214 protein-coding genes, 5 tRNA genes, 5 pseudogenes and 2 riboswitches (1 of these 226 only partly in view) are annotated in these 229,188 nt (G+C 68.8%); of the genes and pseudogenes, 104 read left to right on the plus strand and 120 right to left on the minus strand.

Translation table 11 applies throughout. The annotated features are described in order from the left end of the window. Positions 1-359 precede the first annotated feature (359 nt). Together ABD810_RS00005 and mgrA are read left to right on the plus strand one after the other, a co-directional pair. Entirely contained in the window at positions 360-2,444 is a 2,085-nt protein-coding gene (locus ABD810_RS00005) for a S9 family peptidase (protein WP_344932572.1), read from the plus strand. Beyond that, positions 2,441-3,448 carry an L-glyceraldehyde 3-phosphate reductase gene (mgrA, locus tag ABD810_RS00010; RefSeq protein WP_344932574.1) on the plus strand — a complete coding sequence of 336 codons (1,008 nt, stop codon included), beginning with the start codon at positions 2,441-2,443 and terminating at the stop codon, positions 3,446-3,448. The genes ABD810_RS00005 and mgrA overlap by 4 nt, the downstream gene beginning before the upstream one ends. 57 nt (positions 3,449-3,505) lie before the next feature. On the opposite strand, the gene ABD810_RS00015 is transcribed toward mgrA, so the two are convergent. After that, positions 3,506-6,046: a lysylphosphatidylglycerol synthase transmembrane domain-containing protein gene (locus tag ABD810_RS00015; RefSeq protein WP_344932576.1), complete on the minus strand. Its 2,541-nt coding sequence runs from the start codon at positions 6,044-6,046 to the stop codon at positions 3,506-3,508. A gap of 368 nt (positions 6,047-6,414) precedes the next feature. Here ABD810_RS00015 and ABD810_RS00020 point away from each other — a divergent pair, with 368 nt between their 5' ends. Then, positions 6,415-8,430, plus strand: a complete 2,016-nt coding sequence (locus ABD810_RS00020; protein WP_344932578.1) for a molybdopterin-containing oxidoreductase family protein — start codon at positions 6,415-6,417, stop codon at positions 8,428-8,430. A gap of 14 nt (positions 8,431-8,444) precedes the next feature. On the opposite strand, the gene ABD810_RS00025 is transcribed toward ABD810_RS00020, so the two are convergent. From ABD810_RS00025 to ABD810_RS00035, 3 genes are all read right to left on the minus strand, one after another. Next, entirely contained in the window at positions 8,445-8,894 is a 450-nt protein-coding gene (locus ABD810_RS00025; RefSeq protein WP_344932580.1) for a GNAT family N-acetyltransferase, read from the minus strand. A gap of 29 nt (positions 8,895-8,923) precedes the next feature. Beyond that, entirely contained in the window at positions 8,924-10,429 is a 1,506-nt protein-coding gene (locus ABD810_RS00030; protein ID WP_344932582.1) for a recombinase family protein, read from the minus strand. Positions 10,430-10,503: 74 nt separating this feature from the next. Further along, the gene (locus ABD810_RS00035; protein ID WP_344932585.1) at positions 10,504-10,674 is read right to left on the minus strand and encodes a hypothetical protein; all 171 of its coding nucleotides are present in this window, start codon (positions 10,672-10,674) and stop codon (positions 10,504-10,506) included. A gap of 823 nt (positions 10,675-11,497) precedes the next feature. Between ABD810_RS00035 and ABD810_RS00040 the strand changes: the two genes are divergently transcribed. The 7 genes from ABD810_RS00040 (at position 11,498) to ABD810_RS00070 (ending at position 18,164) form a co-directional block, all read left to right on the plus strand. Beyond that, positions 11,498-11,698 carry a hypothetical protein gene (locus ABD810_RS00040; protein ID WP_344932588.1) on the plus strand — a complete coding sequence of 67 codons (201 nt, stop codon included), beginning with the start codon at positions 11,498-11,500 and terminating at the stop codon, positions 11,696-11,698. A gap of 207 nt (positions 11,699-11,905) precedes the next feature. Beyond that, positions 11,906-12,358, plus strand: coding sequence for a hypothetical protein (locus ABD810_RS00045; RefSeq protein WP_344932590.1), 453 nt, complete (start codon positions 11,906-11,908; stop codon positions 12,356-12,358). A gap of 230 nt (positions 12,359-12,588) precedes the next feature. Further along, positions 12,589-13,140, plus strand: a complete 552-nt coding sequence (locus ABD810_RS00050) for an RNA polymerase sigma factor (RefSeq protein WP_344932591.1) — start codon at positions 12,589-12,591, stop codon at positions 13,138-13,140. Beyond that, positions 13,137-14,042 carry a hypothetical protein gene (locus ABD810_RS00055; protein WP_344932592.1) on the plus strand — a complete coding sequence of 302 codons (906 nt, stop codon included), beginning with the start codon at positions 13,137-13,139 and terminating at the stop codon, positions 14,040-14,042. The genes ABD810_RS00050 and ABD810_RS00055 overlap by 4 nt, the downstream gene beginning before the upstream one ends. A 235-nt stretch (positions 14,043-14,277) precedes the next feature. Further along, the gene (locus ABD810_RS00060; protein WP_344932594.1) at positions 14,278-15,714 is read left to right on the plus strand and encodes a hypothetical protein; all 1,437 of its coding nucleotides are present in this window, start codon (positions 14,278-14,280) and stop codon (positions 15,712-15,714) included. Between the two features lie 117 nt (positions 15,715-15,831). After that, entirely contained in the window at positions 15,832-17,655 is a 1,824-nt protein-coding gene (locus ABD810_RS00065) for an acyl-CoA dehydrogenase (protein WP_344932596.1), read from the plus strand. Between the two features lie 287 nt (positions 17,656-17,942). Next, entirely contained in the window at positions 17,943-18,164 is a 222-nt protein-coding gene (locus ABD810_RS00070) for a DUF6458 family protein (RefSeq protein WP_344932598.1), read from the plus strand. Positions 18,165-18,195: 31 nt separating this feature from the next. On the opposite strand, the gene ABD810_RS00075 is transcribed toward ABD810_RS00070, so the two are convergent. The 4 genes from ABD810_RS00075 to pdhA all read right to left on the minus strand — a co-directional run bounded on the left by ABD810_RS00075 (position 18,196) and on the right by pdhA (position 22,143). After that, positions 18,196-18,492: a Dabb family protein gene (locus ABD810_RS00075; protein WP_425566823.1), complete on the minus strand. Its 297-nt coding sequence runs from the start codon at positions 18,490-18,492 to the stop codon at positions 18,196-18,198. Positions 18,493-18,647: 155 nt separating this feature from the next. Then, positions 18,648-20,063, minus strand: a complete 1,416-nt coding sequence (locus ABD810_RS00080) for a dihydrolipoamide acetyltransferase family protein (protein ID WP_344932601.1) — start codon at positions 20,061-20,063, stop codon at positions 18,648-18,650. Between the two features lie 8 nt (positions 20,064-20,071). After that, complete coding sequence (locus ABD810_RS00085) at positions 20,072-21,046, minus strand: alpha-ketoacid dehydrogenase subunit beta (protein ID WP_344932604.1); 975 nt, start codon at positions 21,044-21,046, stop codon at positions 20,072-20,074. Further along, positions 21,043-22,143: a pyruvate dehydrogenase (acetyl-transferring) E1 component subunit alpha gene (gene pdhA / locus ABD810_RS00090; RefSeq protein WP_344932607.1), complete on the minus strand. Its 1,101-nt coding sequence runs from the start codon at positions 22,141-22,143 to the stop codon at positions 21,043-21,045. Before pdhA ends, ABD810_RS00085 begins: the two co-directional genes overlap by 4 nt. A 343-nt stretch (positions 22,144-22,486) precedes the next feature. On the opposite strand from pdhA, the gene purS reads away from it, so the two are divergent. From purS to ABD810_RS00130, 8 genes are all read left to right on the plus strand, one after another. Beyond that, complete coding sequence (gene purS / locus ABD810_RS00095) at positions 22,487-22,732, plus strand: phosphoribosylformylglycinamidine synthase subunit PurS (protein ID WP_344932609.1); 246 nt, start codon at positions 22,487-22,489, stop codon at positions 22,730-22,732. Between the two features lie 225 nt (positions 22,733-22,957). Beyond that, a complete protein-coding gene (locus tag ABD810_RS00100) occupies positions 22,958-23,347 on the plus strand; it encodes an ATP-binding protein (RefSeq protein WP_344932612.1) in 390 nt (129 codons plus the stop codon). Positions 23,348-23,485: 138 nt separating this feature from the next. Continuing rightward, the gene (gene purQ / locus ABD810_RS00105; RefSeq protein ID WP_344932615.1) at positions 23,486-24,169 is read left to right on the plus strand and encodes a phosphoribosylformylglycinamidine synthase subunit PurQ; all 684 of its coding nucleotides are present in this window, start codon (positions 23,486-23,488) and stop codon (positions 24,167-24,169) included. Positions 24,170-24,201: 32 nt separating this feature from the next. After that, entirely contained in the window at positions 24,202-26,457 is a 2,256-nt protein-coding gene (purL, locus tag ABD810_RS00110) for a phosphoribosylformylglycinamidine synthase subunit PurL (RefSeq protein WP_344932617.1), read from the plus strand. Positions 26,458-26,894: 437 nt separating this feature from the next. Next, entirely contained in the window at positions 26,895-28,868 is a 1,974-nt protein-coding gene (locus ABD810_RS00115; protein WP_344932621.1) for an adenylate/guanylate cyclase domain-containing protein, read from the plus strand. A 143-nt stretch (positions 28,869-29,011) separates the two neighbouring features. Next, positions 29,012-29,686, plus strand: coding sequence for a Crp/Fnr family transcriptional regulator (locus tag ABD810_RS00120; protein WP_344932624.1), 675 nt, complete (start codon positions 29,012-29,014; stop codon positions 29,684-29,686). Positions 29,687-29,823: 137 nt separating this feature from the next. Beyond that, positions 29,824-31,293 carry an MFS transporter gene (locus ABD810_RS00125; RefSeq protein WP_344932626.1) on the plus strand — a complete coding sequence of 490 codons (1,470 nt, stop codon included), beginning with the start codon at positions 29,824-29,826 and terminating at the stop codon, positions 31,291-31,293. Between the two features lie 145 nt (positions 31,294-31,438). Then, positions 31,439-32,488 (plus strand): L,D-transpeptidase, encoded by a 1,050-nt coding sequence (locus ABD810_RS00130; RefSeq protein ID WP_344932628.1) that lies wholly within the window; start codon positions 31,439-31,441, stop codon positions 32,486-32,488. Between the two features lie 28 nt (positions 32,489-32,516). Here the strand turns inward: ABD810_RS00130 and ABD810_RS00135 are convergent, their stop codons facing one another. Next, entirely contained in the window at positions 32,517-34,580 is a 2,064-nt protein-coding gene (locus ABD810_RS00135; protein ID WP_425566824.1) for a PhoX family protein, read from the minus strand. A gap of 173 nt (positions 34,581-34,753) precedes the next feature. Between ABD810_RS00135 and ABD810_RS00140 the strand changes: the two genes are divergently transcribed. Continuing rightward, entirely contained in the window at positions 34,754-35,194 is a 441-nt protein-coding gene (locus ABD810_RS00140) for a sterol carrier family protein (protein ID WP_344932631.1), read from the plus strand. Positions 35,195-35,209: 15 nt separating this feature from the next. Here ABD810_RS00140 and ABD810_RS00145 read toward each other — a convergent pair whose 3' ends face one another. Beyond that, on the minus strand, positions 35,210-35,446 hold the full coding sequence (locus ABD810_RS00145) for a hypothetical protein (protein ID WP_344932634.1): 237 nt from the start codon (positions 35,444-35,446) through the stop codon (positions 35,210-35,212). A gap of 570 nt (positions 35,447-36,016) precedes the next feature. On the opposite strand from ABD810_RS00145, the gene purF reads away from it, so the two are divergent. Both purF and purM read left to right on the plus strand, forming a co-directional pair. Continuing rightward, the gene (gene purF / locus ABD810_RS00150) at positions 36,017-37,462 is read left to right on the plus strand and encodes an amidophosphoribosyltransferase (RefSeq protein WP_344932637.1); all 1,446 of its coding nucleotides are present in this window, start codon (positions 36,017-36,019) and stop codon (positions 37,460-37,462) included. Between the two features lie 52 nt (positions 37,463-37,514). Further along, on the plus strand, positions 37,515-38,543 hold the full coding sequence (purM, locus tag ABD810_RS00155; protein WP_344932640.1) for a phosphoribosylformylglycinamidine cyclo-ligase: 1,029 nt from the start codon (positions 37,515-37,517) through the stop codon (positions 38,541-38,543). 251 nt (positions 38,544-38,794) lie between these two features. Here the strand turns inward: purM and ABD810_RS00160 are convergent, their stop codons facing one another. Both ABD810_RS00160 and ABD810_RS00165 read right to left on the minus strand, forming a co-directional pair. Beyond that, positions 38,795-39,019, minus strand: a complete 225-nt coding sequence (locus ABD810_RS00160) for a DUF3073 domain-containing protein (protein WP_344932642.1) — start codon at positions 39,017-39,019, stop codon at positions 38,795-38,797. Positions 39,020-39,169: 150 nt separating this feature from the next. After that, complete coding sequence (locus tag ABD810_RS00165; protein WP_344932646.1) at positions 39,170-40,273, minus strand: Leu/Phe/Val dehydrogenase; 1,104 nt, start codon at positions 40,271-40,273, stop codon at positions 39,170-39,172. Between the two features lie 194 nt (positions 40,274-40,467). On the opposite strand from ABD810_RS00165, the gene ABD810_RS00170 reads away from it, so the two are divergent. Continuing rightward, on the plus strand, positions 40,468-41,346 hold the full coding sequence (locus tag ABD810_RS00170; protein ID WP_344932648.1) for a DUF8083 family protein: 879 nt from the start codon (positions 40,468-40,470) through the stop codon (positions 41,344-41,346). A gap of 321 nt (positions 41,347-41,667) precedes the next feature. Next, complete coding sequence (bldC, locus tag ABD810_RS00175) at positions 41,668-41,871, plus strand: developmental transcriptional regulator BldC (RefSeq protein ID WP_013133571.1); 204 nt, start codon at positions 41,668-41,670, stop codon at positions 41,869-41,871. Positions 41,872-42,181: 310 nt separating this feature from the next. Here the strand turns inward: bldC and ABD810_RS00180 are convergent, their stop codons facing one another. Further along, positions 42,182-42,808 carry a TetR/AcrR family transcriptional regulator gene (locus ABD810_RS00180; RefSeq protein ID WP_344932651.1) on the minus strand — a complete coding sequence of 209 codons (627 nt, stop codon included), beginning with the start codon at positions 42,806-42,808 and terminating at the stop codon, positions 42,182-42,184. Between the two features lie 236 nt (positions 42,809-43,044). On the opposite strand from ABD810_RS00180, the gene ABD810_RS00185 reads away from it, so the two are divergent. From ABD810_RS00185 to ABD810_RS00200, 4 genes are all read left to right on the plus strand, one after another. Next, positions 43,045-44,130 carry a LacI family DNA-binding transcriptional regulator gene (locus tag ABD810_RS00185; protein ID WP_425566825.1) on the plus strand — a complete coding sequence of 362 codons (1,086 nt, stop codon included), beginning with the start codon at positions 43,045-43,047 and terminating at the stop codon, positions 44,128-44,130. Positions 44,131-44,301: 171 nt separating this feature from the next. Next, positions 44,302-44,550 carry a hypothetical protein gene (locus ABD810_RS00190; protein ID WP_344932655.1) on the plus strand — a complete coding sequence of 83 codons (249 nt, stop codon included), beginning with the start codon at positions 44,302-44,304 and terminating at the stop codon, positions 44,548-44,550. A gap of 210 nt (positions 44,551-44,760) precedes the next feature. Continuing rightward, positions 44,761-45,492, plus strand: a complete 732-nt coding sequence (locus ABD810_RS00195; protein WP_344932657.1) for an N-acetylmuramoyl-L-alanine amidase — start codon at positions 44,761-44,763, stop codon at positions 45,490-45,492. Positions 45,493-45,505: 13 nt separating this feature from the next. Then, the gene (locus ABD810_RS00200) at positions 45,506-47,164 is read left to right on the plus strand and encodes a beta-N-acetylhexosaminidase (RefSeq protein ID WP_344932659.1); all 1,659 of its coding nucleotides are present in this window, start codon (positions 45,506-45,508) and stop codon (positions 47,162-47,164) included. A 130-nt stretch (positions 47,165-47,294) separates the two neighbouring features. Here the strand turns inward: ABD810_RS00200 and ABD810_RS00205 are convergent, their stop codons facing one another. Genes ABD810_RS00205 through ABD810_RS00220 form a run of 4 tightly spaced genes read right to left on the minus strand, consistent with a single transcriptional unit; the run spans position 47,295 to position 49,768 of the window. Beyond that, positions 47,295-47,498: a heavy-metal-associated domain-containing protein gene (locus ABD810_RS00205; RefSeq protein WP_344932662.1), complete on the minus strand. Its 204-nt coding sequence runs from the start codon at positions 47,496-47,498 to the stop codon at positions 47,295-47,297. Between the two features lie 51 nt (positions 47,499-47,549). Continuing rightward, entirely contained in the window at positions 47,550-48,623 is a 1,074-nt protein-coding gene (locus ABD810_RS00210) for a quinone-dependent dihydroorotate dehydrogenase (protein ID WP_344932664.1), read from the minus strand. Positions 48,624-48,644: 21 nt separating this feature from the next. Next, the gene (locus ABD810_RS00215; protein ID WP_344932666.1) at positions 48,645-49,007 is read right to left on the minus strand and encodes an STAS domain-containing protein; all 363 of its coding nucleotides are present in this window, start codon (positions 49,005-49,007) and stop codon (positions 48,645-48,647) included. Positions 49,008-49,063: 56 nt separating this feature from the next. Next, a complete protein-coding gene (locus tag ABD810_RS00220; RefSeq protein WP_344932668.1) occupies positions 49,064-49,768 on the minus strand; it encodes an ANTAR domain-containing protein in 705 nt (234 codons plus the stop codon). A gap of 42 nt (positions 49,769-49,810) precedes the next feature. Between ABD810_RS00220 and ABD810_RS00225 the strand changes: the two genes are divergently transcribed. Next, complete coding sequence (locus tag ABD810_RS00225; protein ID WP_344932670.1) at positions 49,811-50,056, plus strand: hypothetical protein; 246 nt, start codon at positions 49,811-49,813, stop codon at positions 50,054-50,056. A 493-nt stretch (positions 50,057-50,549) separates the two neighbouring features. Here ABD810_RS00225 and ABD810_RS00230 read toward each other — a convergent pair whose 3' ends face one another. Next, positions 50,550-50,954, minus strand: a complete 405-nt coding sequence (locus ABD810_RS00230; RefSeq protein WP_344932672.1) for a nuclear transport factor 2 family protein — start codon at positions 50,952-50,954, stop codon at positions 50,550-50,552. Positions 50,955-51,131: 177 nt separating this feature from the next. Here ABD810_RS00230 and ABD810_RS00235 point away from each other — a divergent pair, with 177 nt between their 5' ends. Next, entirely contained in the window at positions 51,132-52,121 is a 990-nt protein-coding gene (locus ABD810_RS00235; protein ID WP_344932674.1) for a glutathione S-transferase family protein, read from the plus strand. A gap of 92 nt (positions 52,122-52,213) precedes the next feature. On the opposite strand, the gene ABD810_RS00240 is transcribed toward ABD810_RS00235, so the two are convergent. Further along, positions 52,214-54,328, minus strand: a complete 2,115-nt coding sequence (locus ABD810_RS00240) for an MMPL family transporter (RefSeq protein ID WP_344932676.1) — start codon at positions 54,326-54,328, stop codon at positions 52,214-52,216. An 86-nt stretch (positions 54,329-54,414) separates the two neighbouring features. Here ABD810_RS00240 and ABD810_RS00245 point away from each other — a divergent pair, with 86 nt between their 5' ends. The 3 genes from ABD810_RS00245 (at position 54,415) to ABD810_RS00255 (ending at position 56,610) form a co-directional block, all read left to right on the plus strand. After that, on the plus strand, positions 54,415-54,891 hold the full coding sequence (locus tag ABD810_RS00245) for a MarR family winged helix-turn-helix transcriptional regulator (RefSeq protein WP_344932679.1): 477 nt from the start codon (positions 54,415-54,417) through the stop codon (positions 54,889-54,891). Between the two features lie 82 nt (positions 54,892-54,973). Beyond that, entirely contained in the window at positions 54,974-55,471 is a 498-nt protein-coding gene (locus ABD810_RS00250; protein WP_344932681.1) for a hypothetical protein, read from the plus strand. A 191-nt stretch (positions 55,472-55,662) separates the two neighbouring features. Then, positions 55,663-56,610 carry a glycerophosphodiester phosphodiesterase family protein gene (locus ABD810_RS00255; protein WP_344932684.1) on the plus strand — a complete coding sequence of 316 codons (948 nt, stop codon included), beginning with the start codon at positions 55,663-55,665 and terminating at the stop codon, positions 56,608-56,610. A 146-nt stretch (positions 56,611-56,756) separates the two neighbouring features. On the opposite strand, the gene ABD810_RS00260 is transcribed toward ABD810_RS00255, so the two are convergent. Further along, the gene (locus ABD810_RS00260; protein ID WP_344932686.1) at positions 56,757-57,578 is read right to left on the minus strand and encodes an NmrA family NAD(P)-binding protein; all 822 of its coding nucleotides are present in this window, start codon (positions 57,576-57,578) and stop codon (positions 56,757-56,759) included. Positions 57,579-57,990: 412 nt separating this feature from the next. On the opposite strand from ABD810_RS00260, the gene ABD810_RS00265 reads away from it, so the two are divergent. Next, positions 57,991-59,292, plus strand: coding sequence for an endonuclease Q family protein (locus tag ABD810_RS00265; protein WP_344932688.1), 1,302 nt, complete (start codon positions 57,991-57,993; stop codon positions 59,290-59,292). Between the two features lie 56 nt (positions 59,293-59,348). Here the strand turns inward: ABD810_RS00265 and ABD810_RS00270 are convergent, their stop codons facing one another. Further along, positions 59,349-60,356: a zinc-binding alcohol dehydrogenase family protein gene (locus ABD810_RS00270; RefSeq protein WP_344932690.1), complete on the minus strand. Its 1,008-nt coding sequence runs from the start codon at positions 60,354-60,356 to the stop codon at positions 59,349-59,351. 330 nt (positions 60,357-60,686) lie between these two features. Here ABD810_RS00270 and ABD810_RS00275 point away from each other — a divergent pair, with 330 nt between their 5' ends. Together ABD810_RS00275 and ABD810_RS00280 are read left to right on the plus strand one after the other, a co-directional pair. Beyond that, complete coding sequence (locus ABD810_RS00275) at positions 60,687-61,163, plus strand: hypothetical protein (RefSeq protein ID WP_344932692.1); 477 nt, start codon at positions 60,687-60,689, stop codon at positions 61,161-61,163. Between the two features lie 282 nt (positions 61,164-61,445). After that, the gene (locus ABD810_RS00280) at positions 61,446-61,979 is read left to right on the plus strand and encodes a hypothetical protein (RefSeq protein WP_344932695.1); all 534 of its coding nucleotides are present in this window, start codon (positions 61,446-61,448) and stop codon (positions 61,977-61,979) included. A 46-nt stretch (positions 61,980-62,025) separates the two neighbouring features. Here the strand turns inward: ABD810_RS00280 and ABD810_RS00285 are convergent, their stop codons facing one another. The 3 genes from ABD810_RS00285 to ABD810_RS00295 all read right to left on the minus strand — a co-directional run bounded on the left by ABD810_RS00285 (position 62,026) and on the right by ABD810_RS00295 (position 66,294). After that, the gene (locus tag ABD810_RS00285) at positions 62,026-63,366 is read right to left on the minus strand and encodes an acyltransferase family protein (protein ID WP_344932697.1); all 1,341 of its coding nucleotides are present in this window, start codon (positions 63,364-63,366) and stop codon (positions 62,026-62,028) included. A 103-nt stretch (positions 63,367-63,469) separates the two neighbouring features. After that, entirely contained in the window at positions 63,470-63,658 is a 189-nt protein-coding gene (locus ABD810_RS00290) for a hypothetical protein (RefSeq protein WP_344932700.1), read from the minus strand. Between the two features lie 161 nt (positions 63,659-63,819). Then, the gene (locus ABD810_RS00295) at positions 63,820-66,294 is read right to left on the minus strand and encodes a helix-turn-helix transcriptional regulator (RefSeq protein WP_344932703.1); all 2,475 of its coding nucleotides are present in this window, start codon (positions 66,292-66,294) and stop codon (positions 63,820-63,822) included. A gap of 144 nt (positions 66,295-66,438) precedes the next feature. Between ABD810_RS00295 and ABD810_RS00300 the strand changes: the two genes are divergently transcribed. Continuing rightward, positions 66,439-67,641, plus strand: coding sequence for an NAD(P)/FAD-dependent oxidoreductase (locus ABD810_RS00300; protein ID WP_344932706.1), 1,203 nt, complete (start codon positions 66,439-66,441; stop codon positions 67,639-67,641). A 2-nt stretch (positions 67,642-67,643) separates the two neighbouring features. Here the strand turns inward: ABD810_RS00300 and ABD810_RS00305 are convergent, their stop codons facing one another. The 6 genes from ABD810_RS00305 to lgt form a co-directional block, all read right to left on the minus strand. Beyond that, positions 67,644-69,827 carry a prolyl oligopeptidase family serine peptidase gene (locus tag ABD810_RS00305; protein ID WP_344932709.1) on the minus strand — a complete coding sequence of 728 codons (2,184 nt, stop codon included), beginning with the start codon at positions 69,825-69,827 and terminating at the stop codon, positions 67,644-67,646. Positions 69,828-70,393: 566 nt separating this feature from the next. Further along, complete coding sequence (locus ABD810_RS00310) at positions 70,394-71,851, minus strand: MDR family MFS transporter (protein ID WP_344932712.1); 1,458 nt, start codon at positions 71,849-71,851, stop codon at positions 70,394-70,396. A gap of 370 nt (positions 71,852-72,221) precedes the next feature. Then, positions 72,222-72,827 carry a cadmium resistance transporter gene (locus ABD810_RS00315; RefSeq protein WP_344932715.1) on the minus strand — a complete coding sequence of 202 codons (606 nt, stop codon included), beginning with the start codon at positions 72,825-72,827 and terminating at the stop codon, positions 72,222-72,224. Positions 72,828-72,957: 130 nt separating this feature from the next. Further along, positions 72,958-74,169 carry a cellulose binding domain-containing protein gene (locus ABD810_RS00320; protein WP_344932717.1) on the minus strand — a complete coding sequence of 404 codons (1,212 nt, stop codon included), beginning with the start codon at positions 74,167-74,169 and terminating at the stop codon, positions 72,958-72,960. A 516-nt stretch (positions 74,170-74,685) separates the two neighbouring features. Continuing rightward, positions 74,686-75,633 carry a PaaX family transcriptional regulator gene (locus tag ABD810_RS00325; RefSeq protein WP_344932719.1) on the minus strand — a complete coding sequence of 316 codons (948 nt, stop codon included), beginning with the start codon at positions 75,631-75,633 and terminating at the stop codon, positions 74,686-74,688. Positions 75,634-75,888: 255 nt separating this feature from the next. Then, complete coding sequence (gene lgt / locus ABD810_RS00330) at positions 75,889-76,785, minus strand: prolipoprotein diacylglyceryl transferase (protein ID WP_344932722.1); 897 nt, start codon at positions 76,783-76,785, stop codon at positions 75,889-75,891. 349 nt (positions 76,786-77,134) lie between these two features. Here lgt and ABD810_RS00335 point away from each other — a divergent pair, with 349 nt between their 5' ends. The 3 genes from ABD810_RS00335 (at position 77,135) to ABD810_RS00345 (ending at position 80,391) form a co-directional block, all read left to right on the plus strand. After that, positions 77,135-78,118: a BtrH N-terminal domain-containing protein gene (locus ABD810_RS00335; RefSeq protein WP_344932725.1), complete on the plus strand. Its 984-nt coding sequence runs from the start codon at positions 77,135-77,137 to the stop codon at positions 78,116-78,118. A gap of 738 nt (positions 78,119-78,856) precedes the next feature. After that, on the plus strand, positions 78,857-79,174 hold the full coding sequence (locus tag ABD810_RS00340; protein WP_344932728.1) for a hypothetical protein: 318 nt from the start codon (positions 78,857-78,859) through the stop codon (positions 79,172-79,174). A 134-nt stretch (positions 79,175-79,308) separates the two neighbouring features. Continuing rightward, a complete protein-coding gene (locus ABD810_RS00345; RefSeq protein ID WP_344932730.1) occupies positions 79,309-80,391 on the plus strand; it encodes a protein kinase family protein in 1,083 nt (360 codons plus the stop codon). A 253-nt stretch (positions 80,392-80,644) separates the two neighbouring features. Here ABD810_RS00345 and ABD810_RS40890 read toward each other — a convergent pair. Further along, a pseudogene (locus tag ABD810_RS40890) lies at positions 80,645-80,782 on the minus strand (amino acid synthesis family protein); the annotation flags it as partial. A 211-nt stretch (positions 80,783-80,993) separates the two neighbouring features. Between ABD810_RS40890 and ABD810_RS00350 the strand changes: the two are divergent. Beyond that, positions 80,994-82,079 (plus strand): helix-turn-helix domain-containing protein, encoded by a 1,086-nt coding sequence (locus ABD810_RS00350; protein WP_344932733.1) that lies wholly within the window; start codon positions 80,994-80,996, stop codon positions 82,077-82,079. Here the strand turns inward: ABD810_RS00350 and ABD810_RS00355 are convergent. Further along, entirely contained in the window at positions 81,980-82,528 is a 549-nt protein-coding gene (locus ABD810_RS00355; RefSeq protein WP_344932736.1) for a fascin domain-containing protein, read from the minus strand. The two genes, ABD810_RS00350 and ABD810_RS00355, sit on opposite strands and share 100 nt — an antisense overlap. A 134-nt stretch (positions 82,529-82,662) precedes the next feature. Next, entirely contained in the window at positions 82,663-83,412 is a 750-nt protein-coding gene (locus ABD810_RS00360; protein WP_344932738.1) for a helix-turn-helix domain-containing protein, read from the minus strand. 166 nt (positions 83,413-83,578) lie between these two features. On the opposite strand from ABD810_RS00360, the gene ABD810_RS00365 reads away from it, so the two are divergent. The 3 genes from ABD810_RS00365 to ABD810_RS00375 all read left to right on the plus strand — a co-directional run bounded on the left by ABD810_RS00365 (position 83,579) and on the right by ABD810_RS00375 (position 84,678). Beyond that, positions 83,579-83,845: a transposase gene (locus ABD810_RS00365; RefSeq protein ID WP_344932741.1), complete on the plus strand. Its 267-nt coding sequence runs from the start codon at positions 83,579-83,581 to the stop codon at positions 83,843-83,845. 96 nt (positions 83,846-83,941) lie between these two features. Beyond that, positions 83,942-84,367, plus strand: a complete 426-nt coding sequence (locus ABD810_RS00370; protein ID WP_344932743.1) for an IS3 family transposase — start codon at positions 83,942-83,944, stop codon at positions 84,365-84,367. Then, positions 84,364-84,678 (plus strand): DDE-type integrase/transposase/recombinase, encoded by a 315-nt coding sequence (locus ABD810_RS00375; RefSeq protein ID WP_344932745.1) that lies wholly within the window; start codon positions 84,364-84,366, stop codon positions 84,676-84,678. The genes ABD810_RS00370 and ABD810_RS00375 overlap by 4 nt, the downstream gene beginning before the upstream one ends. Before the next feature lie 16 nt (positions 84,679-84,694). Here ABD810_RS00375 and ABD810_RS00380 read toward each other — a convergent pair whose 3' ends face one another. From ABD810_RS00380 to ABD810_RS00400, 5 genes are all read right to left on the minus strand, one after another. Then, positions 84,695-85,015, minus strand: coding sequence for a hypothetical protein (locus ABD810_RS00380; RefSeq protein ID WP_344932747.1), 321 nt, complete (start codon positions 85,013-85,015; stop codon positions 84,695-84,697). Between the two features lie 558 nt (positions 85,016-85,573). Then, positions 85,574-85,647, minus strand: a tRNA-Phe gene (locus ABD810_RS00385). A gap of 27 nt (positions 85,648-85,674) precedes the next feature. Next, a tRNA-Asp gene (locus tag ABD810_RS00390) sits at positions 85,675-85,749 on the minus strand. Positions 85,750-85,855: 106 nt separating this feature from the next. Further along, positions 85,856-85,928 (minus strand) — tRNA-Glu (locus ABD810_RS00395). 86 nt (positions 85,929-86,014) lie between these two features. Continuing rightward, positions 86,015-87,676 (minus strand): metallophosphoesterase family protein, encoded by a 1,662-nt coding sequence (locus ABD810_RS00400; protein ID WP_344932750.1) that lies wholly within the window; start codon positions 87,674-87,676, stop codon positions 86,015-86,017. Between the two features lie 163 nt (positions 87,677-87,839). On the opposite strand from ABD810_RS00400, the gene ABD810_RS00405 reads away from it, so the two are divergent. Beyond that, positions 87,840-88,181 (plus strand): metallopeptidase family protein, encoded by a 342-nt coding sequence (locus tag ABD810_RS00405; RefSeq protein WP_344932753.1) that lies wholly within the window; start codon positions 87,840-87,842, stop codon positions 88,179-88,181. Positions 88,182-88,362: 181 nt separating this feature from the next. Further along, on the plus strand, positions 88,363-89,655 hold the full coding sequence (locus ABD810_RS00410) for an MFS transporter (RefSeq protein ID WP_344932756.1): 1,293 nt from the start codon (positions 88,363-88,365) through the stop codon (positions 89,653-89,655). On the opposite strand, the gene ABD810_RS00415 is transcribed toward ABD810_RS00410, so the two are convergent. Then, positions 89,652-90,260, minus strand: coding sequence for a PspC domain-containing protein (locus tag ABD810_RS00415; RefSeq protein WP_344932758.1), 609 nt, complete (start codon positions 90,258-90,260; stop codon positions 89,652-89,654). The genes ABD810_RS00410 and ABD810_RS00415 overlap by 4 nt on opposite strands. A 229-nt stretch (positions 90,261-90,489) precedes the next feature. On the opposite strand from ABD810_RS00415, the gene ABD810_RS00420 reads away from it, so the two are divergent. Then, positions 90,490-90,564, plus strand: a tRNA-Lys gene (locus tag ABD810_RS00420). 52 nt (positions 90,565-90,616) lie between these two features. Here ABD810_RS00420 and ABD810_RS00425 read toward each other — a convergent pair. From ABD810_RS00425 to ABD810_RS00440, 4 genes and pseudogenes are all read right to left on the minus strand, one after another. Further along, positions 90,617-91,576 carry a tyrosine-type recombinase/integrase gene (locus ABD810_RS00425; protein ID WP_344935327.1) on the minus strand — a complete coding sequence of 320 codons (960 nt, stop codon included), beginning with the start codon at positions 91,574-91,576 and terminating at the stop codon, positions 90,617-90,619. Positions 91,577-91,714: 138 nt separating this feature from the next. After that, positions 91,715-91,891: pseudogene (locus ABD810_RS00430) on the minus strand (hypothetical protein); the annotation flags it as partial. Next, complete coding sequence (locus ABD810_RS00435; RefSeq protein WP_344932761.1) at positions 91,888-92,073, minus strand: helix-turn-helix domain-containing protein; 186 nt, start codon at positions 92,071-92,073, stop codon at positions 91,888-91,890. The gene ABD810_RS00435 and the pseudogene ABD810_RS00430, both read right to left, overlap by 4 nt. Beyond that, complete coding sequence (locus ABD810_RS00440; RefSeq protein ID WP_344932764.1) at positions 92,055-92,903, minus strand: replication initiator; 849 nt, start codon at positions 92,901-92,903, stop codon at positions 92,055-92,057. The genes ABD810_RS00435 and ABD810_RS00440 overlap by 19 nt, the downstream gene beginning before the upstream one ends. A 362-nt stretch (positions 92,904-93,265) precedes the next feature. Here ABD810_RS00440 and ABD810_RS00445 point away from each other — a divergent pair, with 362 nt between their 5' ends. Together ABD810_RS00445 and ABD810_RS00450 are read left to right on the plus strand one after the other, a co-directional pair. Further along, positions 93,266-93,976 carry a DinB family protein gene (locus ABD810_RS00445; RefSeq protein WP_344932768.1) on the plus strand — a complete coding sequence of 237 codons (711 nt, stop codon included), beginning with the start codon at positions 93,266-93,268 and terminating at the stop codon, positions 93,974-93,976. A 220-nt stretch (positions 93,977-94,196) separates the two neighbouring features. Continuing rightward, positions 94,197-94,556: a hypothetical protein gene (locus tag ABD810_RS00450; RefSeq protein WP_344932771.1), complete on the plus strand. Its 360-nt coding sequence runs from the start codon at positions 94,197-94,199 to the stop codon at positions 94,554-94,556. A 440-nt stretch (positions 94,557-94,996) separates the two neighbouring features. Here the strand turns inward: ABD810_RS00450 and ABD810_RS00455 are convergent, their stop codons facing one another. After that, positions 94,997-95,896 carry an alpha/beta hydrolase family protein gene (locus ABD810_RS00455; protein WP_344932773.1) on the minus strand — a complete coding sequence of 300 codons (900 nt, stop codon included), beginning with the start codon at positions 95,894-95,896 and terminating at the stop codon, positions 94,997-94,999. 106 nt (positions 95,897-96,002) lie between these two features. Here ABD810_RS00455 and ABD810_RS00460 point away from each other — a divergent pair, with 106 nt between their 5' ends. From ABD810_RS00460 to ABD810_RS00490, 7 genes and pseudogenes are all read left to right on the plus strand, one after another. Continuing rightward, entirely contained in the window at positions 96,003-96,599 is a 597-nt protein-coding gene (locus ABD810_RS00460; RefSeq protein WP_344932775.1) for a TetR/AcrR family transcriptional regulator, read from the plus strand. A 190-nt stretch (positions 96,600-96,789) separates the two neighbouring features. Then, positions 96,790-97,902 (plus strand): DNRLRE domain-containing protein, encoded by a 1,113-nt coding sequence (locus tag ABD810_RS00465; protein ID WP_344932777.1) that lies wholly within the window; start codon positions 96,790-96,792, stop codon positions 97,900-97,902. Beyond that, positions 97,800-99,560 carry an RHS repeat domain-containing protein gene (locus ABD810_RS00470; protein ID WP_344932779.1) on the plus strand — a complete coding sequence of 587 codons (1,761 nt, stop codon included), beginning with the start codon at positions 97,800-97,802 and terminating at the stop codon, positions 99,558-99,560. Before ABD810_RS00465 ends, ABD810_RS00470 begins: the two co-directional genes overlap by 103 nt. A 9-nt stretch (positions 99,561-99,569) precedes the next feature. After that, entirely contained in the window at positions 99,570-99,968 is a 399-nt protein-coding gene (locus tag ABD810_RS00475) for an RHS repeat domain-containing protein (protein ID WP_344932781.1), read from the plus strand. Continuing rightward, complete coding sequence (locus tag ABD810_RS00480; protein ID WP_344932783.1) at positions 99,965-100,822, plus strand: RHS repeat-associated core domain-containing protein; 858 nt, start codon at positions 99,965-99,967, stop codon at positions 100,820-100,822. The genes ABD810_RS00475 and ABD810_RS00480 overlap by 4 nt, the downstream gene beginning before the upstream one ends. A 237-nt stretch (positions 100,823-101,059) precedes the next feature. After that, positions 101,060-101,251 (plus strand): hypothetical protein, encoded by a 192-nt coding sequence (locus ABD810_RS00485; RefSeq protein ID WP_344932785.1) that lies wholly within the window; start codon positions 101,060-101,062, stop codon positions 101,249-101,251. A gap of 137 nt (positions 101,252-101,388) precedes the next feature. Further along, a pseudogene (locus ABD810_RS00490) lies at positions 101,389-102,414 on the plus strand (IS256 family transposase); the annotation flags it as partial. Between the two features lie 39 nt (positions 102,415-102,453). Here the strand turns inward: ABD810_RS00490 and ABD810_RS00495 are convergent. After that, positions 102,454-103,407, minus strand: coding sequence for a MerR family transcriptional regulator (locus ABD810_RS00495; protein WP_344932788.1), 954 nt, complete (start codon positions 103,405-103,407; stop codon positions 102,454-102,456). A gap of 523 nt (positions 103,408-103,930) precedes the next feature. On the opposite strand from ABD810_RS00495, the gene ABD810_RS00500 reads away from it, so the two are divergent. Together ABD810_RS00500 and ABD810_RS00505 are read left to right on the plus strand one after the other, a co-directional pair. Continuing rightward, positions 103,931-104,119 (plus strand): hypothetical protein, encoded by a 189-nt coding sequence (locus ABD810_RS00500; protein ID WP_344932790.1) that lies wholly within the window; start codon positions 103,931-103,933, stop codon positions 104,117-104,119. Positions 104,120-104,161: 42 nt separating this feature from the next. After that, entirely contained in the window at positions 104,162-104,890 is a 729-nt protein-coding gene (locus ABD810_RS00505; RefSeq protein WP_344932793.1) for a hypothetical protein, read from the plus strand. An 881-nt stretch (positions 104,891-105,771) separates the two neighbouring features. Here ABD810_RS00505 and ABD810_RS00510 read toward each other — a convergent pair. Then, positions 105,772-106,131 (minus strand): hypothetical protein, encoded by a 360-nt coding sequence (locus ABD810_RS00510; RefSeq protein ID WP_344932795.1) that lies wholly within the window; start codon positions 106,129-106,131, stop codon positions 105,772-105,774. 14 nt (positions 106,132-106,145) lie between these two features. On the opposite strand from ABD810_RS00510, the gene ABD810_RS00515 reads away from it, so the two are divergent. Together ABD810_RS00515 and ABD810_RS00520 are read left to right on the plus strand one after the other, a co-directional pair. After that, entirely contained in the window at positions 106,146-106,403 is a 258-nt protein-coding gene (locus ABD810_RS00515; RefSeq protein WP_344932797.1) for a hypothetical protein, read from the plus strand. 46 nt (positions 106,404-106,449) lie between these two features. Then, complete coding sequence (locus ABD810_RS00520; protein ID WP_344932799.1) at positions 106,450-106,791, plus strand: hypothetical protein; 342 nt, start codon at positions 106,450-106,452, stop codon at positions 106,789-106,791. Here ABD810_RS00520 and ABD810_RS00525 read toward each other — a convergent pair. Then, positions 106,724-107,854 carry an aminotransferase class V-fold PLP-dependent enzyme gene (locus tag ABD810_RS00525; protein WP_344932801.1) on the minus strand — a complete coding sequence of 377 codons (1,131 nt, stop codon included), beginning with the start codon at positions 107,852-107,854 and terminating at the stop codon, positions 106,724-106,726. The genes ABD810_RS00520 and ABD810_RS00525 overlap by 68 nt on opposite strands. 968 nt (positions 107,855-108,822) lie before the next feature. Here ABD810_RS00525 and ABD810_RS00530 point away from each other — a divergent pair. Next, positions 108,823-109,908: a PLP-dependent cysteine synthase family protein gene (locus ABD810_RS00530; RefSeq protein WP_344932803.1), complete on the plus strand. Its 1,086-nt coding sequence runs from the start codon at positions 108,823-108,825 to the stop codon at positions 109,906-109,908. Further along, positions 109,905-111,173, plus strand: a complete 1,269-nt coding sequence (locus ABD810_RS00535; protein ID WP_344932805.1) for an MFS transporter — start codon at positions 109,905-109,907, stop codon at positions 111,171-111,173. The genes ABD810_RS00530 and ABD810_RS00535 overlap by 4 nt, the downstream gene beginning before the upstream one ends. A gap of 182 nt (positions 111,174-111,355) precedes the next feature. Here the strand turns inward: ABD810_RS00535 and ABD810_RS00540 are convergent, their stop codons facing one another. Then, the gene (locus ABD810_RS00540) at positions 111,356-112,735 is read right to left on the minus strand and encodes an FAD-dependent oxidoreductase (protein ID WP_344932807.1); all 1,380 of its coding nucleotides are present in this window, start codon (positions 112,733-112,735) and stop codon (positions 111,356-111,358) included. A 487-nt stretch (positions 112,736-113,222) separates the two neighbouring features. On the opposite strand from ABD810_RS00540, the gene ABD810_RS00545 reads away from it, so the two are divergent. The 4 genes from ABD810_RS00545 to ABD810_RS00560 all read left to right on the plus strand — a co-directional run bounded on the left by ABD810_RS00545 (position 113,223) and on the right by ABD810_RS00560 (position 117,959). Next, complete coding sequence (locus tag ABD810_RS00545; protein WP_344932809.1) at positions 113,223-113,531, plus strand: MiAMP1 family antimicrobial peptide; 309 nt, start codon at positions 113,223-113,225, stop codon at positions 113,529-113,531. A 648-nt stretch (positions 113,532-114,179) separates the two neighbouring features. Continuing rightward, positions 114,180-115,706: a beta propeller lectin gene (locus tag ABD810_RS00550; RefSeq protein WP_344932811.1), complete on the plus strand. Its 1,527-nt coding sequence runs from the start codon at positions 114,180-114,182 to the stop codon at positions 115,704-115,706. A gap of 193 nt (positions 115,707-115,899) precedes the next feature. After that, the gene (locus ABD810_RS00555) at positions 115,900-117,057 is read left to right on the plus strand and encodes an alkaline phosphatase PhoX (protein ID WP_344932813.1); all 1,158 of its coding nucleotides are present in this window, start codon (positions 115,900-115,902) and stop codon (positions 117,055-117,057) included. A 47-nt stretch (positions 117,058-117,104) separates the two neighbouring features. After that, positions 117,105-117,959, plus strand: coding sequence for an SGNH/GDSL hydrolase family protein (locus tag ABD810_RS00560; protein WP_344932815.1), 855 nt, complete (start codon positions 117,105-117,107; stop codon positions 117,957-117,959). A 29-nt stretch (positions 117,960-117,988) separates the two neighbouring features. Here the strand turns inward: ABD810_RS00560 and ABD810_RS00565 are convergent, their stop codons facing one another. The 3 genes from ABD810_RS00565 to ABD810_RS00575 all read right to left on the minus strand — a co-directional run bounded on the left by ABD810_RS00565 (position 117,989) and on the right by ABD810_RS00575 (position 120,837). Continuing rightward, a complete protein-coding gene (locus ABD810_RS00565) occupies positions 117,989-119,203 on the minus strand; it encodes a PucR family transcriptional regulator (protein WP_344932818.1) in 1,215 nt (404 codons plus the stop codon). 129 nt (positions 119,204-119,332) lie between these two features. Next, positions 119,333-120,376 (minus strand): endo-1,4-beta-xylanase, encoded by a 1,044-nt coding sequence (locus ABD810_RS00570; RefSeq protein ID WP_344932820.1) that lies wholly within the window; start codon positions 120,374-120,376, stop codon positions 119,333-119,335. Positions 120,377-120,585: 209 nt separating this feature from the next. Beyond that, positions 120,586-120,837 carry a hypothetical protein gene (locus tag ABD810_RS00575; protein ID WP_344932824.1) on the minus strand — a complete coding sequence of 84 codons (252 nt, stop codon included), beginning with the start codon at positions 120,835-120,837 and terminating at the stop codon, positions 120,586-120,588. Between the two features lie 277 nt (positions 120,838-121,114). Here ABD810_RS00575 and ABD810_RS00580 point away from each other — a divergent pair, with 277 nt between their 5' ends. After that, positions 121,115-121,489, plus strand: coding sequence for an MmcQ/YjbR family DNA-binding protein (locus ABD810_RS00580; RefSeq protein WP_344932826.1), 375 nt, complete (start codon positions 121,115-121,117; stop codon positions 121,487-121,489). On the opposite strand, the gene ABD810_RS00585 is transcribed toward ABD810_RS00580, so the two are convergent. The 10 genes from ABD810_RS00585 to betA form a co-directional block, all read right to left on the minus strand. Next, positions 121,486-121,968, minus strand: coding sequence for a sarcosine oxidase subunit gamma (locus tag ABD810_RS00585; protein ID WP_344932828.1), 483 nt, complete (start codon positions 121,966-121,968; stop codon positions 121,486-121,488). The two genes, ABD810_RS00580 and ABD810_RS00585, sit on opposite strands and share 4 nt — an antisense overlap. Positions 121,969-122,052: 84 nt before the next feature. Beyond that, positions 122,053-124,743 (minus strand): 2Fe-2S iron-sulfur cluster-binding protein, encoded by a 2,691-nt coding sequence (locus ABD810_RS00590; RefSeq protein ID WP_344932830.1) that lies wholly within the window; start codon positions 124,741-124,743, stop codon positions 122,053-122,055. Next, the gene (locus ABD810_RS00595; RefSeq protein ID WP_344932832.1) at positions 124,740-125,012 is read right to left on the minus strand and encodes a sarcosine oxidase subunit delta; all 273 of its coding nucleotides are present in this window, start codon (positions 125,010-125,012) and stop codon (positions 124,740-124,742) included. Before ABD810_RS00595 ends, ABD810_RS00590 begins: the two co-directional genes overlap by 4 nt. A 13-nt stretch (positions 125,013-125,025) precedes the next feature. Beyond that, complete coding sequence (locus tag ABD810_RS00600) at positions 125,026-126,228, minus strand: sarcosine oxidase subunit beta family protein (protein WP_344932834.1); 1,203 nt, start codon at positions 126,226-126,228, stop codon at positions 125,026-125,028. 41 nt (positions 126,229-126,269) lie between these two features. After that, positions 126,270-128,693: a GcvT family protein gene (locus tag ABD810_RS00605; RefSeq protein WP_344932836.1), complete on the minus strand. Its 2,424-nt coding sequence runs from the start codon at positions 128,691-128,693 to the stop codon at positions 126,270-126,272. 185 nt (positions 128,694-128,878) lie between these two features. Next, positions 128,879-129,865, minus strand: a complete 987-nt coding sequence (locus ABD810_RS00610) for an ABC transporter substrate-binding protein (protein ID WP_344932838.1) — start codon at positions 129,863-129,865, stop codon at positions 128,879-128,881. A gap of 100 nt (positions 129,866-129,965) precedes the next feature. Continuing rightward, positions 129,966-131,945 carry an ABC transporter permease subunit gene (locus tag ABD810_RS00615; protein WP_344932841.1) on the minus strand — a complete coding sequence of 660 codons (1,980 nt, stop codon included), beginning with the start codon at positions 131,943-131,945 and terminating at the stop codon, positions 129,966-129,968. A gap of 52 nt (positions 131,946-131,997) precedes the next feature. Then, complete coding sequence (locus ABD810_RS00620; protein ID WP_344932844.1) at positions 131,998-133,059, minus strand: quaternary amine ABC transporter ATP-binding protein; 1,062 nt, start codon at positions 133,057-133,059, stop codon at positions 131,998-132,000. A gap of 174 nt (positions 133,060-133,233) precedes the next feature. Continuing rightward, positions 133,234-134,028, minus strand: coding sequence for an IclR family transcriptional regulator (locus ABD810_RS00625; RefSeq protein ID WP_344932847.1), 795 nt, complete (start codon positions 134,026-134,028; stop codon positions 133,234-133,236). Positions 134,029-134,065: 37 nt separating this feature from the next. Continuing rightward, complete coding sequence (gene betA, locus ABD810_RS00630; RefSeq protein ID WP_344932849.1) at positions 134,066-135,742, minus strand: choline dehydrogenase; 1,677 nt, start codon at positions 135,740-135,742, stop codon at positions 134,066-134,068. 110 nt (positions 135,743-135,852) lie between these two features. Between betA and ABD810_RS00635 the strand changes: the two genes are divergently transcribed. Next, on the plus strand, positions 135,853-136,623 hold the full coding sequence (locus ABD810_RS00635; RefSeq protein WP_344932851.1) for an IclR family transcriptional regulator: 771 nt from the start codon (positions 135,853-135,855) through the stop codon (positions 136,621-136,623). Between the two features lie 58 nt (positions 136,624-136,681). Here ABD810_RS00635 and ABD810_RS00640 read toward each other — a convergent pair whose 3' ends face one another. Both ABD810_RS00640 and ABD810_RS00645 read right to left on the minus strand, forming a co-directional pair. Beyond that, positions 136,682-137,797, minus strand: coding sequence for an aromatic ring-hydroxylating oxygenase subunit alpha (locus ABD810_RS00640; RefSeq protein WP_344932854.1), 1,116 nt, complete (start codon positions 137,795-137,797; stop codon positions 136,682-136,684). Then, the gene (locus ABD810_RS00645) at positions 137,794-138,153 is read right to left on the minus strand and encodes a bifunctional 3-phenylpropionate/cinnamic acid dioxygenase ferredoxin subunit (RefSeq protein ID WP_344932856.1); all 360 of its coding nucleotides are present in this window, start codon (positions 138,151-138,153) and stop codon (positions 137,794-137,796) included. Before ABD810_RS00645 ends, ABD810_RS00640 begins: the two co-directional genes overlap by 4 nt. A gap of 398 nt (positions 138,154-138,551) precedes the next feature. On the opposite strand from ABD810_RS00645, the gene ABD810_RS00650 reads away from it, so the two are divergent. The 3 genes from ABD810_RS00650 (at position 138,552) to ABD810_RS00660 (ending at position 140,162) form a co-directional block, all read left to right on the plus strand. Beyond that, positions 138,552-138,911 carry a VanZ family protein gene (locus ABD810_RS00650; RefSeq protein WP_344932859.1) on the plus strand — a complete coding sequence of 120 codons (360 nt, stop codon included), beginning with the start codon at positions 138,552-138,554 and terminating at the stop codon, positions 138,909-138,911. Positions 138,912-139,063: 152 nt separating this feature from the next. Continuing rightward, a complete protein-coding gene (locus tag ABD810_RS00655) occupies positions 139,064-139,813 on the plus strand; it encodes a GntR family transcriptional regulator (protein ID WP_344935330.1) in 750 nt (249 codons plus the stop codon). Positions 139,814-139,937: 124 nt separating this feature from the next. Next, positions 139,938-140,162, plus strand: a complete 225-nt coding sequence (locus ABD810_RS00660) for a hypothetical protein (RefSeq protein WP_344932861.1) — start codon at positions 139,938-139,940, stop codon at positions 140,160-140,162. Between the two features lie 114 nt (positions 140,163-140,276). Here ABD810_RS00660 and ABD810_RS00665 read toward each other — a convergent pair whose 3' ends face one another. After that, on the minus strand, positions 140,277-141,806 hold the full coding sequence (locus ABD810_RS00665) for a flotillin family protein (RefSeq protein WP_344932864.1): 1,530 nt from the start codon (positions 141,804-141,806) through the stop codon (positions 140,277-140,279). Between the two features lie 185 nt (positions 141,807-141,991). Here ABD810_RS00665 and ABD810_RS00670 point away from each other — a divergent pair, with 185 nt between their 5' ends. The 3 genes from ABD810_RS00670 to ABD810_RS00680 all read left to right on the plus strand — a co-directional run bounded on the left by ABD810_RS00670 (position 141,992) and on the right by ABD810_RS00680 (position 144,375). Continuing rightward, positions 141,992-142,573: a gamma carbonic anhydrase family protein gene (locus ABD810_RS00670; protein ID WP_344932866.1), complete on the plus strand. Its 582-nt coding sequence runs from the start codon at positions 141,992-141,994 to the stop codon at positions 142,571-142,573. Positions 142,574-142,630: 57 nt separating this feature from the next. Next, positions 142,631-143,983 carry a hypothetical protein gene (locus ABD810_RS00675; protein ID WP_344932868.1) on the plus strand — a complete coding sequence of 451 codons (1,353 nt, stop codon included), beginning with the start codon at positions 142,631-142,633 and terminating at the stop codon, positions 143,981-143,983. A 230-nt stretch (positions 143,984-144,213) separates the two neighbouring features. Then, the gene (locus ABD810_RS00680) at positions 144,214-144,375 is read left to right on the plus strand and encodes a hypothetical protein (RefSeq protein ID WP_344932871.1); all 162 of its coding nucleotides are present in this window, start codon (positions 144,214-144,216) and stop codon (positions 144,373-144,375) included. A gap of 107 nt (positions 144,376-144,482) precedes the next feature. Here the strand turns inward: ABD810_RS00680 and ABD810_RS00685 are convergent, their stop codons facing one another. The 7 genes from ABD810_RS00685 to ABD810_RS00715 all read right to left on the minus strand — a co-directional run bounded on the left by ABD810_RS00685 (position 144,483) and on the right by ABD810_RS00715 (position 151,435). After that, positions 144,483-144,764: a metal-sensitive transcriptional regulator gene (locus tag ABD810_RS00685; protein WP_344932874.1), complete on the minus strand. Its 282-nt coding sequence runs from the start codon at positions 144,762-144,764 to the stop codon at positions 144,483-144,485. Between the two features lie 47 nt (positions 144,765-144,811). Next, positions 144,812-145,888 (minus strand): glycosyltransferase, encoded by a 1,077-nt coding sequence (locus ABD810_RS00690; RefSeq protein ID WP_344932877.1) that lies wholly within the window; start codon positions 145,886-145,888, stop codon positions 144,812-144,814. Beyond that, positions 145,885-146,694, minus strand: coding sequence for a hypothetical protein (locus ABD810_RS00695; RefSeq protein WP_344932878.1), 810 nt, complete (start codon positions 146,692-146,694; stop codon positions 145,885-145,887). Before ABD810_RS00695 ends, ABD810_RS00690 begins: the two co-directional genes overlap by 4 nt. Before the next feature lie 191 nt (positions 146,695-146,885). Next, positions 146,886-149,033 carry a (Fe-S)-binding protein gene (locus tag ABD810_RS00700; protein WP_344932880.1) on the minus strand — a complete coding sequence of 716 codons (2,148 nt, stop codon included), beginning with the start codon at positions 149,031-149,033 and terminating at the stop codon, positions 146,886-146,888. Positions 149,034-149,209: 176 nt separating this feature from the next. After that, positions 149,210-149,836, minus strand: coding sequence for a TetR/AcrR family transcriptional regulator (locus ABD810_RS00705; RefSeq protein WP_344932882.1), 627 nt, complete (start codon positions 149,834-149,836; stop codon positions 149,210-149,212). Continuing rightward, positions 149,833-150,606: a class I SAM-dependent methyltransferase gene (locus ABD810_RS00710; protein ID WP_344932884.1), complete on the minus strand. Its 774-nt coding sequence runs from the start codon at positions 150,604-150,606 to the stop codon at positions 149,833-149,835. Before ABD810_RS00710 ends, ABD810_RS00705 begins: the two co-directional genes overlap by 4 nt. A 13-nt stretch (positions 150,607-150,619) precedes the next feature. After that, a complete protein-coding gene (locus ABD810_RS00715) occupies positions 150,620-151,435 on the minus strand; it encodes a sugar phosphate isomerase/epimerase family protein (RefSeq protein ID WP_344932887.1) in 816 nt (271 codons plus the stop codon). 107 nt (positions 151,436-151,542) lie between these two features. Between ABD810_RS00715 and ABD810_RS00720 the strand changes: the two genes are divergently transcribed. The 5 genes from ABD810_RS00720 (at position 151,543) to disA (ending at position 155,696) form a co-directional block, all read left to right on the plus strand. Beyond that, complete coding sequence (locus ABD810_RS00720; RefSeq protein WP_344932890.1) at positions 151,543-152,241, plus strand: class I SAM-dependent methyltransferase; 699 nt, start codon at positions 151,543-151,545, stop codon at positions 152,239-152,241. Between the two features lie 58 nt (positions 152,242-152,299). Further along, positions 152,300-152,704: a MerR family transcriptional regulator gene (locus ABD810_RS00725; protein ID WP_425566826.1), complete on the plus strand. Its 405-nt coding sequence runs from the start codon at positions 152,300-152,302 to the stop codon at positions 152,702-152,704. Continuing rightward, positions 152,701-153,015: a thioredoxin gene (gene trxA, locus ABD810_RS00730; protein ID WP_344932893.1), complete on the plus strand. Its 315-nt coding sequence runs from the start codon at positions 152,701-152,703 to the stop codon at positions 153,013-153,015. Before ABD810_RS00725 ends, trxA begins: the two co-directional genes overlap by 4 nt. A gap of 91 nt (positions 153,016-153,106) precedes the next feature. Next, positions 153,107-154,540 carry a DNA repair protein RadA gene (radA, locus tag ABD810_RS00735; RefSeq protein ID WP_344932896.1) on the plus strand — a complete coding sequence of 478 codons (1,434 nt, stop codon included), beginning with the start codon at positions 153,107-153,109 and terminating at the stop codon, positions 154,538-154,540. Positions 154,541-154,607: 67 nt separating this feature from the next. Continuing rightward, positions 154,608-155,696 (plus strand): DNA integrity scanning diadenylate cyclase DisA, encoded by a 1,089-nt coding sequence (gene disA, locus ABD810_RS00740; RefSeq protein ID WP_344932900.1) that lies wholly within the window; start codon positions 154,608-154,610, stop codon positions 155,694-155,696. Positions 155,697-155,820: 124 nt separating this feature from the next. Here the strand turns inward: disA and ABD810_RS00745 are convergent, their stop codons facing one another. Then, the gene (locus tag ABD810_RS00745) at positions 155,821-156,534 is read right to left on the minus strand and encodes a hypothetical protein (protein WP_344932903.1); all 714 of its coding nucleotides are present in this window, start codon (positions 156,532-156,534) and stop codon (positions 155,821-155,823) included. Between the two features lie 514 nt (positions 156,535-157,048). Between ABD810_RS00745 and ABD810_RS00750 the strand changes: the two genes are divergently transcribed. Then, positions 157,049-157,915: an HhH-GPD family protein gene (locus ABD810_RS00750; protein WP_344932905.1), complete on the plus strand. Its 867-nt coding sequence runs from the start codon at positions 157,049-157,051 to the stop codon at positions 157,913-157,915. Between the two features lie 164 nt (positions 157,916-158,079). Here the strand turns inward: ABD810_RS00750 and ABD810_RS00755 are convergent, their stop codons facing one another. From ABD810_RS00755 to ABD810_RS00785, 7 genes are all read right to left on the minus strand, one after another. Further along, the gene (locus ABD810_RS00755; RefSeq protein ID WP_344932909.1) at positions 158,080-159,027 is read right to left on the minus strand and encodes a sugar phosphate isomerase/epimerase family protein; all 948 of its coding nucleotides are present in this window, start codon (positions 159,025-159,027) and stop codon (positions 158,080-158,082) included. Positions 159,028-159,494: 467 nt separating this feature from the next. Beyond that, complete coding sequence (locus ABD810_RS00760) at positions 159,495-162,047, minus strand: ATP-dependent Clp protease ATP-binding subunit (protein WP_344932912.1); 2,553 nt, start codon at positions 162,045-162,047, stop codon at positions 159,495-159,497. Between the two features lie 312 nt (positions 162,048-162,359). After that, the gene (locus tag ABD810_RS00765) at positions 162,360-162,692 is read right to left on the minus strand and encodes a histone-like nucleoid-structuring protein Lsr2 (protein WP_344932914.1); all 333 of its coding nucleotides are present in this window, start codon (positions 162,690-162,692) and stop codon (positions 162,360-162,362) included. A gap of 120 nt (positions 162,693-162,812) precedes the next feature. Next, positions 162,813-162,962, minus strand: coding sequence for a hypothetical protein (locus ABD810_RS00770; RefSeq protein WP_344932916.1), 150 nt, complete (start codon positions 162,960-162,962; stop codon positions 162,813-162,815). Positions 162,963-163,252: 290 nt separating this feature from the next. Beyond that, positions 163,253-163,900 carry an RDD family protein gene (locus ABD810_RS00775; RefSeq protein WP_344935335.1) on the minus strand — a complete coding sequence of 216 codons (648 nt, stop codon included), beginning with the start codon at positions 163,898-163,900 and terminating at the stop codon, positions 163,253-163,255. A 306-nt stretch (positions 163,901-164,206) separates the two neighbouring features. Continuing rightward, on the minus strand, positions 164,207-165,427 hold the full coding sequence (locus ABD810_RS00780; RefSeq protein WP_344932918.1) for an RDD family protein: 1,221 nt from the start codon (positions 165,425-165,427) through the stop codon (positions 164,207-164,209). Positions 165,428-165,657: 230 nt separating this feature from the next. After that, positions 165,658-166,203 carry an amino-acid N-acetyltransferase gene (locus tag ABD810_RS00785; protein WP_425566827.1) on the minus strand — a complete coding sequence of 182 codons (546 nt, stop codon included), beginning with the start codon at positions 166,201-166,203 and terminating at the stop codon, positions 165,658-165,660. A gap of 367 nt (positions 166,204-166,570) precedes the next feature. After that, positions 166,571-166,769: riboswitch (cyclic di-AMP (ydaO/yuaA leader) on the plus strand. Positions 166,770-166,774: 5 nt separating this feature from the next. Between ABD810_RS00785 and ABD810_RS00790 the strand changes: the two genes are divergently transcribed. Further along, positions 166,775-167,854 carry a C40 family peptidase gene (locus tag ABD810_RS00790; protein WP_344932923.1) on the plus strand — a complete coding sequence of 360 codons (1,080 nt, stop codon included), beginning with the start codon at positions 166,775-166,777 and terminating at the stop codon, positions 167,852-167,854. Positions 167,855-167,956: 102 nt separating this feature from the next. Here ABD810_RS00790 and ABD810_RS00795 read toward each other — a convergent pair whose 3' ends face one another. From ABD810_RS00795 to ABD810_RS00815, 5 genes are all read right to left on the minus strand, one after another. Then, complete coding sequence (locus ABD810_RS00795) at positions 167,957-168,205, minus strand: helix-turn-helix domain-containing protein (protein ID WP_181871322.1); 249 nt, start codon at positions 168,203-168,205, stop codon at positions 167,957-167,959. A gap of 542 nt (positions 168,206-168,747) precedes the next feature. After that, positions 168,748-169,530: a type III pantothenate kinase gene (locus ABD810_RS00800; protein ID WP_344932927.1), complete on the minus strand. Its 783-nt coding sequence runs from the start codon at positions 169,528-169,530 to the stop codon at positions 168,748-168,750. Next, positions 169,530-172,079 (minus strand): L-aspartate oxidase, encoded by a 2,550-nt coding sequence (locus ABD810_RS00805; RefSeq protein WP_344932929.1) that lies wholly within the window; start codon positions 172,077-172,079, stop codon positions 169,530-169,532. The genes ABD810_RS00800 and ABD810_RS00805 overlap by 1 nt, the downstream gene beginning before the upstream one ends. 98 nt (positions 172,080-172,177) lie before the next feature. Next, positions 172,178-172,996, minus strand: coding sequence for a pantoate--beta-alanine ligase (gene panC, locus ABD810_RS00810; protein ID WP_344935337.1), 819 nt, complete (start codon positions 172,994-172,996; stop codon positions 172,178-172,180). 50 nt (positions 172,997-173,046) lie between these two features. After that, a complete protein-coding gene (locus ABD810_RS00815) occupies positions 173,047-173,937 on the minus strand; it encodes a Rossmann-like and DUF2520 domain-containing protein (protein ID WP_344932931.1) in 891 nt (296 codons plus the stop codon). 274 nt (positions 173,938-174,211) lie between these two features. Here ABD810_RS00815 and ABD810_RS00820 point away from each other — a divergent pair, with 274 nt between their 5' ends. Next, positions 174,212-175,153, plus strand: coding sequence for an SAM-dependent methyltransferase (locus ABD810_RS00820; RefSeq protein ID WP_344932933.1), 942 nt, complete (start codon positions 174,212-174,214; stop codon positions 175,151-175,153). Between the two features lie 133 nt (positions 175,154-175,286). Here the strand turns inward: ABD810_RS00820 and ABD810_RS00825 are convergent, their stop codons facing one another. Further along, entirely contained in the window at positions 175,287-176,489 is a 1,203-nt protein-coding gene (locus ABD810_RS00825) for a cytochrome P450 (protein WP_344932936.1), read from the minus strand. Positions 176,490-176,522: 33 nt separating this feature from the next. After that, complete coding sequence (locus ABD810_RS00830) at positions 176,523-177,299, minus strand: TerC family protein (protein ID WP_344932938.1); 777 nt, start codon at positions 177,297-177,299, stop codon at positions 176,523-176,525. A 165-nt stretch (positions 177,300-177,464) separates the two neighbouring features. Beyond that, a riboswitch (SAM riboswitch) is annotated at positions 177,465-177,580 on the plus strand. A gap of 50 nt (positions 177,581-177,630) precedes the next feature. Here ABD810_RS00830 and ABD810_RS00835 point away from each other — a divergent pair. Together ABD810_RS00835 and ABD810_RS00840 are read left to right on the plus strand one after the other, a co-directional pair. Beyond that, entirely contained in the window at positions 177,631-178,995 is a 1,365-nt protein-coding gene (locus tag ABD810_RS00835; RefSeq protein ID WP_425566828.1) for an aminotransferase class V-fold PLP-dependent enzyme, read from the plus strand. 18 nt (positions 178,996-179,013) lie between these two features. Beyond that, a complete protein-coding gene (locus ABD810_RS00840; protein ID WP_344932945.1) occupies positions 179,014-180,186 on the plus strand; it encodes an NADH-quinone oxidoreductase subunit D in 1,173 nt (390 codons plus the stop codon). Positions 180,187-180,367: 181 nt separating this feature from the next. On the opposite strand, the gene ABD810_RS00845 is transcribed toward ABD810_RS00840, so the two are convergent. From ABD810_RS00845 to dacB, 11 genes are all read right to left on the minus strand, one after another. Further along, positions 180,368-180,823, minus strand: a complete 456-nt coding sequence (locus ABD810_RS00845; RefSeq protein ID WP_344932948.1) for a DUF3180 domain-containing protein — start codon at positions 180,821-180,823, stop codon at positions 180,368-180,370. Between the two features lie 200 nt (positions 180,824-181,023). Continuing rightward, positions 181,024-181,530, minus strand: a complete 507-nt coding sequence (gene folK / locus ABD810_RS00850; RefSeq protein WP_344932950.1) for a 2-amino-4-hydroxy-6-hydroxymethyldihydropteridine diphosphokinase — start codon at positions 181,528-181,530, stop codon at positions 181,024-181,026. Beyond that, positions 181,527-181,910, minus strand: coding sequence for a dihydroneopterin aldolase (gene folB, locus ABD810_RS00855; RefSeq protein WP_344932952.1), 384 nt, complete (start codon positions 181,908-181,910; stop codon positions 181,527-181,529). The genes folK and folB overlap by 4 nt, the downstream gene beginning before the upstream one ends. A gap of 240 nt (positions 181,911-182,150) precedes the next feature. Next, positions 182,151-182,588, minus strand: coding sequence for a nuclear transport factor 2 family protein (locus ABD810_RS00860; RefSeq protein WP_344932954.1), 438 nt, complete (start codon positions 182,586-182,588; stop codon positions 182,151-182,153). Continuing rightward, the gene (gene folP, locus ABD810_RS00865) at positions 182,588-183,442 is read right to left on the minus strand and encodes a dihydropteroate synthase (protein WP_344932957.1); all 855 of its coding nucleotides are present in this window, start codon (positions 183,440-183,442) and stop codon (positions 182,588-182,590) included. The genes ABD810_RS00860 and folP overlap by 1 nt, the downstream gene beginning before the upstream one ends. Positions 183,443-183,651: 209 nt before the next feature. Next, on the minus strand, positions 183,652-184,239 hold the full coding sequence (folE, locus tag ABD810_RS00870) for a GTP cyclohydrolase I FolE (RefSeq protein ID WP_344932959.1): 588 nt from the start codon (positions 184,237-184,239) through the stop codon (positions 183,652-183,654). A gap of 3 nt (positions 184,240-184,242) precedes the next feature. Next, positions 184,243-186,255: an ATP-dependent zinc metalloprotease FtsH gene (ftsH, locus tag ABD810_RS00875; RefSeq protein WP_344932963.1), complete on the minus strand. Its 2,013-nt coding sequence runs from the start codon at positions 186,253-186,255 to the stop codon at positions 184,243-184,245. 278 nt (positions 186,256-186,533) lie between these two features. After that, positions 186,534-187,091, minus strand: coding sequence for a hypoxanthine phosphoribosyltransferase (gene hpt / locus ABD810_RS00880; RefSeq protein ID WP_344932966.1), 558 nt, complete (start codon positions 187,089-187,091; stop codon positions 186,534-186,536). A gap of 13 nt (positions 187,092-187,104) precedes the next feature. Next, positions 187,105-188,082, minus strand: coding sequence for a tRNA lysidine(34) synthetase TilS (gene tilS, locus ABD810_RS00885; RefSeq protein ID WP_344932969.1), 978 nt, complete (start codon positions 188,080-188,082; stop codon positions 187,105-187,107). Positions 188,083-188,148: 66 nt separating this feature from the next. After that, positions 188,149-189,240, minus strand: coding sequence for a zinc-dependent metalloprotease (locus tag ABD810_RS00890; RefSeq protein WP_344932972.1), 1,092 nt, complete (start codon positions 189,238-189,240; stop codon positions 188,149-188,151). A 28-nt stretch (positions 189,241-189,268) separates the two neighbouring features. Continuing rightward, positions 189,269-190,672, minus strand: a complete 1,404-nt coding sequence (gene dacB, locus ABD810_RS00895) for a D-alanyl-D-alanine carboxypeptidase/D-alanyl-D-alanine endopeptidase (protein WP_344932975.1) — start codon at positions 190,670-190,672, stop codon at positions 189,269-189,271. Between the two features lie 101 nt (positions 190,673-190,773). Here dacB and ABD810_RS00900 point away from each other — a divergent pair, with 101 nt between their 5' ends. Further along, positions 190,774-191,304, plus strand: coding sequence for an inorganic diphosphatase (locus ABD810_RS00900; protein ID WP_344932978.1), 531 nt, complete (start codon positions 190,774-190,776; stop codon positions 191,302-191,304). Here ABD810_RS00900 and ABD810_RS00905 read toward each other — a convergent pair. The 6 genes from ABD810_RS00905 to ABD810_RS00930 form a co-directional block, all read right to left on the minus strand. Then, positions 191,234-191,854, minus strand: coding sequence for a C40 family peptidase (locus ABD810_RS00905; protein WP_344932981.1), 621 nt, complete (start codon positions 191,852-191,854; stop codon positions 191,234-191,236). The genes ABD810_RS00900 and ABD810_RS00905 overlap by 71 nt on opposite strands. Positions 191,855-191,987: 133 nt before the next feature. Beyond that, positions 191,988-192,599 carry a hypothetical protein gene (locus ABD810_RS00910; RefSeq protein WP_344932984.1) on the minus strand — a complete coding sequence of 204 codons (612 nt, stop codon included), beginning with the start codon at positions 192,597-192,599 and terminating at the stop codon, positions 191,988-191,990. Between the two features lie 22 nt (positions 192,600-192,621). Next, positions 192,622-194,313 carry an RNA polymerase sigma factor gene (locus ABD810_RS00915; protein ID WP_344932988.1) on the minus strand — a complete coding sequence of 564 codons (1,692 nt, stop codon included), beginning with the start codon at positions 194,311-194,313 and terminating at the stop codon, positions 192,622-192,624. A 298-nt stretch (positions 194,314-194,611) separates the two neighbouring features. Continuing rightward, complete coding sequence (locus ABD810_RS00920) at positions 194,612-195,718, minus strand: saccharopine dehydrogenase family protein (RefSeq protein ID WP_344932991.1); 1,107 nt, start codon at positions 195,716-195,718, stop codon at positions 194,612-194,614. Positions 195,719-195,804: 86 nt separating this feature from the next. Further along, the gene (locus tag ABD810_RS00925; RefSeq protein ID WP_344932994.1) at positions 195,805-196,629 is read right to left on the minus strand and encodes an FxLYD domain-containing protein; all 825 of its coding nucleotides are present in this window, start codon (positions 196,627-196,629) and stop codon (positions 195,805-195,807) included. Positions 196,630-196,790: 161 nt separating this feature from the next. Continuing rightward, positions 196,791-198,401, minus strand: coding sequence for an ABC-F family ATP-binding cassette domain-containing protein (locus tag ABD810_RS00930; RefSeq protein WP_344932997.1), 1,611 nt, complete (start codon positions 198,399-198,401; stop codon positions 196,791-196,793). 243 nt (positions 198,402-198,644) lie between these two features. Here ABD810_RS00930 and ABD810_RS00935 point away from each other — a divergent pair, with 243 nt between their 5' ends. From ABD810_RS00935 to secY, 5 genes and pseudogenes are all read left to right on the plus strand, one after another. Further along, positions 198,645-198,896 carry a hypothetical protein gene (locus ABD810_RS00935; protein WP_344933000.1) on the plus strand — a complete coding sequence of 84 codons (252 nt, stop codon included), beginning with the start codon at positions 198,645-198,647 and terminating at the stop codon, positions 198,894-198,896. A gap of 276 nt (positions 198,897-199,172) precedes the next feature. After that, positions 199,173-199,703 (plus strand): SRPBCC family protein, encoded by a 531-nt coding sequence (locus tag ABD810_RS00940; RefSeq protein WP_344933003.1) that lies wholly within the window; start codon positions 199,173-199,175, stop codon positions 199,701-199,703. A gap of 90 nt (positions 199,704-199,793) precedes the next feature. Next, a pseudogene (locus ABD810_RS00945) lies at positions 199,794-199,892 on the plus strand (mycothiol transferase); the annotation flags it as partial. 6 nt (positions 199,893-199,898) lie between these two features. Continuing rightward, positions 199,899-200,849 (plus strand): GNAT family N-acetyltransferase, encoded by a 951-nt coding sequence (locus tag ABD810_RS00950; protein WP_344933006.1) that lies wholly within the window; start codon positions 199,899-199,901, stop codon positions 200,847-200,849. A 39-nt stretch (positions 200,850-200,888) separates the two neighbouring features. Beyond that, positions 200,889-202,190 (plus strand): preprotein translocase subunit SecY, encoded by a 1,302-nt coding sequence (gene secY / locus ABD810_RS00955; protein ID WP_344933009.1) that lies wholly within the window; start codon positions 200,889-200,891, stop codon positions 202,188-202,190. A 64-nt stretch (positions 202,191-202,254) separates the two neighbouring features. Here the strand turns inward: secY and ABD810_RS00960 are convergent, their stop codons facing one another. From ABD810_RS00960 to ABD810_RS00970, 3 genes are all read right to left on the minus strand, one after another. Next, on the minus strand, positions 202,255-202,920 hold the full coding sequence (locus tag ABD810_RS00960) for a response regulator (RefSeq protein ID WP_344933011.1): 666 nt from the start codon (positions 202,918-202,920) through the stop codon (positions 202,255-202,257). A gap of 8 nt (positions 202,921-202,928) precedes the next feature. Next, positions 202,929-203,894 (minus strand): sensor histidine kinase, encoded by a 966-nt coding sequence (locus ABD810_RS00965; protein ID WP_344933013.1) that lies wholly within the window; start codon positions 203,892-203,894, stop codon positions 202,929-202,931. A gap of 86 nt (positions 203,895-203,980) precedes the next feature. After that, entirely contained in the window at positions 203,981-204,184 is a 204-nt protein-coding gene (locus tag ABD810_RS00970; RefSeq protein ID WP_344933015.1) for a DsbA family protein, read from the minus strand. A gap of 202 nt (positions 204,185-204,386) precedes the next feature. Between ABD810_RS00970 and ABD810_RS00975 the strand changes: the two genes are divergently transcribed. Beyond that, positions 204,387-205,745 (plus strand): glycoside hydrolase family 6 protein, encoded by a 1,359-nt coding sequence (locus tag ABD810_RS00975; RefSeq protein ID WP_344933017.1) that lies wholly within the window; start codon positions 204,387-204,389, stop codon positions 205,743-205,745. An 84-nt stretch (positions 205,746-205,829) separates the two neighbouring features. Here the strand turns inward: ABD810_RS00975 and ABD810_RS00980 are convergent, their stop codons facing one another. Together ABD810_RS00980 and ABD810_RS00985 are read right to left on the minus strand one after the other, a co-directional pair. Further along, positions 205,830-206,498 (minus strand): DsbA family oxidoreductase, encoded by a 669-nt coding sequence (locus ABD810_RS00980; protein WP_344933019.1) that lies wholly within the window; start codon positions 206,496-206,498, stop codon positions 205,830-205,832. 5 nt (positions 206,499-206,503) lie between these two features. Continuing rightward, entirely contained in the window at positions 206,504-206,632 is a 129-nt protein-coding gene (locus tag ABD810_RS00985) for a hypothetical protein (protein ID WP_344933022.1), read from the minus strand. A 75-nt stretch (positions 206,633-206,707) separates the two neighbouring features. On the opposite strand from ABD810_RS00985, the gene ABD810_RS00990 reads away from it, so the two are divergent. Beyond that, a complete protein-coding gene (locus tag ABD810_RS00990; protein ID WP_344933024.1) occupies positions 206,708-207,088 on the plus strand; it encodes a winged helix-turn-helix transcriptional regulator in 381 nt (126 codons plus the stop codon). A 363-nt stretch (positions 207,089-207,451) separates the two neighbouring features. Here ABD810_RS00990 and ABD810_RS00995 read toward each other — a convergent pair whose 3' ends face one another. Continuing rightward, the gene (locus tag ABD810_RS00995) at positions 207,452-208,246 is read right to left on the minus strand and encodes a hypothetical protein (protein ID WP_344933027.1); all 795 of its coding nucleotides are present in this window, start codon (positions 208,244-208,246) and stop codon (positions 207,452-207,454) included. A gap of 252 nt (positions 208,247-208,498) precedes the next feature. Between ABD810_RS00995 and ABD810_RS01000 the strand changes: the two genes are divergently transcribed. Next, positions 208,499-209,260 carry a hypothetical protein gene (locus ABD810_RS01000; RefSeq protein WP_344933029.1) on the plus strand — a complete coding sequence of 254 codons (762 nt, stop codon included), beginning with the start codon at positions 208,499-208,501 and terminating at the stop codon, positions 209,258-209,260. A 10-nt stretch (positions 209,261-209,270) separates the two neighbouring features. On the opposite strand, the gene ABD810_RS01005 is transcribed toward ABD810_RS01000, so the two are convergent. Then, a complete protein-coding gene (locus ABD810_RS01005; RefSeq protein ID WP_344933031.1) occupies positions 209,271-209,546 on the minus strand; it encodes a hypothetical protein in 276 nt (91 codons plus the stop codon). 151 nt (positions 209,547-209,697) lie between these two features. Here ABD810_RS01005 and ABD810_RS01010 point away from each other — a divergent pair, with 151 nt between their 5' ends. Both ABD810_RS01010 and ABD810_RS01015 read left to right on the plus strand, forming a co-directional pair. Then, entirely contained in the window at positions 209,698-210,030 is a 333-nt protein-coding gene (locus ABD810_RS01010) for a YnfA family protein (RefSeq protein ID WP_344933033.1), read from the plus strand. A 429-nt stretch (positions 210,031-210,459) separates the two neighbouring features. Continuing rightward, positions 210,460-211,128 carry a DNA alkylation repair protein gene (locus tag ABD810_RS01015; RefSeq protein WP_344935343.1) on the plus strand — a complete coding sequence of 223 codons (669 nt, stop codon included), beginning with the start codon at positions 210,460-210,462 and terminating at the stop codon, positions 211,126-211,128. 118 nt (positions 211,129-211,246) lie between these two features. Here the strand turns inward: ABD810_RS01015 and ABD810_RS01020 are convergent, their stop codons facing one another. Then, positions 211,247-211,747 carry a hypothetical protein gene (locus ABD810_RS01020; RefSeq protein WP_344933035.1) on the minus strand — a complete coding sequence of 167 codons (501 nt, stop codon included), beginning with the start codon at positions 211,745-211,747 and terminating at the stop codon, positions 211,247-211,249. Positions 211,748-212,031: 284 nt separating this feature from the next. On the opposite strand from ABD810_RS01020, the gene ABD810_RS01025 reads away from it, so the two are divergent. Both ABD810_RS01025 and ABD810_RS40895 read left to right on the plus strand, forming a co-directional pair. Beyond that, on the plus strand, positions 212,032-212,568 hold the full coding sequence (locus ABD810_RS01025; protein WP_344933037.1) for a histidine phosphatase family protein: 537 nt from the start codon (positions 212,032-212,034) through the stop codon (positions 212,566-212,568). A gap of 84 nt (positions 212,569-212,652) precedes the next feature. Continuing rightward, positions 212,653-213,114 carry a transposase gene (locus ABD810_RS40895; RefSeq protein WP_425566829.1) on the plus strand — a complete coding sequence of 154 codons (462 nt, stop codon included), beginning with the start codon at positions 212,653-212,655 and terminating at the stop codon, positions 213,112-213,114. On the opposite strand, the gene ABD810_RS01030 is transcribed toward ABD810_RS40895, so the two are convergent. Then, positions 212,999-213,307: a DUF7677 family protein gene (locus tag ABD810_RS01030; protein ID WP_344933039.1), complete on the minus strand. Its 309-nt coding sequence runs from the start codon at positions 213,305-213,307 to the stop codon at positions 212,999-213,001. The two genes, ABD810_RS40895 and ABD810_RS01030, sit on opposite strands and share 116 nt — an antisense overlap. Before the next feature lie 91 nt (positions 213,308-213,398). Beyond that, positions 213,399-213,596 (minus strand): annotated as a pseudogene (locus tag ABD810_RS01035) (transposase); the annotation flags it as partial. A gap of 102 nt (positions 213,597-213,698) precedes the next feature. Between ABD810_RS01035 and ABD810_RS01040 the strand changes: the two are divergent. From ABD810_RS01040 to ABD810_RS01050, 3 genes are all read left to right on the plus strand, one after another. Next, positions 213,699-214,007 (plus strand): tyrosine-type recombinase/integrase, encoded by a 309-nt coding sequence (locus ABD810_RS01040; protein ID WP_344933041.1) that lies wholly within the window; start codon positions 213,699-213,701, stop codon positions 214,005-214,007. A gap of 499 nt (positions 214,008-214,506) precedes the next feature. After that, positions 214,507-216,096, plus strand: a complete 1,590-nt coding sequence (locus ABD810_RS01045; RefSeq protein ID WP_344933043.1) for a hypothetical protein — start codon at positions 214,507-214,509, stop codon at positions 216,094-216,096. Positions 216,097-216,204: 108 nt separating this feature from the next. After that, a complete protein-coding gene (locus tag ABD810_RS01050) occupies positions 216,205-216,522 on the plus strand; it encodes a hypothetical protein (RefSeq protein ID WP_344933045.1) in 318 nt (105 codons plus the stop codon). Here ABD810_RS01050 and ABD810_RS01055 read toward each other — a convergent pair. The 4 genes from ABD810_RS01055 to ltrA form a co-directional block, all read right to left on the minus strand. Then, positions 216,510-217,823: an ISAs1 family transposase gene (locus tag ABD810_RS01055; RefSeq protein WP_344933047.1), complete on the minus strand. Its 1,314-nt coding sequence runs from the start codon at positions 217,821-217,823 to the stop codon at positions 216,510-216,512. The genes ABD810_RS01050 and ABD810_RS01055 overlap by 13 nt on opposite strands. A gap of 509 nt (positions 217,824-218,332) precedes the next feature. Beyond that, positions 218,333-218,869 carry a hypothetical protein gene (locus ABD810_RS01060; RefSeq protein WP_344933049.1) on the minus strand — a complete coding sequence of 179 codons (537 nt, stop codon included), beginning with the start codon at positions 218,867-218,869 and terminating at the stop codon, positions 218,333-218,335. A gap of 239 nt (positions 218,870-219,108) precedes the next feature. After that, the gene (locus ABD810_RS01065; protein WP_344933051.1) at positions 219,109-220,827 is read right to left on the minus strand and encodes a LamG-like jellyroll fold domain-containing protein; all 1,719 of its coding nucleotides are present in this window, start codon (positions 220,825-220,827) and stop codon (positions 219,109-219,111) included. Between the two features lie 160 nt (positions 220,828-220,987). Beyond that, entirely contained in the window at positions 220,988-222,256 is a 1,269-nt protein-coding gene (gene ltrA / locus ABD810_RS01070) for a group II intron reverse transcriptase/maturase (protein WP_344933053.1), read from the minus strand. A gap of 561 nt (positions 222,257-222,817) precedes the next feature. Between ltrA and ABD810_RS01075 the strand changes: the two genes are divergently transcribed. Further along, complete coding sequence (locus ABD810_RS01075) at positions 222,818-224,110, plus strand: DUF3631 domain-containing protein (protein WP_344933056.1); 1,293 nt, start codon at positions 222,818-222,820, stop codon at positions 224,108-224,110. Positions 224,111-224,352: 242 nt separating this feature from the next. Beyond that, positions 224,353-224,865, plus strand: a complete 513-nt coding sequence (locus tag ABD810_RS01080; protein WP_344933058.1) for an SRPBCC family protein — start codon at positions 224,353-224,355, stop codon at positions 224,863-224,865. 306 nt (positions 224,866-225,171) lie between these two features. Here the strand turns inward: ABD810_RS01080 and ABD810_RS01085 are convergent. Beyond that, a tRNA-Arg gene (locus tag ABD810_RS01085) sits at positions 225,172-225,247 on the minus strand. 150 nt (positions 225,248-225,397) lie between these two features. Further along, a complete protein-coding gene (locus ABD810_RS01090) occupies positions 225,398-225,631 on the minus strand; it encodes an RNA-binding S4 domain-containing protein (protein ID WP_344933061.1) in 234 nt (77 codons plus the stop codon). A 389-nt stretch (positions 225,632-226,020) separates the two neighbouring features. On the opposite strand from ABD810_RS01090, the gene ABD810_RS01095 reads away from it, so the two are divergent. Beyond that, the gene (locus tag ABD810_RS01095; RefSeq protein ID WP_344933064.1) at positions 226,021-226,593 is read left to right on the plus strand and encodes a sensor histidine kinase; all 573 of its coding nucleotides are present in this window, start codon (positions 226,021-226,023) and stop codon (positions 226,591-226,593) included. A gap of 174 nt (positions 226,594-226,767) precedes the next feature. On the opposite strand, the gene ABD810_RS01100 is transcribed toward ABD810_RS01095, so the two are convergent. Further along, a complete protein-coding gene (locus ABD810_RS01100; protein ID WP_344933066.1) occupies positions 226,768-227,307 on the minus strand; it encodes a hypothetical protein in 540 nt (179 codons plus the stop codon). Positions 227,308-227,466: 159 nt separating this feature from the next. Between ABD810_RS01100 and ABD810_RS01105 the strand changes: the two genes are divergently transcribed. Together ABD810_RS01105 and ABD810_RS01110 are read left to right on the plus strand one after the other, a co-directional pair. Continuing rightward, positions 227,467-228,720: a sensor histidine kinase gene (locus ABD810_RS01105; protein WP_344933068.1), complete on the plus strand. Its 1,254-nt coding sequence runs from the start codon at positions 227,467-227,469 to the stop codon at positions 228,718-228,720. Continuing rightward, positions 228,717-229,188, plus strand: partial view of a response regulator gene (locus ABD810_RS01110; protein WP_344933070.1) — the 5' portion only. 146 nt of this gene lie beyond the right edge of the window; the window shows 472 of its 618 coding nt (coding positions 1-472); its start codon is at positions 228,717-228,719; the stop codon falls past the right edge of the window. Before ABD810_RS01105 ends, ABD810_RS01110 begins: the two co-directional genes overlap by 4 nt.

Below are 229,188 nucleotides of genomic sequence, written 5' to 3' on the forward strand. Positions count from 1 at the left end.
GCCCTCAGCCTACCAAGCCCACTTGACCGGAGCAAAACCGCGCCTTTGCAGACACTTGATATCCGACCCGCGAAACCAGCTAGCATTCAGGCCACCCCGTCTCCAGGGCAACCCCTCGAACTTACTCGGTCTACCGCAGCAACGCAAGCGGAGCTAGGTAGATCTTTTAGAGGGAGGGTCGGCGCACTGCCAACAAGCGCCCACGCGTCATCCACCAGAAGTGGATCAGCGGGGATGTTGGCCGAGCGATGCCGACGACAGAAGATTAGCAGGCTTCACGGGCGGCGGCGCACACTCGGAGATCTCGGAGACGCGTCACGCCAGTTGGACGCCCAAGGTCGAGTCATAGACTCGGCCAGGTGAGCAGCGACACGCCTCCCGTGGCGAAGAAGGTCCCGGCCGAACGCACTCATCACGGCGACACCGTGATCGACGACTACGCCTGGCTGGCCGACAAGGAAGACCCGGACACCGTCTCGTATCTGGAAGCGGAGAACGTCTTCACGCAGAAGCAGACCGAGCATCTCCACGAGCTCCGGGAGACGGTCTTCCAGGAGATCAAGGGCCGCACCCTGGAGACCGATCTCTCCGTCCCCACTCGCAAGGGCGGCTGGTGGTACTACTCCCGTACGGAGGAAGGCAAGCAGTACGGCATCCAGTGCCGGCTGCAGTCCATCGGGGACACCCCTCCCGAGCTCAAGCCGGGCGAGCCGCTGGAGGGCGAGCAGATCCTGCTCGACGGGAACGAGCTGGCCGGCGACAGCCCGTTCTTCGCGATCGGCACCTCGGCCGTCAGCCCGGACGGCACCCGCCTGGCCTACTCGACCGACTTCAGCGGCAACGAGCGGTTCACGCTGCGGTTCAAGAACCTCGAGAGCGGCGAGATCCTGAGCGACGAGATCTCGGGCATCTTCTACGGCGGCACCTGGTCGGCCGACGGCTCGGCGTTCTTCTACACGACCATCGACGAGGCGTGGCGCCCGTACCGCGTCTACCGCCACCTCGTCGGGACCGACGCCCAGGACGACGTGCTGGTCTACGAGGAGAGCGACGAGCGTTTCTGGGTGGGCATCGGTCTGACGCGGAGCGAGCGGTACCTCGTCCTGAGCGTGGGCAGCAAGATCACCAGTGAGGTGCGCGTCCTGGACGCCGACTACCCCACCGGGGAGTTCACCGTCGTGCGCCCCCGGCAGACCGGCGTCGAGTACGCCCTCGACCACGCGGGCGACCACTTCCTGGTCCTGCACAACGAGGGCGCGGAGAACTTCGAGATCGCCACAGCGCCCCTCGACGACCCGGGCACCTGGACCCCGCTGATCCCGCATCGCGAGGACACCCGCCTGCTCGACGTGGACGCCTTCTCCGACCACGTGGTGGTGCACTTCCGCCGCGACGGTCTCACCGGCATCCGCGTGCTGCCGTCGGACGACGAGCCGTACGAGATCTCCTTCCCCGAGCCGATCCACACCGCCGAGCCCGCTGGGAACCCGGAATTCCAGTCCCGCAGGCTCCGCCTGGCGTACGCCTCGATGGTCACGCCGCCCTCGGTGTACGACTACGACCTCAGCAAGCACGAGCTGATCCTGCTGAAGCGCCGGCCCGTCCTCGGCGGGTACGAGCCCGGCGACTATGAGCAGTTCCGCGAGTGGGCGGTGGCGGACGACGGCACGAGAGTCCCCATCTCCATCGTCGTGAAGAAGGGCACGGAGCGGCCCGCGCCGACGGTGCTGTACGGCTACGGCAGCTACGAGACGTCCATCGACCCGTCCTTCTCCGTGGCGCGGCTGAGCCTGCTCGACCGCGGCTTCGTCTTCGCGATCGCGCACGTCAGAGGCGGTGGCGAGATGGGCCGCCGGTGGTACGAAGAGGGCAAGCTCACGCGCAAGAAGAACACCTTCAGCGATTTCGTGGCCGCCGCGCGGCACATGAAGGAGTCGGGCTGGTCGAGCGAGATCGTGGCGAGGGGCGGTTCGGCCGGCGGCCTGCTCATGGGCGCGGTGGTCAACCTGGCACCCGAGGCGTTCGCCGGAGTGGTGGCAGAGGTACCGTTCGTCGACCCGCTGAACACGATCCTCGACCCGTCGCTGCCGCTGACCGTCATCGAATGGGATGAGTGGGGCGACCCGCTTCACTACTCCGAAGTCTACGAGTACATGAAGTCGTACGCCCCGTACGAGAACATCGACGACCGGACCTACCCCCCGATCCTTGCGATCACCAGCCTCAACGACACCCGCGTGCTGTACCACGAGCCCGCGAAGTGGATCGCCCGGCTCCGCGCCACCGCGCGCGGCGGCCCCTTCTTGCTGAAGACCGAGATGGGCGCCGGTCACGGGGGAAGGAGCGGCCGGTACGACGCGTGGCGCGAGGAGGCCTTCACCCTCTCGTGGATCGTCGAGCGGGCCGGCGCGAAGAAGACCGAGAGCACAGGAGAGACGCAGTGACGTATCTGGCATCGGACGACCGGTACAAGCGGCAGCCGTACAACCGGTCGGGCAGGAGCGGTCTGAAGCTGCCGGCGGTGTCACTCGGGCTCTGGCACAACTTCGGCGACGACAAGCCGATCGACACCCAGCGGGCCACACTCCGCAGGGCGTTCGACCTGGGCGTGACGCACTTCGACCTCGCCAACAACTACGGCCCGCCGTACGGCTCCGCAGAGAGCAACTTCGGCCAGATCTTCGCCCAGGACTTCCGTCCGTACCGCGACGAGCTGATCATCTCCACCAAGGCCGGGTACGACATGTGGCCCGGCCCGTACGGCGAGTGGGGGTCCCGCAAGTACCTCCTGGCCAGCCTCGACCAGTCGCTCTCCCGCATGGGGCTCGACTACGTCGACATCTTCTACAGCCACCGCCCCGACCCCGAGACCCCGCTCGAGGAGACGATGGGGGCGCTCGACACGGCCGTCCGTTCGGGACGCGCCCTGTATGCGGGCATCTCCAACTACACGCCGGCACAGACGCGGGAGGCAGCGAGGATCCTGCGCGAGATGGGCACGCCGCTGCTCATCCACCAGCCCCGCTACTCGATGTTCGACCGCTGGATCGAGGACGGGCTGCTGGACACCCTGGAGGCCGAGGGCGTCGGCTGCATTCCCTTCTCGCCGCTGGCACAGGGCGTTCTGACCGACAGGTACCTCGGCGGCATCCCGGGCGACTCCCGCGCGGCCCAGGAGAGGTTCCTGCGGGCGAGCCAGCTCACCGACGACGTGCTCCAGCGGGTCCGTGCGCTGAACGACATCGCGCGAAGCCGCGGCCAGTCGCTGGCCCAGATGGCCCTCGCGTGGGCGCTGCGGGACTCGCGGGTCACGTCCGTGCTGATCGGCGCGAGCAGCGTCGAGCAGCTCGAGGACAACGTGGCGGCCGTGGACAACCTGCGGTTCTCGGCGGACGAGCTCGCCGCGATCGAGAAGGAGATCGCGCAGCCGGGGACGCCGATCGTCTAGGCCTGCACGGACGGGAGGCCGGACCGGCCTCCCGCGGGCCTTCGCCTGCCGAAGGGGCTAGAGGGCGTTGTGCCGCTGCAGCCAGGCGAACGACGCCCATCCGGGAAGGACCGGAAGCCAGAAGGTCAGCAGCCGGAAGAGCAGTACCGCCGAGGTGGCGACCGTGCCAGGGAGCCCGGAAAGCGTCAGTCCGAGCGAGAGCGAGGCTTCGACCGCGCCCAGGCCGCCAGGGGTGGGCGCGGCGGAGCCGATGGCGTTACCCGCGAGGAACACCACGGCCACGGCGGTGAAGCTGAGCGAACCGCCGAAGGCGCGCACGCAGGCGTCCAGGCAGACCACGAAGGCGAGCGTCAGCAGCAGCGTGCCGCTGAGACCTTCGAGGATCTTGCGCGGCGACTGGAGCACGTCCAGCAGCCTCGGTATCACTCCGGAGAACAGCGGGCGGAGCCGAGCGGTGACCATTCGCCGGAACTGCGGCACCGCGAGCACGAGCAGGACGAGCACCGCCCCCGAGAGCAGGGCGATGACCAGGCCGCGGGACGGGCTCACCGAGGGCGCGGCCTTGGTGCCGGTGACGTAGCCGAAGAACAGCAGCAGCAGGATGTGGGAGCCGAGCCCGACGAGCTGGGAGGCGCCCACGCTGGCCACGGCGAGCCCGGGCGCGATGCCGCGCTTTTGCAGGTAGCGGGAGTTGATGGCCACGCCGCTGACCGCCGCGGGCGCCACGAGCTTGACGAACGAGCCCGCGAACTGCGCCAGCACCGTACGCCCCAGCGGCAGTTTCTCCGGGACGAATCCCCGGAGCATGACGGCCGCGGCGAGGTAGCTCACGCCGGCGGCGACGAGCGCGATCCCGCCCCAGCCCCACCTGGCCGAGGAGACGACCTCGACCAGGTTGACCCGGCTGAGCTGGGAGAGCAGGAAGTAGGCGGCCAGCGCGCTGGCGATGATCGTCACGAGCGTGCGGGGCTGGAACCGCTCCAGCCGCACCTCCTCGACCTCCACCTGCGGGGTGAGGGAGAGGATCTTCTCGCGGAGCTCCGGAAGCAGTTCCTTGTCCTTGCCGACCTCCGCGCGGGTGCTTCTGGTGAGGGCGATGCGCTGGAGCAGCGGCAGCGCGCCGGCGAGTGCCTGCTTGGGCATCACCCTCGACGCGCACGTGACAGAGCGCTCGGCGCCGACCCGGAGCGCGAGGTAGGTGAGGAGCTGGGCGATGTCCAGGCGCAGGAGCAGGTCGCCTGCCGCGATCTCGCCGCTGCGGGCGTCCATGAGCACGACGTCGCCCTCGCCGTCGACGTGGATGCTGTCGCCGGTGAGGCGGCGGTGGGCGAGGCGCTGTGCCTGGAGCAGCTCCACCTGCTTCCAGATCTTGATGAGCAGCTCGTCGTCCAGTTCCTCGTCGGGGACGTCTTCGAGCGCGCGGGTGTCGAGGTGCTCGTACGCCAGCAGCGCGGCGTCGGTGCCGATCTCGCTGGTGCCGAGCAGGCGGGGGGTGTTCACTCCGGCGGCCTGGGCGGCGTACGCCATCAGGGCCTCGCGCTCCAGCTCCGCGCGGAGCGAGCGGATGGCCCGGCGACGGGTCTCGGAGTTCAGCCGGATCCGGCGCCAGAGCCGGTAGATCACTCCGGAGACCTGGCGGTCCCTGTCGAGCACGGTGACGTCGAGACACCGCCCATCGGACATCGTCACGGCGTAACGGCGGCTGCCCTGGGCGTCGTCGGAAATGCGGCGCGCCCTGGCCGGGAGGAACGCCAGGCGGCGGAGGGCGGCCACGACGGCGCTTCCGGGCGGCCGGGTGTTGGGGCTGCCGACGACGTAGAGGGTGGCGTACCCGACGGCGAGGCCCACGAGATAGGTCACGAACACGCCGAGCGCGGTGGCCTCCGCCCCGGTGAACAGGGCGAACACGTCAAGCGCGATGGCCATCCACATCATGGCCCGCCAGGACGGGCGGCGGGAGATGCGCACGGCGGTGACGTAGGCCACGACCGAGGTGAGCAGGGTGTTGAGCGGCTCGACCTGGCGTCCTCCGGTGAGCAGCAGGCGCAGGTCGCCAGGACCGGCCACGGCCAGCCACTCACCGAGCACGAACGAGACGAGCATGCCGATGATCGCGGCGATGAGGCCTTCCGCGACCCGCAGGCCGTCACGGTGGAAGACCCGCTCGACCGCGAACGCCGCGGGTACGGCGAGCACGGCCGTGCCCGCGAGGAAGCTCGCCACCGCGATCAGCAGGTCGGGGGCTCGGCTCGTGCCGTCGGTGACGTCGGCCTCCAGGCCGTTGAGCGTCTGCTTGGCGACGAGCGCGAGCAGGACGACCGCGGTCAGCGCCAGCAGGGTGGCGAGGAACCGCAGCGCGTCGGAGGGCCGGCGGAGGCGCTGCGGCAGCAGCGGCTCGACGACGAGGACGACCGGATCGCCGGAGGCGGCACGGGAACCGTTCGCCGCGTCGGCACGGGGCCCGGGTCCGGGCTGGGTGGCGGGCTCCATATCCGCACGCGGGTAGCGCAGGACGTCCGCGTCGACGCGAGAGCCGGCCACGGAGACGTCTCCCCCCGCGGCCTCCTCTGCCTCGTCGCGTTCCCTTATGTCGGTCACCGCCGTCGTCTACGCACGTCTCGGGTCATACGATCATCCCTAGCCTCTGTTCATCAGTAATGGCGCGGAGGGAACCGTGCTCGGGCGACATCGCGTCGGCGCTCGCCCGCGTACGGCGCTCGCCTCCGAGGCCACGACGAACCGGTGCACCCCCGGCCATTCGCTGACACTCTACGGCGCGGTCGCCACGAACGGATCAGTCGGATGAGCCCTTATCCATGGTGCCGGTACGGACGGCCGCGGCGCATCGTCCGTAAGTATGGCCTGGTGGAGACCTCAGGTGGAGGGCGCGCGGCGTGGCCGCCTCTGGCGCCACCCCGTCCCGGGGGGCCATGACCGGTCATGAAGCGCCCCGGTAACGTTGGCCCATGACCCGTGAGCTGAACGTCCTCGGCGCATGCCCCCTGGACTGCCCGGACACCTGCTCCTGGGTGGTCACGGTCAAGGACGGCGAGGCCGTGCGCCTGCGCGGCAATCGTGATCATCCCTATACCCGTGGCGCGCTGTGCGTGAAGGTCAACCGGTATCTGGAGCACGCCGCGGCGCCGGACCGCATCCTCCATCCCATGCGCCGGGTCGGGCCGAAGGGATCGGGATCATTCCAGCGCATCACGTGGGACGAGGCGCTCGACGAGATCGCGCGGCGGCTGACCTCGATCGTCGACGAGTTCGGCGGCGAGGCGATCTGGCCGTACCAGGGCACGGGGACGCTCGGCTACATCCAGGGTGAGACGGGACAGGCCGGGCGGCGCTTGTGGAACGCGCTCGGGGCGTCGTACCACGATCTGAACATCTGCTCCCGGGCCGGCAACGACGGGCTGAGGCACACGAACGGCACGCCCGGCGGCATGGACCCGGAGACGTTCGCCCAGTCGAAGCTGATCCTGCTCTGGGGCACCAACACGCTGACCAGCGGTCACCACCTGTGGAAGTTCATCCAGGACGCGCGGGCCGCCGGGGCGCACGTCGTCGCGATCGACCCCATCAGGACCCGTACCGCCGACCAGGCCGACGAGTACCTCGCGATCCGGCCGGGCACCGATGCCGCGCTCGCTCTCGCGCTGATGCACGTGGTGCTGGACGAGGGCGCCGAGGACCGGGACTACCTGGAGAACCACACGACCGGCTGGGAGGACTTCGAACGAGAAATCCGGAAGTATCCCCCGGACGTTGCGGCTGAGATCACCGGGATTCCGGAGAAGGACATCCGCGCGCTCGGCGTACGGCTGGCGCACACCAGGCCCACCGGGATCCGGGCCACGATGGGCATCCAGCGGCACCGGGGCGGCGGCACGGCCATGCGGACGATCGCCTCCATCCCCGGCGTGACGGGCGACTGGCGGCATCCCGGCGGCGGGGTCGCCTACTCCACCAGCGCCCACGTCCCCATCCAGGCGGACACCCGGCCGGACCTGCTGGAGAAGCCCGTCCGTACGCTCACGATGACCCGCCTCGCCGAGGGCCTGGAGGACACCGGCGACCCCGTCAAGTGCCTGTGGGTCTACGCGGCCAACCCGATGGGCAGCACGTCCGACCAGAACCGCATCAGGAAGGGCCTGATGCGGGAAGACCTGTTCACGGTCGTGATGGAGCAGTTCCCCACCGACACCGTCGACTACGCCGACATCGTGCTGCCTGCCACCATGCAGATCGAGCACACCGACCTGCATGCCGGATACGGCCACATGTACCTGATCTGGAACGAGCCGGCGGTCGCTCCGCCCGGCGAGTGCCTGTCGACGACGGAGACGTTCCGCCGGGTTGCCCGCCGGCTGGGCCTGACGGAGCCGTCCCTGTACGACACCGATCTGGAGATCGCCGCGCAACTGGTGTCCGGGGACCATCCGGCGCTGGACGGCATCACGGTCGATCGCCTGCGCGAGGAAGGATGGGTCCGGCTGAACTATCCGGACCCGTTCGTCCCCTTCACCGAAGGATTCCCCACGCCGAGCGGCAAGCTGGAGTTCCCTCCCGAGGGCCGGGGCTACGTCGCGCCCTTCTCGGCGGCCACCGGCGGGCCGTACAGGCTGGCCATGATCACTCCGGCGGCCCACACATTCCTCAACACGGTGTTCGGCAACAATCCCGAGCTGAGGCGCCGCGCGGGAGGGCCGAAGATCCTGGTCAGCGAGAAGGACGCCGCCGACCGGGGGCTGAGCGACGGGCAGCGCGTCCGCGTGTTCAACGACACCGGTGAGATGGCCGCGCACCTGGAGGTCAGCGACCGGGTCGCCGCCGGCGTCGTCGCCACGACCAAGGGCCACTGGCCGAAGCTCAACCCCGACGGCGCCAACGCCAACGTCCTGGTCGGCGAGCACGACGCGGACATGGGCAGGGGCGCCGTCTACCACGACAACCTCGTGGAGATCGCGCCCCTCGCCTGAGCCCGGGTGGGCGATCAGAGGCTGAGCTTGAACCCGACGTGGGAGTCGACGAAGCCCAGGGAGGTGTAGAAGCGGTGGGCGTCGGCGCGGGCCCTGTCGCTGGTGAGCTGCACCATCCGGCAGCCCCGCTCCCTGGCCCTGTCGATGGCCCACCGCATCATCGCCCGGCCAAGGCCCATTCCCCGCGCGGAGGCGGCCACCCGCACGGCCTCGACCAGCGCCCGCTCGCCGCCCCTGCGGGACAGGCCGGGGATGAACGTGAGCTGCATCGTGCCGACGACCTCGCCGTCGACCTCGGCGACGACCAGTTCCTGCCGCGGGTCCGCGTCGATGGCTTGGAAGGCGGTCAGATAGGTCTCGTCCGAGGGGTCTCCCTCGCGTGCCGCGGCGATCGGATCGTCGGCGAGCATGGCCACGATCACGGGCACGTCTTCCCTACAAGCAGGACGAAAGGTCACAGACATGGCCAAAGGCTACTGGGGTCAGGGGAGGATCAGGGCTCCGACCCTGCCTGTTGTATGGGCACGACGCCCGTGATTCGCAGGCTCGGCTCGTGGTCGTTCTCAAGCACCGTGACCCGCACGTCCAGCAGCTTCAAGACCTCTGCCTGCTCGGCCAGACCCATGTTCACCAGCCTGGTGCTGGCTCGCTCCGACAACTCGATCAGGGCACGCATCCGCTCGGACTCCCCGTTGGCGTCCTCCACGCGGGCCGCCAGCTCAGCCCGCCGCCCCCTTAGCTCGGCCATCTCGTCGCGGATGCGATCGGCTGCCGCCTTGACCACATCGGCCGGAACGCCTTGCCTCAGGTACTCGGCGACCTCGTTCGTCAGCGCGTTTTCCAGCTTGGCCAGGTGGGTCGTGATCTGGTCCAGCTCGGACCGTTCGGCCTCAACCTGGTCGGCGCGGTTGGCGTAGTAGTCGCTGGCCAGCCGCAGCAGCCGTTCCGGTCGCCCCAGCAGGTCGCGCACCTCAGCCCACACCCGAGCGTCGATCGTGTCGGCCTTGATGTTGGCGCACGAGCACTTGGGCGCACCGGTCGAGTTCCAGCGTCGCCCCTTGCACCGATAGATCCGTGACCCGTCGGCCTGCCTGGAGACCCCTCCGTAAGACAGCCCGCAGGGGGACACCAGCCGCCCCCCTCCCAGCAGGAACTCGCGCTTCTGGCCAGCCACCCGCGTGTTGCGAGACAGCGCCTCTTGCAGGGCGACCCACCGCTCCTCGGTGATGATCGGCTCAACCTGGATCGTGATGGGGTCGCCGTACTTGCCGCTCGACTTCTTGCCGCCCCAGCTCAGCTCGCCGACCAGACCCCGGTTCTTGCGCAGCACGTCCCGAAGGTTGTCTTGGTGCCAGGGGTTGCGGTTCCGCTGCCGGTAGCCCTCGGCATTGAGTCGCTGGGCGGCCTGCCCCCTGGTCAAGCCCTCATCCACGATCCAGCCGACCACCAGGCGCAGCATGGCGACTTCGTCGGCGTTGTGCACGACCCGGTTGGTTCGTCCCCGGCCTTCGAGCCTGTAACCGTAAGGCAGCGCGCTCGGGCTCGCGGGCCACCTGCCTGCCCTGGCCTTGCCGTGCTGTCCCTCGGCCATTCGCCGCAGCAGCCTCCGACGTTCCCAGGCGGCCACCTGCCCGACGATGCCGTGAATCAGCTCGCCCTCCTCGGTGCGGTGGTCGGCTCCGCCCAGGTCCAGCGCGACGAGTTGAACGTCCAGCTCGGCCAGCTCGCGCATGGTCAAGATGCGTGCGATCTCGTCGCGCGCCAGCCTGTCAAGCTTGGACACCAGCACCGCCCCGACTGCGCCGTTAGCGCACAGCGTCAGGAGTTGGTCAAGCTCGGGTCGGCTGTCCTGTGTCCCGGTGAACCCCTCCCGGTAGACCTGCACGACCTCCCACCCTCGGCGGTCGGCCTCCTGTCGGCATTTGCGTACCTGCTCGTCCAAGCTGCTGCCGTCCACCTGGTGATCGGTCGACACTCGGGCGTAAATCGCTGCGCGCATTAACTGCTCCTGGGGGATAGCACGGCACCCCGGTTGCCGCGTCGGCTCCGGGGGTGCCGTTGTGGGGGTGGGGGTCAGGCACTGACGTTCTCGTCGGCGCGGGGAGCAGCCGCCTTGGCGGCCTCGGCCTGGGCGCGAGCCATCGCCTTGTCGCCCTTCTCCTTGAACCGCTTGGCCTGGTTGTCGAGCATCGTCGCGAGCTTGTTGCGCAGGGCGTCGCTCGCCTTGCCCGCCTCGGCCAGCACCTTGGCTCGGGTCAGCTTGGCCTCGACCTTCTTGGCGAGGTTGGAGCAGTGGCGCGCGTCGTGCCCGGGGCGGAACTTGCCCTTGCCGTTCTCGCCGCAGCCACACAGGCAGGGGTCGGCTCGGCGGCCTTCTTGGCGGGCTTGGCGGGGGCGGCAGTGGCGGGCTCGGCGGTCATTGGGGGCTCCTTCTGAGGGTGTTTCCGGCCTATGTGAAAATCAAATCATTTGCGAATAGTCTCGCATAAGATTTGCTTTAATCACGGCCTTGTTGCGAGGTTGAAGATTCCAGTGTCAACGATCACCCGACCGAATCCGGCATATTCGTTGGGCAGCTCAACGAGCCACTCCCCCGCTCGTCGGTCGCCTCGAATGGGGGGCGGTAGCCGAATAGCTCCTGCAGGGCTTCGCGGACGCCTTCGACGTCGCTTACTGGAATTCGGGTATAGCCCCAAGAGCCCGAACCCGCCTCTTTTCTGTCATATATCCAGCGAAACACTGCGATTTATCCGCCACAATTACTCCCGTAATAGGAGCCTTTTCGCAGAGTGAGCCCGGGGTGAGCCACCCCCTATGCCAGGGGGCTGCCCCCCGCCTGGCGTGTTTCCGGAATGCCTCGGGCTCAGGGGTGGCTCACCCCTGGCTATGGGGGTGGCTATGGCCTCTGACCGGCCAGGGCGTGTTCTCGTGGGCCACCGCGCACCGTGCCCCGTGCGGGGCCTCCGGGGGGCTCTGAAGCCGGTGACCCCCCAGGTCGAGATCGAGATCGAGGGCCAGACCTCACCGTGGTTGAGTTCCTCTGCCCCCGCTCGCCTACCTGGCTCGGGTGTTCAAGGTCGGCTCCAACGACGTCCAGGATGCGTACCTGACGATCGACGTCGACGATGCCTACGACTGGCTCGGCGAGAACATCGGCGAGGGCTTCTACGGCGACATCGCGGTCTATGACATCTCCTACGCGCGGACCCGCCAGCCCTGGCTGGTCAAGACGCTGCCCGGCACCCGCAGGGCCGTGCCGCCCGGATAGGTCTCGGAGGCTCTCGGAACCCCCTCGGACAGCACGAGAGCGCCAGCAGGGCCGTACGTGCCCCCTGGCGCTCTCGTGGTCTCCGAGACGCCCCCGTGCTACGCGGCTAGTGTGAAGGGGAGCCCGACCGCCCCTGACAACAGCCGGGGTAGAAACCAGGGTTCTTCCCCGATGTGCCGACCCCGTCACCCAGGGCAGTCTGTAAGCATGAACGAACTGACTCGGCGCGACGAGATGTCGCTCGCCGGCGCGGCCCTGCGGGGAGCGCCTTGGAAAGCCGCGGCGATCACAGGTGGGGCGACCGCGGCGATCAGCTTTCTCATGGGGATCATCCTCCCTGGTCCTGCCGACCTGACATGGGCGCTGTGCCTGGGCATCAGCGTCTTCAGCCTCGTGGCCTCCGTCGGTGCGGTCAGCAAGCCGAACGTCGGCGACCGCGTGACCCGGCAGGCCCGCCTCTGGTCGCTGCGGCATCCATGGAGGTTCGCCCTCTACCCCGGCATCGCGGCCGCCATCGTGATGTACCCCGTCCAGCTCGTCTTCGACCAGGAAGGCGTGTTCGGCGCCGCCTGGGACGCCCTGTGGGGCGGCGCGCTGGTCTACCTGATGGCCGCCATCGCGGCGGTGTCAATGAAGGGGAGGGCCCAGTCGGCCCGATGACACGGTGAGCGAAGATCGGCCGCATCCTGGGTGTCCCGGGATGCGGCCGATCCTCGTCTCCGGCCTGCCAGGCCGCTGAAGCCGGCCCCGGCGCAGGGCCGGTTTTCTGGTTTCAGATCAGAATTCTCGTACGAACCCTGAAACATCGCGTGATACCCGGACATGTGTGGAGACGAGCGGCTCTCCTGACCAGGCTGAGGGGAGCGGTCCCCCATCGGAAGGAAAGCGGCGTGGGCCCACCCGACCCCAGGCAACGCTTCGAGGAGATCTACGTGGCCCACTACACGGACCTCCTCGAGTACGTCCGGCGGCGCACCCGCTCCGCCGATGACGCGGCCGACGCCATATCCGAGACGTTCACGACGGCGTGGCGGCGCGTGCACGACATCCCCGAGGGCGGGCAGGCCCGGCTGTGGCTGTACGGCGTCGCCCGGCGGGTCCTGGCCAACCAGCGCCGCGGCGAGTCACGGCGCAGCGCGCTGGCCGTACGGCTCCGCGCGGAGCTGGCCGCCTGGGACGAGGACCTGCCCCGCCAGGAGGCCGACGTGATCCGCGAGGCCTTCCAGCGGCTCAGCCCGGACGACAGGGAGCTTCTGTCGCTGGTGAGCTGGGAAGGCCTGGACACCGCGCAGATCGCCACCGTCCTCGGCTGTACCCGGGGAGCGGTGCGCCTGCGCCTGCACCGCGCCCGCAAGCGCCTGGCCAGGGAGCTGGACTCCGCCGACCTCGACCTCGTCCGGTACGGCTCGCGTGCCGCCGCGCTGGTGAAGGGGCAGCCGTGAACACCGACATCGACCGCTTGGTCGCTTCGATCGCTCCCGAGCCCGGCCCGGGAATGACTCCCGGGGCGCGCGAGCTGCTGGACGAGATCACGACGGCCACGGCCGCCGATCCCCGGGGCCTCGCGCCCCTGCGCGCGGCGAAGGCGTGGCACCGGGGGCTTCTGGGCGCCGGGCCGCGTTCGCGCTGGCGCGTGGTCGTGCCGCTGGCCGCCGTCGCCATCCTCCTGAGCTGGGTGGTACCGGATGGGCTCGGCATCGGGGCACGACCGGCCTCGGCCACGCTCGACATCAGAGAGAAGGGTGATTTCTACGTCATCACCGTCAAGAACCTGTATGCCGATCCGGAGCGTTACCGGCGAGAGCTCGCATCGCGCGGCCTGAAGATCGCCATCCGGCTGGTGCCGACCGACCCGAGGAGGGAGGGCATGCTGTTCTTCGTCGTCGCCGAGGACCCCGCCACGAGCTGGAACAAGGGGACGCACGTCATACCCGATAGCGACGACGTCTTCGCCCTTGCCGGGAAGGAACCCTGTGACGGCGCGCCCAGGTGTCAGGTCGGAGTGAAGATCCGGATCGGCTACAAGGGTCCCGGCGAGATCGTGCTCGGGCGCAGGGCCCGCCCCGGCGAGGATTACCAGGCCCCGCCATCGCTGATGTCACCCGGCCAGCCGCTGCACTGCGTCGACTTCGTCAACGACAGGGTGCCGCACGTCCTCCGGCTGCTGTCGAAGCGCGGTGTTCACAAGGTGAGGTTCTCCACCTATAGCGGCCTACGACAATCGGTGCCCGATTCGTGGTACGTCCACGACGGCGTGATGAGCTCGGCCGATCGTGCCCTGATCCTGGTCGATCCCACGCCGCGTCCCCACCCCGTCAACGTCGCCGAAGTCTGCCGCTGGTAGATCCGCGGGCCGCCGGCCGCGGTTCGCCGACGGCGGCCCCCGGAGGGCGTACCTGGTCCGGCCGGGCACTGACGGGCCCTTCGCCGTCCCCCACCCCGCTCTGACCGCTCCCTGCCCAGAGCCGTCCTACGGCCGGGCGTGAGATCCCCCTGCTCGATGGGCGACCCCGCGCGCCCATCATCGCTCACCCTTCGCGTACGAGTCATGACATATCGTCATATCCTGAGGAACCGCCGTGCTGATCGAAGCCCTCCGCTCGCCCGCTCTCCGGCCCCACCCCATCGGGTCCGCCCTCCGTGCTCACCGGCTCTTCGTCGTGGTCCTCTGCCTCGCGGCGGCGCTCCGGGTGGTCACGATGCTGGGCTACCGGCCGGCGCAGCTCTACTGGCCGGCGCAGCTCTACTGGTACGACTCCTTCACCTATCTGGACGTGGCCTCGCACCTGCGGCCGTCCCTGGGGTTCCACCCAAGCGGGTACCCCTTGCTGCTGTGGGCGCTGCGGCCCTTCCACAGTGTCGCCGTGGTCGTGGGAGTGCAGCACGTCATGGGGCTCGCCACGGGCTTGATGATCTACGCGGTGCTGAGGCGCCGGTCCCTGCCCGCGTGGGGAGCGTCGCTCGCGGCGGTGCCCGTCCTGTTCGACGCGTCGTTCCTGCGGCTGGAGACCGGTGTCCTGTCCGACACGATGTTCATCTTCCTCGTGGTCGCCGCACTCACGGCCCTGCTCTGGTCGCCCCGGCCGTCGCTCACGGCATGCGCCGGCGCCGGGACGCTGCTCGCGCTGGCCACGCTGACCCGTACGATCGCGCTTCCCCTTCTCGTGCTCGTGCTGCTCTGTCTGGCCGTACAGCGCGTGGGCCCGCGCCGGTTGGTGGCCCTCTCCGTCGCGGGAGCGCTGCCGCTTGTCGCGTACGCCGGCTGGAACGCCCAGGTCAACGGGAAGTTCACGCTGACCGGCGGGGAGGGCGTCGTGCTGTGGGCGCGCACGATGACGTTCGCCGACTGCGCCGTGATCAGGCCGCCGCGCGCCGAGGCGGGGCTGTGCCCGAACGGGGCGCGCCAGGACGCGGCCTCGGAGTACGTGTGGGATCCCGACGCCTCCCTCAACCGACTGCCCGGCGGCCGCGACGGGAACAACGACCTGGCCCGGTCCTTCGCCCTGCGCGCCATCCTCGCCCAGCCACTGGACTATCTCGCCGACGTGGCCCGCGACACCGCGCTGACCTTCGCCTGGACGCCTGTGCCGCACCCCCGGCGGACGACGCCCGCCTTCGGCTTCGCACGGGGGCAGTGGGGGCTGCCGGACCATCCGCTCGTCCAGAAGGTGCGCGAGGAGTACGACCCCGGCGTGCGAGGCCTGCGGTCGGTCGACCCGTACGCGGGATTCCTGATCGCCTACCAGTACCCGGCGTACCTGCGGGGCCCGGTGATCGCGGCCATCCTCCTGCTCGGCGGGCTCGGCGCGGTGGCCGGGCGGCGCTCGGCGGCGCTGCCCTGGGGGGTGGCGATGTTCCTGTTGGTGGGCCCGGTGGCCGTGCTCGACTTCGACCATCGCTACGTGCTTCCGGTGATCCCGGTGGCCTGCCTGGCCGCCGCGCTGGGAGCGGCCGAGTTGGCGCCGGTCCTGCGCCGGCTCCGGAACCGGACCGTGGCGCAGCCCTCAGGTAATTAGTGGTGAATGCCACCTTCACCCCGTTTTCTAGGGGTTACTCACGGGTAGCATTGGAGGTAAGGTTACTGACGAGTACGTTCTAAAAGCCGCGTGCCTGGTTCGAGGAGACGCACAGCCATGGGCCACTACAAGAGCAACGTCCGCGACCTGGAGTTCAACCTCTTCGAGGTGTTCGGTCGCCGCGAGATCCTCGGGACCGGGCGGTTCGCCGAGGTGGACGAGGACACCGTGCGAAGCGTCATCGACGAGGTCAACCGCCTCGCCACCGGTGTGCTCGCCGACTCCTTCGAGGAGGGTGACCGGACCCCGCCGGTCTTCGACCCCGCCACCTCCTCGGTCACGATCCCCCCGAGGTTCAAGAAGTCCTTCGAGACCTTCCGGGACGCGGGATGGACCAATTTGGACCTGCCGGAGGAGCTCGGGGGCCCCGGGCTGCCGCGTAGCGTGACCTGGGCGCTGGCCGAGATGATCCTCGGCTCCAACCCCGCCGTCTGGATGTACGCGAGCGGTCCCGCCTTCTCCCACGTGCTCCACGTGATCGGCACGGAGGAGCAGAAGCGGTTCGCCACGCATGCCATCGAGCGGCAGTGGGGCGCGACGATGGTGCTGACCGAGCCGGACGCCGGCTCGGACGTGGGCGCCGGCCGCACCAGGGCCATCGAGCAGCCGGACGGCACCTGGCACATCGAAGGCGTCAAGCGCTTCATCACCAGCGCCGAGCACGACCTGGCCGAGAACATCTTCCACCTGGTGCTCGCCCGCCGCGAAGGCGCCGGCCCCGGCACCAAGGGGCTGTCGATGTTCCTGGTGCCGAAGTACCACGTCGACATCGAGACCGGCGAACTCGGCGAGCGCAACGGCGTCTACGTGACCAACGTCGAGCACAAGATGGGCCTCAAGGCCTCCACGACCTGCGAGCTCACCTTCGGCGACAAGCACCCGGCGATCGGCACGCTGATCGGCGGCGTGCACGAGGGCATCAAGCAGATGTTCATGATCATCGAGCACGCTCGCATGATGGTCGGCACCAAGGCGATCGCCACCCTGTCCACCGGCTACCTCAACGCGCTCGCGTACGCCAAGGAGCGCAAGCAGGGCGCCGACCTGACCCAGATGACCGACAAGACCGCTCCGCGCGTGACCATCACCCACCACCCGGACGTGCGCCGCGAGCTCATGCTCCAGAAGGCGTACGCCGAGGGCATGCGGGCGCTGGTCCTGTACACCGCCACCTTCCAGGACGCGGTGCAGCTCGCCGAGTTCGAGGGCGTCAGGGACCCCGCCGCCGAGGCGATGAACGACCTGCTGCTCCCGCTGGTCAAGGGCGTCGGGTCCGAGCGGTCGTACGAGATGCTCTCCCGGTCGCTGCAGACCCTGGGCGGCTCGGGCTACCTCCAGGACTACCCGATCGAGCAGTACATCCGGGACGCCAAGATCGACTCGCTCTACGAGGGCACCACCGCGATCCAGGGCCAGGACCTGTTCTTCCGCAAGGTCCTGCGCAACCAGGGCGCCGCGCTCGGCACGCTGCTCGGCGAGATCAAGGACTTCGCCGCCTCCGACGCCGGCAACGGCAGGCTCAAGGAGGAGCGCAAGCTGCTCGACGAGGCCGCGGACGAGATCAAGGCGATGGCCGACACCATGGCCGGCTGGGCGATCGGGTCGATGGAGAACCCCAAGGACGTCTACAAGGTGGGTCTCAACACCACGCGCTTCCTGATCGGCCTCGGCGACCTCGTGATCGGCTGGCTGCTGATGCGCCAGGCCGAGGTGGCGCTGAAGTCTCTGGGCGAGTCGGAGCGCGACAAGGCGTTCTACACCGGCAAGGTGGCCGCGGCCTCCTTCTTCACGCACACCGTCCTGCCCCGCCTGTCCGCCGAGCGCCGCACGCTGGCCGCCACCGACCAGAGCTTGATGGACCTTCCCGAAGAGGCCTTCTGACGCCTGTGCCCGCGCGGGTCCTGCAAGGGGAGTGAAGCCGGAACCGGCTTCGCTCCCCTTCTTCGCGTCCGTGTCGGGCCCCGTCGTGCCGCGGCGTTCGGCGCCGTCGCGACCATTCCATCGTGGTCGCGCTGGGGTGGTCGATCGTGCTCATCGCCGTTTTCTTCCTCTGGCGGTACGGCGTTACCGCGCGCTTGCGGGCTGAATCGGTAGTGTGAGCGCTCGCGGCTGGGTATTACCCTGCCGCGAGCCGCTCTTTACCTGAACATCGAGTCCCGGAGGTCTCCATGGGCATCGGGGTCAGCATCTTCTTCCTGACCATCGGGGCGATTCTCAGGTTCGCCATAGACTCCGACGTACTCGGTGACAGCGTGCACATCCATGTCATCGGCGTCATCTTCATGATCGTCGGTGTTGTGGGGCTGGTCCTGAGCTTCCTCCTCATGTCCCGCCGCGGCCAGACCTCCGACAACGAGCTTCAGCACCGCGAGAACCCGCCCCCGGTCTGACCTCCTACGTTCCCGGCCAGGGCCGCGGCGGCTAGAAGGCGTACTGCACCGCGGCCCGTTCGGCGAGGATCGGCTTGATGGCGTCGGCGATCACGGCACGGTGCACCGGGTGGTCGCGATAGACGAGGTAGTCCTCCACCGAGTCGAAGTCGGCCACGACCGCGAACTCGTGGTTGCCGGGGTTCACGCCCGCGTCGGAGCCGATCTCGTAACGACGGATCTCCGGGATCGCTCCCGGCAACTCCTTCAGGGCGGCCTCCACGGTGGCCTTCTGCTCATCGGTGGTTCCCGCGACCCAGGTGAACAGCACGACGTGCCGGAACATCATCTCTCCTTCGCTTGCCAGAGCCGCCAGCGTACGGCCCGTCGCCGGCACCCGTGGCAGGTGGCCCGCGACTCCACCGTGGAGCGTCCTTCACGTACGGAGGGCCGGGGAGGAAACCCTCCCCGGCCCGGCCGTCGGCGAAGCCCGCCCCGGCGGAGCTAGCTCCAGGCGAGCATGCGCAGCGGGTCCTGGAGCATCGCGCCCACGTCACGCAGCACGTACGAGCCGATCTCGCCGTCCACGATCCTGTGGTCGAACGACAGCGCCAGCGTCGTCACCTTGCGCGGCACGATCTGCCCGTCCACGACCCACGGAAGGTCGCGGATCTGGCCGAACGCCAGGATCGCCGCCTCCCCCGGGTTCAGGATCGGGGTGCCGGCGTCCACGCCGAAGACGCCCACGTTGGTGATCGTGATCGTGCCACCGGTCAGGTCGGCGGGCTGGGACCGTCCCGACCGCGCCTTCTCGGTGAGCTCGGCCAGCGCCTTGGCGAGATCGGGCAGCGACAGCGCGTGCGCTTCCTTGACGTTCGGCACGATGAGCCCGCGCTGCGTGGCCGCGGCGATGCCGAGGTTCACGTAACGCTTGACCACGATCTCGTCGCCGGTCCACGTGGAGTTGATCACCGGGTACCGCCTGACGGCGGTGATCAGCGCCTTGGCGACCAGCAGGAGCGGCGACACCTTCACCTCGGCGAAGTCCGGCAGCTCGCGCAGCCGCCGTACGGCGTCCATCGTCGCGGTCACGTCCACCTGCAGGAATTCGGTCACGTGCGGCGCGGTGAAGGCGGAGGCCACCATGGCCGCCGCCGTCGCCTTGCGGACCCCCTTGACCGGGATGCGCTCTTCCCTCTCCACCAAGGCGAGCCCCGCGTACCCGGGCGCCGCGGAGACCGCGCCCGTGGCCGGCTCCGTGGCGGCGTGCACGTCGTCGCGCGTGATCGAGCCGTTCGGCCCGGTCCCGGTGATGGAGGCGAGGTCCACACCGAGGTCCTTCGCCAGCTTGCGCACCGGCGGCTTGGCCAGCACCTGCGACCGCCCGCCCTGGGCGGGAACGGCGCCGGCCGCGGGCGGAGCGACGGCGGCCCGCCCGGCCGGCGCGGCGGCGGGGGCCGTGCCCGACGCCGAAGGCGGGACGGTGGGGGTCTTGCGGACACGGCGGGTCGTGGCGCCCAGCTTGACGCCGTACCCCACGAGAACCGGCTGGCGCTCCGGCTTCTTGGTCCCGGCGCCCTCGGCGGGCAGGGACGGGACCATGTCGTCGGCCAGCGCCGTCGCCCTGGTCGTCGCGGTGGCCCCGCCCGTGGCGCCCTCACCCGTGGCGGCGGGGGCGTCCTCTCCGGTGTCCACGGCGATGATCGGCTTGCCGACGTCAACCGTCTCGCCCTCGGCCGCCATCAGCGAGCTCACCACGCCCTCGAAAGGACAGGGCAGCTCGACGACGGCCTTGGCGGTCTCGATCTCCACGATCGTCTGGTTGATCTCCACCCGGTCCCCGGCCGCGACGTGCCACTTGACGATCTCGGCCTCGGTCAGCCCTTCACCGACATCGGGGAGCTTGAACTCTCGAAGCACAGCTCCTCCTAGAAGGCGAACGTACGGTCGACGGCGTCGAGCACGCGGTCAAGGTCGGGCAGGTAGTGGTCCTCCAGCCGGGACGGCGGGTAGGGCGTGGAGAAGCCCCCGGCCCGCAGCACCGGCGCCTCGAGGTTGTAGAAGCACGCCTCGGTGATCCTGGCGGCGATCTCCGCGCCCAGCCCGGAGTAGACGGGCGCCTCGTGGGCGATCACGCACCGGCCGGTCTTCCTGACCGATTCGAAGATCAGCTCGGTGTCGAGAGGGCTGAGCGACCGCAGGTCGATGACCTCCAGCGAGCGGCCCTCGTCCGCCGCCGCCGTCGCGGCCTCCAGACAGGTCTTCACCATCGGGCCGTACGCGAGCACGGTCACGTCGGTGCCCGGCCGCACGATCTGGCCGCGGTCGAACGGCAGCGGATCGGCGTCCTTCTCGACCTCGGCCTTCTCCCAGTAGCGGCGCTTGGGCTCGAAGAAGATCACCGGGTCGTCGCAGCGGATCGCCTGCTGGATCATGTGGTACCCGTCCACCGGGTTGGAGCAGGCCACGACCCGCAGCCCTGCGGTGTGCGTGAAGTACGCCTCGGGCGACTCGCTGTGGTGCTCGACCGCTCCGATGCCGCCGCCACACGGGATGCGCACCACCACGGGAAGCCGGAGCTTGCCGAGCGAGCGCAGCGGCATCTTGGCGAGCTGGGTGATGATCTGGTCGGCGGCCGGGAAGACGAACCCGTCGAACTGGATCTCGCACACCGGGCGGTAGCCGCGCAGCGCGAGCCCGATGGCGGTGCCGATGATGCCCGACTCCGCGAGCGGGGTGTCGATGACGCGGTTCTCGCCGAAGTCCTTCTGGAGCCCGTCGGTGACGCGGAAGACCCCGCCGAGCTTGCCGACGTCCTCGCCCATGACGAGGACCTTGGAGTCGTCCTCCATGGCGGTGCGCAGGCCCTCGTTGATGGACTTCGCCAGCGTGAGCGTGGTCATCGGTCGCCCCCCTCGAAGGTCGCGAGGTAGGCGGCGTACTGCTCCCGCTCCTCGGCGAGAAGCGCGTGGGGCTCGGTGTACACGTTGTCGAAGATGTCCAGAGGGTGGGGATCGGGCATTTCCAGGCACCGTTTGCGCACGTCACGGCCGAGGTCGGCGGCCTCCGCGTCGATCGAGTCGAAGAACTCCTGATCGGCGAGCTGGTTCTTGAACATGTAGGCCTTGACCCGCTCGATGGGGTCCTTGAGCTTCCAGGCCTCCAGCTCGCCGGCCACCCGGTAGCGGGTCGGGTCGTCGGAGGTGGTGTGGGCGCCCATGCGGTAGGTGAACGCCTCGATCAGCGTCGGGCCCTGTCCCTCACGGGCGTTCTTCAGCGCTTGGCGGGTCACGGCCAGGCAGGCGAACACGTCGTTGCCGTCCACGCGGATGCCGGGGAAGCCGAAGCCGCTGGCCCGCCGGTAGAGGGGGATCCTGGACTGCTTCTCCAGCGGCTCGGAGATGGCCCACTGGTTGTTCTGGCAGAAGAAGACCACGGGCGCGTTGAAGACGGAGGCCCAGATGAACGCCTCGTTGACGTCGCCCTGGGAGGTGGCTCCGTCGCCGAAGTAGACGATCGTCGCGGCGTCGGCCCCGTCGCGCTGGATGCCCATCGCGTACCCCACGGCGTGCAGGGTCTGGCTGCCGATGACGATCGTGTAGAGGTGGAAGTTGTGCTCCGCCGGGTCCCAGCCACCATGGTTGACGCCACGGAAGAGACCCAGCAGGTTCACCGGGTCGACGTCGCGGCACCAGGCCACGCCGTGCTCACGATAGGTGGGGAAGGCCATGTCCGCGTCGGTCAGGGCGCGCCCCGACCCGATCTGCGCGGCCTCCTGGCCGAGAAGGGATGCCCAGATCCCGAGTTCCCCCTGACGCTGGAGGGCTACGGCCTCCATGTCGACGCGCCGCACCAGTACCAGGTCGCGGTAGAGCCCGCGCACCTCTTCCGGTGTCAGGTCGATGTCGTAGCCGGGGTGCTCGACGCGCTCGCCCTCGGGGGTGAGCAGCTGTACGAGCTCGGGGGATGCCTCGGAACCACGAGAGGCGTCGAATGTCACGTGCCACTCCTGTGCGTTTGGGGCCGTGCTGATGGGATCGCCATCCACGGTCGGCCGGTTAACCCGCATTCGCACCTTCTTGTGGCGGTACGCCTGCGTTTGGGGACATCGTGGCAGATGTCACAGGCCACTGCGCAAGGCCGAACACCGTCTTGTCCACACTTCTCCCGTTCCCGATGCGCCCTGGTGCACACCCGTCCGGAACCCCAGGTCCGCGGAGCGGGCCGAGGACGCCCTGACCTGCCGCCACCGTTAGGCTGGTCCCGCCGGACCAGGTCCCGCCGTGCGCGACCGGCGGCCCGGCCCGGTCCGCCGGATCTGTGGCACGAACAGGGAGGAACACGTGGCACGCGTCATCGTCGACGTCATGCTCAAGCCGGAGATTCTCGATCCGCAGGGGCAGGCGATCGCCCGGGCGCTCCCCCGGCTCGGCTTCTCCGGCGTCAGCGAGGTACGGCAGGGCAAGAGGTTCGAGGTGGAGATCGACGGTCCCGCCGACGAGGCCGCACTTTCGGATGTCCGGAAGATGGCCGAAACCCTGCTGGCCAACACCGTGATCGAGGATTACTCTGTCCGCGTGGAAGGCTGAGGGCACGGGTTTCCACCTCCCCAAAGCTTCGCAAATCACCGCAAAGAGAACTTGGGACGGACCAGAAAGCAAGCGTCTGACCAACACTAAATAACAACAGCGTGATTTTGCGGTTAGCCCTGATTCTTCGGGGAAACCTCCCCAACGTGACTTTCGGCGCCACGGAGGGGTCCGGTGGATATTGAGTTCTCGTTGGCTCTGCCTCGGGATGCGGTAGGCATCCCGATGGTCCGGCGTGTGCTGGGGGACACCCTGCGCTGCATCGGCGTCACCGAAGACTGTGTATCCGACATGCTCCTCGCCACCTCGGAGGCCTGCGCCAACGCCGTGCGGCACGGCGGCCCCGCCAAGCGTTACGAGGTGACCGCGGCCATCGGCCACGGCCGCTGCGAGCTGCGCGTCGTCGACAACGGCCTCGGTCTCGGAGCGATCCCCAAGCAATATCCCCCGGGCGACGACGAGCACGGGCGCGGCATCCTCATCATGCAGTCGGTCGTCGACGAGATCTCCTTCGACATCACGCCCGGCAGCGGCACCACGGTCTTCCTCCGCAAGGAGCTCGACTGGGACGAGGACCACCACGCCTGCCACGAGCGCATGCTGGCCGCGGTCTGACCTCGCGCATCCCCTCCAGCCCGCGACCATGGGCCTGGTCCCATCTGGCCAGCGGGTAACCTGGGGGTACCGCCGCAGACCGCCGTCCGATGAGTGAGACGTCGGAGCGGCGCTCGCGTGTGGAGGGGTACGAGAGCCATGGGTGCTGCCCGTGTGGGCGTGGTCACTTTTCCCGGAACTCTTGACGATCAGGACGCGGCGCGAGCCGTCAGGCATGCCGGTGGAGAAGCGGTTCCACTCTGGCACGCCGACCGCGACCTGAAAGGGGTCGACGCGGTCTTCCTGCCCGGAGGGTTCTCCTACGGCGACTACCTCCGGTGCGGGGCGATCTCCCGCTTCGCGCCGCTGATGGAGGAGCTGATCCCCGCGGCGCGTGCCGGGCTGCCCGTGCTCGGCACCTGCAACGGCTTCCAGATCCTCTGCGAGGCCCACCTGCTGCCCGGGGCGCTGACCCGCAACGAGAACCTCCACTACGTCTGCCGCGACCAGCGCATCCTGGTGGAGAACGCCGCCACCGCCTGGACCGGTGCCTACGCTTCCGGGCAGGAGATCCTGTTGCCGGTGAAGCACGGCGAGGGCCGTTTCGTCGCCGACGCCGAGACCCTCGCCTCGCTCGAGAGCGGCGGCCAGGTCGTGTTCCGCTATGTCGGCGGCAATCCGAACGGCTCGATGAACGACATCGCGGGCATCTGCAACGACGCCGGCAACGTCGTCGGGCTCATGCCCCATCCCGAGCACGCCGTCGAGGACCTGACCGGGGCCCCCAGCGTGGACGGCCGCGGCTTCTTCGCCTCGATCCTGAAGAGGTTCGTGAATCTGTGACAGACGCCGTGAGTAGGCCGCGAGGAGACCACATGATCGACTCAGTGAAGCGGGCCACGGACAACCCCGACGAGCCCCAGCCGTACGCCGAGCTCGGCATGAAGACCGACGAGTACGACCGGGTGCGCGAGATCCTGGGCCGCAGGCCCACCTCCTCCGAGCTGGCCATCTACTCGGTCATGTGGAGCGAGCACTGCTCGTACAAGTCGTCCAAGGTGCACCTGCGCCAGTTCGGCACCAAGGCGCCCAAGTCCGAGGCGCTGCTGGTCGGCATGGGGGAGAACGCCGGGGTCGTCGACATCGGCGACGGCTGGGCCGCGACCTTCAAGATCGAGTCGCACAACCACCCCTCGTACGTCGAGCCCCACCAGGGCGCGGCCACCGGCGTCGGCGGCATCGTCCGCGACATCATGTCGATGGGCGCCCGGCCGGTCGCGGTCATGGACGCCCTGCGGTTCGGCGCCCTGGACGCCCCCGACACAAGGCGGGTGCTCCCCGGCGTCGTGGAGGGCATCAGCTCGTACGGCAACTGCCTCGGCCTGCCCAACATCGGCGGGGAGCTCGTCTTCGACCCCTGCTACATCGGCAACCCGCTGGTCAACGCCCTGTGCGTCGGGCTCCTGCGCAAGGACCAGATCAAGCTCGCCACCGCCCCCGGTCCGGGGAACAAGGTCGTGCTGTTCGGCGCGCGCACCGGCCCCGACGGCATCGGCGGCGCCTCGGTACTCGCCTCGGCGACGTTCGAGGACGAGTCGCACGCCAAACGGCCCGCCGTCCAGGTCGGCGACCCGTTCATGGAGAAGCTCCTCATCGAGTGCTGTCTGGAGCTGTTCGAGGCCGACGTGGTCGTCGGCATCCAGGACCTCGGCGCGGCCGGCGTGTCCTGCGCCACGACCGAGCTGGCGGCCAAGGGCACCGGCGGCATGCGCGTCGACCTCGGCCTGGTCCCGCTCCGCGACCCCTCGCTCCTCCCCGAGGAGATCCTGATGAGCGAGTCGCAGGAGCGCATGATGGCCGTGGTGACTCCCGATGACATCGACGCCTTCATGGCGATCTGCGCCAGGTGGGACGTCCCTGCCACGGTGATCGGCGAGGTCACCGACACCGGGCGGCTGGTGATGACCTGGAAGGACGAGGTCATCGTCGACATCCCGCCGGGCACCGCGGCCGACGAAGGCCCGGTCTACGAGCGTCCCTTCCACGAGCCCGCGGGCCAGGCGGCGCTCAACGCCGACGATCCCGTACGGCTGGCGCGGCCCGGCGACCTGCGCGCGACCCTGCTCACACTGCTCGCCTCGTCGAACCTCGCCTCCAAGGAGTGGGTCACCTCCCAGTACGACCGCTACGTCCGCGGCAACACCGTCCTCGCCATGCCGGCCGACGCCGGGGTGCTGCGCATCGGCGAGGTGATGCCCGGAGCCGAGGACACCGACCGCGGCATCGCCCTGGCCACCGACGGCAACGGCCGCTACGCCAGGCTCGACCCCTACGCGGGCGCCCAGCTCGCGCTGGCGGAGGCCTACCGCAACGTGGCCGTCACCGGCGCGCGCCCGCTCGCCGTGACCAACTGCCTCAACTTCGGCTCGCCGGAGGACCCCGAGGTCATGTGGCAGTTCGCCGAGGCCGTGCGTGGCCTCGCGGACGCATGCAAGATCCTGGGCGTGCCGGTGACCGGCGGGAACGTGTCGTTCTACAACCAGACCGGTTCCACGCCCATCCACCCCACCCCTGTGGTGGGCGTGCTCGGCGTGCTCGACGACGTCCGCAAGCGCGTGCGGCACGGCTTCACCGCCCCCGGCCTCAAGGTCCTCCTGCTGGGCGACACCGGTGAGGAGTTCGGCGGCTCCGAGTGGGCGCACGTCGCCCACGGCCACCTCGGCGGCCTGCCGCCGCTCGTCGACCTGGAGGCCGAGCGCTCCCTGGCGACCGCTCTGGTGGAGGCGGCCGCGCGGGGCCTGATCGAGGGCTCCCACGACGTCTCCGACGGCGGTCTCGCCATAGCTCTGGCCGAGGCGGCCCTGGCTCACGGTGTGGGCGGCTCGGTGCAGCTCCCCGGCAGGAACCCGTTCGTCGATCTCTTCAGCGAGTCCGTGGCGCGGGCGCTGGTCACCGTACGGCCGGAGTCCTTCGACGCCTTCGCCGAGCTGTGCGCCCGGCACCAGGTGCCGTGCTACGGCCTCGGCACGACCGGTGGCTCGACGCTCCGGGTCGAGGGCGTTCTGGAGATCCCGCTGGACGAGCTTCGCGCCACCCACGAGATGACCCTGCCCGCCACCTTCAGCTCATGATCGGGCGGTGGGCCCCCCACAGGTCCACCGCCTCCGTGGCCTGAACCGGCCACCCGATAATGGGACTTCGAGGCCAGGCACCGCCAAAGTAACGGAAGTTACGGTCATTCCGTTAAGCATGTCCGGCTCGGTTCGATCTCGATATTCCGTCAGTCTTCGCCGCCGTTACCCCGTCGCCGGGATCGACGGGATAATCGGCACGTTCGGGGGATACTCGACTGGCAGATACGGAGGCGACCGTGCCGTCGAATGATCACGCGCGCGCACTTCCTGACACCCTTCACGGGACGACGGGAGCGGTACGGGGAAACGACGCGGATCCCGGTAGGGAGGCGCCGGTGGGGTCCGGCGCTCCGGCCGGGCCCGGAGACGAAGGTGGGGCGCCTGCCGGGCGTAAGCCGTACCTCCCTCCGGCGACACAGCCGGTACGTGGCGTCGTGTGGGCGCTGCACCTGGCCGCGCCCCTCGCCGTCCTGTGGCTGCTGCTGGCCAACCCGGAGGACCTGAACCACAGGTTCCGGTGGGAGCATCCTCCGAGCCACTTCTGGCTGATCGTGGCCGTCGCCGGAGTGAACGTCGCGCTCGGCGCGATGATCAGCCAGGCCGCCACCCGGCGACAGGACGCGCGTCTGCTCCTGGTGTCGCTGGTCTTTCTCAGCAGCGCGGGGTTCTTCCTGCTCCATGGGCTGGCGACGCCCACGGTGATCCTGGACAAGGGCAGCTACGGATTCGACATCGGCCAGCCGGTCGGCCTGACGGTCGCGGCGGTGCTGGCGTTCGTGTCCTCCTTGCCCCTGGGACCGCGTGCGGCCGCCGCCATCCTGGCGCGGGGCGACCTGCTCCGTGCGGGCCTCGTTGTCGTGCTGGTGGTCTGGGGATGGGCTTCGCTGGTCGAAGGGCTGACGCCGCTGAGCGCACCGCCTCCTCCCGGCGGGGGCACCATCGGCGTCTTCTCCTGGATCGGCGCCGGCCTGTACGCCGTGGCCGCCGCGATGATGTTCCGGATCCACCGCAGGCGGCCCTCGGCGATGCTCGTGAGCCTGATGACGGCCTACGCCCTGCTCGGCGAGTCCATGATCGTCGGATTCTTCCGGCCGAACTGGCTGCTGTCGTGGTGGGAGTGGCATTTCCTGCTGAGCCTGGCCTTCGTGTTCGTGGCCTACAGCGCCTACATCCAGTTCCGGCGGGAGGGTTCCAGCCAGGGGCTCTTCGACTCGGTCACGCTGAACGCGACGGTCCGCCGCATCCAGGCTCAGTACGACGAGGCGCTGGAGGAGCTGGTCGGCCATATCCGGCAGATGGGAGAGAGCGGCTCCCGCATCCCGGTCTCGCTGCGGCTGGCAGGCAAGTTCCGGCTGAACGAGGGGCAGGCCGCCGTACTGGAACAGGCGGGGCAGGCGCTCGCGGTCGAGCGCGAGCTGTCGACGCGGCTCGGGGCGCTGGTCGACGTCGGGCGCCAGGCCCGCGTCGGGCTCGGAGAGGCGGCCCTGCTCGCCGGAGCCCTCGAACGGGTCAAGCAGGCCTACGGGGACGTCCGCATCGGGCTGGTGTCGAACGGGCAGGTGGCCATCGGCGCCCGCCGGTTCGCGGTGGACGACTTCAAGGACATCGAGGCGATCACCGGCGGCGGCGTCGTGGTCCATCCGCTGACCGTCAAGGGTGTGCTGGCCGGGGCCCTGGAGGTGCCCGTGGGCACGACCCGCCAGGACGAGGCGCTCGCCGCCACCCTGGCGAGCCAGCTCTCGATCGCGCTCGAGAACGCCCGGTTGTATCGCGAGCTGGAGACGCTGTTCCGGCAGTACATGTCGCCCGACGTGGCGGCGTCGCTGCTTGCCGACCCCGACCAGGCCGCGCTGGGCGGCTCCCTGGTGGAGCTCACGGCGCTGTTCGCGGATCTGAAGGGATTCACCTCGTTCTCCGAGCGGGTGGCGCCAGGCGAGATCGTGGAGATGCTGAACCGCTATCACACGGCCGCGGTGCCGTGCATCCTGCGGCACGGCGGGACGATCGTGCAGTTCGTCGGTGACGCGCTGCTCGCGTTGTTCAACGCCCCGGCCACGCAGGAGCGGCACGCCACGCACGCGGCGCGGGCGGCACTGGAGATGCAGGTGGCCGCCGAGGCGATCGCCGCGGGCAACCCCGGATACCCGCGGTTCCGCATAGGCATCAACACCGGCCTGGCGCTGGTGGGCAACATCGGCAGCCCGGAGCTGCGCGGGTTCAACGCGATGGGAGACGCGGTCAACGTGGCGGCACGCCTCGAAGGGCAGGCGGAGCCCGGCACCGTGGTGATCGGGGCGACCACCCGCGAGCAGATCGGACCGGCCGCCAGGGTGCGGTCGCTGGGCGACCTCAGCCTCAAGGGCAAGGAACAGAGCGTCGAGGCCTTCGTCCTTACCGCTCTGGAGTGATCTGCACCGCTCCGGAGTGATCTGCCGCAGTGTCAAGCATTAAAGACCCGAAAGCCCGGATAGACGCACACGTGAAAACGGCCGTGCCCTCGCGAGAAGCGTGCGGCCATAATCGGGGCGTCACCGGGATATTGGAGGAGCAGATGACGGCACCGCCATCACCCGAGCACGGCGAGTTCCTGGCCCTGCTCACCCCAGACGAGGTCACCGCGCTGTGCGGCAGCGGCCGGAAGAGGCGATGGGAGCGCGGCACCACCGTGATGACGGAGGGCGACACCTCCGACTGGGTGCTCCTGCTCACCTCGGGCCGGGTCAAGGTCTCCTCGCACACCGCCAGCGGCACCGAGGTCGTGCTGGCCATCCGTGGCCCCGGAGCGCTGCTCGGGGAGATGTCGTTCATCAGCGGGGAGCCCCGCTCGGGCACGATCACCGCGCTGGAGCCGATCGAGGGCGTCGTCGTGCGCGACTTCTCCGGCTTCCTGCAGGCCCACGGCCGTGTCGCCGTCCTGCTGTTGCAGCTCGTGGTCGGGCGGCTGCGCGACTCCGACCGCAAGCGGGTCGAGTACGGCGCGTTCGACACGACGGGCCGCGTGGCCACCCGGCTGGTGGAGCTGGCGGAGCGATTCGGCGAACCGACCAACGGCGGGGTCAGGGTGGCGTTGCCGCTCTCCCAGGACGAGCTGGCGGGATGGACGGGCGCCTCGCGTGAAGCGGTCAGCAAGGCCCTGCGCACGCTGCGCGACCGCGGGCTGATCGAGACCGGCCGCAGGCGGGTGGTCATCTACGACCTCGAAGGCCTGCGCAAACGCGCCCGCTGACCCCCTGTTCTCGGCGGTCACCGGCCTGTGCCGGCGCGGCGATCCACTGATGGCCGCACCTTTATGGCGTGATAGTTCGGGCCGTATACCTAATCGGCGAATGAAACCGGACGTACGGCGTACACCAGACTAAGGACATGGTCGCCCTCCCACACCAGACCACCGTCCTCCGGCCCGGCACCCCCGAATACGCGAAGGAACTCCGCTACGCCTGGCGCGTCTGCTCGGTCACCAGCCTCGGCCTCGTCCTCATCGGCATCAACGCCAGCACGCTGAACGTGGCGTTACCGGCGGTGGTACGGCACTTTGGGGCCGACGCTTTCGCCTCTTCCTGGATCCTGCTGTCCTACCTCCTCGTCAACACGGCGACGCTGGTCTTCTTCGGCCGGGTGGCCGACCTGCTGGGCCGCCGCGAGGTCTACCTGATCGGTTTCGCGCTCTTCACCATCTGCTCGCTGCTGGCCGGGCTGTCCCCCGGAGTCGCCTTCCTGATCGCGATGCGGGCGCTGCAGGCGCTGGGCGCCGCGATGATCCTGGCCAACGGGACCGTCATCATCACCGACGCCTTCCCGCCCGACCGGCTCAGCCAGGGCATGGGCGTGTACATCGGCACGCTGTCGGTGGCCCAGCTCGCCGGGCCCACGCTGGGCGGTCTCATCGCCGACGCGGCCGGCTGGCAGTGGGTCTTCTGGGGCAACGTGCCCGCCGGGGTGATCGCGCTCGTCTGGGGATGGCGGACGCTGCGCCGGGTTCCCACCGGGCCGCGCACGCCGGTCGACGCGACCGGGAACCTCATCGTCTTCGCCGCGCTGTCCGCCGTGCTCGTCGCTCTTTCCGAAGCCGGCTCGCGCGGCCTGTCCAGCCCCGTGGTGATCGCCGGAGGGCTGGTCTTCCTGGTCCTGGTGCCGCTGCTCGTCGTCGTCGAGCGGCGGGCGTCCCACCCGGTGCTGGACCTTCGCCTCTTCGGCGAGCGCATGCTGACGTTCGCCAACCTCGCCTCCTTCTGCACGGCCCTGTCCCGGTCGGCGCTGGTCCTGCTGGTCGCCCTCTACTTCCAGACCGCACGCGGGCTCGACGCCTTCTCGGCGGCGCTCGGCGTGCTGCCCGTCCCGATCGGCATGGCACTCGCCTCACCGATCGCCGGCGCCCTCGGCCGCCGGATCTCTCCGTACGTGCTGTCCGTAGGGGGGTGCGTGCTCAACTTCGCCGGGCTGCTCAGCCTGCTGCTCTCGACCGGCACCGCCACGCCGTACTGGATCATCGCGATGGGCCTGTTCCTGGCGGGATGCGGCAACGGGATGTTCCTCACGGGCAACACCACGCAGGTCATGAGCGCGCTGCCGCCGGGGAGCCTGGGCGTGGTGAACGGCTTCCGGCTGATGATCATGAATGTCGGCATCGTGCTGAGCGTCGCCACCACCCTCAGCGTGCTGACCAGCGCACTCTCGCCCGCTCTGCGCGACCTCGTCTACGCCGGAACGCTCTCACGCCTCTCACCCGCGGCCGTCGATCAGCTCATGTCGGGTTTCCAGCGGACGTACCTGGTGCTCGCGCTGGTGGCGCTCGGCGGTGTCGTCACCGCCCTCTGTGCCCGCCCCCGCCGCTAGCGAGCACGCCACACCAGCAACAATCCCGACGAACGGCGTTACTAACTCGTTACGGGATGAGTCTGCACTTATAGGGCTGTTCATTTGTCTCACTTATGGAGCGCACCGGTAAACCGGTGCGAAGCGCGTATATCAGGAGTAGACCGTGAACCCCCTCAAGCGGACGGCCGGCATTTCCCTGGCCTTCCTCGCCCTCGCCACCGTGAACGCCTGCTCGGCCGCACCCGGCCGGGCGGAACGGCCGGCCGCCACCACCGCGGCCACACCGGAGGCCTCACCACCGGCCACAGCCACGGCGGAGGCCGCCCCACAGGCCAGGGCCGCCAGCCAAGGGGAGACGGCCACCGGTGTCGGCACGGGCAAGGCACGGCTCCGCATCACCGACATCACACCGATGGGAGAGAAGACGGAGACCATCGGCGTCGGCTCGCCGATCATCGTCACCTTCGACAGGGCGGTCCGCAGCCGCGCGGCGGCCGAGGCCGTGCTCCAGGTCGAGGCCGAGAAGCCGGTCGACGGCGCCTGGCGCTGGATCTCCGACCGCAAGGTGGTCTACCGCACCAAGACCTACTGGCCCGCGCACCAGAAGGTCACCTTCACCGCCCGCCTCGGCCAGATCCCCGGAAACGAGGGGGCCAAGGACGTCACCCGCCGCTTCGCGATCGGCGCCTCCGTCATCGCCGTGGTCGACACCAGGAAGCACGTGATGAAGGTCCGCCGCGACGGCAGGCTGGTCAAGACCATCCCGATCAGCGCGGGCCGCGGCGGCCTGGTCAAGAACGGCGTGGACGTCTACCTCACCACCAGCGGCATCCACCTCGCCATGGCCAAGAAGAGGGTGGAGACCATGACCTCGGGGTGGCTGGGGATCACCGACCCCAAGGACCCGCTGTACTACAAGCTGGAGATCCCCTGGGCGGTGCGCATCTCCGACAGCGGCGAGTACGTCCACCAGAGCGCGGGCGACTACCAGTTCCTCGGCAAGTCCAACCAGAGCCACGGCTGCGTCCGCGCCACCCCCGCCGGCGCCAAGTGGTTCTACGGCATCGCCAAGCGCGGTGACGTCGTCCAGGTCACCGGCACCAAGCGAAAGCTCGACTGGCGCAACGGCTGGAGTTTCTGGCAGCTCAACTGGACCCAGTGGAAGAAGGGCAGCGCCCTTCCCACCCCACCCCCCACCCAGGACCCCCGCTAGGACCGGCCCTTGTGGTCCGTTCGGCCGGTCAGGAGCCGATCTTCTTGCCTAGTTTGTGCCAGGCGACCACGACGGAAGGGCGGGGCTGGCTCGTGCCTCCGTCGGGCCAGTGGCTGGCGGGGGTGTCGGGGGTGGCACCGCTGACCTCGCCGGGATGCTGCACGGCCACGAAGACGCTGAGCTCGTCCTTGGTGACCAGCGGCCCGCAGGTCTCGGCTCCGATCGGCACCGTGAGGAACTGCCGGACGTGACCCCGCTCAGGCCCCGCCACCGGCATCGCGAACAGGCCGTCGTTCGAGCCCAGCGCGTTCCCGTCGGTGGCGATCCACAGGTTGCCGTGGGGGTCGAAGGTGACGTTGTCGGGGCAGGAGATCGGCGACACCTTCGTCTTGTCGTACCCGGCGTAGTACGTCGAAGGATCGGCCGGGTCTCCGCAGACGAGCGGGAGGCTCCAGGTGAACGACGTCGCGCCCGCGTCGTTCTTCTGCTCCAGGATCTCCACGACCTGCCCGTGCCGGTTGGAGGCCCGGGGATTGGCCTCGTCGACGTTGGCGACGGTCCGGTTGGAGTTGTTGCTGAGCGCGGCGTAGACGGCGCCGGTGATCGGGTTGCGCTCGATGTCCTCCGGGCGGTCCATCTTGGTCGCGCCGACCTTGTCGGCTGCCACACGGGTGTAGACGAGCACCTCCGCGGCGGTCATTCCGGCGACGTGCGACGTGCCGCCACTGGCCAGGGGGATCCACGTGCCCGTCCCGTCGAAGGCGCCGTCTGAGGGGAGCCTGCCGGTGCCGTCGATCTCCGACGCCGGGCTGTCTCCGGTGAACTTGGCCACGTAGAGCGTGCCCTCGTCCAGCAATGTCCGGTTGTGCCGGTCGTTGCCCTGGATGTAGGCGTTCTTGGAGACGAACTTGTAGATGTACTCGAACCGGGTGTCGTCCCCCATGTAGGCGACGACGCGGCCGTCCCTGGCCAGCGTGGTGGTGGCGCCCTCGTGGGCGATGCGGCCGAGCGCGGTGCGCTTGATGGGGGTCGCCGTCGGGTCGAAGGGGTCGACCTCCACGATCCAGCCGAACCGGTTGATCTCCTGCGGGTGCCTGGCCAGGTCGAAACGCTCTTGGACCCGGTCCCAGCGCCGGCTCTCGACCGGGATGGCCGTGGTCGTGCTCACGCCGTACCGCGCCAGATACGGCTTCTGCGCCTCCGGCACGCCGTTGCCGCCGATGAAGTACTGGTTCCAGTTCTCCTCGCCGGTCAACACGGTGTTCCACGGGGTCGTGCCGCCCGCGCAGTTGTTGAGCATGCCGTACACGGCGGTGCCGCTCGGGTCGGCCGCGGTCTTGAGCAGGTTGGAGCCGGCCGCCGGGCCCGACAGGCGCATCGGGGTGTCCGCGGTGATCCGCCGGTTGTAGCGGCGGGCTCCCGTCCGGACGAGCTTCCACTGCCCGGTGGTGCCGACGCGCTCGATCTCGACGATCGACCCGCCGTGCGCGGCGAGCCCCACCTTGATCTGCTCGGGGGTCAGGCTGTCCCCGCCGGTGATGTTCCGGAACATCATGAACTCGTTGGTGTACTCGTGGTTCACCCACAGCAGCCCCCGCGAGGAGGTCAGCGGGAAGAAGGTGACGAAGTCGCAGTTGAAGCCGAACTGCTTGGCCTGCGCGGCACCCGTCTGATGGTCGAAGTCGAACGCCGGGGCGTCGGGCAGCACCGGGTCACCCCAGCGCACCACGACCGCGGAGGTGTAGCCGCCGGCCGTGATGACGGCGTCCTCGGTGTTGGGCGCCACGGGGGTGAACAGCAGGCCGCCCTCATCGTTTCCGTATCCGCGGGTCCCGGCCGCGGCGGGTACGGCCGCCGCCGCCCCGGACACCCCGATGGTCGCGACCAGCGCCCCCAGCGCGCCGGTCCGGAGCGCGCCCCGGCGCGTGAGCATGCCGGCGAGGATGTCGTTGAAGTAGGGATTGTCGCTGGTGTTGGCCACTTCGTGCGAGCAGGCGTTGCCACACCGGAACCGGCACGTCATGGCGTCTCGGCCGCCCCCGCGCGGTGCGGAGAGCAGCGGCAGCATCCTGCGGGGCGACGGGTTCGCCACGGGTCCTCCTAGGTCGGCCGGACAACGTTCTCGTGCGGGATCGCACGGTCGTCAGCGCAGAACAAGAGATGAACCGCACATGCCCAGAAGATGAACGACGGTTGCCAGCCAAGTGAACCGTTTCGGTTGTGAACGGGCAAGATTGGAAAGCGCCGGGCGGGCAAAATAGGGGGGTGGCGAGTCGCAAGCTTGATGTCGAGAAACTCCGTGCCGCGCTGGACTCCCAGCTTTCCGAGTTGGGGGAGCACCCCTATGACGGCCCGGTGCCCGAATTGCCGGACGCCGCCGTGCAGGTGGTGCTCCGGGTCTACGGCAAAGGGCTGCGTCCCGAGCGCGATGTCGCCCGCTTCGCCGTCCGCCACCTTCTCGACCGGCTGGCCGCGAGCGCCCCGGGCCGTACGGTGGAGGTACGCGTGCCGCCGTACGCCGCGGTGCAGTGCGTGGCCGGCCCCCGGCACACCCGCGGCACCCCGCCCAACGTCGTCGAGACCGATCCGCGCACCTGGCTGGAGCTGGCCACCGGCCGTCTCACCTGGGACGACGCGATGAACGCCGGAAAGATCAGCGCGAGCGGCACCCGCGCGGACCTCTCCGACCACCTCCCCCTCCGCTGAGCCGAGGCCGGCGGATCACGGGGACGGCGACTCGACGTTCACCCCGAGCTTGCGCTCCACGCACTGCTGCGCCTCGCTCTGCGTCGGCAGGTTGAAGCACTCCTGGAAGTTGTTGACGAACCAGGTGAAGCCGATCACCGCGAGCACCAGGGTGAGCGCGCTGAGCACGATTCCGATGATCGCACGGCCCTTGTGGGCGTTCTTGGCCACGGCGATGAAGCCGACGATCAGACCGGCGATCGCCGTCAGCACGCCGAGACCGCAGACGAGAAGCAGGAACAGGCTGACGATGCCCAGGATCAGGGCCGCCGTGCCGAGCCCGCCCTTGGGCCGCCCGCCCGGCCAGCCACCGGGAGGCGGCTGTCCATACGGAGGCGGGCCGCCGTATGGGGGCTGGCCATAGGGGGGCTGCCCGCCCCCGGAATACCCTCCTGGAGGTTCATGGTACGGAGGCTGCCCACCAGGCGGGTATCCCCCCGGCGGCTCACCGTACGGAGGCTGCCCGCCGGGGGGTTCGCCCGATGGAGGCCGCCCTCCCGGGGTCTCGCCGTACGGCGTCTGGCTGGACGCATGACGGCCCCGCGGGTCATCCGCCCACGAGTGAGATTTATTCGGATCGCCAGGTGTCGTCACGGTCTGCTCTTTCGACCTGTATGGGCATGCCGGAAGCCCCACTCTCCCCCGGCACCCTCCGAGGCACCGAGCCGACACGGCAAAATCTGGGGAATCTTGCCCCATGACCGCCAGGACAGGCATCGGCCCGGCCACCGCCGCCAACCCAATCGGACCCGGATTACCGTGCAGTGACACGTCCAACTTAGAATGAAGCACGTGCTAAAGGGCGACGGCCGGCTTGGCCATGACCTTGACCCCCAGGACCGCGCACCGCAAGACGCCTGTGGTGTCTTCGGCGTATGGGCTCCTGGGGAGGACGTCTCCAAACTCACCTACTACGGGCTGTACGCGTTGCAGCATCGCGGGCAGGAGTCCGCGGGCATCGCTGTGAGCGAAGGCAGCCGGATCCTCGTCTACAAGGACATGGGCCTGGTGGCCCAGGTCTTCGACGAGTCAGTGCTGGGCACCTTGCGTGGCCACCTGGCGATCGGGCACTGCCGCTACTCCACGACCGGCTCCAGCGTGTGGGAGAACGCCCAGCCGACTCTCAGCTCGACACAAGAGGGTGGCCTCGCGCTGGCCCACAACGGCAACCTGATCAACACGCCTGAGCTCGCGGAGCGGCTGCCGACCGGCGTGATCAGGGCGACGACCGACACCGAGGTGCTGACGTCCCTGCTCGCGCAAGATCGCAGCAAGTCCATCGACGACGCCGCCGCCGATCTGCTTCCACAGGTCAAGGGGGCCTACTCCCTGGTCTTCATGGACGAGAAGACCTTGTACGCCGCCCGTGACCCGCAGGGCATCCGCCCGATGGTCCTCGGCCGCCTCGAGCGCGGCTGGGTGGTCGCCTCGGAGACCGCAGCGCTCGACATCGTCGGCGCCACGTTCGTCCGCGAGGTCGAGCCGGGCGAGCTGCTCACGATCGACGAGCGCGGGGTGCGTTCGCGCCGGTTCGCGCTGGCCGAGCCGAAGGGCTGCCTGTTCGAGTACGTCTACCTCGCCCGTCCCGACACCACCATCGCCGGGCGCGGCGTCCAGGCCACGCGGGTCGAGGTCGGCCGCAAGCTGGCGCGTGAGCATCCGGTCGAGGCCGATCTGGTGATCCCGACCCCCGAGTCCGGCACGCCCGCCGCCATCGGCTACGCCGAGGAGAGCGGCATCCCGTACGGCCAGGGCCTGGTCAAGAACTCCTACGTCGGCCGCACCTTCATCCAGCCGTCGCAGACCATCCGCCAGCTCGGCATCCGTCTCAAGCTGAACCCCCTCCGTGAGGTCATCGCGGGCAAGCGCCTGGTGGTCGTCGACGACTCGATCGTTCGCGGGAACACCCAGCGGGCGATCGTCAAGATGCTCCGCGAGGCCGGCGCCACCGAGGTCCACGTGCGCATCTCCTCGCCGCCGGTGTCCTGGCCCTGCTTCTACGGCATCGACTTCGCCACCAAGGCGGAGCTGGCCGCCGGGTCGAGGACCGTCGAGGAGATCTGCGAATCCATCGGCGCCGACTCGCTGGGATACATCTCCCTCGAAGGGCTGACCGAGGCGACCACGCTCCCGGCCGAGCGGCTCTGCCGGGCCTGCTTCGACGGCGTCTACCCGATTCCGATCGACCGCGACAACGTCGGCAAGTTCGTCCTCGAGGCCAAGGCGTGACCCAGCGGAGCGAGGCCGGCGTCCTGATCCAGGGGCCGGCGAAGGAGGCTTCATGACCGGCTACGCCGCGGCGGGCGTCGACATCCAGGCCGGCGAGCGGGCGGTGGAGCTGATGAAGTCGCGGGTGGCGCGGTCGCGGCGCCCCGAGGTCGTGGACGACGCCAGCGGCTTCGCGGGGCTGTTCGACGTCTCGGCGCTGCTGCGCTTCACCCGGCCCCTGCTCGCCACCTCGACCGACGGTGTGGGCACCAAGGTCATGCTGGCCCAGGCGCTGGGCAAGCACGACACGATCGGCATCGACCTGGTCGGCATGGTGGTCGACGATCTCGTGGTCTGCGGGGCCGAGCCGCTGTTCATGACCGACTACATCGCCTGCGGCAAGGTGGTCCCCGAGCGCATCGCCGACATCGTGGGCGGGGTCGCCGAGGGCTGCCGCCTCGCCGGCTGCGCCCTGGTGGGCGGTGAGACGGCCGAGCACCCCGGAGCCATGGGCCCGGACGAGTACGACCTGGCGGGGGCGGGCACGGGCGTCGTCGAGGCCTCCGAGTTGCTGGGTCCCGACCGCGTGCGGCCAGGGGACGTGGTCCTCGGGCTCGCCTCCTCAGGAGTCCACTCCAACGGCTACTCGCTGGTCCGGCACGTCCTGCGTACGGCGGATCTCGCGCTGGAGGCGTCCCTTCCCGAGCTTGACCGCACGCTGGGAGAGGAACTGCTGGAGCCGACGCGGATCTACTCGCTGAGCTGCCTGGAGCTGATCCGTGACGCGGAGGTCCACGCCTTCTCCCACATCACCGGGGGCGGGCTGACGGCCAATCTGGCGCGCTCGCTGCCCGGCTCGGCCGACGCGGTCCTCGACCGCTCGTCGTGGTCGCCACAGCCGATCTTCGAGGTCATCGCCGGGTACGGCAAGGTGCCGCAGGAGGAGATGGACCGCGCGTTCAACCTCGGTGTCGGCATGTGCGCGATCGTGCCCGAGGAAGCGGTGGACACGGCCCTCAACACGTTGCGTGAACGTGACCAGCACGCGTGGATCCTCGGCGAGATCGTCCCCGGCACGGGCGCGGCACGCTTCACGACCTGATCGGCCTTAACGACTTGGGATCGGTCGGGCTTCACGCCATGATCGCGTTTTGCGCGGCCTTTGTCGGTGGCCGTGAGATCCATCACATCCGCCGACGTGCCGTCCACACGTTGACGGCACCGTGGGTGCGGAAACACGACGAAGAGCTCCTTGCCATGCGAGATGGCAAGGAGCTCTTCCAGGTGCGCAAGTGAGGCACTCGGCGAGCCATTGCTCACCGGGTGCCCTACCTGCGTCAACCCGAAAATCGCCTAACGGCGACGGGACCTGTCGTCCTCGTCATCGTCGTCGACGTCTCCGGCGTAATCGGCGTACCGATCGGCCAGTTCATCGTCGACAACGTCATCATCGGTCTGGTTGGAGTCGTGATTGACTCCGAGCTCCTCGCGAAGACGGTCAAGATCGGTGCCGCCGCTGTTGTACTTGAGCTGGCGTGCAACCTTCACCTGCTTGGCCTTGGCTCGGCCGCGCCCCATCGGCTCGACCCCCTCATGCGGGGTCGTGCCCGACCCCTCGTCGCTAACGCACCACGCGCTGACGCCGCCTGACTTCCGGCGTCAGCTCTCGTTCGACTACAACCGTACCTGTTTTACGCGCCGCTCGGTACGCCGTATGGGCGTCCGCGGTCAGCGGCCCAGCCAAATACCCCTAAGCCGACCGACTTCCGACATTCTGCGCTCCGCCAGCCTATCGGCAGCCGCAGCCGGCGGGACCCCTTCCTCCTCAGCGATCGAAAAGATCTTCAGCGTTGTGTCGAAGATCTGCGTCGCCTTTACCCGGGCGCGATCCATGTTGAAGCCCTGGATCTCGTCGGCGACCTGGATGACGCCCCCGGAGTTCACGACGTAGTCCGGAGCGTAAAGGATCCCCCGCTCCGCGAGCTGCTTCTCCACGCCGGGATGGGCCAGTTGGTTGTTGGCCCCCCCGCACACGATTTTGGCCCGCAGCTCCACGACCGCGTCGTCGTCGAGGGCACCGCCCAGGGCGCAGGGAGAGTAGACGTCGATGTCCGCGGCCTTCATCGCCGCGGCGTCCGCGACGACCTCGACTTGGGGGTGGAGCTTCCTGACCCGCTCGACCGCCTGCTCGCTCACGTCACAGATCACGACCTCGGCGCCGTCCTCAAGGAGGTGGCCCACCAGCCGGTAACCGACCTTGCCGACGCCCTCGACGCCCACACGGCGGCCCCGCAGGGTCGAGGTGCCGAAGGTGTGCGCGCTCGCGGCTCGCATGCCCTGGAACACGCCGTAGGCCGTCAGGATCGACGAGTCGCCCGCGCCGCCGTTGGCGACCGTGCGCCCGGTGACGAACGTCGACTCCTTCGCGACGATGTCCATGTCCTCGCTGTAGGTGCCGACGTCACAGGCGGTGAAGTAACGGCCGCCCAGCGACTGGATGAAGCGGCCGTAGGCCCGCAGAAGAGCCTCGCTCTTGTCCTTGGCCGGATCGCCGATGATCACGGCCTTGCCGCCGCCGAGGTCGAGCCCCGCGAGGGCGTTCTTGTACGCCATGGCCCGCGAGAGGTTGAGAACGTCCTCCAGCGCCGCCTGCTCGCTCTCGTACGGGTAGAAGCGCGTGCCTCCGAGCCCGGGGCCGAGAGCGGTGTTGTAGATCGCGATGATGGCATGCAGGCCGCTGCGGTCATCCGAGCAGAAGACGACCTGCTCGTGTCTTGCCTGTCCGATCGATGGGCTTGTGTCCTTGTGGGACAACCCGAAGACGTCGGTCACTATGGTGACTCCCGGTCATACTCGTCCGCCGCCTCGTCGCGACGGATCCAGGAATCCACCCTATCCAGCAGCCCGCACGCTAACCATGATCGGCAGGACGGCGACACACCGGGCGGCCCGCGAGACGGCGGCACTCTGTTCACTCCCCCCGGCTCGCTCGCGTCCGCTCACCGCTCCGTGGCACCATTCGAGATGTGCTGCCCTACGCCGCCTATCTCCGTGTCTACGAGCCGTTGTCCGCGTTCACCGAGCGCGAGCGTGCCTTCTGGGCGGCGTACGCCGATTCCAAGGATCGGCCACGCCGCGCGTTCGCTCTGGAGGCCGAGCACTCGGAGGCCGTCCGACGGCTACTGGGGGTCTCCGCGATACCGGCCCCCGGCGGCGAGAGCGCCAACGCCTATTTGCGGCGCATCGAGGAGACGCTGTACGTCTGCCCCTGGCAGAGCAGGCTCAGGTCCTGGCTCGCCTTCGCCCGCTTCCGCGGCGCCACGCCCATCAAGCTGGCCGACCGGTTCGTTCCCCGGGCCATAGCCGAGCAGACGGCCGACGACTTCGACCGGTTCAAGCAGCAGGGCAGCTCCTCCGCCCTGCGCACGCACATCCGCACCAGCACCTGGCACATCCCCACGCCGTGGTTCGTGCCCTTCGACTCGGCGGAGCGCTGGCTCGTCCTCGGCCGCCAGCCGGAGCCCGCGGCCGAGCCCTCGGCCCCGACGACCACGGCGCCGGCGAGGAATCTGCTCTACGTCACCTCCATGGCGCAGGCCAGGCGCAGGGTGGCGCGTGCCCTTGTGGTCATCCGCAGGCACGTGGGCGAGGTGAGCACCCTCACCGAGGTCGAGGAGGTGGGGCGCTGGCTGGAGGAGTTCCACCCGCACTCCCTCGTCGAGCTCGACTACGGCGGTCTGGTCCACCTGATGGACGACGCGACACTCCAGGCCGACCAGTCCGCCGCCGAGCTGGCGGCCGCTCTCACCGGGTTGGACACGGGTCAAGAAGAACTGGCCTTCGCCATGTATCAGCGCGTGATCGTGCGGTGGAAGTCAATACAAGCCCTCGAGTCGGCGAACTGAACCGCAAATCATGCACGTGACCTGCAAAAGTAGGTAACGGGAGTCACCAGCTCGCTTCTGCGAACTGAGTAGTTTGCCGTTTTCACTGCGATACCACGAAACGTGTCGCTAGAATCACCGAGCGTGACATCAACCCGTGGACAAGGCGTTGTACTTAGAGGGCTCGCCAATCGCTCTACGTGGCTGTATGGTCACATCGGGTGATACCACATATGGTCCAGAAAAATCCGTACGAAGCGGGCCATGTGGGGACACCCGTGACAAGCGCCAACACAAGTCGCAGGATCGCTGTCGCCGGTCCACGGAGGAGAGGCCGCACAAATGTCAGCTCGTACACCCGAGGCCGAGCCACTGCTCACCCCGGCGGAGGTCGCCACCATGTTCCGCGTCGACCCCAAGACCGTTACTCGGTGGGCGAAGGCGGGCAAGTTGACGTCCATCCGCACCCTAGGCGGTCACCGGCGCTACCGGGAGACCGAGGTTCGTGCGCTGCTCGCGGGTATCCCGCAGCAGCGGTCGGAGTGAGGCGGGGACCGTCACGGACCTAGGGGGGAAAACCGGCGCGCTCGCGTCACGTATGTGAGCGCGTCCACCACACACCCATGACCACGTGAGGCGGACCCGGGCTACCGAGAGGCCATGTGCCCCTGCTGCGCGCCCGAGCGACCGTGACCGAGGCCATGGGCCCGGTGTGGGAGGCGCCGCCCGCCCGGCGCCACCTCGCCAGGCCCGTGCGGGTGCGTCCCGGTGGGTAACGGATCTAGGGCCTCCGCCGCACGGAAGCCCTATCCACCGGTCTCCGCCGGTTCAGCCGGCCACCAGGCGGGCAGCGGGCCTACGCGTCGGCCTCGCGCCCCGCCGCCCCCTGCTCGATCTCCATCAGCACACCGTTGACCAGGCCATCGTGACCGGCGGCCACTCCCAGGAGAGCCACCATCTGGTCGACCAGCAGGCGTTCGAGCGTCGGGCGATCTATGTCGCGGTTCTCCAGCCAGTCGAGCCCCGCCGTCTCGACCGACGCGATCCACGACCTGAGCGTGGTGCGCAGCACCGGGCTCGGCTCGCCCACATGCATCTGATTCATGATCATCTTGAAGAGGCGCTGGCGCACGCCCTCGACGATCTCCCCCACGTCGCCCGTGCGGTTCGCCGGACCGCCGCGCAGCAACGCGGCGAACCCGGCCGCGTGATCTTCCACGAAGTCGAAGTAGCGCGTGAGGCCGCCGGCCAGCTCTTCCAGAGCGGTGCCGCCGTTCACCGGCCGGAGCCGTTCCTCCAGCTCCGCAGCCGCGCTGCGCAGCGCGGCGACGTACAGCTCCTGCTTGCCACCGAAGTAGTGATAGACCAGCGCCCGGGAGGCACCGGCCGCCGTGGCGACATCGTCTATCGACACGTCCTCGGCATCGTGTCTGCTGAAAAGCTCCAGTGCCGCCGCCATCAGTTCCTCGCGGCGCCGATCCACGGTCAGTCTTCGTCGTACCGGACGCACGTCGCCAGGGTCGTCGCTCTCCCGCTCACCTGGGGCCCTTGAAGTCGCACCCACAAAGCGCACACTATCGGAGGCGGTGCCCAATAAGCGCAGCCCCGATGACCATCTGCCGAGGCGCACAACACACCCGTACCCTCAACGCGACTCGATCGTTTGGTCTGACAGGTGCCCATCCACTCATCGTGGGGAGAACCATGTCAGGACCGTCCATGCAGACGTCCGCTCGGTATACCGATCCAGGCGCGGCCGAGTCGGGCCTTGGTGATGCCCACGGCCCGCGCCCCCGGCCGACGATCCGGAACGTCGCCGAACGCGCGGGCGTCTCCAAGTCGCTGGTGTCCCTGGTGCTGAGGGGGTCCCCGCACGTCAGCGAGCACCGGCGAGAGGCGGTGTTACAGGCGGCCAGGGAGCTCGGCTACCGGCCCAACGCGGTCGCGCGCAGCCTGGTGGAAGGGCGCACCCACCTGGTCGGCGCGCTCGTGGCCGACCTTCACAACCCTTTTTATGCCGAGTTCCTCGACGGGTTGCAAGAAAGCCTCCATGGTGACGGCCTGCGGTTGCTGATCGGTAGCGGGCGGTGGGACCCCGCCTTCGAGGAGGAGGCGGTCGAGGCGTTCCTGGAGCTCCGGGTGGACGGCCTGGTGCTGCTCGGGGTCGCCCCCTCCAGCGAGACCCTCGCGGAGGCCGCGGCGTACACCCCCACGGTCGTCGTGGGCGAGCGCGACGTTGAGCTCGACAGCGTGGACATCGTCGTCGACGACGACGAGCTCGGCGCCCGGCTCGCGGTCGACCACCTGGTCGAGCTCGGCCACCGGCGCATCGCCCACATCGAGGGCACCCCGTCGTCGTCGGCCCGCTTCCGCTGTGAGGGCTATCTCGTGGCGATGCGCAGGCACGCGCTGGCCCCGCACATCATGGTCGAGCACGGCGACTTCACCGAGGAGGGCGGCCGGCGGGCTGCCCGTGCCCTGCTGGAGCGCGACCCCCGGCCCACGGCGATCTTCGCCGCCAACGACGTCGTCGCCCTCGGCGTGCTGATCGCGGCCAGCGAGCTCGGACTGCGCGTTCCCGAGGACCTGTCGGTCGTGGGGTACGACAACACCCACCTGGCCGCCGTGCACCACATCTCGCTGACCACCCTCGACCAGCCACGGCGGGCGATGGGCAGGTCGGCGGCCGCGCTGCTGAGCGACCGCATCACCGACCCCGGCAAGGTGGCGAGGCTGCGCCAGGTCACGCCCCGCCTGGTGGTACGGCACAGCACCGGCCCGGCTCCAAGTGATCCTCAAGGCTAGGTCAACATCCGCGGGATCGGCGCCCTCTCCGTGTTGACTCAGAACAGGCGCCGGCCCTCCGGCGTGCCGGACCGGCCGTGAACGGCTGGAACGCTCGCTTGTCGTGAGGGCAGCGGGTGGGCAGGCAATGCCCGCCGGGCCAGGCGGCCGGCGCCGGACCGGGGGGTATGCATGCGTGATCCGGAACTGGTCTCCTGCGCGCAGCGCGCGGCGGCCGAGCTAGAACGTGCGTGGGCGCACTGGCGGGCCACCCGGGGCAAGGACGACGAGGGAGCGACGGAATCGGTCGCCAGCTACGTCGCCCACTCCATCGACCATCCGTGGGGCCGTCCGAGGGTCGTCCTCGGCCTCGATGCCGAGGACGCGCGGGAACTCGCCGCCCTCCTCCAGAAGCAGGAGCTCGGCGAGCCCGCCTGGTGATCCCCGCCGTCGGCCATCCATTTGAGCCTCTGTTATGGGTACCGGCCGGCCCACTGCGCGAAGACGCGTAAGTTGGACACGGAAAGGTCGCCTGCGAAGGGGTTCATCGTGCCGAGTCGAGCAGTTGCCGCAGCGTTCCTGGCCCTCTGCGGGCTCGGCGCTTCAGCGTGCGGCGCAGCGGCGAGTCCCCAGGCCGCCAGTACAGCCGAAATGAAAAGCGTGCAGGCGGAGCCCGCGTCCACCTCCGCCCGCGCCGCGACGGCGGGGAAGCCGTCCCTCGCCAAGCCGCTGGCCGGGAAGGTCATCGTGCTCGACCCGGGTCACAACGGTGGCAACTACCGGCACCCGGAGGCCATCAACAAGAAGGTGAACGTCCTCACCCAGTGGAAGCCCTGTGACACGACGGGCACCGCCACCAACGACGGCTACTCCGAGGCCGCCTTCGCGTGGGACGTCGCCAACCGCATGGTCAAGCTGCTCAGGGCCAAGGGCGCGACCGTCAAGCTCACCCGTGACGGCAACTCCGGCGTCGGGCCGTGCATCACCCAGCGTGCGGCCATCGGCAACCGGGCCCACGCGAACGCCGCCGTCTCCATCCACGCCGACGGAGCCGCCGAGTCCGCGCGCGGCTTCCATGTGATCATGCCCAAGAAGATCGGCGGACCGGTCGACCCCGTTGTGGGCTCGTCCCGGAAGCTCGGCCTGGCCCTGCGCGACGCGTACAAGGAGGGCACGGGCATGCCCTACTCCACGTACATCGGCAAGAACGCGCTCGACTACCGGAACGACCTCGGCGGGCTGAACCTTTCCACGGTGCCCAAGGTCTTCGTCGAGACCGGCAACATGCGCAACCCGATCGACGCCGCCAAGCTCAAGGACCCGCGCTTCCGCCAGCGGATCGCCGCCTCCCTCACCGAGGGCCTGCAGAACTACCTCGACTGACCTGATCCGGACCATGACCGACCTGATCCCGCGCCCGCGTGTCATCGAGGCCGCCCCAGGATCCTTCGAGTTCGTCCCGCACGCGGTGGTGTCGGGTCCCGCCGATCTGGCGGGCGCCGTACGCCGGGCGCTGGCCGTGCTCGACCTCAGGCAGGGCGACGAGGTTCCCGGCGGCCCTGTGACGCCGCGCCAGGCACCGATCAGCGTCGAGCGGGACGAGAGCCTGGGTCCCGAGGCCTACGCCGTGAGCGTGACTCCTGAGGCCCTACGCATCGTGGCGGGTGACGCGGCGGGCGCGTTGTACGCGGGTCAGACGTTGCGGCAGTTACTGCCGCCTGACGCGTTCCGGTCCGTACCCCTGCCCGGTGCCCGCTGGACGATCCCCTGCGGGCGGATCGAGGACGCGCCGCGGTTCTCCTGGCGAGGCGCCCATCTCGACGTCTCCCGGCATTTCATGCCGAAGCGTGAAGTGCTGCGCATGATCGATCTGCTGGCCGTGCACAAGCTGAACCGGCTTCACCTTCACCTGGCGGACGACCAGGGCTGGCGGGTCGAGAGCCGCGCCTACCCCCTGCTGCACGAGATCGGCTCGCACCGCACCCGCACGACCACGAAGCACTTCAGGGGCGAGGCCGCGTTCGACGGCACTCCGCACGGGGGTCACTACACTCTGGCGGACCTGGCCGAGATCGCGTCCTACGCCCGCGCACGGGCCGTGACGATCGTGCCGGAGATCGACGTCCCCGGGCACGCATCAGCGATCCTCGCGGCGTATCCCTGGCTTGGTGCGGACCCGTCCAGGCGGTACGAGGTGCTCGACCGCTGGGGGATCTCCCAGGCGATCCTTTCTCCGCTCCCGGGCACGATCGACTTCCTGACGGCGGTCTTCGCGGAGATCGTCGAGGCGCTCGGCCACCTGCCGTACTTCCACATCGGCGGCGACGAGTGCGTGCTCGACGACTGGGCGGCCTCGGCCGAGATCATGGGCCACCGGCAGTCGCTCGGACTGGCCACCCCCGCCGACCTGCACGCGTGGTTCCTGCGAAGGCTCGCCGACGAGCTCGCCGGCCTCGGCTCCCGGGCGGTGGTGTGGGACGAGGCCTTCGTGAGCGGGATGCTCCGTGAGGACACGATCGTCATGCCCTGGCGGGGCGTGCAGGTCGGGCGGCGCGCGGCGGCGGCCGGTCACGACATCGTGGCCACCTCGGTGTTCCCGCTGTACTTCGACTACGCCGAGGCGGCGTCGCCGGAAGAGCCCGTAGCCATCGGTGACGCGATCACCGTCGGCGACGTGACGGCGTTCCGGCCCGTGCCGGGTTCCTGGACCGCCGAGGAGGCGGGCCGGGTGCTGGGCGCGCAGTTCCAGCTGTGGACCGAGCGCATCCCCGATGGGCGGACCCTCGACTACCGGGCCTGGCCGCGCGGCTGCGCCATGGCGCACGTGGCGTGGTCGGGCAGCGGCGAGGGATTCGCCGGCGCGCTGCCCGCACATCTCCACCGGCTTGACGCCTATGGCGTGGAATACCGGCCGCCGGAGGGTCCCCGGCCGTGGCAGCGAGGCGGGACCGGCACGCGGCGCCACCACCCGGGCGCGGTGCCGGTGAGCCAGGTGATGCGCCATCTGGAGGAGCTCACCCACGAACCCGACTCCACCCGCCCCAGCCTCGGCTGACGACCCCAGGGGCCGGGCGGCGCCCTCAGACCGGCTGCACGGAGGGCCGCGTCGAAGGTCTCGGACGCTTTCCGGCGATCCGGTAGCCGGGTTCCTCGATCGCGGCACGGAGGCCGGGACCTGGGCGCTCTCAGGCCACCTGGTAGCCGGCTTCCTCGATCGCGGCGCGGATGGCCGCGTCGTCGAGGGTGCCGGAGCCGGACACCTCGACCCGGCCGCTGCCGAGGTCGACCTCGACGCCGGTGACACCGGGCACCTCGCCGACCTCCTCCTTCACGGAGCTGACGCAGTGTCCGCAGGTCATGCCGGTGACGGTGTACGTGCTCGTGGTCATTTGTCGTCCTTTCTGGCCGGTGTACCTAGCCAGGGTATGGTACGACGACCGCTAGACGCCCACCCGGCCCACCACCTCGCGGACCGACGAGTACCCGTGGCGACGCAGCCTGCGGGACAGCCCGCGGTTGACCCGCCACGCCCACAGCGGGCCCTCGTAGATCATCCCGGTGTAGCCCTGGACCAGGGTCGCGCCCGCGAGCAGGCGCTCCCACACATCGTCGACGTCCTCGACGCCACCGACCGAGACCAGGGCGACCTGGTCGCCCACCCGCGCGCGCAGCCGCCGCAGCACCTCGAGCGAGCGGGCCTTCAACGGCCGGCCGGACAAGCCACCCGCCTCGGCGGCGCCGGCCGCCTCGGACGCGGACAGGCCTTCCCTGCCGATGGTGGTGTTGGTGGCGATGACGCCCGCCAGGCCGAGATCGACCGCGAGGTCCGCCACGGCGTCGATGTCCTCGTCGGCCAGGTCGGGAGCGATCTTTACGAGGAGCGGCGTGCGCCCCGCGACCCGCCGTACCTCCTCCAGCAGCGGCCTGAGCCTCTCGACGGACTGGAGGTCGCGCAGGCCGGGGGTGTTAGGAGAGCTGACGTTCACCACCAGGTAGTCCGCGAGCGGGGCCAGCTTCGCGGCGCTGGTGGCGTAGTCGCGCACCGCCAGTTCCTCGGGAACGACCTTGGTCTTGCCGATGTTCACCCCGACCACGACCGGCAGGCTCCGGGGCCGCCGCAGGCGCCGCGCGGCCTGCGCGGCGCCACGGTTGTTGAACCCCATGCGGTTCACGATCGCCCTGTCGGAGACCAGCCGGAACAACCTCGGCCGGGGGTTGCCCGGCTGGGCGTGGGCGGTGATCGTGCCGACCTCCACGTGACCGAAGCCGAAGGCCGCCAGGCCTTCGACGCAGGCGGCGTCCTTGTCGAAGCCCGCCGCGAGCCCGAAGGGGCTCGGGAAGTGGACCCCGAACGCCTGGATGCGTAGCGCCTCGTCGCGTGGCGCCAGCCGGTTGTACAGCCGGCGCTTCACGATGGGAGCGAGAGAAAGGACCCGTAGCGCGCGGATGGTCAGGTGGTGCACCGTCTCGGCGTCGAACCGCCGGAGCACCTGCGCGAAGAGCAGTCGATACATCACCGATCAGGGTAGCCCGGATCAGCTGGAGCTTGGCGCGGGGTCCAGGCACAGCGACCTGAGCCGGATGATCCGCCAGTCATCCAGGAGAACGTCCTCGTTCCTCTCCTCCTGGCAGATGCCCAGCACGTCGTCGAACCGCAGCAACTGAAGCAGGCGCAGGACCCGCCGGGAGGGCCGGACGATCGTGAGCCGGCCGCCGCCTCCCTGGATACAACGATCCAGCCACTTCAGCGTGCGGGCCCCCGAGCAGTCGAGGAACGTCACATGGGCGAGGTCCAGATCGATCTGAAGCCGCTCGCCACGGGCGAGCAGCACCGACAAGGAGCGGCGCAACTCCCCGGCGGCCCCGTAGTCGAGGTCGCCGTGGAGAGTCACCCCCATCACGGACCTGGGCGGGAGATCGTATGGTGCGATCATGAGCACCGTCGGCCGATCGCTCAACCCGGCGGCGCCTGTTCACCCAGGATCTCCGCCGCGAGATCGGCGACACGACGCCTGCTGTCCCTGGCACGCTTCCGCAGGCCGGTGAAGGCCTGGGCGGCGGTCAGGTCGTGCTTGCCCATCAGATACCCGATCGCCCGTTCGATCACGATGCGGTAGTCCAGCGCGTACTGCAGCTGGTCGGCCAGCGCGCTCTTCTCCTCCGCCTTCACCGCCGCCGCGAGCACCTCCTCGATGACATGCGCATATGCGAGGAGGGCTTGGGTGTCGGACTCCTCCCAGTCGTGGGGCTCGGCCTGGTAGACGTTGAGCGTGCCCACCGGCCCGTCACCAAGCCTCACGGGGACCCCCGCCACGGCCCGCACGCTCGGATGCAACAGTTCGGCAAGGTCGGGCCACCGCTCGTCGTTCCGCACATCGCGAGTGGTCACAGCGTCGTTGCTGAAAAACGCCGACACGCACGGTCCGCGGCCGATCGCCGCCTGGGCGTGCTCAAGGCTGCGTCCCGCCTCGTCCGTCGTCACGAGGTAACGCAACGCCTTGCCCTCATCGGCGAACATCAGGCCGGCTCCGGCATAACCGAACAACCGGTCCACGACGCGCACGATACGTTCCAAGTGGTGCACGACCCCAGTGGCCTCGGAGTCCTTCTGCAGGCCCCTGAGGCTTGCGACCAAGGCTTCAGGATCTATACGTGTCATTTCCCATCCTCTTGAGAACCTCACCCCTGCGCCGGCGTGGTCATGGAGAGGCATGCGTTTTCGCATTACTTCTGCCCGATTTCGGGCATGACAGTCACGCTTTCGCGGACGCCGGGGAGTGACAGCCCGAACGACCAGGGCCGCATGGCGGCCAAGGGGGCGAAATCAGGAACACCGATCACACCGTCCGTCGGACGGGAAGAATCGACGCGCGCGGCCGACATCAACGGCCACAGCGCGCTTGACATGGTCAACGCCCGTGCCAATGGCGGTGCCACCTCCGTTTGAGGAAGCTCCGCGGACACAGGGCGGAATGATCTGCGACAAAGCGTAGTGCGGCACGATGACTCTGGCCAAGTGGTTGGCGCACCCGGTCGAAAGAATCAGCGTGTCGAACGGTTCTGACCTCGGCTGAACGGCTTCCGTGACCTGGCCCGGGCGGTTGTGGCACGGGCAGGCGTGGGGCCCCGACGAGCGATCAGTTCGCTCCGCTACTACTGGATGAAGTTAGGTGAACGCGACCCCGCACACACATGTGGCGTCACAGGCAAACTAGATCACCCGTTCGAGGAACGCGTGACGCACATCCTACGGGGTCCTCCCCAGCCTATGTGCAGATTCCTCACTGTGCGGACAGGGCCTGGCGTACCGTTCGGGGCCTTCCCGAGGTGGCGACGACACGCCGGACCGGGCCACCACGCCGGTGGTTCAGCCGGTCGGTCGGCCGGCCGGCGGTGCCGGTCAGCCAGCGGTTCAGCAGGCCGGTCGGCCGGCCGGTCGGTCAGAGGGAGAGATCGCCTTCCGGCTCCCGGTGACCGTCGGCGACATGCCAGTAGTCGCGGGCCTCGGTGACCAGCCCGTCCTCGCCGAAACGTACGGCCGCGCACCCCGCCAGGGTCACCGGCTTGTCCCCCTCTTTCTCGACCAGGAAGACGCGGTACTCGACGAAGGCACGGTCCCCATCGACAAGCGGAGTGCCGAAACGCACATCGGTGGCGCGCTCGGCGTCGAAGGACCACCGGATGTACTCCAGCAACCCGGACCGGCCCTGGTGCACCGGGCGGAAGGGCATCGAGCGGTGCGTGCAGCCATCGGCGTAGAGGGTGCCGATCAGATCGGCGTCGTGCGCCGCCCAGCCCCGCTCCCACGTGCGGGCGAACCGTCCGGCCGCTTCTCTGGAGTCCATGACGCCCATACTGACCCATCACCCGTCGGGCCGAGTCCGTACCGGATCTCCCGGGGGTGCACGAGACCCCGCCGCCACAGGCGTTGCGGTGATGGGGTAGTCGTAGGGAGCGGGACGGTCTGGCGGCGGTGAGCGGCGCCGGGCCGGGACCCCCTCTCCACAGGAAGGACCGCATCGGTGACCAACACGACAGCCGTCGCAAGCCCAGTGGACTTCTCCGTCTACGGTGACTACGGGACGAAGTCCTCCACCGGCGCCAAAGGCGCCTTCACCCGGCCGCCATACAGCTTCAAAGGCCGCATCACCGCCGACGGCAGCAGCGGCTACCCGGCCGAGCCCGGCCGCTACCACCTCTACGTGTCGTCGGCCTGCCCCTGGGCTCATCGGTCGATCATCGTGAGAGCGCTCAAGAAGCTTGAAGACGTCATTTCGCTGTCGGTGGTGGACCCGATCCGTGACGGCCGGGGCTGGGCGTTCCGCGAGGGACCCGGGCACACGGCCGATCCCGTCAACGGCTTCACTTTGTTGCGGGAGGCGTACGAGGCCGGCGATCCGGGTTACGACGGTCACGTGTCGGTGCCGGTGCTGTGGGATCGCGAGACCGGGCGCATCGTCAGCAACGACTTCCCCGACATCAGCATCGACCTCGGCACCCAGTTCGAGGAGTGGGCCGACACGTCCGTCGACCTGTACCCCCTCGATCTCCGGCCGGCGATCGACGCGCTGAACGGCCATATCTACGCCACCGTCAACAACGGGGTCTACCGCTGCGGCTTCGCCGCGAGCCAGGAGGCGTACGGCGAGGCGGTCACGGAGTTGTTCGCGACCCTGGACGATCTTGAGGAGCGCCTCGGCACCGGCCGGTATCTTCTCGGAGACCGGCTCACCGAGGCCGACGTCAGGCTGTGGGTGACGCTCGTCCGCTTCGACACGGTGTACGCCACCCATTTCAAGGCCAACCTGCGCCGCATCGTGGACTACCCGAACCTGTGGGCGTACGCCAGGGATCTGTACCAGCGTCCGGCCTTCGGGGGCACGACCGACTTCGACCACATCAAGCGCCATTACTACGGGACCCATCCGCAGCTCAACCCAACCCGCATCGTGCCCGCCGGCCCGGTACTCGACTGGAACACCCCCCACAACCGCGAGAAGCGGTTCGCCTGAACCACACCCACCCGGTCCTGATCACCACACCACTCGGCCTGAGGACCACACCCCCCGAGCCTGATGCCCCTGACGACCACACCGCCCGCCGATCAGGAGGACCGCCGCTCCCCGGCGGGGGCCAGGTCGGCGTGCCGGGTGTCATCCGGATCGCCACCGGAGCGTCGCGGGGTGCCGGGCCACCAGAAGCGGTCGCCGAGGAGCGTGACCAGTGACGGGACGAGCACGCTCCGCACCAGGAGGGTGTCGAGCAGGACCCCGAAGCCCACGATGACGCCGATCTGCGTCAGCGTGATCAGCGGCAGCACACCGAGCACGGCGAACACGGCCGCGAGGAGGACGCCCGCACTGGTGATCACCCCACCGGTGACCGCGAGCGCCGCCACGATCCCCCGTCTGGTGCCGAGCGCGGGGGTCTCCTCTCTGGCACGCGTCGTGAGGAAGATGTTGTAGTCGACCCCGAGCGCCACCAGGAACAGGAAGCTCAGCAGCGGGACCCCGAGATCGAGGGCCGGGAAGCCGAAGAAGTGGGTGAAGGCGAACCACCCCGCGCCCAGGCTGGCGGCGAAGCTGGCGACCACGGTGAGAACCAGCGTGACGGCCGCCACGATCGACCGCAGCAGGAGCAGCAGGACGAGAAGCACCACGGCCAGCACCATCGGGATGATCAGCTTCTGGTCGCGGACCGCGGCGTCCCGTTCGTCGAGGTCGCCGGCTTCGGGGCCGCCGACGACCGCGGACGCTCCGGGTATGGCGTGTACGGCCTCTCGCAGGGCTCTGATCGCCTCGAAGCTCTCCTGGCTGCCCGGCTCGGCGCGCAGCACCACCTCTGTCCGGGTGTCCTCCGCGGTCCGTTCCCCCGTGGTGACACGGGGGTTACCCGGGATGCCGGAGGCGGCGGCGCGTACCTGCTCGGCGGCGGACGTACGGGAGATCACGATGACCGGCTGAGCGCTTCCTGCCGGGAAGGCCCGGCTCAGCGTCTCCTGTCCGGCGATGGCCTCCACCCGGCCGCGGAACTGCTCGCTCTGCGACAGACCGCTCCGCACGCCCACGATCCCGAGGGCCAGTACCGCCAGCACGACCACGCTCACGGCCGTCATGACGACCGGTCGCCGCGACACCGCGCCGCCCACGCGCGACCACAGGCCAGTGTGTGCCGGGTCTGCCTGGCCGAGCTTGGGTGCGAACGGCCAGAACAGGCCCCTGCCGAAGAGGACCATCGCGGCGGGAAGGACGATCAGCGCGTACGCCACGGCGGTGATGATGCCGATGACCCCGGCCATGCCGATGCTGCGGTTGAACGGGGACAGCGCGAACACGAGCGTGCCGAGCGCGAGGGTCACGGTGGCGGAGCTCGCCAGGATGGCCGGCGCCGCCGACCGGACCGCTCCGGTCATCGCCACGTGACGGTCCCCGTGGAGGCGTAGCTGCTCGCGGTAGCGGGCGATGAGCAGCAGGGCGTAGTTGGTCCCGGCGCCGAAGACGAGCACGGAGGTGATCCCCAGGGTGGAGTCGTCCACGGTCAGGCCGGTCGTGCGGGTGAGCAGGGCGACGATCTTGGCGGCCACCTGGTCGGCCACGCCGATGACGCTCAGCGGCACCAGCCACAGCCAGGGGCTGCGATACGTCAGCAGCAGGAGAAGGGCGACCACGCCGGCGGTGACGGCGAGCAACGTGATGTTGGCCCCGTCGAAGACCGCGCTGAGGTCGACCTTGAATCCGGCGCCGCCGGTCACCTCGACCCGTGCACCCGCGGGCAGTCCTTGCCTGGCCTCGGCCCGGATCTCGCGGACCGCCTCTGTGAGGTCGGCATTGGACAGTGAGCCTGCGAGGGGTACGGACACCAGTGCCACATCGCCCTGGGGGGAGAACACCGGAGGCGGCACCCGGCGTCCCACTGCCAGGCCGGCGAGCAGGGTGGCGTCGGAGCGGATCGCGGCCTTGTCCTGATCGGTCAGTGAGCCGCTACGGCTGTAGACGACCAGAGCGGGAAGCAACTGGCCGCTGGGCAACCGCTGTTGCAGCCTGACCACGGTCGCCGACTCCGCGCCTTTCGGAAGCGCGGCCGCCGGGTCCGTACTGACCTTGGAGGCTCCGCCGAACGCTAGGGCGAGACCGGAAATGACCATCGCCACGGCGATCGTCACCCACTTGCCGCGAGGCCCCCACAGCATCGCCCACCCAATATGCTCTGCTCGTGCCAAGGCAACTCTTTTCCATCGCGGAATATTTCGTTGATGGAAAGAGTAGGTCGCGACGGCGCTGTTCCGCAACGCGAAGGAGGATGTCCGTGTCGGCAGACCCGGCAGGCGGGGAGGGCGTGAGCTCGTTCGAGCTGATGACGCTGATGCGGCGCCTCAACGTCGAGCTCGACCGGTTCGTCGAGGGATTCGCCGTCGACCACAAGCTGCACCGCACCGACCTCAACGCCGTCGTCGTCATCATGGACGCCGTCAGGGAAGGCCGGCCGCTCAGCCCTGGGGCCCTGGGCGCCGCCCTCAACCTCAGCGCCCCGGCCACCACGGCACTCCTCAACAGGCTCGAGCAGGCGGGCCACATCGAACGGCACCGAAGCTCGACCGACCGCCGCAAGGTGGAGCTCGCCCTGCACGAACAGGCCGTGACTCTTGCCGGCCGGTTCTTCGCTCCGCTGGCACGCCACCTCTCGGCCGCCTTCGACCAGTTCACCGACGAAGAGCGACAGGTCATCGAACGCTTCCTCACCTCCAGCATCAACGCCACCATCTCAGCCCGCCAAGAACGTTGACACTCGTTTGCAGTTGGCGATCAAGGGGGTTGCAAGCAGCCGATCACATACTGCGGTCATTACGAAAGAGAGGACCGCTCCGATGACGATCACCCGCACCCTCACCGGCCTGGCCATCGCCGCCGCCTTCGTCGCGACCGTTCCCGCCGCGGCGCAGGCTGCCACCGGCCCGTCGGACGCGGTCACCGCTGAGACGGCCGCTTCCCAGTGGGGCACCTACTACGCCCCGGCCAAGCGCGCCAAGGCTTCCGGCTCCCTGACGGCCAAGGGCGAGGACCACGCCGACATCCCCACCGCCGACAGCGTTAAGATCTCCGGCAAGGTCTACGACCTGACCCGCAAGTCGTCGAACTGCGGCTTGGCCGTCTTCCGCATCACGTATCTCAACCACTCCGGAAACCTGCCGTTCAAGCACCACACCGTCCGGGACTGCTCGTACGGGACGCCGAAGCACTTCACGTTCAAGTATCGGGACGTCTACCAGGTAGAGCTCAAGGTCTGCTCGGAGCCCAAGTCCACCAAGCCCTCCCTGAACTGCCTCTACGCAGGCACGTGGAAGGTCATCTACCTGTCGAAGTAACCCACGACGCGGTGACGCCCAACACCCCGGTACCCCGACATAACGCACCCACCCAGCAGCCGACTCGAAGGCCGATGCACATAACGCACCACCAAGTGGGTTGCCGGATTTAGGACCTGCCATGTGTGGGGACCGAGAGAGCTCCGAGCGTTGTCGCTCGGAGCTCTCAGCCGATTGTCCCTACGTGCACAATGAGTGCTGTGCAGGACACGGCGGAGACGCGAAGCTCCCACCCCCGGAAGAAGCGAGTTGCCGTGCTGTGGGCGCTGGCGGTGATCACTGGCGTCGCGCTCGTCTCGCACACGCTGATGTTCCTCGTGTTCCGGCCGCAGCGCCCCGTCCAAGCGTTTCCGCATGCCCGGACGCCCTTGTTCATCGCGCATCAGGGTGGCGAGAACCTCGCTCCCAGCAACACGATGGCGGCGTTCGACCTGGCCTCGACGCTTGGCGCGGACGTGCTGGAAACCGATGTTCACCTGACCAAGGACGGCGAGCTGGTCGCCATCCACGATGACACCGTCGACCGTACGACCGACGGCACCGGCCGTGTGGACTCCTACAACTGGGACGACCTGAAGAAGCTCGACGCCGGCTACGACTTCAGGGACCTGCGCGGCCAGTACAGCTTCAGAGGCAAGGGCGCGACGATCCCCAGGCTGGAAGAGCTGTTCGCCAGATACGCGGACAGGCATCTGTTCAATGTGGAGATCAAGGGCGCCTATCCCGGCATCGAGGCGAAGCTGTGGGCGCTGATCCAGAAGTACAAGCTGGAGAAGAAGGTCGTCGTGGTGTCGTTCCACCAGGAGCTGGTCGACCGGTTCAGCGAGCTGAGCGAGGGCCGGGTGGCGCTGGGCGCCGGAGAGGGCGAGGCGAGGGACTTCGTGCTCAGCCACAAGCTCGGCGTGCCGGGCTTCTACCGCCCGCAGGCCGGTGTCCTGCAGCTTCCCACCGAGAGCAGCGGCTTCGACCTGGCGGACAGGAAGCTCATCGACGGGGCTCACCGGCTCGGCATGCAGGTGCACTACTGGACGATCAACGACGAGGCGACCATGCGCGACCTGATCGCCCTCGGAGCGGACGGCATCATGACCGACCGCCCCGACGTGCTCCAGAAAGTACTGGCCACGACGAGGCGGTAAGCGGCCCGTTAACCCGTCAGACACGGAAAGCTGCAGCGTGTTCGCCGGCCACGGCCAAGCGGTAAGCCACCCGTCATCCCGTCGGACACGGAAACCGTCGATGTGTTCGCCGGCCACCGCCAGGCGGTAAGCCGTCTGTTACCCCGTCAGGCGCGGAAGGCGTCGGCGTGTTCGGTGGCCCACTGTGCGAACGTACGGGCCGGGCGGCCGGTGACCTTCTCGATGGTGGAATTGACGATGTTCGGCTCCTCCGGCACGTTGGCGAAGACGTTGATCATGAAGTCGATCATGTGCTCCGGTTGCCCTTCTGCCGCCATCTTCTCGCGTGCCTGCGCCTCGGTGAGCTCGACGAACGTGATGTCACGTCCGATCGCCTCGCCGATGATGCGGACCTTGTCGCGGGTGGTGAGCCTCTCAGGGCCCGTCAGGCCGTAGGTCTTGCCCGCGTGGCCGTCCTCCACCAGCGCCCTGGCCGCCACGGCCGCGATGTCCGCCTCATGGACCATGGCGGTGGTGGCGTCGCCGAAAGGCTCCCGCACCACCCCCTCGTCACGGATGACCTCGGCCCACTGAAGTGCGTTGGACATGAACTCCGTCGGACGCACGAAGGTCCACCCCAGCTCGCCGGCCCTCAGCGCCGGCTCCAGCGTCCCCTGGTCCCAGCCGCCCAGGACGGTGACCCTGCGGACCCCGGACTTCACGGCCAACTCGACGATCTCCTGGCCGTTGCGGAGCAACTCGTAGTCATCTCCACCGAAGTTGATCAGATGGACCCCGGTGACGCCGTCAAACGCCGGGACCAGCGTGTCCGTCACGGTGAGATCCCCGGCCACCACCTCCACCTCGCCGGGCAGTCCCGCCCCGGCGGGGCGGCGGGTGAGGGCACGTACCCGCTGACCGGCCTGGACAAGCTCGTCGACGATGTGACGGCCGACGGTCCCGGTCGCTCCGGTTACGAGAATCGTCATGTGGATCTCCTCCGCTTGTTGGCCTCTGAAGCTCGTTGGCCTCTGGAGCTCGTTGGGCTCTGAAGCTCGTTGGGCTCTGAAGCTCGTTGGGCTCTGAAGAAGACGCTACGGGCCTATGCGGCCGGTTTCTGTCCTAAATTGACGATCATCGCAATCAGTCGGCGCCGATTCCGGACGACCATCGTCGTGGTGCAACGGCTCCCGCGACGCCGGCCAGGCTCCAAGTCCGTTGTGATCCAGCGTGTCCGCCGACCGGCGCGCCGGTCACCAGGAATACGGCGGCCAACGGTTCCAGGTCCGATTGACTTTTCCAGGCCTGACCAGTTCGGATTCGGCCGGTTGAAACGATAGCGCTGCGTATATATCCGGCCTGTGGCACAATGTCGCGGTGCGTTTTCATGCCGATCTGCATATGCATTCGAAATACTCGCGAGCCTGTAGCAAGGACAGCGATCTGGAGCATCTGACCTGGTGGGCGCGGCGCAAGGGCGTCACGTTAATGGGCACCGGTGACTTCACGCATCCAGCGTGGTTCGAGCGGCTCCGCGAGAACCTCGTCCCGGCCGAGCCGGGATTGTTCCGGTTACGCGATGAGATGGACCGGGACATTTCCCGTACGCTGCCGGACAGCGTGGCCGCCAGAAAAGTGCGGTTCATGCTGTCCGTGGAGATCTCCACGATCTACAGCAAGGGCGGGCGCTCCCGCAAGATCCATCATCTGGTGTACATGCCGGATTTCGCCAGCGCCGAAGCGTTCAACGGCAAGCTCGGGCAGATCGGTGATCTGAGTTCCGACGGCCGGCCCATCGTCGGCATGGACTCCCGTGACCTGCTGGAGGCGACTCTGAGCAGCGGCGACGGCGCCTATCTGGTGCCCGCCCACGTCTGGACGCCGTGGTTCGGAGTGTTCGGCTCCAAATCCGGCTTCGACACACTGGAGGAGTGTTACGGCGACCTGACCGACCACATCTTCGCCCTGGAAACCGGCTTGTCCAGCGATCCGGCCATGAACTGGCGGGTCTCCGGCCTCGACGGCTACCGGCTGGTCAGTTACTCCGACGCGCACTCGCCGCCCATCGTCGGCCGTGAGACCACGGTGTTCGACACCGACCTGGACTACTTCGGGATCCTCGAGGCGTTGCGCACCGGCACCGGGCACGCCGGGACGATCGAGTTCTTCCCCGAGGAGGGCAAGTACCACGTCGACGGGCACCGCAAATGCGGCGTCCGGATGGATCCCCAGGAGACCGAGAAGCGCGGTGGGATCTGCCCCATGTGCGGGAGAAAGCTCACGGTCGGAGTGCTGAGCCGCGTCGAGGACCTGGCCGATCGGCCCGCGGGGCGCCGTCCGGACGGCGCCGCCGGTTTCCGCAACCTCGTCCCGCTGCCGGAGATCGTGGGCGAGATCCTTCGCGTGGGGCCCAAGAGCAAGAAGGTCCGCGGAGAGGTCGACCGGCTCACCACCGCCATGGGGCCCGAGCTGGCGATCCTCGAAGAGGTGCCGGTCGAGGACATCGCCGTCCACTCGCCGCGGCTCGCGGAGGCCGTCGGCCGGCTGCGGCGGGGCGAGGTGACCAAGGAGCCCGGGTACGACGGCGAGTTCGGGGTGATCCGGGTACTGGAGCCGGACGAGCCGAAGCCGGCGAACGCCGGCGACCCGCCGATGCACGAGCTGAAGCCGGCGAACGTCGACGACCCGCCGACGCTCTTCTGATCACCGGCCCAGGCTCCCGGAAAAGGACGGGACCGCGGGGAGCGCGAGGGCTGACGTCAGAACCCTGCGATGACGACCTTGCCGACCATGCGCCCGCTCTCCACCATCTCGTGTGCGCGGCGTAGCGTGGCCGCCTCGATGGGGCCGAGTTCGGTGGTGAGCGTCGTACGGATGGTGCCGGCGTCGACGAGTCCGGCGACACGTTCCAGCAGGTCGTGCTGGGCGATCATGTCGTCGGTCTCGTACAGCGCCCGGGTGAACATGAGTTCCCAGTGGAAGCCGATGCTCTTCGACTTCAACGGGAGCAGTTCCAAGCCCTCGGGCTCGTCGATGGCCGTGATGTGGCCGCCCGGCCGCAGCAGCTCCGCGAACGCCTCGATCTGGCCGCCGGTCTTCGGGGAGAACACGTAGTCCACCCCATCCGGCGCGACGGCACGGACGTTCGCGACCAGGTCGTGGTGGTTCACGACGTGGTGGGCGCCGAGGCCGAGGGCCCACTCACTCGACTCGGGCCGTGACGCCGTGCCGACGACCGTGAGATCGGTAAGTGTGCGGGCCAGCTGGACGACCATCGACCCGACGCCACCGGCGGCGCCGAGCACGAGCAGCGTACCCCGGCTGTCAGAGGCGAGACGGAAGCGGTCGAACAGCGTCTCCCAGGCGGTGATGGTCGTCAACGGCAGCGCGGCGGCCTGGGCGAAGCTCAGCGTGCCCGGCTTGCGGCCGACGATGCGCTCGTCGACGACGTGGAACTGCGCATTGGTGCCGGGGCGGGCGATCGAACCGGCGTAGTAGACCTCGTCGCCCACGTCGAACAGGGTGACCCCGCGGCCGACCGCGGCCACGACGCCGGCCGCGTCGTAGCCGAGCACTTTGGGCGAGCCGCCGGGATCGTCGCCGGCACGCACCTTGACGTCCACGGGGTTCACCGACACCGCCTCGACCCGCACGAGCAGATCACGCGGGACGGGCGAGGGTACGGGCAGCTCGACGTCCTCCAGGCTCGCCGCGTCTGATATGGGGAGCGACTTGCGGTAAGCCACCGCGCGCATTGTCTCAGTCATAGGTCTGACGTTATGCAGTCACTGACGGTCCCCCGCAAGGGCCACCGTGGGTGAAACGCGAAGAGGTCGCGGTCGGTCCTGCGGGTTCGGCACCCACCTGGCGTACGGCTCAGGTAACCAAAGGGAAACGGGGTGGAACGGGGTGGAACGCAGAAAGGGGTGTAGCCGTCAGCGTTCGGCCGCACAGTCGACCGCTTCACCCCTTGAACAAGGAAGTGTTCCGTGACCTCATCGCACGCGCCTATGGCGGGGTCATCCGACAACGGACCCCACCATGCCTTCGCCCAAGGCGGCGAGCCCTTACAGACCGGCGGCCCCGTCCGTGTCCCCATGACGGTGAACGCCGGAGTGCTGGGCATCGCCCTTGGCGCGCTGTCCGCCCTCGCTGTTCTGGTGCTGCTGATGTCCCAGGGCAAGGAGGCTTTACGTCCCATCGTGAACGACATCTTCGTCAGCGAACTCGGCTTCGTGCCCAAGGAGTCATCCGCGCTGATCGATTCCACCCTCCAGAGCGGGTACGACACCTTGTGGCTGCGCGCCATCGTCTCTGTCGTCTTCGGGCTCATCGCGCTGGGCTTCGCGTTGCTCGCACGGGCGGGGCGCAACTGGGCCCGCATCACCCTGATCCTCTTCGTGCTCCTGGCCGGCGGTGTCTGGCTCCTCGACATCACCGACATCGGGCCGACGCCGGTCCTCGCGCTGGACGCGGTCGGACTCGTCGTCACCCTCGTGGGGCTCGTGCTGCTCTGGCTGCCTGCCAGCGGCCGCTACATCAAGCAGCGCAAGGCCCTTCGACGGCAGCGCTGACCGATTCCCGCCGGCCGGGCCCTTCGCACCCCACCCAGCCCGGCCGGCAGGGCACTCTGGACGACGGCCGGGCACGAACGCGCCTCGTTCAACGACCGAACAGCGCGTTGAGATCGCCGAATCCTCAGCGGCGCCGAACAGGGGCCCGCCGACGGCCAGCTCGCACTGGCGCCCTACTGGGACAGGATCCGCGCATTGCTGGAGGCGGACATCTACCATCGGGGCCGCCGCTGAGGCGCTGCCGCTATCCCCCCGTTGTGGTGGAATATGCGGATGGGACTGATGAGGCAGTTGATGGGAGAGATCCTGATCTACTGTTTCCTGGTCGTGCTGCTCACCGGCGGATTCCTGGCGCTCTACTACACGCCGGATGGCCAAATGGTGTCCTACAACGGCGCCTACGAGCCGCTGCGCGGCGTCCCCATGAGCGCCGCCTACGACTCGACACTGAAGATCGGCTATGAGGTTCGCGGTGGCCTCTTCATGCGGCAACTGCACCACAACTCCTCGGTCCTGCTCGTCCTCGGGACCGTCGTGTGGGCCATGCTCGGCCGGTTCCGGTACGCACTCGCGGCGCTGGGCCTCGGCGTGCTCGGCGGGCTGGCCGGCTACGGAGCCGCCGACGACTTACTGAGCGGGACATTCCTGGGAAGGCTGCCCATTCCCTGGTGGTACGGCGTGCACCTGCTGGCGGCACTGGCCCTGGGCGCCGTGCTGGTGACCTCCTCACGGCGGGAGGCCGCCCTGAACCCCAGAACGCTCCGCTTGGTGGCGCTGAGCCTCGGCCTCACCAGCCTGATGATCTTCTGGCTCTGAGCCGCCGCCTCGGCGAACCAGGCGCGACCTGGTGGCTCCAGGCTGCCTACCCCGATCGCTCCCGCGCCGGATGCGAATACCGCCAGCGGACGAAGCCCAGGACGGCGACACCGCAGAAGTAGGCGACCAAGACCTTCACGGGTAGGCCCACCGGTCCGTGGTAGCCCCGGCCGGCCAGAGCCAGAGCGAGGAGCCCGGCGAGCACGGTAACGACCCCGGCGATCGTCAGTACGGCCGGCCACATGCCTTTCACCGTGCCCATGGGAGCGGCCCGCGGCCCCGTACGCTGCTCGAAACGCCCGAACACCGCGACGAGAAGGGCGAGAATCAGCGCCAGGCAGACGAGCCAGGGAACGCGTAGGAGCAACCAGGGCGCAGAGCCGGGCACGGCGTCGGGCATCACCGCCGTTCCGTAGAGCACCACGACGCCGATCACGACTGCGGTCATGTGCCAGAGGAAAAGCGTCATGATCACTAAGTTGACGCCCACGACGACGGTCCACGGGGTCGGCCGCTGCAGCCACCGGTTCCCGGGGCCACGCATGCACAAGGCGATTCCCGTCTGCGTGACGGCCAGCGCCAGGAGGGCCAGCGTGGGTGGAGAGGTGTTCCGTATCTCCTCCCCCCCGAACCCCACCATGCTGACCGGGTAGGGGCCGACCACCGTGAGAAGCACGAGGGCGACGAACCCGACCGCCGCCATCGGCAGAGCCACGCTCCATCGAGACGGCAGGCGCCCGTCCTGCCAGGAGAAGCCGAGTTGATGCACGGCCAGCCAGGCGAGCAGGTAGTTCGCCTGGCCCACATAGGGAACTTTCAGCACCAGACGGGCCAGGTCTCCCCCGCCGACCAGGACCGCCAGGATGATCGGCACGGCCAGACCCGCACGCCGGTGCAGCGCGTACATCGGCGGGGTGAGGACCATCACGGCGATGTAGGCGACCAGGAACCACAACGGGATCGAGGCCAGCCAGACCGCCACGTCGACCAGAGCGGGCTCGGCACCCAGAACCGTGGCCGTCAGAGCCGCCACCGCCAGTCCGCCCAGCAGCATCGTCGTCGGGCGCAGAAGCCGAGCGGTCCGGCCCAGCACCCAGCCCATGACATTGCCACCCCGGCTGAGATGTGAGGTGTAGGACATGGCGTTCGCGTAGCCGCCGACCAGGAAGAACAGCGGCATCACCTGAAACAGCCACGTCAGCGGACGGGTCCACGAGGCGACCTCGAGGATGCTCCCGCCCTGGAAACCCTTGCCGCCGCGGGTCACATAGACCGCCAGCCAGTGCCCGACGACGACCGCCGTGATCGCTAGGGCACGTATCAGGTCGACATAGCGCTCCCGGTGCGGCGGTGTTCGCTCGGCCAGCAGGCGCACGTGCCGCGTCATCCTCTGAACGACCCGGACAGGATGCGCTGCCAGGTCACCGACGCTTGACATGGTGGGAACATTCCTCCATCCACCTCACGTCAAGCGGTTTCGCGTCCGGCACCTACAGCTTCTCCACCCGGCGCAGCATCCCGCGCACGTCCAGGAAGTCGGCGAGCGACTGGCGATGCTCCTCGCAGGCCGTCCAGACCTTCTCCCGCTCCGGCGGGTGGATCTTGGGGTTGTTCCAGATCACGGCATACGATGCCGCCGCGCGGCAGCCCTTCGCCGAACAGATCACCGGCTCGCTCATTCGCCGCGCCTCCCTACCCGCGAGACGAACCGGCGGCGGCACCGCCTGTCGTCGGCCCAGGTCGCCTGGGGAACCTCCGGCTGAAGCGTCGACTCGTCCACGGACTCAGCCTGCCATGTCGCTGTGGCCCCCTCGCCCGAACCCCGTGTCGAGGGGCGGGCTTACGGAGCGAGTATGTCGGGAAGCCGGCTCCGGTGCTCGATGTTCAGCTTGCGATAGATCCGGTACAGGTGACTGTGCACCGTCCGCACCGAAAGGTGCAGACGCTCAGCGATCTCCCGGTCAGAGAGCCCGCGAGAGGCGAGTCCGGCCACCTCGTATTCCCTGCGGGTCAGGATCGCAGGTGGCGAGGAGAGGCCAGGCGTACGGGCGCCTTCACACGCTTTGGACAGATCTTTGAGCCGGGCCGATGACGCCATTGCCGACCCGAGGCGGCCCTCGGCCCGATGGATCAGGCTCGCGGTCGCCGCCGCCTCGGCGGCCCACAAGACGCAGCCGGTCGCCGCGGCCTCGCGGGACACATCGTCGAGGGCCACCGCGTCCCGCCGGGACAAGGCGGCGGCGTTCCTGGCCATGACCGCCTGCAGAGCACTCTGGCTGGATGAGGCGAGACGCTGCAGATCGTCGACGACCGCTGCGGCGGCGCCGAGCCGCGCTGCGTCGTGCAGCACCCAGGACGCCATCAGCAGCGCCCCGACCTGTTCCAGCTCTCCGGCCTGTCTGAGCGCTAGATTCACGGCGGCCGTGAGATCCCCTTCGGCGTACCTGGTCCAGACAGAGCCGCTCCGGCGCGGGGCCGCGAATCCTCCGGGAATGGCCGCCCGCAGCCGCTCCATGGCCTTGCCCGCCTGGTGTGTGTCGCCGAGCAGTGACTCCGCCTCGCTCAGCGCGTCCAGACCCCACATCTGCGCGCTCGCCGCGATGCCCTGGATCGGCATCACGGCGAGCGCCTCCCGCAGCCAGCGCCGGGCGGTGGCCGGTCGGCCGGAGAGCAGGAGTACCTGCCCGAGATCGTGAGCCCAGTAGGCACGCCACGTCGCGGCACTCCCCATCGCGTCCGCTGCCAGGGCGGACTGACCAAGTTCGATCGCATTCGCGATCTGACCGTCGAGGGCCAGGGCTTGCAGGAGGGCCATACGGGTGAGCTCCGCGCGTGGCCCGTCAATGCCGTCCAGCGCGAGATGGGCGAGTTCGACGGCATCCCGAGTACGTCCCGCGCACGCGAGCGCGCGTACCTGTGAGACCGCGAGCGCGGCGAGCACCTCGCGATCCCCAGGGTGCCGCCGGAGGATCCGATCGGCCAGCTCCACCGACTCACCGATATGCCCGACCGCGAGCGCCTGGGTGGCCCGCCCGATCTCCAGACGCAGCCTGACCCGTGGGTCGGCCGTCGTCAGCACGGCGGACGCCAGTGTGTTCCTCGCCTCCCCGACCTGGCCGCGGATCAGGTGGACGCGCGCCCGCGCCAGCAGCGCCCGGGCACGCGACGCGTCGTCCGGCGCGTCCACCTCCAGTTCCCGGGTCAGTTCGAGGGCCCGCGTGGCCTCTCCGAGGTAGGGCAGCTCGGCGACGAGCGCGAGACGTGACTCGAACGATGCGTCGGCATCGACCGCGGCCTGGAGCAGGCGCCCGGCAAGCTGGTGGTCCAGCGCCTCTGACGCTTCCCCGGCCGCTTCGCGAAGCAGCGCGGGATCAGTGGCCACGCCCGCCTCGACTCGCCACACCGCGATCCTGACCCGGTCACGCCGCCGGCGCGCTCCCGTGGCCTCGACCGCGTCGGCGAGCCGCCTGCGATGGTCGCGGGCACGCAGCGGAGGAAGCGTCGCCCGCAACGCCTCGCCGTACAGGGGATGGACGAGCGTGACCAGGTGCCGCCGCCGGTCGGGAAGGGCGGTCAGCAGCCGCTCGCACTCCAGCTCCGCGATCACCTCGGAGGCGATGAGACGTTCCAGGATCTCCGCGCCGACCGGCTCGGCGAGGGCCACGAGCTCGGCCGCGGCCCGTACGGCGGGAGCGAGCCGGTCAAGACGGGCGGCGATGGTCGCGGGCAGGTTCGTGTCCTCGAAGATGGGCTGAAGGAGCCGCCAGACACCGTCCATCTCGGTGAAGGTCGCCGCCTCCACGAGCTCGCGAAGCAAGAGGGGATTCCCACCGCTCAGCCGCCGAAGATGGGCAGGCAGCGTCGACTCCACCTGACCGCCGAGCGCGGTCGAGAGCACCTCGGCCGTTTCGCTCTCTGTCAGCCCCTCCAGGGCTATTCGCTCGAGGTCACGCCACCACCCTGCGGTCCCTTCGCCTCGTACGGCCAGCACGACGGGAATCGAGGCGCCGACAAGATGCCTCGCCAGGGCGGCCGACGCCGGATCGAGCAGGTGGGCGTCGTCGATCACCAGCGCGCCTGAGCCTGCGACGTGGGCGGCCGCCGCCGTCAACGTACGTGTGAGTTCGCCATCGACGACCCGCGGAGGCAGCAGGTGTGCGAAGGGCAGCAGCGGGATCCCGCCGGGCGTGGCGAAAGCCCAGTTCACCCGGACTCCACCGGCCTCGGCCCTCGACCGGGCTTCGAAGAGCAGCCGGCTCTTGCCGATGCCGGCCGGGCCGGTCACCACCAGACCCGAGACGGCGCGTCCGCTCATGACCGCCACCATGCGATCGAGCTCGCACTCGCGCCCCACCAGTGGCCAGGAGCTCATAGCCGCAGAGTACTGCCACGCCGTTCGCCGAGAATGCAGTAATCCATTACCGATGTAATGGCCTCGGACGCGCCACACAGTAATCGCATGACATACGACGTTGTCATCGTGGGCGCCGGTGTGGCGGGATGCACCGCCGCGATCCTGTACGGCAGAGCCGGCCTGCGCGTCGCGATCATCGAGAAGCACCGCAACATCTCGACGCACAAGGCCCTGTGCGGGCACTTCGTGCTCGGCGGGACGCAGCCGATGCTGCGGCGTACCGGCCTCTGGGAGGCCATGGCCGACGCGGGCGCGGCCGTCGGCGACATCGCGCGTTGGACCACGGCCGGATGGTTCGTGCCCGAACCTGGCCCTCCCGAGTGCATCAGCCTGCGGAGGGAGAAGCTCGACCCGCTCCTGCGGACGATCGCGGCCGGCACACCCGGTGTCGATCTTCTCCTTGGCCGTACGGTGACCGGGCTGCTGGAATCGGGCGAGCGGATCACCGGTGTGCGCGTGGGTGACGAGGAGGTCCCGGCGCGGCTCGTCGTGGGCGCGGACGGGCACAGGTCGCCGGTGGCACAGCTCGCGGGGGTCACCGAGGACACCGCGCCCAACGAGCGTTTCGGGCTGTGGGCGTACTATCGCGGGGTCGTCCCCCGTGGCCCGGCTGCCAACCAGGTATGGTCACTGGACCCTGACGTCGGCATACTCATCCGGACCGACGATGACCTTCATATGCTGGTGGCGTTCCCGGCCAAGGCCAGGCTCGCCGACTTCCAGGCCGACCGGGCCGGTGAGCTGGAGCGCTTCATCGCGTCCCTTCCCGATGGGCCGGACCTGACCTCGGCGGAGCGGGTCTCCAAGGTGATCGGCACGAATGACTACCCTTGTGTGAGACGCGAGCCTGCCCCGAGGCCCGGGCTCGTGCTGGTGGGGGATGCGGCCATCACCGGCGATCCCACCCCCGCGGTCGGCTGCGGCTGGGCGTTCCGCGCCGCCGAGTGGCTGGTGGACTCGACGGCTCCGGCGCTGCTCGACGGTGGGGACCTCAGAACCGGCCTCGCGGCCTATCGCAAAGCGCTCGACTTCGTCGTGGGGCATGACCGGCTCGGCCGGCGGGACGCGCTGGCCCGGCCCACGAACCCGGTGCAGAGACTGGTCACCAAAGGAGTTCACCGCGATCCCGAGCTCGCCCGGCGTGCCTATCTGTTCTCCATGCGAGCCATTTCCGCGGGCGAATTGATGAATCCCCGGACTCTTCTCCGAGCCCTCTGGGCCGCGGCCCGGCCCGCGCTGAGACGCTGACCTCAGTGTGGCTCTGCAGCGGTCTCCTGAAGACGCAAGGTCGTCTTTCGCGGTGACAGCCCGGTGTACTTTCCGGCGAAGGCGAGAATATCCGCGGTCAGGGCGCGCTCTTTGCTCGCCGGGGAGGCGGCGTGGGCGGTGCCGGGTTCTCGACGCATGAGGATGGGCCGGTCACTGCTGGTGGCGTGTTGGAGGGCCGCGCACATTTTGGTGACGTGGGCCTCTCCGGTCTGCAGATCGGTTACCGCGCCGGTGAGAAGGAATGCGGGATAGGGGGTTCCTGGCGTGATGTTGTGGTAGGGGGAGTATGTATGTAGCCAGCGAAGTGGTTCGGCTTGGGATGCGGTCCCGAATTCGTCGGTCCATGTGCATCCCAGGCCGAAGTGCTCGAAGCGCACCATGTCACATAGCGGGCCTTCGGCGATTACGGCGGCGTACAGATCTGGCCGCTGTGTGGCGGCGGCGGTGACCAGTAGCCCGCCGGCGGATTGGCCGAAGATCGCCAACTGGTCCCTGGTGGTTCGACCGGTGTCGATGAGCCAGACGGCGGCGTCGTTGAAGTCGCTGATCGCGCGGTGTTTGTGTGGTCCGCGGCCGGCGTCGTGCCAACGTTGGCCTTCTTCGCCGCCTCCGCGTACACAGGCGACCGCGTAGGTGCCGCCTGCGCCGACCCATGCGGCTGCCGCGGGGAAGAACCATGGACGCATCGGCATGCCGAAGCTGCCGTAGCCGTACAGCAGGGTGGGACGGGGGCCCTGATGTTCTTCAGCCGGGGTGAACAGGAACATCGTGATCTCGGTACCGTCGCCGGCGGGATAACGAACGCTGCGACTGCGGATTGCTGGAGTATGTCCGGCTATGGTGGCGCCGGCTTCTTGTTCCATCTTCCCGCTGGTGGCGTCGTAGCGATAGATCGTGGGGGGTGTGGTCACGTCGCAGTAGCTGAACCATGCGCGATGCCCGTTCGGGCTGGTGCGCAGGGATGACACGACGCCCGCGCCGGGAAGGGGCAGACCGGTGAGCAGCAGGCCACTGGCCAGGTCGTGCAGTGTCAGGGTGGAGATGCCGTGGCGGTCGCGTGCCACCAGCAGGAGGCTCCGTGGAAGTGCCGGACCGTCCAGGACCACACACTCGTCCAAGGGAGCCTCGGGGTCTTCGGCTACCAGCGCGCGCCATGCGGCCGGATCGGTATCGTGCCGGTGCGCCGTACAGATGCGGCCACACGGGGCCTGGTAGTCGGTGACCAGCAGCAGATCGTCGTCCGCGAGGAAGCGTGGGAGAACACGGGCGCGCGTGGTGCGTCCGTCCACGATCTTGATGAAATGCGGAGCCTCCGGATCGATGAGCTCGGCCACGTACACATCGTTGTGCGAGGCGGGCCCGACCATCGCGGTGATCGCCAGATAACGGCCGTCGGCGCTGACCGTGAGCCCGTAATAGTGGTCTGGGACGTCGTCGCCGCCGAGCACCACCGCGTCGGTCTCCAAGGGCCAACCGAGCCGATGCAACCTCACCCGCCGCTGCAGACGCATGTCGCCGGGGGCCAGTTCCTCATCGGGAACACGGCTGACGTAGTAGAACGCCTCACCCCCCGGCAGCCAGGCGAGCGAAGTGTTACGGGCGCGGGGCAACGGCCCGTCCATCGGCTCGCCGGTACGCACGTCCAGCACCATGATGTCGCTACCAGGCTGCTCGGCGACCTCCATCTGGACGGCCACACGTTCGCCCTCGCGCGATGGCCACCAGGCATACAGCCCGGTACGGCCGGACGGGTCGATCTCTACCGGATCGACCAGCACCCGCCTTTCCCCCTCGGCGTCAACGACCAGCAGGCGCCGTTGCTCATCGCCACGGAGCTGCTCGGCAAGGAACATGAAGGGACCACGCACCATCGGAGGCTCCGACACGCCGAAGGATGACACCTGATCCAGCAAAGACGCCCACGATTGCCGCTCACGCCATCCGGCGCGATTTGCGTGAAAGAGACGATCCTGGGACGCGGCCCAGTCCTGCACGCGCGTATCATTGCCGTCTTCCAACCACCGGTAGGGATCGGAAACCGCGATTCCGAACAGATTTTCCACCACATGGCTGCGCCAAGCGGCAGGGTACGACAATCGCGCCACAAACGCCCCCGTTGCATAGCCCGCCCAACACAGGTAGAGGCACTGCGGGCCTATACGCACCGCAGCACCTCTTTTGACTCAGCTACGACTGACCGCGAAGAATGTCCGCCTGCCAGCCGCGTACAGCCCCGATGCGAGCAGTCGGAGTGGAGTCACGATACGGTAGGTATCCATTCATGCCAGCCTCCCGGATCTGTTGATTCGCCCGAAATGGGCGCTTACCACCTCAGCCATCCCCCCGCCTGCGGTCGATAAACACAGGCGTCGCTTCGACGGTGAACGCCGATCCTCCTGAATCCCCGGCTCGTGCGGGCCGGAGGCCGGCCGTTACCCTCCTGCTAAAATCTCGCGCAAGAGAAGAAAGCATAATGGAATGCCACGCGAAGATCGCTGCCGCGGAAAAGTAATGCGAAGCCTTTGGAGATAGATCCCAGGGCTGACCGAGTTCTTGCGTTGTGAGACCCAGGGCAAATCAATGGATTGCCGAAGTCATCGCGAGTCCGGCGGGCCGGGCGTGGCGACCCCGGAATATGCGGCGGCGAGCTTGTTCTGCTTGTCGCCGGGCAGACCCGGCCCGCCCGGCAACAGAGATCACGGCGTCCCGCTCCACCGCCATCACGCCGGCTTCACAGGCCGTGTCCCCCATGCTCGCCGGTGCTCTCCGCCCGGGCCGGTAGGAGCAGGGCGGTGACGACCACGGCCACGGACAGCACCGCGCCGATGATGAAGGCCAGCCGCATGCCGCCCAGGTTGGCGAGCGCCTCAGTGGCTCCGCCGGCTTTCAGGGTCTCCGCTCGCGCGCTCATCACGGTGACCACGAGCGCGGTGCCGATGGCCGCGGCGACCTGCTGGAGTGTGCTCAGGATCGAGCTGCCGTGGGAGTAGAGGTTCGAGGGAACCGCTCCGAGCCCGAGGGTGAACACCGGGGTGAAGGTCGCGGCCAGACTCACCATCAGCAGGGCGTGCAGACCGAGGAGCTGCCAGTACGGCATGGTCATCGTGACCTGGGTGAAGCCGGCGAGCGCCAGCGTGACCCCGATCGCGCCGGGGATGACCAGAACCCGGCCGCCGAACCTGTCGAACAGACGGCCGACGGTCGGACCGAGCAGGCCCATCGCGAGGCCGCCCGGCATCACGAGGAGCCCGGTCTCCAGGGCGCTGAGCCCGCGGACGTTCTGCAGGTAGAGCGGCAGCAAGATCATCGAGCCGAGCATCGCCATGAAGGCCACCGACATCAGGATCAGCGCGATCGTGTAGGTGCGGTGCCGAAGGGTCCGCAGGTCCATCAGCGGCACGCCGCGCTTCTGCAACGACAGCTGGCGAACGATGAAGACGGCGATGGTGGCCAGGCCGGCCGCCACGATTCCGATGGCGACGCCGACGTTGCCGTTGCCGAACTGGCTAAGCCCGTAGACCAGACCGCCGAAGCCGGCGGCGGCGGTCGCCACACTGAACCAGTCGATGGTGCTGAACTCGGGCTCGCCGATGTTCTTGAGCTGCCTCAGGCCGCCCCAAGTGATCGCGGCGGCGATGGGGAGCACCACGGCGAAGAGCAGGCGCCAAGACCCGAACTGAAGGATCACCCCCGAGATCGCCGGGCCCATCGCGGGCGCGACCGAGATGGCCAGGCTGACGGTGCCCATCACGCGGCCCCGCTCATTCTCTGGCACCACCTGCATCAGCGTCGTCATCAGCAGCGGCATCATCACGGCCGTACCGGACGCCTGGATGATCCGGGCGCCCAGCAGCACCTCGAACGACGGCGCGGCGGTGGCCAACGCCGTCCCGAGCAAGAACAGACCCATCGCCGTGGCGTACGCATGGCGAGTGGACACCCGCTGCAGGAACCACCCCGTGATCGGGATGACCGCCGCCATGGTCAGCATGAAGGCGGTCGAGAGCCACTGCGCGGTCTGCTCGGTGATGTGCAGCGCCCCCATCAACTGCGGGATCGCATTGATCATGATCGTCTCGTTGAGGATGACCACGAAGGTGGCGAGCACCAGCAGTCGGATCACGGCCGGGGTGCGACCTGGAACGACGGCCGCGGGTTCGGCAAGTGAGTCGAGCTGTGGACTGGTCACGGAACCTCGTTCGGGGTTGGCGAGCACAAGGTGGTCATGGCCGGCGTCGCAGCCACCGGTCTCACGAGCAGTCATAGTCATGCAGCAGATACTGACTGCCGCCACCGACAAAACTCATCGACCACTACCAGCCTTGCGGCAAGCGATGCGGGTCGTCACCTGGTTTTCGGGGCGGGTCGGACCGCCGACCTTCCGCGTTCAGGAGTAGGGGGCCCGATCGGTGAGCTCACTTTTACCGTGTGAGCCGGCCTGCAGGGGGTGAGGACGTCATCCCGGCGCCGAGCATCCCGCCGGAGGTATGGAGGGCCGGCGTACTCGATGGTGGCCGCTCCTCCGGGTGACATGAAAGCGCCGCCGTTCACGCCATGATTCAAAGGATCTTGCCGATGACTCCGGACTCGATGACGATCAGCGTCCCGATGGCCATGAACACCGCTGGGACGATCCATTGTCCGTAGCGTTCAATGATCTCGATGACCCGCTTGTGGGAGCCGAGCCAGGACCCCGCGAGGCACCATAGGGCGACTCCGACCGCGAACACGGTGATGGTGGTGATGGTCGCGGCAGGGCCGATGGTTCGGAAGACCGGGGTGTACACCGAGATGTTGTCCGCGCCGTTGGCGATCGTCACCCCGGCCACCGAGGCCAGGCCGGTAGCCACGGCTGGAGAGGAGTCCTCGCCTGTGCCATGGGCGCGAATGGCCTTGATGAGACTGCGTACCCCCAACGCGAACGGGATGAAGCCGAGTAAGCCCACGTAGTCATCAGGAACGATCGTCAGCCCGAGTGCCGCGATCACCGAAACGACGACGAGGGCGGCGATCCCGCCATACTGCCCGGCCCAGATCTGCCAGGGCTTGGGAATACCGCTCGCACGGGCGGACAGGAACAGGACGGTCAACACGATGATGTCGTCGACATTCGTACCGGCGAACATGCCGACCGCGGTGCCGATGGTCCCCATGATCCCGTCCACGGCTTCGAACCTACCGGGGCCGGCCGGGGACGGTGACGCCCTCGTGGGACGGTTGGTGACCACGTTTCGGCAGAAGGGTCCGCCACTGCTTCCTGGCAGCGTGGCGGGCCCTGCCCAAGGTGGGTCGGGATCAGCCGGCGGTGCAGGTCACGGTGGCTCCGGCGCCGGTTCCGTTGGCCTGGAACCCGAAGCCGGCACTCTGGCCGGCCGAAAGCCGCCCGTTGTAGCTCTGGTTGGTGACGGTCACGTTGCCGCTGGTGCCGGAGCTGATGCCGTTCCACAGGGAGGTGATCGTGGCTCCGGTGGGCAGGGTGAGCGCGACCCTCCAGCCGTTGATCGCGCTGCCGACCGCGGTGACGTTGACGGCGGCGACGAACCCGCCGGCCCATTGGTCCTGCACCGAGTAGGCCGCCGAGCAGCCCTGGGGCCCGCCGTTGGTGGGCGTCGGCGTCGGGGACGGGGACGGGGTAACGCTGGGCGACGGGGTGGGGGTACCGCCGTCGAGCGTGAGGTTCTTCTGCTGGACCTGCCACTGGGTGTTGCACAGGCCGCAGTTGGGGCCGACGAAATTGGTGCCGGCCGTCGTGTCGCCCTTCAGCCGCCACTTGAGGTACAGCACCGCCACGCGGCCGAACTCGCCGCCGTTGGTCTGGCCGTAGGTGCCGCCGTGTCCGACGTTCAGGTTGCCCATGAACGCGGGCAGCCCCGCCGGCAACTTGCCCCAGTCGTCGATGGCGTTCGGGTAGGCGATGTCACTGGACCCGCCGATGAAGTAGGCGATCGGCTTCGTCAGCCGGCGTAGCTGGTAGTCGTCGGAGTCGTTCAACAACCCGCTGCTGAAGATGGTGGTCGTGGTGATGCGTGAGTCGTTGGAGACGGCATAGGCCTCCAGCCCCCCGCAGGAGAAGCCCCCTACAGCGATCTTGCTGGTGTCGAGCCTGCCGTAGTACTTGCCGCCCTGACGGCCGTTCTCCGCGACCGCCCAGTCGATGGACTGGGTGAGCATCTGGGATGTCGTCGAGCCGGAGCCGTTCGGGCTGCCGCTGGCGATGACCAGGAACCCGTGCGAGGCGATCTCGCGGAGGAAGTTCAGCTGCGACGTCCCGTTGGCGGAGCAGCCTCCGTTGCCCCATACATAGATGGGCAGTTTCTCGGGCGGGAGGGTTCCGGGCCGGTAGATGGTGTGATTGGCCAGGCCGGTGGAGGTCTCGTAATCAGCCGGGTAGGGGCCCGAGCCGCCGACCGCCGCGGCGGTCGGCGTCGTGGTGAGCGCCACTGTTCCGGCGCAGACCAGAGCGACCGCGGCCGCCAGTACTGCGCTGATGATCGAGCGTCTTCTCATTTCGCCCTCCGAAGGTGTCACGACGGCGCTCTATGTCGGATGTGGCATGGGCGGCGCACGCCGACGGAGCCCGACAACGGCACAACCACTCCCACCGCGGCCAGGCTGGTCGGCGCCGACGGAATCTTGAGAGCGCAAGTTGCGCTCGTGTCAGGCGGAAACGAGCCGATGAGAGCCAACGTGCAGTTACTATCACTGCGGTTATATAAAGTGTCAAGCAACCCGCACTGGGTCGGTCGAGCGGTGCGCGCGCAGACCGCGAACGCCCCTGACGCACTCGGGTCCGGGCGTGGGCCGGCCGATCACGCCGACCTTCGGGAATGGCGGCACCGGTGCCCTGTCCGGCCCCGGGAAACGGACCGGTGCGGGCGGCTCCGGCGCAGGTCACAATGCCTGGCGGCCTGACGCTCCGGTGGGGTCTCGGTGGGCGTCGGCCAGTCGAGAAGCCGGCGCGCCGCGGCGGTCGCGAAACGCGCCACGGCGGCCGGGCAGTCGTTCGAGTGAGTGAAAGTTTCCTTAGCCGTCCCCGCCGGCCGGGACCGAAACGAAATTCTCCGATGCCTGGAAGTGGGTGATCCAGGACGCGGCGTCCGGCCAGTACGGTGTCGCGACCTGGATGAGCCGCGCCTCGGCGAGCGAGCCGAGAGCGGAATGGATCTCCAGCATGAGGTCCCTGGCGGCCTGGCGGGGCCACGGTGCCGGCAGGAGGTGCCCGGGGAGGTTCGGGTCGACGTCTGGGAACTTCCGCCAGGAATCCATGACGGAGGTGCGGGCCACCAGCGCCCGCGTCGCGTCGATCTCCCCGTTGCGGACGTCCACCCGCAGGTCCGAGTACTGCGCGATGAAAGCCTCGTAGGCCGAGGCGAGGCCGGCCAGATCGTAGGCGGCGGCCGGACCGTGCGGGCCCGCCTCCTCGTCGAACCGGGTGTGCATCACCGACCATCGACCACCGTCGACGTCGTCCAGGAGGTCGTGCAGCGCCTGAGTCACCGGACCGGAGTCGGAACCGGGCCGGATCCACACGCTGTCGTAGAGCCGCGCGAAACCCAGCGACCCCAGAGCCTTGCGGACCGCGTGCCGTGGGGCCTGGCCGGACTGGGGGATCGAGAAGGAGACGGTCACCCAGTCGCCGGTCCACCGCGGCGGGCGTGCGCCGAAGCTCAGGAAATGATCCATCCGGGAGCGATGCCTGGCGATCGCCTGAGGCGTGAGGTGGTACACGGGCGGCCGTCCAGATCCCCGCACGGCGATCAGGCCACGCTTGGTCAGCCGGGACAACGCGGCCCGCGCGCTGGACTCGCTGATGCCGAACTCCCTGAGCATCGCGACCACCGCCACCGACGGAAGGTCGGCATCCGAGGAGTCGAGGTACTCACCGAGCAAGGTCGCCAGCAGGTGCTGCGGGTTGGGGCCGACCTGCGCCCGTGGGGCTCCGCCATCGTCCGAAGGTCCATGGACACTCACGTCATCAGCTTGCCTCACGACAACGCCCTTGCCGACCGACTCCGGACCTGCGCGGTCGCTCCCTGAGCCTTGATCTCGTTGCGCAGCCGGGCTCCGTCGGTACGCTCCTTCTCCTCCAAAGGCGGTCGGTACGCCCCTTCTCCTCCAAAGGCAAGGGACCTGACGTCATCCCGGCACATGACTTCCCAGCTGAACTGACGGCCTCTCTGACGTGGACTCCTGGCGGGAAAGCACGTCAGAACTTCAGCCTGGCCGTCAGGTGCTCTCGATCGGATCGGAGGCCTGCCCGCCGTTCTCCTCGTGCGGGGCCTTGTGTTGTGAGGCCGGCACCACGATCTGTTCGGTTTCCTTGTTACGAGTCACCCAGAGATAGACCAGCGCGCCGATGAACAGCACGATCGAGGTCCACTGGTTGATCCGCAGCCCCAGGAGCGTCACCGCGTGGTCCACTCCGCCCACCGGGTCGATCCGCAGCCCCTCGATCCAGAACCGACCGAACGTGTAGCCGGCGACGTAGAGGGCGAACAGGCGGCCGTGGCGCAGCGTGAACCGCCTGCCGGCCAGGATCAGCGCGAAACCGAGCGCCGCGTCCCACAGCGACTCGTACAGGAACGTCGGGTGGTAGAGCACGCCTGGCTCGCCGCCGTGCGCCTGGTCGATCTCCAGGCCCCACGGCAACGTGGTCGGACTGCCGTACAGCTCCTGGTTGAACCAGTTGCCCCAGCGGGCGATCGCCTGCCCGAACGCGATGCTGGGCGCGACCGTGTCGGCCACGGCGCCCAAAGACAGCCCCCGGCGCCGGCAGGCCAGCCACACGCCCACGCCTCCCAGGGCGACCGCGCCCCAGATGCTGAGCCCGCCTTCCCAGATGAACAGTGCCCGGTAGGGCTCCTTGATCGCGCGCGGGCCGAAGTAGGTCTGCCAGTCGGTGATGACGTGGTAGAGGCGAGCGCCGATCAGACCGAAGATCACTGCGGGGAGCGCGATGTCGCTGATCGTGCCCTTCTCGCCGCCACGGGCGCGCCAGCGGCGCTCGCTAAGCCAGATGCCGAAGGCGATCGCGAGGACGAAGCACAATGCGTAGGCCCGGATCGGGATGAATCCGAGATACCAGACCCCTTCGGAAGGGCTGGGAATCGAGGCAAGGGGCATGCCGGTAGAGGCTAGTCAACGTGAGGCCACTTGGCGGCTTTCGCGACCTGATCGCAAACCTTCTGCGACGTGACGCGGCGTAGACGAACCGGTGCAGCATTCGACGGCGGCCTTGATACGGTCCTCGGCCGCGCCGACGTTATCGTCAAGCGCACCCGCGTGGCCAGCACACAGGTTGCATTCGTAGGAGTCGGTCATGGGTTTGCCCGACTGTTGAGGGTGAGTCCCTGGACTCTCCCACTATGGGAGGCCTCATGCTGCTCCCAGCGGTCCCCAGTCGTTGATCATGAAAATATTAAAGGTGGGAACGGTGTGACCGTTCGCCGCGTCAGCCTGAGGAGAGCGACGCATGACCATCGTGAAGGACATCGAGACCCGCGGCATGTACCACTGCGAGACAACGGCCCTGGGGGTGCTGTTGCGGCATGAGGGACTTGATTTATCCGAGCCCATGCTGTTCGGGCTGGGCTCGGGCCTGTCATTCATCTATTGGGACAGCAAGGGCATGGCGTTTCCCTTTCTCGGAGGCCGCGTCAAGCCTTTCGACCTCACCAGAAACCTGGCCGCCAGGCTGGGACTGACGTTAGTGGCCGAGGAGACCACCTCACCGCGCAAGGCGTGGGAGAACGTGGCCGCCCCCATCGACGCCGGTCGGCCGGTCGGCCTCCAGCTCGACTGCTACCACCTGGACTATTTCCGCTCCAAGGTGCACTTCGGCGGTCATGTCGTCGCCATGTACGGCTACGACGAGCACGACGCCTACCTTGTGGACACCGACCAGCAGGGAGGAGCGGTGCGCACCAGCCGGGCCAGCCTCGCCATGGCACGCGCCGAACGCGGCCCGATGACCGCCAGGAACCGATCCTTCACCATCACCCTGCCGGCTCACCCGCTTTCTTGGCAGGACCAGATCATCCCCGCCATCAAAGACTGCGCCGACGCATTCCTCGCCGCTCCCATCGCGAACCTAGGCCACCGCGGCATCGAGAAAGCCGGCAAACAGGTGCCCAAATGGCTGCTACGCGCCGGCGAGCCGCAGCAGGACCTGCCACAGGCCGCTCTCCTCATGGAGAAGGGCGGCACCGGCGGTGCCCTGTTTCGCGCCCTCTATCGCGATTTCCTCGACGAGTGCACCCGGCTGATCGACGACGGCAACCTCCGCGCCGGTCACAGGCTGTACACCGAGGCCGCCGTCCTGTGGACGGATGTCTCCACCTTGATCGCGAAGGCTGGAGAGAACGGCGACGCGGGGTACCTCAAACAGGCCGGCGTCCTCCTCCACGATCTTTCACGCATCGAGAAGGACGCCATGCAGGTGCTGTGTCAGTTGTAGCTCGGCACGTTGTCGTCAAATACAAACAAGAACGCCCCGTACATAGTCTGCACGGGGCGTTTGCGCTGTTCAGTGATGTGGTCAGGGGCGGGGTCTAACCGCCGACCTTCCGCTTTTCAGTCCTTGATGTGGCTGCGCGCACGCCCTGCGGGCATGAAAATCGGGGGTGGTTGCCCGCCGACGTCGATTCCGCCTGGTGCCTGGTCGAGGCCGGTTTTCAGTCTGACGCCGGGAGCCGCCCAAGGGGCCCTGGATTGTCGCTTCGAGCACGAGAGCCCGGCTCTTGATTCGGAGGTGCCGATACCGGTGCAACAGCCCTAGTTCGACCTGCTCGACCGCCTAGAGAACCTGACCTTCTGAACCCGTAACCTTCTGACGCTCCCGTAGGGGAAGGCAGACACCCGCGACCTGTGCTGCCCTCGCAGATTTGGGTGATCTCCGATGCGTGATCAAGCCACCTGCGAAAACAGCTCGATCATGGGGATGAGCAGCGGTTACGCTTGCGGGCATCTCGCGTCACTTCTCGCTGCTTTTGGTACTTCCACGGAACAGCGACGGAACAGAGCAGAAGCTTGGAGGCGCCCGTGGCGATGCCCAGGAAGGGCTCACGGCTCATCAGCGTCGACGGCACCGCCTTTCGCTGGCAGAATCCGGCACAGGCCCACCTACTGCCAGGGCAACGGCTGGAGTCCCCTCACCGTCACCGTTGAGCGGACCGAGAAGCCGGGGCGTGTTCTCGTGGTGTCACTTCCCTGCGCTCGGCCGGACAACTGGCTCGGAGAACGGACGATCGCGGTCCGCCCCATCCTCGTCGCCGGATGCATCCGGCGGGCCATCGAACAGGGATGGAACCCTGGGCAACCGGGCTCGGCATTCACCCTCACCGTCGCCGAGGACGAACTAGCCGTACTCCTAGCCGAACCACCTCAGTACCTGATCCCCTTCCTCTGGGGCATGATCCCTGAAGGCGGAGGCATCGAGGACCTTCCTCGATGCACCGAAATCTGGAGCCGGGACAAGCAGAACACCAGCCAGGCACCTTCTGACGGCCCGTAGGGAAGATCCACAGGTTTCGATCATTGCTCGGGCGAGCACGGCGGCCGCCGACTGAACAGTACGGCCTCGATTGATACGGTCGGTCTCGTTCGCGAGATCACCGACGCCCTGGTTGGGGCACCGAGGGGTCGTCGATGGTGCACCGCTCAGACCTGCGGCATGCCGCGCGCCTCGCTGCTTATGGGACCGTAGCCACACGCCTGTCCCTGCTGAGTGACCGCCGGCTCGCCGAAATTGTGGCCGCCGCCGCCCCGCTCGGGTCCGGCATCGGCGGCAGGTCGGTGGAGCTGGATATCGATGGGACGCGGGTCTTCGTCAAGCGGGTCCCATTGACGGACGTCGAGTTGCGGCCGGAGAACGCACGGTCGACGGCGAACCTCTTCGGGCTGCCGATGTTCTATCAGTACGGGGTGGGCTCGGCCGGGTTCGGGGCTTGGCGCGAACTGGCTGTACACAGCATGACCACCAATTGGGTTCTCGGGAACGAGTACGAGGGCTTTCCGCTGATGTACCACTGGCGGGTCCTGCCCGATTCTCCTCCCGAGGGGTTCGCTGACGAGTTCGGGGGTGTCGACGGGACGGTCGCGCACTGGGAGGGCTCGTCGGCTGTTCGCCAGCGCTTGGAGGCCATCAGCCTGTCTTCGTCCAGCCTGGTGCTCTTCCTGGAACACGTACCGCAGACACTCGCCGCATGGCTGGACGACCACCGGGATACTGCGACCGAGCGTGGGGGCAGCTCGCCTTACCCGTGGGTTGAGCAAGCCCTGGCCCGCGGGAGCGCCTTCATGAGCTCTCGTGGGCTCGTCCACTTCGACGCCCATTTCTCCAATGTCCTGACCGACGGCAGACTTCTCTACTTCGCGGACTTCGGACTTGCTTTGAGCTCCGGATTCGAACTGTCAGCGGCTGAGGCCGAGTTCCTGTCGAGCCATCTCGCCTACGACCGCTGCTACACCGCGAGTCATCTCCTCCGCTACCACCTGCTCGAGGGCCTGCGCGGCGATACGGGTCACGAGGCATACCTGCGTGAGTGGGTCACGGGCCAGCAGCCCGATGGCGTCTCGCTCGAGATCGCCGCGATCATCGACCGGCATGCTCGGGCCGCCGTCATCTTGGACGAGTTCCATCGCCGTCTGCTGGTAGAGAGCAAGCGGACGCGGTTTCCGGCCGCCGAGATCAAGCGCGCCCTGGACACTGTGGCCACAGCTCCCCACTGAGGCGAGATCTTCTGGGCTCGTTCACCCATCGTCTGTGGCATAGCCGCGCCGGACCGCAGGTCCCCGCGCGGCCATGCCTAAACAGCGGCAACGCAGCGGGCAGTCAGTCCGCCTCGTATCGAGCGAGTCGCCGTCGCAGAGTGAGGTTTCGCCCTGCGCGACCTCCAGTTGTGCCGGGGACGGATCACCCCAATCGCGGTCACGACCGGTGGCCAAGTTTCCGGCACCTACATGCGTCGAGGGAATCCGGAGGTCAGGGGCGGCTGGCCCACGCTGCGTCGGTCGTGAGGTCGCCGACGCGTGCGTGCACCCGGGGACCGGACGTCACGGCTATTGCGATGGCGATCTCTTCCGGGTGGGGCGCGTCCTCGATGGTGAGGTCGACCGCCTGGTAGAAGGCTCGGGTGGCCCTTCGCTACGTCGACATCGTTTGGCGGCCACTTGTGGAGCTTCCGCCGGGAGACCGACTGGACCCCAAGGGGGAGCGCCACTACAAGACGTATCTGGAGGGTAAACCCGCTAGAGAGCTTCAAAGGTGAGGGTTAGGTGTCCTCACCTGCGGGTGAGCTGGCAGCCGGTTGTTGAGGCCTTATGCCCGGGTCATGAGGTATCCCGATGGTGGTGGGTTGACCGCCGATCAGCGATTACGCCGGGAGCAGGTGCGGATGCGGGCGGCGGACCGGTTCGCCCAGGGTGCCGCTGACGCGCAGGTGGCGGCCGAGTTCCGGGTCTCGCTGATGTCGGCCGGCCGGTGGCGGCGGGCGCTGGAGAACGGCGGACGCCAGGCGTTGGTGTCCAAAGGAGCCGGCGGGGCGGTGTGCAAGCTGGATGATGCCCAGCTGGCGCATCTGGAGCAGGTCCTGGAGGCGGGGCCGATGACCTACGGCTGGCCGGACCAGTGCTGGACCCTGGCCCGGATCGCCGAGGTGATCGAGAAGGTCTTCAAGGTGGGCTACACCCTGGGCGGGGTGTGTTACCTGCTGCACCGGCTGGGCTGGAGCTGGCAGGCACCCGCCAGGCGCGCCGCCGAACGCGATGAACAGGCCATCGCCGGCTGGAAGGACGAGCAGTGGCCGATCATAAAAGGCTGGCGGCCATCGCGACCGGAAGCGGCGCGCTGCTGCCGGACCTTCCCGGTTTGCGAAGTCCGCGCCGTGGACCAGCCGGGAGGCGGCCGCCGCGAGCGCGGTCCCCGGCGAGGTACCGCTGGACCGGCTATGGCACGCGGTTCCGGCGTTCCCCACGGTCAGCGAGGTGTGGCTACGGCTACTGGAGACGTACGGCCGCTGACCGCCCGGCCAAGTACTGGTGCCATAGCGGCCGGCCGCTCTACCGAAACCGAAGGCCGGCGAGAGGATCGAATCGAGCCACATCGAGCTCGCCACCGAACTGGTCATCCGCGGTTCGACCTCCGCCTTGCGACCCTGGGACGCCTCCTGCGAGGCTCCCTGACTCCGGCCTGCTCGCCGGATCGCCGGATCGCCGCGGGCTCCCTGCGGATCGGGCGCGAGTCTGGACATTTCTGCCCGGGGATGGCGCACCCTCTCCCGCGCTGCCGGGAGAGGGTGCGACCGGGTGCCGTCCACTGCTACTGGAGCGAGAACCTCTCCCAGGGCCCGATGGAGCCGGCGCGGGCGCGCAGCATCCCGTACCGGTCACCGGTATTGCCCAGTTCGGCGGAGACGTAGGTCTGGACGTTGGCGCGCCGGATCGCCACGCAGCCCGTCCCGCAGGAAATGATCCGGAACTCCTCCCAGGGCCCGACCTTGTAGGCGCGGGCGCGGAGCATCCCCTTGGTGGCGCCCGTGTTGCCGAGCTCCGCGGACACGTAGTTCCCTTCCGTCGACCAGATCGAGTCGTACAAGAGGCCCTGGCAGATCCTGAACTTCTCCCAGGGCCCGACCTTGGTGGCGCGGGCGCGCAGCATCCCGTCGTTGCTTCCGGACCAGCCGAACTCGGCCGAGACGTACCTGCCGTTGGCCAGCGACTTGATGGCGCGGGTCTGACAGCCGGCCGAGGCGGCCGAGACGCCGGCGGTCGACTGTGCGGCCGCCGACGAGGCGAGCGCGGGTGAGGGCGCGAGCGCCGTGATCACGCCGGCGAGGACGAGCCCCGAGGCCGCAAGGACCTTCTTCATGCAATCCCCCTTGTGTGGCAATGCGGTCGGAGGAATTATGATCGGGCCATAAGCCACCTTTCAGAGTTCCTGGCGGTCGTTATCCCTCTGTGATCATGGACGGTCGTCTGGAACGGGATCGTTCGATCGGTCGATCACCGTCCCCATTTCTCCGGCTCCCGTCGTCCGTACTCGACGAGGAGCTCGAACACCCGCCGCTGGCCAGGGCTCATATCGCTCAACATCATCTGCCCGAACCGTGCCGTGGCGGCGACGGTGGCCGTCTGGTCCGCGGTGAGCTCGGCGGGGACGTCAGCGGGCAGCAGTTCCGGCAGCATGGCGTAGAGCTCGCCTGCGATCTCGCCGACGCGAGGGTCGTTAGCTTCGGCGTCCGCCAGCGCGGCCAGCTTCTGGTCCCATATCTGCCACGGCGAGTCCTGCCCGGCGCCGGTGAGATAGGGGTCCACGAACTCCGGCAACGCCACCTCCGCCGCCCGGAGCATGCCGATCTCGCGCGGGGGCAGTTCCAGGCCGCGGACGGCCGCGGCGAGTTCGGGGGACAGCGTCGGATCGTCCCCGTCTTCGAGCAGGCGCGCTATCACGGCACGTCGGCGCTGGATATCCGCTTCTCCGTCTGCCAGCTCCGCATCCAGCTCGACCAGTATCTCCTTCACGTCCACCGCGCCCGTGTCCGTCTCCGCCAGAGCGTCGGTGACCTCGCTGAGTCCCATGCCAAGTGCGGTGAGTTTGCGGATCTGCAGCAGGCGGCTCAACGCGCTCAGTCCGTAGCTTCGATAACCGCTGGAGTTACGCTCCGGCTCGGCAAGCAGTCCGATCCGGTGGTAGTGACGTACGGTCCGTGGAGTCACGCCCGCGAGCTTGGCGATTTCGCCGATCAGCAACATGGCGAACAGTAGAACCCCTGCCCTTACGTCAAGGTCAAGCCAGGGGGTCACCGCTCATCTAAGGGCGCACGGCAGGGCGGGACCTTCGTCTCCCGGCAAGCCTGAGGAGATCCAGTCTGTGCTTCCCCTCGTAGCGTAGAGACCGTACCCGAGATGAGGTTGGGTCGTGGGAGGCACCAGGCGGAGGTTTGATCCGGAGTTCCGGGCGGGCGCGGTGCGTATCGTCAAGGAGACCGGCAAGCCCGTCTCGCATGTCGCGCGAGACCTTCGTATCAACGCATACACGCTGCACAACTGGGTGCAGATGGATCGGTTCGCCACCGGAGAAGACGGCGGCGACAGCACGAGGAGCACGGCGCTGAAGGAATCGGCGGAGGAGGAGCTGGCCCGGCTGCGGCGGGAAGGCCGAGCTGGTCAAGCAGCACGCACGTGAGAGGGCCGCGTGGGAGAAGGATCGCGAGCAACTGGAAGACGAGCGTGATGTCCTCAAGCGTTCCGTGGTGTTGTGGGTCAAAGAGGCGATGGGCCGGTGAGCGTGGCGGCTTTCATCTGCTCCCAGAAGACCGAGTACGGCCTCGACTACATCGTCTCCTGCCGGGCGCTGGGTGTGTCGCAGCCCTGGTTTTACAAGTGGAGGAAGCGCATCGGCCAGGCCGCGCCGACGGCGCGCGAGCAGCGACGGGCAGCTCTGGATGAGGAGATCAAGCGCCTGTTCGAAGTCTCGGGCGGCACCTACGGCTCGCCCCGGATCACCCAGGACCTGCACGCCGCCGGCTGGAAGGTGTCGCAGAACACGGTCGCGGCGCGGATGGTCGAACTCGGGCTGGCGGGTCGCCCGCCGAAGACGCGTCGGTCGCTGACCCGGCAAGGCAGGCGCAAAGCCGCGCCGGACCTAGTGGGCGCAAGTTCACCGCAGTCGCCGCGGATGTGCTGTGGGTGGGCGACGGCACGATGATCGACACCGATGAGGGGCTGTTGTACCTGGCCACCGTCGAGGACCTGTTCTCCCGCCGACTGCTGGGCTATGCGATGTCGGCGCATCACGATGCGGCGCTGACGGTTGCGTCGCTGCAGATGGCGGTGGCCACCAGAGGCGGAGACGTGGACGGGGTGATCTTCCACTCCGACCGCGGGTCGGAGTACACCGCAGCCCGCTACCAGGCCGAATGCCGCAAGCACGGGGTCATGCAGTCGATGGGCCGGGTGGGGTGCGCGCTAGAGAAGAGGCAAGCGTCAACGGCCCTGCTGAGGGCCGTTGTGGCATAGGACCGTCTCTACGATTTCAGGGGATTGACATCTCCGCGGGGTTGCGGTCAAGCCACTCGTACCGCACGGCGAGGTTGAGCGCCGCCGAGATGATCGCGTGGATGCGGAGGATCGAGCCGGCGGCCATTGGCTTGCAGCGGTGCGGCGTACACCGCTTGTCGCAGGCGTGCTGCCGAGGGGTGCGGTGATCCTTGAGCGGCCCGCACCGACCGTCACAGACGTGCTCCCCGTCGCTGTGGTGCTCGATCTTCGGCAGTCGCTCGCACAGCCGGGAGCATCGCTTGAGGTGGGTGTACAGCGAGTCGAGCATGTCGGCCCGGAGCTTGCCGATCTTCACGTGTCCCAGGACGGGGCGGATGTGCCACTCGGCAGCTGCTCGACATGGCCCTTCGCGCGGCCAGATTCGCCCTTCGCCATGGCGGCAAAGGTAGCCCCTGAAGTGCCTCACGGTCCACGACTTGGTCCACGATCAATGATCAAGCATCAACCGCATCAGCCGGAAATAATCCGAGACCGCAAGAAGCCCCAGGTCAGCGATAGCGACCTGGGGCTTCTAATGGGAGCCGCCTAAGGGAATCGAACCCTTGACCTACGCATTACGAGTCAAAACGTGGTCGTCTACGAGCATCTCTCGGTGCCTCTTCACCCCTGGTGGGAGGGCATATCCCTGTGATCAACTTCTCTGAGTGTCCACGGCCGTCTAGGCACGCTGTTACTAGCACCACTCTCGACCAAGCCGCCGGGTGGTTCGCTTCTGCGTCTAACCGGCCCGAAACCCTAACCCGCCCTGCTGTCCATGGCCTCCCGCCTAAAGGCAAGGACGGTTGCTGTCAGTGGAGATCAAAAACGCCCCGTAGCCGGATGGCTCGGGGCGCTTTGTGCTGTTCAGGTGATGTGGTCAGGGGCGGGGTCGAACCGCCGACCTTCCGCTTTTCAGGCGGACGCTCGTACCGACTGAGCTACCTGACCCGGAGGTGAACTCGACACCTTCCAGAGCGGTCCTGACGGGACTTGAACCCGCGACCTCCACCTTGACAGGGTGGCGAGCACTCCAAACTGCTCTACAGGACCTTGCTTGCTACCGGGAGTTGTGGCCCCCGGCCCTTTGCGCTCGCTTAGCCTACCAGCTCTCCGGAGATCTTCGCTCCGGCCTACCTGGCGAGCCTGAGCTCACGCGTGCCCCCAACGGGATTCGAACCCGTGCCGCCGCCTTGAAAGGGCGGTGTCCTAGGCCGCTAGACGATGGGGGCTCAGGACTCTCGCCCTGGATCCGTGACGCCTTCCGTCGGGGACTCCTGAAGCATAGGGGACACGAGCCCTCGATGCCAAAGTCGTTTCACTTGGATGGCGTCACAGTGCCGGCGCCTTGCCCCGTTGGCGGCGAGGCTGGAATCGGCTCCGGAGAAATTGTACGGCCAGGCTCGTGCTCCACGTACCGCTGGATCTGTACCCACTGTTCCCCGAGGCCGCCGAGCGTGACCTCGTCCCAGGCCTGGAGGCGATGGGAGGTCATGTCGAAGTAGAGCACGGACGCCTGGATCGGCGTCGGCTCATCGTGTTCGAGGCCCCGCAGCCCGGCCCCTCCCGTGGAGCCCTGGATCATCACCCGGGTGCCGGACGGGAGCATCTCGGTCGACCGTTTGTGTACATGCCCGGACAGGACCAGCGGCGTGGCCCCGCCGAACGCCCGTCCTATGGTCGGGTCGTGCACGGCCACCACGTCGACGGCGATCTTCTTGCCGGCCGAGCCCTCCGAACCGGCCGCGCCGGTGGTGGCGGTCTTCAACGATGGTGTGGACGTCGCGGACGGTTGGGGCGAAGGCGACGCGGAGGCCGGTGGTGACGCCTCGTCCGGGGCGTTCGGGCCGGCCGGCTTGGCATCGTCCTTCGCGGGCGTCAGACGGAGGGCGTGCGCACGTCCGAGATCCTCGAGCATCTGCGCGTCGGATTTGACGTCGACGGTCTTGTCGGGCGTGAACCTGGGGTCACCGACCCCGTAGATGCGCAGGCCTTCCACGGTCTTCCCAGCGCCGTCCAGCACGATCGCGTTCTTCTGCCGGGCGATCGCCTGCTGTGTGGCGATCGAGTCGTGGTTGCCTCGTACGTAGACGTACGGCACCCCGAGCTTGCCGATCTCCTCGACGAACCTGTTCTCCGCCTTGGTCCCATGGTCGGCGATATCACCGGTGTCGAGGACCACATTGATCTTGAACTGGTCCTTCAGCGAGCGGATCATGTTCCACGCGACCGGGTTGAGGTGGATGTCGGAAACGTGAAGCACGCGCAGGGTGTTCGGGTCGGGCGAGTACACCGGCAGCGTGGTCCCCGCGTGATAAAGCTGGGAAACGTTGGTGACGAGCTTGGCGAGCTGGCCCCGGTACTCCGAGAAGCGGGTGACGATCGACTCCGCGCTGCCGATGAGCGACGGCACACCGGTCAGCAGGCCGGTGTAGCGCGGCTCGGCGATCGAGCGGGGGTTGAAGGTCACCACCGACAGCACGGCGACCAGAGCCACCGCCACCAGGCTCCCCAGCCCCGTCCACAGCGCCCGCCGCCACGACCGGAAGACGACCAGTCCGGTCAGCAGGCCGCCGGCGACGGCGAAGGCCACCGCTCTGATCAGAAGCTCGCGCAGACCGGCCTGGAGGTCGGCCTCGATCAGGTTGGGCAGGGTCTCGGCCCAGCGAGGGCTTTCCAGGAGTTGCTGGGCGAGGTCGGCGTGAATGCCGTCCAAACTGAGGCTGAGCCGTAGCGGCCCGTGATGGGAGTCGAATCTCAGGGTGCCCAGGGGACGGATGTCCACGACCGTCTGGCCGACCCAGGACGGTTGCAGGCTCATCCCGATCTCCGCGGGCCCCACAGCGGTGCTCACGTGGGCGCCGATGGCGATCCCGAGCCAGGCTCCGGCCAACGCGACGACGCCGATCAGCAGGACGGTCGCGGTCCGGCGCGCGGCACGTCGCTCGTTGAGCCGCCGGGCGGCTTCCTTCCAGCGCATGAAATTCATCGTCGTCTTGCCTACCCGAAAACATGGCGACACTCATAGCTTCCGCAAGTCAGCCTGAGTGTCGGTGATGGTCAAGAATGCCTCTCGCCGGCCTTGGGCCTCCCCGGCGGTACGCGCTATCGCACCGTCACGGTGGCGATGACACGATTGACCGGTGATCGATGTTTCGCGGGAGAAGTTCGAGGAGCTCGTGGCCGAGGCGCTGGACACGATCCCGCCTGAGTTGGCCCATGTGATGGAGAACGTGGTGATGGTCGTCGTGGACGACCCACCCGAGTCAGGGCTTCTGGGGCTATATACCGGCATCCCACTGACCGAACGGGGCGAGTGGTACTCAGGGGTCCTCCCGGATCGGATCGAGATCTACCGGAACTCGATCTGCGAGATCTGCGAGACGGAGGACGAAGTCGTCGAGGAGGTGCAGATCACCGTTGTCCACGAAATAGCCCACCATTTCGGGATCGACGATGATCGCCTGCATGAGTTGGGGTGGTAGACCGCAAGGCACCGATCATCTTTTGACCAGGTAAGCCTTCACTGGGACAAAGCCGCAATATCGGACCTGGGACGACTCCCGACCGTCAGCAGGGTTGCGCAACCGCGAGCGGACCGGGCACCGTAGGTGACATACTGAACACGGTCTGTCAGGAACGGCCCAGCGAGCCCAGCGGAGACATATGGCGGCCACGAGGCCCGGCCGGCTGCCCGGGCGGCACCGCCGCTCGCCCGAAAGCCAAGCGACGTACAGCGAGGTCATCGCCATCGGCGAGTTCCGTGCGCTGTGGGTCGGTCAGTGCCTTTCCCTCCTCGGTGATCAGCTCGCCCAAGTGGCACTGGCGCTCCTCGTCTTCGAAAGAACCCGTTCACCACTCGCCACCGCCGCGGTCTACGCCCTGACCTACCTCCCACCGATCGTCGGCGGCCCGCTGCTGGCCGGTCTCGCCGACCGGTACGCGCGACGCCAGGTCATGATCGTGTGTGACATCGTGCGGGCGCTTCTCATCGGCCTCATGGCCATCCCCAGCATGCCTTTCCCGGTGCTGTGCGCCCTGGTGTTCTGCGTGGTGCTGCTCAGCTCGCCGTTCACCGCCGCACGAGCGGCACTGCTGCCGGAGATCCTCGAGGGTGACCGGTACGTGGCGGGCTCTGCGCTGCAGAACATGACGAACCAGGCTGTGCAGATGCTGGGCTTCGCCGCGGGGGCCGGGGTGATCGCGACCATAGGCGCCTACCGTGGCCTCGCGCTGGACGCCGTGACCTTCGTCGCCTCGGCGCTGATCCTCGCGGTCGGCCTGCGCCGGCGCCCCCCGCCGGACCCTGAGGACGGTGTCCACACGTCCATCTGGGCGACGACCAAGGCCGGGGCTCGTCTGGTATTCGGTGACAGGCGGCTGCGCATGCTCGTGCTCTTCGCCTGGCTCTGCGGCTTCTACGTGCTTCCCGAGGGCATCGCCGTGCCGTACGCCGCGACGCTGAGCCATGATCCACGCGAGATCACGCTGATCACGGGCCTGCTCATGGCTGCCATGCCGACGGGGACGGTACTCGGGGCCTTCGCCTTCAGCCGGTTCGTGACACCGACCAGGCGGCTACGGGCCATGGGCTGGATGGCGATGCTCAGTTGCGCTCCGCTCATCGGGTGCGTGATGAGGCCTCCGCTGGCCGTCGTGCTTGGCCTGTGGATCCTGGCCGGGATCGGCGGGGCCTACCAGCTCGCGGCGAACGCCGCGTTCGTGCAATGTGTGCCGGCCAACCGCCGAGGGCAGGCCTTCGGGCTCGTACAGTCAGGGCTGCTCGCAGCCCAGGGCATCGGGATCCTCATCGGCGGCGCCGCCGCGCAAGTACTCGGACCAGAGCCGGTGGTCGCCCTCGCCGGAGCGGGGGGACTCTCCGTGGCCGCATTGCTGGCCATGCTCTGGACCGAGTCTCGTGCCGAGATAATCACCAGGGTCCGCACCCAGGTGACCTAGGCGCTCGTGGGGGGCTCGTCCACCGGCGACCGCGGCGGGCTCGTCGGCGTCTGAGGCCGGGGCTGGGGCTGGGCGGCCGGCGCGGAGTAGGGCGACTGGTCGGCGGGGGCGGGCTGGTCGGCGTACGGAGACTGGTCCGCGGGGGCGGGCCGGTCAGCGTACCGAGACGGGTCGGTGTACGGGGACTGGTCGGTGTACGGGGACTGGTCCGCGTACGGGGACTGGTCCGCGTACGGGGACTGGTCCGCGTACGGGGACTGGTCGGCGTAGCCGGGGCGGTCGGCGTGGGGTGCCCGCGCCGACTGCGGCCAGTAGTTCGACACCTGCTGCCAGGCGGACCCAGAGCCGTCCTTCTGCTTGTTGATCAGATCCTGGACGATCGAGGTCTGCTTGCCCTCCTCGGGGATCAGCAGCCACGCGACGGCGTAGATGCCGACACCGAGGCCGCCGAAGAAGGTCGCCACGGCGAGCGCGAGCCGAAGGATGTTGGCGTCGATGCCGATGAACTCAGCGGCACCGGAGCACACACCGGCGATGATGCGGCCTTCGCGTGTGCGGCGGAATTCCTTGGAGGTGGAGGGGCCTTGGATGTTCATCTCGTTCATGTCTTCAGACTGCCCTGGAGGCACTCCTCCGCACATCGGGATTCCCCCTGGCACGACCCTGGTGACGCCCTGACGCCTGATAACGTTCAAGGAACCGCTTGGCCTCACCCTGACAGGGAACCACCTGGGGTGACGGCGGCGCAGCCCGACTCAGAGCCCGCATCCAGCGGACGGCCAGGGCAAGCCGGTCGCGCGGAGCGCGGTACGCTCAGTACCCTGCAAACCAGCTGGGCCGCTAGCTCAATGGCAGAGCTGCGGACTTTTAATCCGTAGGTTCAGGGTTCGAGTCCCTGGCGGCCCACCAGCAAAAACACCCCCGGACCGATCTTCGTCCGAGGGTGTTGCTAACACTTCTGCTAACACCGGCCTACGGGGCCGGTCTCAGTGCTTGAGCGAAGACGTCGGCCGCCGAGGCTTCCGCCGCCCGGATCACGTGGGCGTACACCCTCAGGGTGATCGCGGGTCGGCATGGCCGAGCCGAGCGGCGACCACGTGCACCGGCACGCCAGCAAGGAGAAGCGTGGTCGCGTGGACGCGGCGAAGGTCGTGCAGCCGAGCGAACGGGAGCGGTACCGCCGGCGCCTGCCCCTTGACGGGGCGTTGTAGGCCTTCACGAGGTCCCTGATGAGCTGGGTGACGGTGTCCGGGTAGATCAGCCGCCCGAGGCCTGTCGTGAAGACGTGAGGGTCCTTGTCCCCGACCCACTCATCCCCCGCGGTGAGCTTGTCGACGTTCTGCCGCGCCTGATGGTCGAGGAGCACGGCGACGGTCTCGTCATCGATGCTGACGACGCGAATCCGCCCGCTCTTCGTGGTGCCCTCGATGCGCACTCCGTCGACGATGCCGGCCGACCCGGCGATGGTGATTGCCTTGCCGTCGAGGTCCACGTTCGACCAGCGCAGGTTGAGCAGCTCACCGCGACGGGCCCCGGTGTAGGCAGCAACGTGGAAGAAGGCGAAGAGCCGATGTGACCGCGCGAAGGTCAGAAAGGTACGGAGCTGGTAAGGAGTCCAGACGCTGCCCGGTTCGGCATAGGTGTGCTTCGGCCGCTTCGCCCGCTCGACCGGGTTGGAGGTAAGCAGTTCTTCGACCTTGACCGCGTCGCCGAATGCCTTACGGAGCACGGCATGAACGTGGTTCACCGACCGCGTCGACAACGGCCTTCCGTCCTTGCTTCCCTTGGCGCGTAGGTGACCGTACAGCTTGGTGATCGTGCTGGGCCGGACCGCCTGTAGCCGCATGTTCCCGATGCTCGGCCGGACGTACAGCCGGATGATCATCTTGTAGTCCTTCAGGGTCCGCGGTTTGATCTCCATCGCGTGAGTCTCAATCCAGTCATCCAGGTATTCACCTACGGTGATCTTGTTTCGGTCGACATAGTCTCCACGACGAGCCTTCACACGCGCCTCGTCGCGTGCTTCCTTGGCGTCGCTCTCGGTCGCAAAGCCGCCGACCCACTTCGGTTTACTGACGCCGGTCTCGGGGTCGTTAACGCGGATGACGTACGACCACGTGGCCCCGCGTTTCATGACCCCATCACGAAGCTTGGGCTGTCCCTTGGTGCCCCTCTTCTTGTCGGCCGACTTGGCCCCATCGCGGCTACCCGGCACGGCAACGAGATTCCCAGTCATGCTGCGTTCTCCTTGGCCAACTGATCAGCGATGTAGGTCTCAAGGCCGACCAGCGGGATACGCCGGGACCGGTCGATGTGGAGGTAAGGGACGGCGCCGGAGTCCATGAGTTGGTAGAGCTTGGCGCGGGAAATCGACAGTGCTTCCACTGCTTCGGGGACGGTCAGCAGGAGCTTCGCCACGCGCTCACCCCCTCGTCCACCGCGGAAGGCATTCCGGCAAGGGCAGCAGCGAGGGCTGCATCACCGGCCGACAACCCTCGTCCGGCATACCTCCAATGAGTGATCTTGACGGGAACGTCCTCCGGCAGGATCGGGAGTCGGCCTGTGGTGATCTCGTGCTGTCGGGCGTGGTCGACACGTAGCGCCCGGAGTTTGCCGATGGTGGTGGAGTAGCGGCGGCTTCTGGTGGAGAAGTGGCCGCGGTAGCCGAGCATGTGGGCCCAGTGGGTGAGGCGGAGCTTGGCCAGGTAGGACAGGGTGCCGAGGCGGAAGCATTCGGCGATCAGTCGCCGGGGATGCTCGCGGAGGCCGAGGGCGCCGAGGTTTTCCAGCGGTTGGATGCGCCCGTCGAGGCGGATCACGGCGTGCAGGTGGACGACGCCGCGGCGCTGGTATTCGGCGACCTTGGCGAACGAGACGACCAGATGCTCTCGAAGTTCGCGAAGGGTGAGCCCGCCGGCGTTGGCCAGTCTGCGGCGCAGGGCGTCGGCGAAGCGTGCCCACAACAGGGAGGCGGCGGCGTTGAACAGTACCGAGCCGGTGTAGTCGTAGCAGTCCGGGCACAGCGGTTCGCCCAGGACCTTCTCGTCGGCACCGTGCCGGACCGTGCAGGACAGGGGCCGTCCGTGCGGGCAGGTTTCGGCAGTGCGCTCGACCGGGTTCGTACAGTCGATGACGGTCTTGCCGGCCAACGAACCCTCGCCGGCGCCGACGAGGGTCAGTGCCGCCTCCAGCCCGTCCCAGGCAACCGCAACCACCACCACGTCGACCTGAGATGCGAAGTCAGTCACTCCGTCGCCTGCAAGCGCGGGCCCTCGTCACGAGAGTCCTCGGTGCCGAGCCGCCGTCAGGGCGTGGGGGGCGCGGTCTATCAGCTCTCCCTACTGGGCGAGTCGTTCGCGAATGGACCCCTCGCATACCTCGCTCAGTGGGCCGCGGACCACCAAGCCGAGCTTGCGTAGCCGGACTCGACGAGGGCAACTAAACGATCACGCTACGTCGAGACCGCGTACGCATCAGGCATCCCCATCTGGCGCCGAGTGGCGTCGTTCCGTACCGGGAGGACATCCGACTCTGCCGATGAGCGGACACCTGACCTTGGGCTGGCGCGTTAACTGCGCGGTTGTCGGTACGCCGGTGGATACTGCCCGGCATGGCGAGCTTCAAGGACCAGGACCTGACTGATGCCGAGTTCCGCGAGTGTGACTTGACCCGCGCTCGTCTGATCGGGGTGGTAATGCAGGACGCTGTGATCGACGGGCTGGTCACCAATCTGGTGGTCAACGGAGTCGAGGTGACGTCGTACGTCGAAGCCGAGCTTGACCGCCGGTATCCGGTGCGGCTGCTGCTCCGCTCAGCCGATCCGGCGGACCTGCTGCAGGCTGTCCGGCAGCTGCGGGCCGGCTGGGCGGAGACGATCGAGCGGCTGCGAGCGATGCCCAGGGGTTCGGAGCAGCAGCGCGTCGGCGGCGAATGGTCGGCGCTAGAGACCCAGCGCCATCTGGTGTTCGTGCACGACTCGTGGTTCCGCCGCTGCTGTCTGGGATCGACCGAGCCGTTCACTGCGATCGGGCTGGCGTCCGAGTTCGTCCCTGACCAGGAGGAGCAGGGCCTGGACCGAGCGGCGGCCCCCAGTCTCGACAAGGTGCTGGCCGCGCGAGACGTGCAAGGCGCTGAGCTAGAGCGTTGGCTGTCGACGGTGACGGCCGATCAGCTCTCGGCGCCCGCGCCAGTGCCGGCGGGCCCGGGTTGGCCGCCGTATGCCAGGGGAAAGTCGGTGCTGGAGTGCGTTCAGGTGGTACTGGACGAGGAGTGGGCGCACCACGGTTTCTGCGTTCGTGACCTCGATCTACTCGGATCATGACCCTCGCCACGAGGTTGCGTGCGACTAGCAAGGATTCACTCTCATGCCGCCGACAGCGCGCTGCGCTTGCTCCTGCTTCCGCCCCAAGTTTCGCGTGCTGGACGGCGCTACGTTGCTGACTTCGCTGCTGCCGTGCGTGACACCTCCGCGCCGGGCAGCACAACCGGGCCTCGCCCACCTGTACGGCAGGACGGACACCGGTCGCCGGTAGCATCCGGGCATGCAGCCGCGACGTCACCGGATGCGCCAGCGGCAACGCCGTGACTCAGCACAGGAATGGATCAATTCCGGTGCGGCCGTTACGGTGAAGAGCTACGCCAAGCGGTACGGCGTCGACCGGTACACCGCCTGCGACGACCTGACCGCGCTCGGATTCGCATTGCCAGAATCAGCGCGGCAGTGGGGGCAGCGCCCGCCAACGACCCCGCGCCGTACCGTCGAGCGCGGCGTCAGCCAGGTCGACGACGAGTGGTCGACCATGCCGGACGGCAGGTGGTTCTTCGTGGCGGGCTCCACCTCCGGCGGCGCGCCCTACGGCATGTTCGCCGACGAGATGCCGCCACACGACGATCCGCTTTGAGGACTCCGAACGTGGTCGCTACGCGAGAGGGGATCAAGCATTCGAGCGAAGTAGCCGATGAGAGTGCCCAGAACGACCTGCGCTCCCTGTGGGCTGCCGTCTTCGACCTCGCTGCAGAAGCGAGCTATACGGAGCGGATCCAGCGACGCTTCAGACCCGTCCGGACCGCCATTGGATTGTCCCCACCAGGCGAGATTTACAGGCCCTGGTTGGCGGCCCTTGCCTGTGGCCGCCTGCGCGTTGGGGATCGGTGCTGTGGTGGCGACAACGAGGCCGAGTGCAAGCAGCGCGGCGGCGAGAAGGGAGCGTCTTCCCTTGTGCCCTTTCCGTGTTCCGGGTGCGGCCGACACCACACCATGCGGGTGGTGCGGGTCTTCACGCCGCCGCACGCGGAACACGGAGAGTTCACCCATTCGGGTACGCGTGGAGTCCGCTTGTCTTTACTTGGATTCGAGGCGGCCCAGGGTGCTCTCGACCGGTGCCGGCCAGATGGAGTCCTTGAGGCCGAGGGCGTCGCGAAGGTAGGCCCACGTGAGCCGCTGAATCAGGGCAACCCGCTCGGGGCTCTCGTCCGTCGTCGCTTTGGCCTCGTAGTCGGAGATGCCGCCGAGCGAGTGCTCTGCTCCGAACAGGGTGAGCAGGCTCTTGCTGCCCGGGCTCAGGTGATACGCGTCGGTGAACCAGTCCGGCCCGCGGACTGACAGCGGGGAGTCGTCCTGGTCGCCGGCGACGACGAGGGCCGGGGTGGTCATGTCCACGAAGCTCGGGCTCATGAAGGGGAAGTGCTCGGCCGCGAACGGGGAAAGGTCGGCTCCGCCCCGGCCGGTCACGGCTAGCAGGACGCCCACCTTGATCCGTGCGTCGGACATGTCCTCTCCGGGGTTGCCGTCGGCGTCGAGGACTCGCGCCCCCAGCAGCGTGCTCGCCGTCTGGGCGCCCCAGGAGTGCCCGGCCACGGCGATGCGGGTGCGGTCGAGGCGTCCAGCAAGGCCGGGGACGGACGACTCCAGCAGGTCGAGTTGGTCGAGGATGCGCTTCAGGTCGTCGACCCGGATTCGCCAGATCAGCGGTGTGCGGGGGTCGTCGGGCGGGAGGTTCAGTGTCCGCGAGTCGAGGTGGGTGGGCTGGATGACGACGAAGCCCTGGGAGGCCCAGAAGTCGGCCAGCGGGTCGTAGTTGATCGCCGACTGGCTGAAGCCGTGCGAGAAGACGATGACGGGCAGTTCGTGGCCGGTCGTGGGTGCGGAGACCCGTACCTGCAGATCGTCGCCGCGATCCGGGGCCAGCACCGTGATGGGGTGCACCGAGACGACCGGCGTGGGCTCTGGCATTGCGTGCATGGTCGTTCCTTCGTGACTTGGCATTGGCCTGCCGTACTGGCATGCTGCCAATGCGGAACTTGGTTCCGTTAACCTATACGGAACACGGTTCCGGTTTCAAGTGGATGTGACGGAGGTAACGGTGGCCGGCACGGGCAGCGGATCGGGTGCCCCGCGAAAGCAGCGGGCTGATTCCCGCCGTAACGAGGAGGCGCTACTCGAGGCGGCCGCCGCGGCGTTCGTCACCTCCGGAGTCGATGCGCCTGTGCGCGACATCGCCGCCAGGGCCGGCGTCGGCGTCGGCACGATCTACCGCCACTTCCCGACGCGGGCCGATCTCATCGTCGCGGTGTACCGGCACCAGGTCGAGGCGTGCGCCGAGGCCGGCCCGGCGCTGCTGGCGGAGAGCGCCACACCGCACGCCGCCCTGGCGAGCTGGATCGACCTCTTCGTCGACTTCCTGGTCACCAAGCACGGCCTGGCTGAGGCGATGCGGTCCGACGATGCCGCCTTCCAGACGCTGCACACCTACTTCCTCGACCGCCTCGTCCCCGTCTGCGCCCAGCTGCTCGACGCCGCAGCCACGGCGGGCGAGATCATCCCCGACATGGACGCCCTCGTCCTGATGCACGGCATCGGCAATCTCTGCATCGGCGCCGACAGCCCTAGCTACGACGCGCGCCTCATGGTCGGACTCGTCATCGCAGGCTTGCGGCTCCGCTAGCGCTCAAGGAAGTACGCGGCGCGCGGTCGCCCGCAGAGACGCGGCAAGGCGGTGGCATGATGCTCCGCGAATGATGGGACTCGCGGTGAGCCACTGATAGAGCCGAATCTCCGCCCGTCCGCCATCCGCATCTGCCGCTGACCGACGCGCTCATGCCGAGTTGCGGTCAGTCGGCGAGTGCCGCCCCGAAGTGTGTGGCGTTGAGCTGCGGAACATCGATCCCATAGCCCTCAGTCCGTCGTGTTCGTTGCTTCGTGGGCTGCTTCACAGTCGCAGTCTCCGTCGTGGCCGGGTTCAAGCCGGCAGAAGAACCAGTAGGGCAGGCCCGTCAGGTGGGGCGGGTGGAAGTGCCGGTCACAGTAGGTTTCACTCGAAGGCCGGCACCGAGGCCACCGGCGACAAGGACCGCGCCTACCTGCGGTTCAACACCACCGGCCTGCCCTCGGTCGTCACCGCCGCCCAGCTCGTGCTTCGCAACGTGGACGCCCCCTCCTGCGGCCCCACCGTGGGAGCGGGCATCCAGGTCCGGCAGGTGACCAGCGCCTGGGACGGCTCGCTCATCGACTGGTCCCCCCAGCCGACCAACACCACCACCAATGCCGTCACCAGCACCGAGGGCTCCCAGGCCGGGGTGTGCGGCAGCGGGTACATGAAGTGGAACGTCACCGGCATCGTCCAGGCGTGGGCTGGCGGCGCCGCCAACCACGGCCTGGTTCTGCGCGCCGCCTCGGAGACCGCGACCGCGAACTACCGCGTGTTCACCTCCTCCGACGAGACGATCGAGTTTAACTCCCCGCCCAAGCTGGCGATCACCTACACCACCCCGCCCACCCTCGGCGCCCTGTCGGTCTCGCCGTCGGCCGGATCTCAGACCTCCTCGCTCACCCCGAGCCTGAAGGCGCAGCTCAACGACGCCGACGGCGGCGTGCTCACCGGCGAGTTCCAGGTCGAGCACGACCCGGCCGTCCCGGCCCAGGGCACCGGATTGATCTGGTCCGGCTCGGCCACCGGCGTGCAGGCCGGGACGACCGGCTCGGTGACCATCCCGGCGAGCACCCTGACCGATGGGTGGAAGGTGCGGTGGCGAGCCCGCGCCTACGACGGCACCACCTACTCCGCCTGGTCGGGCTGGCAGTCCCTGGCCGTGGACGCCACCGCCCCCCCACGCCTACCGTTACCTGCGCCTCCTACGCCTCCGGTGTGTGGTCGGCCAAGGGCACCCCGATCTCCGCCTGGCCCCAGACCCGCGCCAACACCAGCCAGCCCTTCGCGGACCTGGTCTGGGACGTGGCCGCCACCATGACCGCCGCCTCCCGCGGCGATGGCCCCCTACAGCTACGGGCCTGCTTCACGACGGGCACGGTGGAGAACCGCTCCGACCCGGTGACCATCACCTTGGAGGCCACCGCCTCCTACGCCTCCTACGCCACCTCGCAGCTCGGCCCCGGAACCGTGTCCTTGCTCACCGGCGACTACTCGGTCAGCGCCACCGACGTCAACGCCTTCGGGCTGTCGGTCGGCCGTGGTCTCACCACCCTGGCGCCCGCGACGGCTTCCGGCGCCAACGGGGTGTTCGGCCCCGGCTGGTCCGCCTCCTTCCCGGGCAGCGCCTCGACGGTGTCCGGCATGACCTTCGAGGACCACTCCGCGCAGGGGTATGTGGTGTTCACCGGTGCGGACGGTTCCCAGTTGAACTACTCAGTCCAGGCCGGCGGCACGTTCACCGGGGTCAGTGACACCAGCGACGGGTCCAGGGTGGTCAAGGACTCGGCCACACAGTTCACCCACACCGATACAGAGGGCGTCAATACCGTCTTCACCCTGGCGGGCGGCAAGTGGGGCGTCAGCTCCATCGACGAACCCGGCAGCGAAAACACCACGGCCTACACGCGCGACGGCCAGGGCCGCGTCACCCGGATCCTTGCCCCCGTCCCCTCCGGCGTCACCTGCACCACGATGGTCGTCGGCTGCCGGGCCTTGGACATCAGCTACGCCACGGCCACCACCGCAACGGGTGTCGCGTCCGGCTGGGGCGACTACGCCGGCCAGGTGAAGTTGATCGCATATACGGCCTACGACCCCGCCACCTCGGCGATGAAGACGGCGACCGTCGCAAGCTACTCCTACGACTCCACGGGACACCTGCGCACCGCGACCGACCCGCGCGTCACCCTGACCACCACCTACGACTACAACGGCCAGGGCAGGATCTCGCAGCTGACCCCGCCCGGCCTCAACCCGTGGCGCATGGAGTACGACACCTCTGGCCGCCTGGCGCACGTTCAGCGAGAAGCGGGGGCGAACGACCTCACCCAGGCAGTCGTTTACGGTGTCCCCACCACCTCTCCGATCGACCTGACCGGTGGCACCACCATCTGGGAGCTCACCCCCGGCAACCGCCTCCAGGCACGGACCCCCACGGCCGACATCGACCCCTACGTCCGCGGGCTCACCAACTCGGCCGCACGCGCCGACCTGCTGGCCGCCACCGCGACCTACAACGAGGACGGTGATCTGCTGGCCCAGGAGGGGCCGGTACACCAGGTGAAGCTGGCTTCCGGAGCCGTCGTCTCGGCGCGACAGCGGACCGGCAACACCTACGACGAGGGCAAACTCGACCCGAACATCGCCTACCACCTGGTGACCACCACCACGGTGCAGCCTTTGGTGGTCGACGGCACCGCCACTCCGGGCACTGCCGACACCCGGACGACCAAGGCCGGCTACAACCCGATCGTGTCCGGCGACACCTCCGGCTGGGATCTGTTCACCCCCACCACCCAGACCACGGTCATGCCCGGCGGCACCGACATCGTCAAGCGCACCCGCTACGACGCGGCGGGCCGCGAGATCGAACGCCGCATGCCCGCCTCCAACGGATCCGATGCCGGCACCACCATCACCAGTTACTTCACGGCCGGAACCCATCCATCGGTGTCCGCCTGCGGCAACAAACCGTAATGGGCCACCTTGCCCTGCCGTACCGCCCCCGCCGCCCAGCCCGGCGGCCAGACCATCCCCACCACCACGGTCACCTACGGGTACTACGGACAACAGACCACCAGCACCGAAATCTCAGGCTCGGCGACCCGCACCCTCACCCTCACCTACGACAGCGCCGACCGCCAGGCCACTCGGGTGATCACGGCCAACCCTTCTTCCGCCGTTCCCGACGTCACCTTCGCTTACAACTCCTCCACAGGACTTCCGACCACGACCAGTGCCGGCGGCGCCACGGTCACCACCGGCTACGACGCCCTGGGCCGTGTCACCACGATCACCGACGCCGACGGCAACTCCTCGGTCACCACCTACACCAGCACACCCGCGAATTCACCCTGGACCCGCTCGGCCGTATCCGCACCATGACCAGCAGCGGCGGTATCGCATCCGGCACGATGGTGAACCACTACGCCTCGACGGCGGATTCACCCGCCTGGATCGCCGAGATCAACGGCACCTGGACCCGTAACATCACCGGCTTCACCGGCCTGGCGGCCACCCAGTCCAGCGACGGCACCGTCACCTTCCAGCTCGCCAACCTTCACGGCGACGTCGTCGCCACCGCGAGCAACAGCGCGACCGCCACTGGAATCACCTCGTATTTCGAGCAGACCGAGTACGGCGTGCCACGCGCCGACAACATCACGAAACCGAGCAGGTACGGCTGGCTCGGCAACGCCCAGCGTTCCACCGACTCGCTGGCCGACATAACCCTTATGGGCGTCCGCCTATACAACTCGATCACCGGCAGGTTCCTTCAGGTCGATCCGATCCCCGGAGCCAGCGCCAACGCCTACGACTACTGCAACGCCGACCCCATCAACTGCTATGACCTCGACGGCCGCGCACCATGGTGGGTGGCACTCGCCGCCGCCACCGCCGCGGGCGTGGCGAGCTGGGTCGCCTGCAGTGCTGTTCCCTTCCTCCGAGCACTTGGTCCTACCTGCGATGTCATCGCCGGTGGCGTGGGAGGAGCCGTCTATGAATGGGTGGCCAACGGATGGAACTGGAAAAAGGTCATCGCTTTCGCCGTCGGGGCGGTCGGTGGTTTCGTGCCCGGAATGAGGACGTTACTCCCCAAGGCATTGAAATCGATTGTCAGCTTCCTCAGCCGTAACAGAGCCAGGTTCGCGAAGGTGATCAGTTTCCTGACCTACCTGGCCGCTCAATGGGCGCTCACCGAGTCGTACATTCGCGCACAGCAAAGGAAGCGAAGGTAGGCACCTCGGATTGCATGCAGGCGTGGGGAGTCCGGAACGAAGGGTCCCCACGCCTGCTCTCCAGCCGTCTGGCCGGTTCATCGGGAAACCGGCCGACACCTCACCACAGCCGTCGCCTACGGTGCTCCGATCGCCGGCCCGCCGACCCAGCCGTACAGCCGGCTTCGGCCGACCTGGCGGGCCTGCGGGGCATACGATGTGAGAATGCGCTCGACTCTCCAGCGGAAAGGAACGCCTTTGAATCCGGGCAAGCGAAGGAAGCTCCTGGTCGAGGTAGTTATCATAGCCTTATGTTATGCGGTGGTATTCGCCGTCGCCGTGATGTTGCTCGACATTAAGGCCGCGATCGCGATTGCGATCGTATTGGCCGTCGTGCTGGGGCTTTCGCGTGACAGGAACTGGTACGAGAAGCGCCGGAGGGCCGACTGACCATTAAAGGTCCTGCAACGGGCAGCGAGCGGGGCGCCCACAGAATGCCACCATCCGGGTGCGGAGATATGGCGGGTTCGTCGAGGAGGGCAGCGGTCGTCATGGTGATCCCATTGTTTCAGTCGGGACTCTCTGAACAGGCGCCGCGGGTGAACGACAAGCGCGTCGACGAGGCCACCGGCGAGCGCAAGCGGTTCTCGTCCGCGATCCTGCCGCCGTGGTGCCGCAAGTCGCCGAAGATCAGCGAGGTGCTGCCGCTGCTCTACCTGCACGGCCTGTCCTCCGGCGACTTCGTGCCGGCTCTGGAGCAATTCCTCGGCTCCTCCGCCGGGCTCTCCCCGGCGACGGTCACCCGGCTGACCCAGCAGTGGCAGGCCGACCACGCCGCCTTCATGGACCGCGACCTGTCTGACGTCGACTACGTGTACGTGTGGGCCGACGGCATCCACCTCAACGTCCGCCTGGAGGAGGCCAAAGCCTGCGTCCTCGTGCTCATCGGGGTCCGCGCCGACGGCTCCAAGGAGCTGGTCGCGCTAAAGGACGGCTACCGCGAATCCGGTGAGTCGTGGGCTGATCTGATGCGCGACTGCGCCCGCCGGGGCATGCGCGCCCCGGTGCTCGCGGTCGGGGACGGCGCCCTAGGCTTCTGGAAGGCCCTGGCCGAGGTGTTCCCCGAAACCCGTGAGGAGAGGTGCTGGGTTCACAAGACAGCCAATGTCCTCGACTCCATGCCGAAGTCCGCGCAGCCGGGCGCGAAGAAGGCCATCCAGGACATCTACAACGCCGAGGACCGCGACCACGCGGCACAGGCGATCAAAACCTTCGCCAAGCTCTACGGCGCGAAGTTCCCCAAGGCCGTCAAGAAGATCACCGACGACCAGGACCAACTGCTGGCGTTCTACGACTTCCCGGCCGAGCACTGGATCCACCTGCGGACCACGAACCCCATCGAATCGACCTTTTCCACCGTCCGGCTGCGGACCAAGGTCACCCGCGGTGCCGGCTCCCGCACCGCTGCCCTGGCCATGGTCTTCAAACTCGTCGAGTCCGCCCAACAGCGGTGGCGCGCGGTGAACGCACCCCACCTCGTCGCCCTCGTCCGCACCGGAGCCCGCTTCGAGGCCGGCCGCCTTGTCGAACGCCCCGAGACCCTCGCGGCCTGATCAAAGCCGCGAGGACCGGGCTGGCCGCCAGGCGCGGGACTACTCCACGCGGGACTGCTGCCCAGTGCGGGCGCGCAAGGCTTGTGCGAACCACGTGAACACCGGCGCCAGGCTGGGCGGGACGGGCCATCCGTTGATCACGGCCAGCAGGTGCCAGTAGCGTTCCGCGCGGGGGTCGCCGGCGATCTCCAGGCGGGTCAGCAGCCATTGGCGCAAGTTGGCGTCGTCGGCGCGGCTGAAGGTCTGCGCGTAGCGGGCGGTGAGGGCGTCGATGATCGGTGCGGCCTCGGCCGAGGCCGCACCGATGCCGGCATCGAGCGCGCGGCCGACGCTGTCCCGAACGGTCTCGGTGAGATCGTGGTGCAAGCCGGTGCGGTCGCCTCGGGCGCGCTCGGCCGCCTGGTACTCCGCCATGCGGCGCACGGCGGCGCGGAAGTCGGGATCCTGGGTGAGTTCGGCGAGTTCCACCCAGGCGTCGACCTGCTCGGGTTCGGGGTCGTCCGGCAGTTCGGGCATGGCCGAGCGCATCATGTCGACGAAGTCGGCGTTGGCGTCGAGCCCACCGAACGTGTCGTCGATGAAGTCGGTGATCAGGCGTCGGCGTTCGTCGTCGGAAAGCTTGGCGAGCTTGTGCATGAGGTCCATCTCCTCGGGGCTGGAGCCGCGTTTGGCCACCGCGCGCAGCACAGCGCGCCGCAGTCGCAGAGTGCGGATCTGCACCTCCAGGGCATCGGCGTGCGCGGCCGCGACCTCGGGCACCGAGACCTCCCGGTCCAGTACCTGCCGGATGACGGCAAGGTCGAGGCCCAGGTCACGCAGGGTGCGCACCAGATCCAGACGTGTGAGCGCGCCGATGTCGTAGAGCCGGTAGCCAGCCGGGCTGCGGTCTGTCGGCGGCACGATCCCGGTGTCGGAGTAGAACCGGATGGTCTTGACCGTCAGCCCGGTCCGCCGGGCCAGGTCACCGATCGTGAAGAGCGTGTCGCCGTCCATGCCCGCACTCTCGCGCCTCCCCCTACGGGAGACTCAACCCCAGTCTCCCCGCTGGGTCGCCAATCCACGGGTCTTGACAATTACTCTACCGGCGACACCGGGAAGCGCTGTTTGGCCAGCCGGAGCACTGCACATCTCGGCGGGCCGCTGGTACAACGCGAGCGTGTGCGGCTGCGCCCCGTCCTCCTCGTGCACCCAGCTGTGCGAGGTCCAGCTGGAGGGCCCGGTGTACGACGTCGTCGAGGTGGTCATCGACGGCCAGGCGCTGCCGGCCGCTGCCAGCCGCCACGTACCGGGGGGATGTGCCCGGCCTGCTCACCCGCGTCGACGGCGGCTGCTGGCCCGACTGCTCAGACATGACAGCGCCGTGCGGCGAGGCTGGGGCGTTCTGTGTCACCTACCGGACCGGGCTTGTTTTGGATGAGGACGCGATCGCCGCCGTCAGCGAGCTGACCTGCCAGCTGGTACTCGCCTGCCTGCCGCCCGGGACGAAGGGCTGCGACACCTGCAGGCTGCCGGGAACGTGACCCGGGTCATCCGTCAGGGGGTGCAGGTCGACATCGCAGACCCGACGACGATCTTCTCTGAGGGCCGGACCGGACTCACCCTGGTCGACCTGTGGCTGTCCACGGTGAACCCGTACCGGTTGGAGTCGGCGTCGCGGGTGATGTCCCCCGACTACCAGTGGCCGAGGATGACCCAATGGCCCTGACCGTCCTCGGCGTGTACGACCTGGCGTCGGTGGTGCTGGCGTGTGTGCCAGGCGCTCGAGGACACCGCCGCCGCGGTGGATGGGCAGCCCGGCTGCCCGCGCCGGGTGTGCGTCACGCCGGGGGCGCCGGCCTGGGAGTGCGCCGACCCATGCACCGACGCCCAGGGCGGCGGGCAGCTCACCGTGCACGTCTACCGCCTCTACCCCTCCAACCAGCAGTTCCCGCAGGAAGACCGGACGGTGCGCGGCCTGGTCAACTGCGTGCCGCCGCCGACCACCGCTGCCGAGATGGTGGTCACCCTGCTGCGCTGCGTCCCAACGCTCGACGAGCGGGGCTGCCCGCTGGCGTGCGCCGAGTTGGAGGCGGCGGCGCGGGTGGCGTACGTGGACGCGGTAACGGTGTACAACGCGCTGATGTGCTGCCTGCCGCACACGGCCGGGCCGCGCGGCCGCCGGTTCGTCATGGCACCCAAAAGATCCTCGGCCCGCAGGGCGGGTGCGCCGGGGTGGAGCAGCGGGTCACCGTGGCGCTGCCCGGGTGCGCCCCCTGCCCGGGGGACGTGTCGTGAGCGTACGGGTCACCGTCCGGATCGACGAACGCGCGCTCAAGCGCCTGGCCTTGGACCCGGGCGAGGAGATCGGCCGCCAGGTGCACGCGCGCGTCGCGCAGACCAGGCGCTGAGCAAGGTGCTCCCGCCGGTCGACACGGGCACCCTGCGGTCACGGATCTTCATCGAGGGTCCGCGGCGGGGCGAGTCGACGACGGGGTAGGACATCGTCGCCGCAGTCGCCTACGCGATGTGGATCCACCGGGGGGAACGGGAGTACCGTCGCGGCACCGGCCGCATCGTGCGCGCCAAGGCGGGGGCGCGGCCGTTCCTGGCGGACGCTCTGCGGCAGATCTTTGGTTAGTCGAAGTGGTCCCAGCTGCTGGTAGTGCCTCGGCCAGATCGGCGTTCCGCTGCCGTGGGACTGGGAAGAATCTGTACGTGCGCGTCCTTCCGGCGACCTCTCTACAGAAGAAACTCTGAGATACCCACTTTTGGGGAGTTACCGACCCGGATGGGTGGCCACAAAAGTATGAACTAGCCACCACTAGGCACTTCTCGCGCGCCGCCCTAGTTTGAAGGCAACCTTTCGACGTGCTTTGCAGCTTGAACCGTCGCCGCGGCCGGTCCAAACCGCAAGCATGAAGGGAGGGGACCATGACCAAGGTGCCTTGCTCTGAGGTATCAGAACCGGATGAGCCGCTCTGGCTCCGCCTGCTCGCTCGGCTCTATGCCGAGACGCTCCGGGTGATCCTGGACTTCTTCACAGGATGACGGCCCTGGTACACGCTCTTGGGGAGCAGCCGCCAGGGCCGTGAAGAGAGGGCCTCCACGCTCGAACCCTTCAAGCTTGAGCGTGGGGGTCGTTCGTGTTCCTAGCGTGAGCGATTCAGAAGCGGTATGCAATTCCCGCCCGGAGTACATCCAACTGTCAGTCACCTGCTGAATGTGGCGGTCGAGTAAGGGTTGTGCATGAGCTAAGAGTGGTGGACAGAGTGGAGCGCGTAGGCTCCTGGCTGTGCCGCTGGTTGTGGGCCGGGCACCAGCATGAGGGTTAACGGGAGCGCCTGTGGCACGGCAGCAGTTCACGATCAACAAGGAGCCTCACGTCGCGGAGGTCGGCGACGATATCGAGCTGTTCTTCAAGCCCGAGGTGATGGGCGACGTGTACTTGGATGCGTGGGAGGGGCTGCAGGAGACGTACCGCAAGCTGGGCGTCGAGGAGGGCAACCTGCGGGGGTCTTCGGCGGAGACGTTGAAGACGGCCAGCACGGCGGTGCGGCGGTACATTGCCGGGTTCATGCTGCCGGAGTCGGCCAAACGGTACGCCTGGTGGGAGGTGCGCGACCCGGCCGCCACGGTGGTGTTCGAGTCGGGTGACCCCGATGAGGCGGCCCGGCACGCCGAGAAGGTGGGGACGCCAGGGTGGTCGACGTGGGGTTGCGGCTGCCCGACCGGATCCATCTGCAGTTGGTGCAGTGGCTGTCGGAGGTGTACGGCCAGCGCCCTATCATGTCGTCGTCCGCCTCTGCCACTCCATCGCCGACTGCTGGGGCTCGTGGGACGGGCAGCTCGCGCTCAGGGGCGTCGACCCCCGCTCGTGGACGTTCGGGCGCCTCCTGAACGCGGCCGAGCGCCTGCACGCACTGCCCCAGTTCGTCGTCACGCGCGGCGGGGAATACTGCTTCATGCCCGGACTGAGCGCCCTGCGCTGGCTCGGCGATCTCCGAGACTGAAGCACGGCCACGCTGCCGCCCTGGCACGACGACCAGGGGAGGTTATATGGACACGCTGCATCTGCTGTTCAAAGCGGTCACCGTGATCTTCATCGCGACCACCATGTTCGGCGCCGGACTCGGAGCCACGCTATCGGCATTGCGCGCCATCTTCGCCGATCTCCCGCTGCTCCTGCTGGCGCTGCTGGCCAACCTGTTAATCATCCCGCTGCTGGGCTGGGGCATCGCCGCGCTGTTCAGCCTGCCTGCGGCGTCATTCATAGCGCTGCTCCTGGTCGCGTCGTCGCCCGGCGGACCGTTCGGGGCGAAACTCGAGTGCGCTAGCGCAGAGCCGAAGGTAGCTCGCGCAAGGCACTGGCGAGCCGGTCGAGTTGGTCGGGTGTGGTGAACAGAGCAGGGGTGACCCGCACGCAGGCGCCGGCTGTCACTCCACTGCGCTGCACGGTGAAGATTCGGTGCCTTTCCAGCAGATGGTCGGCGATGGCGACGTTGTCGGCAGTGCGAGCCCGGCCGGCGAAACGGAACGCGGTGATCGCCCCGTACATGGCGGGCTCGTCGGGGGTGAGGATCTGCATGCCTTTGATGTCGCGCACTTGGTGGACCCAGCGGTCGCGTAGGAACCTCAGGCGGGCCTGTTTGTTGGCCGCGCCCAGCGCCTTGTGGAAGTCCAGGGCGGTGCCAACGGTGAGGATGGGAGCGACGTCCATGGTGCCCGAATGCACTCGCGAGCGGATGTCGCCGGCGGGGTAGGTCTCGTCGGCGAAGGCCATGTCAACGTCGGCCAAGCGGTGCTTTCTTATGTACACGAAGCCTGATCCCAGCGGTGCTCCCATCCATTTATGCAGGGAGAACACCGCGAAGTCGGTGTCGAGGTCATCGATACCGAAGTCGAGCTGGCCCCAGGAATGGGCGGCGTCGACGATCACGTCAACGCCCTTGTGGCGGGCCATCGCGAGGATCTCACGCACCGGCATGACGAGTCCGGTGCGGTTGTTCATGTGGCTGAGCAGCAACAGTTTCACCCGCGGGTGCTCCTCCAGCGCACGTTCGTAGGTGTCCAACACCGCCTGACACGTCGCCGGTTCGGGGATCGTGATCCGCTCGACGCGCGCACCGCGTCGGTCGGGCAGCCAGTTCATGGCGTACTGGGCGCTGTGATAGTCCAGGTCGGCGTACATGACGGCATCTCCCGGACGCAGACGGTTGTACCCGGCGATAAGGGCTTGCAGGGCCTCGGTACCACCGCGGGTCAGGGCGATGTCCTCAGTGGAGGCACCCAAGACCTGGGCGATGCGGTGCCGGATCTGGTCGGCCTGCGCCTTGTAGGTGGTGCGCAGCAGGCGGGAGTTGTTCTCGTTGAGCAGATCGACATTGCGGTGGTAGGCCTGGCGCACCGGCTCCGGCATGATCCCGTAATAACCGTTCTCCAGGTTGATGAACTCGCCGCTCACGTGGAATTGAGCCGCAACGGCCCCCCAGAAACGCTCGTCTCGCGCAAGCCGTTCGGGTGCTACACCGGCGGGCACGGCCGGTGGCTCGGGGGCGGTGGGACCTGCCGGGCGCCGGCTCCGTTGCGGGGAGCCGGCCAATGGGTTCGCCGCCAGTGCGCCCAGTCCTGTGACCATCGCTCGTCTGGACAGGACCATCGAAATCTCCACACGTATCAGCGGCCGGCACGGCATCCGGTAGACCCGACCCACCGGTGCGGATCCGGTTCCAGTCTCAGCGAGATGGCCTGTTAGTAGCGGCATTGGCGCGGCGTCGGCGTGGCGACTTTCCACCTCCGTCAGCCTCTTGCGGAATAGTCGCTGTTTCAGCGGGCGGAGGCGAAAATCCGTTTTGCGAAAGGCTGTGTATCGGCTGGGCGCGTCGTGTGATGGCCGCGGGCATCATCGGCGGGTGATGTTCGGGACATCAGTGAGGCTCTTCTGCCGACCGGCCGCATCGGGCGCCGGCCGGTTGCTGGTGAATGTGGTGCTCTTGGTCGCCATGATCGCCTCACTGGTGTTCACCCATGGCGGGGCCTGCGCCGCCGTGATCATGTCGGAGGCGGACGCCCACGCCATCCACACTGCCGCGTCGGCGCCTTGGGTGCTGACAGAGGCGGACTGCCATCACCATGACCTGCCACCAGGGCACCGGCACGGGACCGAGGAGGACTGCTCGGCGACCGGACCCTCCAGCGTGCACATGCCGGCCGCCGCCCAGGCGGCGTGCCCGGCCTTGGCCGAGTACCGCGGCATGCGCCTGCGACCGGTACCTGCGAACACTTTGACGCGCTCAATTCCCGATCCCACGAATATCTGCGTGATGCGTATATAGGCGGCTGCCGTACTCGTCACACCGTTGTTCACATCGGTGTGACGGTATGTCGCCATGCCTGCAAACTCCGCATCATCTCACTTTCGGGGATAGAAACGTGTCATCGCTAATAATCACCGCGCACCGGAGTGGCGTGCCCGCTTCGGCGAACTCGTCCCTTGGCTTGGCCGTGGGGAACACTCCGCTGACGTTCGTGCCGAATCCGGCCGCCCCGCGACAGGGGTTCTGGGCCAAGCTCGAAGGCTTCAACCCCGGCGGGATCAAAGACCGGCCGGCGCTGCACATGATCCGCAGAGCGCGAGCCCGCGGCGAGCTTCGGCCGGGCGCGACCATTGTGGAGTCGACCAGCGGCACGCTCGGTCTAGGGCTGGCCCTCGCCGGCATCATCTACTCTCACCCGGTCGTGCTCGTCGGCGATCCGGGCATGGAGCCCCTCATGCGGCGGCTGCTGGTCTCCTACGGCGCGCGCCTGGAGATCGTCCCCGAGCCTCACCCGACCGGCGGCTGGCAACAGTCCCGTCGCGAGCACGCCTGGCGCCTGCTCGCGGAGATACCCCATTCCTGGTGCCCGGACCAGTACAACAACCCGGACAACGTCGGCGCCTACGCCGGGCTGGCCCACGAGCTGCTCGGCCAGCTGCCGCACATCGACGCGCTGGTGTGCTCGGTGGGTACCGGCGGCCACAGCGCCGGGATCTCCACAGTGCTGCGCCAGCACTTTCCCCACCTGGACCTCGTCGGCGTCGACACCGTCGGCTCCACGATCTTCGGCCAGCCCGCCCGACCCCGCCTCATGCGAGGCTTGGGCTCCAGCATCCACCCACGCAACGTCGCCTACGAGAGCTTCAGTGAGGTGCACTGGGTCAACGCCGCAGAAGCCGTGTCGACCTGCCGGGCACTGGCCGCGGGGCACTACGTCTCGGGCGGTTGGAGCACCGGCGCGGTAGGACTGGTGGCGGGTTGGCTGGCCACCATCCGCCCCGCTGAGACCATCGTCGCGATCTTCCCCGACGGGCCGTGGCGTTACTGGGACACCATCTTCGATGACGGCTTCTGCCAGGCCAATGGCCTACTCGACGGACCACCGGCCGCCGAGCCCGACCAGCTCGTCACACCCACCGAGCGCGAGGTGACGCGCTGGACCCGCTGCACCAGGGTGAGCGACCCGCTGAGCGCGGCATGACGGACGTCGTGATCGGGACCTGGCGCCAGTTCCGCTCCTTCAGCCGTCCGATCCAGATACTTCAGATCAATCAAGTCGGTATCAACCTGGGCTTCTTCATGCTCATGCCGTACCTGGCGCAGCATCTGACCACGAAAGCCCACCTGGCGGTATGGACCGTCGGCCTGATCTTGGGGCTACGCAACGCCAGCCAGCAGGGACTGTTCCTGATCGGCGGCACTCTGGCCGACCGGCTCGGTTACAAGCCCTTGATCATGGCCGGATGCGCGCTGCGTACCGTCGGGTTCGCGTTGTTCGGCCTGTCGGACTCGCTGCCGGTTCTGCTCGTCGCCGCCATGCTGAGCGGTCTGGCGGGAGCGCTGTTCAATCCAGCCGCTCGCGCCTACCTCGCCCATGAGGCGGGGGACCGCAAGGTCGAGGCCTTCGCCGTGTTCAACGTCTTCTACCAAGTCGGCATCCTGGCCGGCCCGCTGGTCGGCGTCGCATTGCTCGGCTCCGGTTTCCGGACGGTCTGCCTGTCGGCGGCAGCGATCTTCGCCGTACTGGCGGTACTGCAATGGAGGTGCCTACCCGCCCGGCGCGGCGCGGAGGCAGACGCCGGCCGACCGGTTCTGCACGACTGGCGTGAGGCCTTCGCCAACCGTCCTTTCCTCGCCTTCGCCACCGCGATGATCGCCTCGTACGCCTTGTCCTATCAGATGTACCTCGGCCTGCCGCTGGAGGTGCAGCGCGTCACGGGCGGCGCGGACGGCGTGGTGATCATTTACGTGATCTCCGCCGTGATGGGGATCACCGGCCAGGTCTCGATCACAGCGTGGTGCTCGGCACGCTGGAGCCGCGGCCAGGCGATGGCCAAGGGGCTGGCGCTGATGGCGCTGGCATTCGTACCCCTGGCGATCGTGGCACCTCTTCACCTGCCGCCGGCACTCGCCCTTGTCCCGGTGGTCACCTGCACGCTCATGCTGACAGCCGGTACGCTCATCGCCTTTCCCTTCGAGATGGCCACGATCGCCGACATCGGCGGCGGCCGTCTGATCGGCACCTATTACGGGTTGTACAACCTGCTCGCGGGCGGTGGCATCCTGGCCGGGAACCTCGCCAGCGGTGCCGCGATCGACCTGGCCGTGAGCCGGCATCTTCCGAGCCTTCCCTGGCTGCTACTCGTGTGCGCCGGTCTGGGCTCCGCGTTGGCGATAACGCGCTTGGAGCGCACCGGGCGGCTCACGCCTGTCCTGCCCGCACTGTCAACCGCTCCGGCCGGATAATGCCGTGCGTCACAAGCCCCAGAGAGAAGGAGCCATCCCTGAGACCGCGCGGGACCCGGTTCTCGGCCCTGTGGCGGCTCAACCGGTGAGCCCGGCGTAGAGGTGGAGGGTGCGCCGGGGGATTCACGGCTCCCTGAGTTGAGCCGGGTCAGCCAGGGAGCCGGGTGGGCGCGCCGGCCGGATCAGGCAGCGCCGACGCCTGAGCGCTGTCGCGCCTCACCTACTGCAGGGTCGCGACGATCCACGCTGGTACCGCTGGTACCGCCGGAGCCGCCCGCACCGCCACCGCCACCGCCCCGGAACACGCGGAACAGACAGGCCGGTCGCAGGAGAGCCGACGGAGGATCGATGAGGTTGGCCACGCGCAGAAAGCGACGACCGAGCTCGACGTCGTGCTCGGCGGCGCGATGGAAGCGCTCCAAATAGGCGTTGATCATCCTGATCTTGGGTGTTCGCCGCCCGCGGACTCCAGCCAGCCGCAGGTCGCCGCTGACCACGATGTCCCACGGCCCGTCGATGACCCGGGCGATCGACCGGAACAGCTCACGCGCCGGACGTTCCCGACCGGCCCACTCACCCAGCCTCAACGCCTCCACCGCGGCCACGCTCATGCCCTGGCCGTAGATCGGATTGAAGGCGCACACCGCGTCGCCCACGACCGCCAGGCCGCGGGGAAAGCGGGACAGCCGCTCGTATCGCCGCCGCACGCTGGCCGGCGTGCGGTGGTGGCACCCCTCGTCGAGCGGCTCGGCCGAGGTGACCAGTTCGTGGATGTCGGGCGCGGGGAGGGACTTCGCGTAGGCGACGAAGCCCTCGTAGCCGGACGGTGGCGCGTCGCCGTACCCACCGATGGTGACGATCCATTGGTCACCCTCCATGGCCAGCGCCACCCCGGCGCGGGGGATCGCCCGGGTCGCGGCCATGATGACCACCGGGTCCCCGGCCAGGTCCTCGGCACGCCGGCGGAACACCCGAGTGGTGTAGGTCAGGTCGATCTCGACCCGTTCCTCTTCGGGCGCGGGGAAGCCGAGCCGTCCCAGCCAGGAGGGGGTGCGCGAGCCTCGGCCCGACGCGTCGACGACCAGGTCGGCGCTGATCGTCTCACCGGAGACGAGCCGGACACCGGTGACCCGGTCGCCGCTGCTGGTGAGGTCGAAGACCTGACTCCCGCCGGTCACCTCCACTCCGGGGAGCGCGGTGACTCGTCGCCGGATCTGGCCTTCCAAGAGCCGGCGGCTGACCAGGAGTCCCGGCATGCCGGCCTGCGCCGGGGCCAGGCGACGCCCTTCGTTGATCCACCGGCAGTCGGCCTGCAGGTCCCCGTCGAACGCCCCGCGACCCATCAGTTCGGCGGTAAGGCCGGGCAGCAGCAGTTCCATGACCTCCAGGCCCCGGGCCAGGAGGCCGTGGGCATGCCGGCTCTGCGCCGTGCCGCGGCGGTGGACGTCCTCCTCGGGCAACTCGTCCCTGTCCAGTACGGTGACCCGCTCCGCGGTCCTGCTGAGGGCGGCGGCGGCCAGCAAGCCGGAGATGCTGGCTCCGATGACAACGGCGTGCCTCATGGCCTGCCTCTCCGAGGAATGAGATGGAACGTCGGTTCCACGATGACGTGATCCTCGGCGGCCGCCGTACCCCTAACGTCCCAGATCGGCCCCTAAGTGATGAGCTGAGCTCATCGGACGATCACCACTCCAGAGGGCTCCGGACCTCCTCTCGGCCGCATGCGCGAGGCCCTCACAGATCACCGAACGGCCGTGGGCCCCCGCCATCGGCCTCTGCGCTATTCGTCAGGCAGCAGGTACCGCCACGAGATCACGAAGATCTCCCCCGAACCGGTCGTGAACAGTGACCGGCCGTACTCCTGCCCGGCAGGCACCGCCTTGGTGATCGCACTCACCGCGGCCCCCTCGAGGTCCTTGTGCCATTCCCGCACCTTCCCGGACGAGCTGGTTTCGACGAGCGGTCCACTCCACTGTGCGGCAGGTTTCGTTCACTGACAGTGACGGTATGCATACTCACGGTAAAGCAGAGCCCATCGAAAGGATCACCGTGAAGCGAATCGCCCTCGTCCCCGTCATCTCCGCCGCCATGGTCGTGGTCATGGGCGGTGCCGCCTACGCCTCGCAGTACGTGGCCTACGAGGGACCGGGCTTCACCGGCCGGTCGGTGGTCATCGACCGGTGCGGTCCGTCCAACATCCCCTTCCACGGGTCGTACAAGTGGTACGGCGACGGCCAGAGCGGCCGGATGTACAACCAGCCCGACACGCAGGGTGTGATGCATTTCGAGCTGCCATCCAACCGCCACGCGGAGCAGCGGACGCCCGTCGGCTGGAAGAGCATCTTCATCGTGTGCTGACGCCCTGAGGGCGACAGACGACCGCCCGCCCCGGTGGCGCGCGGCGTCCCACCGACCAGGGACGGAGCAGACACTCACCTAAGATCGTCCAACGACGACGGGAACCCGGTCCGGGAGCTTCATCCCGACCGGGTTCACAGGAGCACGCCACCGATCTCGTGGGCGACCTCAGGGTGCTTGAGGCACTCCTTTCGTACAGCGTCCGCGCGGTGTCGGAGCTCGGAGCGGTCGCCGTGATCGGATCGGCGACGATCTCCACTAGTGAATGCGGGGCGGTTCTGAACGGCTCCTCTAGTGAATGCAGGGCGGTTCTGAACGGCCGCAGGGCCTCGGCGAGCCGGTCCCTGTAGAAGCAGGTCGGCGACGACTTCTTGGTGCACGACGCTGTTCCCGCTCGGCTACCGCCCCGAACAACGCTCTAGAAATCAGGCCATATCGCACGTCTTGCGGTAGCGGATATCCAGGATAAATCGGTGCAATTAGCCCCGGGCGAGGACCGTAGCACGGGCGGTCACCCTTTGCCGTGGTGCGCCGGGCCGCTTTCCGAGCCGTCATTCCAACTAATTGAGTATGGCCCTACTCATGTACGCCGAGCGGTTCTCATTCCACCATGAGAGGTCGTACCGGCCCGAATGGCGGAGGCTGAGAATGCGGATCCCGAACTACCCCGAACACCTGATGCACGAGCACCACGCCTGGCACACCGCCCCGCCGAACGCGGGCGGACGCGTTCCCCGCGCGTTCAATCCCGGGGCGGGGGTCAATTTCCTGGACTTCCACCGGGACTACGTAGCCAAGGCCCTGGACTGGTACCGCACACAATCCGGTTTCACCCCGGCGACGGTCGCCCCCTGGAACGCCATCCCCGATGAGCTCAAACGATCCACCCTGGGCTGGAACGCCGCTTTGGCAGCGGACGAGAGCCGGCTGACCAACGATCTGGGGTCGTTCGGGTCCCTCGACGAGTTGGGCCGGTTCATCGAGTTCGGCGAATTCGGCGGCAACAACATCCACGGCTGGCTGCACAACGCCTCCGCCATCCATTTCGGCGAGCCGGACCTGGCCACCTTCGACTCACCGGTGAGCACGTACTTCTACCAGTTACACGGCCTGGTCGAACGCTGGCGCACTCGCTATTCCGGCCGCACCGGTTGGCACCAGCCCTTCCCGATCGCCCCACCAGGCCACGCCGCGTTCGGCGACCTGACGGCCGTCTCCCGGTTCCCCGAGCATCTGGACGTGTTCTGGATCGGCCCGGACGGCGGGGTGGGATCGAACTGGTGGGACCAGGCCGACGGCTGGCACCAGCCGTTCCCGATCGCCCCACCCGGTCACGCGATGGCGGGTGCCGTAACCGCCGTGTCCCGTTTCCGGGAGCATCTGGACGTGTTCTGGATCGGCCCCGACGGTGGCGTCGGCTCGAACTGGTGGAACCAATCCAGCGGCTGGCACCAGCCGTTCCCCATCGCCCCACCCCGTCACGCCGTGCCGGGCGCGATCACTGCGATCTCCCGCTTCCCCGAACATCTGGACGTGTTCTGGGTCGGCCCGGACGGCGGGGTGGGATCGAACTGGTGGGACCAGGCCGACGGCTGGCACCAGCCATTTCCCATCGCCCCACCCGGTCACGCCGTGCCGGGCGCGATAACCGCCGTCTCCCGTTTCCGGGAGCATCTGGATGTGTTCTGGGTCGGTCCGGACGGCGGGGTCGGCTCGAACTGGTGGGACCAGGCCGACGGCTGGCACCAGCCGTTCCCCATCGCCCCACCCGGTCACGCCGTGCCGGGCGCGATAACCGCCGTCTCCCGTTTCCGGGAGCATCTGGATGTGTTCTGGGTCGGTCCGGACGGCGGCGTCGGCTCGAACTGGTGGGACCAGGCCGACGGCTGGCACCAGCCGTTCCCCATCGCCCCACCCGGTCACGCCGTCCCCGGCGCCATAACCGCCGTCTCCCGCTTCCCCGAACATCTGGACGTGTTCTGGATCGGCCCGGACGGCGGCGTCGGCTCGAACTGGTGGAACCAATCCAGCGGCTGGCACCAGCCGTTCCCCATCGCCCCACCCCGTCACGCCGTCCCCGGCGCCATAACCGCCGTCTCCCGCTTCCCCGAACATCTGGACGTGTTCTGGATCGGCCCCGACGGCGGCGTCGGCTCGAACTGGTGGCGCGGTTAGCGGCACACCAGGGCCCCGCCCGGAAGGGCAGGTCAGCTGACGGGTAGCGGGTTGTGGTGGCTCACAGGGCGGGGCGGGGTTTGTGAGGCGTCACAGATTTGACTGTGCGGATTTACCGCGCCGTCCAGTTCCCAGAATGACCGGTGTGGCAGATCGTGTGTCTGCGAAACCAACTCCGGCCTATGGAGACGTGATGCGCCGCCGTACCTTTCTGAGGACAGTCTCCGCAGGTCTGGGAGCCGCCGCCTTCTCCGGTGCCGTCTGGCACGATGCCGTCGCGGCCACCTCGGCGAGAGCCGCTTCCGTGACGGCCGGCGAGAGCCCTTACGGGCCGTTGGGCGCGGCCGACGGCAACGGCGTCGCGTTGCCCGCCGGGTTCAGCAGTCGCGTCGTCGCCAGGTCGGGCCGGAGCGTGGGCGGCACGATCTGGCATCCGGCCCCCGACGGCGGCGCCTGCTTCGCCGACGGCAGCGGCTGGATCTACGTGTCCAACTCCGAGGTGCCCCTGGTAGGCGGCGCGTCGGCGATCAGGTTCGCGGCCGACGGCTCGATCGACCGGGCGTACCGGATCCTGAGCGGCACCAACCTCAACTGCGCGGGCGGGCGCACCCCGTGGAACACCTGGCTGTCATGCGAGGAGATCTTCCGCGGCAAGGTCTACGAGACCGACCCGTACGGCACGCGCGCGGCCCAGCAGCGCCCGGCCATGGGCAAGTTCAAGCACGAGGCCGCCGCCTGCGACCCCGACCGGGCGGCCATCTACCTGACCGAGGACGAGAGCGACGGCTGTTTCTACCGCTTCACCCCCAACGTCTGGGGCGACCTGTCCAGCGGCAGGCTGGACGTCCTGTGCGGCATCGGCGGCGACAGCGTCGAGTGGCGGCCCGTCCCCGACCCCACGCCGGGGGTCCTGGGGCGGCAGACCCGCCACCAGGTGTCCGCCGCCAGGCACTTCAACGGCGGCGAAGGCTGCTACTACGCCGGCGGGATCTGCTATTTCACCGCCAAGGGCGACCGCAAGGTCTGGGCCTACGACACCACCCGCCAGACGGTGACCTCCGTCTACGACGGCGGTGGCACGCTCGACGGCGTCGACAACATCACCGGCCTGCCGCCAGGAGATCTCTACGTGGCCGAGGACGGGGGCAACATGGAGATCAACATCATCACCTTCGACGGCGTCGTCGCCCCTGTCCTGCGGCTCGACGGCCAGAGCGGGTCGGAGATCACCGGACCCGCCTTCTCACCGGACGGCACCCGGCTGTACTTCTCCTCCCAGCGCGGCACCAGCGGCGAGTCGTTGGGCACCGGTGGCATCACCTACGAAGTGACCGGCCCGTTCCGCCGCTGACCGAAGACCCGGATTCCCCACCCCCCACCCCCGCCGAAGGAGTCCCCATGGTCAGACGGATCTTCACCATGCTCGCCGCGGCCGCCCTGGTCTTCGCGATCGTCCCCCGAGCGGAGGCCGCGCAGGGCGAGGTGTACGTGGCGCTCGGTGACTCGGCCGCCTCGGGTCCGCTCGTCCCTAACCAGGTCCTCCCCGACCTCGGCTGCTGGCGCTCCGACCACAACTACGCGCACCTGACCGCCAGGGCCATCGGCGCCGCCACCTTCCGCGACGTCACCTGCTCTGGCGCCGACACCACCGACATGTACCAGCCGCAGCGCACCGACCTCGGTACCCTGCCGCCGCAGCTCGACGCGCTCAGCCAGGACACCACGCTCGTCACCGTGCAGATCGGCGCCAACGACGTCGGCCTGACCGGTTTCATCGAGGACTGCCTGAACCTGCTGCCGCCCCCCGTCGGCGACGCGTGCAACGACGACTACATCGTCAACGGCCAGGACAGCTGGAGGGTGGAGACCGACGCGCTGCGTCCCCGGCTGACCACACTGGCCGCCGACATCCGCGCCCGTGCCCCGCAGGCCAGGATCTTCGTGGTCGGCTACGCCACCTACGCCCCGCCGAACGGGTGCTACCCGCGTGTCCCGATCATCAGGTCCGACGCCAACTACATCCGCGCGACCCTGCGGTACTTCAACCAAATGCTGGCCGAGCAGGCGGCCGCCGCCGGTGTCGGCTTCATCGACCTGCAGACCCCGAGTGCCGGCCACGACCCGTGCGCCGCCCCCGGCGTCCGCTGGATCGAGCCGTACATCCCGGCCGCTCCCGCCGCGCCGTTCCACCCGAACGCCCTCGGCATGCGCAACTTCGCCACCGTGGTCACGGCCGCGGTCTCCGGGGTCTGAGCGAAGCTCGTACGCGGGACCGCGCGGCGTCAGCGCCGGTGACCGAGCTGACGCCGCGCGGCCAGCGCCGCCCCGATGCGCTGGAGGTGCGCCGGGTCCATGGGGTCGAGGCCGGTGAGGCTCACGGCCCTGCGCAGCCGGTAGTCGACCGTGTTGGGGTGCACGTGCAGCACCTCGGCCGACCGCCGCCGGTCGAGCCCCGTGTCCAGGTACACCTTGAGCGTCCTGAGCAGGTCGGGGTTGTCCACGAGGGGGTCGAGCAGCCCGGCGAGCGCGGCCGTCGCCGGGCTCGACCGGGTGAGCTGGTATTCGAGGAGCACGTCGGCGAGCCGGTAGGCGCCCGGCGGCTGCTGGAAGATCTGCACCACCTCCAGCACCTCCTCGGCCAGCTTCGCCGCGGCGGGCACGTTCGCGGGCGGCGCGAACTCGGCGGCGGCCCACACCGGCACGCCCGCGGCCTTGCTCAACTCGGCGGTGATCTGCCCGGCCGCCCATTCATCGGGTGAGTCACCGCCGCCGCAAGGGACGAGCAGGAGCCCGCCCGTCGTGTCGAGCACCGACAGCACCGGATCCCCCGCCTGCCGTCGCAGCGCGGCCGCGATCCGGTGGAGCTTGCGCCGCCCGGCGATGAACCCTCCGGACTCGGCGGACTCCTCGTCGTCGTGCCTGCCGAGCGCGATCGCCATCACCAGGTAGCGCGGCGCCAGCCGTACTCCCGCCAGCGCCACCTGGTCGCCCGCGAGCAGCGCGGACACCGTCGCGTGCATCGCGTGCTGCTCGTGGCTGAGCATGCTCTCGCGCTCCTCCAGGTAGGCAGTGCACACCGCGCCCGTCACCGCCTCCGTGTAGACGAGGATGAGGCGGTTGGCGGCCAGGACGTCATCGAGGTCGGACGGCGTGGCGGTGGCGAACAGCTGCTCCGACACCACGCGGGCGCCGAAGTGGTAGGCGGCGAGCAGCGCCTCCAGCGGCACCCCTTCCTGGGCGCGGCGGGCCGCCGAGGAGCGCATCGGCGACAGGTCCGCTCCGGTGGGCGGGAGGCGGTCGCGGAACATCCGGCAGATCAGCCGCAGGTTGTGCACGGTGATCCGGGTGATGTCGCCGTCGAGCTCTTCCCTGGGCAGTCGCCGGTAGATCGGGATCTGCTCCGCGAAGCCCTGGACGAGCCGCCTGGCCAGCATTGCGGTCTGGCGTTCGAGCAACTCGTGCATCGGGCGACCGGCCACGATGAGGGCGTGCACCACGATCGAACACTGCCAAACCGGCCCCCTTTCCGCAATGAAAGGACCGCCTCGGCATGATCGGACGGCCGCACCGCGCCCGGCGGCCGTGTACCGGAGGAGGACACGGCCGCCGGGCTCGGGAGTGGCGGGTCACCTCTTGCGGACCGACAGCAGGGCGTTGTAGGCAGGCTTGGGGTTCAGGTTCTCGTCCATGATGCAGGCGGCGCCTTCACCGTCGAACCAGCCGGGCACCCAGGAGTGGCGGTCGGTGTAGCCCCAGACGGTGAACTCGACGCAGCGCCGGTCGGCGACGCAGGTGGACAGCATCCGCTTGTAGTAGTCGGCCTGGGTGGCCAGCTTCTCCGGCGTCACCGGCAGCACCATGCGCACGTCGGCCTCGGTGATCGCGGCCTCCAGGCCGAGATCGGTGAACTGGCGCATGACGTTGGGGAAGTCGGCCGGGTAGTCGTACTGGATGCCCAGGTGCCCCTGGAAGCCGATGCCGTCGATCGGCACCCTCTTGGCCTTGAGGTCCTTGACGATGTTCAGCGTGGTGTTGATCTTGTCGGTGTCCCACTCCAGGTTGTAGTCGTTGATGTAGAGCTTGGCGTGCGGGTCGGCCTGGTGCGCCCAGCGGAAGGCGTCGGCGATGTAACCGGGGCCGAGGTGGGTCAGCCAGATGGTCTGGCGCAGGTTGCCGTCGTCGTCCACCACCTCGTTGACCACATCCCAGGCGCGGATCTTGCCGCGGTACCGGCCGGCCTCGGTCATGATGTGGTCGCGCAGGATCTTGCGCAGTTCCTTGGCGTCGATGCTGCCGTCGGCGACGCCCTCGGTGAGCCAGGTGGGGAGCTGGTTGTGCCAGACGAGGGTGTGCCCGCGCACCTTCTGCCGGTTGCGCTGGGCGTTCCTGACCACCGCGTCGGCGGCCTCCCAGGTGTACACGCCCCGCTCGGCCTCGATCGACTCCCACTTCATCGCGTTCTCGCCGGTGATGTGGGTGAACTCGCGGTTGAGCACCGTGCGGTAGTCGGCCTCACCGGCGAGGGCGGTGACGTCGACGGCGGAGCCGATCCACACCCCGAGCTTGTGCGACAACTCGCGAAGGTTGTCGGGAGCCTTACCGGCGTGCGCCGGGAGCGGTATGGCCAGCGCGAGCACGATGGTGACCAGCCCCAGCAGGAGACGTTTCATGGTGCCTCACTTGTGTCCTCGATGACGGTCGTGTGGACCCCGATGACGGTCGCGACGCATGGTCGCTGAAACTTTCGGGATATCTCCGAGAGGTTTCGTGTCATGAAACGTAAATGTAACGAAGCCAGCAGTCAACGGTCCGAAAGCTTTCGGCAGTATCAACCCTGCTAATAGTGCCTTCGGCGAGGCTTCCTCGGTGCGGCCGAGGATCAGTGCCGGGAGGCGGCCTGTTCGAGCGCCTCGCCGCCTCGGAGGAGGCGCTCCTCCAGCTCGGTCTCGGCCGTCAGTCCCGCGGCGAGCGCGGCGAGCGTGGCCGCGCACCGCACGTTCGACAGACCGCGCTCCAGGACCTCGCGTGACAGGCTGTGGCGCCGCACGGCGTACCACCCGCCTCCGACCGCGTCGGAGACCAGCCAGTTTCGGCCGTATTTCGCCCTGAGCTCCGCAAGCGTCACCGCCATGGCCATACACCAAGGCTAGTGGACCATTCCGTTACCGTGCAATCACTGTCAGTAGCCGATCCTTCGATGGCCGATCCCACCGGGAGGGAGGCTTCGCGACGACCGCCCTTCCCGGCCTACGGGTCGAAGGGCACGAGCTGGTCACGCAAAGTGAACGGCTGCCGCTGGAGGGAGCGGCCGTACGGGATCCGAAGTGCTCCGGCCACAGCACAGGCGTCTCCCGGCGATCCCGCCGCAACCCGATGCCCAAGTCCGGCCAAGGCACCACAATCAGCTCATGAGCCAATGGCAGAAGACTCGTGAAGGGCTACGCGAGTTCGCCCTCACCCTCCCCGAGGCCTACGAGGACCACCCGTGGGGCGACACCGTCATCAAGGTCAACAAGAAGGTCTTCGTTTTTCTGGGGGTGGACGGGGAGAGCGAGAAGTGGAAGCCGGGCTTCTCGGTGAAGCTGCGCCAGTCCCACGGTCACGCGCTCAGCGTGCCCGGTGCGGCTCCCGCGGGTTACGGTCTCGGCAAGTCGGGATGGGTCAGGATCCTGTTCACCGACGACATGCCCGAGGCCGACGTGCTGTGTGACTGGGTGGAGGAGAGCTACCGCATCGTGGCTCCCAAACGCCTGGTCGCCCGGCTGGACGCCGCCGAGTCCTAGTAGTCGACCGCCGCGTCGGTGATCCAGTCGGCGAGGTACCGGGCGAAGGACGCGCGGACCAGCACCCAGAACTCGTCGTCCTCGCGGGCGACCAGCACGACGTTGGCGCGCGCCAGCATGGTCTGCGCGCAGCGGCCCGGACCGAACACCGAGGGGTGCAGGTCGAGGGCGCATCCGTGCGCCAGCAGGTCGCGTGCCCCCGGCCCGGCCACGAGCAGCGTCGTCCGCAGCGCCGACACATCGGTCACGGCCATCTCGGGGGACGGCGTGAGGCCGGGGTCTCCGATGGCCAGCCACTCATCGGGGCCGAGCCAGAGCACGTCCGCCTCGCCGGAGCGCAGCCAGGTCCCCGGCTCGACCGGCCACTGCGGCCCGAGCCGGCCGGGGTCGGCGCGGATGACGGTCTGCCTCAGGAACGGGATCTCCCGTACGCGTAGCCGGGCGTCCGTGATGCCGTCGAACCCGGCCAGCGGGCTCACCCGCCGATCCGCCGTGTCACTCGGCCGCCTCATCGGTTCCGCCATCCCCTCATGTCCTGCCGGCATCTCCTCGGAGCCCTGCGCTCAGCCATCGCGGCGTGCTCCCTCAGGGTCGTATAGGACGTGGTGGGTGACCGTCACCGGGATCAGGTGGTCGCCGACGGGAGCGTACAGGCGCTCGCCGATCCGCTCCCGGCCGCCGCTCACCAGCGCGAGCGCGAAGGTACGCCCGAGGGCGGCGCTGCGGTAGCTGGAGGTGACGTGGCCGAGCATGGGCACGGGCGGCTCAGGCAGCCGGTCGAAGGCCACCAACTGGGTGCCCTCGGGCACCAGGACGTCCGGGTCCTCGGGCAGCAGTCCCACCATCTGCCGGCGGCCGGGCCGGGTGATGCCGGCGCGGGAGTGGGACCGCTTGCCGATGAAGTCGGCCTTCTTCTTCGAGACGACCCAGTCCATGCCCAGATCCGCCGGGGTGACCGTGCCGTCGGTGTCCTGGCCGATGATGGGGTATCCCTTCTCGGCGCGAAGGACGTGCATGGTCTCGGTTCCGTACGGCGTGACCGCGCCGGTCCCGAGGACGGCCTTCCAGAGCTCGGCCCCGTACCACCAGCCGACGTTGATCTCGTAGGCCAGCTCGCCGGAGAAGCTGATCCGGCAGACCCGTGCCGGCAGGCCGGCCACCTCGGTGTCGCGCCAGGTCATGAACGGGAAGCTCTCGGTGTCCACGGCCAGGTCCGGGGCGAGCCCGGCCAGCACGTCCCGCGAACCGGGTCCGGCCAGCGCGACGGTCGCCCACTGCTCGGTCACCGAGGTGCAGTGGACGCGGAGCCCGGGCCACTCGGTCTGCAGCCACTCCTCCATCCAGTCGAGCACCGCCGCCGCGTTGCCCGTGGTCGTGGTCACGAGGAAGCGGTCAGGCGCCAGGCGGATGACGGTGCCGTCGTCGAACACCATGCCGTCGGCCCGGCACATCACCCCGTAGCGGATCGCGCCCACCTTGAGCGTGCTCATCATGTTCGTGTACAGGCGGTCGAGCAGTTCCCCCGCGTCCGGGCCCTGGACGTCGATCTTCCCCAGCGTGGAGGCGTCCATGGCGCCCGCCGCCCGCCGTACGGCCCGGCACTCGCGCAGGACCGCGCTCTCCATGTCCTCCCCCTGCGCGGGGTAGTACCAGGGCCGTTTCCACTGCCCGACATTCTCGAACAGGGCCCCGTGGGACACGTGCCAGTCGTGCATGGCGGTGACCCGTACGGGGTCGTGCAGCGCGCCCCGGTCACGTCCGGCGAGGGTCGCGAAGGACACCGGGACGTACGGCGCGCGGAACGTGGTCGTGCCCAGGTCCGCGACGCCGACCCCGAGCAGGTGGGCGACGACCGCGCCGGTCAGCGTGCCGGAGGTCTTGCCCTGATCGTGGGCCGTGCCCGCCGTGGTGTACCGCTTGACGTGCTCGACCGAACGCAGGCCCGCGTCGGTGGCCCGCCGGAGGTCGGCCACGGTCACGTCCCGCTGGAGGTCGACGAAATGACCGGTGTAGTCGTCGGAGGGGACCAGCCACACGTGCTCCGCGCGTACGTCCGCCAGGGGGGCCCGCGGTGAGCCGGACCCGGCGGCCTCGCCGTCGGCCAGGCATCCGGCCAGGGTGAGCACGCCCCGTGCCGACCCGGCGACCTCGACGGCCTGACCGGCCGGGGCGGCGCCTCCCGGGACGAAGGCGCCAAGGCCCTTGTCGTACTTCAGCTCCCCGCCGGCCTGGCTGAACAGGTGGACCACGGGGTTCCAGCCGCCGGAGACGAGCAGCAGGTCGGCCTCCACCTCGCGTGAACCGATCAGCACCGCCCGCACACCCTGGTCGCCGGAGCCGCCGAGGACCCCGGTCACCAGCCGCCCTTCCCGGGCGTCGGCGATCTCGACGATCTCCACACCCGCCTCCGCGAGGTCGCGGGCCGCGTCGTACGCGCTGTCGCCCGCGGTGAAGACCACCGCCCGGCGACCGGCCCGCACGCCGTACCGGTTGGCGTACGCCCGCGCGGCGGACGCCAGCATGACCCCCGGGAGGTCGTTGCCGCTGAAGGCGATCGGCCGTTCGTGCGCGCCCGTCGCCAGCACGACCCTGCCCGCCCGGATCCGCCAGACCCGCTCCCTGGTCACCGCGTCCTCACCCCGGCGCTCCACGGCGACGAGGTAGTTGTGGTCGTAGTACCCGACGACGCTCGTACGGGACAGGACGCGCACGTCGGGAAGGGCCTGGAGCCGGTCGGCCGTCTCGAGCGCCCACTGGGCGCCGGGCCGCCCGTCCACCGTCTCGGCGGTGTCCGGCAGGCTGCCTCCGGCCACGGGGCGGTCGTCGGCGAGGATCACCCGGGCGCCGGTGCGCGCTGCGGCCAGCGCGGCCGTTAGGCCCGCGGGACCGGCTCCCACCACCAGGACGTCGCAGTGGGCGTGCGTGGCGTCGTAGCGTGCCGGATCGGGGTCAGGCGAGAGCCTTCCCCGGCCGGCCAGGCTCGAGGCGGCCAGCCCTTCGTACAGCATGATCGTGGTGGCCTGCACCATGGGCTCGGGGAAGGGCCGTTCGATCTGGACCACGGCGTTGGGCTCCTCGGTCCACGCGCCGTAGACCCCGCGCGGGCGGCCCAGCGTGACGCTGGTCCCGATGCGCCGCACCCCGTTGGCCAGCAGGGCGGCGGCCAGGGTGTCGCCTCGCCGTCCCTCGTAGGCGCGGCCGTCGAAGGTGAACCGCAGTTTCTCGCCCTCGTGACCGGCCCGGCGGCGCGTCATCGTGTTCCCCCGTCGCCCGCGGCGGTGCCCGGCCGGATCTCGTTGGTGGCCGTGTCCCTGGTCAGGTTGAACCAGCGGCGGCAACCGGCCGCGTGGTTCCACCGCTCGGCGAACGGACCCTTCGGGTTGTCGCGGAAGAACAGGTAGTACGCCCACTCCTCGTCGGTGAGTGCGCCTGGGTCCTGCGGATAGGGGACGTGCGCCTGCCCGCCGTACCGGAACTCGGCCTCGTCGCGTGGCCCGCACCACGGACAGGGGATCAGCAGCATCGGTCGGGCTCCTTCAGTGGGCCACGGCGGCCGCGCCGTGCTCGTCCACGAGCGCGCCGGTGGTGAATCGTTCGAGGGTGAAGGGCGCGTTGAGGGGATGCGGCCCGTCGTTGGCGATCGTGTGCGCGTAGCACCAGCCGACGCCGGGTGTCGCCTTGAAGCCGCCCGTGCCCCAGCCGCAGTTGACGTACATGCCGTCGACGGGGGTGAGCCCGACGATCGGCGAGGCGTCCGGGGTGACGTCGACCACCCCGCCCCAGGTGCGCAGCACGTGCGCCCGGGCGAAGATGGGGAACAGCTCAAGCGCGGCGGCCATCTGCTGCTCGATGATGTGGAAGGCCCCGCGCTGGCGGTAGGAGTTGTACGCGTCGATGCCCGCGCCCATGACCAGCTCGCCCTTGTGCGCCTGGCTGACGTAGACGTGCACCGCGTTCGACATCACGACGGTGGGGTGCACCGGTTCGAGCAGCTCGGAGACCAGGGCCTGGAGAGGGTGGCTCTGGACGGGCAGCCGCAGCCCGGCCATCTCGGCCACCACGGAGGAGTGACCCGCGGCCGAGAGCGCCACACGGCCCGCCGCGATGCGCCCGCGCGTGGTCCGCACCGCCGCCGCCCTGCCGTTCACCACCTCAATGCCGGTGACCTCGCAGTGCTCGATGAAGTGGACGCCCAGCGCGGAGGCGGCCCTGGCGTATCCCCAGGCGACGTAGTCGTGCTTGGCGATCCCCGCGCGAGGCTGGTAGGTGGCCCCTAGGACCGGGTAGCGCGAGTCCTGGCGGATGTCGACGATGGGGCACAGCTCCTTGACCTGTGCCGGGTCCAGCCATTCGGCGTCCACGCCGTTCAGCCGGTTGGCGTTGACGCGGCGCACGCTGTCGCGCACGTCCTGGAGGCTGTGCGCGAGGTTCATCACGCCACGCTGGCTGAACAGGACGTCGTAGCCGAGCTCCTCCTCCAGCCCTTCCCACAGCTTCAGGGCGTGCTCGTAGATGCCCGCGCTCTCGTCCCACAGATAGTTCGACCGGATGATGGTCGTGTTGCGTGCCATGTTGCCACCGGCCAGCCAGCCCTTCTCCAGCACGGCGACGTTGGTGATCCCGTGGTTCTTCGCCAGGTAGTAGGCGGTGGCGATGCCGTGCCCGCCGCCTCCGACGATCACGACGTCGTAGGAGCTCTCCGGCTCGGGGCTGTCCCAGAGCCGGTCGGGGTCGGTCATGGTCCTCCCGTTCGTCACATGCGGGCGTGGGGACGCGTGGGTCACGCGCGCAGCCGCTTCATCGCGGGGTCGAAGAGCGGTTCCTCCGCGACGACGGCGGTGACGCGTCCGCCGAAGTAGCCGATGTGGACGATCTGTCCCGGCGTCGACAGCCCGGCGGGCAGCCACGCGTAGGCGATGGCCTTGCCGATGGTGTACCCGTACGCGGCACTGGTGACGTACCCAACGCAGGCCTCACCGTCGTAGACGGGCTCCTTGCCCATCACCACGCCGGCAGGGTCGTCGATGGTGAGGCAGGTCAGGCGGCGGCCGACCGACGCCCGGCGCTCCTCCAGCGCCGCCCTGCCGATGAAGTCGCCCTTGTCCGGCTTCACGGCGAAGCCCAGCCCCGCCTCGTACGGATCGTGTTCGTAGGTCATGTCGGTGCCGAAGGAGCGGTAGCCCTTCTCCAACCGCAGGCTGTTGAACGCGCCGCGCCCGCCGGCGACGACGCCGTACGCCTGCCCGGCCTCCCACAGCGTGTCCCACAGCTTGAGCCCCATGTCGGCCGTCGTGTAGAGCTCCCAGCCCAGCTCGCCGATGTAGGACAGGCGCAGCGCGGTGACCGGCACCGAGCCGATGTACGCCCGCTTGGCGCGGAAGTAGCGGAAGCCCTGGGCCGAGAAGTCCGCCTCGGTGAGCGGCGCGACCAGGTCACGCGCGTGCGGGCCCCAGACGCCGACGCAGCAGGTTCCGGGGGTGATGTCCCTGATGGACACCGAACCGTCGTTGGGCCGGTGCCGTGAGAGCCAGTCGAGGTCGAGGTTGCCGTTGGCCCCGACCTGGAACAGGTCGCGGCCGAGCCGGGCGACGGTGATGTCGCTGCGGATGCCGCCGTCCTGGTCGAGCAGCAGGCAGTACGTCACCGAGCCGACGGACTTGTCCACCTCACCGGTCGAGACGCGCCCGAGGAACGCCGCCGCCCCCGGCCCGCTGACCTCCAGCCGCTTCAGCGCGGTCATGTCGTACAGGGCGACGCCCTCTCGGGACGCTTGCGCCTCCGCGCCCACGATGGGCGACCAGTAGCGCGCCGCCCAGTCGCCGGGGGTGGGAATGTCGCGGCCGCCGGCCAGCCCGGCGTTGGCCTCGTACCACTGGGGGCGTTCCCATCCCGACGCCTCCAGCGGGAAGGCGCCGAGCTCCCGCTGCCGCAGGTGGAAGGGGCTCACCCGGAGCGGGCGGAGGTTCTCCGGCGGCTGGAGGGGATGGATGATGTCGTAGACCTCGACGAAGTTCTGGCAGTCGCGCGTCAGGACGTACTCCGGGGCGAGCTGGTGCGGCTCGAAGCGGTTCACGTCGCACTCGTGCAGGTCGAACGACGAGCAGTGCCCGTCGACCAGCCATTCGGCCATGGCCCGCGCCACGCCCGCCGAGTGGGTGACCCAGACGGCCTCGGCGACCCAGAACCCCGTGACCTCGCGAGAGGGGCCGAGCAGAGGCATGTTGTCGGTGGTGAAGGAGAAGAGCCCGTTGATGCCCTCCTCGATCTTGGCGTCCTGGGTGGCGGGAAGCAGCGACAGGGTCTCGGTCCAGGCGTCGGCGAAGTCGTCGGGGGTGAACGCCATCACCGACGGCATGACCTCGGCGGCGTCCACTGGAAGTATCGACTCGGCCCGCACCGGCATCGGCCGGTGGCCGTAGTAGCCGACGGCCAGCCGGTCGTACCGCTCGCGGTAGTACAGGTCGGCGTCCTGGTGCCGCAGGATCGGGCGGGTCGCCTCCTCGGCCTGCCCGCTCAGCGCGGGAACCGGCCCGGTCCAGGCGAGCTGGTGGGCGAGCGGCGTGAGCGGCAGCTCCATCCCCACCATGCCCGCGACCTTGGGGCCCCAGATGCCCGCACAGCAGACGACGAGGTCGGCGGGGAGCTCACCCCGGTCGGTCACGACGGCCGTCACCCGGTCGTCCTCGACGCGGATGTCCAGCACCTCGTGCCGGTCGAGCACCCGCACGCCGCGGTCACGGGCGAGCCGAAGCTGTGCCTCGACGGCCTGTACGGCCTTGGCGATCCCGTCGGTCGCGACGTACAGGCCGCCCAGCACGCGCTCGGGGTCGAGCAGGGAGTGGCGCGCCACGCACTCCTCGGTGGTCAGCAGCTCGGCGTCGAGGCCCCACGCGGTGGCCCAGCCGTGCCGCCGACGTAGCTCCGCGAACCTCTCGGGGGTCGTGGCCACCTCCAGGCCGCCGACCTGGAGGAAGCAGCCGAGCCCCATGAGCTTCTCGACGGTGTAGCGCGCCAGCCCGGTCATGGTCTTGGACGGGTTGGTCTGGAACACCAGGCCGGGGGCGTGTGTCGAGGACCCGCCGGCCGCGGGAACCGTGCCCTGGTCCACCACCGTGATGTCGTCCCAGCCTCTGGCCGACAACTCGTCGGCGAGCGCCGCGCCCACCACACCAGCTCCGATGACGACGACCCGGGGGCCTGCCATTGCCACCTCCGTTGCGCATGATGAACCGTGGTGCGCTTTCCGCAACAAGCGTGACCGGCCAGGTAGGTGGTGTCAAGAGCGTCACACCAACGGAAACCGCAGGGGCGAGCGTGGGGGAAGGTGTCCGGACATGACGACGCCGCGCCCGCGGAGGATGTGCGGGCGCGGCGTCGTGCCGGCGGGGTCTAGCTGGTGGGAAGCCAGGCCTTCACCTTGTCGGGGTTGTCGGTGGCCCACTTCTCGGCGGCGTCCTCGGGCGACATCTTGTCCTCGGAGATGTACTTCGCCACGAGGTTCTGGTCGTCGTTGGTCCAGGTGAAGTTCTTGACGAGCTGGTACGCCGGGCTGCCGGAGTCCGCGAACTTCTTGCTCACGATCTTGTCCAGCTCGTACGGCGGGTAGTCGCACGCGACCTTGGCGGCGTCGGCGTCGCACCCCTCGGTGTACGTGGGCAGGTTGACCTTGACCAGCTTGACCTCGGACAGGAACCACTGCGGCTCGTAGAAGTACCCGAGCATCGGCTTCTTCTGGGCCTCGGCCTGGCGGAATCCGGTGATCAGCGCCGCCTCGCTGCCGGCGTACACGACCTTGTAGTTCAGGTCGAGGTTCTTGACCAGGGCGGCGTCGTTGGTGACGAACGAGGGGTCGCCGTCGAGAAGCTGTCCCTTGCCGTCCGACTCGGAGGTCTTGAACAGGTCGGCGTACTTGTCGAGGTTCTTCCAGTCGGTGATGTCGGGGTACTTCTGGGCCATCCACGGCGGCACGTACCAGCCGATGACGCCCTTGTTCCCCGTCGAGCCCGCCTCGACGGCGACCTTCTGGTCCTCGATGTACTTCTTCTTCAGGTCCGGGTGGCCCCAGTTCTCCACGACCGCGTCGACCTCACCGGTCGCGAACCCCTGCCAGGCCACCTCCTCCTTGAGGTCCTTCTTCGTGACCTCGCAGCCGAGTTCCTTCTCGGCCACGTACGCGATGACCGCCGCGTTGGCCTCGTATCCGACCCAGGGATTGATCGCGATGTTGACGGCGCCGCAGTCCTTCTTCGCCGGAGCCGACCCACCTGAGGCGGACGGGCTCTCTCCCACCTTCGCGCCACCGCACGCGGAGACAAGGAGGCCGACGGCCGCCACGAGCACGACCGCCCGCGGCCGTGCGATCCTCGAAACTCTCACCAAGCTCCTCCTGAGTCGAAAGCCGCCTGAGACGGCCCGCTGTGCCCCATGACGGGCGTTTCCGAACTCCCCGATCGAACCCTCCACCGGTCTGCCGCCATCAGTGCCTCCCATGGGCGGCGGCGTCGGCCCGCCGGGCCGCGGTCTTGGTCAGCGCGGCCAGCAGGGTGCCGAGCACCACGATCGCGAGCCCCGCGGCCAGGCCCTTGCCCCGCAGTTGCAACTGGGAGAATCCCGCCACCACGTCGTAGCCCAGCGCGCCCGCGCCCACCAGGCCACCGACCACCACCATGGCCAGTACGTAGCACAGCCCCTGGCTCGCGGCGAGGGCGACGGCGCTGCGCGCCATCGGCACCTGCACCTTGGAGATGATCTGCCACGTGCTCGACCCGGCCGCCGTTGCGGCCTCGACGGCGCTCACCGACACGCCCCTGATGCCGTCGGCGACGAGCTTGACCGCCACCGGCGCGGCGTAGACGACCGCCGCGATGATGGCCGTGAAGCGTGTGGCGCCGAACAGTCCGAGGATCGGGACGAGATACACGAAGGCGGGCATGGTCTGCCCGGCGTCCAGCACCGGGCGCACCACCTGGTCGACGCGGTCGTCGCGTCCCATCCAGACCCCGACCACGATGCCCAGCGCCATCACGAGCACGGTCGCCACGAGCGTCGCGGCCAGCGTCACCATGCTGTCCTGCCACAGCCCGAGCAGCACCAGCAGGGCGAGGCACACGGCGCAGACCACCGCGACCCGCACGGTGGCCAGCACCAGCGCCATCGCGGTCACCGCCGCCAGGACCAGCCACCACGGTGATCCGGTCAGCACCGCCTCGAACGGGTTGAGCAGGCCGTAGGTGACGAGGTTCTTGAAGCCGTTGGTGTAGGTGTAGAGGTTCGTCTGCGTCCACTGGCTCGCCGCGTCGGCGCCGCTGCGGACGTAGGAACCCAGATCCACGTCGCCGGGGAACTCCGCGGCCCACACGTAGATGTACGACAGGTAGACGAGCACCGCCGTGACCGCCAGCACGACGGCCACCTGGACACGGCGCCAGAGCGGCCCCCGGGTGCGACCCGCGCGGTGGGCGGTCTCGACGCGGCGACCGGCCGCCGAGGTCACCCGGTCGAGCACGATGGCCATGATGACGATCGCCAGACCGGCGTTGAAGGACGTGCCGACGTCCAGCGTCTCCAGCGCCTTGAGCACGGTCTTGCCGAGCCCGGGCGCGTCGATGAGCGCGGCGATGGTCGCCATGGCCAGCGCGGCCATGATGGTCTGGTTGACCCCGACGACGATGGTCCGCTTGGCCAGCGGGAGCCGCACCTTGCGCAGGAGCTGCCACGGGGTCGAGCCCAGCGAGGTGCCCGCCTCCACGGTCGTCGCCGGCACCTCCCTGATCGCGTGGGCGGTGATGCGGATCGCCGGCGGGATCGCGTAGATCATCGTCGCCACGGTGGCGCTCGCCGGGCCGATGAGGAAGAACAGCGTGAGCGGCGCGAGGTAGACGAACGTCGGCATCGTCTGCATGAAGTCGAGCACCGGGGTGACCAGGCGGTCGAACCGGTCGTTCAGCCCCGCCCAGATCCCGAGCGGGATGCCGGCGGCCAGCGACAGCACGACGGCGCAGGTCGTCAGCGCCAGCGTGTCCATGCTCTCCTCCCACAGGCCGAGCAGCCCGAAGGAGGCGAATCCGGCCGCGGTCAGCAGCGCCACCCTGAGGTTGCCGTACAGCAGGGCGACGGCCGTGGCGATGCCGGTCACGCCCAGCCAGCCGATCACCGGAACCGGACGGCCGAAGGACGGCCGGCTGATCAGCGCCTGGACGAACGAGACGAACTCGTCGAGGAAGAGCCGGATGTAGTTGATGAAGTACAGGAACAGCGGGTTGGAGTCGCGGCTGCGGTCGACGGCTTCGGCGGCCTGGCCGATCCGCTCGTGCAGCGGGGTCAGCTCGGCGCCGCCGAGCGGCAAGGTGGCCTGGCCCCGGAACAGGGCCCACAGCAGAAGCCAGACGGCGAGGATCCCTGCCAGCAGGTACGGGCGCGACCACACCGGCCGGCGCGCCACCACGGTCGCCGTCATGCCGCGCTCACCCCGCGAGGTGCTCGCCTCGCCGGGATCTCCTTCGTCGCGCTCATTCCGCGATCACCTCGAGGATCTCGGCGCTTCCTACGACGCCGAGCAGCTCACCGTCCGACACCACCCGTACGGGGCGGTCGGCGTGCAGGACGGTGTGCACGGCGTCCTTGATGACGACGTCGGGCCCCAGCTCCGGACCGTCCAGCGGGTCCTCTCCCGAAGGTGGTCTCATGATCCAGCGCAGGGTCAGGACGTGCGAGCGGGACACGTCGCGCACGAACTCCCGGACGTAGTCGTCGGCGGGGGCGCCCACCACCTCGTCAGGGGTGCCGGTCTGGACGAGCCCGCCGTCGCGCATGACCAGGATGCGGTCACCGAGCTTGAGCGCCTCGCTCAGGTCGTGGGTGATGAAGATCATCGTCTTGCCGACCTCGCGGTGCAGGCGGATGACCTCGTTCTGCATGTCGCGGCGGATCAGCGGGTCGAGCGCCGAGAACGGCTCGTCGAAGAACAGCACTTCGGGGTCCACCGCGAGGGCGCGGGCCAGTCCCACCCGCTGCTGCATGCCGCCGGAGAGCTGGTCGGGATAGGACTCTCCGTATCCCGAGAGCCCGACGAGGTCGAGCATCTCCGTGGCCCGCCGGTAGCGGGCCTCCTTCTTCAGGCCCTGGATCTCCAGCCCGTAGGCGATGTTGTCCAGCACCCGCCGGTGGGGCAGCAGGCCGAAATGCTGGAAGACCATCGCGAACCTGCGGCGGCGCAGCTCACGGAGCTCCTTGTCGCCGGCCTTGCGGATGTCGTGCCCGTCGAGCAGCACCTCGCCGGCGGTGGGCTCGACCAGCCGGGTCAGGCAGCGCACGAGGGTCGACTTGCCGGAGCCGGAAAGACCCATGACGACGAAGACCTCGCCGCGCCGTACGGCGAACGAGGCGTCGCGCACGGCGGCGACGCAGCCCGTGCGCTCCTTGAGCTCGGCCCGGGAGAGCTCCGCGAGCGGCGTGCCCGCCACGCGGTCGGCCCGGGGACCGAAAACCTTCCACAGGCCGCGCACGTCGAGGATCACCGGCTCCTCGCTCGTGGAGGGCTGCGAGAGCTCGGTCGGCGACGTCGCGGTCATGGTCACCTCGCGGTTCGAGGAGTGGAGGCCGGTCAAGCCCTCCGGGTGTCACCACGGCAGAGACCTGCCGCGGACCTCTCCATAGGCATCCAGTTGCGTATCACGCACCAGAATGCTTAACGAGGAACAGAATCGACCCTGAGGTGAGCCCCGTCAAGGCTTGCCGTGTTTCCCCTATTGACCGAAACGCGCACGGCCGTACCACCCAAGACGTGAAGAAACCTCTGCGGCGGCGGCCACCACCTGGGCGGCAACGGCCGAGAGCCGCTCGGCGGTGAGCCGGAACGTGGGCCCCGAAGCGCTCAGCGAGGCCACCACCGTGCCGTCGGCGCCGAAGACCGGCGCGGCGACGGCTGTCAGGCCCACCTCAAGCTCGTCGACGGCCGTCGCGTACCCGCGGTCGAGCACGGCGTCGAGCTCCTCGCGCAGCCGGGCGGCGTCGGTGACGGTGCGCTCGGTGAAGCGCGTGAGCCGGCCCGCCGTCACCTCCTCGAACCGGCCGGTGGGAGCGTAGGCGAGCAGCACCTTGCCGTTGGAGGTGGCGTGCAGCGCGATGCGCCGGCCCGTCCAGTTGTGCGCCTGCAGCGCGGACGTGCCGGCCATCTGGTCGAGATAGAGCGCCTCGTCACGGTCGAGGATCGCGATGTTGACGGTCTCGCCGACCTCCGCCGCCAGCCGGGCGCCGACCGGGCGCCCCTCCCGCACGACGTCGAGCCTCGCGGTGGTCGCGCCCGCGAGGCGCACGACGCCGATGCCCAGGCGGTAGCGCCCGCGCTCGTCGTTCTGGTGGACCAGGTCGTGGTTCTCCAAGGTGGCGACGAGCCGGAACGCCGTCGAGCGATGGACTCCGAGCTCGGCGGCTATCTCGCTGACACCGAGCTCGCCGTGGCGCGCCAGCAGTTTGAGTACCGACAGCGCGCGGTCGACGGACTGCACGCCTGCGCTGTCACGCTCGCCCTCGTTGCCCATGACACAACCCTATTCAGAATGCGCACAGCCGTCTCGTCTACTCCGGCACCGCGGAAGTGGTGCCCGGGTGCCGGTAGAACTCGACGTACTCCGGCGGGAGAGGAGTGTTGCCCAGGATCAGGTCGGCGGACTTCTCGGCCACCATCATCACCGGCGCGTAGATGTTGCCGTTGGTGACGTACGGCATGACCGAGGCGTCGACCACGCGCAGCCCGTCCAGCCCGTGCACTCTCATGGTGGCCGGGTCGACCACGCTGCCCTCGCCGACCCCCATGCGTGCCGTGCAGGAGGGATGCAGGGCGGTCTCGCCGTCACGCGCCACCCAGTCGAGGATCTCCTGGTCGGTCTCGACCGACGGTCCCGGCGACAGCTCGCCCGCGTTGTAAGGATCCATCGCGCTCTGGTGGAGGATGTCGCGCGCGACGCGGATCGCCTCCACCCACTCCCGCCGGTCCTGGTCGGTGGACAGGTAGTTGAAGCGGAGCGCCGGATGCACCCGGGGATCGGTGCTCCGGATCTTCACCGAGCCCCGCGAGTCGGAGTACATGGGTCCGATGTGCACCTGGTAGCCGTGCCCGCCCGCCGGAGCCGAGCCGTCGTAGCGCACGGCCACCGGGAGGAAGTGGAACATCAGGTTGGGGTAGGCCACGTCCTCGTTGCTCCGGGTGAAGCCGCCCGCCTCGAAGTGGTTGGTGGCCCCCGGGCCCCTGCGCAGGAACAGCCACTGCGCCCCCACCCACGGGCGGTTGCGCCACTTCATCGCGGGCTGCATCGACACCGGCTGCTTGCAGCCGTACTGCACGTAGACCTCGAGGTGGTCCTGAAGGTTCTCCCCGACGCCCGGCAGGTCATGGACGGGCTGAACCCCGACGGCCTTCAACTCGGCGGCGTCGCCCACCCCGGAGAGCTGGAGGAGCTGCGGAGAGTTGATCGCGCCGCCGCACAGGACGACCTCGCCCGCCCGCACGGTCCGGCCGTTGTACTCGACGCCGACGGCGCGCTTCCCCTCGAAGAGGATCTTGGTCACGAAGGCCCGCGTCCTGATCTCCAGGTTGGGACGTCGCTTGACCGGGTGCAGGTACGCGCGGGCGGCGGACAGGCGGCGGCCCCGGCGGATGTTCCGGTCGAAGGCCGCGAAGCCCTCCTGGCGGAAGCCGTTCACGTCGTCGGTCAGGGGATACCCGGCCTGCTGCACGGCCTCGAAGAAGGCGCCGAACAGCGGGCCGGACGCGGGACCGCGCTCCAGGGTGAGAGGCCCGTCGTGCCCGCGGAAGCCGGTGCCGGGATCGGCCGTGCAGTTCTCCATCCGCTTGAAGTACGGCAGGCAGTGCGCGTAGTCCCAGGACTCCATGCCCGGGTCGGCGCCCCAGCGCTCGTAGTCGAGCGGGTTGCCGCGCTGGAAGATCATGCCGTTGATGCTGCTCGACCCGCCCAGCACCTTGCCGCGGGCGTGGTAGATGCGCCGGCCGTTCATGTGCGGCTCGGGCTCGGACTCGTACTTCCAGTCGTAGAACCGGCTGCCGATGGGGAACATCAGCGCGGCGGGCATGTGGATGAAGACGTCCCAGGGGAAGTCCGAGCGGCCGGCCTCCAGGACCAGCACCCGGACGGAAGGATCGGCGGACAGTCGGTTCGCCAGAGCGCTCCCGGCCGACCCACCGCCGACGATGACGAAGTCGTACATATCTGTCTCGTCTCGCTCGTGTTCCGCCATGCGGTCATTCGTTGGTAGCGATTGACGCACACCGTTGCGGTATCCGCAACCATCCGGAACCGGCCGGGCAAATGGACGCCGTCACAGCGCACCGCCTACAGTCCCCAGCTATGGGCAACGATTCCTCGGCCGGCGTGCAGTCGGTCGACCGGGCCATCAGCGTGCTGGAGATCCTCTCCCAGCGCGGCGAGGCCGGTGTCAGCGAGATCGCGGCGGAGATCGGCGTCCACAAGTCGACGGCCTTCCGGCTTCTCGGCGCCCTGGAGGCCAGGAGCCTGGTCGAGCAGGCGGAGGACCGCGGGAAGTACCGGCTCAGCTTCGGCGTCATCCGCCTCGCGGGCGGCGTCGCCTCCCGCCTCGACCTCACCCAGCAGGGCAGGCCCGTCTGCCGCCGCCTGGCCGAGGAGATCGGCGAGACCGTCAACATCGCCGTCGTGCGCTCCCACTACGCCGTCAACCTCGACCAGGTGCGCGGCCCGTCGGCGGTCACCGCGCACAACTGGGTCGGGCAGCTCACCCCGCTCCACGCCACCTCCAGCGGCAAGATCCTTCTGGCCCACCTCGACGACCGGCATCGTGACCAGTTGCTGTCCGCCGCCGGCCTTCCGCGCTTCACTCCCGGCACCATCACCTCGGCGGCCGAGCTGCTGCCCCAGCTCGACGAGGCCAGGGAGCGGGGGTACGCCGTGACCCTCGAGGAGTACGAAGTCGGGCTCAACGCCATGGCCGCCGCCATCCGCTCCTACGACGGCGAGGTCGTGGCGGCCGTCAGCGCCTCCGGGCCGGCCTACCGCTTCAGCGCGGAGCGCATGCACCAGCTCGCCCCCGTCCTGATGGGCGGCGCGGCCGACATCGGCCACCGCCTCGGCTTCGCCGGGTGAGCCCGGTCCGGCCGAGCGCCCGGTACGCCCGCCGGACCGGGCTCCAAGGGTCAGCCGGTCAGCGCGTCAGGCCGAGCCGGCCGGCGACCCAGTCGTGGAAGATCGCGATGTGGTGCTCGCTGGGCACCAGCACTCCGCCGTTCGCGTACGCACGGGAGCTCATGCCCGGCTGGCACCGCTCACACGCGTCGAAGTCCTGCTCGTTGACCTTGTGGAAGAGCTCGACGGACGGGCCGAGGTCCCTGCCGCTCTCCACGACCTCCGGCAGGAACAGCCAGTCGCACTCGACCACCGTACGGTCGGCCGCCAGGGGGAACATCCGGTGCACGATGGCATGGTCGGGCACGAGGTTGACGAAGACCTGCGGCTTGATGGTGATGGCGTAGTAGCGGCGGTCCTGGTCCTCGGTGACGCCCGGGATGCGGTCGACGCCGGGTGAGCCGTCGACCGTGAAGCCCTGGATGCCCGCGCCGAACTCGGCGCCGTGCCCGATGAAGTACTGCGCGGCGTACCCGTCGGCGAACTCCGGAAGCACCTCGGTCAGCTCGGGGTGGATCGTCGCGCAGTGGTAGCACTCCATGAAGTTCTCGACGATCAACTTCCAGTTGGCCTTGACGTCGTAGACGATCCTGCGTCCGACCTTGAGGTTCTCGACGCCGTAGTTCTCGATCGAGGTGAGGTCGCCCAGACGGGTCACGACCGCGCCGAGCACGTCCTCCTCGAAGGACGGAGGCTCGTCGGCCAGGCACACCCAGACGTACCCCAGCCACTCACGCACGTGCACCTTCACCAGGCCGTACGCGACCCGGTCGATGTCGGGCATCTTGGTGAGGTTCGGCGCCGCGATCAGCTTGCCTTCGAGGTCGTACGTCCAGGCGTGGTAGGCGCACTGGAAGGCCCGCCGCACCTCGCCCGACTCCTCCGCGCACAGGCGTGCGCCGCGGTGCCGGCAGACGTTCAGGAACGCGCGGATCGAGCCGTCCTTGGCGCGGCTGACGATGACGCTCTCGCGCCCGACCTGGACGGTGCGGAACGCGCCCGGCTTGCCGAGATCATCGGACCTGACCGCGCAGAACCACATCTCCTCGAAGATCCGCTGCTGTTCGAGGGCGAAGATGTTCTCGTCGGTGTAGAGGCCGCCGGCAAGGGTGGCGAGCAGGCTCGACGTGCTCATGATTCGTTCCCGGCTCGTCCCGCCGCGAGGCCCGGCGGCAGGTTGGGGGCGGCGTCGGACGGCACCACGTAGATCATCCCGTCCTCCACCACGACGCCGTGGGTGCGCACGGCGAGCTTGGCCGGCGGGGAGTCCACCCGGCCGGTCCGCAGGTCGAAGCGGCTGGAGTGCAGCGGACACTCGATCTCGCAGCCCTCCAGCCATCCGTCCGACAACGAGGCGTCCTGGTGCGTGCAGGTGTCGTCGACGGCGAAGACCTCGCCGTCGTCGGTGTGGAAGACGGCCACGGGCGGATCGATGTCGAGCCGGTAGGCCTCGCCTCGCGGCAGAGCCGCGAGAGGACACGCTGGGATCACGCGGCTACCCCTCAGTTGTGAGTGGCGGAACAGTAATCGCTATGCGCAACAGATTGCGTCCCAGGTGAGGTGGCTGTCAATACACCGGGTAGGCGTGTGCCAGGGAGGCACTCTGGGCCCGGCCTTTCTCCGAGGCCAGCTTCCTGTTACCTGGACCGGTCCCGGCGCACGCCTGGGATCTTCCCGAGCACGGACCCCCATCCGGAAAGATGTCCGCCATGCGGCTTGAATGGCCCCCCTGGGGATATGTCGTCTTAGCTACACTTTTGTCGCTGCCTGTCGCTCTCTTCGGGGCACACCTCTTAGCCGGGCGGCGTGACAGGCGGGGACATCCGCGGCCGGTCCGTACGGCTTACGCCGATGTTCTCATCGTCGCCGGCACCTTTCCCTGGCTCTGGATGATCCTCACGCCGGGAGCCGCCTCGGGCGTCAGCCTCGTGCCGCTACGCGATCTCGCGGAGCTGGCGAACGGTCGATTCGGAACGGCGTTCGTGCAGGTCGTAGGCAACCTTCTGGTGTTCGCCGCGCTCGGCGCGCTCCTCCCTCTCCGCTCGCCGCACTTCACCCGCCTCTGGCGCGTCGCCCTCCTCGCCGCGGCCCTGTCGATCACGGTGGAGGCGCTGCAGTACGGCCTGCGCCTCGGCCGCGTCTCGTCGATCGACGACGTTCTCCTCAACACCGTGGGAGCGGTACTGGCGAGCCTGGCCTCACGGCCGTGGCAGGCCGGTCCGCCACCGGTTGGGACCGGTCCACAATGACGGGGCACGAAAGGCCCCGAAGATCACCACACGGGCATGATTCGCACAAAAGAAGCACGGGACCATCCTGCGTATCTGTGCGATCGTGGACAAGGCGGGGCAAGTTCTCTGGAGACGCGGACCGCGTTGGTGACTGAGGGTGATAGAGCGTGATGGAATCCCCGGTACCTCACGAACCCCCGATCTATCGCCGTATCGCCGATCGCCTGCGCCAGGCGATCCTGGCAGGCGAGTTCCGGGATGGGGATCGACTGCCGGGCGAGAACGCCCTCATGAGCGAGTACGGCATCGCCCGCGCCACGGCGAGGCAGGCGCTGGCCGTCCTCATCAACGAGGGCGTCGCCGTGCCCCGGCGCGGGTCAGGGGTGTACGTACGGCAGTTCCGGCCGATCCGCAGGCACGGCTCCCGCCGCCTGTCTCGCGAGCAGTGGGGCACCGGCAGGGCCATCTGGGACTCCGACACGACCGGCCGGCCGTACGTGGTCGACGACCTCACGGTCACGCGGGAGACGGCCGGGGAGGACGCCGCCAGGGTGCTCGACTGCGTCGAGGTGTGGGTACGACGGCGCCGCTACTCGGTGGACGGGCGGCCGGTACAGCTCGCGGCCTCCCACTTTCCGGCCGAACTCGTCGCGGAGTCGCCGATCACCGTGCCGGACACCGGCCCGGGCGGCGTCTACGCCCGGCTTCGTGACCTCGGGCACCCTCCCGTGCACTTCACCGAGGAGGTGCGCGCCCGGATGCCCACGCCGGAGGAGACGGCCAAGCTCGGCCTGCCCGCCGGTACGCCGGTGATCGAGGTGTGCCGTTCGGCCTACGCCGCCGGGGGCAGGGCGGTCGAGCTCAACAAGATGATCATGGATGCCGCTTCGTATGTACTTCAGTACGACTTCGACGCCTGAGTCAAGGCACCGCGCCCGGCGTTAGGTTGACCTGTCCACCCCGAACATTGATTTCTCTAGAGATGTCCCTCACCGTGAGGGGGAACGGTACAAACCTGGCCCTACCGCGGGAAGGGTGGACGGGATGTCGTTTGACCGGCACCTCGCCGAAATCGCCCGGGAGTTTCCCGACTGGACAATCTGGCGGAGTGACGCCGGGCGGTGGTGGGCCACCCGCCACCACCTGCTCACCGAGCGGGAACGTGACGCGGGATGCGCGATGACGATCGACGCCGATGATCCGGACGGGCTGCGCGAGAGGCTGCTGGAGCAGCAGGAGTGCATGTCATCGATCGATCGCGAGACCTGAGCGCAGGCGAGGGCCGGCGACAGGAAAGCGGAAACCTCCGACCCGATCGGGGGCGGAGGTTTCCGCCAGGCGCCACGACGGTGAGCGCCTGAGATGCCAGGGCACTGATACCGGCTACTGCCGGTGAGCCGGACGCCCGTCTTGGTCAGAGGCCTCCATCAGCTGGACGTCGTGCTCCTCGAAAAAACCGCGGATACGCCCTTTCCCGGGCGCATCATGATCGTTCGCCTGGTGGGTGTCGTCGAGCCTGTGGACGTCGCCGCGCCCGCCGACCTCGACGGTGTCCTGCGCGGCCTCCGCGTCGTGCGGGTGGTGACCGATACGCAGGACATGCCCGGTGGCGTCCTGACCGTCGTCGTGCGTGCCGTACGGCAGGTGGACGTCGTTCGCCCCGTACGTGTCGTTGGCGTGAGCCACGTCGTCGAGGCGATGCACGTCGTTGGCCGCCTGAACGCCGCCGACATGGCCCACGTGGGCGGGCACGCTCGCCGGGCCGAACGTCTCGTCGTCCAGGTCGAAGGCGTCTCTGGGGTGAGCGTCCAGGTCGGCGGACCCGCCGTTCGCGGCGTCGCGGCCGGGGACGTCGGCGTTCGCGTCACGGTCGAGAACGTCCGCGTTCGCGTCACGGTCGGGAACCTCACCGCTCGGGGGCTCGTCGCCGAGCAGGTCGCCGTCCTTCGCGTCGCGGTCGGCGGCCTGGGGGTCGTCCTCGGAGTCGTCGAGCAGGACCCGTACCGACTCCAGTTCCTCGACGGCGGGCCCGTCCTCCCGGCCCGGGTCGTCGGCGGAGCCGGTGGCGGGCCGGGGAGGCAGCACGGTGGACTCGTCGATCAGCGGGCCCGCCTCGCCCTCGCGGCGCAGCAGGTCGGTCATCACCGAACCCATCTCACCGAGCCGGCGCATGACCTCGGTGTGGGTGTCGGTGAGGAAAGTCACACGCCGTCCGGTGTGCTCGTCGAGCGACTCCGCACGCTTCTGGGCGGCGGCCAGCGTGTCGCCGGCCTCGGCCCTCGCCGCCTTCAACGTCGCCTCGGCCTCGGCATTGGCGGACGCCAGGGTCGCCTCGGCCTGGGCGTTCGCATCGGCCACCAGCCGCTCGGCCTCGTGCTGGGCGGAGGTGAGGGCCCTGTCGGCCTCGGCGCGAGCGTTGCGCAGCGTCTCCTCCGACTCGGCACGCGCGGCGCCCAGGGTCTCCTCGGCATCGGAACCCGCCTGCGCCAGCAGACGCTCGGCGGCGTTCCTCGCCTCCTCGACCCCACGCTCGGCCTCGGTCTGGGCGGCGTTGAGGATGCGTTCGGACTCGGCCGCCGCCTCCTCGCGCACCTTGGCCGCGTCGGCGGCGGCGGCCTCGCGCTTGGAGATCGCCTCCTCCTCGGCCAGCTTGAGAATCTGGCTCAGCCGCTGGCCGAGCTCGTCGTAGTCCTGAGGGGCCTCGGCCAGGCGGCGGCGGGCATCCGCGAGCTCGATGCGGCCCTGCTCGGCCTGATCGATGGCCCGCGCCAGCCGTTCCTCTAGGTCACGGATCTGGTTACGAGTTCGGACCATGTGATCGTGGACCTGGCGGCGGCTATATCCACGCATCACGACCTCGAAGCCGAGGTCCTCCTGCATCATGTCGGGAAAGCTGTCGTGCTGGTTCGTCATGGCTGAGCCCTGGGGGTCTTGAATCGAGTGGGGATCGTGCTTGGGGGAACAACACGTCAGGACACGACTTTCCTGCCATCTGCCCAAGTCCGCAACCCGAACGCCTGACCTCTTCCGGTCGAATGAGTGCCTTACAGCAGTAAGGCCGGGAATCCGGCGGAGGGTCGCATGAGATCATCAATGTCATGAGCGAGCCGGCTTTCCCGGGCCCGGAGGCGTTTCCGGCCTCGGCGTACGTCGCGGCCCTCGACGAGGGCGTGCCGTCCATCCATCCCGAAGCCTATGTGGCGCCGACCGCCGTCGTCGTGGGCCGGGTGCGGCTGGCACGGGGCGTGAGCGTCTGGTACGGCGCGGTGCTGCGCGGCGACGACGAGGTGATCGAGGCCGGCGACGACTGCAACATCCAGGATCTGTGCTGCCTGCACTCCGACCCCGGCCTGCCCGCCGTGCTGGAGAGCCGGGTGAGCCTCGGCCACCGCGCCGTGGTGCACGGCGCGCGCGTGGAGAGCGGGGCCCTGGTCGGCATCGGCGCCGTGGTGCTGAACGGCGCGACGATCGGCGCGGGCTCCCTGGTCGCGGCCGGATGCGTGGTGACCCCGGGTAAGAAGATCCCCGCTGGGGTGCTGGTCGCCGGTGTCCCCGGCACGATCGTGCGCGAGCTCACCGACCACGACCGGGCCACGTTCGCCCGTACACCGGACAACTACCTGGCGAAGGCCGCGCGGCACCGCGCCGCCCGGCCGCTGCCGCCCGCGCCAGGATTATGAGACGGGGCGCCCGGCGGAGGAAACGGATCCGGCCCCTTGCCGTAGCCCCCCAGTAGCATGGCGGCCGTGCAGTGGGATCCATTCGACGCGATCGAGCGGGACGTCCGCGACATGGTCGCGGACCCGCGCTGGGCCGATGTCCCCGCTGCCACCCAGGCCCAGGCGATGGCGGCCCGCCTGCTGCTCACCCCGGACGGCGGCTGCTGGCTGTTCGGCTCGTACGCCCGCTGGTACCGCCACGACAAGGTTGAGGGCGAGTGGCACCTGTCGGCGCCTCCCGCCGATGCCCGCGCCCGGGCGGTCGCGCGGCCCATCCATCCGGCGCCGCCGGTCCCCCTCCACCTCCTGCCGTGCGCCGCCGACTTCGCCTTCGACCGCGGGTCCACGCAGGCGTTCGTCGGGCCGGACGTCCCCCCTCACATCACCGAGCGGATACGCGCGCTGCTCGACGCCCACCAGGGGCCACGGGCGGAGTTCCCGTTCGTGACGGGGCCGCTCCGCGCGGTGTTCTACGCGGACGTCCCCGCCTCGGTGGCCGCAGTGTGGGGCACCGTCATGTGGTGCGCCTACGCCCCGGCCTTCGACGGCAACGAGGTGCTGCTCTCCATGTTCGGAGAGTTCCTCGCGCGGCCGTTGCCCGGGGACGACTGGGTGCGGTGGCTGCCTCCCATGCCGCTGAACGCGCTGGTCGCGCTCTACGCCGATCTGCTGAGAGGGGAGGCGCGGGGCTCCGCGTCGCGGCTCGCCGCGCTGGTCGGCGACACGGCACGCGTCCTGCTGGACGATTCCCGGTTCCGGCCCCGCGCCGCCGCCCTGCTCGCGATGGTGGAGCCCCTGCGGGACCAGCCGTGGCCGGACCACCCGGACCAGGACGCCGCGGCGATCCGCGCGGCCTGGCTCGCGCGCTGCCCGGCCGATCTCCGGGGGGCGATCCTCGTCGAGACCTCGCCCGGTGAGCATTTCCGGCACTCGCTGTACGACATGGTGCGGGCCCTGTCGTTCGTGTGCGCCCATGGCGCCGACCCCCGGGCGGTGGCCGCGTCGCTGCTGGCCGCCGACGTCCAGGCCGTGGCGCCCGGGGTCGCGGCGCGGCTGTACCCGTGGCTGGACGCCCAGTTGCGGCAGACGTACTACGTGACCCTCGCCGAGCCCCAGCACCCGCTGCGTGGCTGCTGGCCCCGGGCAGGCGAGCCGCCGGAGGCGCTCCGGCCGCCCGACCGGGCGTCGGCGGCGGCTCTGCTGGGGGCGGGGTACGCGACGGGTCTCGCGTGGTGCCGGCTGACGGGGACGATGCCTCCCCCGCGGGGCTTCCCCACGTCCGCGGCGACGGTCAGCTGCCTGATCCACGAGCGCGACGATCCGTTGCCTGGAGTCCCAGGAACATCATCGGAATGGATTCGTCACACGTGACCGCAGTGCCATGATCTAAACGGTTTATCTGGTTATTAGATACTTACTTCGCGTATATCATTCCCCGTCCAGCCATATGGGGATTTGGCTGAATTGTGATCTCGGATCCGGGAAATGGTTCCACGGGAACACGGGTTGCCGTGGCGAATGGTCCCGATGGGCCATGTCGTCGAAAGCCACCCGGTCGTAACCTCGAAGTGGGTGTGGGCTGCGGAAGGAAGGACGACGCGGTGGGGCACGACTACCTGGACTCACGGGTCCATGACCGTGTCGCGTTGGACGAGATCGCGCTCTACGCGGAGGTGCTCAGCGCCGTCGCCGTCAGCGAGCGACAGCTGACCTTGGATGAGCTCGACAACGCGCTCGGATTGCGGACTTCGGTGAGCCGCTGAAGGATCTCGCAGAACTGGTCCCGGACTCCTCGGGGGTTCGGGACGGTTTTGTGAAAGCCACCGCCCGTGGACTAGTCCGGCCGGGCCGGTGAACCCCCCGGAAACCGCTACGAGCGCACTAGCCTCGCTATCGCCGCCGAGGCCTCCTTGACCTTCTCCTCCGCCTCCGGACCCCCCGCGTTGATCGCATCCGTCACGCAGTGACCGATGTGGTCCTCCAGGAGACCCAGTGCCACGGCCTGCAGGGCACGCGTGGCGGCCGACACCTGGGTGAGGACATCGATGCAGTAGGCATCTTCCTCGACCATGCGCTGCAACCCGCGGATCTGCCCCTCGATCCGCCGAAGCCTGGTTAGATAGGCCTGCTTGTCACCGCTGTACCCATGCATAATGTCTACGATACCTCTTCAGGGTATCCCTGACCGAACCTCGCGCGTCAGGCGCGCAGGCTCTCGACCAGCGTCTCCCAGCGGGCCGCCACGGCCGGCGCGGAATGGATCGCGGCCGACTCCAGCGCGCCGGCCGCCAGCACCATGCGGCGGCGCTCGTCGTCGATCAGCCCGAGCAGCGCCGAGGCGAACGCCTCGATCTCCCCCTCGCCCCGCGCGACCAGCACGCTGTCGTGTCCCGCCGTCACGAACTCCCCCGGCCCGCGCGCGCCCTCGAACCCCACCACCGGGACGCCGCACCCGAGCGCCTCGATCACCGTCATGCCCGGCGTCTCGGTGTGCGAGGTGACGGCCACCAGCGACGCCTTGGCGAACTCCCCCTGCAGGTCGGGTGTGGTGCCCATGAAGTACACGTTGTTGTGGAGGCTCAACTGGCCGACCAGCCCCCGCAAGCGCTTCTCCTCGGGGCCGCCGCCGTACAGGCGCAGCCGCCAGTCGGGCCGCTTGTCTGCCACGACGGCGAACGCCCGGATGAGCTGGTCGAAGGCCTTGCCGGGCAGCCACCTGCCGCCGGCGGAGACGATGCGGTTGTCCATGCGCGAGCGCGGCCACGGCTCCCGGGGAAGGGCGTCGGGGATGATCTGTACCGCCGGCCCGCTCGTACCGTCGAGGAGCCGGGTGAACTCCTCCTTGGTCGTCTCCGTGGAGGTGACGACCGCGTCGAGCTTGGGGTAGAAGCGGCGGATGGGCGCCGGCACCGCCGGGCGGCTCCAGTCGCGCGCGATGCGCACGGTCTCGCGGGGGACGTGCCGGGCGGCCTGGACGCTGAGCCCGGGCCGGGTGGTGACGAGCACATCGCAGCGCAGCCCCCGAAGGGTGCGCCACAGCGCCACCTCGGTGCGCATCTGACCGCCGGGCAGCAGATGGCGGACACCGGGCCTGGCGTCGATCAGCCAGCGCAGGGAGATCTGCGGGTCCACGGGGAAGAACGGGGTCTCGCGTACCCTCCGGACGCTGACGATCTCCACCTCGTGCCGTGACGCGAGCTCGGTGGCGAGGTTCAGCACCGCGCGGGTGTCGCCGCGCATGCCGTACGCCGAGGGCACGAGAAAGCAGATCCTCATCCGCCCACCTCGAGACGGAGCTCGTCGTCCACGGTGTAGCAGGGGCGGACCGGGACGCCGTCGACCCTGGTGTCGGGGTAGTGCACGCGCCGCCGCTTGCCGTCGACGTCGTCGATCCGCGCTCCCAGAGGCAACGGCACGTCGAGCCCGTCCACCTCCAGGGACGGTTCCCACAGCCCTTCGTACTCCGGCGTCGCGGCGATCACGTCGCAGAGCGACAGCGCGGCGTGGAAGCGCACGCCCTTGACGGTCGCGGCGGCGGTCACCGACGTCTCCGGCCCGGCCGTACGGCGCAGGGCGAGGCGGGCGGCGTGGTGGGAGTCGTCGTCGTCGAAGCCGGTGTAGGCCAGCAGCCCCGTGACCTCGAAACGGCCCTCGCGGAACCACACGGCCCGGACGTCGGCCACCGGCTCGGCATCAGCGATCTTGACGGCGAGGAAGCCGTTCAGCGTGCGATAGGCCCGGTAGGCGAGGGTGCGCTGGCTGAGCGCGTAGGCGTCGAGCCGGTCGAGGGAGAAGCCCGGGTCGGCGCACTGGATGCGGGTGCGGGCGCTCTGCGGATCCTCGCCGTGCTGGAGGTAGGTGTCCCAGCGGCCCGGGGTGAGCCCGAGCCCCACCAGCGACACCGCGACCGAGGCGTCGCGCACCTCGGCTCCTGAGGTGCCCAGCACCACTTTCGCCTCGACGCCGGAACCCCGCTGACGCAGGATCAGCCGCGTGCCCTCCGCCAGCGGCTCCTCGATGGCAAGGCGCAGCGAGAGGACATCGGCCAAGGTGACCTCGGCATCGGTAACGACAACGCGCACCGGCGCCCCCTCCCCGTCGAATGAGCCGCGCGACGTTGAGGTTACCGTGATTTTCCTGTTATGTGGAGAAAGGTTTTTCGGGCCTTTCTTATCGCCCCCACGACCGGACCGCCACGGTCCGCCGGCCTCGCCGCCGGGCGGACGTGCCGGCGGTCTCCGTACGGACGCCGGCACGCCCTTCGCTCATGCGGTCAGGCCTTGACGGGCAGGCCCTTCACCGAGGTGATCAGGAGCTGGGCCACGTCCACGACCTCCAGCGACTCCTTCGCCTGCCCGTTGTTCTTCTTCTCGTTGATCGCGTCGCCCAGCATGACCAGGCAGAAGGGGCAGGCGGTGGAGACCCTGTCCGGATCGGTGGTCAGCGCCTCGTCGACCCGCTCGGTGTTGATGCGCTTGCCGATGCGCTCTTCCATCCACATGCGTGCGCCGCCCGCGCCGCAGCAGAAGCCGCGGTCCTTGCAGCGGTGCATCTCCTGGGTCTGCACCCCCGGCACCTTGGCCATGATGTCGCGCGGCTCGGCGTACACCTTGTTGTGGCGTCCGAGGAAGCACGGGTCGTGGTAGGTGATCTTCTCCTCGATCGGGGTGATCGGGGTGAGCTTGCCCTCCTCGACGAGCTTGTCCAGCAACTGGGTGTGGTGCACGACCTCGAACATGCCGCCGAGCTGGGGATACTCGTTGGCGAGGGTGTTGAAGCAGTGGGGGCAGGTGGCCACGATCTTCTTGATCCCGGCCTCGTTCAACGTCTCGATGTTCTGCTGGGCGAGCATGTTGAACACGAACTCCATGCCCAGGCGGCGTGCCGGGTCACCCGAGCAGGCCTCCATCGGGCCGAGCACCCCGAACTTGACGCCGGCGATGTGGAGAAGCTCGGCGACCGCCTTGGTGGTCTTCTTGGCCCGGTCCTCCAGGGCGCCGGCGCAGCCCACCCAGAAGAGGTACTCGAGATCGTCGGGGGCCTTCTCGTCGATGACCAGGACGTCGATCGGGTCGACCTCGCGCGAGGCGAGCTCCTCGATCCACTCGGCCCGCTTCATCTCGGACACACCCCACGGGTTGCCCTTGTTCTCGAGGTTCTTGAGCATGACGCCCGCCTCGGACGGGAAGTTCGACTCGATCATGACCTGGTAGCGGCGCATGTCGATGATGTGGTCGATGTGCTCGATGTCGACCGGGCACTGCTCCACGCACGCCCCGCAGTTGGTGCAGGACCACAGCACGTCGGGGTGGATGACGCCGTCCTCGCCGACCAGCGGCTTGCCGGCCAGCGCAAGGACGTCCTCGGGGAGGTTGGCCCGCTCCTCCTCGCTCGCCAGCAGGTAGGGCGCGATCGCGAAGGCGTGGTCGCGCTGGTCGAGGATGAGCATCTTCGGCGACAGCGGCTTGTCGGTGTTCCAGGCCGGGCACTGCGACTGGCACCGGCCGCACTCGGTGCAGGTGTAGAAGTCGAGGAAGCCCTTCCAGGTCGTGTCCTCGATCTTGCCGCGGCCGAAGACGTCGGTGTCGGGGTCGGCCTCCTCGAAGTCGAGCGCCTTGCCGTTGCTGCGCATCTCGGGCACCGCGCCGAGGCCGTCGGGACGGCGGGAGAACATGACGTTCAGCGGGGCGGTGAAGATGTGCAGGTGCTTGGAGTTCACCACGATCACGAGGAACACCAGCATGACGCCGATGTGCAGGAGCAGGCCCACCTTCTCCAGCGCCTCGTTGGCGGACGGGCCAAGGGGGCGGAGCAGCGCGGCGACGGCCTCGGAGCCGAACGCCCCTGAGCGGTAGGGGAAGTTCCCGGTGTTGATCGCCGCACCGCGGAACAGGAACAGCGACCAGATCACGTTGAAGATCATGAACAGGATCAGCCAGGCGCCACCCAGGTGGGAGCCTGAGAAGCGGGAGTCGCGCCCGAGCTTCTTCGGCGAGTTGCGGACGCGGATGACCGCGAACGCCCCCAGCGCGAGAACGCACGCGACGGCGATGAAGTCCTGAAGGAAGCCGAGGACGGGCCAGGTGCCGACGAGCGGAATATGGAAGTCGGGTTCGCCGGTGATCGCCCCCTGGAGCAGCGCGCCGTACGCCTCCAGGTACACCGTCGCCAGGATCACGAAGGCCCAGAACACCAGGAAGTGCGCGATGCCTGAGGGGGTCCACTTCAGCAGCTTCTTCTGCGCGAACACCTCGACGAGTTGAGCCTTGAGCTCGGCGCCGATGTTCTCCTTCGCGTACTGCACCCGCTCGGGGGCGGGCTGGCCGCTGGTCGCCAGGCTGTGCAGCCAGAGCACGCGGCGACCTGCCAGCGTGACCGCCACGGCGGTCATCACCAGCCCGATGATCGCTACAAGGAGCACGGGTCCTCCAAACTATGGCGTTGGCTGCCCAGCGTGTATACACCGGTCATCCACGGTGACGGTGAGACCACTCCGCATAGTACCCGCCGGTAACTTACCGGCGTACGCGGGATGGCCGTCAATGGTGTGAAAGATGCTAGAACAATGCTCTGGCAAAAGCTCGCTCTAGGGTTCGATCAGTCGCCACCCAGATACCGCTGGATCGTGGGGGCCACGATCTGCACCAGTTCCTCGACCTCGATGGACGCCAGCGGCTCCAACCGGAGGACATACCGCATGAGGATCACGCCAAACACCTGCGCGAACGCGACCTCCATGTTGACCGGCGGGATGCCCAGGGCCTCCACCACACGGTTCAGCACCGCCGCAGTGAGGAACTCGCGGATCATGACCACGACCTGTTCGTTGGTCATCGCGCTGCGCATCAGGGCAATGACCGGCTCGCGGGCCTCGGGGTCCGCCGTCATGGTCAGGACGAACCGTACGAGACGCTCACCGACCTCCTCACGCGGCCCCGCGAGGATCAGGGGCACCACCTTGGCCGGCTCGACCGGCAGTTGCAGCGCCGCGACGAAGATGCCGTCCTTGGTGTCGAAGTAGTGGTGCACGAGGGCCGGATCGACCCCGGCCTCCCGGGCGATGCCCCGGATCGTGGCCTTGTCGAAGCCCTTCTCCGAAAAGATCTTCCGAGCCGCGATGATGATCTCGCCACGCGTGTCGGCCGACCCCGGCCGCCGGCCGGGACGCCGTTTCGCGGTGGACAGCCCGCCGACGCCCTTGCCCGATTCGCCGGCCGTGCTCATGCCTCCGCCTTCCGGGCCATCGCGAGGTAGACGCGCATCGGCACCGTGAGCGCGCCGTCGGCGAAGACCTTCAGCAACTCGACGCGCTCGCGCCTCACCAGCCGGTCCACCACATCGTCGCCGAGTGCGGCCACGAAGGAATGGGACCGCATGTCGAGCAGGAAGTCCTCGACGCTCACGTTACGTCTCCAGCGGATCCACGCCTCCTGGACGTCCAGCCCCGCACGTGTCATCACCGCCGCGACCGGAGGGACGCTCCAGTCGGGCAGCGCCGGGCCCGAGTAACCGGGACAGCTCTCCGCCAGCCGCACCTCGTAGGCCACCAGCCAGTCGGCGGCGGACGCGCTGGTCTCCAGGTCGACGCTGTTCCACCAGGCCGCCACGGCGCCGCCTGGGCGCAGCACCCGCAGCGCCTCGCCGATCGACTCCTCCGGACGCAGCCAGTGCCACGCCTGCGCGTAGCAGACCAGGTCGGCGGCGCCGGAGCGGAGCGGGAGCGCGTTGCCGTCCCCCACGACCACGTGCGGAGAGTCCGTACGGGCCACCAGGCGGGCGAGCATACGCACGCCGGGATCCACCGCGACGACCCGCGCGCCCCTGGCGAGCAGGCCACGCGTCGAGATACCCGTGCCCGCGCCCACGTCGGCCACCGTCGCGCCGGTCAGCGAGACGGAGGAGAGCCGGGCCAGGGCCTCGTAGAGACCGTCGGGGTATCCCGGCCTGGCCGCGTCGTAGGCCTCGGCGACCCGGTCGAACACCTCGTGGCTCATGTCGTCGATCGGATCATGTCGTCGAGGAGGCGGCGAAATGCAGGCGGGCGTACGCCAGGCCCTCGGCCAGGTCGTCGATGCGCTCGGTGCGCCCGGTGGCCTTGCGCGTGTTGATCTCCAGCACGATCAGCCCGCCGTATCCGGCGGTCGCCAGCCGCTCGAGTATGCGCGCGCACGGCTGGTTCCCCCGGCCGGGCACCAGGTGCTCGTCCTTGTTGGTGGTGCCGACGCCGTCGGCGAGGTGCAGGTGGGCGAGCCGGTCGCCGAGCTTCTCCGCCATCTCCAGCGCGTCGGAGCCGGAAACGGCGGTGTGCGACAGGTCGAGGGTGACCTGGGGGAAATCCTGGTCGACCGGGTCCCACCCGGGGGCGTACGGCACGACCTCGGCGCCCCGGGCGCGCAGCGGGAACATGTTCTCCACCGCGAAGATCACGTCGGTCTCGTCGCGCATGCGGGCGAGGCCGATCTCGAAGTCACGGGCATAGTCGCGTTGCCAGCGGAACGGCGGGTGGACGACCACGGTGCGCGCGCCCAGCCGCTCGGCGGCCTTCTGCGCCTTGACCAGCTTGGCCCAGGGGTCGCGGCCCCACACACGCTGGGTGACGAGGAGGCAGGGAGCGTGCACGGCCAGCACCGGGATCTGGTAGTGGCCGGCAAGACGTTCGAGCACGTCGATGTCCTGGCTCACCGGATCGGCGCCCACCATGACCTCGACACCGTCGTAGCCCAGGCGCGCGGCCAGCTCGAAGGCGTCTGGAGTGCGCTCGGGATACACCGACGCGGTGGACAATGCGATCTTGGCGTTCGGCACTCGGATGACGTCGGTCACAACTGCCAGCCTAAGCCGGGTCACGGCCAGGTGGCGCTCCGCAACCCGGATGCGACGAAGATGGCGAGTGCCCGGGCCGGTGTTCCGGCTGCTCTAGCGTGTCTTCCATGGCACGGATCGTGGACGGGGCCATTCCCAGTCCGAACATCTGGAACTCACCCCGGACCTACGAGCTGGAGAACCGGGCCGTCGACCCCGAAGGCGTCGTGGACGCGGCCATGGCCGCCATCCGGCCCTGGACGGGGGGCGTCGTCCTCGACATCGGCTGTGGCACCGGCTTCCACCTGCCGGTCTTCGCCGCCACCGCGGCCAAGGTCATCGGCGTCGAGCCGCACTCCGGCCTGGCCAAGCTCGCCGCCGAACGCTGTCGCGGGCTTGCCCACGTCTCGGTCCACACGGCCACCGCACAGGCTCTGCCCGTTCCCGGCTCCTCCATCGACGTCGCGGTGGCCCGGTGGGCGTACTTCTTCGGCCCCGGCTGCGAGCCGGGCCTGAGCGAGCTGTCCCGGGTCGTCCGACGAGGCGGCGCCGCCTTCGTCGTGGACCTCGACGCGACCCGTGGCGACTTCGGCGGCTGGTTCAGCCGCACGGTCCCCACGTACTCGGCGAGGGCCGTGGAGGCGTTCTGGTCGCGCCAGGGGTGGCAGCGCCGGGAGCTCGACCTCCGGATGGCCTTCTCGTCGCGGGCCGATCTGGAGGCGGTGCTGCGCATCGAGTTCGCCCCGGCCGTGGCCGAGGAGGCGATCGCCCGGACGCCGGGCCTTGAGCTCCACTATCCCAACGTCCTGCGCTGGCGCCACTTCTGACCCATCGGAACCTCCGGGACGCGCGGGCTTGACTTTGACGTTGACGTCAAGGATTAGCGTGAGCGCGGAGCAGGGAGGGCCGATGCGGATCGGAGAGCTGGCGAGGCGGGCGGGGGTGAGCACCCGGGCGCTTCGCTACTACGAGCAGCAGGGGTTGCTCCCGGCCCGGCGGTCGACCAACGGCTACCGGGAGTACGACGAGTCCGACCTGAAGCTCGTCTCCGAGATCCGCTCTTTGATCACGGTGGGCTTCACGCTGGAGGACGCCCGGCCTTTCGTGGAGTGTCTCCGGGCCGGGAACGACGCCGGAAGCGCCTGCCCCGAATCGGTGGAGGTCTACCGGCGCAAGCTCGCCGAGATCGACGAGCAGATCCACACCCTGCTCGGCCGCCGGGCCGAGGTCGCGGCGCAGCTCGCCGACGCGTGCCCGGGATGTGCGCTCAGAACTGGAGGAACGAAATGATCATCCTGACCGACGAGAACTTCACCGAGCAGGTGCTGAAGAGTGACAAGCCGGTCCTGGTGGACTTCTGGACCGAGTGGTGCCCCCCTTGCCGCATGGTCGCGCCGATCCTCGAGGAGATCGCGAGCGAGTACGGCGAGCGCCTGACCGTCGCCAAGCTGAACGCCGAGGACTACCCCGAGCTCGCCAGCAGGTACGGAGTGATGGGCTACCCCACGCTGAACCTGTACCGGGACGGTGAGGTCGTCCGTCAGGTCATCGGCGCCAAGCCCAAGCGCCTGCTCCTCGCCGACCTGGAAGGCCAGTTCTGACAGCGGTGGTCCGACGCCGCCCGGGAGCACGGCGGACACGGACGGGAACGGCCGGTGAAGTTTGTCGGCCCGGGCCGATAGCGTGCCCCGCATGACCAAGACGCAGAAGCTCGGTTATCGCTGTGCCGAGTGCGGGTGGCGGGCCGCCAAGTGGGTGGGCCGCTGCGGCGAGTGCCAGGCGTGGGGCACGGTCGACGAAGAGGGCGCCCGCGCCGGGGTCCATGTGGTCCAGGGCGGCGCGGTGTCCGGGCCCGCGCTGCCGATCGGGCAGGTCAAAGCCGAGTTCGCCCAGGCACGCCCCACCGGCGTCGGCGAGCTCGACCGCGTGCTCGGCGGCGGCCTGGTGGCCGGCGCCGTCGTCCTGCTGGCGGGTGAGCCCGGCATCGGCAAGTCCACGCTCCTGCTGGAGGCCGCCGCCAGCATCGCCCGCCACGACACCGTGCTCTACGTCACGGGCGAGGAGTCGGCCGCCCAGGTGCGCATGCGCGCCGACCGCATCGGCGCCATCCAGGACCAGCTCTACCTGGCGGCAGAGACCGACCTTGGCGCGCTGGTCAGCCACGTCGAGAAGATCCAGCCCCGGCTCCTCATCGTCGACTCGGTCCAGACCATCGGCTCCGCCAACGCCACGGGGGTGCCGGGCGGCGTCACGCAGGTGCGCGAGGTCACGGGCAACCTGGTCCGGCTGGCCAAGGAGCGGGGCATGTCCACCGTGCTCGTCGGCCACGTGACCAAGGACGGCACGATCGCCGGCCCCCGCGTCCTCGAGCACCTCGTCGATGTGGTCCTGCACTTCGAGGGCGACCGCCACTCCCGGCTGCGCATGGTCAGATCCATCAAGAACCGCTTCGGCCCCACCGAGGAGGTCGGCTGCTTCGACCTCAACGAGCGGGGCATCCAGGGGCTGCCCGACCCGAGCGGGCTGTTCGTGTCGCGCCGCTCGGAGCCCGTTCCCGGCACGTGCGTCACCGTCACGGTCGAGGGCACGCGTCCCCTTCCCGCCGAGGTGCAGGCGCTCGTCGGCCCCACCGAGGCCCAGCAGCCGCGCCGGTCCTCCTCCGGCCTCGATCCCTTCCGCGTGACGATGATCCTCGCGGTGCTGGAGCGGCGGTTGAACGCCCGCTTGAGCGGGTGCGACGTCTTCACCGCCACCGTGGGCGGCATCCGGCTCAACGACCCCGCCGTCGACCTCGCGGTGATGCTCGCCGTGGCCAGCGCGGCGGGCGACCGGCCGCTGCCGCCGGGCCTGGTGGTGCTCGGCGAGGTGGGCCTGGCCGGAGAGCTTCGCCCGGTCAGGGACATCCGGCGGCGCGTGGCCGAGGCGTCCCGGCTGGGCTTCACCCACGCGCTGGTGCCGGCCGGCTCCCTCGACCAGGACCCCGCCGCGCTGCCGGGCGGCGACGGGCACGACGCCCTCCATCCGGTCCCCGTGGCCAGATCACCCCTCCGCACCACGAACTTCTCCCGGGGTTTCGACGTCACAGAAGCTGAGAACGTCTGGGACGCGCTCACGCACGTCACCTGAGCACTGTCCGGGTCCGGTCACCGCATCGCCGGTAAACTGGGCGTCGTCAGCGACCACCGGGGGCCATGTGGCACACAACATCAAGGGAATCGACGAGCGTCGAAGATCGACCCTTGCCACGCTCGCTCCAGGCACCGAGCTGCGTGACGGCCTGGAGCGCATTCTCCGTGGGCACACCGGAGCCCTCATCGTGCTGGGCTACGACGAGACCGTGGAGGGCGTCTGCACCGGCGGGTTCGCGCTCGACGTGGAGTTCTCCGCGACGCGCCTGCGCGAGCTGGCCAAGATGGACGGCGCCATCGTGCTCGACCGCGCCGGGGTCAAGATCGTCCGGGCGGCGGTCCACCTGGTGCCCGACTCCGCCATTCCCACCAACGAGTCCGGCACCCGCCACCGCACCGCCCAGCGGGTGGCCCGGCAGACCGGCTTCCCGGTCATCTCGATCAGCAAGTCCATGCGCATCATCGCGCTCTACCTCGACGGCATCCGGTATGTCATGGAGGAGTCGGCCGCGATCCTGTCGAAGGCGAACCAGGCGCTGGCCACCCTCGAGCGCTACAAGATGCGCCTCGACGAGGTCGCGGGCACGCTCTCGGCCCTGGAGATCGAGGACCTGGTCACCGCCCGCGACGTCGCCGTGGTGGTGCAGCGGCTCGAGATGGTGCGCCGCATCGCCGGCGAGATCGAGGGCTACGTGGTCGAGCTCGGCACCGACGGCCGCCTCCTGTCCCTTCAGCTGGCGGAGCTGGTCGCGGGGGTCCAGGAGGACCGCGACCTCATCATGCGCGACTACCTTCCGGCCGGAGCGGGGCGGCGCCCGCGCAGGGTGGCCGAGTCGCTGGCCGAGCTCGACCGGCTCTCCCCCGGCGATCTGCTCGATCTCACGGCCGTGGCACGCGTTCTCGGCCACGCCGGTTCCGAGGCCCTGGAAGGCCCCGTGAGCCCTCGAGGGTTCCGGCTGCTGGCCAAGGTGCCCAGGCTGCCGGGCAGCGTCGTGGACCGGCTTGTCGACCATTTCGGCGGCCTTCAGAAGCTCCTGGCGGCCAGCATCGACGACCTGCAGTCGGTGGGCGGCGTGGGTGAGTCCCGAGCCCGCAGCGTCCGCGAGGGCCTCTCCCGCCTGGCCGAAGCGTCCATCCTCGAACGCTACGTCTGACCCCGCCTCCACCCCCAAGGCGAAGGACAGCCTGAACACCACAGCGGTCAGCGGGGGTCGAGACCACCTTGGGCCGACCCCGCCTCCACCCCCAAGGCGAAGGACACCCTGAACACCACAGCGGTCAGCGGAGGTGGAAGACCACCTTGGGGCTCTTGAGCGAGCCGAGTCTGGCCGTGGCGACGTAGGTGCCGTCGTGGGCCTTCGGGCGCGAGGAGCGGCAGTCGGGGGCCGAGCGGCGCCGGTCCCAGTTGACCATCCTCACGTGGGGCACTCCTCGCGCCAGACGCCGGACGTCGTCGCCGTCACCGCTGACGCAGTCGGCGGTCGACCAGACGCGGTCGTTTCCCGAGGTGATGCGTATCTCCACCGCCCGTGGCCCGACGTCCACCGCGCACTCGACCCGGCCGATGTTGACGACGGTCAGCAAGAACCTCGGCGTCCCCTTGCCTGAGTAGACGTTGGACTCGCCGCGAAGGCTGAGGACGACGTCCGCCCTGTCGCAGGGATCACCGGGACGTCGCGTCCGGCTCGGAGCGGGGGACGGGGTCAGGGTCACCGCCGGCTTCGCCGCCTTGGCCGTCGTGGTGGGCGACGGAGTCGCGGTGGGGCTCGGGGAGGGCGGGGGTGCCGCGTTCGTCCGCGCGCCGGGGTCCTTGGAGCCCGCCACGGCAGGCCGCCCCTCGGAGCTCGGCTCCGATCCGCCGGACGCGCTCGTGCAGGCCCATGCCACGACGGCGACAACGACAAGGGCACCGGTGAGCACCGACACCCTGCGGCGCCAATAGACGTCCGGCCCCTCGACGCCGACGTCGCCACGGAACGTGTCCGGATCCATACTCACAGTATGGTGAGTTGTGGCGCGCCAGGGGTGTCGACCCGCCGAGAGCGGAGAACCCGCTGGTCCACGCCCCCTGACAGATCAGGACAGAAACCCCGACATTGAAGCCTAACCACAGCCTCACACAACTTCAGCTACTACAGCCGGCTCGGCTAACGGCAGGATCGTGCTGGGAGGAAGGGAGGCGGCAAGGTAAGGGTCACGATAACCAAAGTCCGGCGCCCGGCCCACGATCTCCTGTCTACGGTGACGCGCATGGCGGCAAGCACCACGCGGACCTCGAAACCGGTCCTCACCTGGACCTGCGCCGGTGTCCGTCCTTCTCCGGCGGGCATCTGTTCTCCATCGGTGGGCGGCGTCGGTTCCCTGCCTGCGGAGGTCCGTTCCTCGCCGGCCGGCGGGTGGCCCAGGGCGAGCTCACCGGTGGCCGTGGTCCTGGCGGCCGACGAGATGCGGGGCGGGTGAGGCAAGTGGGCGTGGCATCAGGCGGGCAGGATCTAGGCTCGACGTCGTGGGAACCGGACTGCATGCACCCATCCTCGACTGGTACGCCGAGAACGCCAGAGATCTTCCCTGGCGGCGGACCGACGCGAGCCCCTGGGCGATCCTCGTCAGCGAGATCATGCTCCAGCAGACCCCCGTGGTCCGCGTCCTGCCGATCTGGGCCGAGTGGATGGAGCGCTGGCCGACCCCCGCCGCGCTCGCGGCCGAGCCGCCCGGTGAGGCCGTACGCCACTGGGGCCGCCTGGGGTACCCCCGCCGGGCCCTCAACCTGCACGCGTGCGCCCGGGCCATCACCACGGAGTACGAAGGGCAGGTGCCGTCCACCTACGACGAGCTTCGGAAGCTGCCGGGCATCGGGGACTACACGGCCGCCGCGGTGGCGAGCTTCGCGTTCGGCCACAGCCACGCGGTGCTGGACACCAACGTCCGGCGGGTGCTGGCGCGGGCCGTTCGTGGCGAGGAGTACCCGCCGAAGGCCACCACCACTCCGGAGCGCAAGCTGGCCGAGTCGCTGCTCCCGGCTCTGGACGCCCCGCGCTGGGGAGTCGCCGTCATGGAGCTCGGCGCCCTGGTCTGTACGGCCCGCGCGCCCCGTTGCGCCGACTGCCCCGTGGCCGCCGCCTGCGCGTGGCGCCTCGCCGGTCGGCCCGCCTACGAGGGTCCCGAGCGGCGAGGCCAGACGTACGCGGGCACTGACCGGCAGTGCCGGGGCCGGTTGCTCGCGGTTCTCCGGGACGCCCACGGCGCGGTGCCCAAGGCCGCGCTCGACGCCGTCTGGGCCGACGCGGTTCAGCGGGAGCGCGCACTTGACGGCCTGGTCACGGACGGCCTCGCCGAAGTCCTGGCCGAGGGCACCTACCGACTGCCCAGCTGACCTATTAAGGCCGCGCCGCCCTGCCGCGCAGGGTCCCGCCAGGCAGACGGTGGCTGCCGAGGTTGCGGCGGATCCAGCCGAGGTTGCGGCGATAGGTCAGGCGCCCGGTCCGAGGCCGCGAGCCGTGAGGTCGCGGCGGATCCAGTCGAGGTTGTGCCGATGGGTCAGGCGGCCAGTTTGAGGCCGAGGCCGGTGAGGTTGCGGCGGGTCCAGTCGAGTTCGTCGGCGAGGGTGGCCACCAGTGCCGCGGGGCCCTTGCCCTTGGCCGGGGAGGCCAGGCCGTGCGCCTCCACCTCGATGTGAGCGCCGCCGATCGCCGGGCCGCCCGAGAGGATCGCGGCCAGGGTGTTCTCCAGGATCGACTGCGTGCCAGGGACCTCGCCGGTGTGGTTGTGCACATGGCCCAGCTTCACCACCGAGGCCCCGGCGGCGACCACCCCGCGCAGGGCGGCACCGGGCTCCTCCACCCCGCAGGTCAGGTGGCAGGCGTCCAGGCAGACCCCGAGGTACTCCGAGTCGATGCCGCACACCCGCTCCACCGCCTGCTCGGTGGTCTCCAGCACGCAGCCCGGCCACGGCTGGAAGCCCACTCTGATGGTCTTGCCTGTGACGCTGTGCAGGCCACGGAGCTCGCGCGAGAGCCGGTCGAGCCTGCGGGAGGCGATCGCGTGCAGGTCGGCCGGCCAGTCACGCCGCCAGCCGATGGGGATGGTGGAAATGCTGCCGAACCGCACATCCTCGGGAAGCAGGAAGGCGAGGATCTTAGCCAGGGCCATCGTGTAGCGGTAGCGCTCGGGCTTGGCCCAGTCGGGACCCGGGGTGTCCTGGCCCATCCCCCGCCCGCCCGCGCCGTTCAGGCTGACGACCTCCAGGCCACGCTCCTCCAGCGAGCGGCGAAGCCGTACAAGCTCGATGCGGTCGGCGATGAGGTGATCGGCGACGGCAGGGGCGAGCCACAACCCGATGCCGAGCCGGTCGACGCCGAGCCGCCTTCGCACGGGTACGGCGTAACGGGTCAGGTGGGCGATGAGATTCTCCAGGTCCTCCGCGGGGTGCACGCCCGCGTTGTAGGACAGGTGAACGAGCGTGCCGTCCTCATGACACAGGCGCATTGGGTGGTTCCTCCCTGGGCGTACAACGCTTCGAACCTCGTCCGCTTCACGTGGCCTGGCGCTCCACATGCGACAGAGAGGTCCCCCCTGCCGGAATCCGGCTTGGCCCGCCCGAGTCTGCCTGGAGCGCACCGTCGCACGCGTCCTCCCGGCAGCGGATCCCCCGCTACGCCGGTGGGGGGACCTCGGTGGTGATCACCGTACTCAGCCGTACCTGTGTGCCTCTTGACGGAGGCTTTTCCCGATTCGCTCTACGGAGTGTAGTACTACCTTCGGTGGTGTCGTAGCGAATCACACCAAAGTGATCTCACGAAATACGAAAGACCCCTCGTGAGGTGCTCCTCACAAGGGGTCCTTCGTATGTCACCTGCCGGGCGGCCACCGGCCGCCCGCGGGCTTTACCGCTGCGAGCGGACCTTGCGGCCGCGTGCGGACCTTACGGCCGGGTGCGGATCCGCGTGCGGACCTTACGGCCGGGTGCGGTCGGCGGGTCCGGCCGACGCGGCGGCACGGGTGCCCGCCGGCGCGTCCGCGATGGCCGCCGCCGAGTCGGGAATCTCGGGCTGAGCCCTCTGCTCACCCGTGAAGGTGAACTTGGCCTCGTCGCCCTCGCCCTCGATCGCGATCTTGACAACCTGGCCGGGGCGCAGGTCGCCGTACAGGATCTTCTCGGACAGAGAGTCCTCCAGCTCGCGCTGGATCGTGCGACGGAGCGGACGAGCACCGAGGACCGGGTCGTAACCCCGCTCGGCCAGCACCTGCTTGGCCTCCGGCGTGAGCTCCATGCTCATGTCGCGGTCCTTCAGGCGGGCGTCCACCTGGGCCAGCATCAGGTCGACGATCTTGATGATCTCGGCCGGAGTGAGCTGGTGGAACACCACGGTGTCGTCGACACGGTTGAGGAACTCGGGCCGGAAGTGCTGCTTGAGCTCCTCCTGGACCTTCGACTTCATCCGGTCGTAGTTGCCCTCGACGTCGTTCGACTTCGCGAACCCGACCCCGATGCCCTTGGAGATGTCACGGGTGCCGAGGTTGGTCGTCATGATGATGACGGTGTTCTTGAAGTCGACGACGCGGCCCTGGGCGTCGGTCAGGCGACCGTCTTCCAGGATCTGGAGCAGCGAGTTGAAGATGTCCGGGTGGGCCTTCTCGATCTCGTCGAACAGAACCACGGAGAACGGCTTCCGCCGCACCTTCTCGGTCAGCTGGCCGCCCTCTTCGTACCCGACGTAGCCGGGAGGGGACCCGAACAGCCGCGAAACGGTGTGCTTCTCCATGAACTCGGACATGTCCAGCATGATCAGCGCGTCCTCGTCCCCGAACAGGAACTCGGCCAGCGCCTTGGACAGCTCGGTCTTACCGACACCGGACGGGCCGGCGAAGATGAACGAACCACCCGGACGCCGCGGGTCCTTCAGGCCGGCGCGCGTGCGGCGGATCGCCCGGGACAGACCCTTGATGGCGTCGTCCTGGCCGATGATCCGCTTGTGCAGCTCGTCCTCCATGCGGAGCAGCCGCTGCGACTCCTCCTCGGTCAGCTTGAAGACCGGGATGCCGGTGGCCGTCGCGAGCACCTCGGCGATGAGCTCCTCGGTGACCTCGGCGACGACGTCCATGTCGCCGGCCTTCCACTCCTTCTCGCGCCGGTCGCGCTTGAGCTGGAGCTGCTTCTCCTGGTCACGGAGGGCCGCGGCCTTCTCGAAGTCCTGCGCGTCGATCGCGGACTCCTTGTCGCGACGCACCTGCGCGATCTTCTCGTCGAACTCGCGGAGGTCCGGCGGGGCGGTCATGCGGCGGATGCGCATGCGCGAGCCGGCCTCGTCGATGAGGTCGATCGCCTTGTCCGGCAGGAACCGGTCGCTGATGTAGCGGTCGGCCAGCTGGGCGGCGGCCACGAGGGCGGCGTCCGTGATCGTCACGCGGTGGTGGGCCTCGTAACGGTCGCGCAGGCCCTTGAGGATCTCGATCGTGTGGCTGAGCGAAGGCTCGGCCACCTGGATCGGCTGGAACCGGCGCTCGAGCGCGGCGTCCTTCTCCAGGTGCTTGCGGTATTCGTCGAGCGTGGTGGCGCCGATGGTCTGCAGCTCGCCTCGCGCCAGCATGGGCTTGAGGATGCTGGCGGCGTCGATCGCGCCCTCGGCCGCACCCGCACCGACCAGCGTGTGAAGCTCGTCGATGAACAGGATGATGTCGCCGCGGGTGCGGATCTCCTTGAGGACCTTCTTCAGGCGCTCCTCGAAGTCACCGCGGTAACGGGAACCGGCGACCAGCGCGCCGAGGTCGAGGGTGTAGAGCTGCTTGTCCTTGAGCGTCTCGGGCACCTCGCCCTTGACGATCTTCTGGGACAGGCCCTCCACCACGGCGGTCTTGCCGACGCCGGGCTCGCCGACCAGAACGGGGTTGTTCTTGGTCCTGCGGGACAGGACCTGCATGACCCGCTCGATCTCCTTGTCGCGCCCGATCACCGGGTCGAGCTTGCCCTCACGGGCGGCCTGGGTCAGGTTGCGGCCAAACTGGTCGAGCACAAGCGAGGTCGACGGGGCCGACTCCTGCGGGCCTCCCGCGGCCGCGGGCTCCTTGCCCTGGTAGCCATGGAGCAACTGGATGACCTGCTGCCGCACGCGGTTCAGGTCGGCGCCGAGCTTCACCAGGACCTGGGCGGCCACGCCCTCGCCCTCACGGATGAGGCCGAGAAGGATGTGCTCGGTTCCGATGTAGTTGTGACCCAGTTGCAAGGCCTCGCGGAGCGACAGCTCAAGGACCTTCTTGGCGCGCGGGGTGAAAGGAATGTGCCCCGACGGCGCCGACTGCCCCTGGCCGATGATCTCCTCGACCTGCTGGCGCACACCCTCAAGACTGATGCCGAGGCTCTCAAGAGCCTTGGCGGCAACGCCTTCACCCTCATGGATCAAGCCAAGAAGAATGTGCTCAGTGCCGATGTAGTTGTGGTTGAGCATCCGGGCCTCTTCTTGGGCCAGGACGACAACCCGCCGTGCGCGGTCAGTGAACCTTTCGAACATCTCGTCGCTCCCTCACAGAGCGGTCAGGCAGCTCGGGATATCCGGGCCCGCCGCATCCGCATGCTAGCCCCGACCGGTGACCGCTCAATACAGGAGACGTTCCCCGAGAGCAGGGCGTTCACGCTCCATCCAACTACTGTTGGGGGGTCACATGTTCCCGCTACGCCGCAAGCGAACGACGTTTAACTTCCCCGATTTACGTGAACCCCTCGGCCGCGCGCCGGACGATCACGCTCGGATAACACGATCATGCGGCTATGACGGCGATTGATGACCCTGCGCCGCCATAGCCGAATGATCACAAACAGCTCGTCAGTGTGCCGCTTCGTACTGCTCGACCACGGAGGAGGCAATACGACCGCGCTCACTCACGGAGATCCCGTGAGCCTTGGCCCACGCCCGGATCTCAGAGCTCTTTTCACGGGACGGACGCTGGCCACCGCCACGCTTACGGCCACGGGCGGAGGTGCCCTCGGCCCTACGGGCGCTGGAGACGAAAGAGGACAGCGCCTCGCGCAGCTTCTTGGCGTTGTCGCCGCTCAGGTCAATCTCGTAAGCGGAGCCATCAATCGCGAAGGTGACAGTCTCATTGGCCTCGCCACCATCGAGGTCGTCGATGAGTATCTTCTGGATCTGCGTGGCCATCTGGCAATCCTTTCGCAGAGCATTGTTCGATTCGCCAGCTAAACATATACCCGGTACCCCTGGCTGACAATTCAAGGAACCTGTGGATACTCGGGGAACTCGGGCAGCGGGCCTGCCGGGTCAGTCGGAAGAAGCCTCAGGCGACTTCTCAGAGGCTTCCGCCTCCTGCCGCCGGCCCGCCGCTTCGGAACGCATCAGCTTCACGACCCCGATGATGACCACCGCGGCGACTACCGCCGGAGGTATCAAGGCGGACAATACATCGTTCATTGATCCTCGCTCCACGCGGGGGGGGTGGCATTAGCCGACCCCCACGTTAATTGTCACACGAGCCTCGCTGAGTCTGTACCAGGGTTGGCTGATCCGGGAGTCAGGATCCGACTCTATCCCCACAGGAGGTCAGCGCGTGTTGCGGGGCGGCGCCCATACCCGGCCGAAGGACCGTTCCAGAGCATTCCCCGTCTCTCCAGCCGTCTTACCGGATGGCCCAGGAAAGGTGATGGCCCCGAAAACACGGGCGGGGCGGTCGCAGTGCGACCGCCCCGCCCATAAACCTGATCTCAGCGTGGCACCTTGACGACTACGGTGCCCGCGAGCTTGTCGTGCAGCCCCTGCTGTAGCGGCTTGTCCGTGAGGATTAGCACGCCCAGCACGAGCACGAAGATGGAGGACAGCCATCCCAGGATCGGAATGCCGTAGAGAACCATCACGCCCGGGAAGATAGCCGAACGCTTCATCACGTTCGCCGAATCGAGGGCGCCGCCGCCGACACCGGCAAGGCGGATCTTCATGACCTTCTTGCCGAGGGTCTGCCCGTCCTTCGAATGCAGCACATAGTCGTACGCGGCATACGCGCCGAACGCGATGATCCCCGCGATCAGGGCCGGCAGCACGCTTCCCGGCGTCAAGGTCGGGTTCGCCAGGATGTCCGCGAGGGAGGGCGCGAAGATCGAAGTGAGGATGGAACTGAGGATCACGTAGACAACGGAGAAGATGATGTTGTCGATGATCCGCGCCACGAGGCGCTCCCACCATTCGGCGAGCGGCGCGGGGGCCCCAGGGGGAAGCGGGGCGCCCTGCGGGCCTCCATACGGGGCGGGACCGGCGCCGTAGGGGTTGTCGTACCCGCCACCCTGCGGGCCTCCGTAAGGCTGACCGGGAGGCGGCGGAGGCTGGTAGGGGTTGCCGGGGGGTGGTTCTGCCGTCATTTGATTGCCTTTCGCGACAGGCGAAGGAAGCTGCGTTTGATGCAAGGTCCTATCGCATGTACGGGGATGTCCGTTACCGGTTCACCAACCTCGTCGAGGTGGGTCTCGCGAGCCTGGCCGTACGGTCCTCCGGCGGAGCCGCCCCGCGGTTCACGAGGGGTTCCGTCCGAAGTATCACGAACGAGTTGGCCTGAGCGTCTCATGGATCCGACGGAGGATCTCCGGAACTGAGCGCCCGGATGCTCACAGACCGGACACAGAATGCGAAAAGGGCCGGAGGACGAATCCTCCGGCCCTTGCAAAGCGTTACTTGATCTTAACGACCACCGTGTTCGCGACCTTGTCGTGCAGGCACTGCTGGAGCGGCTTGTCCCAGAACAGCCACAGGACGTTCACGAGGGTGAAGATGCTGCTGAGCCAGCCGACGAAGGGGATCCACCGCAGAAGCTGCGGCCCGTAGAGCACTCCCGCGCGCTTGCCCGCCACGTCGGTGCTCAGGCCGGCGGCGTTCAGGGTGCCGCCCACGGGGACGACCTTGATCCCCATGACGATCTTGCCTACCGTCTGCCCGCGCTGCTTGAGCATCAGGAACTCGTAGACCACATAGATGAGGCCGAGAACCAGGCCGCTGACCAGGCCGGAGGCGAAGATCCAGCTCGGCTCCGTGATCGCCCCGGTGTTCGGGTCGAAGCTGGTGACGTAGAAGGCGGCCAGCGCGATGCTCAGGATGATCGTCGGGACCGCGAGGATCAGGCCGTCGATGAGGCGGGCGACGAGGCGCTGCCACCACTCGGCCAGCGGCGCCGGCGCTCCGGGAGGCTGCACGCCCGTGGCGCCGTACGGCTGCTGGTAGCCGCCCTGGGCGTACCCCGGCTGACCGTAGGCCGGCTGGGCGTACCCGGGCTGCTGGCCGTACTGCTGCTGGCCCTGCATGCCCGGCTGGCCGTACTGCTGCTGGCCCTGGACTCCCGGCTGGCCGTACTGCTGGCCGTAGCCCTGGTCACCGTAGCCCTGCTGCTGGCCGTACTGCTGCTGCTGACCGTACTGGCCCTGCTGGCCGTACGCCTGCTGCTCGTAGCCGGGCTGCTGGCCGTACTGCTGCTGACCCTGCTGGCCGTACTGCTGCTGGCCGTACGCCTGCTGCTGGTCGTAGCCGGGCTGCTGGCCATAGCCCTGCTGCCCGTACGCCTGCTGGTCCTGGCCGGGCTGCTGGCCGTACTGCTGCTGGCCCTGCAGACCGTAGCCCTGCTGCTGGCCGTACGGCTGCTGCTGGCCGTAGCCCTGCTGCTGGCCGTACGGCTGCTGCTGGCCGTAGCCCTGCTGCCCGTACGACTGGTGTGGGCCGGTCTGGGACTCGGGCTGGCCGTATCCCTGCTGGCCGTACTGCTGGCCCGGTGTCTGGGACTGCTGGGGATAGCTCTGCCCGTACGACCCGGTCGCGCCCTGCTGGCCGTACGCGCCTTGCTGCCCGTAGGACTGGGGGTAGCTGTTCTCCGATGTCTGCTGGGGACGGTGAACGACCGTCACCTCCGGATCGGCGCCTGGCCGATCGGTGTTCTGCTGCCCATATTGCGGAGACCCGGATGACGATTGATCATCGTCCGATTCGTCCCGTGGGTACGGCGGCTGTCCGGTGCTCACCGTGTCACCTCACTTCGGCTTCGCATGCGGCATATGTCAGACACACATGCTGTGGTGTTGCCCAACGTAGCGACAGTGGCATCAACAGTCACCTTTCCATCGCGTCATCCCGCAGGTCAAGATCGCGGGGTCAAATGGAGAAGCATGCGCGTGTTGCGGAGGGTGTTCGGCTTGACGTGCTCCAGATCGAGGAACTCGGCGACGCCCTCATCGTAGGAGTCCAGCAACTCGGCGTACACCTCAGGTGAGACAGGAGTCCCCAGGATGGGCGCGAAACCGTGCTTGGCGAAGAAGTCCACCTCGAAGGTCAGGCAGAAGACCCGGCGCAATCCCAGCTCGCGGGCGGTGTCGATGAGGGCGGCGACGATCATGTGGCCGATGCCGAGGCCACGGCAACTCGCGTCGACGGCGACGGTCCGGATCTCCGCGAGGTCCTCCCACAGGACGTGCAGCGCCCCGCAGCCGACGATCGTCCCATCCCTCTCGGCCACCCAGAACTCCTGGACGTCTTCGTAGAGGGTGACGATCGATTTGCGCAGGAGGCGTGGTCCCGCTCCGGAATAGGTGTCGACCAGACGGCCGATGGCCCGGACGTCGGGGGTGCGGGCTCGCCTGACGGCGAGCGTGCTGCCGGCGGGTACGGGGTCCACGACCTGCTCCATGACCCGCCAGCGTATCCGCCGAAGGCGATCGCCTCGCCCCGGCGGTGAAGGTTCGTGCCCGGTAACGGTCCGTCCGAAATACCTTCCGGCCTTTGCCGTCGTCGCGGTGGGTAGTCGACAGACCGCGATGCGTCAAAATCCCAGCGTTGGCGACATTTCCCATCACACCGACTCGTGGACCTGCGGCTTCCCTCACACGGGAGGGTCAAAAGCACGTCAACGCAGGGTAATGCGGGTTCGCCGCCCCATCCGGCGTGATCTCCCCGTGACGTGCCGGTTGTGAAACCTCTACAGAATCGGCAGTTCTGGTTGAGCAGGAACCTCGACTGCACTAGTGTCCAGCGTCAATGTCGGTCATCGCGAGGCGGTGGCCGAACCGCCTAATCCTGGTCACGTCCCAAAGTGGCAGGGAATCGGGGACCCAATGGTGCGAGACGAGGCCCTGCCCTCGACGAACCACCACCCCTGGGGTGAATCCGACGCGATCCTCCACGGTGATGTGCTCGGTAGGGCTGCTCCGGCCCGAACCCGTCAGCTAACCCGGTAGGCGGACAAGGAGAGGAGCTCGTCGTTGGAGCCTAGGCGCACGCCTGGACAGAGTGCGGGCAGGCATGCCCGTTCCCGAGAACGAAGCCCGCGTTACTGGCTCGGCAGAGTCACGGCGGCGTCCTGGCGCGCTCCACGCCGGATCGCGCTCATCGCCCTCACCCTCACGGCCGTGACGTTCGGGTCCCCCCTGGTGGCGGCGACCGCCGAACCCAAGCCCAGCCTCAACGAGCTGAAGGCCAAGGTCGAGCGGCTGTACGAGCAGATCGAGTCGCTCACCGAGCAGTACAACGGCCAGAAGGAACGTCTCAAGCAGGCGCGGCGGTCGGCCGAGCTGGCCAAGAAGACGCTCGCCAGGAGCGAGACCGACCTCGAGGAGAAGCGCCGCAAGGCCGGGCTGTACGCCCAGGACGCCTACATGACGGGCGGCGTCGGTTCCTCCCTCGCACTGGCCATGTCGGGCGACCCCGAGGGGTACCTCGACCGCGCGGCCACGACCTACGCCCTCCAGATGCAGCAGGGCGAGGAGGTCGCCCAGATCACCAAGGCCATGGACATCGCCGAGCGTGCCAAGGCGAGCGCCAAGGCCCGCGAGGTGGAGGTCAAGAAGCTCGTCAGCGACCTGTCGTCGCAGCAGGACAAGATCCGCAAGTTGGTCGCCCAGACCGAGACCAACCTTTTCAAGCGGGCTCTTTCACAGGCGGGCCAGACATTCGGCAGGGCCACCCGTATCGACATCCCGATCCCGGGCAAGGGCAAGGCCGCAGAGGCCACCAAGTGGGCGCTGACACAACAGCTCAAGCCGTACGTCTGGGGCGCGGCGGGACCGGGGAGCTACGACTGCTCCGGGCTGGTCCTGTGGGCTTACCAAAAGGTCGGCATCAGCCTCCCGCACTACACCGGTGACCAGTGGACCGCCGGCACCCACGTGTCCCGGCAGGATCTGCGCCCCGGCGACCTGGTCTTCTTCTACAGCGACCTGCACCACGTGGGCATCTACATCGGCGGCGGCATGATGGTGCACGCCCCTCGCACGGGCGACGTCGTACGGGTGGTCCCGCTCGGCAACCGGCCGTTCGTCGGTGGCGTGCGCATCGCCGACTGACGGACACGACCAGCCCTTTCCGGGACGCGTCGTACACCGCGCAGGCGATGAACCCGGCCTGCCCGGTGTATCGCGCCTGCCCGTGAGGGCCGGTGCGGTGGGCTAGATGAGCCTCCGGCGCGCCGCCCAGGCCACCGCCTCGATGGCGGTGGCGACTCCTATGCGGTCGCAGATGCCGCGAAGGCGGCGCCGTACCGTGCGGCCGCTCACATCAAGCCGGCGACCCACCCGGTCGACGGTGACGCCCTTGGCCAACTCGGCGAGCAATAAAAGATCATCATCACTCAATCCCACACCGTCTGATCCCGGAGGAATGTCATTCCCTCGGGAAACCAGATCCGGATACGCCATCGGGTGTCCTTCCCCACGACGAACTCGGCAACATACTGGAATGCATCGGCCCGCCCGTCAGGAACGGTAAACGCCACCTTGAAAGGTCGTCAAGCACTGACCGCGTTACGCGTTACGTTCGTGATTGACATACCTGCCCATATGTGAACTACTCATGACATGTCTGCGAACCTCTAGGACTGGGCCGACGCCGACCGACGCCGCCGGGGCGACCCGGCCCCAGCGGGGCGAGGCCCGACCGGACTCCTGGTGGATGGCGGATTCGCCGGCCCAGCCGCCTCGATCGCTACGGTCGCGGATATATGATCAGAGCCCTATGCGCCGAATTCGCGCCGGAAATGGCAGCCCCTTTCTGACATTTTCCGGCAGCACGCGCCCGGCGGTGTGACATCCCGGCGGCAGATGGATTCACGGCACCGATCATGGCCCGGTGTCGTAAACGACACGGGTCGTCCGCACGTTCCTGATAGCGATCTCCACGCGCCGCCCGATCGGCGGCGGGTTCATAGAGTCCGGCCACACGGGTGACCGGACGAAAGGGATCAGCTGGTGTTGCGGTTGTAGATCAGGCGGAGCCCGATGAGCGTGAGCCACGGCTCGTGCACGTCGATGGATCGGGCCTCGTCGACCACCAGCGAGGCCAGCGAGCCGGTGGCCACGACGGTCACGTCGTCCGGGTCGGCGGCGAGCTCGGGCGCCATCCGCTCGACGATGCCGTCCACCTGGCCGGCGAAGCCGTAGATGATGCCGGCCTGGAGCGCCTCGACGGTGTTCTTGGCGATCACCGACCGCGGCCGTACGAGCTCGACCTTGTGGAGCTGGGCGCCGGCGGCGGCCAGCGCGTCGACCGAGATCTCGATGCCCGGCGCCGTCACCGCGCCGACGTACTCGCCCTTGGCGGAGACCGCGTCGAACGACGTGGCCGTGCCGAAGTCGACGATCACACACGGACCGCCGTACAGGGTGATGGCGGCCAGCGCGTTGACGATGCGGTCGCTGCCGACCTCCTTGGGATTGTCCATGCGCACCGGCACTCCGGTGCGCACGCCCGGCTCCACGATGACGGCGGTGACGTCGCCGTAGTAGCGCCGGCACATCTCGCGCATTTCGTTGAGCACGGAGGGGACGGTCGAGCAGATGGCGATGCCGCTGATGTCGGCCCCCTTGAGCAGAGGGCTCTGGCCGAGCAGCCCCTGGAGGACGACCGCGATCTCGTCGGCGGTGCGCCGCGCGTCGGTGGCGAGACGCCAGTGCTCGATGACCTCCTCGCCTTCGAACAGGCCGAGCACCGTATGAGTGTTGCCGACGTCGATCGTTAGCAGCATCAAGCCCCCCGAAGGTCCAGAGCGATGTCGAGAGCGGGCGCCGAGTGGGTCAGCGCTCCCACAGCTAGGTAGTCAACACCGGTTTCGGCCACCTCACGCGCCGATCGCAGGGCGAGTCCGCCACTGGACTCAAGGCGCGCCCTGCCGTCGACCAGGCGCACGGCGCGGGCGAGCTGCTCCACGCTGAAGTTGTCCAGCAGGATCTCCTCCGCCCCCTCCGCGAGCACCGGCTCTATCTGGTCGATGCGGTCGACCTCCACCTCGATCGGCAGACCGGGGTAGGACCGTCGCACCGCGCGGAACGCCTCGGCGACCCCACCGGCCGCCACCACGTGATTGTCCTTGATCAAGGCCGCGTCGGAAAGCGACATCCGGTGATTGACGCCTCCGCCGCACCGCACCGCGTACTTCTCCAGGGCGCGAAGGCCCGGGAGGGTCTTGCGGCTGTCCCGGATGCGCGCCCCGGTGCCCGCCACCGCCTGGACCCAGTGGTCGGTCAGGGTGGCGATGCCGGACAGGTGCGTGAGCAGGTTCAGCGCCGTGCGCTCGGCCGTCAGCAGGTCGCGGGCCGGCCCGGTGACCGTCAGCAGCACGTCGCCGCGCGCCACCCGCTCGCCGTCCTTCGCGTGGCGCTCGGCGGTCAGGCGGCCCTGTGAGGAGTAGGAGAAGACCGCTTCGGCGACCGAGAGCCCGGCCACCACGCCGTCGGCCCGTGCCACCACGTCACCGGCGGCCGCCTGGTCGGCCGGGACCGTGGCGAGCGTCGTCACGTCGCCCTCCTCCGCGAGGTCCTCGCCGAGCGCGGCGCCGATCAGGGCCATGACCGCCGCCGGGTCGAGGCCCGCCGCCACCAGATCGACCTCGACCTGGTGCGGAAGCAAGGTGGTGCGATCCTCGTCGTGCTGCCGGTAGGTCATGGACAGTCCCTCCTCGGCCAGGGTCACATCGAGGTGCCCCAGCCACCAGGCATCATTTCGTTCTGGAAAGTCCTCGCGCCAGTGTGATCCGCGCGTCTCCTCCCGCGCCCGCGCCGCCGCGACGAGTGCGGTCGCCACGGTGAGCAGGTTCGTGGTCTCCCAGGCCTCCGTGCACGGCTCGACGGCCACCGGGGTCCAACGGGCGTCGAGCAGGCTCTGGCCGACCTCGGAAAGGCTCCGCCCGCTGCGCAGCACGCCCGCGCCGGCGCTCATCCGGGCCTGGACGCGCGGCCGTGCCCGGGGGTCCACCAGCCCGGCCACGCGGCCGTCGTCGACCGGCTCGCCCGGCGCGAGCCGTACGGAGGCGAGGTCGGCCGCGATGCGCTCGGCGAACACGAGCCCTTCGAGCAGGGAGTTGGACGCGAGGCGGTTCGCCCCGTGCACGCCCGTGCAGGCGACCTCACCGCAGGCGTACAGGCCGGCGACGCTCGTACGGCCCTGGAGGTCGGTGTGGACCCCGCCGCTGGCGTAGTGGGCGGCGGGGGCCACGGGGATCGGCTCGCGCACCGGGTCGATCCCGTGCTCCAGGCAGATCGCGTGGATCGTGGGGAACCGGGAGCGCCACCTCTTCTCGCCGAAGTGCCGGGCGTCGAGGTAGACGTGCGCGGCGCCGGTCTCCAGCATCCGCCGCATGATCGCCTTGGCCACCACGTCGCGGGGGGCGAGCTCCGCGAGATCGTGCACGCCGGTCATGAACCGTTCACCCGCGCCGTCCACCAGGAGCGCGCCCTCGCCACGCACGGCCTCGGAGATGAGCGGCTGCTGGCCGGTGGATCCTTCCCCGAGCCACAGGACGGTCGGGTGGAACTGGACGAACTCCAGATCCCGCACGACGGCACCGGCTCGCAGTGCCAGTGCCACCCCGTCACCCGTGGACACCACGGGATTGGTCGTGGCCTCGTACACCTGCCCCATGCCCCCGGTGGCGAGCACGACGGCGCCCGCCCGCACGGCGCCGACGCCGTCCCTCGCGCCCTCGCCCATCACGTGCAGCGTGATCCCGCAGGCGGCCCCGGAGGCGTCCTTGAGCAGGTCGAGCACCAGCGCGTGCTCGATGACCTCGATGCGGCCGCCGGTGGACGCGCTCGCCGCCACCGCCTCGACCAGGGCGCGCTGGACCTCGGCCCCCGTCGCGTCCCCGCCCGCGTGGACGATGCGGTCGCGGCAGTGCCCTCCCTCGCGGGTGAGCTGGAGCTCGCCGCCCGGCTCGCGGTCGAAGCGGGCGCCGTGGTCCATGAGAAGGCGCAACGCGGCCGGACCCTCGGTCACCAAGGCCCGCACGGCCCGGACGTCACACAGGCCGACTCCGGCGACGAGCGTGTCACTCAGATGCTCGGCCGGGGAGTCGGCCGGATCGAGCACCGCGGCGATCCCGCCCTGAGCCCAGCGTGTGGAGCCGGACGAGAGCACGTCCTTGGTCACGACCAGCACACGGGCGCCGGGAGCCAGCTCGGCGTATCGGAGCGCCACGGTGAGCCCGGCGATGCCGGATCCGACGACGACGACGTCGGCCTGGACGCTCCAACCGGGCTCCGGCGCGGCCAGCCGCCGTGGAATGGGCGGGTGGGTCATGGGTCGCTCCCCTCATTTCGTCACTATGACGATAGGGCATGACCGGACGGCGCCGAGCCCGGGGTAGGGGGATGCGCGGCCCGGCTGCTGAAGGCGTGCTACAGGGCGAGCGTCAGGACCACGTTGTCGATCAACCGGGTGGAGCCCACCTTGGCGGCGACCGCGAGGACGGCTTCGCCCTGGTGATGGTCGGTCACGGCGGTGAAGGTCGCGGGGTCCACCAGGCTCAGGTAGTCGAGGACCAGCGGCGGATCGGCCGCGGCGGCCTCGTCGAGTACGGCGTGCGCCGCGTGCAGGATGTCCTTGGGGCGGCTCTTCCGCGCGCCCTCGCGGAGCGCCTCCGACAGCGCCAGAGCGGTGACCCGGTCGGCGGCCGACAGATAGCGGTTCCGGCTGGAGAGCGCCAGCCCGTCCGGCTCGCGGACCGTGGGCGCGCCGGCGATCGTGATCGGGAGGTTGAGGTCGGCGACCATGCGGCGGATCAGCGCGAGCTGCTGGGCGTCCTTCTGGCCGAAGACGGCGACATCCGGCTGGACCAGGTTGAACAGCTTCAGCACGACGGTCAGCACGCCGTCGAAGTGGCCGGGCCGGAACGCGCCCTCGACGACCGTGCCCATCTGCCCCGAGGTGACGCCGACCTGGCGGTCGGGAAGGTACATCTCGTCGGCCGCGGGGGCGAAGACCATGCTCACGCCCTCGGCCGAGCACACCTCGAGGTCGGCGTCGAAGGTGCGGGGGTAGCGGGAGAAGTCCTCGCCCGGGCCGAACTGCAGCGGGTTGACGAAGATGCTGACCGCCACATGATCGGAGTGCTCCCTGCCGAGGCGGATCAGCGAGCGATGCCCTTCGTGCAGGGCGCCCATGGTCGGGACCAGGGCCAGGCTGCGCCCCGGCGACCCGGCGTACCCGCCGCCGATGCCGAGCGCCGCGCGTGCCGCGAGCAGCTCCGGCCGGTCTCCGGCGACGATCACGTCCACGAGTTCCCTCCAAGGGCGTCGAGCAGGCGTTCGGCCGCCTCGGGTTTGAGCAGCCCGGCGGCCAGCGCCCGGTCGGCGGTGAGCCGGGCGAGGGCGACGTAGGCGTCCGCCGCCTCTGGCGCGGCCAGGATGAGCGCGTCCACATGCTTGCGTACGGTGCCCGCGTCGCCGCGCACGACGGGCCCGGTCAGCCCGGCGAGGCCGAGCCGCAACGCGTTGTCGAGGGCCGCGCCGAGCAGCGGCCCCAGCATGCGCCCCGGATGCTCCACGCCGATCTTCTTGAGCAGCTCCTGCGACTCGGCGATCAGGGTGACCATGTGGTTGGCCGCGCCGGCGAGGGCGGCGTGGTACAGCGCGCGGTCCTCGTCGGCGATCCAGGCCGGCTCGCCGCCCATCTCGATGACCAGGGCTTCTGCCACCGGCCGGAGCGGCTCGGGCGCGGTGACGCCGAACGCGCAGCCCACGATGCGGCGCAGGTCGTCGTCCCTGCCCGTGAAGGTCATCACCGGATGGATCGCGAACGGCAGCGCGCCGACCGCCGTGGCGGGCTCCAGCACCCCCAGCCCGTACGCGCCGCTGGTGTGCACGAGCATCTTGCCCCGCAGGTCCACTCCGGCGGCGGCGAGCCCGGATACCAGGCCGGGGAGCACGTCGTCGGGCACGGTGAGCAGGACCAGGTCCGCCCGGCGGATCACGTCGTCGGGCTGGGAGATGCCCACGCCGAGGCGCTGCCCGGCCCGGTCGCGCGAGGCGTCGGAGACCCCCGCGGCGGCCACCACGCTGTGCCCTGCCTGCGCGAGTGCCGCGCCGAGGACCGAGCCCACTCGTCCGGCTCCGAGGACCCCGACGGCGAGACGCCCCGGACGGTCGCTTGTCTCCATCACGTTCCTGTTCACAACTCGACGAGCCGAGCCCAGTTGACCAGCGTAACGGTCAGGACTCGGCGGCCCGTCGTCCGACTCCGCCGACGGGCTTGGCGCCTTCGCGACAACCAGTGGATCACAGCAAGACGCTATTTATGCCGCAATATACGTTGAAATAGGGACATGCTGGACGACTGCGCGCTGTTTGACAGTGGAGGGTCAGCACGACGGTCATGGGCGATGACCATCCTTGATAGCGTCCAGTCCCGTGTGGGTCACGTGGCGGGAGGCCATGGAGCGAGCACTCTATGGCGAGAACGGCTTCTACCTCCGGGAGCGTCCATCCGGCCACTTCCGCACCTCGGTCGGCGCTTCGCCCGCCTTCGCCCGTGCGGTGCTCCGCCTGCTGGGCACGGTCGACGACGCGCTGGGCCATCCCCCCGAGATCGACCTCGTGGACGTCGGCTCGGGCGACGGCCTGCTGGTCACCCAGGTGCTCCGCACGGCGGAGCCTGAGTTGGTGGAGCGGTTGCGCGTCTCGGCCGTCGACCTCTCGCCTCCGCCTCACGACCTCGACAAGGAGATCGCCTGGGTCGGCGTCCCGCCCGACGAGATCACCGGGCTGGTCATCGCCAACGAGTGGCTGGACAACGTGCCCCTCGACGTGGCCGAGCAGACACCGGGAGGTCCGCGGCTGGTGCTCGTCGACCTGGAGACGGGCGAGGAGCGGCTCGGCGACCCACCGGGCGAGGAGGATTCGGCGTGGCTGGAGCGCTGGTGGCCACTGGGCTCGGCGGGCATGCGAGCGGAGATCGGCCGGCCGCGCGACGAGGCCTGGACCTCGGTCGTCACACGGCTGGCGCGAGGGCTGGCGGTGGCCGTGGATTATGCACACCCTGTGGATAACCGCCCGCCCTTCGGCACCCTGACCGGCTACCGGGACGGTGCCTGCGTGGTTCCCATACCCGATGGTTCCTGCGATATCACCGCACATGTGGCGCTCGACGCGTGCGCGGAGGCGGGCGAGCGCGCCGGGGCGATATCCACAACGTTGACGACGCAACGACTTGCGCTGCGGGAACTGGGCGTCACCGGTGCCCGGCCCCCGTTGAGCCGCGCAAGCATCGATCCCGGGGGGTATCTGCGCGCGCTCGCCCAGGCGTCACAGGAGGCCGAGCTGATCGATCCGGCGGGGCTCGGCGGCTTCGGCTGGCTCAGCCAGCGGAAGGGCTGACCCTCCCTCGGGGGTCGGCCGGTGACAGCGTCAGGCCATCCCGCTCGGCCGGTGACAGCGTCAGGCCATCCCGCTCGGCCGATGGCGGCGTCAGGCCATCCCACTCGGCGGGGAGTGCGCTGAAGGCCTGGAATCAGCCGGTGGAGACCTTGAGGGACTCAAGGCCCCTGATGACGTAGTTGGGCTTCCACGCGGGCTCTTCGGTGAGCTCCAGCTTGGGCGCCGCCTTCAGCAGCGCTCCGAACGACTCGATGAGCTCCACGCGGGCCAGCGGAGCGCCCAGGCAGAAGTGGATTCCCGCACCGAAAGAGATGTGCGGGTTCTCCCTCCTGCTCAGGTCCAGCCGGTCGGGCTCCGCGAAGACCTCCGGGTCCCGGTTCGCCGAGCCGAACAGCAAGGCGACCTCGACGCCCTTCGGGATGTCCACCCCGCCGATGGTGATGTCCTCCAGCACCCAGCGCTCGAACATCTGCAGCGGGGTGTCCCAGCGCATCAGCTCCTCGACCGCGGACGGCAGCAGCGAGAGGTCACCGCGCAGCCGCTCCAGCTCGCCGGGGTTGCGGAACAGCGACCACCAGCCGTTGCCCGTGACGTTCACGGTGGCCTCGTGACCGGCGTTGAGCAACAGCACGCACGTGCCGATCAGCTCGTCCTCGGTGAGCCGGTCCCCGTCGTCCACCACCTGGGCCATCGCGCTGATCAGGTCGTTCCCCGGGTTCTTCCTGCGCTCGGCGGCCAGCGCGCGCAGGTACTCCGCGAACTCCGACGCGGCGCGGGCCGCCGTGTGCTGGGCCTCGATCGAAGGGTTGAGCTCGTACATGCCGCAGATGTCGGCCGACCAGGGCCGCAGCAGGTGCCGGTCCGCCTCCGGCACGCCGAGCATCTCGGCGATGACCGTCACCGGCAGCGGCTCGGCCACCTCGGCCAGCAGGTCGCCGCCCCCGCGCTCGACGAAGCCGTCCACCAGCTCACCGGCGATCCGCCGCACACCGGGACGGAGTTCCTCCACCATGCGCGGCGTGAACGCCTTGGAGACCAGCCGCCGCAGCCGGGTGTGGACCGGCGGCTCCACGTCGAGCATGCCCGCGCGTATCACCCTCCAGAACGGCTCCTGGAAGTCCGGCTCCGCCTCGCGGCCGAAGTCCTCGTGCGAGGCCACGTGCAGGTAGGAGCGGCCGAGCCGGCGATCCCGCAGCGCCGCGTTGACGTCCCCGTGCCTGGCCACGAGCCACTGGCCGGTCGGCTCGAAGAAGCTGACCGGCTCGGTCTCGCGAAGTTCTCGGTAGGCGTCGTACGGGTGGGCAACGAAGTCGGGATTCCACGGATCAAAATGCACAAAGTCATCGTAAATGGGATTGCACGCCCCGGCTCACTGGGTGGTGGTGCTTCCGGTCTCGGGAGCCTCCTCGTAGCGCTCCCGCAGGTCCACGGGCCGCTGGCGGCCGGCCTTCCTTCGGGCGCGGATGTTCAGCAGTTCCACCCCCAGCGAGAACGCCATGGCGAAGTAGATGTAGCCCTTGGAGATGTGCTGCTCGAAGCCCTCGGCGATGAGCACGACACCGATCAGCAGCAGGAAGGACAGGGCCAGCATCTTGATGCTGGGGTATCTCTCGACGAACGCGCTGATGGGCCCGGCCGCGAAGAGCATGACGATGACCGAGACGATCACCGCGGCCACCATGACCCCGAGTTCGTCCACCATCCCGACGGCCGTGATGACCGAGTCGAGCGAGAAGACGATGTCGAGCACCATGATCTGCAGGATCACCGCGGTGAAGGAGGCGGCGACCTTCGAGCTGGAATGACCCGGTGCGCCCTCCAGGCTGTCGCCGATCTCGAAGGCGCTCTTGCCCAGGAGGAACAGCCCGCCCAGGATCAGGATCAGATCTCGGCCCGAGATCCCCTGACCGAAAACCTGGAACAACGGCTCCGTCAGCCGTACGACCCAGGACAGGGCGAGCAGCAAGGCGAGGCGGCTGATGAGCGCCAGCCCCAGACCCACCTTGCGGGCGCGGTCGCGCTGCTCGGGGGGAAGCTTCCCCGCGAGGATCGAGATGAAGATGATGTTGTCGATCCCCAGCACGATCTCGAGAGCGACCAGGGTGAAGAACCCGATCCAGATCTCCGGGTTGGCCACCCAGTCCATAGTGTCTCCTCAAGCTAGGGGTTCGCCCAGGTCGCGGCATCGCGGGCATCGGTCGGTCCTCTGTCAACGGACGACGCGCCCGCAAAGTTCGCGAAGAACTCAGACCCCTACGACTCCCCTGTTGAAGTTGCGGAGACGAGGGTGCTTCGGGTTATAGTCCCCGTAGGTCATGAGTGCCAGCGCCAAGCCCCGGCTCGCTGGCCGGCAACCCTCGCGCTCGCGGCGGGGTGCCCCGGGTGAGGACCAGGTCCGGCACGAGGTGTGCCGGGCAAGCGCGGGCTCCGTCATACCAACGCCATGACCGGGGTCCCATGACCCTAGGAGGCCGGCGTTGTCCGCTTTCACTGTCCTGAAGAGCCATTCCCCTGCTGTTTCCGGCGTCCCGGCCGGTGCCGAGCTCGCTCGGGGGGCCCATGGCACGGTGGCGGGGCGTACCGGTCCCACGATCCCGGCCGTACTGGGTACGGATCTGGAGGTTCCGGTCAGGGGCGGCACGCTCGTCCAGTACGCCAACCTCGACTACGCGGCGAGCGCTCCGTGTCTGGAGCCGGTGAGCGCCGCCGTCGCCGCCGCGCTTCCGGCCTATTCCAGCGTGCACCGGGGAGCCGGGTACGCCTCGCAGCTCACCACGGCGCGTTACGAGCAGGCGCGGCACACCGTGCGGGCCTTCGTCGGCGCGCGGCCCGACGACGCCGTCGTGTTCACCCGCAACACCACGGACGCGGCGAACCTCCTGGCCCGCTCCCTCCCCGAGGGCACCACCGCCGTGGTCTTCGAGACCGAGCACCACGCGTCGCTGCTGCCCTGGCCCGATGCCGTACGGCTCGCGCCTCCCGCGTTCCCCGGCGAGGCGGTACGCGCGGCGGACGAGACCCTCGCGGCCATCGACGGGCCCAAGCTCCTGGTCGTCACCGCGGCCTCGAACGTCACCGGCGAGCTGTGGCCGATCGCCGCCCTGGCCCACATCGCCCACCGGCACGGCGCCCGGATCCTCGTGGACGCCGCACAGCTCGTCCCGCACCGCCGGCTCAACCTGACCGCCCTGGACCTGGACTACGTGGCGTTCTCCGGGCACAAGCTCTACGCCCCGTTCGGAGCGGGCGCCCTCATCGGCCGGGCCGACTGGCTGGCCGAGGCCGAGCCGTACCTGCGTGGCGGCGGGGCGTCGAAGGCCGTCACCGGAGGCGCGGGACGGGAACTGCCGCTGGACGCCGAGTGGAGCACAGACCCCGAGCAGCGGCACGAGGCGGGCACCCCGAACGTGCTGGGGGCCGTCGCGCTGGCCGCCGCCTGCGACGCCCTCTCGGCCACCGGCTGGACGAGCCTGATCAAGGAGGAGGAGCGCCTCATCACGCTGCTGCGTGACGGGCTCGCGGGGATCGAGGGCGTCCACGAGCTTTCGCTCTGGGGACCCGCCCACCCGCGCGTCGGCATCGTGTCCTTCGTGGTCGAGGGATGGACCGCCCGGGAAGTGGCCGAGGCGCTCTCCTCCGAGTACGGCATCGGCGTGCGCGACGGCAAGTTCTGCGCTCATCCCTTCGTCAGGCACCTGCTCGACGGCGTGGGCCTGGCCGGAGACGCCGCGTGCGCCGACGGCACGGCAGGGGCCATACGGGCGTCCATCGGCATCGGCACCACCGAGGAGCACATCCGCCGCCTGGTCACCGCCCTCTCGGATCTTGTCTCCCGCGCCTGACGTGACAGCATGGGGTTTATGACCGAACCTCGCACCGGAGTGGGGCGCACCGAACGGGTCGTGGGGATCGGGGCCGGGGCCAAGGAACTGGCCACCGAGGACATGATCCTCAACATCGGGCCCCAGCATCCCTCCACCCACGGTGTCCTGCGCCTGCGGCTGATCGTGGACGGCGAGCGCATCGACACGGCCGAGCCGATCGTCGGCTACATGCACCGCGGCGCGGAGAAACTCTTCGAGGTCCGCGACTACCGGCAGATCATCGTGCTGGCCAACCGCCACGACTGGCTCTCGGCGTTCGCCAACGAGCTGGGTGTCGTGCTGGCCGTCGAACGCATGCTGGGCATGGAGGTGCCGGTCCGGGCGGTGTGGGCGCGCACGCTGCTCGCCGAGCTGAACCGCGTGCTCAACCACCTGATGTTCCTCGGGTCCTATCCCCTGGAGCTCGGCGCCATCACCCCGCTCTTCTACGCCTTCCGCGAGCGGGAGACGGTGCAGGCCGTCATGGAGGAGATCTCCGGGGGGCGGATGCACTACATGTTCAACAGGGTCGGCGGGCTGAAGGAGGATCTTCCCTACGGCTGGCTCGACAGGACGACGCAAGCGGTCAGCGACGTGCGCAGGCGGCTTCCCGACATCGAGAACCTGATCTTCGGCAACGAGATCTTCTTGGCGCGCACGCGTGGGGTCGGGGTGCTCGACCGCGAGACGATCATGCAGTACGGCGTCAGCGGCCCGATCGCGCGCGCCTCCGGGGTCGACCTCGACCTGCGCCGCGACGAGCCGTACCTGGCGTACGGCGAGCTTCCCGTGAAGGTGGTCACACGCTCGGCGGGCGACTGCCACGCCCGCTTCGAGGTGCTGCTCGACCAGGTGAAAGTCTCGCTCGACCTGGCCGACGCCTGCGTGGAACGGCTCCGGTCGCTCCCGCCAGGGCCGATCAACCAGCGGCTGCCGAAGGTGCTGAAGGTGCCCGAGGGCCACACCTACGCGTGGACCGAGAGTCCCCTTGGGCTCAACGGCTACTACCTGGTGTCGCGGGGCGAGAAGACGCCGTGGCGGCTCAAGCTGCGCAGCCCGTCGTACAACAACATCCAGGTGCTCAGGGAGATGCTTCCGGGCCACCTGATCTCGGACATGGTGGCCATCCTCGGTTCGATGTTCTTCGTCGTGGGTGACATCGACAAGTGATTTCCGGCCCGTGTCATGACTGATCCGGAAGGATGCGTTTAGTCCCCTCGATTCTGTAAAGAAGAGTGGTGCGTCAGAGACAGGGATCAAGGATAAAGGGTGGCTCCTTGCAGCGCGGGACCCGGCGGACGCCGGGTCCCGCAGGCCCTCGCAACCCTGAGCCCACCCCCAGCGGAACCTCTCAAATACCTGGTTCGTCCTCGGGGCGCTTGGGGACCCTGCAGCAGTGCTCCAGGTAGAGGGCCGAGCAGACGAGCACCACGCAGGCGATCAGCGAACCGCCGGCGAGGAAGAAGTCACGCCGGGGGGTGTCCTGGTCGAGCAGGGGAAGCACGTGGAACACGAAACCGGCGAACACTCCCGCGAAGGCGGCTCCCGCATACGCCGAGGCCTTGGCCAGAGCGGCGAGCCTGGCCACCGCCAGGGGCTCCACCGGCTTGGTGTCCGGTCTGCGCTCGATGCGCGCCCGGGTCATCCACCCGCTGTAGGCCTCACCGACCGCCAGCAGGAGCACCGTCGGGATGGCCGTCCACGGCACGGTGGGCAGGTCGGAATAGAACTGCTGCAGCAGCCCCCAGGTCAGGACCGCGAAAGCGACCAGCAGCAAGACGAGCACGCCGGGACGGCTCGGTTTCACGAGATCCTCCTCATTCCCACCGGCACCCCGGCGACTCCAACCCTGTCCACCCAACGATCCACGAACGTGGACCCGGCACCACCGGCAACCGCGGCACCATCCGGCTTCCCCGCCAGACCACACCGAACCGGATGACACCGAGCTTCTCGATCACGCCTGGTAGCACCGTGGAAGAGGCCGCGATCGGAGGTGGAGTCACCTCACCCGGGCGGCTGCAGGGCCAGGTCGGCGCGGAGGCGCACACCCCGCTGGTCGACGTCGGCGAGCAGGCCGGCCACCGAGCCCCGGCCCGGAAGCACCGCACCTGGATCGGCCTGGGACCACGGCACCAGCACGAACGCCCGCTCGTGGGCGAGAGGATGAGGGAGGGTGAGCTCGGGGTCGCTGGACAGCAGATCACCCACCATGATCAGGTCGACGTCGAGAGTGCGGGGGCCCCACGGCTCCGTGCGGGTGCGTCCGAACGCGGTCTCCACACCGAGCGCACGCTCCAAGATCGCTCTCGGGCCGAGCGTCATGGTGCGCGCGATCACCACCGCGTTGAAATAGGGGCGCTGGTCCGGCGGTCCACCGACAGGTTCGGTCTCGTACACCGGCGACACCGCCACGAAATCGAGCCCGGGAGCATCGAACAGCGCGTCGACGGCACCTTGCAGGGTGTCGAAGCGGCGACCGACGTTGCTGCCGAGCGCCAGAACGACCTTCATTCCCGCCTCCTTCTGACTGTCACGATCACATCGTCGAAGGGCAGCGGGATCGGCGCGGCGGGCTTGTGCACCTTCACCTCCACCTCTTCGACCAGCTCGTTGGCGAGGCACGCCCCGGCCAGGCGCTGTGCCAGCGTCTCGATGAGGTTGACCGGCTCGCCCTCGACGATGCCGACCAGCCGGACGGCGAGCGCGCCGTAGTCGACGGTCTTGGCCAGATCGTCACCGGCCGCGGCCGGAGCCGTGTCGAGGAACAGCGCCACATCGACGACGAACTCCTGGCCCAGCTCACGCTCGGCGGGCAGGCAGCCATGCCGCCCACGCGCCCGAAGCCCCACCAGGCTCACGCTGTCGCTGCGACGCTCACCGTCGCGACCCATCGCCATCACCCCGCCCCGTCCGACCACGGCACCCGGCCCCACCCCGAACTTCCCTGTGTCCCCAACACCCCGAAACGGCAGTCACCTGGGCCTGATGCCTTAGAACGGCTCCTTCGGGCCCCGGACGCACCTGGACGGCTTCCCTTCGCATCAGACGTCCCCGAACAGCATCCCTGTGTCCCGGACGCCCCTGAACGTCGCTCCTCGGCCTGGACCGTGGGTCCGCCCGGCGAGGAGCGGTCATTCTTCCGTCTCCTCTTCGTCGTCCTCACCCTGGAGGACGGGGGAGCCGTGGTGGGACCAGAGGCGCCAGCCCGCCGAGGTCCTGACGAAGGTGTTGGTCGCCACGACGCGGCCCGCCGCGAAGGTGGCGTCCTCGGTGTCGGCGGCGGTGAGGATGTTCTCGGCGCAGGTGAGCAACCCGACGTCGCCGATCACGGTGGTGCGGACATCGGTCAGCACGAACTGGATGTAGGGCGTGTTGGCCATGATCAGTGCCCACGAGCGGAGAACCTCGGAGCGCCCGCTCAGCATCGGCCAGCCGGGATGGACGCACAGCGCCACCCGGCCCTCCTCGTCGTCGGCCCAGATCTCGGTCATGCGGTCGAGGTCGCCGCTCTCGATCGCGGTGTAGAACGCCTCGTTGAGCTTCTCGATCTCCGCTGCCACTGTGGTCATCAGACCCCCTCCCCCCCTTGCCAGGCCGCCGCGACACGGACGGCGTCGGCGTTAGGACGCACGTGGTGCACCCGCACGCACCAGGCACCCGCATGGGCGGCCAGCGCGGTGACCGCGAGGGTGGCGTCGTCAGATCGGCTGAAAGGCCTCGGCGTGCCGTCGGGGTCGGCGAGTAGACGGCCGAGGAAACGCTTGCGCGAGGCGCCGATGATGATCGGGTGTCCCAGCTCGTTGAGCCTGGCGATGCCGGCGAGCAGGGACCAGTTGTGCTCCGGTCGCTTGGCGAAGCCGAGCCCGGGATCGACGATGATCTGGTGCTCGCCCACGCCCTCGGCGAGCACGGTGTCGACCCGCTTGCGCAGCTCTTCGGTGACCTCTGTCACCACATCGGAGTAGACGGCGCGGCCGTCCATCTCATGGCTGTGACCGCGCCAGTGCATCACGACATAGGGCACGCCGGAGGCGGCCACCACGCGGGGCATCGCCGGATCGGCCAGGCCGCCGCTGACGTCGTTGACCAGGCTCGCCCCGGCTTCGACGGCCACCTCCGCCACCTCGGCCCGCATCGTGTCGACGCTGACCGTGACGCCCTGCGCGGACAGGGCCCGGATGACCGGCTCGACCCGCCGCAGCTCCTCGGCCAGGGACACCCTGGCCGCGCCCGGACGGGTGGACTCACCGCCCACGTCGACGATGTCGGCCCCCTGCTCGACCAGCTCCAGCCCGTGGCGCACCGCCACCTCGGGATCGAAGAACTCGCCTCCGTCGGAGAAGGAGTCAGGGGTGACGTTGACCACTCCCATGACCAGGCAGCGCCCCTTATCGGGCACTCCAGGCACCGTCCATGTGGTCATGGCGTCAAGCCTAGGTGCTCCCCGGTAACGATCTGTGCCATGGGTCCGGCTTGTGGATAACGAATCGGCTCGCACCGCACCTCGAGATCCCCGTCCGGCCGGAGCCCTTACCTGAACGCCTCACCGCCGCCCATACGGAGGGCGCAGGGGGGTGGGATGACAGACGAACTCCGCCTGCGGGTGGGTGCAGGCGGAGTGTGTTCGAGGGCTCAGCCGCGGCCGATGATGAGGGCCATGGCCTCGGCGCGGGTCTTGTCGCTGTCGCGGAAGTCTCCGCGGACGGCGGAGGTGATCGTCTTGGCTCCCGGCTTGCGCACGCCCCGCATGGTCATGCAGAGGTGCTCGGCCTCGATCACCACGATGACCCCGCGGGGAGCGAGCACTTCCATCAGCGCGTCGGCGATCTGGGACGTCATGCGCTCCTGCACCTGGGGGCGCCGGGCGAAGACGTCGACCAGCCTGGCCAGCTTGGACAGGCCGGTGATCTGCCCCTTGTCGTTGGGCACGTAGCCGACGTGGGCGACGCCGTGGAAGGGCACGAGGTGGTGCTCGCAGGTGGAGAACACCTCGATGTCCTTCACGAGCACCATCTCGTCGTGATCGGCGTCGAAGACGGTGGTCAGGACGTCTTCGGGCGTCTGCCCCAGCCCGGCGAACTGCTCGGCGTACGCCCGGGCGACCCGGGCCGGGGTGTCGACCAGGCCGTTCCGGTCCGGATCTTCACCGATCGCGAGCAGGATCTCGCGAACGGCCTTCTCGATCCGGGCCGAGTCGACCTTGAGCGGTTTGGCGACCACCCGTCAGGCCTCGTCCTGAGGCGCCGGGTGGTGGACATCGTTGTTGTAGGCTCCGGCCGGGTTGCCCGCGGGTAGCGCGACGCCGTTCCCGTTGCCCGCCACCTCCTTGGGTGTGAGGATCGGCGGCCGGTCGGACGGGAGCCGCTTGCCGTATCCGGAGTAGGACGGCCGCTTCTCCCTGACGACGATCGGAGCGAAGATCTCCAGGACCTGGTGGCGGGAGAGGGTCTCCTTCTCCATGAGCTCCAGCACGAGGTTGTCGAGCACGTCGCGGTACTGGACGAGGATCTCCCAGGCCTGGTCGTGCCCGGCCTCGATCAGGCGGCGTACCTCTTCGTCGATCGTGGAGGCGATCTTCTCGGAGTAGTCACGCTCGTGACCCATGTCGCGGCCGAGGAAGACTTCGCTGTTCCCGGTGCCGAACTTGCGGGCGCCGAGGTGCTCGCTCATGCCGTACTCGGTCACCATGCGGCGGGCGATGGTGGTGGCCTTCTCGATGTCGTTGGCCGCGCCCGTCGTGGGCTCGTGGAAGACGAGCTCCTCGGCGGTGCGCCCACCCAGAAGCATCGCCAGCTGGTCGAGCATCTCGGACCGAGTGGCGAGGAACTTGTCCTCCATGGGGAGCGTCATCGTGTAGCCCAGGGCCCGGCCACGGGACAAGATCGTGATCTTGTGCACCGGGTCGGAGTTGGGCAGGGCGTGAGCGACCAGGGCGTGACCACCCTCGTGATACGCGATGATCTTCTTTTCCTGGTCGGACATGACCCGGCTCTTGCGCTCGGGACCGGCCATGACGCGGTCGATGGACTCCTCGAGGGTGTTCATCGTGATGAGCTTCTGGTCCTGGCGGGCGGTCAGCAGGGCCGCCTCGTTGATCACGTTCGCCAGGTCGGCGCCGGTGAACCCGGGAGTCCGGCGCGCGATGACGTCGAGGTCGACGTCCTGCGCGAACGGCTTGCCCCGCCCGTGGACGCGGAGGATGCCCTTGCGGCCCTCCAGGTCGGGCCGGTCGATGACGACCTGACGGTCGAAGCGGCCGGGGCGCAGCAGCGCCGGGTCGAGGATGTCGGGACGGTTGGTCGCCGCGATCAGGATCACGCCGCCCTTGACGTCGAAGCCGTCCATCTCGACGAGAAGCTGGTTCAGCGTCTGCTCGCGCTCGTCGTGGCCACCGCCGAGGCCCGCGCCTCGGTGCCGGCCGACGGCGTCGATCTCGTCGATGAAGATGATCGCCGGGGCGTTCGCCTTGGCCTGCTCGAACAGGTCGCGCACTCGGGAGGCGCCGACACCGACGAACATCTCGACGAAGTCGGAACCGGAGATCGAGTAGAACGGCACGCCGGCCTCACCCGCGACCGCACGGGCCAGCAGCGTCTTACCGGTGCCAGGGGGCCCGTAGAGCAGGACGCCCTTGGGGATCTTGGCGCCGATCGCCTGGAACTTGGCCGGGGCCTGCAGGAACTCCTTGATCTCCTGGAGCTCCTCGATGGCCTCGTCGGCGCCGGCGACGTCGGCGAAGGTGGTCTTGGGAGTGTCCTTGGTGATGAGCTTGGCCTTGGACTTCCCGAAGTTCATGACCCGAGAGCCGCCGCCCTGCATCTGGTTCATGATGAACAAGAAGATGAGGACGATGATGACGATCGGGAGGAAGCTCACCAGCAGGCCGACCAGGAAGTTCTCGGTCGGCACGGTGATCTTGTATCCGTGGGGCAGCTTGCCCGTGTCCGCCTGAGTCTGGAGCATCTTCTGAAGCTCGACACCCTGGCCCTGGACCCAGTACGAGTAGAACCGGTCCTCGCCGTCGATCTTCGTAAGAGTCTTGATCTCAATGCGCTGGTCTTTGTCAACGATCACCGCGTTGTCGACAGCGCCCTTTTGGATCTGGCTGATGACGAACGAGGTGTCCCTCTGGGCATAGTTGCTGTTGCCGCTCCAGAACGTGGAGGCGAGGAGGAGCAGCACGACGATGCCCAGGATCCACAGCAGTGGCCCACGTGTAAATCGCTTGAGATCCATCCGATGCGGAACCCCTGCGGGCCCGTCCCTTCCTGAACACGGCCTGACGCCCCGGGCGAGCCCGGGGTTAGCGGCATCCCAAACCGCTCCTACTGATCACCCGGAGGTAACCGCACCTCCGAGACATCCGAAGGTACACCGGGCCGCCGCGCAGGGTCACTGCCCCGGCGACACCGGCTTTGTCCTACCAACGTACGTCAGACGGTCCCGTGTTCCCCACGAGGAGACCGAATAACGCGGTATCGCACCAGTTGGCGATGAGGAACTTCGCTCAGGGCTTACTCCGCTCCGTACACATGGCGTGCCAGGGTGCCGATGAACGGCAGATTGCGGAAGCGCTCGGCGAAGTCGAGCCCGTATCCGATCACGAATTCATTGGGGATGTCGAAGCCGACATATTTGACATCGAGCGGCACCTTCACGGCTTCCGGCTTACGAAGCAGGGTGCAGATCTCCACAGACGCGGGGTTGCGCGACTGAAGGTTGTTGATGAGCCACGACAGCGTCAACCCGGAGTCGATGATGTCCTCGACCACCAGAACGTGCCGCCCGGCGATGTCGGTGTCGAGGTCCTTGAGCGTCCTGACGACGCCGGACGACTTGGTCCCCGCCCCGTACGACGAGACGGCCATCCAGTCCATCTGGACCTCGATGTGCAGCGCTCGCGCCAGATCGGCCATGATCATGACCGCACCCTTGAGAACCCCGACGATCAGCAGGCTCTTGCCTGCGTAGTCCGCGTCGATCTGCCCGGCGAGCTCCTTGATCTTCGCCTGAAGTTCTTCCTCGGGAATGAGGACCTTTTCCAGGTCCATGCCCATGTCGGCTGCGTCCACCTGGGGTTTTCCTTCATGAGAGGGTGCTGGCGAATATCAGGGTGCCATACCGCCGGACCACTCCCACCCCCCCGGGTAGCTCCACCATCCGCTGGCCGCGCCACTCGGTGATCAGGCGGTCGACCTGCTCGATGTGAACGGCCGCCAGCGCCGACGCGTTGGCGCCCGCCGCGAGCGCGGCCCGCTGGATCACCCGCCGCCGCACCGCGGCGGGCAGGTCGCGGAGCGCCGTGACCGTCAACTCGACCCCGAGGCCCCTGGACCCGGCGTAGACCTCGTCGGCCCAGTCGTCGAGAGCGTCGGCGTCGTCCCTGCACAGGGCGGCCGTACGGGCGAGCGCCTCCGTGACGCCCGGCCCCAGCGCCTGTTCGAGCACCGGAAGGACGTCGTGCCTGACGCGCACCCGGGCGTACATGGAGTCGATGTTGTGCGGGTCGTCCCAGGGCACCAGGCCGAGCGCCTCACACGCGGCCCTGGCCGTCTCGCGGCCGACGCCGAGAAGCGGGCGCCGGTAGAGCCCCGAGGTCGCCGGCATCCCGGACAGGGAGCGGGTGCCGCTTCCCCGGGCCAGCCGCAGCAGCACGGTCTCGGCCTGGTCGTCGCGCGTGTGCCCCAGGAGGACGGCCGTCGCGCCGGACCGCTTAGCGGCGAGCGAGAGCGCTTCGTACCTGGCGTCACGGGCGGCGGCCTCCGGACCTCCGGCCTTCCCGACCGTGACCGTGACGGCCTCGGCGGGCGCGAGGCCCAGCTTCGCCGCCAGGCGCACGACCTCCTGGGCGCGCTCGTAGGAGCCCTGCTGCAGGCCGTGGTCGACGGTGAGGAGCCCCGCGCGCAGCCCCTGGCGGGGGGCGACGAACCCGAGGCAGGCGGCGAGCGCCAGCGAGTCGCTCCCGCCGCTGCAGGCGGCGAGGACGAGGGCGCCCTGCGGCACATCGGCGAGCGAGAGCCGTACGGCCCGGCGGATCTCCGCGACGGCGGGATGCGGTCCCATGCTCCCTAGTCTGGTGCGATCGGCTCACTCCGCGGCCCATCCCCGGAGGAACCGGGCCGCTGAGCCTCAGAGGTGCCCGTTGGCGGCCGGCAGTTCGGGAGTGCGGACGACGCGGGAGATCCACCGCTCGGGGTTCTGGATCTCGGGGTGGTCCGGCAGCGTCTCGGGGGAAGCCCAGATCCGGTTGAACCCGTCGATGCCGACCTCGTCGACGACCTTGCGGACGAACGCCGACCCCTCCGCGTACTGCTTCATCTTCAGATCGACGCCGAGCAGGCGTCTGATCGTCTTGTCGAACCGGGAGCCGCCCTCCCTGCGGTGCTGGAACTTGGACCGGATGTCGGCCACGGACGGCACGACGGTGGGCCCGACGGCGTCCATGACGTAGTCACCGTGGCCTTCGACCAGCGTCATCACCGCGGTGAGACGGTCGAGGATCGCCTTCTGCTCCGGCGTCTGGATCGCGTCGATGAGGTTGCCCTCCCCGCCCTTGATCGCGTCGGCGACGGCGTCGGACGCGGCGCGCATGCGCTCGAGCAGCGTGCCAAGGTCGAGGTCGGAGGCGAGCAGGAACTCGGTCATCTGCGCCCGGACGTACTCGCGCAGCCACGGCACGCCGGTGAACTGCACCCGGTGGGTCTCCTCGTGGAGGCAGACCCACAGCCGGAAGTCACGGGGGTTCACGCCGAGCTCGCGCTCGGTGTTCACGATGTTGGGCGCGACGAGCGTGAGCCGGCCCGTGGCCAGCCGCCCGCTCGGGTCCGGCGGCAGGAACAGCTCGTACTGCCCGAGCACGCGCGTCGCGAGGAAAGCCAGCACGGCCCCGACCTCGACGCCGGTCACCCGCGACCCGACCGCGCCCACGATGGCGGGAATCTGCGAGCGATTGGCGCTCATACGCTCGGTCAGCGGCTCCAGGACGACCCGGAAGCCCTCGACGTTGGCGCGGATCCACCCAGGACGGTCGACGACGGTGGCCTCCTCGGGCTCCGCCGCCCCGTCGATGCGGGCGAACTCTTGCACATGCCCTTCGGCTTCGCGTGACAGCCGCCTGAGCTCGGTGACGGCATGCCTTGCCTCCTCCCGGCTCACCTGCGGCCCGGGTCGGACAAGGCGGACGCCGGTAGTAACGGCCAGATCCCAGTCGATCACCTGCATGTTCACCACCGTACGTCGTGCGGCGCGATTATGAGCAACCGCACCCGGAGACGAGCGCGGCCAGCCGGTCGAGTGCCGCCACCGCCCCATCAGGATCAGGAACGTCGTCGGCCATGAAAGCGAAGGCCAGCAACCGGCCGTCGGCCGTCCTGGAGAGACCCGTCAGGGTGTTCACCCCGTTCAGCGTGCCCGTTTTGGCCCTGACCACTCCAGCGGCGTCCTTCGTCTCCTTCTTGCCGTACCGGTCGTCGAGCGTGCCGGTGAACCCGGCGACGGGCAGCCCGCTGATGACGGCGTGCAGGCGCGGGTTGGCGGGCGAGGCGGACAGGGCGATGAGGCGGGCGAGCGCGGCGGGGGTGATGCGGTTGCGGGTGGACAGCCCGCTGCCGTCGTAGACGACGACGCCCTCGCCCACGCCGAGCCTCTTGAGCGTGCCCTGCATCGCCTGGGCGACCCCGGTGAAGGTGCCGGACCTGCCTTCCTTGACCGCGACGAGATGGGCGAGCGCCTCGGCGACGTCGTTGTCGCTCAGGGTCAGCATCTGCTCGACAAGCTCGTACACCGGCGGGGACTCCACCCGGGCGACCTCCTTGGCGGTGACCGCCGCCCGCGCCCGCTTGATCGACTTGCCGACCTTGATGCCGTACCGGCCGAGCAGGGTGGCGAAGGCCTCGGTGGCCGACCGCGGCGGGTCGGCGTAGCGGGCGGAGCGCCGCGGGTCCTGGCGCCCCTCGTCGATCGTCAGGGCCGTCACGGGGGCGACGCTGCCTTCGGGGATGTAGCCCGGCTTCCATCCGGGCGCGGTACGCGAGCCGGAGAACAGCGTGTCGTCGTAGCCGAGGCCGACCGAGGTGACGCCCGCCGCCTTCAGCGCCTTGGCGGTACGGGACGCGAGCACCGCGAGGGAGGCGTGCCGGGGGTAGGCCGGGGATCTCTCGGCCCTCGGCCCCATGAGCGTCGGGTCGCCGCCGCCGACCAGCGTGATCGAGCCGTCCTTCGGCTGGACGACGCGCGTGGCCACACGGGTGTCGGGGCCCAGAGAGGTCAGGGCGGCGACGGCGGTCGCCACCTTGGTGGTGGAGGCCGGCGTGATGCCAGTGCCGGCCTTGCTGTCGAACAGGACGGTCCCCGCCGCGATGTCGACCACCACCGCGCCGACGTTGCCTCCCAGCGCGGAATCGCCCAGCGTGCGGCTGAGCTGGGCAGACAAAGAATTCTTTGCCGGAAGGTTTCCGTTCTGTGCCGGTGGGAGCACCGGTCCCGCGGTCACGATGGCGACCGGAGTCGGCGTCGGGGAAGCCGTCTCGGCCGGGGGCCTGGCCGCGATGCCGACCAGTCCGCCGGCGGCCAGGACGTACGCTCCCGCGGCGCAGACGAACGCCTGGAGCAGGGCAAGGGTCGTCACCGCGATCAAGCGCTCGCGCCGCACCACCTCACTGACCTCTCTCCCGCATACGTCATCCTGGATATACGCCTACGAGACATTAACGCCCGGCCCGGTGTATCCGGGCGGGCTTGAGCGGAGGAACCGCAGTGGAGTTCGACGTTGTCGTTGAGATCCCCAAGGGGCAACGCAACAAGTACGAGGTTGATCACAAGACGGGCCGGATCCGGTTGGACCGCCTTCTTTTCACCTCCACGCAGTACCCCGCCGACTACGGCTTCATCGAGGAGACCCTGGGCGAAGACGGCGACCCGCTCGACGCGCTGGTGCTTCTCCAGGAACCGACGTTCCCCGGCTGCCTGATCAGCTGCCGCGCGGTGGGGATGTTCCGCATGACCGACGAGAAGGGCGGCGACGACAAGGTCCTCTGTGTGCCCGCCACCGACCCCCGCATGGCCCATATCCGCGACATCCACCATGTCCCCGAGTTCGACCGGCTGGAGATCCAGCACTTCTTCGAGGTCTACAAGGATCTGGAGCCGGGCAAGTCGGTCGAGGGCGCCAACTGGGTCGGCCGCATCGAGGCCGAGATCGAGATCCAGCGCTCGATCAAGCGCCATCTCGACCACATCGAGCCCGGCGAGGCCGGTGGTCATCCGGCCCCCGGCGACCACCACTGATCACGGCGGCCGCCGGAGACTTCCGCCCACGTGGCGGCCGGTGGCCGGGCCGCACCACGCCGACCATGTGCGGGCGCCGGATGGAGGCCACGCGCACCACGTCCCCGGTCTTGGGGGCGTGGACCATCTGGCCGCCGCCGATGTAGATGCCGACGTGGCGGATGGTGCCGGGATGGCGGGTGCGGCGGCCGAAGAACAGCAGGTCGCCTCGGCGCACGGAGCCCAGCGGCACCTGCCGGCCCGAGCTCCACTGGGTGCCCGTCCAGTGGGGCAGGGCGACTCCCGCCCTCTGCCATGCGCGCATGGTCAAGCCCGAGCAGTCGTACGCGCGCGGCCCGGCGGCGGCCCATACATAGGGCTTGCCGAGCTGGGTCAGCGCCCAGTTGGCCGCCCGGTCGCCGAGCCGACCGCCCCCGGCCAGGGTCCAGTGGTTCCCGCCGGTGGAGCTCGGGCCGTTCTGGGCCCACGCCGCGCACTCCAAGGTTCCTACCAGGCCGCAGGCGAACATGATCACCACAGCGGCCGTACGGCGACGCACATCCCGTGGCATGCGCCCCCCTCTCGACTCGCCAAGCTGAGAACGGAGAATGAGGTCACGTGGGGCGCCGGGTGACGTCGGGCCGCACAATCCACAGGCTTCCCCTCGGTCACATTCCGCACACGCCCTTCGTCACTTTCTGTAATCAGACAAGACGGAGTAGGCGCGCTATCCATGGACGAACGCCTGCCAACGGGGGAAGAGCCCTCCGGGGATAGGTGAAGACGGGGGCCTCGCGGCCGTACGCGGCACAGAGCTCGGCCGCCTTGCACCAGTCGGCGATCGTGCGGCTCGCCGCCCAGGCGGCGCCCAGCGCGGGCCGCGCCTCCGCGTGCCGCTCCCAGATGCGCATCAGCGTCACGGTCGCCTGTGCGGCCGTGTAGCCGTCGTCGGGGTAGGCGGTACCGGCGAGATAGGGGGCCATGACCTGGCCCGCGAACCGGGTGTCGAGCACCCAGGTCCAGTTGGACACCACGAGGCCGAGCGCGGCGTCCGGGACGCCGGCGGCCGCGGTGTACATCAGGTGCTGCCGGGGCCCGGTGAGGCGGTGCCGCGGCCAGAGCCAGGCGACGTCGCCGGGAATCTGGCCGGCCGACAGCCAGGACAGCACGGCAAGGCCACGCGCGGTCTGCAGCCGGCACAGCTCCAGGACGTCCCGCAGCATGCGCGGCCCCGGGTCGAGCCAGACCGGCCAGTCGACGCGGTGGACGCGCGGCACCAGGCCGGTCAGCTCGGGGGCGACCGGGTAAGGGAACACCCGGCGACCCAGAAGGGAGTCGTCACCGAGGGTGAACACTGGCCGCCGGGGACTCGATGGGCGTCTCCGCGGGAGCCTGGGGGCGCCCGGCGGAGTCATGGCGGTCGCCGTCGTCCGCCGGCCGCCGCCTGAGGGACCCGTCCGCTCGCGGCGCGCGGTGGTGGTCCTCGGACGCGGTGTGGTCGGTGTGGTCGGTGTGGTCGGTGTGGTCGGTGTGGTCGGAGTGGTCGGTGTGGTCGGTGTGGTCGGCGTGGTCGGCGTGACGGCGTGCCGAGGACGGCGACGGAGCCGGGGATGGGGTCCCGGCCTTCGGAGGCGAGGGCGTGGCCCGCGGAGTGCGGCGGCTGTGGGTGCGGCTGGGACAGGGCGTGGGGACGGGGTCGTGCTGGTGACTCGCGGTCGGGGTCGGCCGGACGGACGGCGCCGGCGGGGAAGGGGTCGTGGGCGGAGGGGTGGGCGCCGGCGTGGTCACGGGCGGGACGACCTGGGTCGGCCTGGGCGTCGGAGTGGCCGACGACGGCACCGGCTTCGGTGCCGGAACGGGCGGGGAGGGCGTCGAGGAGACCGTCGGCATGGGCGCCGGCGGGCCGCCCAGGCGTGCGTCGGGCCGTACGACGGCGATGGGCAGCGCGAATCCGGGAGTGATCGCGGGGAGGGAAGGGAGGCCGTCGACGATGGGTGTCAGCGGCGGGGAAGGCGTGGTGGGGGCGGGGCTCGCCGGGGTCCCACCGGTGGAGGAGCTCTGGGGAACGGGTAACGCGTCATACGCGCTGCGCGAGAGGGGATCCTCGGCCTCCCTGACCGCGCTGACGAGCACTATGGCCGCGACGCCGACCGCCAGCGCCGCCACAGCGCCCGCAAGAGCCTGAGGCCAGCGCCGAGACCCTTTGGTCTCCCGCATCGGGAAACCCTCGGAGTCGAGCAGGCCCGTGCGCCGTGCGACGTATCGCCGGTACGGAACAAGCTCAGGATCGATGAAACAGCTCATCACGCGCACGCGCAGGGTCTCGGGCAACGCCGGGTGGGGCAGCAGGTTGAAGACCTTGACCGCGGAGACCTGACGCTCGCGATGGGGAGCGCAGACCTCGCAGTGCTCGATGTGCTCGAGAAGCCGCTCGCGCGTCTCCTTGTCGAGGGAGCCGGAGAAGCCGTCGAGGATGCCCGCCCTGCCCGCGCAGTCGTGTGAGGGGTTCCTGGCGAGGATCTCGGTGGTGACGAGGTCCTGCAGGCGGTCGCAGGCGGACTGCCGGAGCTGGTCGGCCTGCGCGGAGGTGATGCCGAGCACGGCGCCGAGCTCCGCCTCGGGGATGGAGTGGCGGGTGAGCAGGTCGAGGATCTCGCGCTCGTCGTCGGACAGGGCCCCCACCGCGTTCACGGCCACGAGCCTCAGGTCGCCGTCCTGCGGCTCGGGCGCCGCAGGCGCCCCCGGTGGCCCCTGGCCGCCGTCGGCCGCGGGGATGACCGACCGCCTGCGCACGCATTCCCCTCGGGCCAGCGCGTAGAGCCAGACTCGCAGCCGCTCGGGGTCGGCCAGCGCGTGGACGTGCGCCTCTGCCGCGATCAACGTGTCGCGTAGTGCGACCTGTGCGCTGTCGGAGCTGTCGAGGACGGCCCAGGCGTATCTGTAGATGCTCTCGGCGTAGGAGTCGTAGAGGGCAGCGAGGGCACCAGGATCGCGGGCGCGGAGTGCCTCGACCAGGACGCTGTCATTCATGTAACCGACAGTAAAGGCTCGGTAACTGCTTGCTCCACCGTTTCACGGACAATGACAAGCGTTGTATTAATACCGTAATGAAAGCGAGCAAGATTGTTTGCCGGGCCTGCTCCTTATATGGTCATCAAATTCGACAAATCATCATTAGAGGGTCAGGTCGGTGGAGGCGCAGGTCGGAGTACGTCGCAGTCTCGCACCTTTTCGTCCCCTTACGAGGGTGCTTTGGTACCGCCATGGCCGCCGTAATCCGGCTGTTTCACGGCGCATCACTGCCGATGCCTGACAAGCGGGACCTACCTCATGCCGTGGCCTGCAACCCCGCCTCCGCGCAGCCCCGCACCAGGCCCTCCAGGCCGAAGGCTTCCACCGGCCCCACCGCCCCCTGAGCCGCCACACCGTCGGCGGCTGCGGTGATCGCCGCCCACGCCAGAACGCGCGCGGTGAAGTCGTACGGGTCGCCGCCGTGCAACTCGACCGAGGCGAGCCTCCTTCCGCCCTGGTCGAAGGCCTCGGCGACGATCTGGGAGGAGATCCCCTCACCGCTGGACGCGGCGGAGCCGTCCCGGCCCGCCGAACGGATCACACGGTCGGCGACGGCCTCCGTGACCCGCTTGGCGCCGGGGATCGCCGCGATGAAGGGGGTCGCCCTGGACAGCACCCCGGCCGCTCGTGTCAGGCCGCCGAGCCAGCCCAGGTAGACGTTGACCTCGCGCAGCCCGGTATGCGTGCGCGGCAGGGCGAAATGCTCGGAGGCGCCCACGGACAGCCCGTGCCTGCGGCGGCCACCTACGAAGAAACTCCGGGTACGCCCGTGTTCGCGAAGAATACGGCCATGGCGAAAGCCGTACATCGGTTCGAGGACCATTCCGAGAGCGGATGCCCGAGTGCCCGCACTGGCCCGGCGTGCCACATTTCCTGCGACAAAATATCCAATATCCACTCGAACCGCTTCTGGCCCCGCTTTCTGCAGGGCGAGTGAGGCGGCGAGGTTTCCCGGCACGTAGTCATATCCGAACGCGGTGAGCAGCGTCGCCCCCGACGCGGCGGCGGCCGGACCGTACCGCTGGAAGATGCGCCTGATGAACGTCGGCTCCCCCGTGGAGTCCAGGTAGACGCCACCCGCCTCGATCGCGGCCTCGACCGCGGGCTCCCCCCACCGGGCGAACGGGCCGACGGTGGAGATGAGCACGTTCCCCGGCTCGATGAGCCGCCGGAGCGTGGCGGGCCGGTTCACGTCGGCCACCGCGACCGTCAACTCCACCGGCAGCGAGGAGGCCAGCGCCTCCAGCCGCGCCGGGTCACGCCCGGCCAGCACCGGGTGGGCGCCATAGGCGAGGAGCGCCTCGGCGGTGAGCCGGCCGGTGAACCCGGTGGCACCGAATAGGACGATCCGGGGGGAAGTCATGTAAGTACCGTAACCCGCCGGTGATTTCAAGATCCATAGCGGGGCGGCCCGGCCGCCACCGGGAGAGGGAAAGGACAGCCCGGCGCTCACGGCCGGCGGTCGACCGGCATCGCCTGGTACCCACGGTCCCGGGCGAACGGCGGCGTCTTCGGCTTGACCGTGCTGGGCGGCAGCGCGCCGCTCATGGCCAGCTCCTCGTACGGCCGGCCGCTGGAGCCCCACGTGCGGGCGGTGATGTCCGTACGCGCCACCTGCCCGGCACCGTTCAGGCTGTCGACGGTGAGGACGAACCGCCGGGGGGTTCCCGCGTGCACGTCGTCCACGTACGTGCTGGCCCCGCCGACGAGCCTGCCGTCCTTGTCCCGCAGCAGCGCGGTCACCACCAGGCTGGTCGCCGCCTTCTGATAAGGATTGCCGACCGCGCCGGTCACCAGGTACGAGCCGTTGCCCAGCTTCTCGGTGATGGCGGCCGAGATGGGGAACGGCACGAAGGCCGACGGGATCCGCGCCGCCTGCCGCCACTGGGCGGGCTTGTAGGTCACCTTCACGTCGACCGGCCTGGCCGACGCCATGGCCTGGCCGGTGAACTTGAGCGACCCGGCGGGTGGCACGGCGTCCAGAGGCTGCTCCATCCGGACCACCTCCTTGCCCACCGCGTCACGTCCCACCACGGTCGCGGCGACGTTCTCGCCGAAGTACCACCGGTTCGGGTTGCTGATGACGCCCGCCCAGGTCACCACGTACCCGCCGGTCCCCTGGGTGACCGATGACGTCTGTTCCCTGATCACGAGCGGCTTGAGCGTCTGCTTGCGCTGCGGCTCGTCGCCGCCGCACCCGGCCAGGAGCGTCGCCGCCGCCACTACCCCGAGTCCGAGTACGAGTGCTGTCGTGTTTCGACTACGCTGGGTCACAAGGCCGTCATAACCCGGTTAGTCGGGCGTGACTCCTCCGACACGCGCAAGCCGTGCGAACTCTTTAACGGCTCCACACCTGCCACCGGCGCGTCCGCCCGTTTTCGTGAGCACCCGCTCGTGATCGCCGGGCACGCTCGCCGGTGACCGCACGCCGCCGCTCAGCGCTTGCGTACCACCCGGGACTCGTCCCAGACCGGCACCGGGGACTCGTACACCTGGCCGTCGGAGCCGAAGACGAGATAGCGGTCGAATTCGGCCGCGAACCACCGGTCGTGGGTGACCGCGAGCACGGTGCCCGAGAACTGGTCGAGGCCCTCCTGCAACGCTTCGGCACTGGCGAGGTCGAGGTTGTCGGTCGGCTCGTCGAGCAGCAGGAGCGTCGAGCCGGACAGCTCAAGCAGCAGGATCTGCAGACGGGCCTGCTGGCCGCCGGAGAGCGTCTCGAAGCGCTGCTCGGCGATGCTCCCCGCCAGCTCGTAGCGCGCCAGCGCCTTCATCGCCTCGTTCTTCAGCCGGGCGTGCTCGACCATGACGATCTCGCAGGGCGTCCTGCCCTGGAGCTCCGGCCGGGCATGGGTCTGGGCGAAGTGCCCGGGGACGACCCGTGCCCCGAGCCGGGCGACCCCGGTGTGCCGGATGTCCTCGCCCGCGATCAGGCGGAGGAAGTGGGACTTCCCGGATCCGTTGGAGCCCAGGACCGCCACCCGCTCGCCGTACCAGATCTCCAGGTCGAACGGCTTCATGAGGCCGGTCAGCTCGAGACCCTCGCAGATCACCGCCCGCTTGCCGGTGCGGCCGCCTCGCAGGCGCATGTTGATCAGCTGGTCCTTCGGCGCCACCTCGGGCGGACCGGCCTCCTCGAACCTCCGCAGGCGGGTCTGGGCGGCGTGGTAGGCCGGGGCCATGCCGTCGTTGTACATGGCCTTCTGCTTCAGCATGGTCACCAGGCGCTTGATCTTGGCGTGCTCCTCGTCCCAGCGGCGGCGCAGCTCGTCGAGGCGCTCGTTGCGCTCCTTGCGCGCCGCCGCGTAGGTGGCGAAGCCGCCGCCGTGGATCCACACGTTGCCGGACTCCACGGTGACGATGCGGTCGGCCGCGTTCGCCAGCAGCTGGCGGTCGTGGGAGACGAGCAGGACCGTCTTCTGGGTCTCCCTGAGCGCCTGTTCGAGCCACAGCTTGCCCGGAACGTCGAGGTAGTTGTCCGGCTCGTCCAGAAGCAGGGTCTGGTCCGGCCCCCGGAGCAGCGCCTCCAGCACCAGACGCTTCTGCTCTCCGCCGGAGAGGGTGTTCACCTGGCGGTACTTGACGTTGTCGTAGGGCATGCCGAGCGCGGCCATCGTGCAGGTGTCCCAGAGGACCTCGATGTCGTAGCCGCCGGCGTCGGTGTAGTCGGTGATCGCCTGGGCGTAGCGCATCTGCGTCTTCTCGTCGTCGCGATCCATCATGACGAGCTCGGTCTGGGCGAGCTTGTGCGCCGCCTCCCGCACCCGGTCGGGGGCCACCGACAGCAGCAGGTCGTGGACGGTGCGGTCGTCGCGGATGCTGCCGATGAACTGCCGCATGACGCCGAGACCACCGGAACTCGCGACGCTCCCCTCGACCGGGCGCACGTCACCCGCGATGAGCCGCATGAGCGTGGTCTTGCCCGCGCCGTTCGGCCCGACCAGCGCCGCCTTGACGCCCTCGCCGACCCGGAAGGAGACCTCATTCAGCAACGGGCGCCCGTCGGGCAGCACATACGTCAGACGGCCGACCTCGACATGCGCCACCGCAAACCCCTCCTCAGTCCTCGCGCAGGGTATCCGCCGAGATGAGGCGATCGCATGTCATTAACCCGCCGTCGCCGGTGGCCGGCGTGCGCAGCGGGAAACATAAGGTGGTGCTGGGACGATCTCCGGGTGGACTCGGGTGAGTCCACCATCCGTGCGGCGGGACTCGGCCGTGCGGGTTCGCCGGCCGTTTCCACGGCCGCTCGGGCTTCCGTCCGGGCACGCAGACCTTGGAGAACCACGGTGGAAGACGATGATTTCGTCCCGGTGGGCGATGCCCTGGCCGGGCTCGCCGTGTCTCCCCTTCCCGACGGCTGGACGGCCCTGGGCGCGATCATCCTGGTCAAGTGCTTCGACGACGAGGGACGCTCGTCATGGGCCTTCAGGCGGACCGACGGGCTGAACGACGAGGAGCTCCTCGGCGCTCTCATGGTGCGCACCGACCTGCTCCGCCGCGAGCTGTACGAGGCGTACACCGACGACGAGGACGACTGACCCTCGTGGCGGGCCGCCCCGGTCCCACCTGCCCGAACTCCTCGACGCGCGCGAGGCGTACGAGGACGCCCGCTCGGGCCCCTGTGAACCTCGCGTGAACGGTGGGACATCCGCCGGGAAACGTCGCACCGGATTTCTCAGGCGTGTCTTTCTTCCAGATTGCTCACAAACCGGCCGACCACCAAAAGGCCCTGTCCACGCCGGGCATTGTGGTTCATCGTGGGAGGCGGCCCGGATAAAGGCATCGCGAAGTGCCATGAGCGTGCGGAGGACGGCATGGAAGACCACGGCGTCACAGGAGCGCGGGTGGACCTGGAGATCACGGTCGACCTGTCACCCGAGCGACTATGGGATCTCGTCACGGCCGTGCCCCGCATCGGCGAGTGGAGTCCCGAGTGCGAGCACGCGGCATGGCTCGAGAACGGCGTGGTGGTGAGCGAGGCGATGGTGATGGAGGGGACGCGGTTCCAGGCACGCAACCGCAGGCAGGGACGGGTCTGGACGGTGACGTGCGTGGTCACCGAGGCCGACCGCCCGCGCACGTTCGCATGGTCGGTACTGGACGCCGCCCAGGACCTGGACCGCCCGTCGTCGAGGTGGCGGTACGAATTCCAGCCCGGGGACTCGCCCGACCAGACCCTGGTCCGCCACAGCTTCGTCCACGGCCCGGGCGAGAGCGGCCTGCGCGACATCATCCGGCAGAATCCCGAACTGGCCTCGATCATCGTCGAGGTGCGCCTGGGCGAGCTGCGCGAGCACATGACCCAGACTCTCGACGCGATGGCACGCCCTCTCCTGACCGTGTGACTCGCCGGGCGAGATCGGCCCTCCCGCCTCGCCTGGCGGAGGCCGCGTCGACCGAGGCGCCGGAGCCGCGCCGTCGGGCTCGGCTGCTACGGTCTCCACATGATCGAGGAGACCGCCCGGCACGTCGGCCACATGGACATCCTGCGCGAGCTTCTCGTCGGCGCGACCGGCGACCACCCCGAGAACTGACCGCACATGCCGATCCGCATCACGCCGCTGACCGATCCCCACCGCAGCCCGTCCAGCCACCGCCTGGCGTGGCTGGCGTCCGGCCCTGACGGAGTCCCCATAGGGTCGGCGTTCCTGCGTCTTTTCACCACGGCCGAGCAGGCGCACCTCGCCGAGCTGGAACTCCACGTCAACCCCGCCGAGCGGCGGAAGAGCATCGGCTCCCAGCTCCTGGAGGCGGCCGTGGCGGCCGCCCGGGGCGACGGCCGGCGCTGCGTCATCGCCCAGGCCAAAGCGGGCTCCCCCGGTGAGCGGTTCCTGCATGCCAGAGGCTTCCGCACCGCGCTGACCCTGACCTTCGCCCGGCTGCCGCTGGCAGAGGCGGACCTCAGCGCGCTCACGGACATCGTCCAGCGACCCCATCCCGGCTACCGGCTGACGTCGTGGGACGGCACCGTGCCGGACGACCTTGCCGAGACCTTCGCCGCCTCGCGCCGCGCCATGGACGACATGCCCATGGACGACGTCGACTTCGGCACGGTGGTCTGGGACGTGGACGCCGTCCGCGCCGCGGCGGAGACCATCGAGAACCGTGGCGAGCTGCTGCACACCGTCGCCGCCGTCGACGAGGCGGACGGCTCGATCGTGGGGTTCACCGAACTGGTCGTTCCCGGCGACGGCGAGGGCGACGGCCAGCACTACGGCACCGGTGTCCTCCCAGCGCACCGCGGGCACGGACTCGCCCTGTGGATGAAGGCCGAGGCCATCCGTCAGGCCCGCGAGCGCCATCCCCGCCTGGGCGGCCTGCTGACCGACACCGCCGACGGCAACACGCACATGAGACGCGTCAACGACGCGCTCGGCTACGTGCCCACGCACCAGGAGTTCACCTACCGGCTCGACCTGCGGGGTGATCCGGAACACCCCCCACGGAGAGGCGAGGGTACGCGGATCTGCGTAGGGCGGAGCCTCGGCTGAGCGGATGTCCCGCCGCGCCAAGGCGCCCAGACTCGGCGCATGCTCACCGTCCTCATCCGCGTCTTCCGCGTGCCCGATCTCCGCAGGAAGATGCTCTTCACCCTGGCGATCATCGCGCTGTTCCGGCTCGGGCAGATCCTGCCCGCCCCGGGCGTGAACGTGGCCGCGGTGCAGGAGTGCCTGGCCGGAGCGCGCGGCGGGCTCCTCGACATGCTGCAGCTGTTCAGCGGCGGGGCGATGCTGAAGCTCTCGGTGTTCGCGCTCGGGATCATGCCGTACATCACCGCGAGCATCGTGATCCAGCTGCTGACGGTGATGATCCCGCGGCTGGAGTCGCTAAGGAAGGAAGGACGGCAGGGACAGGCGAAGATCACGCAGTACACGCGCTACCTGACGGTGGCGCTGGCCGTGCCCCAGGCCACCACGGTCGTGTCGCTGGCCCGTGCCGGCCAGATCTTCACGAACTGCGATCGGCGGGTGCTGCACGATCAGAGCCCGGCGATGGTCACGGTGATCGTGGTGACCATGGTCGCGGGCACGTGCGTGGTCATGTGGCTGGGCGAGCTGATCACCGATCGGGGCATCGGGAACGGCATGTCGATCCTGATCTTCACCCAGGTGATCGCCGCGTTCCCCTCGTACGTGTCGAACATCTTCATGGTGAGCCCGTTCGCGCTGGCGGTGATGCTGGTCGCGGGCGTCTTCCTGGTGGCGGCGGTGGTGTTCATCGAGCAGGCGCAGCGGCGGATACCGGTGCAGTACGCCAAGCGGATGGTCGGGCGCAGGATGTACGGCGGGACCTCGACCTACCTCCCGCTGAAGGTCAACCAGGCCGGGATCGTGCCCGTCATCTTCACCTCGTCGCTGCTCTTCCTGCCGCAGCTGGCGACGCAGCTGATGGGCGGCACTGGACCGGTGGCGGAGTGGACAGCCCGCTACCTCGTCACCGGTGACCACCCGGTCTACATCACGATGTACCTCCTGCTGATCGTGGGGTTCACCTACTTCTACGTGTCCATCACCTTCAACCCGGTGGAGGTCGCCGACAACATGAAGCAGTACAGCGGGTTCGTGCCCGGCATCCGCCCGGGGCGGCCCACCGCGGCGTACCTGCGGTTCGTGCTCTCCCGGCTGACCGCATCGGGAGCGGCCTATCTCGGCGTGCTGTCGCTGATCCCCGTCATCGCGTTCGTGCTGCTGCGTGATCCGGCCACCCAGCAGAACTTCCCGTTCGGCGGTACGACGATCCTCATCATGGTCGGGGTGGGGCTGGACACGGTGAAGCACATCCACGCGCAGCTGGAACAGCGCGACTACACCGGCTTCCTCAAGAGGCCCTGACCCGTCCGGAGCATGTGCTCGCCCAGGACCTCACGAACCCAGGCGGCCGATCACACGGGTGCCGTCACGGCATCGTGAGCCCGGACCTGACCGCGAAGACGACCAACTGGGCGCGGTCGCGGGCGCGGAGCTTGACCATGGCGCGGCTGACGTGGGTGCGAACCGTGTCGGGGCTGATGACCAGCTCCGCGGCGATCTCGTCGTTCGACCGGCCGGTGGCGACCCACGCGACCATCTCACGCTCTCGGGGGGTGAGGGTGTCGAGCCCGTCGACCGGAGTGGCGTCGTGGCGGCTGAACCGGCCGATGACCTTCCTGGTGACAGAGGGCGACAGCAGCGCCTCCCCCGACGCGACCACCCTGATCGCGTGCGCGAGCTCCTCGGGAGCGCTGTCCTTGAGGACGAACCCGCTGGCTCCGGCCTGGAGCGCGGCGAAGACGTACTGGTCGATCTCGAAGGTGGTGACGACGAGCACCCGCGTGGTGGTGAGGGCGGGGTCGGCGGCGATGGCCCGGAGCGTGTCGATGCCGTCCATCCCGGTCATGCGGATGTCCAGCAGGAGGACGTCGGGCCGGGTGTCGCCCAGCAACCGGAGGGCCGCGGCGCCGTCGGCGGCCTCGCCGGCGAACTCCAGATCGGGCTCGCGATCGATGAGCGCCTTCAACCCCATGCGCACGACGGCCTGGTCATCGGCGAGCGCCACACGGATCGCCTTCGCCGGTTCGGTCATGAGGCCGGTCACGTGGTCCGCAGGGGAAAGCGGGCCGCGACGCGGAAGCCGCCGCTCTCGTGGGGGCCCGCGCTGAACGTGCCACCGGCCGCCACCACGCGCGCTCGCATCCCGGCCAGCCCACGGCCCTCGGCCGCTGCGGACGGCCCGCTTCCCCTGTCGGTGATCTCCAGGACGAGCTCGTACGGGCCGCGGGTGACGCGGACCACGGCCCCGGCCGGGCCCGCGTGGCGCAGGACGTTGGTCAGCGACTCGCGCACGACCCGGTAGACCGTGTCGCGGAGATGCGCGGGGAGGTCCGGCTCCGCAGGTTCGACGACGACGGGGAGCCCGGCCGCGCGTACCCCGTCGACGAGCCGGGCCAGGTCGTGGTCCGAGGCCTTGGGGTCGATGAGGTCGAGTGCGGAGCGAAGCTGGTCGAGCGCCTGCATGCTGGTCGAGCGGATCGCCTCCAGCGACTCCCGTACCTGGTCGGGACGCTCGTCGAGCATGAGCAGCGCGACCCCGGCCTGCATCGCGATGGTCGCCAGACCGTGCCCGGCGGCGTCGTGCACCTCCCCGGCGATGCGCGCGCGCTCGGCGTCGATCAACTCCTGCGCGCTGGGGGGTTCCTGCACGCCGGGTGACTCGTACGCGCTCGGCGGCCCGTGCGGGCCGGCCGGTGCGACCGTGTGCACGACCAGCCCCGCGTGGGCCGGCACAGCGTTCACGGTCCAGCCCGCCGGGATCGGGCCGGCCGAGGGATCGGTCTCGAGCGCCAGGCCCGCCGGGACGCCCGTGGTCAGGGGCTGATCGGTCGTGCTCCGCGTCTGGGCGAGACCGCTGAAGGGCCAGGGGATGGCCAGCCAGCCCACCCACGCCAGCATGAGGATGACCGGCAGGTCACGTAACCGTCCCAGGCGGGACAGCGCCGCCCCGGCCGCCGCGATCGAACTGCGCGGGCGGCCGTCCGGAGGCGTGTGCTCGGTCACCATCCCCCATCAGAACAGGCGCGTGTGGTCCTGATCCTAACCAGTGCGCCGCTGGGGCGAGCCGACATGGCGGTCGGGAAAGGCACCGCCTACGACGTCATGGACACGCGGGCGGCGAGGAGGTCGCGCACGACCGGCTCGGCCTGGCCGCAGTAGGGACATTCGAAGTCGCCGTACTCGACCACGGTCACCGGTGCGTCCGCCGGGCGGCGCACATTGAACGGCACTGAGGCATTCCCGAGCTGGGCGTTGTCCGGTGAGGAGCCGTCCGGGCGATGGGTTCTGGAAAGCATCAGGCGTCGCTGGATCACAACGGGCGCGGGCGGCCCGTGCTGAAAGTTTCACATAGGACGCAAGACCGTCGGCATGCCTCGCCTGCGGCGATGCGGTGAGGGTCCGGCCTTGCCCACCAGCGCTCTTCTGGGACAGGCAGCGGCTACCTACCATCCGGAGAGATGGTGGGAGCGCTCCCATCCGACTGGACGGAGTTATTACATGGCTCGTAGAAGGCCCTTGCTGACGGCCATCCTCGCCGCGGCCGCCACGGCCGCGGCGGGGGCCGCCGTATTCACATCGTCCGCCGCCCAAGCCGCCGACTCCGCGTTCTACGTGGATCCCCAGACCAACGCGGCCAAATGGGTCGCGGCCAACCCCGGTGACAGCCGTACCGCGGTGATCAGAGACCGGATCGCCGCCGTTCCCCAGGGCCGGTGGTTCGCCACGTACAACCCCACGACCGTGCGTGGCCAGGTCGACGCGTACGTCGGCGCGGCGGCCGCCGCGGGCAAGATCCCGATCGTGGTCGTGTACGAAATGCCGAACCGCGACTGCGGCGGCGCGAGCGCGGGCGGCGCGCCCGACCACACCTCCTACCGGGCCTGGATCGACCAGGTCGCGGCCGGCCTCGGCGGCCGTCCGGCGACGATCATCCTCGAACCGGACGCGCTCGCGATCATGCCGAACTGCATGAACGCCTCTCAGCAGGCCGAGGTGCAAGCCTCCATGGCCTACGCCGGCAAGAAGTTCAGGGCCACGTCCTCGCAGGTCAAGGTCTACTTCGACATCGGCCATGACGCCTGGGTCTCCGCCTCGGACGCCGCGAACCGGCTGAGGGGCGCGGACATCGCCAACAGCGCGAACGGCATCGCCCTCAACACCTCCAACTACCGGTCCACCCCGGGCCTGGTGTCGTACGCCAAGAGCATCATCTCCGCGACCGGCGTCCAGGGGCTGAAGGCCGTCATCGACACCAGCCGCAACGGCAACGGCCCGGCCGGCAGCGAGTGGTGCGACCCGGCGGGGCGCGCCACCGGCACCTGGAGCACCACCAACACCGGTGACTCCGCGATCGACGCGTTCCTGTGGGTGAAGCCTCCGGGCGAGGCGGATGGCTGCATCGCCTCCGCCGGCCAGTTCGTGCCGCAGCGGGCCTACGACCTGGCCATCGCCGCACCGCCGCCCACCGGCACCCCCACCCCGACGCCTCCGCGGACCCCGACGCCCACCCCCACGCCGACCCCCACTCCGACGCCCACACCCACGCCGACGCCCACAGGTGGCGCCGGGTGCACGGCGACCTACAGGATGACCAACGAGTGGCAGGGCGGCTTCCAGGGCGAGGTCGCGGTCAAGAACATCGGCGCGGCGCCCATCAACGGCTGGAGGGTCCAGTGGACGTTCGCCAACGGCCGGATCTCGCAGCTGTGGAACGGCAACCTGTCGAGTAGCGGCGGTAGCGTCACGGTCACGAACGTGAACTGGAACGGCAACCTCGCGTCCAACGCGTCGGCCACGTTCGGCTTCACCGGTACCGGAAACGGCACACCGTCGGCACTCACCTGCACCGCCTCCTGACCCAGGGCACCTGCTGAGCCTCCCGCGCGGCGTGCGGGAGGCTCAGCAGGTCCGCCAGGAGCTCGATATGCGACCGCGGCTCCGCTAGCGGGGCTCCGCCGCCGACGTGCGAGCGTGCTCGCGGGCCGTGTGAAGCGCCGACAGGAACATCTCTGCGGGCTGCGCGCCGGAGATGGCGTAGGTGCGGTTCAACGCGAAGAAGGGCACGCCGCTGACACCCAGCTCGCGGGCCTCGCGGATGTCGGCCTCGACGTCGTCGATGTGGTCACCGCCGGCGAGGACGCGACGGATCTCCTCCTCGGGCAGGCCGACCTCGGTGCCGAGCCGGACCAGCGTGCCGGTGTCGTCGAGGGTCTGCCCCTCGATCAGTTGCGCGCGCAGGAGCCTCTCGTGGGCCTCGGCACCGTGGCCGTACTTCTTGGCCAGGTGGGTCAGCCGGTGCGCGTCGATGGTGTTGACCATGACGGAGCTCTCGAGGTCGTACGCCAGGCCCTCCTCCGCGGCCAGCGATGTGACCTGTGCGGTCATCGCCCGTACCTGATCGCGCGAGCCGCCGGTCTTCTTCATCAGCAGCTCGGGCACGGGCTGCCGGACGCCCTTGGGGAACGACGGGTCGAGCTGGAAGCTGCGCCAGACGACCTCGACCTCCTCGGCGTGCTCGAACCGCTCCAGGGCGTGCTCAAGGCGCCGCTTCCCGAGGTAGCACCAGGGGCACACGACGTCAGACCAGACCTCGACGCGTACCGTCGTCACCCCGCTCACCGGCATGTCCCGTCCGCGCACGTGGAAGCATCGCCGGAGCCGAGCACGATCAGTCCGGGCGCCTCGACGAGGCCTTCCCGGCTGGGCTCGGGCCTCGCGGCTTCCTCGGTCGTGGGTACGTTCATCGGCCATCCTCACTTACATATTGTGTGTAACCCCATTATGGGTAACGATGAGAGTGAGCGGGAGGAGGCACTTCAATGTCGGCTACGAACACCAATGTGCCCGACCCCATCCTGGCCACCGACGACGAGTGCCCGGTGCGCGAGATCCTCGACAGGGTCGGCGACAAGTGGAGCGTCCTGATCGTGTGCCTGCTCGGCCGGCGCGTCCACCGCTTCAGCGAGCTCCACCGTGGCATCGACGGCATCAGCCAGCGGATGCTCACCCTGACCCTGCGCGCCCTCGTCCGTGACGGCCTGGTCGACCGCACCGTGCACGCCGCCGTGCCGCCGCGCGTCGACTACGAGCTGACCGAGCTCGGCCGCACCCTGCTCGTGCCCCTGAGCGCCCTCGACCAGTGGGCCACCGCCCACCGGAGCGACATCCAGGCCGCCCGCGAGCGCTACGACAACGCCTGAGCCCCCGGCGACGGGAGCCGGGTCTGAGCCGGAGCGCGGTGGAAGGCGCGGTGGTCGCCGGCGACGGGTCCTCGTCGATGTCGGCCGGCGCGGCCGCGTAGGAGCGGACCGAGCGCACCTCTCGGGCTCCGTCGGCCCTGACCGCTGTCGAACCGGCCGCCGCCGTCTTCGCCCGGATGACCGAGCAGGCGCGTGCGATGCTCCACCGGTATCCCGGTCAAGATCACGGCCTGCCCGGTCAGGCCACGGCCGATGCGGCTCCACCGTCTGGGCAGTGCGAGGACCGGTTGTTCCGGCGGCTCTAGGCTGGTTTGCCGACCGCTTCCGCCACTGGAAGGGCCGCGCGTGGGCTACAGCCGTCGGTCAGGTGGCGCAGCCGACCCGCTGGGTGCTCAACGCGATGTCGTCCAGCCAGACGTCGTAGGCGGCCGGGGTCGGGTTGCCCTGGTAGAGCTGCCACCCCAGCTTCAGCGTGTCGAAGCGGGGGAAGACGAAGTCGACGTCGTTGCCGCCATGGTCGTGGGTGGACACGGTGAGGTCGGGCTTCGCGACGCCGTCGAACCACAGTGAGATCCGGTTGTCGGTGGCGTCCATCCGCCACTCCAGGCACTGCCACACCCCCGCCCGCGAGGGAGCGGACTCCCGCCAGTTCGTCCAGTCGCCCGTGGGGCCGCCGTCCGCGCCGACACCCCACAGCGCGACGCCCCCGTCCACCTCGGGGACGTACTGGCCGCCGAGCGGGCGGACGATCTCCGGGCCGTCGCCTGTCGCCTCGATCAGGGTGTAGTGCGCCCAATCGGGGGCCACCGGGAACTCCTTGACGCGTAGCCGTACCCGGCCGAAGAAGCTGTTCCCCGGCGGGGTGAAGTCGTCCACTTTCAGGAACGCGCGGCCGTTGCCCTCGGTGTGTACACGCAGCACCTTCTGCCCGTCCCGCCCGCCGCGCTCCACGGTCAGGGTGCCGTGTTCGGTGTCGATTCCCCACTTGAGGGTGCTCGCGCCGCCAGTGGGCAGGGTCTGGAAGTCCTCGCAGAACAACAACTTCGCGTTTCCGCATGTCCCGCGCCCATGGCTCGCGGGCCCGGACGCGGAGGCGACCGAGGTCGCCGTCAGCGGTAACAGCATGGCCACGCAGGCCACGGACAACCATCTCCGCACGACAGACTCCTTTGTGAAGGGTGACAGCAGAAGTAAGCTACGCGATTTGGGAGCGCTCCCATAGGCCCACGGCGAGGACGCGTTCGCCGCAGCACGGGGCACGGGCCCCCCGATAATGACATTTACCGACTCGGTGACCACCTGACTGCTCGCTCACCGAGAAAGACGTCGGTTCTCCGGGGCAACATAACCGGGCTACTCGGCATCTAAGTGAACATGGACCACAGAACCCCTGTACGGGCCTTGATTTCGGTGACCGCGATCGCCGCCGCCACGATGGCCCTGACCTCATCCCCCACGCTCGCCGCGACCGCGTCGATCCCGGCCTACGGTGAAGCGCCCGCCGCCACCGGCATCCTCACCACCGCCGCGGCGGCTGCCACCACCGGTCAGGCGAAGCCGGAGTGCATTCGCGTCAAGGGCGCGGCGGCGTGCGTGGGAGCGGACGAGAGCGACCGGCCGGGGATCTCGATCGAGGACACGCAGCCCGACAAGCTCCATGCCACGGTCGAGTACTACCTGAACGGCTACCTGGGCACGAAATACGTCATCCACAATCTGGCAGGCGAGAACGAGATCCGGGGAAGCCGTGAAGTCGGCAAGACCGTGACCTTCAGAGCTGCGCTGTACAAAGGAAATCACCGGATCAGGGTGAGCAGGTGGAAGACGGTCCGCAGCGTCACCAAGTACCCCGTCAAACCGGAGACACGTATCACCCCGGCCACCGCGCGGGCACGGTCGGAGGTCTGCACCTCGACGAAGCGCGCGGCCGCCATGTGCTTCGCCGAGAAGGACACGTTCGTCTTCGCCTGTGACACGGGTGCCGACCAGCGTCAGGCCCGTGCGGAGTACTTCGTCGGCGGCGACCCAACGGCGCGTTTCGAGATCCATCAACTGGCCGGGTTCAACACCTGCGGAAAGGCCCACCACGGCGACCTCGCCATAAGCAAGTACCGCGCCTCGGTGTTCGATCACAACCACCGGGTCGCCACCAGGTTGTACAAGTACAACTGACCCAGCGGATTCAGACGGTGAGCTCGTCGCTCCCGGCGAAGGTGATCACGATGTCGCGGCCGTTGGAGTAGCTGACCAGCGGCCGCTGGAGCAGGTCACCCACGCGCCGGGCGACGATCTGGAACAGCTCCACCATCTCCGGGGTGTCGGCGGTGACGCGGAACCTCCCCTTGGCGACGACCATCTGCCCCACCAATTCGGTCATGTTGACGATGAACCGGGCCCTTTCGTCCGCGCTGAGTGGCGTGCGCCGGAACGCGGGCACCGCGCCGAGAGCGTGGCTCATTCCGATCTCCTCATGGTCTGCGTCCCCCTCATGATCGAGGGCTCCACCACCCTATTGGTCTTGAAAGGGGCGGCATTGGTCTTGAAAGGGGCGGCGGAGCAATGGAGAGCGTGTTCAGGCACACCGACAGCGGTCATCTACAGTCGAAGCCGTGACCATCGCGCGTTCCCTCCTGCTGTTCGTGGTCGCCGCACTCGCCGAAATCGGCGGAGCCTGGCTGGTCTGGCAGGGAGTGAGAGAACAACGTGGCCTGTGGTGGGTCGGAGCCGGGTTCGTCGCCCTGGGCCTCTACGGTCTCGTCGCCACCCTCCAGCCCGACGCCCACTTCGGCCGGATCCTCGCCGCCTACGGAGGGGTGTTCGTCGCCGGCTCGCTGGCCTGGGGCGTGGTGGTGGACAGGTTCCGGCCCGACCGGTGGGACATCATCGGCGCGGCCATCTGCATACTCGGCGTGTTGCTCATCATGTACGCACCGCGTGGCTAGCACGGTCGGCCTGGGCCGACAGCGTCGGTTCCCGCTTCTCTCCCGGTGACGGGTCTGGTCAGTTCGTGCAGCGGGCGGTCACCGTGACGTCGTAGATGCACCAGGCACCGCCCGGGGCGATGTACACGGTGGCATACGACGTCTTGTGCGGTGAGGGCGGCGCGAGCGTTCGCCTCCGCGTTCGCAGCACCGGCGGTCGGGTTGGGCCCCCAGCCCGACCCCGTCGCGGTCCGCCAGGTGTCGGCGTGGGCCGCCACAGCGCCCAAGCCGAGCGCCTTTCGTGAAGTCGAGGGCTTTCATGTCGGTGGCTGCCGCGGAACCGGCGTGTACGACAGGAGACCTACTTCCGTCATAGGCTGAGTCTCGCGTGATGGACAGGAGGCTGAGGTGGCCGAGACGACGCTGACCGAGACGACGGTGGCCGAGGTGATGGCCGAGTTGGCCGAGCTCGAGGACCCCAAGGCACGTGAGGTGAACGAGAAACACGGTGACGACCACGGTGTGAACCTCGGCAAGCTGCGGGCGATCGCGAAGCGGCTGAAGACTCAGCAGGACCTCGCGCACCGGCTCTGGGGGACGGGTGACACCGCTGCGAGGCTGCTGGCGCTGCTGATCTGCCGCCCGAAGGCGTTCGAGCGTGACGAGTTGGACGTCATGGTGCGCGAGGCTCGCACGCCCAAGGTGCACGACTGGCTCGTGAACTACGTGGTGAAGAAGAACCGGCACGCCGAAGAGCTGCGCCTGGCCTGGTCCGCCGATCCGGATCCAGTGGCCGCGAGTGCCGGCTGGGCGCTGACCACCGAACGCGTGGCGAAGAAGCCCGAGGGCCTCGATCTGGCAGGACTGCTCGACGTCATCGAGGCGGAGATGAAAGACGCCCCATATCGCCTTCAGTGGGCGATGAACAACTGCCTGGCGCAGATCGGAATCGAGCACGCCGAGCACCGCGCCCGTGCGCTCGACATCGGCGAGCGACTGGAGGTGCTCAAGGACTACCCGACCTCCCCGGGCTGCACGTCTCCGTTCGCGCCCATCTGGATCACCGAGATGGTTCGCCGGCGGCACGATGAGCGAGATGGTGCGCCGGCGGCACGATGAGACGGTGACTCGTTTGGTAGAGCCGCTCGCTGAGTCCGCCTTGTGCTGGGCCCGACTCCCACGAGCGTGGGAAGGACACCAGCATGTCGGCTATGGCAGGCAGACGCGAACGTTGATGTCACGAGGCAAGTAGGTCGAAGTGGAAGCCGACCACAAGAAGGATCACCCCGATCCAGCGCACAAGCCTCTCGGTTCTTGGATTCTCAAGAAGGCCCGCGACGCCTCCCGCCAGGAATCCGGCCGCCGCCGGCACCACTATCAGGCCGAATATGCCGACGCCCAACGCGATCACGCTGGCGATTTCCTCCATATCCTGGTCGCCCACGATCTCCGAGGTGACGGCGACGGCGGCCACCGTCACCAGGAGTCCTACGACGATCCGCCGCCCGATGCGCATACTCCGGGCTCTGTCAACGTTGATCCGCCGGAACCTGGTACTGAACTCCCTCAATCGTTCCGGTCCGATTACGTCGAGCACGACGGTCATACCCGCGAGAAACGACACGATCTTTCCGGCGCGGCCCCACCAAATCATCGGCAGCTCGAATAGAGTGTGGTCGATCATCGACTCGCCGCTCATCCATAATTGCCAGGCCTCGAACAGATTCAGCTCCGCCATCACGGAAGCGTAGAAGCCGGTAAAGGCGGTGGCTAGTACCTCGCGTCTGTCTGATGTCCACGGGCCCAACGCGGCGAGACGTGGTCTGGGTGGAGGGTCACGGCGTATCGGCGGCGCAGGCCGTGCACGCCGAGGGTTCACGGAGTAGCAGCACGTCCGGGCACGTCGCGCCTGTGTAGCGCGGGATGGCCTCCATGCCGAGTGCTCTACAAGGTGAGGGCTGTGGCTGTCCGCTGCGGGAGAAGGAGGAGGAGACGTGGCAGTGCCGGCGCTAGCGTGACGTCATGCCGATAGAGATCGTGCTCGAAACACACTCCGTGAGCCAGGACAACGAGCGGGGGATCGCCACGGGGTGGCGGCCCGGACGCCTGTCTGAACGAGGCCGACGCTTAGCCGTGGAACTGGGCGAGCGACGGCGCAAGGACGGCCTCGCCGCCGTTTTCACCTCTGACCTCACCCGAGCGGTCGAAACCGCTTCCCTGGCGTTCGCCGACACCGATATTCCGATCCTCCATGATTGGCGGCTTCGGGAATGCGACTACGGCGATAACAACGGCATGCCCGCAATTGAGCTGCACCAGAACCGATCCGATTACCTCGACAAGCCCTATCCAGGGGGAGAAAGTTGGAGGCAAGCGGTGCACCGCGTGAGCCGCTTTCTTGGTGATCTGCCCTTGCGATGGTCCGGCACCCGCATCCTGGTGATCGGACACGTCGCGACACGGTGGGCGTTCGATCACTTCATCAACGGCATCCCGTTGGAAGAACTGGCGGACGCCGACTTCAGCTGGCAGGAGGGATGGGAGTATCGACTGGCCTGAAGGGCAACCGGGCCTGCGCCAGCCGCTCGCGGGGACGCGATGCGCATCTACGCCAAGTACCTGGTCGGTTAGGAGGAGATCTCCATGTGCCGGATCAGCGAAGTTCTCGGCCGGAACGCGGGAAAGCATTGGGAAAGATCATCCGGATCCGCCCGGCCACGACCGGACACATCCGGACGTCGGCGCCTGACGCTGCTCCGGCTGATCCGCTGCCTGCCCGACCCCGAACCCAACAGTGGACCCCAGGTTCTGGGCGTCGACGACTTCGCCCTGCGTCGCGGTCACGCCTACGGCACGATCCTGATCGACATCACCACCAGCCGGCCGGTCGAGGTACTGCCCGAGCGGTCATCGGATGCGCTGGCCGCCTGGCTGAGCGACCACCCCGGCGTGCAGATCATCTGCCGGGATAGGGCCGAAGTGCAGCGGCTCAGGGGCCGGCCAGTTCGGTTTCCCACGGCTGGAATGGCGGGTCCACTACGTATGACGGGTCGCAGTAATGGCGGATCCATTGGGCTACACGTAGCTGAGCGTCACCGTCGTTGATGACTCTGCCGGTCGCATCGACCTCAAGCACGTTGGTGTAGATCGTGAACACCATCTCCAATGTTGAGCCGAACTGCATCAGGGCGGGCTTGTAGTCGATGCCGTCCAACAGTTCCATGTCTAAGGTGCCGTTGGCCAGGTAGAACGCGAATAGGCGCAAGCTGAAGCGCACATCTTCGGAGAGTTGAGCCACATTCCCATTTTCTGACGCCACGGCAGAACCAGCCAACGCGGGTCTGTCCAGCCAACGGCTCTGGCACGAATGCGGTGGTGGCGGTGCGTGCTTAGGGGAGCAGGATCCGCTGCCGTAATAGGGCGAAGCCGACGCGGCCGTACATCTGTCGTTTGAGCAGCTTGACCTTGGTGTTGGTGCCTTCTATGGGGCTGTTGCTGTAGGGCAGGGTCAGCCCGGCGATGACGGCTTGTTTGTCCTTGTCCAGGCCGAGGGTGAAGCTGCGCAGGGCGGGCAGGTCATCGGCTCGTATCTCGACGAAGGGACGGTCAAGGTGTTCCGAGAGCAGCGGAGGAAGCAGGCCGCCGACAAGCTGGCTGTCGGCGTGGAGTGGCGAGGGACCGACGACCACGTGTTCACGACGGGGTGGGGTGAGCCGATCCATCCCGACACGGTGAGTTCGCTCATCGCGACCGTGATCAAGCGCTACAACAGCCCAGCACAAGGCGCGCGGCCCGGACAACCTCTTCCCCACGCCAGGCTTCACGATCTTCGGCACGTTCACGCCACGACTCTGCTCCTGGCCGGCGTCCCTGTGCATGTGGTCGCCGCTCGGCTCGGTCACGCGGACCCCTCCATCACGCTTGGGGTCTACGCTCACGTGATCCGCACGGCGGAAGCCTCGGCTGCGGAGATCTTCGCTCAGGCGATCGGCGAGTAGGCGGAAGGTACCCGCTGGCCGCCTGTCAGCAGGGGTGTAAGCAAGATCGCGAGATGGTCATGACAAACACGAAGGCCCGTCCCAGGGAGTCCTGGTGACGGGCCTTTCACATGAGCGCGGCCGACAGGAGTCGAACCCGAATTCTCTGATCCGTAGGGAAAGGCAGATGCCTCGTCAGCGATGGCCGGCCTGGTTATGCGGTGAAACGGCCTGGTGGAGTGTGATCCTTTTAGGCGGTTTCGCCGTATGAGTTGCTGTACAGCAGTCGTCCGGGCGGGGGAGCTAGGGCGTCGTGCTGTTGGCTCGGTCATCGTCGCGGCCTACTGAAGGTAGCCGACTCGCGTGGGCAATCTCAGTCGCTCAGTCGCTGTAGGTCTTGACCTTGGTGTATTTCTCTGACTTGATCATGGCGTTTCGTCTTTTGTCGTCTTTACGAACGGGGATCCACATGCGCCTCTTATCTGCTTTACATCGAAGTCCGGCCGCATCAAGGACAACCGTGGTCGGCAGCGTTCTGACCGTGATCATCGGTCTCCTCGTCGCTTCGGCGCCCAGCGCCTCGGCCGAGGACTCGATGACCGACCTGGGTGCCTTCGCCTACGGCAAGCTGGTCGTCGAAGCCGACAAGGTCGCCGTTTCCATCAACGATCGCATCGTCATCGCTGATACCACCGGCGAGGTCAAGAACACCATTACCGGCCTGTCCGGTGCCTATGGCCTGGCCATGACGCCCGACGGCACCCGCCTGTATGCGGCGCTGCAGGGAACGAATGAGATCGCCGAAATCGACACCGCCACAGCCGCGATCATCCGGCGCGTCGACCTCGCCGCCTACCCATGTCCGTCCGAGCTGGTGCTCACCGGCGAGCGGCTCTGGGTCGGCTATGGCGGCTGTGGTGATCAAGGTGTCCTCAACCTCGACTTGTCGGAGGCAACGCCAGAACCGTCCCCATTCGAAACCCCACTCAAGTCGGCCCCGTTGATGGCGGCGGCCGGAGACACGCTCGTGCTCGGCGAAGTGGTCAGTCCGGGTGACCTGTTCGTCTACGACATAGGCGGCGCTGCTCCGGTCCTGCGTGGTGAGATCGACGGGCACGCCCACAGCAACTACGGGCTGAATGACCTCGCCGTCACTCCCGACGGCTCTCAGGTGATCTCCGCGTTCGCCCTGCCGTACTCATTCGACATGTGGGACGCCAGAACCCTGGTGAAAGTACGCGGCTATGAGCGGCAGCAGTTCGACGGGTGGCCGGCGGGAGTGGCCATCAGCTCAGACGGCGCCTACGTCGCCGGCGTGCGCAAAGAGGGCCTGGAAATGACACTGTACGACGCCGCCTCAGGAGCCGCGATCTACACCGCGGACACCGCCGAAGGTCAGCCGGTCAGCGAGAATGTCCAATTCTCGGGCCGCGACGTCTTCAGCCTCCTGAGGTCGCCCACAGACCGGCTCTACCTGTGGCGGCTGCACGACGTCACTTTGCCCGCGTCCACCCTGACGTTGACCGCAGAGCCCGGGGGAACGGCACACCAACCGCTCACCCTGACCGGACGACTGACGCTCGAGGATGGGACGGCTCCCGGCGCGCAGCCGCTAGCCGTGACCCGCACCCTGTCCGGCGGAGCCGGCGCGGAACTGCCCAGCGTGACGACCGCAGCGGACGGAACCTTCACCATCACCGACACGCCCCCCACAGGCGGAGAGAACACCTATACCGTGCGCTGGAAAGGCAACGACGAGCACAGGTGGAGCAAGGCCTCGGTCACAATCGTGGTCAGGTACCCGACCACGCTGACGTTGAGCGGGCCAAGGAGCGGGGTCGCCGGCCAGAGGTTGGTGTTCAGCGGAACCTTGCGGGCCGAGGGGACCACTCTGCCGCGCAGTGGCCGGCTCACAGTCCAGCGCACTCGCAATGACGAAGGCGGCGAAACCGTCAGTTGGCCGGTGTCGATCGGCACCACTGGGTCGTACGTGTTCTCCGACACACCAGGCGCGGGTCAGTACACCTACACGGTGCAATGGAACGGCGACACCCGGCTTGGACCGGCACAGGCTGCTCAGGACGTTACGGTGTACGAAACGGCCAGATGACCATCGGCGCTGCCCGGCCACCCCCGCCGGGCAGCACCAGCTCATGCGCCTAGGCGTACTTCCTTCGGCTATGCCGTACCCGGCCACACGACGATCAACTACGGACCGGTGATCCATGGCAGCGTCGATGGCGCCCAGTTGGCCTGGAACAACAGCGGCACGGTCAACCAGGCGCAGAACTCCGGGGAGCAGCTCATTACCCCAGGATTCGAACTACTGGCGCAGGCGCTAATCAGCACACGCGAAGGACTGCCAAGCCTTGGCCTTGCGGACGAGGATTTGGCGGACGCGCAAGCAGCCACGGATGATGCGCTAGCCGAGATCACCCAGGCCGAACCAGATCCCGGCAAGCTACGCCGTGCAGTGACCAGGGCCCCGGCGTTGATTCGCTATATCCCGATTCGTCGGATTGATCAGATGGCGTAGACGGCGAAGGCGTCGTCGTGGTTGAGGAGGTCGCGGCGGGCGTGGGCGATGTTGGCGCGGCCAGCCAGCCGGGCGGTGCTGATCGCCAGGTTTCTGAAGCCGGCGAGCGCCCTGGGTGCGGTTCCCGTCCTGACCTGGGAGTGATCTTCCCGGAATGTCACGTCACGAACCCAATGGAGACGGTTTTCCACACCCCAGTGCGCCCGTTCATAATGGTTGAGGTGGTCGGGTGGGGCCAGGGTGGCGGGCAGGCTGGTGATGCCGTACACGATCTCCTTGCTGATCCAGACGCCGTCCAGATCGCCGACATCGCGGCGGATCCGGAAGGCTTGGCGGGCGCCGGGGAACAGGGTGTCGTCTGCTTGGGCGGTGCGGATGGTGCGGCGTTCGATGCGGTCGTGCCCGTGATCGTCATCAATGGCGGTGGTCGCGCTCCAGTCGACGTCCGGGCCGGTCAGCAGGGCTTGAGCGGCGGCGCGGGCCAGCGGCTGGTTGCCCTTCAAAATGAGGATGTAGTGGGCGTCCAACTGCTGGGTGATCAGGCGGGCGGTGGCTTTGGTGGTGTGCAGCGCGTCCAGGGTCAGCACCATCCCGGCCGCGTCCAGCCGGGTTAGCAGGGCGCGAGCGGCGGGTCCCTCCCCGCGTTTGTCGGCGACCTGGCTTTGGCCCAGGATCACGCCGTACTCGTGGCTGATCGCCCCGATCAGGAAGACCCGCCCGCCGTCGGCGGTCCGGGCCCCTCGGCTGGCCTTGCCGTCCAGGGCGGCGCCGGGCAGGAGCCCGTCCGGGGCGGGATGGGTGAGCTGCCGCTGGGTCACGCGGCGTTGCTCGCGCTCGAGAGGTCCGGGGGTGTCGGGGATCTGCGGCACAGGAGCCGCCTGACGTAGCACGTCGGCCACATAGCCGCTGATCGCCGCATCCAGCGCATCGCCGTCCAGATGGGCCAGGACCCGGCGGAAGGTCCGCTCGCTGGGGACGGTGAACAGTCCGGTGAAAGGATCACGGTGGGCGCCCAGCCGCTCCAGCACCTGCTGGGAGGTCCGGGCTGCCCACTGCCAGATCGCCGCGACGCTGTCGCCGCCGACCACGAGCGTCGCGCACGCGGTCAACGTCAAGATGACCACCAGCCGATGACGCCGCCCGCATGCCGAGCGCCGGTCGGGGACCGCCGCCAATCGGCGCATCAACGCCGATTCCACTCCGACCGGATCGGCCCTCAGTTCGGCTTCCCGCAACGCCAGGTCGGTGAGCTGGTCAAGAGCAGCGGCGGGAGGAGAGCTGGTCAGGGAAGATGGGGACACGAGCGCGACTCCTGCGGCGATCTTCGGATTCGAGACCTGAAAGATCAGCAGAAGTCGCGCTCTTTCGTCTTCCACCTGGCCAAACGCTCAACGTCGCCATACCGCATCAGAACCCAGGAACGCCGGGGCCCTGGTGCAGTGACGGCATTGAAGGGCCTACTCGCTCCAATTGCGACTGGCCTGGCGGCTGGCGCCGGCGAGGGTGCGCAGGACTTCGCACGTACGGCAATCGAGCAACTCGGGAGCCACATCTAAAGCTACTTGTAAGCACGTCAGTAGGTGTGCCCCGGCAGGACTCGGACGTACGGCACCCGCTTTATAAGAGCGGCAGCCGTATGGTTGGCGCACCTGGTGTGAACTGTGCGAACACTCCGCACGGCTCGCACGGCTTGAAAGATCATCCCGTGCATGTCCCGCGTCCGCCGGGGTCGGCGCCACGTCGTCTGGTGGTAAGGCTCGACACGATGCCACGGCAGTCCCATATGGTCGCGTTGCGGACCATCATCGTCCTACCGGTCCTGCTCAGGTTCAACGTCCACGCTGTTGACCGGCCGAGGCCAGATACCGCCGTGCTCGTCGATTATCCATGGGGAGGCTTCCGAGCGGGGGCGTAGGTACTTCTGCAGCTCGGGGTACTGCTCCAGTACGTAGGCTTCCACCGCGTCGAGTACGCCGCGGAGCTGCGTGGCGGAGACGTTCGGCGTGATCTTCGCACCGCCGTGGTTGCTCCATGCGTCCGGGTAGTACGGGCCGCGGTGTGGGTTACGGTCGGCGAATGCGCGGCCGGACGGGAATTGAGGCTGGCGAGGCCGGGGAGTTGTGTTGAACGCCGGCATGTTCTCGTCCCAGTGCTCGTGCAGGTCGCGGCTCTCCTTGAGTTCGGCGCGGAGCGTCTTGTCCACCTCGACGGGGTTGCCGAGCATCTCCAGCGCGCGGAACATGTGCCGAGCGGCATTCACACAGAAGTACCGCTCCTGGTAGGCCTGCCAGTGGCTGAGCGGTTTCGGGCCCTGCTTGTAGAAGCCGTAGAGCACATGCTTGGCCACGAGGGGCTCCCACCGGTTAGGCCACCCGCAGCCGGGGACCACTTGGGGACCGGCGCACCGAGAGATGGGCACTCAGCGCCTCGCCATCGGAGACCGAGCGCGCATCCGGATGCAGGTACCGCTGCGGCTACATTCCTCGACTACCTGCGGCACCGCCCGCCCGGGCCGACTGACCCGCCCCGCGAGCGTGGCCGCCGGGAGCGCACCCCCGGCGGCCACACCCTTCACCGGCAAACGCGTCACGAGACGCGTTCGAGCATGTCCGCCCTGATCTGCGGACCCGTGAGCGCCTTGGAATAGACGCGCACGTCGTCGAGCGTGACCGGAATGTAGAGGTCGTCTGTGAACCCGTCCGATCCGAGCTGGAAGTCGCCAGGGGCGTACAGGATGGCGCGCGACGTCTCCAGGGACCGCTGCACGGCGCCGTTGACGTACACCGTCAGGGCGTAGCGGCGGTCGGCCCAGTAATCGAACGTCACGGCGAGGTGGGTCCACTGGTCGACCGGCGGAGGCGGGAGGGTCACGGAGAGGGGTGTCCCGTCGGCCATCGTCAGGAGCACCTGGTAGTCCCTCGGCCCCCATGTCTTGACGGAGTAGCTCGGGTAGGGGGAGCCCGACGCCTTCTTCGCGACGATGTACCGCGGCCGGTCGTACGGTTCGACGGCCCTCGGCCGCATCCACATCTCCAGGGTGAGCCCGCTCGTCACCCGCAGGCTCGGCGGGTCGGGGACGACCATCCGCCTGCCGGTCCTCGGGAAGTCCAGGGCGGAGCCGTGCTTCCCCTCGGTCCAGGTGGCCCTGTCGACGGTGCCGTGGTTGCCCTTGCCGGAAGCGTCCCGGGCCAGGGTGCCGCTCCCCTCGTCGAGCGCGTAGGCGGCCAGGAGGGATTCGGTGGGCCGGTCGACGGGTCCCACGTCGGCGGCCGCCTCCTGCGACGGGGGGCCGTTCGTGAGGATGTCCCGGGCCTGGACGCGGTAGTAGTAGCTGCCCGCCGGCTCGATGCCGGTGTCGGCGTACTTCGGCGTGGTGACGGTGGCGAGCAGCGTCTCGGCGGTGGGCTCGAAGCCGGCCGTCGACGAGCGGTGGACCTCGTACCCCGTGACCCCGAAGTCGTCGGTCGCCGCGGTCCACGACAGGTCGGCACGGGCCTTCCCACCGGCCGCGGTGAAGGCGCCCACCGCCGAGGGCGGATCGTCTGGAAGGGCCGCGGTGACGGGGGTCTCCATGTCGGCGCGGACCCGTGCCTCGTCGATGGCGGTACCGTAGACGCGCACCTCATCGATCACGCCGTCGAAGTCGGCCGAGGTGTCGTAGGCGCCGCCGATCGTGCGCTGGCCGTCGAACGACGGCAGCGGCACGGTCGCCTCCTGCATGGCGACCTGCGTCCCGTTCAGGTAGATGCGGAGCGCCGTCCCGTCATGGGTGACCGCCACATGGCTCCATGAGCCCTCCGGCACCTCGAACCCGTGCTCGCCCCCCGAGATGACCGCGCATCCTTGGACCCCGCAGTATGCTGCGTACAGGGTTCGCCAGGCGTAGTCCACCACGAAGAAGCCGTTCGAGGAGTCCCAGGACTGCAGCTCCAGGAGGTTGCCGTCGGCGTCGGACGCCGGCTTGATCCAAGCCTCGAAGGTGAGGGCTCGAAGGGCTGCCCAAGCAGGGGTGGGGGGAATCGCCACCTTGCTCTCGACGTAGTCCTCTCCCGCGAAGGACAAGGCCTTCCCGTGCTTTCCCGCCGTCCACGACGTTGCCACCGCCGTGCCAGTGTCGCCGCCCATGGAGTCGCCCACCGCGGTGCCCCTGCTCTCCTCCATGCCGTACGCGGCGATGGGGACGGGATCGGTGAGGAGCGAGGCGGCCGACGCAGGGCCGACCGGCACAGCGGCCGTCGCGCTGAGAGCCATCGCCACCGCCACGGCGGCGGACGCCAGGAATCGAGGTAAACGTAAACGGGGCATCGAACCTCCGTATCGGGGCCCCCCGAGCCATGTGATGATCCACGTTAACGCGGACGAGCCGGTCTGGCGATCAGCGGAGTTCGAGGTCACCGACGGCTGTCTTGCCTTGTACGCGGCCCGAGAGCTGACCCCGTATCTGTGCAGATCGACGTCCACCCGGCTACATGACCGACCGACAGCACCGCAGGCAGCGGCCTTGCGGGAGACCCTTGCCGCGGCCCGCAACTGAGTGACGACGGCCGCGCACAGGCCCGGACGGCCACGAAGGGTCGGTTCTCCAGGCGTGCTTGAAGTAGGTGGCCCATCCGTGCGTGATCAGGTTGATCCTTCTCAGCACGGACCTGAGGTCTTGTTGTGATGTTCTGGGCGTCAGGGCACGAACCTTGGCTCGCACCGACCGGATGGCCGCGTGGGAGACGAAGGTGTAGATGTACCACTTGTTCGTACCTTGCTTGCGGCGCCACTGGAGGCGGAACCCCAAGAAGTCGATCGCCTCGCTGAGGTGGGTGATCTGGGTCTTGGACGGCGACAGCCGCAGGCCCAGACCGGCGAGCACCTTCGCGATCTCCTCGCGCAGGGCGTGAACATCGTCGCGGGTGCCATGCACGAGGACGACGAAATCGTCGGCGTAGCGGACGATCCGCCAGTTCGGCAGGCCCTTGCGGCGGCGATGGACACGTCGGCTGGGAGTGCTCATCGTCCCGCCCTGCTGCCACGGGCCGTGCATGTGCTCATCGAGCACCGACAGGGCAATGTTGAACAGCAGCGGCGAGAGGATGCCGCCCTGCGGCGTACCGGCCGGCGTGGTTCGCAGCGTGCCCAGTTCGGTGAGAACTCCGGCCTTGAGAAACGCCTTGACCAGCGTCAGGACGCGTTTGTCCTTCACCCTCGCGCGCACTTGGTCCATCAAGACCACATGGTCGAGGTTGTCGAAGGCCGCTTCGATGTCCGCATCCAGCACCCACCGATAACCTCGGGTGCCGAAGTAGTGGATCTCCGCGATCGCGTCATGAGCGCGCCGCCGGGGCCGGAAACCGTAAGAGACCGGCTGGAAGTCGGCCTCGAAGATCGGTTCCAGCACCAGTTTCACAGCCGCCTGGACGATACGGTCGGCCACCGTGGGGATACCCAGATGGCGGACCTTTCCCTGCCCGCCGGGTTTGGGAATCAACCGCTCCCGCACCGGCAAAGGCCGAAACGAGCCCATCTTCAGCTGGGCGCGCAGATCGTCCAGGAATCCGGGAACCCCGAGATGCTGCTCGACATCGGCGACCGTCAGGCCGTCGATGCAGGGCGTTCGGGACCCGATGTTGCCCGCGACCCGTTCGAACGCCATCAGCAGCGTCGCCGGGTCGTGCACGAGGTTGAACAGATCGTCAAACCGGCGGCCTGGATCGGCCGCCGCCCAACGGTGAAGCTTGGCCTGCATCTCCGATACCCGGCGATGTGGTCCCATGGGAACCGCATCTGGCCAGGCGCTCCCGTTCGGGGGCGCGTCTTTCGGCATTGCAGCCTCCGTCCCTTCTCGATACCGCTGCCGCCCTTGGCCATGTGACCGGCTTTCCCGGCCTCGGACTACTACGGCGGCTCCGCCCCACCCGGCCCGTTCGACGGTCGGTGCGTCTATCCCGGCGGCCAGACTGGCTGCCCGCCTGCCGGGAGGCGCGACCGGGCGGTTCCCGTGTTCACATTCACACCGATTCGCTCGGCGAAGGAGGAGCCCGACTCTGTCCCAGCGGCCTCGTCATGGGTACGCCGCAGACTTCCCCATGACCTCCCGGAGCTAGTCAAAGATCGCTTCCCGGAAGTTCCCGCCGCTCAAGCACACAGCGGGACGCACCGCGCCCGGCCCCTATCCACCAGATTTGAGCCGGTCCTAAGACCTCCACAGCGCTCCTACGGGTCGCCCAGCTCGGCCGAGCGTTCGGGATCTAACTAAAGACCGGCCGCCACCGAACCGGCCCGCTGTCCTAGCCCACCTGCGTCCACGATGCTGGTCGATGAGGCCGACACCATCTTCGGTCCCAAGGCTGACGGCAACGAGGACCTACGCGGCCTGCTCAACGCCGGCCACCAGCGCAACCGCCCCGCCAAGCGCTACGACGCCGCGACCAACCGCGTGGAGAGCATCCCGACGTTCGCCATGACCCCGCTCGCCGGAATCGGCGCCATGCCCGACACCATCGAAGACCGCGCCGTCGTCATCCGCATGCGCCGCCGTGGCCCCGGCGAGTCGGTTGCGCCCTACCGGCACAAGCGCGACCGCCCCAACCTCCGCCAGCTCGCCGAAGCGCTCGCCGCCTGGCTGCGCCCCGACATCGACACCTTGCAGGAAGCCGAACCGCCCATGCCCGTGGAAGACCGCGCCGCCGACACCTGGGAACCCCTCATCGCCGTCGCCGACCACGCCGGCGGAGACTGGCCCGCCCGCGCCCGCGCCGCCGTGCTCGCCCTCACCGCCGAAGCCGACGACAACAGCGAGACATCCACCCGTATCCGCCTGCTGACCGACTGCCGCACCGATCCCGTTCTGCCCACCGCCACCCTGCTGGAGCGGCTCAAGGCCGACCCTGAGGCCGGATGGGCCGACTACGGACCCGCCGGCCTGACCGCCATGAAGCTCGGCGCCCTCTTGCGCGAATACGAGATCCGATCGGACACCATCCGCTTTCCGGCCCCCATCGGCCAGGCCAAGGGCTACCAGCGCGCCGCCTTCACCGACGCATGGGCGCGCTACTGCCCCGCCCCCAACAGCGCCGAAAACGACCCGCTAGTCACGAGCGGGCCCGCCGAAGTGCTCCCCTTCGACAGGGGGAGCCTCTCCCAGGACGACACGGGGACTCTGGCCGCACGATTCAACGACTCGGGCGTATTTGAATGGCTTAGAGATTGGAGGGCGCACGAAGACTGCTGTGGTTTCCGCACGACTGATGAGGACTACATCGAGGCGAAGGAGATCGAAAAGGAGGTGATAATTCGTTGGGGTAGAGAGATTCGCGAGCAACACGGGTGGTCTCGTCCCGCTTTCCAGGGAGACCTACGGGAAAGCCAGCCCATTCGCTTCACGGACCTGGAGCGCATCGCGGGGGCGCGCGCCCTTCGGGGCCGGTATCTTGACGGCAATCACGAAATCCACAGCGGGCCGCTCAGCGTAGTGAACCATGCCGACCTCGACAATGGAGTCCTTGTATTTGACAGGAGGCATGAAGGCAAGAAGTCAATTGAAAACGTCGGACATCTAATTGCTTACTCAGCAAAACCCTTGATCTTATCTCACACATAACATGTCGTGCTGTGGCAGGTGTAGCCCATAGCTACGACGATCTGTACGAGGTGGGGCGACTCGGTACTATGACGACTTCTCTTGCTAGTGCTGTGACCGCATAGGTTCGCCGGGTAGCTGGGTCAAGACTTGATCGCCAACCGAGGGCATGTGGAACGTCCTCGGCGAGGCGTTGTCGTACCCCCGGTGTAGCGTCCGGGCCGGAGTCGGGTTCATGCTCTGCGGTTAACGGAGGCACGCGGATGACGAGTACGACAGGCGAGCCCGTGGTGGTGGTGTCCCGGCGCATCGGCGCCCCGGCGGAGGAGATCTTCCGGATCCTGGCCGACCCCGGACGGCACCCGGACCTCGACGGCTCGGGGATGCTGCGCGGTGGCGTCTCCGACGCCGTGGTCTCGGGCGTCGGGGACGTCTTCGTGATGCGGATGCATTACGAGCGATACGGCGACTATGAGATGAACAACCACGTCGTCGAGTACGAGCCGGACCGTCGCCTCGGCTGGGAGCCGAGGCCCGGTCGCGGGCACCCGGACGCCACCGCGCCCGGGGCCGCGTGGGGCCACCGGTGGATCTTCGATCTGCTCCCGGACGGAGCCGGGGCGACGGTCGTGACCGAGACCTTCGACGGTTCGCGCATGCCGGAGGACAAACGCGCGGAAGTGGACAGCGGGCGCGCCTGGTGGCAGACGCAGATGGCGAGCACCCTGGAACGCCTCGCCGAACTGTGCGCGCCCGGTATGCGGTCACAGCACTAGGGAGATCTCGCACCGCGGCTGAGGAGACACGTCGACCTGCCTAGAAGGAGGGTGCCGGCGAAGCAGGTGGCCGCCTGGGGCGGGCAGCAGCGTGGAGGTCCTCCTGCCGACCTACGCCAAGTGCCTCGCGGGTCAAGACGAGATCTCCATGCGCCGGATCAGCGAAGTCCTACGCCCCAGCACACGGGAAGGCATTGGGAAAGCCGGGCCGGACGCACCGGATCACAGCCGGACACAGTCGGACGCCGATCACTGATCGAGACACGAAAAAGCCCAGGTCATCGGCTGATGATCTGGGCTTTCGTGTGGCGCGGCCGACAGGAGTCGAACCCGTAACCTTCTGATCCGTAGTCAGATGCTCTATCCATTGAGCTACGGCCGCCTGCTTGCCTGGATAAGCATAGCGGGTCTTGGGGGATGCGCCGAACCGTTATCGCGAGTGGCTTGGTGGCGAGGGGGGGCGGGTCGGCGTCGAGGATCCGGGGTCTTGGGCGTGCGGCCAGGGCTGATCAGGGAGGCGTGGCCGTGGGCGTCAGGGGGCCGCTACTACCCGGATCTCGAAGTCGAGGCCGCTGACGACCTGGCCGGGTCTGATCTTGCACCTCTTGCGCAGCTCGACATCGCCGTCGACCATGACGTTGCCGTCGGCGATGAAGTGCTTGGCCTCGCCGCCGCTCTCTGTGACGGAGCAGTACTTCAGCAGGTCGCACAGAGGTATGTAGTCGGTGCGCAGCTGGAAGGTCTCCTCCAGGAAGTTCTCGTCCACGTGCTCAGCATAGGCAGCCCGGGACAAGCAGGAGGAATGTCCGGATTGCGGAGAACCGGGAGACTCCAACTGCCAACGGTCCGAGAGCGCTCTGGTGCCGCTGAACCTTAGGGACGGATATGGGTCGCTGGATCCGGCAGGAGCCGGGGAGCGAGAGGTGTTGGGGAACTAAGGGCGGTGGGACGCAGGGCGGTGGAGTGGTGGGCACGGCGGTGGGGCGCGGGGCGGTGGGGCGAGGGCGGAGGGGATGTTAGGGGTGAAAGGCGTTGGAAGTGGACAATACCTCTGCAAACTTTCCGGGCTCCGGGCGTGGCGTGATCGGGTGACGGCAATGAACCACTTCGTGTCACCTGAAGTGACACTCCGGCCAGCACCTGCGGATCGAAGGCATGAATCAGCAGCCAGCGTTGTACGGCATAGGCGGTCTCCCGGCGCAGTACGTCGTCGCGATCGCGCTGACCTGCCTTGGCGCCGTGGTGATCCTGGCGGCACTGCTTGCCAAGAGGCGTCACCGGGCAGTCGCCGCGAACGCCCACTCGGAACAGGTCACGCAGCTCAACCGGCTGCTGCTCCGCATCCAGTACGACTACCCGCGTCCCACGCTGGCTGAGCTGGTGCAGTCTTCGCGCCATGGCGGCCTGTCGATACGGCTCCACATCGCGGGGTCGCCTCGGGAGCTCCCCGATCCGGTGGACCTCGCCGGTATGAGGATCATCCAGGAGTCGCTGACCAACGCGCTGAAACACGGTACGCCGAGCGCCACGGTGGTCCTGTGCTACCGCCCTGATCGGATCATCCTGACGGTGGACAACCCGATGAAGGGGAAGATCCAGACGACCCGAGGGCCACACGAAGGGGTGGCCGCCATGCGCCGCCGAGCGAGCAAACTCGGCGGGTCCGTGACGGTCGGGCCGTACGAGGGTGGCTGGCGCGTTCACGCCGAACTGCCATACCAGCACTAACGAGAAGGGCCGCCGGACGGCGTGCCGCACGAGGTGGATCCCCCAGACTGGCGTACCAGCGGCTATGTCCTAAGCCGTAAACCGGCCGCCACGCCCAAGCCGTGCGGGCAGGTCGCCGTACCCCAAGCCGTACACCGGCCGCCATGCCCGGGTCACCGTACAGGTTGCCACTCACTACCCGGCCTGAGACTTGTTGGGGAACAGCGTGTAGAGCAGTGGTACCACCAATGCGATGACAGGTACCCTGGCCAGGCCGATCATGAACGCCGAGAGTTCTTGTGTGCGAGCCTCGTCGCCGATCAGCCAGATCGCGACCCACAGAAGCGCGCATGCGATCACGTACGCCAGGACGATACGCAGCCAGATACCCCATTCGTACCTCGCCCTGGCCATTCCGCCGGCAGGCGGCTTCCATGGTGGCGGACCGTTCGAGAGCCGGTGTGCGGCCACCTGATCCGCCCATCGAAGCGTTCGGTGGCCGAACACGATCGAGTACGCGAGGTACGCCGCCGCCAGCCCGTGGCTCCAGGTCGCAATACCGCCGGAACGGAGGTCGACCACCGTGGCGACGAGCAGGACGACGTCGACCAGGGGCACGGCCAGCAGGAGCACACCACCAAGGCGGCGGAGGCGGAGCACGTACCGTGCCAGCAGGCCGAGGCCGAGCAGCACCCAGAAGCCGATTTCACACCCGATGATGACAGCGAGGATCACCCTTCAAGCCTTGGCGATGCCGCGCGGGGTGTCGTCGGCGGCGATGACGAACCTGACTACACCTTTGTATGTACGAGCGGCCCATGCCCGGGACGGTGTCGAACGGCAATCGGACATGGTGGGATGAAGGACATGGAGCCGGGTCGGCAGGATGCCTTGGTGGCTGCCGGCGTGTTCGCCGGCGGTCTCATCCTGCTGGCCGGTGGCGCGTACACACACCGCGGCCAGCCCGCTTCCCCGCTCGTGCTCCCGCTGGCCGTGACCTGCCTGGGCGTGCTGCTACGGCGACGCGCACCCGTGGTGACGCTCGTCCTGGGCGTGATCGCGATCATCGGTGATGTGTGCCTCGGTCCTTCCCTCGGCACTGTCCTGATATTTACGGACAACATCTATGCGGCGGCCCTGTACGGCCCGCGCAGGCTCGCCACCTGGCTCCTTGGAGTCACCTCGGTGCTGACCGTCGTGATCGGCGCCATCGTCGGCATCCTCGCCAAGAACTGGTCGGCGCTCGCGATCGGCGGAGTCCAGGCCGGTCTGGTCCTCACCACGCCGACGGTGACCGCTCTGATCATCAGGCAGCATCGCGACCAGGCGATCGCCGAGCGGGCCCGCGCGGACCAGGTGGCACGGCTGGCCGAGCTCGACCGCCAGGCGGCGGTGACAGGTGAGCGCACACGCATGGCCCGCGAGCTGCATGACATGATCGCCAACCACTTCAGCGCCGTCGCGATCCAGTCGGCGGCGGTCATCGCCAGGGACGATCTCGACCCGCAGGCCATCCGCAGGGTGCTGGAGTCGATCCGCGAGAACAGCGTGCTCGGCATGGCCGAGATGCGCACGATGATCGGCCTGCTCCGGGCCGAGGACGACGACTCGGGCTCGACCGGACACCGCCTGAAGGACGCCACCGATCTGGTGGAACGATCGCGCCGCGCGGGCATGGTGATCGACCTGTCCATCTCGGGAGTACCCCCTGACCTGTCCGCTTCGATCGAGCTGGCGGGGTACCGCATCCTCCAGGAGGCGCTGACCAACGCGCTCAAGCACGGCTCGGGTCAGGCGATCGTGACGATCTTCTACGGGCGGGACGAGGTCGTCCTCACCGTCGAGAATCCGCTCGCGGACAAGCCGACCGGCCTTCCCGGCTCGGGCACCGGGCTCATCGGCATGGCGGAGCGAGCGGCACTCGTCGGCGGCACGTTCACGGCTGGAAGCGGCACGCCGAGCGCCGTGACAGGAGCGGCGGCTCCCGACTGGCGCGTCGTCGCCGCGCTGCCCGTAGAGGCCACGCCGTACGCCGAGCCCGCGGCCGATGCGAGCACCGGTTCCCGAGCCGAGCTGTACACATCGACCCCAGCCAGGAGCATGGCGCCGTACGGGACATGGCGTCTCACCACCGAGGACAGCAAGTGATCAAGGTTCTGGTCGCCGACGATCACGCGGCCGTACGTGCCGGAGTCGTGCTCATCCTGGAAGGGGAGCGCGACATCGAGGTGGTCGGCGAGGCGGCCGACGGACAGGCCGCCGTCCGGATGGCCCACGAGCTACGGCCCGACGTGGTGCTGATGGACGTCCGCATGCCCCGCCTCGACGGCATCTCGGCCACCCGCGAGCTGAGCGGGATCGCCGACGTGCTCATCCTCACGACGTTCGACCTGGATGAGTACGTCTTCGGAGCGCTCCGCGCGGGGGCCGCCGGGTTCCTGCTGAAGAACACCGAGGCGGACGCCCTCGTCCAGGCCGTACGGCTGGTAGCGCGCGGCGAGGGCCTGATCGCGCCATCGGTGACCCGGCGGCTGATCACCGCGTTCGCCGAGACGAGCGAGCCCAGACGGCACGACCTCGAGGCCCTGACCCCCCGCGAGCGGGAGGTGCTGGCCT

It is taken from the genome of Sphaerisporangium flaviroseum, from assembly GCF_039537005.1.
GTDB lineage: Bacteria > Actinomycetota > Actinomycetes > Streptosporangiales > Streptosporangiaceae > Sphaerisporangium > Sphaerisporangium flaviroseum.

Coding starts and splice junctions, on each gene's coding strand:
- ABD810_RS00020 (WP_344932578.1), top strand. CDS start 6,415: ATGACCCGTGAGCTGAACGTCCTCGGCGCATGCCCCCTGGACTGCCCG.
- ABD810_RS00025 (WP_344932580.1), bottom strand. CDS start 8,894: ATGTCTGTGACCTTTCGTCCTGCTTGTAGGGAAGACGTGCCCGTGATC.
- ABD810_RS00030 (WP_344932582.1), bottom strand. CDS start 10,429: ATGCGCGCAGCGATTTACGCCCGAGTGTCGACCGATCACCAGGTGGAC.
- ABD810_RS00045 (WP_344932590.1), top strand. CDS start 11,906: ATGAACGAACTGACTCGGCGCGACGAGATGTCGCTCGCCGGCGCGGCC.
- ABD810_RS00065 (WP_344932596.1), top strand. CDS start 15,832: ATGGGCCACTACAAGAGCAACGTCCGCGACCTGGAGTTCAACCTCTTC.
- ABD810_RS00070 (WP_344932598.1), top strand. CDS start 17,943: ATGGGCATCGGGGTCAGCATCTTCTTCCTGACCATCGGGGCGATTCTC.
- ABD810_RS00075 (WP_425566823.1), bottom strand. CDS start 18,492: ATGATGTTCCGGCACGTCGTGCTGTTCACCTGGGTCGCGGGAACCACC.
- ABD810_RS00085 (WP_344932604.1), bottom strand. CDS start 21,046: ATGACCACGCTCACGCTGGCGAAGTCCATCAACGAGGGCCTGCGCACC.
- ABD810_RS00100 (WP_344932612.1), top strand. CDS start 22,958: ATGGTCCGGCGTGTGCTGGGGGACACCCTGCGCTGCATCGGCGTCACC.
- purQ (WP_344932615.1), top strand. CDS start 23,486: ATGGGTGCTGCCCGTGTGGGCGTGGTCACTTTTCCCGGAACTCTTGAC.
- purL (WP_344932617.1), top strand. CDS start 24,202: ATGATCGACTCAGTGAAGCGGGCCACGGACAACCCCGACGAGCCCCAG.
- ABD810_RS00120 (WP_344932624.1), top strand. CDS start 29,012: ATGACGGCACCGCCATCACCCGAGCACGGCGAGTTCCTGGCCCTGCTC.
- ABD810_RS00125 (WP_344932626.1), top strand. CDS start 29,824: ATGGTCGCCCTCCCACACCAGACCACCGTCCTCCGGCCCGGCACCCCC.
- purF (WP_344932637.1), top strand. CDS start 36,017: ATGAAGCACGTGCTAAAGGGCGACGGCCGGCTTGGCCATGACCTTGAC.
- purM (WP_344932640.1), top strand. CDS start 37,515: ATGACCGGCTACGCCGCGGCGGGCGTCGACATCCAGGCCGGCGAGCGG.
- ABD810_RS00160 (WP_344932642.1), bottom strand. CDS start 39,019: ATGGGGCGCGGCCGAGCCAAGGCCAAGCAGGTGAAGGTTGCACGCCAG.
- bldC (WP_013133571.1), top strand. CDS start 41,668: ATGTCAGCTCGTACACCCGAGGCCGAGCCACTGCTCACCCCGGCGGAG.
- ABD810_RS00185 (WP_425566825.1), top strand. CDS start 43,045: ATGCAGACGTCCGCTCGGTATACCGATCCAGGCGCGGCCGAGTCGGGC.
- ABD810_RS00190 (WP_344932655.1), top strand. CDS start 44,302: ATGCGTGATCCGGAACTGGTCTCCTGCGCGCAGCGCGCGGCGGCCGAG.
- ABD810_RS00195 (WP_344932657.1), top strand. CDS start 44,761: ATGAAAAGCGTGCAGGCGGAGCCCGCGTCCACCTCCGCCCGCGCCGCG.
- ABD810_RS00200 (WP_344932659.1), top strand. CDS start 45,506: ATGACCGACCTGATCCCGCGCCCGCGTGTCATCGAGGCCGCCCCAGGA.
- ABD810_RS00205 (WP_344932662.1), bottom strand. CDS start 47,498: ATGACCACGAGCACGTACACCGTCACCGGCATGACCTGCGGACACTGC.
- ABD810_RS00210 (WP_344932664.1), bottom strand. CDS start 48,623: ATGTATCGACTGCTCTTCGCGCAGGTGCTCCGGCGGTTCGACGCCGAG.
- ABD810_RS00215 (WP_344932666.1), bottom strand. CDS start 49,007: ATGGGGGTGACTCTCCACGGCGACCTCGACTACGGGGCCGCCGGGGAG.
- ABD810_RS00220 (WP_344932668.1), bottom strand. CDS start 49,768: ATGACACGTATAGATCCTGAAGCCTTGGTCGCAAGCCTCAGGGGCCTG.
- ABD810_RS00225 (WP_344932670.1), top strand. CDS start 49,811: ATGGAGAGGCATGCGTTTTCGCATTACTTCTGCCCGATTTCGGGCATG.
- ABD810_RS00230 (WP_344932672.1), bottom strand. CDS start 50,954: ATGGACTCCAGAGAAGCGGCCGGACGGTTCGCCCGCACGTGGGAGCGG.
- ABD810_RS00250 (WP_344932681.1), top strand. CDS start 54,974: ATGACGATCACCCGCACCCTCACCGGCCTGGCCATCGCCGCCGCCTTC.
- ABD810_RS00255 (WP_344932684.1), top strand. CDS start 55,663: ATGAGTGCTGTGCAGGACACGGCGGAGACGCGAAGCTCCCACCCCCGG.
- ABD810_RS00260 (WP_344932686.1), bottom strand. CDS start 57,578: ATGACGATTCTCGTAACCGGAGCGACCGGGACCGTCGGCCGTCACATC.
- ABD810_RS00265 (WP_344932688.1), top strand. CDS start 57,991: ATGCATTCGAAATACTCGCGAGCCTGTAGCAAGGACAGCGATCTGGAG.
- ABD810_RS00270 (WP_344932690.1), bottom strand. CDS start 60,356: ATGACTGAGACAATGCGCGCGGTGGCTTACCGCAAGTCGCTCCCCATA.
- ABD810_RS00275 (WP_344932692.1), top strand. CDS start 60,687: ATGACGGTGAACGCCGGAGTGCTGGGCATCGCCCTTGGCGCGCTGTCC.
- ABD810_RS00280 (WP_344932695.1), top strand. CDS start 61,446: ATGAGGCAGTTGATGGGAGAGATCCTGATCTACTGTTTCCTGGTCGTG.
- ABD810_RS00285 (WP_344932697.1), bottom strand. CDS start 63,366: ATGACGCGGCACGTGCGCCTGCTGGCCGAGCGAACACCGCCGCACCGG.
- ABD810_RS00290 (WP_344932700.1), bottom strand. CDS start 63,658: ATGAGCGAGCCGGTGATCTGTTCGGCGAAGGGCTGCCGCGCGGCGGCA.
- ABD810_RS00295 (WP_344932703.1), bottom strand. CDS start 66,294: ATGAGCGGACGCGCCGTCTCGGGTCTGGTGGTGACCGGCCCGGCCGGC.
- ABD810_RS00300 (WP_344932706.1), top strand. CDS start 66,439: ATGACATACGACGTTGTCATCGTGGGCGCCGGTGTGGCGGGATGCACC.
- ABD810_RS00320 (WP_344932717.1), bottom strand. CDS start 74,169: ATGAGAAGACGCTCGATCATCAGCGCAGTACTGGCGGCCGCGGTCGCT.
- lgt (WP_344932722.1), bottom strand. CDS start 76,785: ATGCCCCTTGCCTCGATTCCCAGCCCTTCCGAAGGGGTCTGGTATCTC.
- ABD810_RS00335 (WP_344932725.1), top strand. CDS start 77,135: ATGACCATCGTGAAGGACATCGAGACCCGCGGCATGTACCACTGCGAG.
- ABD810_RS00345 (WP_344932730.1), top strand. CDS start 79,309: ATGGTGCACCGCTCAGACCTGCGGCATGCCGCGCGCCTCGCTGCTTAT.
- ABD810_RS00350 (WP_344932733.1), top strand. CDS start 80,994: ATGAGGTATCCCGATGGTGGTGGGTTGACCGCCGATCAGCGATTACGC.
- ABD810_RS00355 (WP_344932736.1), bottom strand. CDS start 82,528: ATGAAGAAGGTCCTTGCGGCCTCGGGGCTCGTCCTCGCCGGCGTGATC.
- ABD810_RS00360 (WP_344932738.1), bottom strand. CDS start 83,412: ATGTTGCTGATCGGCGAAATCGCCAAGCTCGCGGGCGTGACTCCACGG.
- ABD810_RS00375 (WP_344932745.1), top strand. CDS start 84,364: ATGATCGACACCGATGAGGGGCTGTTGTACCTGGCCACCGTCGAGGAC.
- ABD810_RS00400 (WP_344932750.1), bottom strand. CDS start 87,676: ATGCGCTGGAAGGAAGCCGCCCGGCGGCTCAACGAGCGACGTGCCGCG.
- ABD810_RS00410 (WP_344932756.1), top strand. CDS start 88,363: ATGGCGGCCACGAGGCCCGGCCGGCTGCCCGGGCGGCACCGCCGCTCG.
- ABD810_RS00415 (WP_344932758.1), bottom strand. CDS start 90,260: ATGAACGAGATGAACATCCAAGGCCCCTCCACCTCCAAGGAATTCCGC.
- ABD810_RS00425 (WP_344935327.1), bottom strand. CDS start 91,576: ATGGAGATCAAACCGCGGACCCTGAAGGACTACAAGATGATCATCCGG.
- ABD810_RS00445 (WP_344932768.1), top strand. CDS start 93,266: ATGGCGAGCTTCAAGGACCAGGACCTGACTGATGCCGAGTTCCGCGAG.
- ABD810_RS00450 (WP_344932771.1), top strand. CDS start 94,197: ATGCAGCCGCGACGTCACCGGATGCGCCAGCGGCAACGCCGTGACTCA.
- ABD810_RS00455 (WP_344932773.1), bottom strand. CDS start 95,896: ATGCACGCAATGCCAGAGCCCACGCCGGTCGTCTCGGTGCACCCCATC.
- ABD810_RS00480 (WP_344932783.1), top strand. CDS start 99,965: ATGACCAGCAGCGGCGGTATCGCATCCGGCACGATGGTGAACCACTAC.
- ABD810_RS00495 (WP_344932788.1), bottom strand. CDS start 103,407: ATGGACGGCGACACGCTCTTCACGATCGGTGACCTGGCCCGGCGGACC.
- ABD810_RS00510 (WP_344932795.1), bottom strand. CDS start 106,131: ATGGATCCGGTCGGGCAGCCGCAACCCCACGTCGACCACCCTGGCGTC.
- ABD810_RS00520 (WP_344932799.1), top strand. CDS start 106,450: ATGGACACGCTGCATCTGCTGTTCAAAGCGGTCACCGTGATCTTCATC.
- ABD810_RS00535 (WP_344932805.1), top strand. CDS start 109,905: ATGACGGACGTCGTGATCGGGACCTGGCGCCAGTTCCGCTCCTTCAGC.
- ABD810_RS00540 (WP_344932807.1), bottom strand. CDS start 112,735: ATGAGGCACGCCGTTGTCATCGGAGCCAGCATCTCCGGCTTGCTGGCC.
- ABD810_RS00550 (WP_344932811.1), top strand. CDS start 114,180: ATGCGGATCCCGAACTACCCCGAACACCTGATGCACGAGCACCACGCC.
- ABD810_RS00555 (WP_344932813.1), top strand. CDS start 115,900: ATGCGCCGCCGTACCTTTCTGAGGACAGTCTCCGCAGGTCTGGGAGCC.
- ABD810_RS00560 (WP_344932815.1), top strand. CDS start 117,105: ATGGTCAGACGGATCTTCACCATGCTCGCCGCGGCCGCCCTGGTCTTC.
- ABD810_RS00570 (WP_344932820.1), bottom strand. CDS start 120,376: ATGAAACGTCTCCTGCTGGGGCTGGTCACCATCGTGCTCGCGCTGGCC.
- ABD810_RS00575 (WP_344932824.1), bottom strand. CDS start 120,837: ATGGCGGTGACGCTTGCGGAGCTCAGGGCGAAATACGGCCGAAACTGG.
- ABD810_RS00580 (WP_344932826.1), top strand. CDS start 121,115: ATGAGCCAATGGCAGAAGACTCGTGAAGGGCTACGCGAGTTCGCCCTC.
- ABD810_RS00590 (WP_344932830.1), bottom strand. CDS start 124,743: ATGACGCGCCGCCGGGCCGGTCACGAGGGCGAGAAACTGCGGTTCACC.
- ABD810_RS00595 (WP_344932832.1), bottom strand. CDS start 125,012: ATGCTGCTGATCCCCTGTCCGTGGTGCGGGCCACGCGACGAGGCCGAG.
- ABD810_RS00600 (WP_344932834.1), bottom strand. CDS start 126,228: ATGACCGACCCCGACCGGCTCTGGGACAGCCCCGAGCCGGAGAGCTCC.
- ABD810_RS00605 (WP_344932836.1), bottom strand. CDS start 128,693: ATGGCAGGCCCCCGGGTCGTCGTCATCGGAGCTGGTGTGGTGGGCGCG.
- ABD810_RS00615 (WP_344932841.1), bottom strand. CDS start 131,945: ATGACGGCGACCGTGGTGGCGCGCCGGCCGGTGTGGTCGCGCCCGTAC.
- ABD810_RS00620 (WP_344932844.1), bottom strand. CDS start 133,059: ATGACCGCGACGTCGCCGACCGAGCTCTCGCAGCCCTCCACGAGCGAG.
- ABD810_RS00625 (WP_344932847.1), bottom strand. CDS start 134,028: ATGGGCAACGAGGGCGAGCGTGACAGCGCAGGCGTGCAGTCCGTCGAC.
- betA (WP_344932849.1), bottom strand. CDS start 135,742: ATGGCGGAACACGAGCGAGACGAGACAGATATGTACGACTTCGTCATC.
- ABD810_RS00635 (WP_344932851.1), top strand. CDS start 135,853: ATGGGCAACGATTCCTCGGCCGGCGTGCAGTCGGTCGACCGGGCCATC.
- ABD810_RS00640 (WP_344932854.1), bottom strand. CDS start 137,797: ATGAGCACGTCGAGCCTGCTCGCCACCCTTGCCGGCGGCCTCTACACC.
- ABD810_RS00650 (WP_344932859.1), top strand. CDS start 138,552: ATGATCCTCACGCCGGGAGCCGCCTCGGGCGTCAGCCTCGTGCCGCTA.
- ABD810_RS00655 (WP_344935330.1), top strand. CDS start 139,064: ATGGAATCCCCGGTACCTCACGAACCCCCGATCTATCGCCGTATCGCC.
- ABD810_RS00660 (WP_344932861.1), top strand. CDS start 139,938: ATGTCGTTTGACCGGCACCTCGCCGAAATCGCCCGGGAGTTTCCCGAC.
- ABD810_RS00665 (WP_344932864.1), bottom strand. CDS start 141,806: ATGACGAACCAGCACGACAGCTTTCCCGACATGATGCAGGAGGACCTC.
- ABD810_RS00670 (WP_344932866.1), top strand. CDS start 141,992: ATGAGCGAGCCGGCTTTCCCGGGCCCGGAGGCGTTTCCGGCCTCGGCG.
- ABD810_RS00675 (WP_344932868.1), top strand. CDS start 142,631: ATGGCGGCCGTGCAGTGGGATCCATTCGACGCGATCGAGCGGGACGTC.
- ABD810_RS00685 (WP_344932874.1), bottom strand. CDS start 144,764: ATGCATGGGTACAGCGGTGACAAGCAGGCCTATCTAACCAGGCTTCGG.
- ABD810_RS00690 (WP_344932877.1), bottom strand. CDS start 145,888: ATGAGGATCTGCTTTCTCGTGCCCTCGGCGTACGGCATGCGCGGCGAC.
- ABD810_RS00705 (WP_344932882.1), bottom strand. CDS start 149,836: ATGAGCACGGCCGGCGAATCGGGCAAGGGCGTCGGCGGGCTGTCCACC.
- ABD810_RS00710 (WP_344932884.1), bottom strand. CDS start 150,606: ATGAGCCACGAGGTGTTCGACCGGGTCGCCGAGGCCTACGACGCGGCC.
- ABD810_RS00720 (WP_344932890.1), top strand. CDS start 151,543: ATGGCACGGATCGTGGACGGGGCCATTCCCAGTCCGAACATCTGGAAC.
- trxA (WP_344932893.1), top strand. CDS start 152,701: ATGATCATCCTGACCGACGAGAACTTCACCGAGCAGGTGCTGAAGAGT.
- radA (WP_344932896.1), top strand. CDS start 153,107: ATGACCAAGACGCAGAAGCTCGGTTATCGCTGTGCCGAGTGCGGGTGG.
- ABD810_RS00745 (WP_344932903.1), bottom strand. CDS start 156,534: ATGGATCCGGACACGTTCCGTGGCGACGTCGGCGTCGAGGGGCCGGAC.
- ABD810_RS00755 (WP_344932909.1), bottom strand. CDS start 159,027: ATGCGCCTGTGTCATGAGGACGGCACGCTCGTTCACCTGTCCTACAAC.
- ABD810_RS00760 (WP_344932912.1), bottom strand. CDS start 162,047: ATGTTCGAAAGGTTCACTGACCGCGCACGGCGGGTTGTCGTCCTGGCC.
- ABD810_RS00765 (WP_344932914.1), bottom strand. CDS start 162,692: ATGGCCACGCAGATCCAGAAGATACTCATCGACGACCTCGATGGTGGC.
- ABD810_RS00770 (WP_344932916.1), bottom strand. CDS start 162,962: ATGAACGATGTATTGTCCGCCTTGATACCTCCGGCGGTAGTCGCCGCG.
- ABD810_RS00775 (WP_344935335.1), bottom strand. CDS start 163,900: ATGACGGCAGAACCACCCCCCGGCAACCCCTACCAGCCTCCGCCGCCT.
- ABD810_RS00785 (WP_425566827.1), bottom strand. CDS start 166,203: ATGGAGCAGGTCGTGGACCCCGTACCCGCCGGCAGCACGCTCGCCGTC.
- ABD810_RS00795 (WP_181871322.1), bottom strand. CDS start 168,205: ATGGCGTATCCGGATCTGGTTTCCCGAGGGAATGACATTCCTCCGGGA.
- ABD810_RS00800 (WP_344932927.1), bottom strand. CDS start 169,530: ATGCTGCTAACGATCGACGTCGGCAACACTCATACGGTGCTCGGCCTG.
- ABD810_RS00805 (WP_344932929.1), bottom strand. CDS start 172,079: ATGACCCACCCGCCCATTCCACGGCGGCTGGCCGCGCCGGAGCCCGGT.
- ABD810_RS00815 (WP_344932931.1), bottom strand. CDS start 173,937: ATGGAGACAAGCGACCGTCCGGGGCGTCTCGCCGTCGGGGTCCTCGGA.
- ABD810_RS00820 (WP_344932933.1), top strand. CDS start 174,212: ATGGAGCGAGCACTCTATGGCGAGAACGGCTTCTACCTCCGGGAGCGT.
- ABD810_RS00830 (WP_344932938.1), bottom strand. CDS start 177,299: ATGGACTGGGTGGCCAACCCGGAGATCTGGATCGGGTTCTTCACCCTG.
- ABD810_RS00840 (WP_344932945.1), top strand. CDS start 179,014: ATGACCGAACCTCGCACCGGAGTGGGGCGCACCGAACGGGTCGTGGGG.
- folK (WP_344932950.1), bottom strand. CDS start 181,530: ATGAAGGTCGTTCTGGCGCTCGGCAGCAACGTCGGTCGCCGCTTCGAC.
- folB (WP_344932952.1), bottom strand. CDS start 181,910: ATGGGTCGCGACGGTGAGCGTCGCAGCGACAGCGTGAGCCTGGTGGGG.
- ABD810_RS00860 (WP_344932954.1), bottom strand. CDS start 182,588: ATGACCACAGTGGCAGCGGAGATCGAGAAGCTCAACGAGGCGTTCTAC.
- folP (WP_344932957.1), bottom strand. CDS start 183,442: ATGACCACATGGACGGTGCCTGGAGTGCCCGATAAGGGGCGCTGCCTG.
- ftsH (WP_344932963.1), bottom strand. CDS start 186,255: ATGGATCTCAAGCGATTTACACGTGGGCCACTGCTGTGGATCCTGGGC.
- tilS (WP_344932969.1), bottom strand. CDS start 188,082: ATGGGACCGCATCCCGCCGTCGCGGAGATCCGCCGGGCCGTACGGCTC.
- ABD810_RS00890 (WP_344932972.1), bottom strand. CDS start 189,240: ATGCAGGTGATCGACTGGGATCTGGCCGTTACTACCGGCGTCCGCCTT.
- ABD810_RS00905 (WP_344932981.1), bottom strand. CDS start 191,854: ATGCCACGGGATGTGCGTCGCCGTACGGCCGCTGTGGTGATCATGTTC.
- ABD810_RS00915 (WP_344932988.1), bottom strand. CDS start 194,313: ATGAATGACAGCGTCCTGGTCGAGGCACTCCGCGCCCGCGATCCTGGT.
- ABD810_RS00920 (WP_344932991.1), bottom strand. CDS start 195,718: ATGACTTCCCCCCGGATCGTCCTATTCGGTGCCACCGGGTTCACCGGC.
- ABD810_RS00940 (WP_344933003.1), top strand. CDS start 199,173: ATGGAAGACCACGGCGTCACAGGAGCGCGGGTGGACCTGGAGATCACG.
- ABD810_RS00950 (WP_344933006.1), top strand. CDS start 199,899: ATGCCGATCCGCATCACGCCGCTGACCGATCCCCACCGCAGCCCGTCC.
- secY (WP_344933009.1), top strand. CDS start 200,889: ATGCTCACCGTCCTCATCCGCGTCTTCCGCGTGCCCGATCTCCGCAGG.
- ABD810_RS00960 (WP_344933011.1), bottom strand. CDS start 202,920: ATGACCGAACCGGCGAAGGCGATCCGTGTGGCGCTCGCCGATGACCAG.
- ABD810_RS00965 (WP_344933013.1), bottom strand. CDS start 203,894: ATGGTGACCGAGCACACGCCTCCGGACGGCCGCCCGCGCAGTTCGATC.
- ABD810_RS00970 (WP_344933015.1), bottom strand. CDS start 204,184: ATGCTTTCCAGAACCCATCGCCCGGACGGCTCCTCACCGGACAACGCC.
- ABD810_RS00975 (WP_344933017.1), top strand. CDS start 204,387: ATGGCTCGTAGAAGGCCCTTGCTGACGGCCATCCTCGCCGCGGCCGCC.
- ABD810_RS00985 (WP_344933022.1), bottom strand. CDS start 206,632: ATGAACGTACCCACGACCGAGGAAGCCGCGAGGCCCGAGCCCAGCCGG.
- ABD810_RS00990 (WP_344933024.1), top strand. CDS start 206,708: ATGTCGGCTACGAACACCAATGTGCCCGACCCCATCCTGGCCACCGAC.
- ABD810_RS01005 (WP_344933031.1), bottom strand. CDS start 209,546: ATGAGCCACGCTCTCGGCGCGGTGCCCGCGTTCCGGCGCACGCCACTC.
- ABD810_RS01015 (WP_344935343.1), top strand. CDS start 210,460: ATGGCCGAGTTGGCCGAGCTCGAGGACCCCAAGGCACGTGAGGTGAAC.
- ABD810_RS01020 (WP_344933035.1), bottom strand. CDS start 211,747: ATGGCGGAGCTGAATCTGTTCGAGGCCTGGCAATTATGGATGAGCGGC.
- ABD810_RS01025 (WP_344933037.1), top strand. CDS start 212,032: ATGCCGATAGAGATCGTGCTCGAAACACACTCCGTGAGCCAGGACAAC.
- ABD810_RS40895 (WP_425566829.1), top strand. CDS start 212,653: ATGTGCCGGATCAGCGAAGTTCTCGGCCGGAACGCGGGAAAGCATTGG.
- ABD810_RS01065 (WP_344933051.1), bottom strand. CDS start 220,827: ATGCCCCGTTTACGTTTACCTCGATTCCTGGCGTCCGCCGCCGTGGCG.
- ltrA (WP_344933053.1), bottom strand. CDS start 222,256: ATGCAGGCCAAGCTTCACCGTTGGGCGGCGGCCGATCCAGGCCGCCGG.
- ABD810_RS01075 (WP_344933056.1), top strand. CDS start 222,818: ATGCTGGTCGATGAGGCCGACACCATCTTCGGTCCCAAGGCTGACGGC.
- ABD810_RS01080 (WP_344933058.1), top strand. CDS start 224,353: ATGACGAGTACGACAGGCGAGCCCGTGGTGGTGGTGTCCCGGCGCATC.
- ABD810_RS01095 (WP_344933064.1), top strand. CDS start 226,021: ATGAATCAGCAGCCAGCGTTGTACGGCATAGGCGGTCTCCCGGCGCAG.